The sequence below is a fragment of the Pseudomonas fluorescens genome (assembly GCF_001648775.1).
GTDB classification, from domain to species: Bacteria; Pseudomonadota; Gammaproteobacteria; order Pseudomonadales; family Pseudomonadaceae; genus Aquipseudomonas; species Aquipseudomonas fluorescens_M.
This window is the reverse complement of sequence record NZ_LVEJ01000003.1, coordinates 285,664-516,349: the sequence shown is the minus strand read 5'-3', so window position 1 is coordinate 516,349 and position 230,686 is coordinate 285,664. Positions and strand designations below refer to the sequence as shown.

The 230,686-nt window shown below is 60.2% G+C and carries 193 protein-coding genes, 2 tRNA genes and 1 riboswitch (2 of these 196 running past the window's edge); of the genes, 88 read left to right on the top strand and 107 right to left on the bottom strand.

Translation table 11 applies throughout. The features are described 5' to 3' along the window. The 4 genes from A8O26_RS06675 to A8O26_RS06660 all read left to right on the top strand — a co-directional run. On the top strand, window positions 1-852 hold the 3' portion of the coding sequence (locus A8O26_RS06675) for a 3-oxoacyl-ACP reductase (protein WP_064117298.1). The gene continues 501 nt to the left of window position 1, outside the view; the window shows 852 of its 1,353 coding nt (coding positions 502-1,353); its start codon lies beyond the left edge, outside the window; its stop codon occupies window positions 850-852. A 3-nt stretch (window positions 853-855) separates the two neighbouring features. Then, on the top strand, window positions 856-1,710 hold the full coding sequence (locus tag A8O26_RS06670; protein ID WP_064117297.1) for a MaoC family dehydratase: 855 nt from the start codon (window positions 856-858) through the stop codon (window positions 1,708-1,710). 299 nt (window positions 1,711-2,009) lie between these two features. After that, window positions 2,010-3,620 (top strand): collagen-like triple helix repeat-containing protein, encoded by a 1,611-nt coding sequence (locus A8O26_RS06665; RefSeq protein ID WP_064117296.1) that lies wholly within the window; start codon window positions 2,010-2,012, stop codon window positions 3,618-3,620. 134 nt (window positions 3,621-3,754) lie between these two features. Next, entirely contained in the window at window positions 3,755-5,425 is a 1,671-nt protein-coding gene (locus A8O26_RS06660) for a ShlB/FhaC/HecB family hemolysin secretion/activation protein (protein WP_064117295.1), read from the top strand. Window positions 5,426-5,929: 504 nt separating this feature from the next. Here A8O26_RS06660 and A8O26_RS06655 read toward each other — a convergent pair. From A8O26_RS06655 to A8O26_RS06645, 3 genes are all read right to left on the bottom strand, one after another. Further along, a complete protein-coding gene (locus A8O26_RS06655; RefSeq protein WP_064117294.1) occupies window positions 5,930-6,340 on the bottom strand; it encodes a response regulator in 411 nt (136 codons plus the stop codon). A gap of 73 nt (window positions 6,341-6,413) precedes the next feature. Further along, window positions 6,414-6,629 (bottom strand): Flp family type IVb pilin, encoded by a 216-nt coding sequence (locus tag A8O26_RS06650; RefSeq protein WP_064117293.1) that lies wholly within the window; start codon window positions 6,627-6,629, stop codon window positions 6,414-6,416. A gap of 18 nt (window positions 6,630-6,647) precedes the next feature. After that, entirely contained in the window at window positions 6,648-6,857 is a 210-nt protein-coding gene (locus A8O26_RS06645) for a Flp family type IVb pilin (RefSeq protein WP_437339874.1), read from the bottom strand. 331 nt (window positions 6,858-7,188) lie between these two features. Between A8O26_RS06645 and cpaB the strand changes: the two genes are divergently transcribed. The 8 genes from cpaB to A8O26_RS06605 are packed head-to-tail and all read left to right on the top strand — an operon-like array spanning window position 7,189 to window position 14,637. After that, window positions 7,189-8,130: a Flp pilus assembly protein CpaB gene (gene cpaB, locus A8O26_RS06640; RefSeq protein WP_064117292.1), complete on the top strand. Its 942-nt coding sequence runs from the start codon at window positions 7,189-7,191 to the stop codon at window positions 8,128-8,130. Between the two features lie 20 nt (window positions 8,131-8,150). After that, window positions 8,151-9,368: a type II and III secretion system protein family protein gene (locus A8O26_RS06635; RefSeq protein ID WP_064117291.1), complete on the top strand. Its 1,218-nt coding sequence runs from the start codon at window positions 8,151-8,153 to the stop codon at window positions 9,366-9,368. Next, complete coding sequence (locus tag A8O26_RS06630; RefSeq protein WP_064117290.1) at window positions 9,365-10,555, top strand: pilus assembly protein; 1,191 nt, start codon at window positions 9,365-9,367, stop codon at window positions 10,553-10,555. Before A8O26_RS06635 ends, A8O26_RS06630 begins: the two co-directional genes overlap by 4 nt. Beyond that, complete coding sequence (locus A8O26_RS06625; protein ID WP_064117289.1) at window positions 10,552-11,820, top strand: CpaF family protein; 1,269 nt, start codon at window positions 10,552-10,554, stop codon at window positions 11,818-11,820. The genes A8O26_RS06630 and A8O26_RS06625 overlap by 4 nt, the downstream gene beginning before the upstream one ends. A gap of 18 nt (window positions 11,821-11,838) precedes the next feature. Beyond that, entirely contained in the window at window positions 11,839-12,723 is an 885-nt protein-coding gene (locus A8O26_RS06620; RefSeq protein WP_064117288.1) for a type II secretion system F family protein, read from the top strand. Between the two features lies 1 nt (window position 12,724). Beyond that, window positions 12,725-13,609 carry a type II secretion system F family protein gene (locus A8O26_RS06615; RefSeq protein WP_064117287.1) on the top strand — a complete coding sequence of 295 codons (885 nt, stop codon included), beginning with the start codon at window positions 12,725-12,727 and terminating at the stop codon, window positions 13,607-13,609. 22 nt (window positions 13,610-13,631) lie between these two features. Continuing rightward, window positions 13,632-14,354 (top strand): tetratricopeptide repeat protein, encoded by a 723-nt coding sequence (locus tag A8O26_RS06610; protein WP_064117286.1) that lies wholly within the window; start codon window positions 13,632-13,634, stop codon window positions 14,352-14,354. A 10-nt stretch (window positions 14,355-14,364) separates the two neighbouring features. Continuing rightward, window positions 14,365-14,637 (top strand): DUF3613 domain-containing protein, encoded by a 273-nt coding sequence (locus tag A8O26_RS06605; RefSeq protein ID WP_064117285.1) that lies wholly within the window; start codon window positions 14,365-14,367, stop codon window positions 14,635-14,637. Between the two features lie 118 nt (window positions 14,638-14,755). On the opposite strand, the gene A8O26_RS06600 is transcribed toward A8O26_RS06605, so the two are convergent. The 3 genes from A8O26_RS06600 to A8O26_RS06590 form a co-directional block, all read right to left on the bottom strand. Further along, window positions 14,756-15,118: a DUF6124 family protein gene (locus A8O26_RS06600; RefSeq protein WP_064117284.1), complete on the bottom strand. Its 363-nt coding sequence runs from the start codon at window positions 15,116-15,118 to the stop codon at window positions 14,756-14,758. A gap of 1,048 nt (window positions 15,119-16,166) precedes the next feature. Further along, complete coding sequence (locus tag A8O26_RS06595; RefSeq protein ID WP_064117316.1) at window positions 16,167-16,946, bottom strand: response regulator transcription factor; 780 nt, start codon at window positions 16,944-16,946, stop codon at window positions 16,167-16,169. A 126-nt stretch (window positions 16,947-17,072) separates the two neighbouring features. Beyond that, on the bottom strand, window positions 17,073-17,543 hold the full coding sequence (locus A8O26_RS06590; RefSeq protein ID WP_064117283.1) for an A24 family peptidase: 471 nt from the start codon (window positions 17,541-17,543) through the stop codon (window positions 17,073-17,075). A 75-nt stretch (window positions 17,544-17,618) separates the two neighbouring features. Between A8O26_RS06590 and A8O26_RS06585 the strand changes: the two genes are divergently transcribed. Both A8O26_RS06585 and A8O26_RS06580 read left to right on the top strand, forming a co-directional pair. Continuing rightward, window positions 17,619-18,080, top strand: a complete 462-nt coding sequence (locus tag A8O26_RS06585; RefSeq protein ID WP_064117282.1) for a TadE/TadG family type IV pilus assembly protein — start codon at window positions 17,619-17,621, stop codon at window positions 18,078-18,080. Further along, complete coding sequence (locus A8O26_RS06580; protein WP_064117281.1) at window positions 18,077-20,830, top strand: PAS domain-containing sensor histidine kinase; 2,754 nt, start codon at window positions 18,077-18,079, stop codon at window positions 20,828-20,830. The genes A8O26_RS06585 and A8O26_RS06580 overlap by 4 nt, the downstream gene beginning before the upstream one ends. Here A8O26_RS06580 and A8O26_RS06575 read toward each other — a convergent pair. The 5 genes from A8O26_RS06575 to A8O26_RS06555 form a co-directional block, all read right to left on the bottom strand. Beyond that, entirely contained in the window at window positions 20,827-22,824 is a 1,998-nt protein-coding gene (locus A8O26_RS06575) for a pilus assembly protein TadG-related protein (RefSeq protein WP_064117280.1), read from the bottom strand. The genes A8O26_RS06580 and A8O26_RS06575 overlap by 4 nt on opposite strands. A gap of 230 nt (window positions 22,825-23,054) precedes the next feature. Continuing rightward, the gene (locus A8O26_RS06570) at window positions 23,055-23,612 is read right to left on the bottom strand and encodes a DUF4136 domain-containing protein (RefSeq protein ID WP_064117279.1); all 558 of its coding nucleotides are present in this window, start codon (window positions 23,610-23,612) and stop codon (window positions 23,055-23,057) included. Between the two features lie 54 nt (window positions 23,613-23,666). Next, the gene (locus A8O26_RS06565) at window positions 23,667-24,281 is read right to left on the bottom strand and encodes a DUF4136 domain-containing protein (protein ID WP_064117278.1); all 615 of its coding nucleotides are present in this window, start codon (window positions 24,279-24,281) and stop codon (window positions 23,667-23,669) included. 12 nt (window positions 24,282-24,293) lie between these two features. Next, on the bottom strand, window positions 24,294-25,043 hold the full coding sequence (locus tag A8O26_RS06560; protein WP_064117277.1) for a methyltransferase: 750 nt from the start codon (window positions 25,041-25,043) through the stop codon (window positions 24,294-24,296). Further along, the gene (locus A8O26_RS06555; protein ID WP_064117276.1) at window positions 25,043-25,345 is read right to left on the bottom strand and encodes a MazG-like family protein; all 303 of its coding nucleotides are present in this window, start codon (window positions 25,343-25,345) and stop codon (window positions 25,043-25,045) included. Before A8O26_RS06555 ends, A8O26_RS06560 begins: the two co-directional genes overlap by 1 nt. A 245-nt stretch (window positions 25,346-25,590) precedes the next feature. Here A8O26_RS06555 and A8O26_RS06550 point away from each other — a divergent pair, with 245 nt between their 5' ends. Together A8O26_RS06550 and A8O26_RS06545 are read left to right on the top strand one after the other, a co-directional pair. Further along, window positions 25,591-25,884 (top strand): hypothetical protein, encoded by a 294-nt coding sequence (locus tag A8O26_RS06550; protein ID WP_064117275.1) that lies wholly within the window; start codon window positions 25,591-25,593, stop codon window positions 25,882-25,884. Between the two features lie 309 nt (window positions 25,885-26,193). After that, a complete protein-coding gene (locus A8O26_RS06545; protein ID WP_064117274.1) occupies window positions 26,194-27,543 on the top strand; it encodes an MATE family efflux transporter in 1,350 nt (449 codons plus the stop codon). Here the strand turns inward: A8O26_RS06545 and A8O26_RS06540 are convergent. The 7 genes from A8O26_RS06540 to A8O26_RS06510 all read right to left on the bottom strand — a co-directional run bounded on the left by A8O26_RS06540 (window position 27,537) and on the right by A8O26_RS06510 (window position 35,121). Further along, entirely contained in the window at window positions 27,537-28,412 is an 876-nt protein-coding gene (locus A8O26_RS06540) for an alpha/beta hydrolase (RefSeq protein WP_064117273.1), read from the bottom strand. The genes A8O26_RS06545 and A8O26_RS06540 overlap by 7 nt on opposite strands. A gap of 8 nt (window positions 28,413-28,420) precedes the next feature. Further along, window positions 28,421-29,215, bottom strand: a complete 795-nt coding sequence (locus A8O26_RS06535; RefSeq protein WP_064117272.1) for a DUF4123 domain-containing protein — start codon at window positions 29,213-29,215, stop codon at window positions 28,421-28,423. Continuing rightward, a complete protein-coding gene (locus A8O26_RS06530) occupies window positions 29,212-30,567 on the bottom strand; it encodes a type VI secretion system Vgr family protein (protein WP_064117271.1) in 1,356 nt (451 codons plus the stop codon). Before A8O26_RS06530 ends, A8O26_RS06535 begins: the two co-directional genes overlap by 4 nt. Window positions 30,568-30,800: 233 nt before the next feature. Then, a complete protein-coding gene (gene speA, locus A8O26_RS06525; RefSeq protein ID WP_064117270.1) occupies window positions 30,801-32,714 on the bottom strand; it encodes an arginine decarboxylase in 1,914 nt (637 codons plus the stop codon). A 219-nt stretch (window positions 32,715-32,933) separates the two neighbouring features. Beyond that, a complete protein-coding gene (locus tag A8O26_RS06520) occupies window positions 32,934-33,305 on the bottom strand; it encodes a translation initiation factor Sui1 (protein ID WP_007914613.1) in 372 nt (123 codons plus the stop codon). 187 nt (window positions 33,306-33,492) lie between these two features. Further along, window positions 33,493-34,050, bottom strand: a complete 558-nt coding sequence (locus tag A8O26_RS06515) for an NUDIX hydrolase (RefSeq protein ID WP_064117269.1) — start codon at window positions 34,048-34,050, stop codon at window positions 33,493-33,495. Window positions 34,051-34,053: 3 nt separating this feature from the next. Further along, complete coding sequence (locus A8O26_RS06510; protein WP_064117268.1) at window positions 34,054-35,121, bottom strand: DUF2333 family protein; 1,068 nt, start codon at window positions 35,119-35,121, stop codon at window positions 34,054-34,056. Between the two features lie 435 nt (window positions 35,122-35,556). On the opposite strand from A8O26_RS06510, the gene gcbA reads away from it, so the two are divergent. From gcbA to A8O26_RS06450, 12 genes are all read left to right on the top strand, one after another. Then, entirely contained in the window at window positions 35,557-37,227 is a 1,671-nt protein-coding gene (gene gcbA, locus A8O26_RS06505; protein WP_064117267.1) for a diguanylate cyclase GcbA, read from the top strand. A gap of 51 nt (window positions 37,228-37,278) precedes the next feature. Next, complete coding sequence (locus A8O26_RS06500; RefSeq protein WP_064117266.1) at window positions 37,279-39,225, top strand: methyl-accepting chemotaxis protein; 1,947 nt, start codon at window positions 37,279-37,281, stop codon at window positions 39,223-39,225. 241 nt (window positions 39,226-39,466) lie between these two features. Beyond that, window positions 39,467-39,919: a type II 3-dehydroquinate dehydratase gene (gene aroQ, locus A8O26_RS06495; protein ID WP_007914604.1), complete on the top strand. Its 453-nt coding sequence runs from the start codon at window positions 39,467-39,469 to the stop codon at window positions 39,917-39,919. Between the two features lie 48 nt (window positions 39,920-39,967). Next, window positions 39,968-40,426, top strand: a complete 459-nt coding sequence (accB, locus tag A8O26_RS06490; RefSeq protein WP_064117265.1) for an acetyl-CoA carboxylase biotin carboxyl carrier protein — start codon at window positions 39,968-39,970, stop codon at window positions 40,424-40,426. Window positions 40,427-40,443: 17 nt separating this feature from the next. Further along, window positions 40,444-41,802: an acetyl-CoA carboxylase biotin carboxylase subunit gene (gene accC, locus A8O26_RS06485; protein WP_016984924.1), complete on the top strand. Its 1,359-nt coding sequence runs from the start codon at window positions 40,444-40,446 to the stop codon at window positions 41,800-41,802. 260 nt (window positions 41,803-42,062) lie between these two features. Further along, window positions 42,063-42,941 carry a 50S ribosomal protein L11 methyltransferase gene (prmA, locus tag A8O26_RS06480; RefSeq protein ID WP_064117264.1) on the top strand — a complete coding sequence of 293 codons (879 nt, stop codon included), beginning with the start codon at window positions 42,063-42,065 and terminating at the stop codon, window positions 42,939-42,941. 30 nt (window positions 42,942-42,971) lie between these two features. Continuing rightward, window positions 42,972-44,252, top strand: a complete 1,281-nt coding sequence (locus tag A8O26_RS06475; protein WP_064117263.1) for a DUF3426 domain-containing protein — start codon at window positions 42,972-42,974, stop codon at window positions 44,250-44,252. 185 nt (window positions 44,253-44,437) lie between these two features. After that, window positions 44,438-45,448: a tRNA dihydrouridine synthase DusB gene (dusB, locus tag A8O26_RS06470; RefSeq protein ID WP_016984921.1), complete on the top strand. Its 1,011-nt coding sequence runs from the start codon at window positions 44,438-44,440 to the stop codon at window positions 45,446-45,448. After that, entirely contained in the window at window positions 45,445-45,765 is a 321-nt protein-coding gene (gene fis / locus A8O26_RS06465; RefSeq protein WP_003221275.1) for a DNA-binding transcriptional regulator Fis, read from the top strand. The genes dusB and fis overlap by 4 nt, the downstream gene beginning before the upstream one ends. 83 nt (window positions 45,766-45,848) lie before the next feature. After that, window positions 45,849-47,456 (top strand): bifunctional phosphoribosylaminoimidazolecarboxamide formyltransferase/IMP cyclohydrolase, encoded by a 1,608-nt coding sequence (gene purH, locus A8O26_RS06460; RefSeq protein WP_064117262.1) that lies wholly within the window; start codon window positions 45,849-45,851, stop codon window positions 47,454-47,456. Between the two features lie 147 nt (window positions 47,457-47,603). Then, window positions 47,604-48,899, top strand: a complete 1,296-nt coding sequence (gene purD / locus A8O26_RS06455; RefSeq protein WP_064117261.1) for a phosphoribosylamine--glycine ligase — start codon at window positions 47,604-47,606, stop codon at window positions 48,897-48,899. A gap of 99 nt (window positions 48,900-48,998) precedes the next feature. Next, window positions 48,999-51,773: a hybrid sensor histidine kinase/response regulator gene (locus A8O26_RS06450; protein ID WP_064117260.1), complete on the top strand. Its 2,775-nt coding sequence runs from the start codon at window positions 48,999-49,001 to the stop codon at window positions 51,771-51,773. A 21-nt stretch (window positions 51,774-51,794) separates the two neighbouring features. On the opposite strand, the gene A8O26_RS06445 is transcribed toward A8O26_RS06450, so the two are convergent. Genes A8O26_RS06445 through A8O26_RS06435 form a run of 3 tightly spaced genes read right to left on the bottom strand, consistent with a single transcriptional unit; the run spans window position 51,795 to window position 54,006 of the window. After that, window positions 51,795-52,436 (bottom strand): hypothetical protein, encoded by a 642-nt coding sequence (locus A8O26_RS06445; protein WP_064117259.1) that lies wholly within the window; start codon window positions 52,434-52,436, stop codon window positions 51,795-51,797. Further along, the gene (locus A8O26_RS06440; RefSeq protein ID WP_064117258.1) at window positions 52,433-53,161 is read right to left on the bottom strand and encodes a hypothetical protein; all 729 of its coding nucleotides are present in this window, start codon (window positions 53,159-53,161) and stop codon (window positions 52,433-52,435) included. The genes A8O26_RS06445 and A8O26_RS06440 overlap by 4 nt, the downstream gene beginning before the upstream one ends. A 56-nt stretch (window positions 53,162-53,217) precedes the next feature. Next, entirely contained in the window at window positions 53,218-54,006 is a 789-nt protein-coding gene (locus tag A8O26_RS06435; RefSeq protein ID WP_064117257.1) for a hypothetical protein, read from the bottom strand. 243 nt (window positions 54,007-54,249) lie between these two features. Here A8O26_RS06435 and A8O26_RS06430 point away from each other — a divergent pair, with 243 nt between their 5' ends. After that, window positions 54,250-54,846, top strand: coding sequence for a MarC family protein (locus A8O26_RS06430; RefSeq protein WP_064117315.1), 597 nt, complete (start codon window positions 54,250-54,252; stop codon window positions 54,844-54,846). Window positions 54,847-54,930: 84 nt separating this feature from the next. On the opposite strand, the gene A8O26_RS06425 is transcribed toward A8O26_RS06430, so the two are convergent. The 5 genes from A8O26_RS06425 to cobG all read right to left on the bottom strand — a co-directional run bounded on the left by A8O26_RS06425 (window position 54,931) and on the right by cobG (window position 66,761). After that, on the bottom strand, window positions 54,931-62,112 hold the full coding sequence (locus A8O26_RS06425) for a TcdA/TcdB pore-forming domain-containing protein (protein ID WP_064117256.1): 7,182 nt from the start codon (window positions 62,110-62,112) through the stop codon (window positions 54,931-54,933). Between the two features lie 300 nt (window positions 62,113-62,412). Next, a complete protein-coding gene (gene cobJ, locus A8O26_RS06420; protein ID WP_064117255.1) occupies window positions 62,413-64,113 on the bottom strand; it encodes a precorrin-3B C(17)-methyltransferase in 1,701 nt (566 codons plus the stop codon). Next, on the bottom strand, window positions 64,113-64,847 hold the full coding sequence (locus A8O26_RS06415; protein WP_437339873.1) for a precorrin-2 C(20)-methyltransferase: 735 nt from the start codon (window positions 64,845-64,847) through the stop codon (window positions 64,113-64,115). The genes cobJ and A8O26_RS06415 overlap by 1 nt, the downstream gene beginning before the upstream one ends. Continuing rightward, window positions 64,844-65,470 carry a precorrin-8X methylmutase gene (locus A8O26_RS06410; protein ID WP_064117254.1) on the bottom strand — a complete coding sequence of 209 codons (627 nt, stop codon included), beginning with the start codon at window positions 65,468-65,470 and terminating at the stop codon, window positions 64,844-64,846. The genes A8O26_RS06415 and A8O26_RS06410 overlap by 4 nt, the downstream gene beginning before the upstream one ends. Further along, window positions 65,463-66,761, bottom strand: coding sequence for a precorrin-3B synthase (gene cobG / locus A8O26_RS06405; RefSeq protein ID WP_064117253.1), 1,299 nt, complete (start codon window positions 66,759-66,761; stop codon window positions 65,463-65,465). Before cobG ends, A8O26_RS06410 begins: the two co-directional genes overlap by 8 nt. Window positions 66,762-66,893: 132 nt before the next feature. Here cobG and A8O26_RS06400 point away from each other — a divergent pair, with 132 nt between their 5' ends. The 20 genes from A8O26_RS06400 to ureC all read left to right on the top strand — a co-directional run bounded on the left by A8O26_RS06400 (window position 66,894) and on the right by ureC (window position 86,319). Continuing rightward, window positions 66,894-68,105 carry a bifunctional cobalt-precorrin-7 (C(5))-methyltransferase/cobalt-precorrin-6B (C(15))-methyltransferase gene (locus A8O26_RS06400; protein ID WP_064117252.1) on the top strand — a complete coding sequence of 404 codons (1,212 nt, stop codon included), beginning with the start codon at window positions 66,894-66,896 and terminating at the stop codon, window positions 68,103-68,105. Next, window positions 68,098-69,195 carry a cobalt-precorrin-5B (C(1))-methyltransferase gene (locus tag A8O26_RS06395; RefSeq protein ID WP_064117251.1) on the top strand — a complete coding sequence of 366 codons (1,098 nt, stop codon included), beginning with the start codon at window positions 68,098-68,100 and terminating at the stop codon, window positions 69,193-69,195. Before A8O26_RS06400 ends, A8O26_RS06395 begins: the two co-directional genes overlap by 8 nt. After that, window positions 69,192-69,920, top strand: coding sequence for a cobalt-precorrin-6A reductase (locus A8O26_RS06390; protein ID WP_064117250.1), 729 nt, complete (start codon window positions 69,192-69,194; stop codon window positions 69,918-69,920). The genes A8O26_RS06395 and A8O26_RS06390 overlap by 4 nt, the downstream gene beginning before the upstream one ends. Before the next feature lie 341 nt (window positions 69,921-70,261). Then, the gene (locus tag A8O26_RS06385; protein WP_064117249.1) at window positions 70,262-70,573 is read left to right on the top strand and encodes a hypothetical protein; all 312 of its coding nucleotides are present in this window, start codon (window positions 70,262-70,264) and stop codon (window positions 70,571-70,573) included. 47 nt (window positions 70,574-70,620) lie between these two features. After that, the gene (locus tag A8O26_RS06380) at window positions 70,621-71,019 is read left to right on the top strand and encodes a DUF2946 domain-containing protein (protein WP_064117248.1); all 399 of its coding nucleotides are present in this window, start codon (window positions 70,621-70,623) and stop codon (window positions 71,017-71,019) included. 48 nt (window positions 71,020-71,067) lie between these two features. Further along, window positions 71,068-71,547, top strand: coding sequence for a copper chaperone PCu(A)C (locus A8O26_RS06375; protein ID WP_064117247.1), 480 nt, complete (start codon window positions 71,068-71,070; stop codon window positions 71,545-71,547). A gap of 21 nt (window positions 71,548-71,568) precedes the next feature. Then, the gene (locus tag A8O26_RS06370; protein ID WP_064117246.1) at window positions 71,569-72,015 is read left to right on the top strand and encodes a DUF2946 domain-containing protein; all 447 of its coding nucleotides are present in this window, start codon (window positions 71,569-71,571) and stop codon (window positions 72,013-72,015) included. An 84-nt stretch (window positions 72,016-72,099) separates the two neighbouring features. Beyond that, entirely contained in the window at window positions 72,100-74,220 is a 2,121-nt protein-coding gene (locus tag A8O26_RS06365; protein ID WP_064117245.1) for a TonB-dependent copper receptor, read from the top strand. 84 nt (window positions 74,221-74,304) lie between these two features. After that, a complete protein-coding gene (locus A8O26_RS06360) occupies window positions 74,305-75,684 on the top strand; it encodes a PepSY-associated TM helix domain-containing protein (RefSeq protein ID WP_064117244.1) in 1,380 nt (459 codons plus the stop codon). 254 nt (window positions 75,685-75,938) lie between these two features. Then, entirely contained in the window at window positions 75,939-77,204 is a 1,266-nt protein-coding gene (urtA, locus tag A8O26_RS06355) for an urea ABC transporter substrate-binding protein (protein WP_064117243.1), read from the top strand. A gap of 256 nt (window positions 77,205-77,460) precedes the next feature. Then, the gene (gene urtB, locus A8O26_RS06350) at window positions 77,461-78,963 is read left to right on the top strand and encodes an urea ABC transporter permease subunit UrtB (protein WP_064117242.1); all 1,503 of its coding nucleotides are present in this window, start codon (window positions 77,461-77,463) and stop codon (window positions 78,961-78,963) included. Then, a complete protein-coding gene (gene urtC / locus A8O26_RS06345) occupies window positions 78,963-80,042 on the top strand; it encodes an urea ABC transporter permease subunit UrtC (protein ID WP_064117241.1) in 1,080 nt (359 codons plus the stop codon). Before urtB ends, urtC begins: the two co-directional genes overlap by 1 nt. Beyond that, on the top strand, window positions 80,039-80,908 hold the full coding sequence (gene urtD / locus A8O26_RS06340; RefSeq protein ID WP_008078129.1) for an urea ABC transporter ATP-binding protein UrtD: 870 nt from the start codon (window positions 80,039-80,041) through the stop codon (window positions 80,906-80,908). Before urtC ends, urtD begins: the two co-directional genes overlap by 4 nt. Before the next feature lie 142 nt (window positions 80,909-81,050). Beyond that, on the top strand, window positions 81,051-81,749 hold the full coding sequence (urtE, locus tag A8O26_RS06335; RefSeq protein ID WP_038360486.1) for an urea ABC transporter ATP-binding subunit UrtE: 699 nt from the start codon (window positions 81,051-81,053) through the stop codon (window positions 81,747-81,749). A 43-nt stretch (window positions 81,750-81,792) separates the two neighbouring features. Continuing rightward, the gene (locus A8O26_RS06330; RefSeq protein ID WP_064117240.1) at window positions 81,793-82,632 is read left to right on the top strand and encodes an urease accessory protein UreD; all 840 of its coding nucleotides are present in this window, start codon (window positions 81,793-81,795) and stop codon (window positions 82,630-82,632) included. A 157-nt stretch (window positions 82,633-82,789) separates the two neighbouring features. Continuing rightward, a complete protein-coding gene (ureA, locus tag A8O26_RS06325; RefSeq protein WP_016984788.1) occupies window positions 82,790-83,092 on the top strand; it encodes an urease subunit gamma in 303 nt (100 codons plus the stop codon). A gap of 9 nt (window positions 83,093-83,101) precedes the next feature. Then, window positions 83,102-83,635, top strand: a complete 534-nt coding sequence (locus A8O26_RS06320) for a GNAT family N-acetyltransferase (RefSeq protein ID WP_064117239.1) — start codon at window positions 83,102-83,104, stop codon at window positions 83,633-83,635. A gap of 5 nt (window positions 83,636-83,640) precedes the next feature. Next, window positions 83,641-84,174 (top strand): GNAT family N-acetyltransferase, encoded by a 534-nt coding sequence (locus tag A8O26_RS06315; protein WP_064117238.1) that lies wholly within the window; start codon window positions 83,641-83,643, stop codon window positions 84,172-84,174. Continuing rightward, complete coding sequence (locus A8O26_RS06310) at window positions 84,174-84,479, top strand: urease subunit beta (protein ID WP_064117237.1); 306 nt, start codon at window positions 84,174-84,176, stop codon at window positions 84,477-84,479. The genes A8O26_RS06315 and A8O26_RS06310 overlap by 1 nt, the downstream gene beginning before the upstream one ends. Window positions 84,480-84,618: 139 nt before the next feature. Further along, window positions 84,619-86,319 carry an urease subunit alpha gene (gene ureC / locus A8O26_RS06305; RefSeq protein ID WP_064117236.1) on the top strand — a complete coding sequence of 567 codons (1,701 nt, stop codon included), beginning with the start codon at window positions 84,619-84,621 and terminating at the stop codon, window positions 86,317-86,319. Between the two features lie 49 nt (window positions 86,320-86,368). Here the strand turns inward: ureC and A8O26_RS06300 are convergent, their stop codons facing one another. The 3 genes from A8O26_RS06300 to A8O26_RS06290 all read right to left on the bottom strand — a co-directional run bounded on the left by A8O26_RS06300 (window position 86,369) and on the right by A8O26_RS06290 (window position 89,195). Then, window positions 86,369-87,766 carry an SET domain-containing protein gene (locus A8O26_RS06300; RefSeq protein ID WP_064117235.1) on the bottom strand — a complete coding sequence of 466 codons (1,398 nt, stop codon included), beginning with the start codon at window positions 87,764-87,766 and terminating at the stop codon, window positions 86,369-86,371. Window positions 87,767-87,915: 149 nt separating this feature from the next. Next, entirely contained in the window at window positions 87,916-88,221 is a 306-nt protein-coding gene (locus tag A8O26_RS06295) for a chaperone modulator CbpM (RefSeq protein ID WP_064117234.1), read from the bottom strand. A 23-nt stretch (window positions 88,222-88,244) separates the two neighbouring features. Then, window positions 88,245-89,195, bottom strand: coding sequence for a DnaJ C-terminal domain-containing protein (locus A8O26_RS06290; RefSeq protein ID WP_016984796.1), 951 nt, complete (start codon window positions 89,193-89,195; stop codon window positions 88,245-88,247). A 291-nt stretch (window positions 89,196-89,486) separates the two neighbouring features. Here A8O26_RS06290 and A8O26_RS06285 point away from each other — a divergent pair, with 291 nt between their 5' ends. Next, window positions 89,487-90,761 carry an Hsp70 family protein gene (locus A8O26_RS06285; RefSeq protein WP_064117233.1) on the top strand — a complete coding sequence of 425 codons (1,275 nt, stop codon included), beginning with the start codon at window positions 89,487-89,489 and terminating at the stop codon, window positions 90,759-90,761. A 135-nt stretch (window positions 90,762-90,896) separates the two neighbouring features. Here A8O26_RS06285 and A8O26_RS06280 read toward each other — a convergent pair whose 3' ends face one another. The 3 genes from A8O26_RS06280 to A8O26_RS06265 form a co-directional block, all read right to left on the bottom strand. Next, the gene (locus A8O26_RS06280) at window positions 90,897-91,910 is read right to left on the bottom strand and encodes an AI-2E family transporter (RefSeq protein WP_064117232.1); all 1,014 of its coding nucleotides are present in this window, start codon (window positions 91,908-91,910) and stop codon (window positions 90,897-90,899) included. 328 nt (window positions 91,911-92,238) lie between these two features. Beyond that, the gene (locus A8O26_RS06270; RefSeq protein WP_064117230.1) at window positions 92,239-92,544 is read right to left on the bottom strand and encodes a PsiF family protein; all 306 of its coding nucleotides are present in this window, start codon (window positions 92,542-92,544) and stop codon (window positions 92,239-92,241) included. 63 nt (window positions 92,545-92,607) lie between these two features. Further along, window positions 92,608-93,402 (bottom strand): AraC family transcriptional regulator, encoded by a 795-nt coding sequence (locus A8O26_RS06265; RefSeq protein ID WP_064117229.1) that lies wholly within the window; start codon window positions 93,400-93,402, stop codon window positions 92,608-92,610. A gap of 96 nt (window positions 93,403-93,498) precedes the next feature. Here A8O26_RS06265 and A8O26_RS06260 point away from each other — a divergent pair, with 96 nt between their 5' ends. Then, a complete protein-coding gene (locus tag A8O26_RS06260) occupies window positions 93,499-94,386 on the top strand; it encodes a DMT family transporter (RefSeq protein WP_064117228.1) in 888 nt (295 codons plus the stop codon). A gap of 114 nt (window positions 94,387-94,500) precedes the next feature. Here A8O26_RS06260 and A8O26_RS06255 read toward each other — a convergent pair whose 3' ends face one another. From A8O26_RS06255 to A8O26_RS06245, 3 genes are all read right to left on the bottom strand, one after another. Next, a complete protein-coding gene (locus A8O26_RS06255; protein ID WP_064117227.1) occupies window positions 94,501-95,379 on the bottom strand; it encodes an esterase/lipase family protein in 879 nt (292 codons plus the stop codon). A 91-nt stretch (window positions 95,380-95,470) separates the two neighbouring features. Further along, entirely contained in the window at window positions 95,471-95,776 is a 306-nt protein-coding gene (locus tag A8O26_RS06250) for a DMT family transporter (protein WP_007950617.1), read from the bottom strand. After that, the gene (locus A8O26_RS06245; protein WP_064117226.1) at window positions 95,777-96,415 is read right to left on the bottom strand and encodes an FMN-dependent NADH-azoreductase; all 639 of its coding nucleotides are present in this window, start codon (window positions 96,413-96,415) and stop codon (window positions 95,777-95,779) included. It lies immediately after the preceding gene. A gap of 109 nt (window positions 96,416-96,524) precedes the next feature. Between A8O26_RS06245 and A8O26_RS06240 the strand changes: the two genes are divergently transcribed. Beyond that, on the top strand, window positions 96,525-97,475 hold the full coding sequence (locus tag A8O26_RS06240; RefSeq protein WP_253756710.1) for a LysR substrate-binding domain-containing protein: 951 nt from the start codon (window positions 96,525-96,527) through the stop codon (window positions 97,473-97,475). A gap of 98 nt (window positions 97,476-97,573) precedes the next feature. Next, window positions 97,574-98,107, top strand: coding sequence for a ferritin-like domain-containing protein (locus A8O26_RS06235; protein ID WP_064117224.1), 534 nt, complete (start codon window positions 97,574-97,576; stop codon window positions 98,105-98,107). 117 nt (window positions 98,108-98,224) lie between these two features. On the opposite strand, the gene A8O26_RS06230 is transcribed toward A8O26_RS06235, so the two are convergent. Continuing rightward, window positions 98,225-100,300 carry an AsmA family protein gene (locus A8O26_RS06230; protein ID WP_064117223.1) on the bottom strand — a complete coding sequence of 692 codons (2,076 nt, stop codon included), beginning with the start codon at window positions 100,298-100,300 and terminating at the stop codon, window positions 98,225-98,227. Window positions 100,301-100,685: 385 nt separating this feature from the next. Here A8O26_RS06230 and A8O26_RS06225 point away from each other — a divergent pair, with 385 nt between their 5' ends. The 7 genes from A8O26_RS06225 to A8O26_RS06195 all read left to right on the top strand — a co-directional run bounded on the left by A8O26_RS06225 (window position 100,686) and on the right by A8O26_RS06195 (window position 105,946). After that, on the top strand, window positions 100,686-101,153 hold the full coding sequence (locus A8O26_RS06225; protein ID WP_064117222.1) for a hypothetical protein: 468 nt from the start codon (window positions 100,686-100,688) through the stop codon (window positions 101,151-101,153). A gap of 145 nt (window positions 101,154-101,298) precedes the next feature. After that, entirely contained in the window at window positions 101,299-101,931 is a 633-nt protein-coding gene (locus A8O26_RS06220; RefSeq protein WP_064117221.1) for a TetR family transcriptional regulator, read from the top strand. A gap of 301 nt (window positions 101,932-102,232) precedes the next feature. Next, window positions 102,233-102,733 carry an urease accessory protein UreE gene (gene ureE / locus A8O26_RS06215; protein WP_064117220.1) on the top strand — a complete coding sequence of 167 codons (501 nt, stop codon included), beginning with the start codon at window positions 102,233-102,235 and terminating at the stop codon, window positions 102,731-102,733. After that, the gene (locus A8O26_RS06210) at window positions 102,730-103,404 is read left to right on the top strand and encodes an urease accessory protein UreF (RefSeq protein ID WP_064117219.1); all 675 of its coding nucleotides are present in this window, start codon (window positions 102,730-102,732) and stop codon (window positions 103,402-103,404) included. Before ureE ends, A8O26_RS06210 begins: the two co-directional genes overlap by 4 nt. Window positions 103,405-103,416: 12 nt before the next feature. After that, complete coding sequence (gene ureG, locus A8O26_RS06205) at window positions 103,417-104,031, top strand: urease accessory protein UreG (RefSeq protein ID WP_053116815.1); 615 nt, start codon at window positions 103,417-103,419, stop codon at window positions 104,029-104,031. A 27-nt stretch (window positions 104,032-104,058) separates the two neighbouring features. After that, on the top strand, window positions 104,059-104,631 hold the full coding sequence (locus A8O26_RS06200) for a HupE/UreJ family protein (RefSeq protein ID WP_064117218.1): 573 nt from the start codon (window positions 104,059-104,061) through the stop codon (window positions 104,629-104,631). 181 nt (window positions 104,632-104,812) lie between these two features. Further along, window positions 104,813-105,946 carry an AGE family epimerase/isomerase gene (locus A8O26_RS06195; protein ID WP_064117217.1) on the top strand — a complete coding sequence of 378 codons (1,134 nt, stop codon included), beginning with the start codon at window positions 104,813-104,815 and terminating at the stop codon, window positions 105,944-105,946. Window positions 105,947-106,067: 121 nt separating this feature from the next. Here A8O26_RS06195 and A8O26_RS06190 read toward each other — a convergent pair whose 3' ends face one another. The 9 genes from A8O26_RS06190 to amaB form a co-directional block, all read right to left on the bottom strand. Then, complete coding sequence (locus A8O26_RS06190; protein ID WP_064117216.1) at window positions 106,068-106,973, bottom strand: cation diffusion facilitator family transporter; 906 nt, start codon at window positions 106,971-106,973, stop codon at window positions 106,068-106,070. A 174-nt stretch (window positions 106,974-107,147) separates the two neighbouring features. After that, entirely contained in the window at window positions 107,148-107,912 is a 765-nt protein-coding gene (locus A8O26_RS06185; RefSeq protein WP_007915905.1) for an SDR family oxidoreductase, read from the bottom strand. An 839-nt stretch (window positions 107,913-108,751) separates the two neighbouring features. After that, entirely contained in the window at window positions 108,752-109,468 is a 717-nt protein-coding gene (locus A8O26_RS06180; RefSeq protein WP_008078275.1) for an ABC transporter ATP-binding protein, read from the bottom strand. Further along, complete coding sequence (locus A8O26_RS06175) at window positions 109,465-110,337, bottom strand: ABC transporter ATP-binding protein (RefSeq protein WP_008078277.1); 873 nt, start codon at window positions 110,335-110,337, stop codon at window positions 109,465-109,467. The genes A8O26_RS06180 and A8O26_RS06175 overlap by 4 nt, the downstream gene beginning before the upstream one ends. Next, window positions 110,334-111,635: a high-affinity branched-chain amino acid ABC transporter permease LivM gene (gene livM, locus A8O26_RS06170; RefSeq protein ID WP_064117215.1), complete on the bottom strand. Its 1,302-nt coding sequence runs from the start codon at window positions 111,633-111,635 to the stop codon at window positions 110,334-110,336. Before livM ends, A8O26_RS06175 begins: the two co-directional genes overlap by 4 nt. Before the next feature lie 3 nt (window positions 111,636-111,638). Continuing rightward, window positions 111,639-112,553 carry an ABC transporter permease subunit gene (locus A8O26_RS06165; RefSeq protein ID WP_064117214.1) on the bottom strand — a complete coding sequence of 305 codons (915 nt, stop codon included), beginning with the start codon at window positions 112,551-112,553 and terminating at the stop codon, window positions 111,639-111,641. A gap of 242 nt (window positions 112,554-112,795) precedes the next feature. Next, on the bottom strand, window positions 112,796-113,929 hold the full coding sequence (locus A8O26_RS06160) for an ABC transporter substrate-binding protein (protein ID WP_064117213.1): 1,134 nt from the start codon (window positions 113,927-113,929) through the stop codon (window positions 112,796-112,798). Window positions 113,930-114,297: 368 nt separating this feature from the next. Further along, window positions 114,298-115,581, bottom strand: a complete 1,284-nt coding sequence (gene amaA, locus A8O26_RS06155) for an L-pipecolate oxidase (protein ID WP_064117212.1) — start codon at window positions 115,579-115,581, stop codon at window positions 114,298-114,300. Window positions 115,582-115,750: 169 nt separating this feature from the next. Then, window positions 115,751-117,241: an L-piperidine-6-carboxylate dehydrogenase gene (gene amaB / locus A8O26_RS06150; protein ID WP_007915887.1), complete on the bottom strand. Its 1,491-nt coding sequence runs from the start codon at window positions 117,239-117,241 to the stop codon at window positions 115,751-115,753. A gap of 162 nt (window positions 117,242-117,403) precedes the next feature. Between amaB and A8O26_RS06145 the strand changes: the two genes are divergently transcribed. The 3 genes from A8O26_RS06145 (at window position 117,404) to nadE (ending at window position 120,575) form a co-directional block, all read left to right on the top strand. Continuing rightward, the gene (locus A8O26_RS06145) at window positions 117,404-118,303 is read left to right on the top strand and encodes a LysR family transcriptional regulator (RefSeq protein WP_064117211.1); all 900 of its coding nucleotides are present in this window, start codon (window positions 117,404-117,406) and stop codon (window positions 118,301-118,303) included. 216 nt (window positions 118,304-118,519) lie between these two features. Further along, a complete protein-coding gene (gene pncB, locus A8O26_RS06140; RefSeq protein ID WP_064117210.1) occupies window positions 118,520-119,743 on the top strand; it encodes a nicotinate phosphoribosyltransferase in 1,224 nt (407 codons plus the stop codon). Between the two features lie 4 nt (window positions 119,744-119,747). Beyond that, a complete protein-coding gene (gene nadE / locus A8O26_RS06135; protein WP_064117209.1) occupies window positions 119,748-120,575 on the top strand; it encodes an ammonia-dependent NAD(+) synthetase in 828 nt (275 codons plus the stop codon). Between the two features lie 198 nt (window positions 120,576-120,773). Here the strand turns inward: nadE and azu are convergent, their stop codons facing one another. Continuing rightward, complete coding sequence (gene azu / locus A8O26_RS06130) at window positions 120,774-121,217, bottom strand: azurin (RefSeq protein WP_008078296.1); 444 nt, start codon at window positions 121,215-121,217, stop codon at window positions 120,774-120,776. 340 nt (window positions 121,218-121,557) lie between these two features. On the opposite strand from azu, the gene A8O26_RS06125 reads away from it, so the two are divergent. Beyond that, window positions 121,558-122,145, top strand: coding sequence for a TIGR00730 family Rossman fold protein (locus A8O26_RS06125; RefSeq protein WP_064117208.1), 588 nt, complete (start codon window positions 121,558-121,560; stop codon window positions 122,143-122,145). A gap of 67 nt (window positions 122,146-122,212) precedes the next feature. Then, on the top strand, window positions 122,213-122,410 hold the full coding sequence (locus A8O26_RS06120) for a hypothetical protein (protein ID WP_064117207.1): 198 nt from the start codon (window positions 122,213-122,215) through the stop codon (window positions 122,408-122,410). Window positions 122,411-122,482: 72 nt separating this feature from the next. Here A8O26_RS06120 and A8O26_RS06115 read toward each other — a convergent pair whose 3' ends face one another. The 5 genes from A8O26_RS06115 to A8O26_RS06095 all read right to left on the bottom strand — a co-directional run bounded on the left by A8O26_RS06115 (window position 122,483) and on the right by A8O26_RS06095 (window position 132,490). Beyond that, window positions 122,483-122,860, bottom strand: coding sequence for an NUDIX hydrolase (locus A8O26_RS06115; RefSeq protein ID WP_064117206.1), 378 nt, complete (start codon window positions 122,858-122,860; stop codon window positions 122,483-122,485). 45 nt (window positions 122,861-122,905) lie between these two features. Beyond that, complete coding sequence (locus A8O26_RS06110) at window positions 122,906-123,796, bottom strand: transglutaminase family protein (RefSeq protein WP_064117205.1); 891 nt, start codon at window positions 123,794-123,796, stop codon at window positions 122,906-122,908. Next, complete coding sequence (locus tag A8O26_RS06105; RefSeq protein ID WP_064117204.1) at window positions 123,796-126,282, bottom strand: circularly permuted type 2 ATP-grasp protein; 2,487 nt, start codon at window positions 126,280-126,282, stop codon at window positions 123,796-123,798. The genes A8O26_RS06110 and A8O26_RS06105 overlap by 1 nt, the downstream gene beginning before the upstream one ends. Window positions 126,283-126,370: 88 nt before the next feature. Beyond that, window positions 126,371-129,646, bottom strand: coding sequence for a DUF2126 domain-containing protein (locus A8O26_RS06100; protein WP_064117203.1), 3,276 nt, complete (start codon window positions 129,644-129,646; stop codon window positions 126,371-126,373). Window positions 129,647-130,177: 531 nt separating this feature from the next. Further along, a complete protein-coding gene (locus A8O26_RS06095; protein WP_007915855.1) occupies window positions 130,178-132,490 on the bottom strand; it encodes a YgiQ family radical SAM protein in 2,313 nt (770 codons plus the stop codon). Between the two features lie 195 nt (window positions 132,491-132,685). Between A8O26_RS06095 and A8O26_RS06090 the strand changes: the two genes are divergently transcribed. Continuing rightward, entirely contained in the window at window positions 132,686-134,911 is a 2,226-nt protein-coding gene (locus A8O26_RS06090) for a hypothetical protein (RefSeq protein ID WP_155740643.1), read from the top strand. Window positions 134,912-135,009: 98 nt separating this feature from the next. Next, entirely contained in the window at window positions 135,010-139,659 is a 4,650-nt protein-coding gene (locus A8O26_RS06085; RefSeq protein ID WP_253756707.1) for an NEL-type E3 ubiquitin ligase domain-containing protein, read from the top strand. Window positions 139,660-139,702: 43 nt separating this feature from the next. Here A8O26_RS06085 and dnaB read toward each other — a convergent pair whose 3' ends face one another. The 7 genes from dnaB to rnr form a co-directional block, all read right to left on the bottom strand. Continuing rightward, window positions 139,703-141,100 (bottom strand): replicative DNA helicase, encoded by a 1,398-nt coding sequence (gene dnaB, locus A8O26_RS06080; RefSeq protein ID WP_008078305.1) that lies wholly within the window; start codon window positions 141,098-141,100, stop codon window positions 139,703-139,705. A gap of 121 nt (window positions 141,101-141,221) precedes the next feature. Then, a complete protein-coding gene (gene rplI, locus A8O26_RS06075) occupies window positions 141,222-141,668 on the bottom strand; it encodes a 50S ribosomal protein L9 (protein WP_003221136.1) in 447 nt (148 codons plus the stop codon). Between the two features lie 19 nt (window positions 141,669-141,687). Further along, window positions 141,688-142,581: a hypothetical protein gene (locus A8O26_RS06070; protein WP_016983782.1), complete on the bottom strand. Its 894-nt coding sequence runs from the start codon at window positions 142,579-142,581 to the stop codon at window positions 141,688-141,690. 36 nt (window positions 142,582-142,617) lie between these two features. Continuing rightward, entirely contained in the window at window positions 142,618-142,848 is a 231-nt protein-coding gene (gene rpsR / locus A8O26_RS06065) for a 30S ribosomal protein S18 (RefSeq protein ID WP_002551829.1), read from the bottom strand. A gap of 29 nt (window positions 142,849-142,877) precedes the next feature. Beyond that, window positions 142,878-143,297 (bottom strand): 30S ribosomal protein S6, encoded by a 420-nt coding sequence (gene rpsF, locus A8O26_RS06060; RefSeq protein ID WP_007915844.1) that lies wholly within the window; start codon window positions 143,295-143,297, stop codon window positions 142,878-142,880. A gap of 307 nt (window positions 143,298-143,604) precedes the next feature. Continuing rightward, a complete protein-coding gene (rlmB, locus tag A8O26_RS06055) occupies window positions 143,605-144,372 on the bottom strand; it encodes a 23S rRNA (guanosine(2251)-2'-O)-methyltransferase RlmB (protein WP_064117201.1) in 768 nt (255 codons plus the stop codon). Further along, window positions 144,369-146,999, bottom strand: a complete 2,631-nt coding sequence (gene rnr, locus A8O26_RS06050) for a ribonuclease R (protein WP_064117200.1) — start codon at window positions 146,997-146,999, stop codon at window positions 144,369-144,371. Before rnr ends, rlmB begins: the two co-directional genes overlap by 4 nt. A 225-nt stretch (window positions 147,000-147,224) precedes the next feature. Here rnr and A8O26_RS06045 point away from each other — a divergent pair. The 4 genes from A8O26_RS06045 to A8O26_RS06030 all read left to right on the top strand — a co-directional run bounded on the left by A8O26_RS06045 (window position 147,225) and on the right by A8O26_RS06030 (window position 150,346). Next, window positions 147,225-147,311: transfer RNA gene (locus tag A8O26_RS06045), tRNA-Leu, on the top strand. A gap of 179 nt (window positions 147,312-147,490) precedes the next feature. After that, window positions 147,491-147,577 (top strand) — tRNA-Leu (locus A8O26_RS06040). 193 nt (window positions 147,578-147,770) lie between these two features. Next, window positions 147,771-148,781: an extracellular solute-binding protein gene (locus A8O26_RS06035; protein WP_038360376.1), complete on the top strand. Its 1,011-nt coding sequence runs from the start codon at window positions 147,771-147,773 to the stop codon at window positions 148,779-148,781. Beyond that, window positions 148,781-150,346: an ABC transporter permease gene (locus A8O26_RS06030; RefSeq protein ID WP_064117199.1), complete on the top strand. Its 1,566-nt coding sequence runs from the start codon at window positions 148,781-148,783 to the stop codon at window positions 150,344-150,346. The genes A8O26_RS06035 and A8O26_RS06030 overlap by 1 nt, the downstream gene beginning before the upstream one ends. A gap of 109 nt (window positions 150,347-150,455) precedes the next feature. Here the strand turns inward: A8O26_RS06030 and A8O26_RS06025 are convergent, their stop codons facing one another. The 12 genes from A8O26_RS06025 to A8O26_RS05970 form a co-directional block, all read right to left on the bottom strand. Then, a complete protein-coding gene (locus tag A8O26_RS06025; protein ID WP_064117312.1) occupies window positions 150,456-152,390 on the bottom strand; it encodes a methyl-accepting chemotaxis protein in 1,935 nt (644 codons plus the stop codon). A 140-nt stretch (window positions 152,391-152,530) separates the two neighbouring features. After that, window positions 152,531-153,820, bottom strand: a complete 1,290-nt coding sequence (locus A8O26_RS06020) for an adenylosuccinate synthase (RefSeq protein ID WP_007915835.1) — start codon at window positions 153,818-153,820, stop codon at window positions 152,531-152,533. Between the two features lie 54 nt (window positions 153,821-153,874). Continuing rightward, entirely contained in the window at window positions 153,875-155,062 is a 1,188-nt protein-coding gene (locus A8O26_RS06015) for an ATP phosphoribosyltransferase regulatory subunit (protein ID WP_064117198.1), read from the bottom strand. A gap of 313 nt (window positions 155,063-155,375) precedes the next feature. Further along, window positions 155,376-156,245, bottom strand: coding sequence for a protease modulator HflC (gene hflC, locus A8O26_RS06010; protein WP_034151639.1), 870 nt, complete (start codon window positions 156,243-156,245; stop codon window positions 155,376-155,378). Further along, window positions 156,245-157,420, bottom strand: a complete 1,176-nt coding sequence (gene hflK, locus A8O26_RS06005; RefSeq protein ID WP_064117197.1) for an FtsH protease activity modulator HflK — start codon at window positions 157,418-157,420, stop codon at window positions 156,245-156,247. The genes hflC and hflK overlap by 1 nt, the downstream gene beginning before the upstream one ends. Window positions 157,421-157,516: 96 nt before the next feature. Next, the gene (gene hflX / locus A8O26_RS06000; RefSeq protein WP_064117196.1) at window positions 157,517-158,818 is read right to left on the bottom strand and encodes a ribosome rescue GTPase HflX; all 1,302 of its coding nucleotides are present in this window, start codon (window positions 158,816-158,818) and stop codon (window positions 157,517-157,519) included. A 12-nt stretch (window positions 158,819-158,830) separates the two neighbouring features. Next, window positions 158,831-159,091, bottom strand: coding sequence for an RNA chaperone Hfq (gene hfq, locus A8O26_RS05995; protein ID WP_007902656.1), 261 nt, complete (start codon window positions 159,089-159,091; stop codon window positions 158,831-158,833). A 95-nt stretch (window positions 159,092-159,186) separates the two neighbouring features. Further along, window positions 159,187-160,158: a tRNA (adenosine(37)-N6)-dimethylallyltransferase MiaA gene (gene miaA / locus A8O26_RS05990; protein WP_064117195.1), complete on the bottom strand. Its 972-nt coding sequence runs from the start codon at window positions 160,156-160,158 to the stop codon at window positions 159,187-159,189. After that, entirely contained in the window at window positions 160,158-162,059 is a 1,902-nt protein-coding gene (gene mutL, locus A8O26_RS05985) for a DNA mismatch repair endonuclease MutL (RefSeq protein WP_172828124.1), read from the bottom strand. The genes miaA and mutL overlap by 1 nt, the downstream gene beginning before the upstream one ends. Window positions 162,060-162,067: 8 nt before the next feature. Beyond that, window positions 162,068-163,441: an N-acetylmuramoyl-L-alanine amidase gene (locus tag A8O26_RS05980; RefSeq protein WP_437339878.1), complete on the bottom strand. Its 1,374-nt coding sequence runs from the start codon at window positions 163,439-163,441 to the stop codon at window positions 162,068-162,070. Between the two features lie 57 nt (window positions 163,442-163,498). Beyond that, entirely contained in the window at window positions 163,499-163,969 is a 471-nt protein-coding gene (tsaE, locus tag A8O26_RS05975) for a tRNA (adenosine(37)-N6)-threonylcarbamoyltransferase complex ATPase subunit type 1 TsaE (protein WP_007915806.1), read from the bottom strand. Continuing rightward, window positions 163,957-165,456, bottom strand: coding sequence for a bifunctional ADP-dependent NAD(P)H-hydrate dehydratase/NAD(P)H-hydrate epimerase (locus tag A8O26_RS05970; RefSeq protein WP_064117192.1), 1,500 nt, complete (start codon window positions 165,454-165,456; stop codon window positions 163,957-163,959). Before A8O26_RS05970 ends, tsaE begins: the two co-directional genes overlap by 13 nt. Window positions 165,457-165,519: 63 nt before the next feature. Here A8O26_RS05970 and queG point away from each other — a divergent pair, with 63 nt between their 5' ends. Then, window positions 165,520-166,605 (top strand): tRNA epoxyqueuosine(34) reductase QueG, encoded by a 1,086-nt coding sequence (gene queG / locus A8O26_RS05965; protein WP_064117191.1) that lies wholly within the window; start codon window positions 165,520-165,522, stop codon window positions 166,603-166,605. Window positions 166,606-166,639: 34 nt separating this feature from the next. Here queG and A8O26_RS05960 read toward each other — a convergent pair whose 3' ends face one another. The 6 genes from A8O26_RS05960 to orn all read right to left on the bottom strand — a co-directional run bounded on the left by A8O26_RS05960 (window position 166,640) and on the right by orn (window position 177,825). Then, window positions 166,640-171,415, bottom strand: coding sequence for an RHS repeat-associated core domain-containing protein (locus A8O26_RS05960; protein ID WP_253756704.1), 4,776 nt, complete (start codon window positions 171,413-171,415; stop codon window positions 166,640-166,642). 99 nt (window positions 171,416-171,514) lie between these two features. Continuing rightward, window positions 171,515-172,456 carry a hypothetical protein gene (locus A8O26_RS05955; protein WP_064117190.1) on the bottom strand — a complete coding sequence of 314 codons (942 nt, stop codon included), beginning with the start codon at window positions 172,454-172,456 and terminating at the stop codon, window positions 171,515-171,517. 319 nt (window positions 172,457-172,775) lie between these two features. Continuing rightward, window positions 172,776-175,190, bottom strand: a complete 2,415-nt coding sequence (locus A8O26_RS05950; RefSeq protein ID WP_064117189.1) for a DUF6543 domain-containing protein — start codon at window positions 175,188-175,190, stop codon at window positions 172,776-172,778. 175 nt (window positions 175,191-175,365) lie between these two features. Beyond that, a complete protein-coding gene (locus tag A8O26_RS05945; protein WP_064117188.1) occupies window positions 175,366-176,409 on the bottom strand; it encodes a hypothetical protein in 1,044 nt (347 codons plus the stop codon). Window positions 176,410-176,578: 169 nt separating this feature from the next. Then, window positions 176,579-177,190 (bottom strand): trimeric intracellular cation channel family protein, encoded by a 612-nt coding sequence (locus tag A8O26_RS05940; RefSeq protein ID WP_038360340.1) that lies wholly within the window; start codon window positions 177,188-177,190, stop codon window positions 176,579-176,581. A gap of 92 nt (window positions 177,191-177,282) precedes the next feature. After that, a complete protein-coding gene (orn, locus tag A8O26_RS05935; protein ID WP_034151653.1) occupies window positions 177,283-177,825 on the bottom strand; it encodes an oligoribonuclease in 543 nt (180 codons plus the stop codon). 107 nt (window positions 177,826-177,932) lie between these two features. Here orn and rsgA point away from each other — a divergent pair, with 107 nt between their 5' ends. The 4 genes from rsgA to A8O26_RS05915 all read left to right on the top strand — a co-directional run bounded on the left by rsgA (window position 177,933) and on the right by A8O26_RS05915 (window position 181,031). After that, on the top strand, window positions 177,933-178,964 hold the full coding sequence (gene rsgA, locus A8O26_RS05930; RefSeq protein WP_038360332.1) for a small ribosomal subunit biogenesis GTPase RsgA: 1,032 nt from the start codon (window positions 177,933-177,935) through the stop codon (window positions 178,962-178,964). 212 nt (window positions 178,965-179,176) lie between these two features. Continuing rightward, window positions 179,177-179,584 (top strand): TIR domain-containing protein, encoded by a 408-nt coding sequence (locus A8O26_RS05925; RefSeq protein WP_064117187.1) that lies wholly within the window; start codon window positions 179,177-179,179, stop codon window positions 179,582-179,584. Window positions 179,585-179,586: 2 nt separating this feature from the next. Next, window positions 179,587-180,546: a caspase family protein gene (locus A8O26_RS05920; protein WP_064117186.1), complete on the top strand. Its 960-nt coding sequence runs from the start codon at window positions 179,587-179,589 to the stop codon at window positions 180,544-180,546. Further along, window positions 180,546-181,031, top strand: coding sequence for a toll/interleukin-1 receptor domain-containing protein (locus tag A8O26_RS05915; RefSeq protein ID WP_064117185.1), 486 nt, complete (start codon window positions 180,546-180,548; stop codon window positions 181,029-181,031). The genes A8O26_RS05920 and A8O26_RS05915 overlap by 1 nt, the downstream gene beginning before the upstream one ends. 60 nt (window positions 181,032-181,091) lie before the next feature. On the opposite strand, the gene A8O26_RS05910 is transcribed toward A8O26_RS05915, so the two are convergent. The 3 genes from A8O26_RS05910 to motA form a co-directional block, all read right to left on the bottom strand. Continuing rightward, window positions 181,092-182,225, bottom strand: a complete 1,134-nt coding sequence (locus tag A8O26_RS05910; protein WP_064117184.1) for a sterol desaturase family protein — start codon at window positions 182,223-182,225, stop codon at window positions 181,092-181,094. Window positions 182,226-182,315: 90 nt separating this feature from the next. Then, a complete protein-coding gene (gene motB, locus A8O26_RS05905; RefSeq protein WP_064117183.1) occupies window positions 182,316-183,398 on the bottom strand; it encodes a flagellar motor protein MotB in 1,083 nt (360 codons plus the stop codon). A gap of 3 nt (window positions 183,399-183,401) precedes the next feature. After that, window positions 183,402-184,253, bottom strand: coding sequence for a flagellar motor stator protein MotA (motA, locus tag A8O26_RS05900; protein ID WP_007952169.1), 852 nt, complete (start codon window positions 184,251-184,253; stop codon window positions 183,402-183,404). 166 nt (window positions 184,254-184,419) lie between these two features. Between motA and A8O26_RS05895 the strand changes: the two genes are divergently transcribed. From A8O26_RS05895 to A8O26_RS05880, 4 genes are all read left to right on the top strand, one after another. Further along, complete coding sequence (locus A8O26_RS05895) at window positions 184,420-185,958, top strand: HDOD domain-containing protein (protein ID WP_064117182.1); 1,539 nt, start codon at window positions 184,420-184,422, stop codon at window positions 185,956-185,958. 42 nt (window positions 185,959-186,000) lie between these two features. Beyond that, a complete protein-coding gene (rhdA, locus tag A8O26_RS05890; protein WP_064117181.1) occupies window positions 186,001-186,825 on the top strand; it encodes a thiosulfate sulfurtransferase in 825 nt (274 codons plus the stop codon). A 9-nt stretch (window positions 186,826-186,834) separates the two neighbouring features. Beyond that, on the top strand, window positions 186,835-187,695 hold the full coding sequence (asd, locus tag A8O26_RS05885; RefSeq protein ID WP_064117180.1) for an archaetidylserine decarboxylase: 861 nt from the start codon (window positions 186,835-186,837) through the stop codon (window positions 187,693-187,695). Window positions 187,696-187,764: 69 nt separating this feature from the next. Next, complete coding sequence (locus A8O26_RS05880; RefSeq protein WP_064117179.1) at window positions 187,765-189,516, top strand: hypothetical protein; 1,752 nt, start codon at window positions 187,765-187,767, stop codon at window positions 189,514-189,516. 104 nt (window positions 189,517-189,620) lie between these two features. On the opposite strand, the gene serB is transcribed toward A8O26_RS05880, so the two are convergent. Next, window positions 189,621-190,835: a phosphoserine phosphatase SerB gene (gene serB / locus A8O26_RS05875; protein WP_008079219.1), complete on the bottom strand. Its 1,215-nt coding sequence runs from the start codon at window positions 190,833-190,835 to the stop codon at window positions 189,621-189,623. Window positions 190,836-190,969: 134 nt separating this feature from the next. Between serB and A8O26_RS05870 the strand changes: the two genes are divergently transcribed. Beyond that, complete coding sequence (locus A8O26_RS05870) at window positions 190,970-192,475, top strand: AhpA/YtjB family protein (protein ID WP_064117178.1); 1,506 nt, start codon at window positions 190,970-190,972, stop codon at window positions 192,473-192,475. 384 nt (window positions 192,476-192,859) lie between these two features. Here the strand turns inward: A8O26_RS05870 and A8O26_RS05865 are convergent, their stop codons facing one another. The 9 genes from A8O26_RS05865 to A8O26_RS05825 form a co-directional block, all read right to left on the bottom strand. Continuing rightward, window positions 192,860-193,570: a PqiC family protein gene (locus A8O26_RS05865; protein WP_064117177.1), complete on the bottom strand. Its 711-nt coding sequence runs from the start codon at window positions 193,568-193,570 to the stop codon at window positions 192,860-192,862. Between the two features lie 177 nt (window positions 193,571-193,747). Next, a complete protein-coding gene (gene parC, locus A8O26_RS05860) occupies window positions 193,748-196,012 on the bottom strand; it encodes a DNA topoisomerase IV subunit A (RefSeq protein WP_064117176.1) in 2,265 nt (754 codons plus the stop codon). Between the two features lie 7 nt (window positions 196,013-196,019). Then, window positions 196,020-196,544 carry a retropepsin-like aspartic protease family protein gene (locus A8O26_RS05855; protein WP_007915776.1) on the bottom strand — a complete coding sequence of 175 codons (525 nt, stop codon included), beginning with the start codon at window positions 196,542-196,544 and terminating at the stop codon, window positions 196,020-196,022. Continuing rightward, window positions 196,541-197,530 carry an esterase-like activity of phytase family protein gene (locus A8O26_RS05850; protein ID WP_064117175.1) on the bottom strand — a complete coding sequence of 330 codons (990 nt, stop codon included), beginning with the start codon at window positions 197,528-197,530 and terminating at the stop codon, window positions 196,541-196,543. Before A8O26_RS05850 ends, A8O26_RS05855 begins: the two co-directional genes overlap by 4 nt. Then, window positions 197,530-199,437, bottom strand: a complete 1,908-nt coding sequence (gene parE, locus A8O26_RS05845) for a DNA topoisomerase IV subunit B (RefSeq protein ID WP_064117174.1) — start codon at window positions 199,435-199,437, stop codon at window positions 197,530-197,532. The genes A8O26_RS05850 and parE overlap by 1 nt, the downstream gene beginning before the upstream one ends. Before the next feature lie 42 nt (window positions 199,438-199,479). Continuing rightward, the gene (locus tag A8O26_RS05840) at window positions 199,480-200,088 is read right to left on the bottom strand and encodes a YqiA/YcfP family alpha/beta fold hydrolase (protein ID WP_064117173.1); all 609 of its coding nucleotides are present in this window, start codon (window positions 200,086-200,088) and stop codon (window positions 199,480-199,482) included. A 288-nt stretch (window positions 200,089-200,376) separates the two neighbouring features. After that, window positions 200,377-201,192: a 3',5'-cyclic-AMP phosphodiesterase gene (gene cpdA / locus A8O26_RS05835; protein WP_064117172.1), complete on the bottom strand. Its 816-nt coding sequence runs from the start codon at window positions 201,190-201,192 to the stop codon at window positions 200,377-200,379. A 99-nt stretch (window positions 201,193-201,291) separates the two neighbouring features. Then, window positions 201,292-201,744, bottom strand: a complete 453-nt coding sequence (locus A8O26_RS05830; protein WP_064117171.1) for a DUF1249 domain-containing protein — start codon at window positions 201,742-201,744, stop codon at window positions 201,292-201,294. Continuing rightward, window positions 201,735-202,352: an NUDIX domain-containing protein gene (locus tag A8O26_RS05825; RefSeq protein WP_064117310.1), complete on the bottom strand. Its 618-nt coding sequence runs from the start codon at window positions 202,350-202,352 to the stop codon at window positions 201,735-201,737. Before A8O26_RS05825 ends, A8O26_RS05830 begins: the two co-directional genes overlap by 10 nt. Window positions 202,353-202,576: 224 nt before the next feature. Here A8O26_RS05825 and A8O26_RS05820 point away from each other — a divergent pair, with 224 nt between their 5' ends. Then, a complete protein-coding gene (locus tag A8O26_RS05820) occupies window positions 202,577-203,323 on the top strand; it encodes an RsiV family protein (protein WP_064117170.1) in 747 nt (248 codons plus the stop codon). On the opposite strand, the gene cytX is transcribed toward A8O26_RS05820, so the two are convergent. Together cytX and thiC are read right to left on the bottom strand one after the other, a co-directional pair. Further along, window positions 203,292-204,584, bottom strand: a complete 1,293-nt coding sequence (gene cytX / locus A8O26_RS05815; protein ID WP_064117169.1) for a putative hydroxymethylpyrimidine transporter CytX — start codon at window positions 204,582-204,584, stop codon at window positions 203,292-203,294. The genes A8O26_RS05820 and cytX overlap by 32 nt on opposite strands. 158 nt (window positions 204,585-204,742) lie before the next feature. Then, window positions 204,743-206,632 carry a phosphomethylpyrimidine synthase ThiC gene (thiC, locus tag A8O26_RS05810; protein WP_064117168.1) on the bottom strand — a complete coding sequence of 630 codons (1,890 nt, stop codon included), beginning with the start codon at window positions 206,630-206,632 and terminating at the stop codon, window positions 204,743-204,745. Between the two features lie 146 nt (window positions 206,633-206,778). Further along, window positions 206,779-206,884, bottom strand: a riboswitch (TPP riboswitch). Window positions 206,885-207,089: 205 nt separating this feature from the next. Between thiC and A8O26_RS05805 the strand changes: the two genes are divergently transcribed. After that, a complete protein-coding gene (locus A8O26_RS05805; protein WP_064117167.1) occupies window positions 207,090-208,523 on the top strand; it encodes a TolC family outer membrane protein in 1,434 nt (477 codons plus the stop codon). Window positions 208,524-208,583: 60 nt separating this feature from the next. On the opposite strand, the gene waaA is transcribed toward A8O26_RS05805, so the two are convergent. Together waaA and A8O26_RS05795 are read right to left on the bottom strand one after the other, a co-directional pair. Beyond that, on the bottom strand, window positions 208,584-209,858 hold the full coding sequence (gene waaA, locus A8O26_RS05800) for a lipid IV(A) 3-deoxy-D-manno-octulosonic acid transferase (protein WP_064117166.1): 1,275 nt from the start codon (window positions 209,856-209,858) through the stop codon (window positions 208,584-208,586). A gap of 11 nt (window positions 209,859-209,869) precedes the next feature. Then, window positions 209,870-210,772 carry a LysR family transcriptional regulator gene (locus A8O26_RS05795; protein ID WP_367600703.1) on the bottom strand — a complete coding sequence of 301 codons (903 nt, stop codon included), beginning with the start codon at window positions 210,770-210,772 and terminating at the stop codon, window positions 209,870-209,872. Window positions 210,773-210,875: 103 nt separating this feature from the next. Between A8O26_RS05795 and A8O26_RS05790 the strand changes: the two genes are divergently transcribed. The 4 genes from A8O26_RS05790 (at window position 210,876) to A8O26_RS05775 (ending at window position 214,392) form a co-directional block, all read left to right on the top strand. Further along, entirely contained in the window at window positions 210,876-211,208 is a 333-nt protein-coding gene (locus tag A8O26_RS05790) for a DMT family transporter (protein WP_007915730.1), read from the top strand. Between the two features lie 202 nt (window positions 211,209-211,410). Further along, entirely contained in the window at window positions 211,411-212,586 is a 1,176-nt protein-coding gene (locus A8O26_RS05785; RefSeq protein ID WP_064117164.1) for an NAD(P)/FAD-dependent oxidoreductase, read from the top strand. Beyond that, the gene (locus A8O26_RS05780) at window positions 212,583-213,395 is read left to right on the top strand and encodes an aldo/keto reductase (protein ID WP_064117163.1); all 813 of its coding nucleotides are present in this window, start codon (window positions 212,583-212,585) and stop codon (window positions 213,393-213,395) included. The genes A8O26_RS05785 and A8O26_RS05780 overlap by 4 nt, the downstream gene beginning before the upstream one ends. Window positions 213,396-213,426: 31 nt before the next feature. Continuing rightward, window positions 213,427-214,392 carry a hypothetical protein gene (locus A8O26_RS05775; protein ID WP_064117162.1) on the top strand — a complete coding sequence of 322 codons (966 nt, stop codon included), beginning with the start codon at window positions 213,427-213,429 and terminating at the stop codon, window positions 214,390-214,392. A gap of 6 nt (window positions 214,393-214,398) precedes the next feature. Here A8O26_RS05775 and A8O26_RS05770 read toward each other — a convergent pair whose 3' ends face one another. The 7 genes from A8O26_RS05770 to msbA all read right to left on the bottom strand — a co-directional run bounded on the left by A8O26_RS05770 (window position 214,399) and on the right by msbA (window position 222,678). Then, the gene (locus A8O26_RS05770; RefSeq protein WP_064117161.1) at window positions 214,399-215,199 is read right to left on the bottom strand and encodes a hypothetical protein; all 801 of its coding nucleotides are present in this window, start codon (window positions 215,197-215,199) and stop codon (window positions 214,399-214,401) included. 58 nt (window positions 215,200-215,257) lie between these two features. Then, a complete protein-coding gene (locus tag A8O26_RS05765; protein ID WP_064117160.1) occupies window positions 215,258-215,965 on the bottom strand; it encodes a hypothetical protein in 708 nt (235 codons plus the stop codon). Beyond that, window positions 215,966-216,940, bottom strand: a complete 975-nt coding sequence (locus A8O26_RS05760) for a glycosyltransferase (protein WP_064117159.1) — start codon at window positions 216,938-216,940, stop codon at window positions 215,966-215,968. It abuts the gene before it with no gap. A 130-nt stretch (window positions 216,941-217,070) separates the two neighbouring features. Continuing rightward, on the bottom strand, window positions 217,071-218,492 hold the full coding sequence (gene hldE / locus A8O26_RS05755) for a bifunctional D-glycero-beta-D-manno-heptose-7-phosphate kinase/D-glycero-beta-D-manno-heptose 1-phosphate adenylyltransferase HldE (protein WP_064117158.1): 1,422 nt from the start codon (window positions 218,490-218,492) through the stop codon (window positions 217,071-217,073). 64 nt (window positions 218,493-218,556) lie between these two features. Then, window positions 218,557-219,957, bottom strand: a complete 1,401-nt coding sequence (locus A8O26_RS05750; RefSeq protein WP_064117157.1) for a PIG-L deacetylase family protein — start codon at window positions 219,955-219,957, stop codon at window positions 218,557-218,559. Window positions 219,958-219,961: 4 nt separating this feature from the next. Further along, window positions 219,962-220,858, bottom strand: coding sequence for a GNAT family N-acetyltransferase (locus tag A8O26_RS05745; RefSeq protein ID WP_064117156.1), 897 nt, complete (start codon window positions 220,856-220,858; stop codon window positions 219,962-219,964). Further along, window positions 220,852-222,678 carry a lipid A export permease/ATP-binding protein MsbA gene (gene msbA / locus A8O26_RS05740; RefSeq protein ID WP_064117155.1) on the bottom strand — a complete coding sequence of 609 codons (1,827 nt, stop codon included), beginning with the start codon at window positions 222,676-222,678 and terminating at the stop codon, window positions 220,852-220,854. Before msbA ends, A8O26_RS05745 begins: the two co-directional genes overlap by 7 nt. Before the next feature lie 125 nt (window positions 222,679-222,803). On the opposite strand from msbA, the gene A8O26_RS05735 reads away from it, so the two are divergent. After that, complete coding sequence (locus A8O26_RS05735) at window positions 222,804-223,457, top strand: hypothetical protein (protein ID WP_064117154.1); 654 nt, start codon at window positions 222,804-222,806, stop codon at window positions 223,455-223,457. A gap of 3 nt (window positions 223,458-223,460) precedes the next feature. Here A8O26_RS05735 and A8O26_RS05730 read toward each other — a convergent pair whose 3' ends face one another. The 7 genes from A8O26_RS05730 to A8O26_RS05700 form a co-directional block, all read right to left on the bottom strand. Beyond that, window positions 223,461-224,900: a hypothetical protein gene (locus A8O26_RS05730; protein ID WP_253756701.1), complete on the bottom strand. Its 1,440-nt coding sequence runs from the start codon at window positions 224,898-224,900 to the stop codon at window positions 223,461-223,463. Between the two features lie 75 nt (window positions 224,901-224,975). Further along, a complete protein-coding gene (locus tag A8O26_RS05725) occupies window positions 224,976-225,884 on the bottom strand; it encodes a glycosyltransferase family 2 protein (protein WP_064117152.1) in 909 nt (302 codons plus the stop codon). Then, window positions 225,877-227,631: a carbamoyltransferase family protein gene (locus A8O26_RS05720; protein ID WP_064117151.1), complete on the bottom strand. Its 1,755-nt coding sequence runs from the start codon at window positions 227,629-227,631 to the stop codon at window positions 225,877-225,879. The genes A8O26_RS05725 and A8O26_RS05720 overlap by 8 nt, the downstream gene beginning before the upstream one ends. Before the next feature lie 172 nt (window positions 227,632-227,803). Beyond that, a complete protein-coding gene (locus A8O26_RS05715; RefSeq protein WP_081265162.1) occupies window positions 227,804-228,139 on the bottom strand; it encodes a YceK/YidQ family lipoprotein in 336 nt (111 codons plus the stop codon). Between the two features lie 144 nt (window positions 228,140-228,283). Beyond that, window positions 228,284-229,735, bottom strand: coding sequence for a lipopolysaccharide kinase InaA family protein (locus tag A8O26_RS05710; protein WP_064117149.1), 1,452 nt, complete (start codon window positions 229,733-229,735; stop codon window positions 228,284-228,286). Next, window positions 229,735-230,487, bottom strand: a complete 753-nt coding sequence (locus tag A8O26_RS05705; RefSeq protein ID WP_064117148.1) for a lipopolysaccharide kinase InaA family protein — start codon at window positions 230,485-230,487, stop codon at window positions 229,735-229,737. The genes A8O26_RS05710 and A8O26_RS05705 overlap by 1 nt, the downstream gene beginning before the upstream one ends. After that, a protein-coding gene (locus A8O26_RS05700) for a lipopolysaccharide kinase InaA family protein (protein WP_064117147.1) crosses the window boundary here: on the bottom strand, window positions 230,484-230,686 show its end. The gene runs 532 nt beyond the window's last position; the window shows 203 of its 735 coding nt (coding positions 533-735); its start codon lies off the right edge, out of view — the gene reads right to left on this strand; it ends in the stop codon at window positions 230,484-230,486. The genes A8O26_RS05705 and A8O26_RS05700 overlap by 4 nt, the downstream gene beginning before the upstream one ends.

Genomic DNA, 230,686 nt, shown 5'->3' with positions numbered 1-230,686 from the left:
GGCGACGGTGCCGAAGATCAACTGGAAGGTCCGCTGCGGTTTTTCCTCTCGCCGAAAAGCGCGTTCGTCTCCGGACAGGTCATTCGCCTGACTGCTTGTGCAACGCCGGTGACGGACTGGACACGACCGCTGGCCGGGCGCAAGGCGCTGGTGACCGGCGCGGCGCGCGGCATCGGTGCGTCAATCGCCGAAACCCTGGCCCGCGACGGCGCCGACGTGATTCTGCTCGATGTGCCGCCGGCCAAGACTGATCTGGATGCGCTCGCCGCCCGTCTTGGCGGACGCAGCATCACCCTCGATATCTGCGCCGAAGACGCTGGCGCACAACTGATCGAACAGCTACCCGATGGCCTCGACATTCTGGTGCACAACGCCGGGATCACCCGTGACAAAACCCTGGCCAACATGACCCCGGAATTCTGGGACGCGGTGCTCGCGGTCAACCTCAACGCACCGCAAGTGCTGACCAAGGCCCTGCTCGACAGCGGCACGCTGCACGACAACGCGCGGGTGATTCTGCTGGCGTCGATCAGCGGCATCGCCGGCAATCGTGGGCAAACCAACTACGCCGCAAGCAAGGCCGGACTGATCGGCCTCGCCCAGGCGTGGGCACCGACGTTGCTCGAACGCGGCATCAGCATCAACGCCGTCGCGCCGGGGTTTATCGAAACGCAGATGACCGCACACATTCCGTTCGGCCTGCGCGAAGCCGGGCGGCGCATGAGTTCGCTGGGCCAGGGTGGCTTGCCGCAAGACGTCGCCGAAGCCGTCGCGTGGCTGGCGCAACCGGGCACCGGCGCCTTCACCGGGCAAGCACTGCGGGTCTGTGGACAAAGTGTTCTGGGGGCTTAAGGCATGAGCATCGAATGGCACACGCTGGATCGCGAACCGAGTTTGCCCGGGCTGTACGCACGCGCTGCGACGCGACGCAAAATCACCGGCACGCAATTACCCGACAGCGGTTTGCGCTGTTGGGTCGACGTCGATGGCAAACGCCTGGCGGCCTATCGCAAGGTCTGCGGATTTGCCGACGACGGCCTGCTGCCGCCGACTTATCCACACATCCTCGCCTTCGCCTTGCAGATGCAATTGCTGACCGCCAGGGACTTTCCGTTTCCACTGTTGGGGCTGATTCACCTGAGCAACCGCATTCGCGTGTTGCGGCCCATGGGCGGGATCGGTCGGGCGCAGGTAAGCGTGCGCGTGACGAATCTGCAACCGCACCCCAAAGGTGCGACGTTCGATCTGCTGACCACGCTGGACGATCAACTCGGGCCACTATGGGAAGCGCAAAGCCAGATGCTCTGTCGCGGCGTGAAGCTTGAGGGTGAGCCTGTCGAGCACACCTGGGAGCCCGCGCAATCGCTGGTGGAGGTGGCACGCTGGAAAGCCCCGGCTGATATCGGTCGGCAATACGCAAAAGTGTCCGGCGACTACAACCCGATTCACCTGAGTGCAGCCAGCGCGAAGTTGTTTGGTTTTCCAACGGCCATTGCCCATGGTTTGTGGAACAAGGCACGAACACTCGCCGCGCTGAGCGATCACTTGCCCAAGGCCAATCTTGAGATCGCCGTGCATTTTCGCAAACCGGTGCGCCTGCCCAGTGAGGTGACCTTATTGGCGAGTGCAGCGGGGTCCAGTGGTGAGTTGCGGCTGATCGGTGCGCAAGACCTGGAACACATGGTCGGGCAGTGGCAACCCATTGCCTGAGCACGCGCGACACCGTTAATTGTGTGTATATAACTTAAGTTTTCGCCTTCCTTTCCCCTTCCAATGAAAAAACCATGGCCTTGATTATCAAGGCCTTTTTTTGCGCGGTTATCACCTGGGTATTAGTCCTAAGGCGCTGCTCCCGGCCCTCTATATAAAGGCGTTAATACCAACTTGAGAATGGTCGTAAACCTGTCCCTGGACTGAGATTGAGCACAACGGGCGAAGGCATCACCGACAACAGATCGGCGAGCCATCGAAGACAACGAACGTTGTGACAGGTGCAAGGATTCCCAATCATGAAAACTCAAGACGTGTGGTGCAAATCGGCAATTGCTCTGGCTTTGATTCTCTCCCTCGGCCTCGCCGGTTGCAGCAGCGGCGGTGGCGGTCATCACAGCAGCTCCGGCAGCTCGTCGCCGGACAGCAACACCGCTGGCACAGGCGGCACTGGAAGCACTGGAAGCACTGGCGGTACTGGCGGTACTGGCGGTACCGGTGACACCGCCGGTACAGGCGGAACCGGTGGGACAGGTGGGACCGGCGGCACGGGTGGCACAGGCGGAACCGATCCGACCAATCCAACCAATCCAACCAACCCGACCAATCCTACGGATCCGACCAACCCGACCAACCCGACCACCACACCGTTGGTGACCACCACTCTGCTTCAGGATGTCGGCAATACCGTCGCTGGCGTCGGCGATGGCGTTGGTCAGGTCGGCGACTCCCTGAGTTCCGTGCCTGTCGTCGGTGGCGTCGTGCAAAGTGCGGCCAACACCGCCGGCAATGTCGTCAGCACCTTGGGTAGCGGCGTGGCCGATGGCGTTGGCAAACTGGCCACTGATCCCAAAGGCTTGACCACTACCGTCGCCTCGGTCGGCGGTGTGGTCACGGACGTTGGCAACGGCGTGTCCGACCTCAGCGCCAAGCTGGCCACTGCAACCGGCAGCGTGCCGGTGGTGGGCGGTGTGGTGACCAAAGTCGCGCCGCTGCTTGATGGTGTCGGTGAGAAAGTCACCATGCTCGGCAATACGCTCGACACCACACTGACCAACGGCCCGACCAGCCAACTGACCAACAAACTCGGCGGTAGCCTGGTACCAGTGATTGCGATGGTTGAAAGCACCACCGACAAACTCGGCACGGCTACAGGGCTCGGCGATCCACTCAAAGGCGTGGTTGCGCAAGTCGGCGGCGCGGTAAACACCCTGGGCGGCAAGGTCACCGATGCGGGTAACGGCAATGCCTTGACCAACACACTCGGCGGCGCGTTGAGCGATACCGGGACTGCGGTCGGCAAGGCCGGGGGACTGGTGTCCAACGGCACCGGCTCGGGTACTGGTGGAGTGGGTGGTGGTTTGGGCGGCGGCCTCGGGGGTACTGGCCTACTGCAAACCGTCGGCGGTGCAGTGGTCAATGTCGGCGCCGGTTTGAATGCCGGCAATACCAACGGAGTAGTCAGTGCCGGCGGTGTGTCTGCAGTTGGCCTGGGCAACACCGTCGCTTCGCTCAACACCGTACTCGGTGGCTCGGGCTCACCGATCACCGCAACGACCTCACCTCTGGCCACGGTTGGCGCCACCTTGGGCAATGGCCTGAATCCGGTCACCAGCGCGGTCACCAACGTGACCCAGCAAGTCGGCGCAGCGACCGGTCTCGGCTCACCGGTCGCCGGCCTCACCGGCCAGGTCGGCGGTGCCGTCAGCAATCTGGGTGGCGCGATTGCCGCTACCAACAACCCGGTTACCACTGCGGTCGGTGGCCTGGTCAATAACGTCGGCGGTACCGTCGCAGCAGTCGGCGGCCTGGTCAACGGAGGTGCCAGCGGGGGCGCCACCGGTGGAGTGGGCGGCCTGGGCGGTTTCGTCGGCGGTCTGACCGGCACTCTTGGAGGCAACAAACGCTAAATTGCACCTGGCCGATTCGACGGCCTCACCTACAGCGCCTACGCTTGGTTGAGGGCGGAAGATTCCCACGAGTCTTCCGCTTTTTTCTTAGGAGAAAAACAGCCCCGCGCTGTGATCTGACCATGGAGTGTCCTATGCGCGTTATGGCATCCCTGCTGTTCCTCAGCCTCAGTTCCGCCGCCCTCGCCGACACCCTGCCCAGTTTTCTCAACAGCAACGAAACCATCCGCAACCTGCCCGTGCCGAACCTGCCGGCCGACGCCTATCGCCCGAGCGCCACGCCGGTGCAAGTGCCAGACGCCGGTGCCGCCGCCGCGCAACCGCTGTTGATGGAGACCAAAATCAAACTGCAAACCGTGCAGATCGAAGGCGGCACCCTCTACCCCCTCAACGAACTCGCCGAGATCTACAAGCCGCTGATCGGTCATGAGACCCGTCTCGCCGATCTGATCGAAGCCACGCGAAGCATTACACGGCGTTATCAACAGGACGGCTACCTGTTGTCCTACGCGTTCCTGCCGCAGCAAAACTTCAATGACGGCGTGGCGCGCGTGGTGCTGGTGGAAGGCTACGTGCGGGATGTTCAAATACAAGGCGATGTCGGCCGGGTCAAAGCCCTGCTCGACAAACTGGCGGCGAAAATCCAGGCCGAACGGCCGCTGACCCGCAAGACCTTCGAACGCTACACCACGCTGATGACGCGCATTCCCGGCGTGACGATCCAGGCCCAGGTGCCACCGCCCGGCACCACCGACGGCGCTACCACCCTGGTCGCCCAGGCCAGTCGCAAACCGTTCACCAGCACGCTGAGCACCACCGAAGACAACCGCAACGGCACCCAGGCCTTGCTCGGCGTCAGCAGCAATTCGCAAACCTCGATGGGCGAACAACTGACCCTCAGCGGCCTCTTTCCACCGGGTGACGACCACGAACATTACTATCGTCTCGACTACAACCAGTTCCTCAATGACGAAGGCGCGCAATTGGCGCTGTCGGCGTCACGCTACCGCGCGGACCCCGGCACCAATGTCCTGCTCGACAATGGCCTGCAACTCAAACCACATCGCGAAAATGATCGCTACTCGATCGGTTTCACGTTGCCGTTGATTGCCGCCTCCAACGAGCTGCTGACCGCCGGATCCAGGCTTTACGCCGTCAACGACAAAACCCGCTACAACGTGATCGGCTACCCGCTGAGCGCCGAAGAACGCACCGACATCCGCGCCCTCGCCTTCGAGAGCGACTGGCGCAAGGCCGACGCTCGCCAATTGCGGATCCTCAGCGGTGGCGTGTACCAAGGCCTCGACAGCATGGGCGCAAAAACCAACAACAACGCCATCGACCTCGACTTCTTCCGCCTGCGCCTGTCCGGGGTGCAAAGCGACAAATTCTTCGACAACTGGCAAGGCGTGCTGTCAGCCGCGCTGTACTGGAGCGACGACACCCTGCCCGACAGCGAACGCGCGGTGTTCGGCGGGCAGAACTTCGGCCGGGGCTACCCCGACGATCAAGCGTCTGGCGACAAAGGCTGGGGCGTGGCATACGAAATCAACTACAGCTTCAACCGCGACGGCAACTGGGTGCGCATCCTGCAACCGTACTTCGTCCTCGATCGCTCACGCAGTTGGTTCAACGAACTACCGGTGCAGGCCAACAACCTGTCATCAGCGGCGATCGGTCTGCGCTTTGGCGACGCCAAGTACTACAACATCGCGCTGGAGGCGGCGAAGGCGATGTCGGATGAAGCCCTCGACACCTTCAATCGACGGCCGCGTTACAGCATCAGCTTCAGCTACCAGTTGTGAGCCGAAACACCCAGGAAGCTTCGGCAGCTCAGGCGACCTGTAAAACCGGAAGAAATTGGGCGGCTGTCAGGCCGCCTTCGCGAGCAGGCTCGCTCCCACAGAAAAGCCAAAGCAAAACAGCGCACTCCGCACTCCGCACACACAGCGCATCGCCTCCGCCTCTCACCACTCAACACGATGAGCGCAAGCTCGGGTGAAGCTCTTGATCTTGATCTTGATACACGGGCGACGTCGGAAGGCTGAGAGGAGGGATTGATCCGGGGGTGGGAGCGCAGCGACCGTTTGGCGCAGCCAAACACATCGAGAGGAGGTGCAGCGAAGCAAACCGGAGGCGATGCCCCCGGATCAATCCCGCAGCGAAGGAACCCCGAGCCCCAGCGAGCGGGCCGCACGCAGGAGCAAGCCTTTTCGGTTACCTTTTCGGCGTTTGGAAAAGGTGACTCGCCGTAAGGGCGAAACCCTAAGAAGCCGTTACCGCAGCAACGGATATTCACCAACCCCCCATCACCCAGCCACATTCCTAGAAGACTTGGGAAACAAATTATCCAGAGTCTCCAACAACCTCAGGTAATAAATCGGCTTGCGAAACAGATCGACCACCTGCAACCGCAACAGGTCACTGACATCCTCCATATCCGCATGCCCGGACATCACAATCACCGGCAAATGCTGCCGCGAAGTATGCTCGCGCAAGCGCTTGATCAACGACATGCCGGACTCCTCCGGCATGCGCAAATCAGTAATCACCAACGCGATATCAGGATGCCGAGTCAAATGATGCAACGCCAGCTTCACCGACGTCGCCGTATGACAGGTAAACCCCTCACCCTCCAGCAACTCCGCCAACTCCAGCAACGCGTCCTCTTCATCGTCAACCAGAAGCAACTGTTGGCGGGGCAGCGAAGAAGCAGTCATGGGCAATCCCTGAAAACTGAAAGTGAGCCAAAGTGTAGCCCGGCATCAGCCGGGCATTGAGCTTCGTTTCAACTCAGGAAGACGGCGCCGGCGTACTCGACACGGCCGTCCCACCCAACGCCACCAGCAAGTTGTTGAACATGACCAGCACACGGGCACCCACCGGCGTCACAAACACAATGACCACCACCGCCACCATCGCCACCACAATCGCATACTCGATCGCGGAGGCTGCGTCGTCATTGGCCAGGAAACTGCGGGCACGAATCATCAGGTACTCAAAGAGCATCGCAGTTCTCCTGGGTGGTCAGGGCCGGGTCACGGCAGTGCCGCCCAGTCCGGTGAGGATGTTGTTGAAGTAGAACAGCACCCGATTGCCCAGCGGCGTGACGAATGCCACAACCACCACGGCAACCATTGCCACCACGATCGCGTACTCGATAGCCGACGCTGCCTCCTCGTTTCTGAACAACAGACGGACCCGGGCCATCAAGTAATCAAGAATCATCTGGAACATACATCCACTCCTTCGCGCCTCTGGCGCCGATGTCGCACTACAGCGGCAAGGTTCCACCGTGCCATTTGAGCATTGTCAACAAACCCCCAGCCAACAACTGTAAGAACGGATTAATCACAAAGGATTAATCACATCGCGAAGTTGCCGTTTGCTGCTGTTAATTGGCCAAGACTCATACTTTAGTGGGTTATTTTCCTGTCACTAATGGCGTTTTGGCTCGGATCAGCTAGCGTGGAAATAGCGAAATAGTTGCATGTTCATAGCTGCCGGATTGGGAACTTCTCTCGTAAGCAAGTGCGGTGGGTAGTGCAGCAGGAAAGGGAGAGCCGTCATGAACAGTCGCGTCACCATGGGCCTTGCAGCCGTACTTTTACTGGGAGCCATTTTTGTCGGTTATTGGGGCCTGGTCCTCAGTCGCCAACCGGCACCCGTCGTCGAAGCCCCCGTTGCCCCAACCGTCACCGTTGAAAAAACTGTCGCGATTGCCGAAGACCAGACCCGTCAACCGGTGGTGGTGCTGCTGCACGATGTGCCGCCGTTTACCGCGCTGACCGCTGCCGATGTGGCGGTGGAAAAACTGCGCAGCGCACCGGCCGGCAGTTTGAGCAGCGTCGATCAGGCCGTGGGCCGCAAACCCTGGCGGCACCTCAGCGCCGGCACCTGGCTGAATGATGAAAGCTTCAGCGCCGGCGGTTCACTGGCCCGCATGATCCACAGCGATGAGCGCGCACTGACCGTGGCGGTCGATGAAGTCATCGGCGCGGCCGGGCAGCTGATCCCCGGTGATTACGTCGATGTGCTGCTGTACCTGCGTCAGGACGCCAGCAACCTGCAACAGTCCGCACAGATTGTCGTGCCGGCCATGCGCGTGCTCGGCGTCGGCGAACAATACGGCCTGACCAACGACGGCCAACCGGCCTCGCCGGCCCTGAGCGCCGACGACAAACTCAAACAGGATCAACGCCGCATCGCCGCACGCACCGTGGTGCTGGCGGTGCCGGAACAACTGCTCAGCCGACTGATGCTGGCGACGCAAGTCGGCACATTGCGCCTGGCCGTACGCAGCAGTGAAGAACAACGCCTCGCCAAATACTGGGCCGGCGAAACACAAGCTCCGGCGCACCTGGACAGCGCCAACAACCAACTCTTCCAGTTCACGCAACTGGCCCTGGGCACCGGCCCGAAAGCGCCTTCCAGCGGTGGCTCCGGTGGCGCTGCACGGCCTGCCGTGGAAATCATTCGCGGCAATCAAATCACCCAACAAACCCCATGACAGCGCAAGGATCCAAGGGCATGCAGAGTCGTTTCAGGCCGACATTCAAACCGATGCTGCGCGCCCTGTTGCTGATGGGCCTGTCGATGGACGCCGCATTCGCGGCGGTCGGCAATTGTTCGGCATTGGGGCGCTTGCCGCCGGTGATCGAAATCGGCGAAGGCTTCCAACAGGATGTGCAGTCGCCGGTGGCGATCACGCGTCTGGCGATTGGCGATCCGAAGATCGCCGACGTGCACGCCAACGGCAGTTCGTCCTTTTTGCTCACCGGCGTCGCGCCCGGCGCCACCAGCCTGATGGTCTGGACGTCGTGTTCCGGCGAGCCGCGCCAGAGCATGGTGTTCGTGCAGGGCGCGGCCACCGCAGCGATGAACAGCACCCTGCCCTCGGATGATCCAGGCCTGCCCTCGCAAGTACAGACCGACATCCGATTCGTTGAAGTCAGCCGCACCAAACTCAAGGAAGCCACCGCCTCGCTGATCGGCACGCGTGGCAACTTTCTGTTCGGTTCGCCCGGCACCCTGCCGCCGATTGATGGGGTGCCGCAGCCACGCCTGCCGGTGGACAACTCGCTGTTCAACTTCTCGTGGATCGGCGGCAAGACCATGGCGATCATCAACGCGCTGGAAACCAGCGGCTTCGCCTACACCCTCGCGCGGCCGAGCCTGGTGGCGCTGAACGGCCAGAGCGCAAGCTTTCTGGCCGGCGGTGAAATCCCGATTCCAGTGCCCAGCTCCGGCAGCGACAACGTCTCGATCGAATACAAGGAATTCGGCATTCGCCTGACCCTGACGCCGACCATCATCGGCCGCGATCGCATCGCCCTGAAGGTCGCCCCGGAAGTCAGCGAACTGGACTTCAGCAACGCCGTGCAGATCGCCGGCACCACCGTGCCGGCGCTGACCATTCGCCGCACCGACACCAGCGTATCGCTGGGCGATGGCGAAAGCTTCGTCATCAGCGGCTTGATCAGCACCACCAACAGCTCGCAAGTGAACAAGTTTCCCGGCCTCGGTGACATCCCGGTGCTCGGCGCCTTTTTCAAGGGCTCGCAGATCAAACGCGAAGAACGCGAACTGTTGATGATCGTCACCCCGCATCTGGTGCAGCCACTGGCCGCCGACGCGCAACTGCCGTCATTGCCGGGAGAAAAACTGCGTAACTACGACCCGAATTTCTACCGCATGTTTTTCCTCGAAAACGGTAACTTCGACAAGCGCAGCGGGTTATCCCAATGAGTCAGAGCCTAAGCCAGACGTTCCTCGCCATCACCCGCAACAGCACCGATCTGGAGTGGCTGCAAAGCGCCCTTGCGCCGCTCGGCCAAGTGGTCAGCGCCGGCGCAGGCAGCCTCGACGAGTTGCTGGCATTGGTCGATGTAACGTTCGCCAATCTGGTCTTCGTCGGCCTCGACCGCGAACACGTGGTGGCGCAGAGCGCGCTGATCGAAGGCGCACTGGAAGCCAAACCGATGCTGGCAATCGTTGCCCTCGGCGATGGCATGGACAATCAACTGGTGCTCAACGCAATGCGCGCCGGCGCGCGGGATTTCGTCGCGTATGGCTCACGCTCCAGCGAAGTCGCCGGGCTGGTGCGCCGACTGAGTAAACGGCTGCCGGCCGTGGCCCCCAATACGCAACTGGGCGGGCTGACGGTGATGTACGGCGTGCAAAGCAGTTCCGACGGCGCCTTGCTCGCCAACCACATGGCCATGGTGGTGCAAAAGAGCGGTCAGCAAACCTTGCTGCTCGACCTCGGCCTGCCCCGTGGTGACAGCCTCGCCCTGCTCGGGCTGGAGAGTTCGTTCCACTTCGGCGATGCCCTGCGCCACTTGCGAAGGCTCGACGCGACACTGATCGACAGCGCCTTCACCAGCGCTGAAGCCGGGCTGCGGATTCTTGCCTACGCGAGCAACGATGAACCGCTGGAAAGCACCAGCGCCGCCGAGTTGTACATGCTGCTCAGTGCACTGCGCCAACATTTCCAGCACATTGTCGTGAACCTCACCGGGCAGACCGACAGCGAAGCCTTGCGCACCTTCGTCAGCCATTGCGACAAGTTGTTGTGGTACACCGATCAGAACGTCCTCAACTGCCGACGCAACCTCGCCGTGCTCAATCTGTGGCGCGAAAAAGGCATGAAGCTCGACCACGGCCGACTGCTGATCGACCGCTATTTGAGCAACGTCGCTCCGAACGCGGAAACCCTCGGCAAGACCTTCAACCTCGAAGTCATCGCCACGCTGGCACTCACCCCGGAAGTGCGCCTCAACGCGAAAAACCAGGGCGTCAGCCTGTTCGAGCTGGCCCCGCGAGAAAAACTCACGCAGAGCCTGCGCGCCCTCGGTGAACGGCTGGCGAAGCGCTCCGAAGGGCTGGCGAAACCGAAAGTCACCTGGTTCGATCGCTTGCGAGGCACCTCATGAGCGCAGAAAAACTCTTCGGTGCGCCGCCACGCAATGGCGTCGGCAACACCGACCACGAAGGCCTGAAACTGGTCCTGCACCGCTACATCATCGACGCGATAGAGGAGTCGGGAAAAAACCTGCTGGAAGGTTCGCGCCAGCAACTGGCGCAATTCGTCACCGACAAAGTTGCCGAATACATCGCCCGTCTGCACCTGGCGATCTCACGCTATGAGATGGAACGACTGGCCGAAGAAATCGTCGACGAACTCACCGGTTTCGGCCCCTTGGAAGTGTTGCTGCGCGATCAATCGGTGACCGAGATTCTGGTCAACGGCCCGCACCGGGTGTTCATCGAACGTGACGGCGTGCTGCACCAGAGCGATCTGCGTTTTATCGACGCACACCACGTGGAACGCGTGATGCAACGCATCCTCGCGCCACTCGGGCGGCGGCTCGACGAGTCCTCGCCAATGGTCGACGCACGCCTGCCGGACGGCAGTCGAGTCAACGCAATCATTCCGCCGATTGCCCTCGACGGCCCCTGCCTGTCGATCCGCAAATTCCGCAAGGACATGCTTAAAAGCAGCGACCTGATGGCCATGCAAACCATCGACCTGGCGATCTTCGATTTCTTCCAGGACGCGGTGGGCAAGCGCTGCAATATTTTGATCAGCGGCGGCACCGGCACCGGCAAAACCACGCTGCTGAACATCCTCAGCCAGTTGATCAACCCGCACGAACGCTTGGTGACCATCGAAGACGTCGCCGAGCTGCAACTGGGCCATCCGCACGTGGTGCGTCTGGAAACCCGTCCGCCGAATGCCGAGGGCCACGGCGAAGTGAAGGCCAGCGACCTGATCCGCAACGCCCTGCGCATGCGGCCTGACCGCATCATCCTCGGTGAAATCCGAGGCGTCGAAGTGGTCGATGTACTCACCGCGATGAACACCGGCCACGATGGTTCGATGAGCACTGTGCACGCCAACAATGCGCAAGATGCGTTGCTGCGTCTGGAGACGTTGGTGGGGCTGACCGGACGCTCCATCGCCGAACGCACCCTGCGCCAGATGATCTGCGCCGCCCTCGACGTGATCATCCAGCTGACCCGTATGCCCGACGGGCGCCGCTGCGTCAGCGAGGTGGTGGAAGTGGTCGGTATTCGCGAAGACGTCTACGTCACCAACACCCTGTTCCGCCTCGACCGCCGCACAGGTTTCGGCTTCCTGCGCGAAGCGGTCAACCCGGCCGGCGACAAGTTGCGCCACGAGGCCCACCTGAGCTGACGGCAAGGAGCACGCAGTATGTTGGGACCGGTCATTCTCATCGCCATTTGCCTGATATTGCTCGGGCTGTCGATCCGCCTGTTCCTGCACGGCTTGCACAAGACCGCGACGGAAAAAGTCCTCAACCGCCTCGCCGCCGGCCAGCCGCAACTGGCCGTTGAAAAACCGGTATGGGTGGGGCTGGAACGGATGTTTCTGCGCGCCGGGCTGGGCCGTCCCAGCGAACATTTCGGCGTGTGGCTGAGCCTGTGGGCGGTAGCGATGGGGCTCGGCTATCTGTTGGCTGGCTGGATCGGCCTGCTGCTGATGATCGGCGTGCCACCGCTGGTGTTGCGGCTGTACATCGCCTTCCTCTACCAGCGCCGGGTCAAGCGCATGATCGAGCAACTGCCGCAATTGCTCGATCACACCGTACGCAGCCTGAAGTCCGGACGCACGTTGAGCGATGCCGTGATGGGCGGCATCGAAGCCAGTGAAGACCCGCTGCAAAAAGCCATGGGCCGGGTCCAGCGCAACGTGCAACTGGGGGTGAATCTGCCGGACGCCGTCAGCGACTTTGCCGAACTCTATGAACAGGACGAACTGCGCATGTTCGCCCTTGGCCTGAAGGTCAACCATCGCTACGGCGGCAACGCCAGCGAGCTGCTGGAAAACCTGATCAAACTGATCCGTGAACGTGATCAGGGCGCCCGGCAACTGCGCGCCCTCACCGGCGAAACACGCATGACCGCGTGGGTGCTCGGCGCGCTGCCACTGTTGCTGGTGAGTTACTTCATGCTGACCAATCCCGGCTACATGCTCGGCATGTGGAACGACACGAGCGGCCAGCACATGCTGATCAGCGCCGCCGTGTTGCAAGTGGTCGGCAGCCTGGCGCTGTGGCGCATGTTGCGGAGCGTCTGACATGGTCTATCTCGCCGCCCTGATGTTGCTGCTCGGCGCCCTGCTGCTGGTGGTCAATCATTTGCTCACCGAGCGGCGTCGGGTGCGTCAGGTCAATCAGCGTTTGCAAGGCCATCTGGTGCGCGAGAACCGCTTCGGCAGTTGGCTGCGCGCACTGGGCAGCAGCAAGTTCGGCCAGCGCTCGGTCAGCATCGACAGCGAAACCCAGACCCTGCTCAACCGCATCGGCTGGCGCCGCGCCAATGAGCGCGCGCTGTTTGCCGCCTGCCAGATTGGTACGCCGCTGCTAACCCTAGGGCTGGCGATCTTTCTGCAAGAGGTGTTTTTCCCGCAGGCGGACCACCGCTGGCTGGTGCCGATGCTCGCCACCGGTGCCGGTTATCTGCTGCCCAAACGCGTTTTGGCCTACGCCGCGACACGTCGGCAGAAAACCATCGCGGTGGAAATTTCGACGTTCATTCCGCTGCTGCGCATCCTCTTCGAATCCGGCATGGCGGTCGAACAGGCGCTGCGTGTCCTCAGCACCGAAGCGCAAAAACTGCTACCGGAACTGACCAGCGAACTGCGCCTGATCCTCAGCCGCGTCGACTCCGGCCTGGAGCTCGGACAGGAGTTGAACAAAGCCGCGGTGATGCTCGCCGTCGATGAATTCAGCGACACCTGCGTGATCCTCCAGCAACTGATTCAACAGGGCGGCGGCGCGATGAAATCGCTGTTGGCGCTCAAGCAACTGCTGGATGACCGCCGCCTGACCCGACTGCAGGAATACATCTCGAAAATGTCCGCGAAGATGTCGGTGGTGATGATGCTGTTTCTGTTTCCGGCACTGCTGATCGTCCTCGCCGGCCCGGGCTTCACCGCGATTGCCCGGGCATTCGCCAACTGACCTTGCTCATGGAGAGCGTTTGATGAAAGTACTGATAGTCATGGCAAGTCTGTTGATGCTCGGCGGTTGCGCCACCGACGGCCAGGCCCCGTGGACGGCGCTGCTGGCACCGAGCAGTTGCAGCAAAATGACCCAGGAGCAGGAACTGGCCCTGAACCTTGCAGACGACCTGGCCAACGACGGCAAACTGCACGCCAGCCTGGCCAACCTGCAAAGCCTGCCGGACAACATCAGCGAAGTGCGCCTGCGCAAGGCCAAGGTCTATCGCCTGCTCGGCCGCAGCGAAGCCGAGCCGCTGTACCGCGGCCTGCTCGGCGGCTGCCTGAGCGCCGAAGCCGAACACGGCCTCGGCCAACTCTACGCCGCCCGCGGCGACAACGGCCAGGCCCAGGCCCACCTGCAACGCGCCGCCCGCCTGGCGCCCACCGACGAAAAAATCCGCAACGACCTCGGCGTGGTCTACCTCAACCAACTGCGCCTGAACGACGCGCGCTTCGAATTCCTTACCGCCATCGAACTCAAGCAGAACAACCAACTGGCGACACTGAACATGGTCACCTTGCTGCTGTACCAGAACGACTGGCCACAAGCGGCCGAAATCGTCAGCCGCGCCAAACTGACCCCGGCACAATTCACCGAAGCCCAGGAACGCGCAGAAAAACTCAAGGCACCGGTCAAGGCCAAACCCGCCACCGGCAATCAAGTCGCAGCCGTCGCCGATCCGCTGCCGTCATCGATCAAATAAGGAGACAGCCATGACCCCCTTCAAAGGCCTGTGCTACCTGACCTTGCTCAGCCTGCCCCTGAGCGCCGCCGCCATCGACGCCGGCCCCGCCTCGGCGCAACAACAGGAAACCGAAGGCTGGCTGGTCCTGCAAAGCCGCAACAAAGCCGCCTCGCCCAAGCCGCAAACGGCGACCGCGACCGAGCGGGATCTGGCGATGCAGCGCTGGCTGAAGAAGTACAAATATGAGATTCCGGATTTCTATGATCCGGATGCGGGTGGGAAGATCGAGACCAAGAATTAATGAGGTGGTGAGTTGGCGAGCGCTTTCGCGAGCAGGCTCGCTCCCACCTTTTGAAATGCATTGCACCTGTGGGAGCCAGCCTGCTGGCGATAAACGATAACGCGGTGCTCGTGCCGGGTCAGCTCTGCGGATCAACCCGATCCAACGCCCGGTTTACCGCCAGTTCAGCCAGCATGATGATCTGCTGAATCGCCAGCGCCGTATTGCGCTCGGGCCGGCCGAGTTGATCAGCAAAGTTACCGGCCAGTGTGTTGGCCGAGGCCAGGGATTCGCAGGCGTGGGCGAGCAGGCTTTCGGTATCGATTTTCGGATGGATGAGAAACATTGTGCTCGGTTGGCGGGGTTTTGCAGGTTCGGGGCAGAGGTAGAAATCGAGAGCGCGTTTGATCGCTTCGCGGTTTTTGGCGAGGTTGTCGGCGCGGATGGCTTCGTCGAGCGGGGTGGTGGGTTCGGTGGGTGGGTCGGGGATCAGTTTGTCCATTGAAACAACTCTCCAAAGTCTCGGCCAACACCTGCTGCCATTCTCACGGGGCAAAAGGTGGCAGCTATATGCGGGGTGAGAATACCGGTTATGGACACCCGGCCAGACCGAAGTCTGCCCGCACACAGCCGCCATGACGCATTGCAGACAGCGGAAAGCTGGCGGCGATTATGCGTGCACAGATGCTGGATGACCATAAGTTGCCGGGTTCTCACACCCGATCGCTGAGTGTTCAGCGACGGTCCAAGACTAGAGAGCAGACGTCCGACGGACAACCTGAAAACCTTGTGGGAAGGTTCTGGTTGTCTGGCACACATTTAAACAGCCAAAAGCCAACCCTCACCCTAGCCCTCTCCCGGAGGGAGAGGGGACTGACCGAGTTGTCTGGGAGAGCTACGCCGACGTGAAATACCGAGTTGAGCTCAGATTCCGAAACAGATCAAAAGCCCCTCACCCTAGCCCTCTCCCAGAGGGAGAGGGGACTGACCGCGTTGTCTGGGAGAGCTACGCCGACGTGAAATACCGAGTTGAGCTCAGATTCCGAAACAGATCAAAAGCCCCTCACCCTAGCCCTCCCGAAACGTCGGACCGCCCGTAGGGAGAGGGGACTGACCGAGTTGTCTGGGAGAGCTACGCCGACTTGCGATACCGAGTTGAATGCCCATTTTGAAAGGCCCACCATCGGCTCCCTCTCCCTCGGGAGAGGGCTGGGCGGGCGGCGTTCCGATGAGGGGCAAATCCACCACAAACCCAAAACCGACCACGCTGTGCTTCTCACCACTCAATAGGCCGAGTGTCAGCTCGCCTGCTTTTGATCCTGGAGCCCGTCGGCAGGCTGAGCGGAGGGATTGATCCGGGGTGGGAGCGCAGCGACCGTTTGGCGCAGCCAAACACATCGAGAGGAGGTGCAGCGAAGCAAACCGGAGGCGATGCCCCCGGATCGATCCCGGAGCGAAGGAACCCCGAGCCTCAGCGAGGGGCCGAACGTCAGGGCGGAACCCTAATCAGCACCACCCGCAGCAACGGATATACACACAAAAAACCAGTCTCAATGCGCCGTAACCCGCTGCCGCGCAGCCGAAGCACTCGGCGAAAGCGCCAAAGCCAACTGCGTCCGATTATGCATATGCGTCAACCGCAACACCTGCGAAACATAAAGCTTCACCGTGTTCTCGGTAATCCCCAACTCACAGGCAATCTGATAATTGGTCTGCCCCTTGCCCACCAACCGCGCCACATCCAGCTGCCGTGGCGACAACTGATTGAAAATCGCCGGCATCTCCAGCGCCTCGGCCTCACCCGCCTGCGCCACATCACGCGCCGAAGCCGGACTGCGCCGCACCTTGTCCAGATCCTGATAAAGGTCATCAATCGACTCGGACAAATACTGCAGCTTCTGATTCAAATGCCCCAACTGCAGATTCTTTTGCCGCTCCTGCAACGCCAGTTCCTGACGCCGCAATCCCTCGAGCAACTCATCCAGCTCAATCGGCTTCTGATAATAATCGGCAATCCCTGCGCGCAACGCCTTGATCACATCCTGTTTGTCAGCACGCCCGGTGAGCATGATCGCCTCGAACGCCCGATGCTTGCCCGCCAGCCGCTGCAACGCCTGGATCAACTGAATGCCATCCATGTCCGGCATGTGCAGATCACTCAACACCAGACCAATCTCCGCGTCTTCGCTGAAACGCTCGATCGCCTGTGCACTGGACTCACACGGCACACAGCGGTAACCGTTACTTTCGAGAAACTCGCACAACTCCTCCACAATCAACGGCTGATCGTCGACCACGAGGACTTTTATCGCAGACGTAAGCTTGTTCACGTGCCACTCCATGTCCCAGGCCAAAGCTGACCATTCCTGTACTGCCAGCCTTTGGCTGTAAAACCAGTTCCTTTGAAAGTAGACGCACTTTCCGACTATGTACATAGAACTAGTGGCGCTTGGCGACTAATGGATCCAAAGCAAAACAAGCCCAGTGCCGATCAACACGAACGGTGCAAATGGCAGCTTTTTTGACTTATCTGGTGCCAGATATCGCAGACGATCCCTAAGCCCTTGACTCATATGGAGCCAGACTCTTGGCGCCAGCAGCATCCAGACCAGGCTGGCGACACCGGCGCCGATAAACACGCCAAGGATGAACAGGCCGTCCGTCGCAAGGCCAAGAGCTGTCATTAATTTCACATCGCCAGCGCCCATGCGGCCCATGAAAAACCCGGGCAGCGTCAGCAGCAACGCGATCAGGCAGGCCCAACCGCCCTGCCCCGCTTCAGCGCCCAACCAGGTGCTGCCGCTCCACAGCAGATAGACCAGCGCCACTGCCGCCGCACCGAGGGTCAGACTATTGGCGATACGGCGCTGGCGCGCGTCTTGCGCCGCGCACAACAGCAGCCAGAGAAGGAGGATAAAACTGTGCATCCGGTAAAAACCGTCCGTTTTTGCTGAATGATTCTATGCTGATACTACGCAGTGACTGTCAGGGTAGACGCACTCATGAAAACCGGCTTTCGCAAGTCGCAAAAAGGTGCAGTGGCGATTGAATTCGCGTTGGTCTTCATCATTTTTTTTGCTGTGTTCTACGGGCTGGTCAGCTACAGCTTGCCCTTCGTGATGATGCAATCATTCAACCAGGCCACCTCCGAAGCGGTGCGCCGCAGCGTCGCGGTCGACCCGGCAACGCCCAACTATGCAACGGTCGTGGTCAACACCGCGAACGCCGCGCTGACGCAACAATTGCAGTGGGTGACGGCGCCCTTCAACCTGGTGGTCGGGGTCGACACCAGTGCGATCTACAGCACCGGCGGCAGCAACGGCCCCAATGGCACCCTCACCGTGACGGTGAACTACCCGGTCAGCAAACTGAATCAGGTCATCCCGTTTCTGGTGCTGCCGGGGTTCGGCACGGTGCCGAACCTGCCCCCCTACCTGACCGCCAAATCGAGTCTGCAATTTTGACCTCGGGCGACAACCTCTTCGGGCGGCTGCTCAAGCGCACACCGATCGCCGCCCACGACCTGCCTGATCCGCTCGGCGCACCCACCACCGGCCTGCACCTGCTGCTGAATGACATGGCGGGCGTGGTGCAAATGGCCGGGCCGTTGCGTCATCTGTTGCTGCAACAAAAGCCTCATGACCAACCTTTACCGCTGCGTGATTATCTGTTGCCGCACAGCCGACTGGTCATCGAAGGCCGACCCCGTGAGTGGCAAGGGCTGTTGCTCGATCTCGACTTCCCCGGCCTCGGCGAACAGACCCTGCACCTGCGCGGCTGGGTGCAACCGTTGGCGGACGGCTGGCTGCTGCAACTGATCGACATTGCCGACCTGCTCTTCGAACGCCAACAGTCGCGCCAGCGCGAGGCTTGCCAATTGATTGCCGGGCAGATCAGCGAGCAACTGCGCGCCTGTAGCGTGACGCGCTTGCCGGTGACTGTCAGCGAACAATTGCAGGTCATTGCGCAACGCTGGCACATCCCCTGCCTGGCACTGGCCTTGCTTGATGAAGACCAACAGGGCTGGCAGATTCATCGCCAGTACCGGGCGTATGACGCGCCGAATTTATGGCATGACGGTCAGCGTCTGGGCACGCCGCTAGACAGTTTGCGTGGCAGCGCCCCGCAACGGGTCGCGGTGCATCACGGCCTCGACGAACATTCGCGGGTGCAGATGCTGTTCGGCAACACCGACGGTTTTGCCGTGCCGTACAGCGATGAGCGTGGTGTGACGGCGTGGTTGCTCTGCGGCTTTTACCCGGTGGAAAGCGCTGCACCCTATTTGCAGGACCGCGACTGGATGACCTTGACCGGCGCGCTGGCCGGGCCGCTGTTGGCGCGCCTGCGCGAGCAACAGCATCACCTGCAACTGGAGCGCATCGAATCGCTGCAAACCTTGCTCGGGACTGGCTGGTGGGAAATATCCGCCGCTGATGAGCAGATTCAACTGGCGCCCGCGCTCGCCCACACACTGCAACTGGCGTCATCGCGATTGTTGCTCGAAGACTGGTTGCGCCAGATCCACCCCGCCGACCGCGATGAGTTGCGCAGCCGTTTGCAAGCCTTGCAACAACACGGTGAGGCGTTGTCCCTCAACGTTCGCCGGCAAAGTGCCGACAGCGGGCAGGCCGCGTGCTGGTATCGCGTGCAAGGGCAAGTCACCGGTTCCGGTGAGCAGCGGCGGCTGGTCGGTTTCATGCTCGACATCAGCGACTTCCAGAATCAACAACAACAGGCCGCCGCCGCCCATGCCCGTCTCGATAACCTGATCGCCAGTTCGCCGGCGGTCATCTACGTCCAGCACTACCAGGAAGGCGCGTTGGTGCCGGGGTTTTTCAGTGCCAGCCTGCAACCGCTGTTGGGCTGGAGCCTGGCCGACTGCGCCGATGGCGCGCTGCTGGAGAAGCTACATCCCGAGGATCGCGACCTGTATTTCGAGCGCACCCGCCAGTTGTTACGTGAGGGCTCAGTGCGCGCCCGCTATCGAATTCGCGACCAGCACGGCACTTATCACTGGCTGCTCGACGAAGCCAGGTTGTTGCGCAATGACCTCGGTCTGCCGGTAGAGGCAGTCGGTTTATGGCTGGACGTCACCGACGCAACCCTGGCCGCCGAGCAGGTGAAACAGAGCGAAGAACGCTATCGGATTCTGGTGGAAGACTCGCCGGCGATGATCTGCCGTTATCGCCCGGACCTGACCCTGACCTTCGGCAACCGGCCGCTGGCGACCTATCTCGAATGCACACCGGAGCAATTACCCGGGGTCAATCTGGGCAGTTGGATGTCCGATGAACAGCGCGCTGCTTTCGTCGAGCGACTGGCGTTACTGTCCCCGGAGTTGCCGGTGAGCACCGCGGAAATCAGCCTGCAATTGCCCGGCCGCGAACACGCATGGTGGGTCTGGTCGGATCGCGGCGTGTTCGATGAGCACGGGCAACTGATCGAAGTGCAAGCGGTGGGTCGCGACAACACCGAGGTGCGGCGCTCGCAACAACAACTCACGCAGAGCGCGAAAATGGCCACCCTCGGCGAAATGGCCACAGGCCTGGCGCACGAGATCAACCAGCCACTGAACGTGATGCGCATGGCCATCGTCAACGTGCTCAAGCGCCTGGGAAACGGTGATGTGCAGATCGATTACCTGACCGACAAACTCAACCGCATCGACGCTCAGGTTCATCGCGCCGCGAAAGTGGTGGACCACATGCGCGTGTTCGGTCGCCGCTCGGAAATCGAACAGCAACTGTTCAACCCGGCTTCAGCCATCGAAGGCACGCTGTCGCTGCTGGCCGAAGGCATGCGCGGCAAAGGCGTGGACCTGCGCATCAGCGAGACCGCTTTCGAGGTTCAGGTGCGCGGCTATGTCGATCAGCTTGAGCAGGTGCTGATCAATTTGATGGTCAACGCCCGCGATGCGTTGCTCGGCAAACGCGAGAAGGATTCGACGTTCAAACCGTGGATCTCGATTTACGCCGAGCGCGATGAACAGAAGGTGCGTCTGTGGGTCGAGGACAACGGTGGCGGCATTGATCCGCGCTTGCTCGAGCGGATTTTCGAACCGTTCTTCACCACCAAACCGATCGGCGTCGGCACCGGGCTGGGGCTGTCGGTGAGCTACGGCATCATCGATAACATGGGCGGCCAGTTAAGCGTGCGCAACTCGGCGGAGGGCGCACGGTTCTGCATCGAATTGCCGATTGCGCCGAACACCTAGATCACCAGATAGGCTTTGCCGGTTTGCCCGCAGGTCATGTTGGCACCGACGTCGACGTCCATCAGGTTGATGCCAAGACCTTTGAGCAGGTTGTTGAGCAGTGGGTCGAGCAAGGGGCTGAGTGCGCTGGTGACCACCGGCAACAAACGGTTGGTGACATCGCTGATCAACGAAGCGACGCCAGTGACGATGGCACCCAAAGGATTGCTGCCCAACGGTTTGTAGACGATCAGATTGATGCCCGCCAGGGTGCTCGACAAGCTGCCGACGATGTTGTTGGTTGGCACTGCCGGCAGCACGCTCGGCGGCAATTTGAGGTTGGCCGGGGTAGCGAACGGCGTGCCGCTGGAGAACACCAGGTCTTGCGTGTTTTGCGCAACGCTGGTGTCGAGCATGATGCCGATGCCGCCCGCGCCGTAAGGCACATGGGTGGCGGGATCACAGGTGCCAAGCAAGAGGACCTTGTGGCAGGTGACGATGCCCAGATCGATCAACGCCAAAGGCGCCACCGTAGGTTCGGCCGCAGAAGAAAAAGCGTTGGTCGGGTCGATCTTGCCAAGCTTGAGGTCGGCAAGCGACGTGACGGTGCGCGCGGTCAGGCTCTTGGTGCCGGTGGTGCCCGTCGGACAGCTGTAATCGGTGACATAACTTTTCGCCCCGCCGGCGTCCAGGCTGATGTCGATTTGCGGTGACGGCAGCAGTTGTGGGTCAAGTTGCTCGCAACCGGCGCCCAACAGGCACAGGACTGAATTGAGCGTACTGACCAGATCCAGACTCAGCAGCGCATTGAGCGTCGGGGTCAATCCACCGACCAGTCCGAGCACGGCATTGGTCAGTCCAGTGACACCGCCGAGGACCGGCAGATTCAAGGAAATCATCGTGCGAACCTGCGCAGTTCGAACATAAATCCGATCCGGCCCCAACGGATTCGCCTTGGCCCGCGCAGGATCTCCAATCGCAGAAAACTGCGGCGGCTCGATCACTTTCACCCGCACCGTGACATTGGCCAGCCCCAGCACATTCACCGGCAACGTCGCCGCCACCGCGCTTTTGCTGTTGGCCAGTTGCACCACGCCCTGAATCAATTGCAGCAGTTGCAGATTGGCGTCCAGCCCGGCTGCCGTGGTGCCGGTCTGCAATTGCAGAATGTCGCCCAATTTGACCGGCGCCGCGTTGATCGCAGCGATCTGCAGTTGCCCCAGCGCCGTGATCACTTGCGCGGTCGCGCCGTTGAGTTGCACCACCGTCGCGGCGGCCTGAATCAGTTGCGTCACGGTGGCCTGGGTGTTGAGCAACTGGGTGTAATTGCCCGCCGCGACATTCAGATTGATCGCCAGTTGATCGAGGTATTTGAGCAGGTTGATATCGGTGTTGAGCAGGCCATTCCAGCCCAGCGCCGTGAGGTTGACGTTGCCGCCGAGCAGCCCGGAAAACAGCGGATTGAGGATGTTCGATTGCGCGGTATCGATGCTGGCCAGGGTGCTGCGAATATTCAGTTGGGCAATGGTTGGCTGCGGTTTGGCGGCCACTGCCGAGGCATTCAGCGTGGTATTGAGACTGACCGGCGTAGCGCTGAACAAGGCCTGCACGCCACCGGCAAAACTGGTGGTCACCGTGCGGCTGGCAGCGACTTTGACCGCCGCTGCCTGAGTCGCATCGACGCTGAACGTGCGCAGGCCGGTGGCTGCCGTGACCAAGGTGCCGCAGGTGGTCGACAGGGTATTGTTGGTATCGATCGTGTAGCCATTGCGCACGGCGCTTTGCCCGGCGTAACTGGCGGCGGTCAGGCCCGGCAGGCAGGTACCGCCACGGCTGACGGCCTCGAGGGCGGCGTTATCCACCACCCGCTGCAACTTGCGTTGTTCCAGGTACAGCCGACCGGTGTCGACCACCAGCAACATCAGCACCAGCGCCAGACTGAGGGTGGCAGCCGCCATCAACCCGATCGCCCCGCGTTGCCGGGCCGGGCCATTGAATTGCGAACGAGGCGACATGGCGCACTCCTTTGCCGTTACCTCCATTGGTGCAATTGAGTGTAGACGCGCCTAATGGCAACGCGCCATTTCGAACAGACAAACATCCCTTTGGGAGCGAGCCTGCTCGCGAAGGCGTCGTGTCCGACAAATAACAGTTGAATGACACCCTGCTTTCGCGAGCAGGCTCGCTCCCACAATAGAATTCAGGGTGGAACAAAAAAATGGGAGCTCAACAGCTCCCATTTTTTTTAACGCGGTGGGTAGTTGGCCAGAATCCGCCCGACCGTCTCGCGGATGGCGTTGCTGCGATCCTCAGGATTGGGCTTGCTGGCAAGCATCTGTTCATCGCTGCCGCGCCACACCAGTTTGCCGTCCTTGCCGTCGAGCAGGTCAATCTGGATGGTCGCGACCTTGTAGGTGATGTTGCGCGTTTCGTTGTACATCGGCGCGCCCCAGTAGCCGTTCCACGGGCCACCCCAACCGCCGCCGTAATTGGTCGTCACTTGCTGCTGCCGATCCTCGACGATCAGGTAGGTCTGCACACTCAAGTCGCCCTTGGCGCCCGCTGCGGCTGGACGCAAGCCGCGCTGATCGAGTTGATCGGTCACGGCCTGGCGGATGCGTTGCTCGGTCAGGTCACTTTTGATCCGTGGATCATCGGGACGGTATTGCAAGGCGGGGTCTTTCCAGCTCCAACTGCGATAGGCGGCAAAGTCGCGGCTGGCGTCGAAGTCATGATTGACCTGATTGGCGGCGCAAGCGCTGAGCAGCACGGCCATGGTCAGTAATACGAGACGGCGGAACATGGTTTTTCTCCGGTTGAAGACATGAACCTGCTAGAGCTTCTCATTTGCACGAAGCTAACTGGGAGGATACGCCGACATGGCCTTTTCGACAGCCTCGCGGATCGAGTCGGTGCGATCGATTTCGCTGCCCTTGTTCGCAGTTTCGGCACTGGCACTCCAGACCGGTTGACCGTTGCCGGCGTCGAACAGATTGACCTGCACCACCACGACTTGCTCCGAATACGTACGCACGATCGGCACCGTGTTGTACATGCCGTAACCGCGACCATATCGATCATAGCCACCGTAGCCGCCGCCGTAATAACCGTAGTCGTCCTGAACCTGACGCAAGCGGGTTTCCAGGCGCAGATTGGCGCTGACCAACAGGTCGGCCGGGCGATTGTCATGCAACGGGCGCAAGCCACGCTGATCGAGGGCATTGCTCACCGCCTCGGCCACTTGCGCCGAATCCGCCCACGCCGTGCCCGGCGGCAGTTGCCCGTTGAGCCAGGCCCAACTGCGGTAGCGCCCGTAATCACGCGGTGGCGCAGGATAGGCGCTGCGATCAAAAGTGTTGGCCGCTTGCGCCGGCGCCGGCGGCAAGGGCCGCGATTGCGCCACGTACGGGTTGCTGCCCTGGCAGGCAGCCAATCCCAGACAGATCAGCAATAATCCGGATTGAGCTTTCATGTCGCGCTCCGATCAGATCGGCCGGCAGATCCAGTGCAAGTAACGCCCAAGCCCGGCGAAGCTTGGGTGACGACGGTGAGCGAGCTCCATCTCGAGCAAATCGACGAGTTCGGCACGGGCCTGGAATTCCACCGGCATGTAATCGTGGAAAACCCGGATCCCGCTCTGAGTTTCGACCTGCCACAAGCCGTCGAGTTGCGTTGCCAATTCCCGCGGGTCCAGCGGCTGTTGCGGGGTCAGGCTCTGCTTTTCGCCGGCCATGACGTTCTTGCGCATTTTCTTGAAATGGCCTTTGAGCAGGTTGCGATAAATCAGCGCATCACGGTTATAGAACGCCAGCGACAGCCAGCCACCCGGTTTGGTCAGTTGATGCAGCACCGGCAGGATCGCGTGGGGTTCGGCGAGCCATTCAAGCACGGCGTGGCAGATCACCAGATCGTACGGTTCGGTGAGTTGCCCGAGCAGTTCCTGCCAGGGTGCCTGAATGAACGTCGCGGTTTGCCCGGCTTCGGCGAAACGCTGGCGCGCGCCTTCGAGCATCGGTGCGGCCGGCTCGGTGAAGGTCACGTCGTGGCCGCGCTCGGCCAGCCACAGCGACATGTGGCCCAAGCCACCACCGATGTCCAACACACGCAACGGACGATCGGGCAACGCTTCGGCGAGGTCGGCCTGCAACACTGCAAGGCGAATCGCACCTTTGGCGCCGCCGTAGATTTTCTCGGCGAAACGCGTCGCCAACTGATCGAAATGCCGGTCGCTCATCAGCTGAACCGCCGTTCGCTGTCGGCGAGCTTGGCGCGCACCACTTCATTCATGTCCAACCCCAACTCGCTGCACAGCAGCAACAGATACAACACGATATCGCCGACTTCCTGCCCGGCATGGGCGAGTTTGTCGGCCGGCAACTGGCGCGACTGGTCTTCCGTCAGCCACTGGAAGATTTCCACCAGCTCGGACATTTCGACGCTGGCCGCCATGGCGAGGTTTTTCGGGCTGTGAAATTGCCGCCAGTCATTGCGGTCACGAATGGTGTGCAGGCGTTCGGTCAGTTCAACAAGGTTCATCGGGCTCTCCTGAAGGCGTATAGCTTCGGGGGGATACGACCTGAAGGCAAGCAGCGCAGATGATCTATTGTGGGAGCGAGCCTGCTCGCGAATGCGGTGTGTCATTCAACCCATCAGTTATCTGATCCACCGTATTCGCGAGCAGGCTCGCTCCCACACGGGATTGGTGCAAACCTTCTATCATGCAGGGAACTCGGCCACCTGCGGTGTGGCCCAAGGCTCAGCTCTTTCATCAGGATGCACACATGCAGGTAGAAAGCTTTTTCGAATGGCTCGGCCAGGTGCTCGGTTCGGTCATCCGTTTTATCGTCGATGGCCTCAGTGGCCTGTTCAACATTCTGAGCAATGCCGGTGGCAACTTTGTCGACGGCCTGGCGAAGACACTGGGGATGGATACTTCGATCATCAGCATCATCGCGCTGATCGTCGGGTTGATGCTGTTGTGGTCGGCGATTCGGGCGTTCATGAATGCGTCGATCATTGCCGGGATCATCTGGTTGTTGTTGGGGTTGTGGTTGCTGAGCTGGATTATTCATTAGGCGTTTGAAGAGCCCCTCACCCTAACCCTCTCCCGGAGGGAGAGGGGACTGACCGGGTTGCTCTGCAGAAATACACCGACTTGCGATACCGAGTCGAACTCCAGATTTGAAGACGACTGAGATCGACTCCCTCTCCCTCCCGGAGGGAGAGGGGACTGACCGCGGTGTTTTCCAGAATTACACCGACTTGCGATACCGAGTCGAACTCCAGATTTGAAAGCGACAGAGATCGGCTCCCTCTCCCCCCGGGAGAGGGCTGGGGTGAGGGTGGCTTCTACCGCTACAATGCCGCTCCCCCAAGGAGCCCGCATGTCCAACCTGATCGCCGACTGGCGCGACCGCTCGACTCACCGCAAAGTCTGGGCGCTCGCCGCGCCGATGATTCTGTCGAATATTTCCGTACCGCTGGTGGCGCTGGTCGACAGCACCGTGATCGGCCACTTGCCCCACGCCCATCAGTTGGGTGCAGTGGCGGTCGGCGCCAGCCTGTACACCTTTCTCGCCTGGGCCATGGGCTTTTTGCGCATGGGCACCACTGGGTTTGCCGCGCAGGCTGCCGGGCGCAGTGACGGTGCGGCGTTGCGGCAGATTCTGTTGCAGGGCTTGCTGCTGGCGATGGGGTTGGCGCTGGTGCTCGGCACTCTTGGCGTACCGCTGAGCGGCGTCGCCTTGCATTTCATGCAGCCCTCGGCGGAACTCGATCAACTGACGCGCGACTTTTTCCACACCCGCCTGTTCGGCCTGCCGGCGGCGCTGGCCAGTTACGCGCTGGTCGGCTGGTTCCTCGGCACGCAGAACGCCCGCGCGCCGCTGGCGATTCTGCTGACCACCAACCTGATCAACATTGCGCTAAATCTATGGTTCGTCATCGGTCTCGATTGGGGCGTGGTCGGTTCGGCGCGGGCCTCGGTAATCGCCGAATGGAGCGGCGCCCTGCTCGGCCTGCTGCTGACCCGCAAGGCCCTGCGCGCCTATCCGGGGCACATCGTCTGGGCCGCATTAAAGCTGTGGCAGAGCTGGCGTCCGTTACTGGCGGTGAACCGCGACATCTTCATTCGCAGCCTGGCACTGCAATCGGTGTTTTTCATGATCACCGTGCAAGGCGCGCGACTGGGTGATGCGACCGTTGCCGCCAACGCGCTGCTGCTCAATGGTTTGCTGCTGACGGCGCATGCCCTGGACGGCCTGGCCCATGCCGTCGAAGCCTTGTGCGGACACGCCATCGGTGCCCGTGATCGCCTGGCCTTGCGTCGTTCGCTGGTGGTTGCCGGCGGCTGGTCACTGATCGCCAGCCTCGGCTTCGCCACGTTGTTTCTGCTGGCCGGGCATCTGTTCATCGAAATGCAGACTGACATCCAGAGCGTTCGCGACACCGCGTTTGTCTACCTGCCCTACCTTGCTGTGCTGCCGCTGATTGCGGTCTGGAGTTACCTGCTCGACGGCCTGTTCATCGGCGCAACGCGCGCACGGGAAATGCGCAACGGCATGTTGATTACCGTGATCCTCCTGCTGCCGTTTGCCTGGGCGCTGCAAGGCTTGGGCAATCACGGCCTGTGGATAGCTTTTCTGCTGTTCATGGTGTTGCGCAGCCTGACCCTCGGCCTGCAAGCCTGGTGGCTGAAACGTAACGACGGCTGGTTCAGCGGTGGAACTCACTGAGTCGGCGTGTGTGCGATAAACCCGACCACCTGATCGAGCACCGGTGCCAGCCGCCGCAACGGTCGCGACAGGCTCGCCACCAAGGTGATGTGACTGGGCCGCGCGTAATACAAGTCCTGTACCGGCACCCCTGCCTCGCGCAATTTGCTGGCGAGGCCACTGGTGTTGCGTGTCGGGTTGACCAAATCATCCTTGGTCGCGGCGATCAGCAGCGCCGGCGGCGCGCCGCGACTGACATGGTTGATCGGCTGCGATTGCGGCGGTGAGTCGGGCCAGAAGAACACCGGACGCACCTCGGGATTCTTGATCGGCAGAAAGTCATAAGGCCCGGCCAGACCGATCCAGCCCTGCACATCGGTGGGCGACATGCCCACCGCAGCGAGCCATTCGCCATCCAGCGCGAGCATCGCTGCGTTGTAGGCACCAGAGCTGTGGCCCATCAAATACAAGCGCTGCGGGTTGCCGGAAAACTCATGGATATGGGTTTTAGTCCACGCCAGCGCCTGCGCCCCGTCCTGCAGAAACAGCGGATAGCGTACCTGTGGATACAAGCGGTAATCAGCCACCACCGTGACGATCCCCCTGGACGCCAGGGCTTCACCGACAAAGCGGTAGTCGACGCGTGAACCGCTGTTCCAGCTACCGCCATAGAAAAACACCACCACCGGCGCGCCCGGCAGCGGCTGGTGCGGCACATACACATCGAGCTTCTGCCGGGGATCATCGCCATAAGCAATACCCACGGTGCTGTCGTACGTGCTGTCCGGGGTCAGCGCGTTGAGCAACTGCACCGGCGAACACGCGCTCAGCGCCAGCAACCACACACTGCCGATCAATGCGCCAAAGCCCAACCGCCATAACCGTGTCATACGCGCCCTCAGGATTGATCGTCACGCCATTGGCGACGCACATGCTCGAGCCGCTCTTTCTGCGTCAGCCCCAGCGGTGGCGGCACCAGCACGGCACGCGGATGCTGCAAGCGTAGCCACAACCAGTCATCGAGCACGCTGCGATCACTGAATCCCAGCGCCAGGCCCTGTTGAGCATGGGAGGACAGCGCCGCGTAATCGGTTCCAAGCGATTGGCACCAGCGCCAGATGTGTTGCTCCAGCAGGCAGGTTTGCAGGCGCTCGCGCTGACGCCGGGTGAGGCTCTCTTCGATGTTCAACGGCTCGACCGGCAGCCGTGGATTGCGCAATTGCTGCCAGCCCTGACTGCCGATGGCGCGGTCGGCCCAGGTCCCGCCGAACCAGCGCAGCTGGCGGATCGGCCCAAGCCAGCGGCTCAGTTCGCCAGCGTCGCAAGCATCGAAAAAATAACTCGCGGTCTGGCGGTTGTAATAGCTCAGCAGCGCGCGATGGTTCATTCCGAAAGAGACCGTGAGCATGCGCTGCAAGTGGCTCAGCAATACCGGCGCCGCCGCCTCGCTGCCCAGCAACAGGCCGCGCCAGGTGTCGGGATCGCGCAGGCATAACGCGGTCAGTGCAGGGCAGTCGTGCAAATCGACCAACAGCGGGCCGTGCGCGCTGACCGGTTGAAATTCGGTGCCCTCGAACAACTGAAATCGCCGCACCCCGGGAAAACCTCGCTGCAAGGTCAGCAATGCCTGGGGTGCATCCAGACTGTCGAGCAACAGCCATTGCGCCATCGGCTCATGCGCCGCGCCAGTCATGTTGCGCCGCTCTGTTCAAGCGTGGCGAGCAAGCGACAACTGCACACCGTCTGTGCGCAATGACTGAAACTGCCACCGCCGGGCATCAGGCACAGCAGCAACAACGGCTCGCCGGTCTTCAACAACTGCTCCAGACCGTCACTCAACATCGGTTCCGGCAGGGGCGCCGCGACAGTCTCTTGAATATCTTCAGCCGCAAGCGGTGGCTGCAGAACGCCACTGATCATCGGTCGATCCGGATCACCTTCAAAAAAGCTCACCACGACCTCAACGCCATCGCCCAACGCCGCCAATGGCGTATCGACCAACGCCGGTGCGAGCGGCAACCAACAGTGGCTCGGTGCCGCGCCTTCACCCTGATAGAGCCAGTCAAACTGCACCGCGACCGGCCTCGAGCAGTCCGGTTGTGGCTCGTCGACCGTGACCACCCAGGCACGTTGCAGGCTGTGCATAAGTCGCTGCTCCTGCGCTGCGACGACAGCGCAAGGTGGCACCTGCACCGCCGCGCACAGGCGATTGCTGTAAGGCGGTTCGAGGGACGGGTCGGCGCGGTGGTCAATGCGCGTCAGCAACCAGGGGCGATTGCATTCGGCGAACGGATGCCCGGTCAGGCGTAGCCAATGACCACTGCGCAATACCGCAAGGTCACTGCGGCCCTGCGCATGTTGCGTTTGCCGCGAGTCAGGCGGGCCGGCCTGAACCGCTTCCTGCACGCGCCATTGGTGCACAACGGGACAAGCACCGGAGTCGCGCTGTTCGTCCTGATAAGGCGCGGCGCCCGCTATCGGCATCTGCGCCGGATCGTCGCCGAACACCAGGCAATGTCCATCGCGTTGATGTTCGAAGTAGTAATGAATTTGCGCCTGCACACACAGCCGCTGGAGCAGTTGCAGATCCGATTCGCGGTATTGCGTGCAGAACGTGCGGGGCGGGTACTCGCCATGCAACTCGAAGCGCCGCTGAGCGCCGACGATGCCGTGCTCCTTGAGGACCTGCTCGATGATTTGCGGCACCGAACGGCCACTGAAGATGCGTTGACTGAAGCGCAGATCAAGGTGACCGAGTTTGGGGCCCAGGCGGATCCGGCTCAAACGCGAGCCGTGCCCCTGCTCGTGCTGGACCAGACTTTGCAGTTGCCCGTGCACGCCCTCCCCCGACGGGCCAAAACACAGGAACGCCGAACGGTAAAGCAGGCCGGCAAGGTCCGGTTGCGGATCGTCGATCAGCACATCGATTTCGAACGCAAAGGGTGCGCTCAGGGCTTCGCTACCGGTAAAGGCCAGGACTTCGAAGGGGTCGGGCAGGCCCGCGACATCGAGACGAAAGGACGACTCGTTGACTGGATCGAACATGGGCGGATCTCTACAGGAGGGACGGTCGGGGATTCTCGCCGAGAGCCATGGCCGAGTAGAGGGGCGAAGTACAACTTAGGAAATGACCTACGCGAAAAGCAGACCAGATGACTTTGCTGGCTGTGGTAGACAAGCGTTTCGCGGAAATTTGGAGAAATGTCCCACCGGGTCATCTGAATTTTCCGCAGCTTGTGGGAAAACTTCAGACAACCCGGTGAGTCAGCAACCTGCCGTCAGGAAGACAGGTAGGAGGAGCGGGTCAGACCCAGACGCAAGGCATCGAGAAATTGCGTGCGCTCGCTGGCACTGATGCGGGCACTGGCGCACTTGTCGCGGTAGTGAGTCATCAGTTCTTCCGGCGACAAGTGCACGTAACGCAGCATGTCTTCGATGGTGTCGTGGGTCTCGATGCCGGCGTGGTACACGCTGCCATCGGCGTTCTGGTAGATGTTCACCGAGTCGGTGTCACCGAACAGGTTGTGCATGTCGCCGAGGATTTCCTGATAGGCGCCGACCAGGAACACGCCCAGCAGGTAGTCTTCGCCTTCATTCAAGCCGTGTACCGGCAGGCTGGTTTCGATGCTCTGCTCGTCGACGTACTGGTTGATCTTGCCGTCGGAGTCGCAGGTCAGGTCTTGCAGCACCGCGCGGCGCAGCGGCTCTTCGTCGAGACGGTGCAGCGGGATGATCGGCAGCACCTGATCGATCGCCCAGGTGTCCGGCAGGCTCTGGAACACCGAGAAGTTGCAGATGTACTTGTCGGCCAGCTTGTCGTTGAGCTCGTCGAGCACCTGACGGTGCGAACGCTGACGGGCTTTCAGCGAGTTGTGCAGACGACGGCACACGGCGAAGTAGCATTGCTCGGCCAAGGCTTTCTCGGCCAGGGTCAGTTTGCCGTCGGCGTACTGTGCTGCCACGTCGCTCATGTAGTGCGTGGCGCGCCAGTAGGTTTCGGTGACCATTTCGATGTCGGTCGGGCCCAGCAGATCAACCAGCCACTGCACGGTTTCCGGCAGCGCTTCCTTGTTTTCGATCTGCGGGATTTCGTCGTTGTGCTTCTCGACATCAGTTACCTGCACCACCAGCATCGCGTGGTGCGCGGTCAGCGAGCGGCCGCTTTCGGAGAAGATGTGCGGATGCGGCAGGCTCTGCGCGTCGCAGAATTCCTTGAGCATGCCGACCACGACACCGGCGTAATCGTCCATGTCGTAGTTGATCGAACTGGCATTGCGCGAGTGCGTGCCGTCGTAGTCGACGCCCAGACCGCCGCCGACGTCGATGTGATCGACCGGCAGACCGAGGTTGCGCAATTCGCCGTAGTAACGGATCGCTTCTTTGAAGCCGTGCTGGTAGTCAGCCAGGTTGGCGATCTGCGAGCCCATGTGGAAGTGCAGCAGACGAATGCCCTGATCCAGGCCAGCCGCGCGGAAGCGCTCGACCACCGACAGCAGTTGCGCTGCCGACAGACCGAATTTGGATTTCTCGCCACCGGTGTCCGCCCACTTCGACGAGGCCAGCGACGACAGACGCACGCGCAGGCCGACCTGTGGCTTGACCTTGAGCGAGGCGGCTTCTTCGATGACCAGGCCGACTTCGGATTCTTTCTCGATGACGATGAACACATTGTGGCCGAGCTTCTGGCCCATCAGCGCCAGACGGATGAACTCGCGGTCCTTGTAACCGTTGCAGACGATGGTGCCGCCCTTCGGCGCCAGCGCCAGCACGGCCAGCAGTTCAGGCTTGGAGCCGGCTTCCAGGCCGATGGAAACGTCCTGGGTGGCGATGATGTTTTCGATCACCGCTTCTTGCTGGTTAACCTTGATCGGGTACAGCGCGGTGTACTTGCTCTGGTATTCCAGGCGCTCGATGTTCGCATCGAAGGCACCGGTCAACTGGCGAACACGGTCTTGCAGGATGTCGGGGAAACGAACCAGCAACGGCAAGGACAAACCGCTTTTGCGCAGTTGGTCGACTTGCTCGAACAGGTCGATAGGCGAGCTGCTCGGGCCGTTCGGACGAACTTCGACGCGACCGGCGTCATTGATCGCGAAATACCCGGCCCCCCAATGGCGAATCCCGTAAACACTGCGGCTGTCCGCAACTGTCCATTGGCTGCCATCGTCTTTGCGTGTGCGTCGTACGGACATCGAAGTCCCCTATAAAGAAGTCATAGTGCGTCGCCTGATCGCAGGCCGGCGCTGTCTAAAGTATGAAAATGACGGTTCGTCAGCGCGGCGGTAGACCGCGCTGACCGCGTGGAGTTTAGAAACCGGTCATGAACAGGCTCTGTGAAAACCATGGCGACGACGGCGGATCTGAGAGATTTCAGAACCGGATCAAGCCGCAGGTGGTTTTCACAGAGGCTGCTAGCCGCCGGACTTCTTCGCTTTGAAACCGTGCTTGATCAGTTCTGCCAAGAGTAGCTCGACATGATCGCCCTGGATTTCGATGATGCCGTCTTTCAACGCCCCGCCGGTGCCGCAACGTTTCTTCAACGTTGTCGCCAACTCTTTGAGCGCGTCTTCGGCCAGTGGCACGCCGGTGATGGTGGTCACCGTCTTGCCGCCACGGCCCTTGCTCTCGCGACGCACGCGGGCAATGCCGTCGCCGGCCGGGATTACGGTTTGTTTGCAGATACAGGCGTCCACCGGTTTACTGCATTCCGGGCAATGACGACCTGCGTCGGTGGAAAATACCAGGCCACCTAAGGCGGCGAAGGATGCGGCTTTTTTGGCCACCGGCAATCCTCTTGGGAGGACAAAGACTGATCGCAACCTTGGGCAAGGTCAGCGACCGCGAAGCCCCACTCAGGCAGGGGCAGCGCTACTGCGCCGGTGCTTCCGTGGAAGCAGGTCGGTGCAGCTTGAAAAGGTCGCGCAGTGTAACGGCAAAAAACCCGATTGCTAAGTGCCAATCGGCGCCAATTTATGTGTTCTTTGCGACGTCGCTTTGTTGAGCCTTGAGATAGCGCTTGAGCGCTGCCAGAGAGTCCGGGCAATAAGGCTTTTGCTGGATTTCCTGCATGACCTGCTCGACCGGAATAAAGCGGGCTTCGAGGACTTCTTCAGGCTGCAGTTTCAGCGGGCCATCCCACACCGCGGAAAACGCCGAACACCACAAACGGTTGCCGGTGTCCTCGAAGTAGAAATGATCATGGGCCGTCAGCTCTACGCCGCTGACGCCCAATTCCTCTTCCAGCTCTCGGGCTGCCGACTCGGCGTAAGTCTCGTCGGCCTGCACCATGCCGCCCGCCGCGACGTCCCAGAAACCGGGATAAATCGCCTTGCTCAAGGTGCGCCGGTGCACGCATAGATCGCCGGCGGAATTGAACAACATGATGTAGGTGCCGCGACCGATCAGCCCGCGCTGGCGCAAATCGGCGCGCACCAGAGCGCCGAGCAGGTTGTCCTGCTCGTCGACCCAGGCGATCTGTTCGGCATCCGAGGCAGCGCGATGCGCCGCCTCTTTGGCGTTTTGGCTCATGAATCAGCCCTGGTTGAGCAGTTGACGCAAGTCGATCACAGCGGCGTTGGCCCGGGAAATATAGTTGGCCATGACCAGCGAGTGGTTAGCCAGCACGCCGAAACCGCTACCGTTCAGAATCATAGGACTCCATACCGGTTCCTGCGAGGCTTCCAGCTCGCGGATGATCTGCCGCACGCTGACCGTGGCGTTCTTCTTCGCCAGCACATCGGCGAAGTCGACTTCGATGGCACGCAACAGGTGCGAGAGCGCCCAGGCCTGACCGCGTGCTTCATAGAACACGTTGTCGATCTGCATCCACGGGGTCTCGACGACTTCTTCGTCAACCTGTGGCACTTCACCGACGGCCGGAACTTCGGTTTTCAGCGCGGTGTTGAGTTTGACTCGACCAACACTGGCCGACAGCCGTTGCGACAGCGAACCGAGACGGGTGCCCACATCGCCCAGCCAGTTATTCAGGTTGTCGGCGCGTGCGTAGAACAGCGCATTTTTCTGCGTCGGGTCAGACAGACGTGCCTGATAACGGCTCAGGGAGTTGATGCCTTCCTGATATTCCGACTCACTGGACGGCAGGATCCAGCTCTTGTTGTCGAAGTTGAAACGCGGCTCGGCCTTGGCCAGATCGGCGTCTTCAGCCGACTGCGATTGCGAGCGGGCGAAGTCTTTGCGCAGCGCGCGGGTCAGGTCACGCACCTGTACCAGCACGCCGTATTCCCAGCTCGGCGTGTTGTCCATCCACAGGCCTGGCGGGAAGCGGTCGTTGGAAATGTAGCCGCCCGGTTTGTTCAGCAAGGTCCCGGCGACGGTCTTCAGGGTTTCGACCGTGGTGTAGCCGACCACCATTTGCTTGCCTTCTTTCTCGGCTGCCGCCTGAGCGTTTTGCGCCACCGGAAACAGCGCTGGCTCCTGGCTCCAGTACCATCCCAGGCCAATGGTCACCAGTAGGTAAATGCCGATCAGCGTGGCCAGGGCACGGCTGAACAGCAGCCCGCCAACATAGCTGCGGGCGGCCGACTTGGGTTCAGCGGCACGTTCAGGCGCGCTGCCCGCGCGGTTTTTCCAGTCCAGCATGGCGATATCCTTTCAATCACTTGGGTTCAACGGTTCGACCACAACCATACAACAACGTGCCAAGGCCGGGCACCCGCGCGTAACGATAAGCCGCAAATCATGTGGACGAATGCCGCTTCGGCGCCCACTAAGGGAATCCCCGATCCCGGCGCCTCAGCCAAACGGCTTGCAGGGCACTGAAAACCCTTGCAAAGCTCATTCACCGCGCGGATAAAAGCGCGACAGAAAACTCGCCCCGATCACTCTGGCAACTCAGGGAGCGCCCGGTTTATGTGGACTTCACCGACGAACAGGTCAAAAACAAAACCGCCCGGTCAGAAACTGAATTGTGTCGCACCGCAGATTATTGACGTACGACACTCGTCTAAGGGAAAAGAGGTGCTAGCATAGAGCCACCAGTCGATCTCAGCATGCAGCCTAACTAGTAGTCAGGATATGACCGAGCCAGAAGACCCCAGCCGTGAGCGTCTCAAGCACCACTTTGCCCAGCGGGTAATTCATCAGGCACGTCAGATTCTTGAGATATGGCAGCGCCTGCAACGCAGTGAGTGGTCCACTGTCGATCTCGCCGAACTGAGCGAGGCCAATTTGCGCCTGCTGCGTTTTGCCGAGCGCTTCGAACAGCCCGAACACACACAACTGGCGCACCACATCAGTCAATCGCTGGAAGCGGTGGACGCCAATCGCGGCCGCCTCAGCAGCGGCCTGATCACCGACCTCAACCGTTTGATGCAGCGCCTGTCGCGCACCGGTCTGCGCCATGGCGATCAACTCGACCAGACGTTTCTGCCGCCACTGCGCAAGCCGATCTACGTGATGTTGCAGGACCACGACCGCGCCGAGCGGCTGGCCAAGCAACTGGAGTTTTTTGGCTTGAGCGCGCAGGCGCTGGACAGTGTCTCGGCGTTTCGCTCATCGATGGTCGAGCGCCTGCCAGCGGCGATCGTCATGGACGTGGATTTCAGCGGCGCCGGCATCGGTCTGAAACTCGCCGCCGAAGCCCAGGTTGGCCTGGAAGAACCGCTGCCCTTGCTGTTCTTCAGCCTGCACGAAACCGATACGCCGACGCGCCTCGCTGCCGTGCGTGCGGGTGGCCAGGAATTCCTTACCGGCACCCTCGAAGCCTCGAGCCTGCTGGAGAAGATCGAAGTCCTCACCTGCGTCGCCCAGTACGAACCTTATAAAGTGCTGATCATCGACGATTCGCGCGCCCAGGCCTTGCACACCGAACGCCTGCTCAACAGCGCCGGGATCGTCACGCGCACCTTGATCGAACCGATTCAGGCGATGGCCGAACTGGCGGATTTCCAGCCCGACCTGATCATCCTCGACATGTACATGCCGGCCTGTACCGGCACCGAGCTGGCCAAGGTGATCCGCCACAACGACCGTTATGTCAGCGTGCCGATCATTTACCTGTCGGCCGAGGACGATCTGGACAAGCAACTCGACGCCATGAGCGAGGGCGGCGATGACTTCCTGACCAAGCCGATCAAGCCGCGCCACCTGATCACGACCGTGCGCAACCGCGCCGCCCGCGCGCGCAATCTGAAAGCGCGCATGGTCCGCGACAGCCTCACCGGCCTGTACAACCACACGCACATTCTGCAATTGCTCGAAGACTGCTCGTTCCGCGCCCGCCGCGAGAACAAGCCGCTGAGCTTTGCCATGCTCGACATTGACCACTTCAAACGGGTCAACGACAGTCACGGCCACCCGATGGGCGACCGCGTGATCAAAAGCCTTGCGCTGTTTCTCAAGCAGCGTTTGCGCAAGACCGACTTCATCGGCCGCTATGGCGGCGAAGAGTTCGCCATCGTCATGCCTGACACGGATATAGAAGCCGCGCACAAAGTCCTCGACGAGATCCGCCAACGCTTCGCCGAAATCCATTACCCGGCGCAGCCACAGGATTTGTGGTGCACCTTCAGTGCCGGCGTGGTGGAAATGCACGACGACTGCGACAGTTTGATGATGGCCAGTCAGGCCGATGAGGCGCTGTACCGCGCCAAAGGTGCCGGACGCAATCGCGTGCAGACTGCGCGCGACTCAAAGCAAAGTGCCACTTTTTCATCGGATTCCACTGATTCGGTCATAACCCTGTAACAGAACCGCAATAAATTCAGGCGCTTACCATTTCTGCCGTTGGTAGCCGTCATGCGCCTGAAGTTGCTCACCAATCTCAATACGCTGCTGCTGGTCGCCGTGTGCCTCGCACTCGGCGCCACGCTGTGGTGGTCGCAAAAAGCCCTCGAACGCCCGTATCTGTTGATGGAGCGCTATCTGGGGTTGTCGCAGCAATTTCAGAACGAGGTGGCACGCAATGTCGAGGACTACCTCGGCAGCGGCGATGCCCTGCGCTTGAGCAGTGCCAGCCAGGCCATCGACGGCTTGCAGAAAGAACTCGATGAGCTGCCACCAGCGCTGGCCGAGACATTGCGCCCAAGCCTGTCGGGGCTTGAAGACTTCAGCAAAACCGACCTGCTCGCCGCCGGCAAGCTGGCCGGCGATCCGCAAGCGTTGCTGTTGCAGGCCGAACGCGAACTGAGCGCTAGTCTCGACCAGCTCAGCACCTATGCCAACGGCAATGCGGCCTATCTGACGCCACTGCTGTCCGCCTCGCAGCACGTGGGTAAACTATCGCTGGCGCGGGACAAACTGGTCAGCAGCGGGCGTAGCGAACTGGCCGCCGACGTTGAGCGCGAAGTCAGCAATATTCGCTCGCAGGCTCAAGCGATTGATGCCCTGCCCTTGCTCGGTGTCGTCGCCAAAAGCGAATCGGGCAGCGATGACTTCGCCGCGCTGATGGGCATCGAGAACAGCGAAAAAACTGTCGCCGAGGACGCCGGTGTGGGCCTCAAACGTGAGCTCAACAGCTTGCTTGGCCGCTACCCTGCAGAGCTGGCGCGCACCCGCGATCAGATTCAAAAGCGCACCGAGTTGAGCACCGCCACCCATGAGAAAATCGCCGCCGTACAGCAAGCCATCGCTGGACTGGAGCCGGTGGTGCGCGCCCAGCACGGGCAAATCCAGGGCGAAGTCCGCTTGATGCAAGGCGTGATGATCGGCCTGATTCTGCTGATTGCGCTGCTCATCGACACCTTGCAGCGACGGTTGGCGCGCACGCTGACCAATCTCGCTCCGGCACTGTCGACCTGGGCCGAGGGCGATTTCAGCGGCGATATCCACTTGGGCAAAACCAACCGTGAACTGCACGACATTGAAGCCTCACTCAACCGCTTGCGTGCCTATCTAGTGGACTTGGTCGGAACGATTCGCGGCAATGCCGAACAAGTCGCGGGCAGCAGTCGCACGCTTGCCGAGCTGAGCAACGATTTGCACAGCGGCGCCGAACATCAGGCCGGTGACACGGCGTTGATCCGTGATTCGCTGGGCGAACTGGAGGCAACCATTCAACAGGTGGCCGGCGATGCGCAGCAGGCAGCGGATGCCAGCCGACACGCCGGATTGGCCGTCGAGCATGGCCAGACCGTGATTGGCCAGAGCCTGACCGGGCTGCATGCCTTGGTCGGTGAAGTACAAGGCAACGCGCAGATGATCGAGCATCTGGCCGAGGAGTCAGCGACCATCGGCGGCGTGCTGACGGTGATTCGCTCGATCGCCGACCAGACCAACCTGTTGGCGCTGAACGCCGCGATCGAAGCGGCGCGGGCCGGGGAAATGGGTCGCGGTTTTGCCGTGGTCGCCGAAGAAGTGCGTTCGCTGGCGCAGCGCACTGCCGGTGCTACAGCGGAAATTCAGACGCTGATCGCCGGCCTGCAAACAGCGGCACGGCAATCGGTGGAAGGCATGCGCGCGCAGGTCGAACACGCCGAAGCCACGGCCAATCAGGCACAAGCGGCGGATGGCGCGCTGGATAAAATCGTCGGCGCGATCCAGACCATTTCCGACACGGCGATCCGCATCGCTGATGTCACTGCGCAGCAGAGTGGCGCGGTCAGCGAGATTCGCGATCACAGCGAGCGGATCCATCAGTTGGGTGGGGATAATCTGGTGCGGATCGGCCGTGGGCGCGAACAGGGCGAGAACCTGCTGATATTGGGCGGCCAATTGCATACCGCCGTTCAGGCCTTTCGTGTCTGACAAATCGCCTTCGCGAGCAAGCTCGCCCCCACAGGGGTACATATTCCAATGTGGGAGCGAGCCTGCTCGCGAAGCGGCCCGCATCATCACCGCAAATGACCGGATCAAATCACTTGGTCACATATTTCGCGCAAACATCGGCCATCGTGCTGGCTATTGCATAGAACTGGACAGTCACAAAGTCTTTGCGGCATAGTCGCCGGGTTCTGACGACTGCTCATTCATAACAAGGACTACGCAGATGGCAACCCTACTGGTGCTGCACGGCCCCAACCTGAACCTGCTCGGCACCCGCGAACCCGGCACTTACGGTTCAACGACCCTGGCGCAGATCAATCAGGATCTGGAGCGCCGCGCCCGTGAAGCCGGCCATCATCTGCTGTATCTGCAAAGCAATGCCGAGTACGAATTGATCGACCGCATCCACGCCGCACGCGGCGAAGGCGTCGATTTCATTCTGATCAATCCAGCAGCTTTTACGCACACAAGTGTCGCATTACGTGACGCGTTGCTGGGAGTGAGCATCCCATTCATCGAAGTGCATTTGTCCAACGTGCACAAACGCGAACCTTTCCGCCATCACTCTTACTTCTCCGACGTAGCGGTGGGAGTGATCTGCGGCCTTGGCGCCAGCGGTTACCGACTGGCCCTGGAGGCTGCACTAGAACAGCTTGAAACACAGGCAACGACTTGAACTACAAGCGTTAAGCGCCCCTGACCGACCCTTGGGAGTTGATGATTCATGGATATCCGTAAAGTTAAGAAACTGATCGAATTGCTGGAAGAGTCCGGCATCGACGAGCTCGAGATCAAGGAAGGCGAAGAGTCCGTACGCATCAGCCGTCACAGCAAGACCCCGGCTCAGCAGTACTACGCACCGGCTCCGATGCAAGCGCCGGCTGCCGCACCTGTTGCAGCGGCTCCAGTGGCTGCCGCTCCGGTTGCCGCGGCTGCACCAGCGCTGAACGGCACTGTTGCCCGTTCGCCGATGGTCGGCACCTTCTACCGTAAATCTTCGCCAACCTCGCCGTCCTTCGTTGAAGTCGGCCAGACCGTGAAGAAAGGCGACACTCTGTGCATCGTCGAAGCCATGAAGATGATGAACCACATCGAAGCTGAAACCAGCGGTGTGATCGAGTCCATCCTCGTCGAAGACGGCCAGCCGGTTGAGTACGACCAACCGCTGTTCACCATCGTTTGAACTGCGGAGAGCCTTTGATGACTGCGAAGTTGGAAAAAGTTCTGATCGCTAACCGCGGTGAGATCGCCCTGCGGATTCTGCGTGCCTGCAAAGAGATGGGCATCAAGACCGTCGCCGTTTACTCCAAGGCCGACAAAGAGCTGATGCACCTGGGTCTGGCAGACGAATCCGTCTGCATCGGCCCGGCGTCTGCCGCTCAGTCCTACCTGCACATCCCGGCCATCATCGCGGCCGCTGAAGTGACCGGCGCTACCGCCATTCACCCAGGCTACGGTTTCCTCGCGGAAAACGCCGATTTTGCCGAGCAGGTCGAGAACTCCGGCTTCGCTTTCATCGGCCCGAAAGCCGAAACCATCCGCCTGATGGGCGACAAGGTTTCGGCCAAGCACGCGATGATCGAAGCCGGCGTGCCGACCGTTCCAGGCTCTGACGGCCCACTGCCGGAAGACGAAGAAACGGCGCTGCGCATCGGTCGTGAAGTCGGCTACCCGGTGATCATCAAAGCCGCTGGCGGCGGTGGTGGTCGCGGTATGCGTGTGGTGCACAAGGAAGAAGACCTGATCGCCTTCGCCAAACTGACCCGCACCGAAGCTGGCGCGGCGTTCGGCAACCCGATGGTGTATCTGGAAAAATTCCTGACCAACCCGCGTCACGTCGAAGTCCAGGTGCTGTCCGACGGCCAGGGCCACGCCATCCATCTGGGCGACCGCGATTGCTCGCTGCAACGTCGTCACCAGAAGGTTCTCGAAGAAGCGCCGGCACCGGGCATCGACGAGAAGGCTCGCGAGGAAGTACTGGCTCGCTGCGTCAAGGCGTGCATCGACATCGGCTACCGTGGCGCCGGCACTTTCGAGTTCCTGTACGAGAACGGTCGTTTCTACTTCATCGAAATGAACACCCGTGTTCAGGTGGAGCACCCGGTTTCGGAAATGGTCACCGGTATCGACATCGTCAAGGAGATGCTCAGCATCGCCGCTGGCAACAAGTTGTCGTTCACTCAGGATGATGTGGTTATCCGCGGTCACTCGCTGGAATGCCGGATCAACGCTGAAGACCCGAAAACCTTCATGCCGAGTCCGGGCACGGTCAAGCATTTCCACGCTCCAGGCGGCAACGGCGTTCGCGTCGATTCGCACCTGTACAGTGGCTATGCCGTTCCGCCGAACTACGACTCGCTGATTGGCAAGCTGATCACTTACGGCGCGACCCGCGACGAAGCCATGGCACGCATGCGCAATGCCCTGGACGAAATCGTGGTAGACGGGATCAAGACCAACATCCCGCTGCACCGTGATCTGGTTCGTGACGAAGGCTTCTGCAAGGGCGGTGTAAACATTCACTACCTGGAGCACAAGCTGGCTGCCGAGAAGCACTAAGCTTCGAGCCTGCACCCAACAAAGCCGCCTTCGGGCGGCTTTGTTGTTTCTGCAGGTTTCACAAGCCCCTTGTGGGAGCGAGCCTGCTCGCGAAAGCGGTGTATCAGATCCATATGCAATCACTGACACTCCGCTTTCGCGAGCAGGCTCGCGCCCACAGGGTGCAATGCATCTCCCACAAACCCAGCGCGCTCGCGTAAACTTGCGCGCTTCTCGCAGGCCGCTAGGCTGCAATCAATATTTTTTCAAAGGTGCCCGCCATGCCTTGGCTGCAAGTACGTCTCGCCATCAGCCCGGAACAAGCCGAAACCTACGAAGACGCTTTCCTTGAAGTGGGCGCCGTGTCGGTGACCTTCATGGACGCCGAAGATCAGCCGATCTTCGAGCCGGAACTCAACACCACGCCGCTGTGGGCGCACACGCACCTGCTGGCGCTGTTCGAAGGCGGCACCGAGCCGGCACCGGTGCTGGCCCATCTGGAACTGCTGACCGGCAGCCCGCTGCCCGAACATCACAGCGAAGTCATCGAAGATCAGGATTGGGAACGCAGCTGGATGGACGGTTTTCAGCCAATGCGCTTCGGCCAGCGTCTATGGATCGTGCCGAGCTGGCACGCCGCGCCTGAGCCTGATGCAGTCAATCTGCTGCTGGATCCGGGCCTGGCCTTCGGCACCGGCACTCACCCGACCACCGCGCTGTGCCTGGAATGGCTCGACGGCCAGGACCTGAAAAACTGCAACGTGCTCGACTTCGGCTGTGGCTCGGGAATTCTGGCGATCGCCGCCCTGCTGCTCGGCGCCAAGGAAGCGGTCGGCACCGACATCGACGTACAAGCGCTGGAAGCTTCACGCGATAACGCCGGTCGCAACAACATTGCCGACGAGCTGTTCCCGCTGTACCTGCCGGAAGATCTGCCACAGGTTCAAGCCGACGTGCTGGTCGCCAACATTCTGGCTGGCCCGTTGGTTTCGCTGGCGCCGCAACTGTCCAGCCTGGTTAAATCCGGTGGCCGTCTGGCGCTGTCGGGCATCCTCGCCGAGCAAGGTGAAGAAGTCGCCGCCGCTTATGCGCAGGACTTCGATCTCGACCCGATCGCCAATCGCGATGGCTGGGTGCGCATCACCGGCCGTCGGCGCTAGAATGACCGCCTGCATAATCCGGATCGCCGCATGACCGACAGCTTCGTCACCCAGTGCCCGCATTGCCAAACCAGTTTCCGTGTCAGCCATGCTCAATTGAGCGTGGCCCGCGGGGTGGTTCGCTGTGGCTCCTGTCTGCAAGTGTTCAACGCGGCCAAGCAGCTGCTGGAACAACACGCCGGCAAGGACGCGGTGACGCCGGTCGCGCCGTCGATTGTCGAGCAACTGCCGATTGTCGAGGCCGCGCCGGTTATCGAGCCGCCGCCCATCGTCGAACCGCCCGCACCGCGCGCCATCAGCCAAAAGCAGTGGAGCGCATCCGAGCTGGATCTCGACAGCCTCGATCTGGACGAAGAACTCGCCCGCCTCGAACAACGGGAAATCCAGCCCACCACCGAGTTCGGTCGCCCGCGCGAAGACTCCCTGAGCGCGCGCCGCGACGCACCTGAACCGGATGAAGCGCTGTGGCGCGACAGCCTGTTCAGCGAACGCGCCGATGCGCACAGTGCCGAACCCGAAGATGACGAGCCAGAAACCGTCGAGATCGAGCCGGTAAAAGCCGCGCGTACCGAACCTTCGTTGACGCTGGAACCGGTGGATCTGGACGACGAACCGGCCATCCCGCAGCTGCGCCTGCACGATCCGATCGATCCGAATGCCCGCCGTGAACGCTTCTCGGCCAGCGACGACGATGACGGCGAAGACGATTTGCCTTCGATCGAGCCGTTGCGCAAAAAGCGTGACCGCGCAGAGCCCGGTGTCCGCGCGGAAGTCTTGCAGGACCTGACCGACGATCCACTGCAACTCGACTGGCAAAAGCGCCGCTCACCCTGGGGCCGTCGCTTGCTTTGGCTGTTACTGGTGCTGATCGCGGCAGGCGGACTGGCCGGCCAATACATCGCCTATCACTTCGATGAACTGGCGCGACAAGACCAATACCGTCCATGGTTCCAGCAGATCTGCCCGCAGATTGGTTGCACCGTGCCGTCCAAGGTCGACATCGCCCGAATCAAGAGCAGCAACCTGGTGGTGCGCAGCCACCCGGAATTCAGCGGTGCGCTGGTGGTCGACGCGATCATCTATAACCGCGCAACGTTCTCTCAGCCGTTTCCGCTGCTGGAACTGCGTTTTGCCGATCTCAACGGCCACCTGATTGCCAGTCGTCGCTTCAAGCCCGGCGAATACCTCAGCGGCGATCTTGAGGGTCTGGCGGAAATGCCGCCGCAAACACCGATCCATATCGCGCTGGATATTCTCGATCCAGGCCCGAAAGCGGTGAATTACAGCCTGAGTTTCCACTCGCCCGAGTGAGCCACTTCAGCATTTCTGAATTGACGGCGGTTTTCTGACTTGGCAGCGCGCAACCAAACCGCTGGCAATAACAGAATAACTGTTCAGATTTTGTTCAATTCAGCCTTTATCCAGTCATCGAGAGCGGGTATCATGCCAACCCTTTTTCGAACTCTCATGATCCGGCCCCACTTCAGGGAAGTCCTATGTCGGCGGTACGCATCGGCCCATACACATTGCAGAACGGCTTGATTCTCGCCCCGATGGCGGGGGTCACCGATCAGCCCTTTCGTCAGCTGTGCAAGCGTTTGGGCGCAGGGCTTGTTGTCTCGGAAATGGTCACCAGCGACATGAGCTTGTGGAACACCCGCAAGTCGCGCATGCGCATGATCCACGAAGGCGATCCCGAGCCGCGCTCGGTACAGATTGCCGGTGGCGATGCGCAGATGCTGGCGAACGCGGCCCGGGCCAACGTCGAACTGGGCGCACAGATTATTGATATCAACATGGGTTGCCCGGCAAAGAAGGTCTGCAACAAGGCTGCCGGCTCCGCGTTGTTGAAAGACGAAGCACTGGTCACCGAGATCCTGCACGCCGTCGTGGCGGCGGTTGATGTGCCGGTCACCTTGAAGATCCGCACGGGTTGGGATCGCGACAACAAGAACGGCCTGACCGTGGCGAAGATCGCCGAGCAGGCCGGCATTACGGCGCTGGCAGTGCATGGCCGCACTCGCGCCGATCTGTACAAAGGGGAAGCGGAGTACGACACGATTGCCGCGATCAAGCAGGCGGTGTCGATTCCGGTGTTTGCCAACGGCGATATCGATTCGCCGGAAAAGGCCCGTTACGTGCTCGACGCGACCGGAGCCGATGGTCTGTTGGTAGGCCGCGCCGCCCAAGGGCGGCCATGGATTTTTCGCGAGATCGAACACTTCCTGCGTACCGGCGAGAAATTGCCGGCACCGGAGCTGATCGAGGTGGAACACATACTGCTAGAGCATCTGGCCGCACTTCACGCTTTCTATGGGGATGTGATGGGCGTGCGCATTGCGCGCAAGCATGTGGGCTGGTATCTCGCAACCTTGCCGGGCGCCAGGGAGTTTCGCGCCCACTTCAATCGTTTGGATGGTACGGAAACACAATGCGCCAACGTTCGGGAGTTCTTCGCCGAGCGTTACAAGAGCCTGACAGGGGACGAAGAAGGGGTGGCCGCATGACGATGATGACCGAGACTTTAGTGAGTGGAACAGCACCCGTGAGCGACAACGTGAATTTGAAACAGCACCTCAATACCCCGAGCGAAGAAGGCCAGACCCTTCGCGGGAGTGTCGAGAAGGCGCTGCACAATTATTTCGCCCACCTTGAGGGCGCGTCCGTCACGGATGTGTACAACCTGGTGCTCTCCGAAGTCGAGGCTCCCCTGCTCGAAAGCGTGATGAACTACGTCAAGGGCAACCAGACCAAGGCCAGTGAGCTGCTGGGACTTAACCGCGGCACGCTGCGCAAGAAACTCAAGCAGTACGATCTGCTGTAAGCATTCAATCAAACCAGAAAGGCGCCCGCGTAAAAAACGGTCGCCTTTTTTGCTGACTTCCTTTGCTTTTGATGGAAATTGAGATGACCGACCAGACTACCCGCCTGCCGATCCGCCGCGCCTTGATCAGCGTTTCCGACAAGACCGGGATCCTCGAGTTCGCCAAGGAGCTTGAAGCTCTGGGCGTCGAGATCCTCTCCACCGGCGGGACGTTCAAGCTGCTGCGCGACAACGGTGTTGCCGCAGTGGAAGTCGCGGATTACACCGGTTTCGCCGAGATGATGGACGGTCGGGTGAAAACCCTGCACCCGAAAATCCACGGCGGCATCCTCGGTCGTCGCGGTGTCGACGACGCGATCATGAACGAGCATGGCATCAAGCCGATCGATCTGGTCGCGGTCAACCTGTACCCCTTCGAAGCCACCATCAACAAGCCAGGTTGCGACCTGCCGACCGCCATCGAAAACATCGACATCGGCGGCCCGACCATGGTCCGTTCGGCAGCGAAAAACCATAAAGACGTAGCGATCGTGGTGAATGCCAGCGATTACGCCAGTGTGCTGGAGGGCCTAAAGGCCGGCGGCCTGACCTACGCTCAGCGTTTCGACCTGATGCTCAAGGCCTTCGAACACACCGCCGCCTACGACGGCATGATCGCCAACTACATGGGCACTGTTAACCAGGCCACTGAAACCCTGAGCACTGAAGGCCGCAGCGAATTCCCGCGCACCTTCAACAGCCAGTTCATCAAGGCCCAGGAAATGCGCTACGGCGAGAACCCGCACCAGAGCGCGGCGTTCTACGTGGAGGCCAAGCCTGCCGAAGTCGGTATCGCCACCGCCACCCAACTGCAAGGCAAAGAGCTGTCGTACAACAACGTGGCCGACACCGACGCCGCGCTGGAATGTGTGAAGAGCTTCGTCAAGCCAGCCTGCGTCATCGTCAAACACGCCAACCCATGCGGCGTGGCCGTGAGCCCGGACGCTGAGGGCGGCATCCGTCAGGCCTACGAACTGGCTTACGCCACCGATACCGAATCGGCATTCGGCGGCATCATCGCTTTCAACCGTGAACTGGATGCTGAGACCGCCAAGGCGATCGTCGAGCGTCAGTTCGTGGAAGTGATCATCGCCCCGAGCGTCAGCGCAGAAGCCCGTGCCATCGTGGCTGCGAAAGCCAACGTGCGCCTGCTGGCCTGCGGCGAGTGGTCGGCCGACCGCGCCGCTGCCTGGGACTACAAGCGTGTCAACGGCGGTCTGCTGGTGCAGAGCCGTGACATCGGCATGATCAGCGCCGATGACCTGAAAGTGGTGACCAAACGTGCCCCGACCGAACAGGAAATCCACGACCTGATCTTCGCCTGGAAAGTCGCCAAGTACGTTAAGTCCAACGCCATTGTCTACGCCAAGAACCGTCAGACCATCGGTGTCGGCGCGGGCCAGATGAGCCGCGTAAACTCGGCGCGTATCGCTGCGATCAAGGCTGAGCACGCAGGCCTGCAAGTGGCCGGTTCGGTGATGGCCTCCGATGCGTTCTTCCCGTTCCGTGATGGTCTGGATAACGCAGCCAAGGTCGGTATCACTGCGGTGATCCAGCCGGGTGGCTCGATGCGTGACGCTGAAGTGATTGCTGCTGCTGATGAAGCCGGCATCGCCATGGTCTTTACGGGCATGCGCCACTTCCGTCACTGATACACCGATTCAAATGTGGGAGCGAGCCTGCTCGCGAATGCAATCTGCCAGCGACGTTGACGTTGACTGACACACCGCTTTCGCGAGCAGGCTCGCTCCCACATAAAGCGCTACAGCAGCGCCTGACAGAATTTTGAGGTTTTTGAAATGAATGTTTTGATCATTGGCAGCGGTGGCCGTGAACACGCCCTGGCCTGGAAAGTGGCTCAGGATCCGCGCGTGCAGAAGGTGTTCGTTGCACCGGGCAATGCTGGCACCGCCATTGAGGCCAAGTGCGAGAACGTCGCCATCGACGTGCTGGCCCTTGAGCAACTGGCCGACTTCGCCGAGAAAAACGTTTCCCTGACCATCGTCGGTCCGGAAGTGCCGCTGGTGGCTGGCGTCGTCGATCTGTTCCGTTCCCGTGGTCTGGACTGCTTCGGTCCGACTGCCGGTGCCGCGCAGCTGGAAGGCTCGAAGGCCTTCACCAAGGATTTCCTCGCGCGCCACAAGATCCCGACCGCCGACTACCAGAACTTCACCGAGATCGAGCCAGCCCTGGCTTATCTGCGTGAAAAAGGCGCACCAATCGTGATCAAGGCCGATGGCCTGGCCGCCGGTAAAGGCGTGATCGTCGCCATGACCCTGGCTGAAGCCGAAGACGCCGTGCGCGACATGCTTGCCGGCAATGCTTTCGGTGACGCCGGTTCGCGCGTGGTCATCGAGGAATTCCTCGACGGCGAAGAAGCTTCGTTCATCGTCATGGTCGACGGCAAAAACGTTCTGCCGATGGCTACCAGCCAGGACCACAAACGCGTCGGCGACGGCGACAGCGGCCCGAACACCGGCGGCATGGGTGCTTACTCCCCTGCCCCGGTGGTTACCGCTGACGTGCACCAGCGCGTGATGGATCTGGTGATCTGGCCGACCGTGCGCGGCATGGCTGAAGAAGGCAACGTCTACACCGGTTTCCTCTACGCGGGCCTGATGATCGACAAGGCCGGTAACCCGAAGGTGATCGAGTTCAACTGCCGCTTCGGTGATCCGGAAACCCAGCCGGTGATGCTGCGTCTGCAATCGAGCCTGGTGCTGTTGGTCGAAGCTGCGCTGGCGCAAGCGCTGGACAAGGTCGAAGCGCAGTGGGATCCACGTCCGAGCGTCGGCATCGTGCTGGCCGCTGGCGGCTACCCGGGCGACTACGCCAAAGGCGCCGCGATCAACGGCCTGGATGCCGCCGCAAGCATGGAAGGCAAAGTCTTCCACGCCGGTACCGCGCTGAAAGATGGCAACGTAGTAACTGCCGGTGGTCGCGTACTCTGCGCCACGGCGATGGGCGCAAGCGTCGGCGAAGCTCAGCAGCAGGCATACAAGCTGGCCAAGGCCATCGACTGGGAAGGCTGCTTCTACCGCAACGACATTGGCTACCGCGCCATTGCCCGTGAGCGTGGCGAAACCCAGGAATAAGTTGTCGTTCAAGCCCGGCGAGGAATGCCGTTCCTTGCCGGGCTGTTCCACCGTCGCGCATCGTTATATTCTGGCATCAACCTACGAAGGGATTTCGCCGTGCGCTGGCTCAGGATTGCCATAAGCTTCACCGTCACGTTGCTGACCTTGCTCTGCATGCTCCCGGCCCAAGCCGCGCAAGGCAGTGGCTGGTCGGTATTGCTCGACGATCAGGGCAATCTGCAATTGAGCGACATCCGCTCCGCTCGCTACACCAATCAATTCAGCCCCATCGACCTTGATCGCCTGACCGCGGCCGAGCCCGATGGCGCCTTGTGGCTGCGTTTCAGGCTGGCGCCGGGCAAGCACGAACAAGTGCTGCGCATCTTCGCCCCCGACCTGTCTCAACTCAGCCTCTACGTGCTCGACGGCGACAAGCTGATCGAGCAGCGCAACACCGGCACTGACCAGCCACAGGCTGAGCGGCCGTTACCGAGCAGTGATTTCATGCTGCCGCTGCCCCAGAGCGACAAGCCCCTCGACGTTTACCTGCGGATGGTTTCCGACCACCAGTTGCGCCCGCATGTCACCCTGCAATCGGCGCTGATGAGTGCGGCCAACCATAACCAGACGTTGATCTTCGGCCTGTTGTTCGGCTGCCTCGGCATGCTGCTGCTGCACAACCTTGTGCGTTACGCCTATTCCCGCTCACGCAGCAGCCTGTGGCTGGCCATTTGCGAAGGCCTGTTGGGCCTCAGTCTGTTGCTGCTGCTCAACCTTGCCGGGCCATGGCTGCCGAACTGGCATGCGATCCAGACGCCCGGCGCTTATCTGGCACTGCTGCTCACCGCCCCGGCCGGGCTGATGTTTGCCTTGCGCTTCTTCGCCCCGCTCGGCCCGCACCCGCTGAACAAACTGCTGCTGGGCGACATTCTGTTCATCGTGACGTGCAGCCTGTTGCTGTTGTTCGTCAACACCCTGCCGCTGAACATCATCACCTACGCACTGGTGGCGCTGGCCGGTCTGAGCATGTTGTTTGTCGCGTTCTATCACTGGCAGAAGGGCTACCGCCCGGCGCGGCTGTTCGTTGCCGCGATGGTAGTGTTCAACATTGGCACGCTGATCATTCTTCCGGCCCTGTTGGGGCTGACGCTGGTCGCACCGCAAGGCCTGATCATGACGCTGATGGTGTTCATCTGTATCAGCGGCCTGTTGATGAGCATCGCCTTGGGCGAGCGTCAACGCAGCATCACCGAAAGTCGCTTCAGCATCAGTCGCGATCTGGCCGCGAGCAATGCCGAGATCAACGCCAAGGCCGAATTCCTCGCCAAGATCAGCCACGAAATCCGCACACCGATGAACGGCGTGCTGGGCATGACCGAACTGCTGCTCGGCACGCCGTTGTCGGTCAAGCAACGCGACTATGTGCAGACCATTCACAGCGCCGGCAACGAACTGCTGACGCTGATCAACGAGATCCTCGACATCTCCAAGCTCGAATCCGGGCAGATCGAACTGGACGACGTGCAATTCGACCTCAATGCCCTGATCGACGACTGCCTGAGCATCTACCGGGCCAAGGCTGAACAACAGAACGTCGAGCTGATCAGCTTTATCCAGCCGCAAGTGCCACGGGTGATCAGTGGTGACCCGACGCGCCTGCGCCAGACCTTGCTGAGCCTGTTGGAAAACGCCCTGAAGAAAACCGACGAAGGTGAAGTGCTGATCGTCGTTGCCCTCGACGAGCGCAGCAGCAAACCACGCCTGCGCATCGCCGTGCAGGACAGCGGTCTACCGATGGAGCAGGAAGAACGTGATGCGTTGATGCACGCGGAACTGCACAGCAAGCACTTCCTTTCGGCCAATCGCCTGGGAGGCAATCTCGGCCTGGTCATCGCCCGGCAACTGATTCGTTTGATGCACGGCGAGTTCGGCATCAAGAGCGGCGCCAATCAGGGCAGCACGTTGTGGCTGACCTTGCCGCTGGACCCGGATCGCCTCGAACACCCGACGTCCGACCTCGACAGCCCGCTGCAAGGTGCACGCGTGCTGGTGGTCGACGACAACGACACTTGCCGCAAAGTGCTGGTCCAGCAATGCAGCGCCTGGGGCTTGAACGTCAGCGCAGTGCCGTCGGGCAAGGAAGCGCTGGCCCTGCTGCGCACCAAGGCGCACCTGCGCGATTATTTCGACGTGGTGCTGCTCGATCAGAACATGCCCGGCATGACCGGCATGCAACTGGCGGCCAAGATCAAGGAAGACCCGAGCCTCAATCACGACATTCTGCTGATCATGCTCACCGGCATCAGCAACGCGCCGAGCAAGATCATCGCGCGCAACTCCGGGATCAAACGCATTCTGGCCAAACCGGTGGCCGGCTACACCCTGAAAACCACCCTCGCGGACGAACTCAACCAGCGCAACAAGGGTCAAGTGGTGTTCCAGCCGCAAGTCGTGCCGACAGCCGCCGCCGTCAAGGTGCCGAGCGACTTCCGCATCCTGGTCGCCGAAGACAACACGATTTCGACCAAAGTGATCCGCGGCATGCTCGGCAAACTCAACCTGCAACCGGACACCGCCAGCAACGGCGAAGAAGCCCTGCAAGCGATGAAAGCGCAGCGTTACGATCTGGTGCTGATGGACTGCGAAATGCCGATCCTCGATGGCTTCTCTGCGACCCAGCAACTGCGCGCCTGGGAAGTCAGCAACCAGCGTATCCGCACGCCGATCGTTGCCCTGACCGCGCATATCCTTGCTGAACACAAAGAGCGCGCGCGTCAGGCCGGCATGGATGGACACATGTCCAAACCCGTCGAGCTATCGCAATTGCGCGAGTTGATCGAGCACTGGGTGGCCCAGCGTGATCAGCAGAACCGGACGGCGTCGACCTTTTAAGCGAGCTTCGCCGCGCCCTGCTCAGATGTCCAGGTCCTCCAGGTATTTCAAGGACTGCGACAGCACGGACTGCTTCACCTTTTCTCGAAAGTCGGCGTAATGCAACGTGTTGAAGGTAATGCACGTCATCTGCTCGATGCTTTGGTAATCGAGCGATTCATTTTCAACGAACAGGAACCGCGAAACATTTCGGCGGATTTCGAACTGCCGGTGATAGATCCCCATATCGACCTTGTGCGCGCCATTCATCACGCAAGGGATCATCTGAAAGTAACCGACATTGGCGCTGAGGCTGGCGGACTCGAATAATTCGAGCGCCCGTAAATTACGCTCCAGCTCTGCCAATGCGCGCCTCATGGGCAGGGAAAATGCGTCTCCCAGAGACGCCGAAATACGCTGCACAGCCTTTGTGCTCATGGGAGCGGCGCCTACGGGCGAGAACGTTTGCGGGTTCGGCACATCCCATCCGAGAAACTTCAACTGCTTGCAGTAATAGTCGAACCAATCCTCCGATAATCCGTCTGCGACGGCCAGGCGGGTAGCCCTTTGCGCAAAAGCGGTACTCATGTAGATGTCTTCTCGGTGCGACGCCGGCAGACCCGCAGCAAAAGAAACGACACTGCCGCCCACCACCGCCGCTGGAGGTGCAAATAGATCTTTCATGGCTGAGTCTCCCGGGAAGGATCAATAATGCCCGCCTCAACAGCCTCAGTGACCACAATGACGTTCGCCGCGATCCGGTCCTTGATCTTCATGGCGACGCCTTCCCGCGCGAGGCGATAAAGTCCTTCAGAGAGCTTCGCCTGCGCACAACGTAACGTGATGACACCCGGCAGATCCGTTTCCCGAGAGAAAGGCGCCAACGGATGGGGCTTCAACCCTGGTGGGTGTTGAAAGCTGATGTACACGCTGCTCAACGAATCCGGCGTTTTCGCCACGATCACCAGCATATGCACATCGCTTCCTGCCCCGGATGGCCGCTCTGCCAGTGAATCGCCTGATTTGTGCATCTGCCGACTCAGCAAATTGATCGCAGGACTCGACTCAGGAACATTGACTAATCGAGACATGGCCACGGCAGTCAGACGTCCCAGCCCTGCTTCCATGTTGGCCATCGCCGTCACACTTAATGTCGCTACCGACTCTTCGCGGTCCGACCTTGGATATTCATCTTCGCGGGTTTTTAAAAACCTTGGCCAGAAGTTGTCGAGCACTTGGGTGTAAGTGTCGTACCAGTCGACACTCGAGTCTCGTTCTATCTGTTTGTTTGCCACCAACTGCGCAAACAACACACTATTGATCACATCATCATAATCACCGAGGTTCTCTGGATCGGGCACCAGCAAAATCGCCGCACCGACAATCAACACCGAACAATCAGATTCCATATCAATCTCTCCCTGAAAAAGGGCAGTCGTTACACGACTGCCCTTCCCTGTATCAATCAGATGTCGTAGTCGATTTTCTTGGTGATATGACTCACTAACTTCTGCGCAATGATCTCACGAGTAGCCTGAGCGATAGTGTCATTCTTCTCGAATACTGTTTCGCCGCGGTACAGATCGACATTACGAATATCCACGTCAACAAACAGAACTTTGGTAGACGTATTTCTGCGGGTAAAGCGAACTGCACCGAGGGCAAAAATAGCCGTACCATTCACTTCGGTACAGGCGCCCGCCGTTACACCACCCACACCGTTTTGCAGCACGTTGCGTTCATAAACAGTCAGCGCGGTATCGCGTTTCTGCAGAGCGGCAATTGCATCACCGGCGACTTTCAGCATCAGCGCCGTGGCAGGGCCAGGTACGGCAATGCCGGCGATGACCGAGCCGAGAATCTCCAACACCAGCTTGTCCATGCGAACGCTGGTGCCGCTCACTTGCAGGTCACTGTAAAACTTGCTGATTGGCGTCCAGCCCGCGTTGGTCATGACTTCGCGAAACAGCATGTACCATTCTTTGCCCTGGTGTTCCAGTGGGTAAGATTTGTTTGCCACCAGCGATGCATAGAGAAACGCGTTTTGCGCGTCAGTTCGATTGACAGCGGAAAGACCACCGCTAAAAGAAATAATACCCTCACCCACTACGGAACCTTTGGTGGGTGCTTCAATGTCATCACCTGGCATTATCAGAGCACGAGGACGAATAACCAGTTCCTCACCAATATCGTATTCCTGAATGCTTTTAACACACGCACCAACATAACGCTGACCAACAACTTCATTATTCATCTTAAATCCTTATTTAAACTTTAAACAAGCTCCTCATGAACTTGCTGAAAGAACAATACCCAAGCCAAACAACACCGACAAACTTAAACTTGTAACGCCATATCCACAACAATCAAAACCGCACCAATAAAACAACTTAACTATCGAGCAACTTCTAACGCACCGACATTGGATCTCGACGCACACAGACAATAGAGCAACTGATAGACTCCGCCCCACCTACTCTGGATGCGAGCCAACACCATGCTCCATGTGCTGTTCAGCGTTTACCTGAAGATGCTGGTGCTCTACAGCCCGTTCTTCGTGTTGTCCTGCTTCATCAGCCTGACCCGTGGCTACTCACGCAAGGAACAACGGCGCCTGGCCTGGAAGGTGGCGTTGGCAACGCTGGTCTCCAGCGTGTTGCTGTATCTGTTCGGGCGGGTGATTTTCGATGTGTTCGGCATCACCGTGGATGCCTTTCGCATTGGCGCCGGCAGTGTGCTGTTCATTTCGGCACTGGGCATGGCGCAGGGTAAACCGGCGGTGCAGGCCGATAATGTGCAGCAGGACGTGACCATCGTGCCGTTGACCATTCCGTTGACGGTCGGCCCCGGCACCATCGGTGCTTTGCTGGTCATGGGCGTCAGCCAGCCACACTGGGATGACAAGCTCACGGCGATCATGAGCATTGCGCTGGCCAGTTTCACCGTGGGCGTGGTGCTTTACCTGTCGAACCGCATCGAGCGGATTCTCGGCGATCAGGGTTTGCAGATTGTCAGTCGATTGATGGGCTTGTTTGTCTGCGCCTTGGCGGCGCAGATCATCTTCACCGGCATCAAGGGTTATCTGGTGCCCTGAGCGGCAGTTTTGATCTGCGCGGCACACCCGGCGTGAGTCGCCAACAGAGTGTTGGCGACTCAACGCGCGCTCAGTCTGGATAGATCAGGTCATCGCTTTAAACACAGTGCCCAGCGAAACAATGTCTTCATCGCCCTGCGCCCGTGCATATCCCTGCAACCACTGTTCAATGTTCAACGTGCACTGTTCGCCTTTGATGTTCACCGCCAGGGCCATGGGCATTGGCGACTCATCATCCTGTGGAGCGATACCGCGCACGATCAGGCTGTGCGCATTGTCCGGATCACTGAGCACCAGATGCCCGGCAACCTGGGACATCAGCAGATGCCCGGCTTCAGGTAAATCCAGCGTCAACAAGCTTGCTCGCGGCATTTCCAGTTCGGACGCACGCCGTGGATTGATCACGATACAGTCCAGGCGCTGCCAGACGTGTTCCGATAGCCGATAACTTTTTGCCTGAGCACCGAAGGTCAGAATCAACTTGTCGACCCCGTCAGGCAGCATCGGCAGCCAATCGGTGACTTCGTCGTTCACTTCGAGCGACAACACCTCGCCGTCACGATGGGCATAGCTGCCTGGCAGCCAGAGATCCTTGGTCGCCCCACGGCTGAAGATCAGCCCGTCCACCGGATCGAAGAGCAGGGCCACCGTCTCGTCGAACGTCCCGAGAAAGTCCGACCACTGCCCATCGGCTCGTGCGGAAACATCGAACACCCGATCCAGCGCCGGAACGTAATACTGGTAGCGATCAGGAACGCTGCCCATGGGCAAAAACGCGGCGTGGGACTGCTCGTGCAGCAGCGCGCGCAAGCGAGCCTGCAACGCCTCGGGAGTCTCGCCATACACGTACGACCATTGCCTCTCGACACTGAGGATATGGGCGGGTTGCTGATCGCGCAGGTGCACATTCACCCCTTCACGCGTGCGGCCCACCAGACCTTCGCCATCGGCCGAGACCTGGCTGAAGGCCCATTGCGGCCAGACTTTTTCCGCCCTCGGCAATGAATCGGCGTGCAGCAGCCGTGGGCCGTCAGCAAACGCCTCGCGCAGTGCATCGAACGACATCAACGGCTGGCGGAGGATTTGCCCTGCGGCAACCTCCAGCAGCCAGACTGCCTGTTCACCTGGAATCTGCCCGAGCAAGGCGAACTCCTTGCGCTCGCTGCCACGGACCAGCACGACCTTTTCGCCAATGCACCACGCCGCCAGCAAGGCGTCGCCGAACGCATCGGCCAAGCCGATGATCGGAAATGGTTGCGCTTTATACGTTTTGGCCAGCGCCGGTAACGCGCTCAGCCAATCAGGGTTTTGTTGCAGCCAGCGCGGCCCCAGGCCAAAGAATCTCAACACACGCTTGTCGATGTCGGACAGCCAGTTATCGTCCCTGGCACTCAAGTCGATCTCGAACAGTCGGCCATCGGCTTGAGTGGCGATAGTGCGATCGCCTGCCTGGGTGACCTCGACGATGTCCTTCGCGATGAGCTGATTGAAGAAATAATCGGTTCTGAGCTCGATGCCATGACTGAGCGTCTGCGTGTCCTTGCTGTAAAAAATCAACGCGGCTTGCGGGTCCGTTACCTTTGGCATGAGCAGGACCATGTCCGGCGCGCTGCCGTGTTGCGCGCGAAAGTATCGGCTGTGGTCGGTGCCAATCCAGGCACGCTCAAGCAGCACGTCAAAAGAGTAAGCGTGCGCGTGGACAAAGGGCGCGTATGACCACGTGCTTATCCTCGGTGCCATGCCCGGCGTGTCGTCGGCAAAGGGGCGAACCTTTTTCAGGCGATGCCGCAGAAAAGCGATTCTGGAACCGTCTTCGGGCTTGAGGCTGGAGCCCTCAAGGCCGGGCGACCACATTTTGATATCCAGCAGCGTCACGTTCAGTTCGGTGATCTGGAATGTCAGCGTCGTCTCGAGCTTGTTCAGGGATGTCTGCTCACGCAACTGCTGCATGACGTGCAAACTGCCGTCCGGCTGTTGCGTGAAACCGGTGATCTTCGTTCCCAGATCAAGGTTGAGCAGACGATAGCGATGGTCGACGGTGCCGGTCAGCGCATCAACCCGCCATATCGTCCCGTGATCCGGATGATAGAACCACGCATGACTCGCCGTCGCCGCGCCCAACACCAGACCGCTGTTGACCTCTACGGGCAGATTGCGCGCATACAACAAGCGCTCCTGCCGCGTGTCGTAATACGCCGTGGTGAGCACCGCTGTGCGGGCGGGATTGTAGGGCACCTCGAAACCGGGCAAGGTCACGTAGCCCACCGCCAGACGCTGCTCGCCAGCCCGTTTGCGCAGATGGGCGAGAACCTCGTGCAGGGTGTTTTGACCGTCCTGCAGCGTGATCGAAACCAGGCGCAAACTGCGTGCCGGCCAGTCGACCTGGAACAGCTCACCGTCGGCCAGTTCGATCAAGCCGTCGAAACCCTCAATCAACATGCCGTCAACGCTCAGTGTGCGAGGGTCAAGATCGGTAGAGAGACGCTCGCCCGCCTGCGGTTGCGAAGCATTGAACACGACGCGCTCGATAGTGACCCATGGCGCACGAACCACCCATTGGGCGCTGCCTTGAAACTTTACGGCGACCAACCCGGGCGTGAGCTGCAGCTGATATTGGCCGGCAGGTGCAGCGATCTCGTAAGAGAGCTTCGCGTGCCACTCCTTCGGCAACTCTGGCACCACTGACTGCCGAACCTGATCGTCCAGTCGTACGCTGATTTTGGTTGGTTTGCACACCGGGTGCAGCTTGTAGAGGATGTGTTTGAAGAACGGTGTGCTATGCAGATAAACCTGTTGGTTGCCTTGCCTGTCATATTCAAGCTTGTCCGCCAACGCGTTGCGCAACTGTGGATAACGGGTATGGATGGCCGTGTCCGCAAGGCTGAGCAGACCCTCCACGGACAGCCGCAAGGGTGAAAACACTGACGACAAGTCCGGCCCGCGAATCTCACTGGCGATACGTGGCGCCACCCGCTCTCCTGGCAATGGCACATAGTCATAGCCCGCACCTCCCAACTGGTATTCGTAACCGAAGTAACAGATCGGTGTGCACGGCAGCACCACGGTATGACGACCGCCGGCATTGCCCAGCGCAATCACCTCAGGCAGTTCCAGCGCCTGGCGAATGTCGATGGCCCGGTGCAGCTGTTTCGGGTCATCGTTGTACTGTGGCAGCTCGAGCGCACCGCCCTTCCATGGGTAAAACTTCTGGCTGTCGAACCGCGCTTCATCGGCGGCAAGGTCAAGGCGCGTGATGACCGCCTCGGGCGGGAACTGCAAGACCCCGTATTCGAGCGTGTAGGCGCCGTGCTGATAAGCATTGTGGATGGCGCGCAAATGGTTACCGACGGTGGTCGCCTTGTCTTTGATCTGCCCCAGGTTGCTGGCGATCGCCGACACCCCGATACCGACCCCGAGCAACGGCACCGACAGAATCACCGCCGCCGCACCGACCGTCCCGCCCACGGCCAGCGCGGCGATATCCAGGCCCAGCGCGGCGACATCGAAGGTCAGTTGCGTGGACAGGCGCGAACGCTGTTCATGATTGTCGGCCACCGTCAGCCCATACACATCGAAGCCGATATTGACGAGAGAAAAACCGACGCCTGCCGCCGTGGCGGTCCGGCCCAGCAGCCGCCCCGACAACGACGATTGGCGCACGGCCAACGCCTGCTCACTGGCCGCCACTTGACGCACCAGATTGATGATTTGTGCGGTATCGCTCAGCACGCCAAAACCCAATTGCGCGTAGCTGACGTACACCTGCACTTGCAGCGCAATCGACAACACCGGGATCTCGCCACCTGCCGCTTGATACTCACGCAGGCGCATTTCATTGATCAGGGTCTGGATAACAAAAGCGAAACTCAACCGGCTGCCACCGTCGGCTTCGGCCGGAGCGCTTGCTTTGCCTGCAAAGGTTTTCACCAGACGCTGGAGATGCTGTTTGACCCGACTCAAACGCGCATCGACAGTGCTCACTGTGCGGCTGTTTTGCGGGTTTTTCGCGTCCACCAGCGTCACCGAATAACCTGCCTCCGGGGTCGCCTGCACGGTCTCCAGCAATGGCAGATATTCCGCGCCCAGTTTGTGTTCGGTGCGCAGACGGCGGGTGGCCTCATCGAGTTCCTGCGCCCAGTAGCGAGCATCGGTTTGCGCCAGGCTTGCGCCCATTCGTGCATTTTCGTTCAGCGAGCGGGCACGACTGAGCGCTTGTCTGGCCCAGACTGACGACGTTTGCGAGCCCGAGCCCTTTGAGTGTAAAAAACTGTCTACACGCAGATCGGATGAAAGCTGCCGTTCGGCGATCGCGGCGGTGTCCAGTTCGATCACTTTGAATTGTGCAGCGGCGCCATCTGCCAAACCATAAAGCCTGGCCAATGCCTGGTTACCGTCATTCAAATATTGCTCCACGCCGAGTTTTACCTCGGCGTGCCCGGCAAAGGTATAGAGCGCAAAGTTCGGGTCATAAAATCGATAGAACGCTTGCTCGCCCATCTGCACTTTGGCGACCAGCAACGCATGATTACCGGTGTCGAGCAGCAGGACAGTTGGCGTAGTTTTCGCCGCCAGTGTCTGCAACACGCTGTCGAGGCTGTGCAAACCTAGAGACTCTCCAACGGCTTTGCCGGAGACGTCCTGAAGCTCGGCCAACGCGCTCAGCAACGCCCGGGACTCAACCTCCTGCGGATTTTGCGCGACATGACCGACACGCGCGATCAGTGCGCGTTCGGCTGGCCCACCGGCAGCCATGGCCGCGCCCATCAACAGCGCCAGCGGATAACAGCGCCGCCCCGGGTCGCCCGAACTGAGCATCAGCAGGTCCTGTGGCACCTGCCTGACCGAGAGGGCGCCGGCCTTGAAAAACCCGTCGCGCACCTGCGCGCTGCGTTTGAGAATTTGTGTGGTGTATTCACGCTGCGCGGTGCGATGGATTTGTCCGATGCGCTCGCCCCACTGTTGCAGCGTCAGCGCTTGCGTCATCGCCAACGCCTTGAGTTCGCGCGCCGTGTGCGTACCGTTCGCCGCCCCGCGCGCCAGTGCAGCCTTGAAGGCCGGCGACTGGCGCTCGATCATTGCCTTTTCAATCGCGTTATACCGGGCGAACAAGCCTTCATCGGTAGTGTCGCGGGCAATGTCCATGAGGTTTTGCCAGGCGCTGGCAAATCCGCTGGCGTCTAGGCTGGTCGCACCGAACATGCCGCCGAGCATGACGCGCTGCAACGGACTCAGCTGCTCAACCTGCAGCGAACCATGGGCCACCTGGGCGAACAGTTCGTTGAGGTTACTGGTGGACTCTCCGCCCAGTGAAGGGGGAATCTCGCCCGCCGGTTGCGTGCGAATGTGCTCACGACTGTCGAAGTCGATGGAAAAGGCTGTCGGGAAATTAACCTCACCGCTCAACTTGTCTTGCATTGCGCGAATGAACGGCTCGCCCAGATCATCCATCAGTTGTTGCAGTACCTGGGTCAGCAGCACCGGCTTGCCTTCAATGACCGGCCAGCCTTGTTTGAATGTCAGCGTTTGCGCTTTCAGCAGATCCGCCAACTGGCCGGCGTAACGCGACTTGAGTTTGCCGGCGTGCCATTTCTGCTGTTCTTTCTCCAGCCATTCACTTTCATCGCCATTCACCGTCCAGCCGGAAATCAACTCCTCTTCGGTGTAGGTGTTATAGCCCTCGGTCAACTTCAAGCGCTCACGAATCTGCTGGGCCTGGTCAGGTAGCAGATGTTGTTCGATGTAGTCATCCAGTCCTGCCGAGGCGGCGCCAGGGCCGGTCAGTGTGATGGTGCCGCGCGCTTCGGGTCGGATACCGTCCCAATAATAGGTCCAGATGGCGTAAATCAGTTTCTGCTGGGAAACAGCAGTCTTAGGGTCAGGCACCTTGCCGTCAGCCTGTCTCTCATTCAGCACATTTGTCGCGATACCCGCTATCCGCTCATCCGCCGCGTCGATGCCGGCAGCGCGGGCACGGCGCTCAACCTCCAGCAAGCAGTCATAATTGAACCGAATCATCTGCATATACGCCTGGGTCATGCCACTGCCAGGGTGGGCTAACATGTGCGCATTCATTTCATTGCCGGCCTGAATACCAAATGCCGTACCCAAGCGAAGGGCATCCTGCGGTACCGAGTGATCCTGCGGCGCAACAAAGATTTCACTGAGCGAATGCTGCTCACGTGCAAACGCTGTCAGCGCCTCTTGATGTTCGAGGGGGATCTTGTCGGTTCTGTCGAGATAACGAAGCGGATCGCGTCCCGGCATCAGTGCTTTATTGTGATTGAGCAACAGTTGTAAAACGCCGATCCGTGCACTTGCATCGAAATCGCTGATGTCGACACCCCCCAATGTTTTCTTCAATGGCGGCAAGTAATCCATGTCGCTGTAACGGCCGCCCTCCAGATATTCAGCTTGTAGCCGCACCACATCGCTTGCCGCAGCAAAGTTGCCGCGCATGGCCACTTCGCGCTGATAGACATCCTCTAAAAAGTGCCCGGCGAACTCTTGCCGAACGTCCCGTAATTGCAAGTCCGCACCGCTCATTGCCCGATGCGTTTGCTGGCAGCGCTGGCGCAAGGCGTCCAGCGTCGCCCGTTCCTTGCCGTAGGCACGCACCATCAAGTCGATACGCGCCTCGTCGGCCTTACCTTGCCATTGCGGTTGTTCAAGGTAGGCGAACATCTGCTGCTTCAGCACGCGCGCGCGATCCTCGATCATTTGCGATAACTGACTGGCTTTGCTGACTGTGTCGCCGCCCGCTTCCATCGCCCCCATTCTGGCGGCGTCGAGAATCACCCGGTTCATTTCAAAGGCCAGCAACGCATCGCTGTCGTACCAGAGGTTGAACCGGTAACCCTGTGGTTCGAGGATCTTTCGCCAGATGTTCATGTAGTCACGCTGGCTGGCACCGACTTCACTGCCCCCCACCCAGACAAAGTGCATGATTTTCGGCACGGGTTTGCCGGCATCATTGAACAGGGCCAACGTGTCCGCCATCCTTGTAACGGACTTGTTGAGTTCCGAACTGATCTGTTTGACGTGCGTGGAGTACGGTTTCTTCTTGCGCTTGATCAGCGATTCAAGCAATTCGTGGAGAAGCTTTGTCGACACCATTCTTTCGTTGTAATCGATTGTTTGCGTGGCAACCTTGTAGTGCTCTAACAACTCTGTGTGCTCAATCGTCCCGGCAAACTCGACCAACACCCGTTGCATCGTTGAGTAATCTTCTGCGGACATGATTTCCCGCACTTTAACGTTAGTTTTCATATCACCGTCCTTGCGTAAATAGATTCCCCTCAAGCCAAACTATTCTGCAAAGGCGCCACATTCAAACTTCAATAAACTCAAACAATCTCCAACGAAACAACGAACAACACTTACCCGCTCAACCTGAACAATCCGGTAATAGTTTGGGCTTTTTTTTACGCAGCAAAAACGCACAAGGCCGCCAATCAACATGATTGGCGGCCTTGTGCTGCAAATGAACAATTCAACTTGAAAAGTTTACTTTATGTCACGCCGAGGGAAGCTACTTACAACTTGTCGCGACGTTCAATACAACGGGTCTCATCCAACAGGCTTCTCACCATACCAACGCGGCGTATAAACCCAACTCTTTCCATCGGCACGGGCAAACGTGCAGGTGGTCGAAGAGCCAATCAACACCATCGTGCGCATGTCCACCTGCTCCGGCGTCAATGCACCCAAAGTCGTGGTGCGCAGGGTCTGCCCCGGGCGGCCGATATCACGCCCCAGCACCACCGGGGTGTGCGGCAAGCGATGGCGGGCGACGATTTCCAGCGCACGCCCCAACTGCCATGGCCGGGCACGGGAGATCGGGTTGTAGAACGCTAGCGCCAGATCGGCTTCGGCCGCCAGATCCAGACGCTTCTCGATGATCGACCACGGTTTGAGGTTGTCCGACAGCGACATCACGCAAAAGTCATGGCCCAGCGGCGCACCGGCCTGTGCGGCGGTGGCGAGAGAAGCGGAGACACCCGGGAGGATTTCCAGATCAACTCTGTGCCAGGCCGGGTCATTCGACTCGTGCAATGCTTCGAGCACCGCTGCCGCCATGGCGAACACACCCGGATCGCCGGAGGACACGACGATCACCGAACGCCCCTCGGCCGCGAGTCTGAAGGCATGGCGGGCACGCTGCATCTCTTCGCGGTTGTCGGTGCAGTGTTGAATCTGATCGTCGCGGAACGGACCGGCCATACGCACGTAGGTTTCGTAGCCAAGAACGTCGGTGGCGCGCGCCAGTTCAGCCTTGACCGCTGGCACCATCAGTTCGGCAGCGCCGGGGCCGAGGCCGATCACCGCCAGGCGCCCACGCGGGCGACCGATATCCGGAACCTGCAATGGCTGCTCGGCAACTGCGATGGCCAGGCCGTTGGCGGTTACGACTGTCGCGCCAGGCACAGCGACGTGCGCGAGGGTTTCGAGGTCCGGTTGCGCGGCGACAAAGCGCACCGGCACACCCAGTTCAAGCGCCGCTTCACGCAGGCTCGCGTTGGCCATTTCGCTATCGGCTGCGACCAGACACGCCAGCGCTTGCAGCGCAACGTCAGCCTGCTGCAAAGCCGAACGAACGGCATTCGCCAGATCCTCGCCAGTAGCGCTGACCGCCACCGCGACACTGCGCGGATAGATCAACAACTCGTCCGCCCGCGCCTCACGCGCGGCACTGCCCACGTGAATCGAACGCTGCGCCTGCGGATCCTGCGGCAACTGCGCCTGATCCAGCCACGGCGCCGCACCTTCGATGCGTACGCTATGCCCGGCGAGCAGATCGGAGACGAAACGCTTGCCCGATTCCAGATCAGCCAACGCATAGCCGCTGGGTGGATTGAGCAGGCAGGTGCCAAAGCGCAATTCGCCGCTGGTGGTGATGGCCGCTGCCACCTGCAACCCGGCGGCGATGTCGCGCGCCATGCCGTTCACCCCGCCCAATCCGCCGAGCAGCGGCACCACGGCGCTGCCGTCTTCGGCCACCGCGAGCACGGCAGGTTCGGCGCCCTTTTCCAACAACAGAGGCGCCAGGGTGCGAATGACAATTCCGGCGGCGCACAGGGCAATGATCGGCGTGTCCTGCTGATACAGCTCACGCAGGGTCGCGCCGAATTCCTGATACGTCAGGTCGGCGCCTTCGACGCGCCCGGCCAGACCGTGGATCTGCGCTGCCGGGTAGACCTGCTGAATGCGTCGCGCGGTGGCCAGGCTGGCCTGACCGAGAATGACGATTGCGGGGGTGGAGTGAGTCATCAGCCTTGCCACCGTTCGCCCGGGACAATGATCAGCGAGAAGTACGGCGAGGACATCGGCTCGACCTGATCCATCGGCACGATCTTCTGATTGGCCATGGTCGCGCGTTCGACGTACAGCGCACGCTCGGCCAGACCGAGTTCTTCCAGCACCTGGCGCACTTTCGGGAAGTTGCGCCCCAGCTTCATGATCACCGCCGCGTCGGCATCGGCCAGACGTCGCTTCAATTCTTCATGGGGCAACACGCCCGAGAGTACCGACAGGCTCTGATTGCGATACACCAGCGGCGCACCGAGCACCGAAGCGCCGCCGAGCATCGAGCACACGCCCGGCACCACTTGCGCTTCGTAACGCGCGGCCAGGCGATCATGCAGGTACATGTAAGAGCCGTAGAAGAACGGATCGCCTTCGCAGATCACCGCCACATCACGACCGGCCTCCAGATGCGCGGCGACGGTTTCGGCGGCTTCATCGTAGAAATCGCTGATGACCTGTTCATACGAGAGCGGAGCCGGCAACACCTCGGTGGTCACCGGGTACACCAGCGGCAGCAGGTTCTGCGCCTCTTGCAGGTGCGCTTCGATGATGCCGAACGCGTTGCCTTTTTTGCCCTTGGCAACGAAGTACGCCACCACCGGCGATTCGCGCAGCAGGCGCAGGGCCTTGACGGTAATCAGTTCCGGATCACCGGGGCCAACGCCCAGGCCAAGCAAACGTCCTTTGGCCTGCATCATTCGATCTCCGTGGCGAGGGCATTGACGGCGGCCGCGGCCATGGCGCTGCCACCGAGGCGGCCTTGCATGATCACGAACGGCACGCCACGGCTGTCGGCGGCCAGCGCGGCTTTCGATTCGGCGGCGCCGACGAAGCCCACCGGGAAGCCAAGAATCAACGCCGGTTTCGGGGCGCCGGCATCGAGCATTTCCAGCAGATAGAACAGCGCTGTCGGTGCATTGCCGATCACTACAACGCTGCCTTCCAAGTGCGGACGCCACAGTTCCAGCGCCGCTGCCGAGCGCGTGTTGCCCAGCTCGCGCGCCAGTTCCGGCACGCTGTCATCGCGCAGGGTGCAGATCACTTCATTGTTGGCCGGCAGGCGCGCGCGGGTCACGCCTTCGGAGACCATTCGCGCATCACACAGAATCGGCGCACCGGCTGCCAGCGCATCGCGCCCGGCCTTGCCGGCGCCTTCGGAGAATTGCAGACCGTCGATGGCCTCAACCATGCCGCAGGCGTGGATCACCCGCACCGCGAGTTTTTCCAGATCGGCCGGGATGCGCGCCAGATTGGCCTCGCTGCGAATGATCGCGAAGGAGTTGCGATAGATCTCCTGACCGTCGCGGATGTAATCAAGCATCAAGGGGGCTCCGAGAGCGGGCGGCGAGCAGGGTCGCGGCCGCTTCAATAGTAAGGTTGCGTGCGTGCAGCGCGCCGAAACCCGGCTGTGCTGCATCGCGAAAGTAGAGATCGTAGTGACCGGGACTGACCGCCAGCAGAGTCGCCGGCGCACGGTGGGCGGCAGCGCACGAACGCGCGCAACCGGACAGGTGCACGCTGACACCCGAGGGCAGCAACGTCGCCAGATGGCGCGCATCCTGTTTGGTGTCGGCCAGGCCTTTGCCGCAGCCATTGGCACCGGTGCAGGCGATCAGTTGTGCCAGCGGCTCGTCGGAGCGGATCAACAGGTTCGCCCGTTCAAGCGCCTCAAGCACCACAGGCGCATCGGCCGCGTCGACATTCGGCAGCAGCAGACTTTGCCATGGCGTGAAGCGCAGGCTGCCGTCACCGTACTGGCGAGCCAGTTGTGCAGCGGCGCGCAACATCGCCGGATCAAGACGCCCGAGTGGCGGCACGGCGCCGATGTACACCCGTCCACAGGTTTGTTGCGGATGAACGCCGATGTGCAGATCCTGCGCAGCAGCAATGCGCTGCCACTGGCTGACCGACGTGATCGGCACGCGCGTTCGCAGGGCGTCGAGAAAGGCCAGCATCGGCAGTTCATCGAGCAAATGGCGCATCCGCGTTTGCTCGGGGCGGGCCTGTTGCAGGAACAACTCCAGCACCGCGACCACCAGCGCATGGCCGTTTTCTGCCGCCACGGCACCGACGGCACGATCCGTCGGGCATCCGGCCAGACCGAATGCCCACAACGTTTCACCGTCGCGCTCAAACGCCGATAACCACAGGTCATGCGGATGTTCGAGCATCGCCAGCGCTTCGCCGCCATCGAGTTGCACGGCGAACTTGGCGCTCAACTCATGAAAGCATGGATGGCTTTGCAAGGTGTCGAGGATCTGCTCGGCCAGTGCGCGGGTGTCGACGCGCATCTGTCGGTCGATGCCGGCGGAAGGGCTGAGCATCAGGTTGCGCACATCATCACCGGCGGCGGTGCGCGGGCCGAGCCCGGCGTCGAGCAAACGCTCGATCAGCGCTGCGGATCGTTCACCGATCCCGCGGATCTGCAGATTCGCCCGGTTGGTCGCTTCAATGGCCCCGCCCGCAAACTGTTCGGCGACCTCGGCCACGGCGTCAGCCTGCTCCACCGTGATCGAACCGCCATTGAGCTTGATCCGGCAAATACCGCCGTCCAGCGCCTGGACGATGCGCAGCAACCCCGGGCAGGCCGAGGGGCGTAAGGCAGTGGACATCGGGCGTTCGTTCAAGGGGCGGACCGGCTGCGTGGGAAAGGCGCTTCGCGGGCGAAGGCGCGGTATTATGCCTGCTTTGTCCGGTGGCATGAAAAGTCTGCCCGTCGGAACGGCCTGTTTAGAGGAATATAGATGTCACCTTGGCTGACGATCGTGGGAATCGGTGAAGACGGCTTCAAGGGCCTGGGCAAAAACGCCCGGCGTGCCCTGCTGGGCGCCTCGCGGATCGTCGGTGGCCAGCGTCAACTGGATTTGCTGCCGGTGTGCATTCGCGGCGAGCGGCAATTGTGGCCGAGCCCGTTTTCGCTCGCTCCGGTGCTGGAGCAGCGTGGCGAAGCGGTTTGCGTGCTGGCCAGCGGTGACCCGATGTTCTACGGCGTCGGCGCCAGCCTCGCCCGACAGTTGCCGAGCGAGGAGATGCTGATCCTGCCCGCGCCGTCCTCCTGTTCGCTGGCCGCTGCGCGCCTCGGCTGGCCGTTGCAGGACGTGGTGACGCTGTCGCTGGTGGCCCGACCATTGGCGGCACTTAATGCGCAACTGTTCAGCGGAGTGCGGTTGTTGTTGCTGAGCAATGACGGTCAGAGTCCGGCTGCTGTTGCGCAATTGCTCCGTGAACGCGGATTTGGTTCGAGTCGCCTGAGCGTTCTCGAGCATCTTGGCGGTGACGCCGAGCGGCGCATCGCCAGCACCGCCAACGCTTGGGACGACGCGCCGATAGCCGACCTCAATGTGATCGCCATCGAATGCCTGGCCGATCCGCATGCCCCGCGCCTGTCACGCCTCGCTGGCTTGCCGGATTCAGCCTTCCAGCATGACGGCCAACTGACCAAGCGCGATGTGCGCGCAATCACCCTCGCCCGCCTCGCGCCGACGCCCGGCGAATTGCTCTGGGATGTCGGCGCCGGCAGCGGCTCGATCGGCATAGAGTGGATGCGCGCGCACCCGAGTTGCCGCGCCTTGGCCATCGAAGCCGACGACGGTCGCCAGCAACTGATCGAACACAACCGCGATGCGCTGGGTGTGCCCGGTCTGCAATTGATTCGCGGCAAGGCACCGCAGGCGCTCGCCGGACTGGAGCGCCCGGACGCGATTTTCATTGGCGGCGGCGTCACCCGTGAGGGCGTGTTCGACACCTGCTGGGCGCAACTCAAGCCCGGCGGCCGGCTGGTCGCCAACGCGGTGACCCTCCAAAGTGAAGTGGCCCTGATGAGCTGGCGCGAACGTTACGGCGGCGAGCTGACGCGCATTCATGTTGCGCAGGCGCAGCCGCTCGGCGAGTTCGACACCTGGCGTCAGGCGTTGCCGATCACCCTGCTCGATCTGGTCAAACCCCTCGATGCGTGACGAAACCGCCGAACAACCTGCGCCCCTGCGCAGTGGCCTGACCACCGGCAGTTGCGCCACCGCCACCAGCCTGGCCGCCGCACGCCTGTTGCTCGGCGGGCTGTCGGCCGATGCCGTGCAGATTGTCTTGCCGAAGGGCAAACAGGTGCAGATGCGTCTGGAATTCTGTCGACTGACCGACGATGGCGCCGAGGCCGGGACGATCAAGGATGCGGGCGACGATCCCGACGTGACCCACGGCGCCCTGCTCTATTCGCGCGTGCGCCTGCTGAGTGAACCGGGGATTCGTTTCAATGCCGGTGCCGGGGTTGGCACCGTGACCCGACCGGGACTGGTGCTGGGGGTCGGCGAACCGGCGATCAACCCGGTGCCACGCAAAATGATCAGCGATCACCTGACATTGCTCGCGGCGGAAACCGGTTATGACGGTGGTTTCGACGTCACCGTCAACGTCGAGGGCGGCGAAGCGCTGGCGCTGAAAACCATGAACCCGCGCCTCGGCATTCTTGGCGGGCTGTCGATCCTCGGCACCAGCGGCATCGTCCGGCCGTTTTCCTGCGCGGCCTACATTGCCTCGATCCATCAAGGCATCGACGTGGCGAAAACCAACGGTTATCTGCACATCGCCGCCTGCACCGGCAACGCCAGCGAAGACACCATGCGTCGGGTCTACAACCTGCCGGAAATCGCCCTGATCGAAATGGGCGACTTCGTCGGCGCGGTGCTCAAGCATCTGCGCAAAGTACCTGTGGATAAACTCAGCCTGTGCGGCGGTTTCGGCAAGATCAGCAAACTGGCGGCCGGACACATGGATTTGCATTCGCGGCATTCGAGTATCGACCTGCCGCAACTGGCTGAGTGGGCCGCCGCGATTGGCGCCGATGAGGCATTGCAGCAAGGCATTCGCGAGGCCAATACCAGTCAGCAAGCCTTGGCCATGGCCAGTGCGGCGGGGATCGCGCTCGGCGATGAGGTCTGTCGACATGCGTTGAATTTCGCCCGCAGCGTGGTGCCGGCGCAGGTCCAGGTCGAGGTGTTTGCGATAGATCGTCAGGGCGGGATTGTCGGGCATGCCGGAGGTTTTGCATGAAGCGGATTTTGTTGCTCGGCGGCGTGACGGAAGCGCTGGCGATTGCTCGCACGCTGGGGCCAGAACATATCTACAGCCTCGCCGGCGTTGGCCGAGTGCCGACCGATCTGACCTGTCAAGTGCGTGTGGGTGGTTACGGCGGTGCTGAAGGTCTGGCGCAATTCATTCGTGACGAAGGCATCGAGTTGCTGCTGGATGCAACGCACCCGTATGCCGCGCAAATCAGCCAGAACGCCGCAACCGCCGCGCGACTGACCGGCATCCCTTGCTGGGCCCTGCGCCGGCCGGCGTGGCAGCCGCAGCCCGGTGATGACTGGCGCGAAGTCAGCGACTGGGCCGAGCTGATCACTGCGCTCAAGCCGTTTCGCCGACCGCTGTTCACCCTCGGCCGCGAACCACTGCAGCACCTCGATGAAATTCCCGCCGACCAGTTCTGGACCCTGCGCGCCCTCGATATCTACCCCGGCAACCAACGCTGCGAAGTGATCGGCGCACGCGGGCCGTTTCTGCTGAAGGATGAGCGCGCACTGTTCGAGCGGCGGCAGATCGATGTGTTGATCAGCAAGAACAGCGGCAGCACCGCGACCGAGCCGAAGCTGGAAGTGGCGCGCGAGCGTGGGGTGCCGGTGATTGTGTTGAAGCGACCGGAGTTACCGGGGGTTGATCAGGAGTTTGCCTCGGTCGATGAAATTCTTGCTGCCTTCGCAAACTTTAACCTTACCTGAGAATAAGCACAGATCTCACGGCCGCCCGCGCGGTCAAGTCGAATCGTCGCACCGCCGCTCCCACAGGGTTCACGATGTACACAGACTATGTGGCCGCCACCGACCACTGTGGGAGCGAGCCTGCTCGCGAAGACGTCGACACAGCCTGCACATCATTGCCTGACCCACCGCTTTCGCGAGCAGGCTCGCTCCCACAATGTCACGGGCTCGGCCGGATATCTGACCTGAATCCTACAAACGCGCCGGACACTGCCCACAACAACTTAACGAATCACTGACTATCGGCATTCAGCGTCCACCTCTACGCTCAACGTCTTTGATTCCAAGGGCGTACATATCCAATGTCAGAAAAATTCTCCCGTTTTGACGTCAAGGATTACCTCAAAATGCCTGCCGATCTCGGCCAATACATCAAGGGCTGTGAGATCGAAGTCCCGCGCGATGGGCAGCTCAACCGGGTAGCACTTCGAGACTTCAAGCAGACCATTCGTGCACGAATAGAAAGCGACTCAAATTTCGCCCAGGCAATGCGAATCGAAGCCGCTACACTCATTTATAACGGCGAAATCGAACTGGGGCGCAGACTTCTCAAGCTCTTGCACGAGGCGCTGCGACACCAAACCGCACGACGCTTTTTTACTTATCGGCCCTGATCAGGCTAAATAGCCGCGCCTGATCGCCCACCCAATGGATCTGTCCCATGAACCGACACCGGCTAGCAATTGCCTGGATCGCCTGCTTTGCAGTGCTGTTCAACATGCTCGCCATGCCGATGACCGGGGCGATGGCGCAGGCGGCCAATTCACCGGCTGAACAGTTGCTCTGGAGCAGTTTCTGCACCGGCAGCGGGACCAAGATGGTGGCGATCAACATCGGCACCACCGATCAAAAAGCCCCGGGCAACGATACCCATTCGAACATGCAGCATTGCTGGTGTTGCTCAGGCTCGGCGCCATTGGTGGCGTTGCCGGGGCATTCGCCGCAGCTGTATTTCGCCCGCTTCGAAAGCAATCGCAGTGTGGCGCCCGCCTCGCTGCAAACCCCGACACCGCGCCAGCAATGGCCAAGCCTCAATCCCCGCGCCTCCCCTCTGGTGTGATTTGTTCGCGCAATTGACCTGCGTTTCAAATCGTTCTGGAGAACTGCCATGTTGAACAAACTCATCGTCGTCGCTGCGCTGCTATTGCCGGCGTGCTTTGCCCATGCCCATGAATACAAGGCCGGCGAGCTGGAAATCGCTCATCCGTGGTCGCAAGAGTTACCGCCGAATGCACCGACGGTCGCCGCCTATTTCATCATTCACAACGCCGGCAAGACGGACGACCGCCTGCTCAGCGTCGACTCGCCCATCGCTCCAGAGGCGCAACTGCACGAACACGTCATGCAGGGCGATCTGATGAAGATGCAGCAAGTGCCTAGCGTGGAAATCCCGGCCGGCGGCAACGTGACGTTTGCGCCGATGGCCTATCACGTGATGCTGCTCAACCCGACCGATCGCAGCCTGCTCAGCGACGGCAAACGCTTCCCGCTGACCCTGCACTTCGAGAAGGCCGGTGACGTCACCGTCGAAGTCTCGGTGCAGAAGAAACCGCCGGAAACCACGCAGGCTCACGCGCACGCTCAGTAAGCCCTCCGGCAGACTCCGCCCATGCGCCCGCTGAGCGCCAGGCCGCCACTGCAACGCCGTCAGACTGAAACGCTGACCCGCGGCAGCTGGATCGCCCTGTTCGCCATGTTGATGATCTTCATCGGCCCACTGATTTCTCAGTCGATGCCGATGGATCAGCACGCCTCGACCTCCATGCCGATGAGCATGGACATGTCGATGGACATGCCGGGGATGGATCACTCCGGACATGACGCGAAACCCAGCGCCGAACACTGCCCGCCACAATCCTCGCACCACGTGCTGTGGGAGAAGTGCGGCTATTGCAGCCTGCTGTTCAACTGCCCGGCGCTGACCGGTGGCGGCGATTTCGTTGCCTTCAATATTGCGCCGCTGAACACCTTCACCCCACCCTCCCCGCGCCTGGGCCACGCCCGGCAGACCTTCTTCCCCGGCGCCCGCACCCGCGCCCCGCCCATCGCCGCGTAAACACGCACCTTTGATTGCACACGGTTGAGAAGACAGCTCGAGGCTGCCGGCCGTGTCGTTTACGACTGTTTGATGGAAATTGTCATGTCCAGGTTTGCTGCTGTTCCACGCTCGGGTTCTGCCCCGGCGTCCTTCGCTTTGAACGAATCGCGGATTCGTTTCAGGCACGCTACCGCCGTCCTTTGCGGCGTATTGCTGTCCCCGCTGGTGCTGGCCGATGATCACGCCGGTCACCAGGAAGAACTGAGCCCGACGGTGATCACCGCGATTGCGCCGAGCTCACCACTGACCATCGTCACCAATCCAAAAGATCCGCGCCAACCGGTGCCGGCCAGTGACGGCGGCGACTATCTGAAGACCATTCCGGGCTTTGCGCTGGTGCGCAATGGCGGTACCAACGGCGATCCGGTGCTGCGCGGCATGTTTGGCTCACGCCTGAACATTCTCACCAACGGCAGCATGATGCTCGGCGCCTGCCCGGGGCGGATGGATGCGCCGACCTCGTACATCTCGCCGGAAACCTACGACAAACTCACCGTGATCAAAGGCCCGCAAACCGTGCTTTGGGGCCCGGGCGCGTCGGCGGGTACGGTGCTGTTCGACCGTGAACCGGAGAGCTTCGGTGAACTCGGCACACGGGTGAACGCGAGCATTCTGGCCGGCTCCCACGGACGCTTCGACAAGGTCGTCGACGCCGCTGCCGGTGGCCCGTTGGGTTATGTGCGGGTGATCGGCAACACCGCGCATTCCGACGATTACCGCGATGGCAACAACGACATCGTCGCCTCGCGCTACGACAAGTGGAATGGCGACGTCGCGGTTGGCTGGACGCCAGACGCCGACACCCTGATCGAACTCACCGCCGGCAAGGGCGACGGCGAAGCGCGCTATGCCGGACGCGGCATGGACGGCTCGCAGTTCCTGCGCGAAAGCCTCGGTCTGCGCTTCGAAAAATCCAACATCACCGACGTACTGGAGAAACTCGAAGCGCAGGTCTACTACAACTATGCCGACCACGTGATGGACAACTACACCCTGCGCACGCCGTCCGGCACCGGAATGATGGCAGGTCCCATGGCATCCAATGTCGACCGCCGCACCCTCGGCGCACGGATCAAGGCCACCTGGCGTTGGGCTGATATCCAACTGATCACCGGCCTCGACGCGCAGACCAACGAGCACCGTCAGCGCAGCGGCATGGGCATCGATACCTACAAGGATCAGCCATACACCAAGGACGCCGATTTCCATAACTACGGCGTGTTCAGCGAACTGACCTGGTACGCCGCCGACCGTGATCGCCTGATCACTGGTGCCCGCGTCGACCGCGCCTCGGCCAAGGATTACCGGCAAACCACCGGTTCGGGAATGATGTCCCGCCCCAACCCGACCGCCGATGACACCCGTGCCGACACCCTGCCGAGCGGTTTCATCCGCTACGAGCATGACCTCGCTGACAGCCCGACCACACTGTATGCAGGCCTCGGCCACGCGCAGCGCTTCCCGGATTACTGGGAACTGTTTTCGCCCAAGTCCGGCCCGGCGGGATCGGTCAATGCGTTCGATTCGATCAAACCGGAAAAGACCACCCAGTTCGACTTCGGCGTGAACTACAAGAGCGCCGACCTCGAAGCCTGGGCCTCGGGTTATATCGGCGTGGTCCGCGATTACATCCTCTTCGACTACACGCCGGGGATGATGGGCATGAGCACCTCGCGCGCCGAGAACATCGACGCGCGAATCATGGGCGGTGAACTCGGTGCCGCATACAAGCTCACCGACCACTGGAAAGCCGATGCGACCCTGGCTTACGCCTGGGGCAAGAACAGCAGCGACGGTTCGGCCCTGCCGCAAATGCCGCCGCTGGATGCCCGCTTCGGTCTGACCTATACCGAAGACAACTGGAGCGCCGGCGCACTGTGGAGGGTGGTTGCCGCGCAAAACCGTATCGACCAGAACAAGGGCAACGTGGTCGGCAAGGATTACGACAAGAGTTCCGGCTTCGGCGTGTTCTCACTCAACGGTGCCTATCGGATCAACAAGAACTGGAAGGTCAGCAGCGGCGTCGACAACCTGTTCGGCAAGGCTTACGCCGAACACCTGAACCTGGCGGGCAACGCCGGGTTCGGCTATCCGGCCAACGACCCGCAAGCGATCAATGAACCGGGGCGCACGCTCTGGACCAAGGTGGACATGAGTTTCTAACACCCCCCCATGTGGGAGCGAGCCTGCTCGCTCCCACAGGGTTGCAGAACAACTAGAAGATCCAAGCCAAGCGGAGCACACGTGATGAAACAGCCCAAACCGAATTTCTACAACCTGGCCTGGCGTTGGCATTTTTACGCCGGCCTGTTCGTCGCCCCCTTCATGGTGATGCTGGCCCTGACCGGCACGATTTACCTGTTCAAACCGCAACTTGATTCGCTGATGTACAGCAGCTTGCTCAACGTCCCGGCCGGGCATCACACCGTACCGGCCGACGACTTGCTGCAACGGGTAAAAAGCGCTTATCCACAAGGCCAGGTCACCCAGTACCTGCCGCCGCTGAATGCCGAACGCAGCGCCCAGTTTGTGGTTAAAACCGCTGAACACGAACTCAACATCTTCGTCGACCCGTACCACGGCGACATCCTCGGCGAGCAGGATGCCAAGCAGAATCTGCAAGCCATCGCCCGCGCCATTCACGGCGAATTGATGATCGGTACCGTCGGTGATCGTCTCATCGAAATGGCCGCCGGCTGGGGCGTGGTGCTGGTGGTGTCCGGCCTGTTCCTGTGGTGGCCGCGCGGTCAGGCCGCGGGTATTTTGTGGCCACGCCTGAACAGCCGCGGCCGCGTGCTGTGGCGTGATTTGCATGCCGTCACCGGATTCTGGGGCGCGACCTTGCTGCTGGTGATGTTGCTCAGCGGCATGACCTGGACCGGATTCTGGGGCAAGCAATACGCCCAGGTGTGGAACGTGTTCCCGGCAGCGATGTGGGACAACGTACCGACCTCCGACGTCGAGGCGCGCAGCCTTAACACCGCCACGCGCCAGACCGTGCCCTGGGCGATGGAAAACACGCCGATGCCAATGTCCGGCGACCACGCCGAACACATGGCGCACGGTGCCGCCAACGCCGGCCCGGCGGCACCGAGCATCAGCCTGCAAGAGGTGCAGAACATCGCCACCCAGCGCAAGGTCGAGCCGGGCTACAGCATCACCCTGCCGACCACCGCTACCGGTGTGTTCACCATCGCCGTGTTCGCCGATGACCCGCGCAACGATGCGACCCTGCACGTCGATCAGTACACCGGCAAAGTGCTCGCCGATGTGCGTTTCGAGCAGTACGGCAGCGTCGCCCGTGCCACGGAAATCGGCGTGATGCTTCACGAAGGAAAAATGTTCGGCACCTTCAACCAGATCGTCGTACTGCTGATCTGCCTGATGATTCTGCTCAGCGCCGTCAGCGGTGTGGTGATCTGGTGGAAGCGTCGGCCGCAAGGCAAATTCGGCGTACCGCCGCTGCGCCATGACCTGCCGAAATGGAAAACCGGCGTGGTGATCATGTTGGCGCTGGCCGTGGTGTTCCCGCTGGTGGGGGCTTCGCTGGTGGTGGTGTGGTTGCTGGATCGGTTGCTGCTGTCGCGGATGAACCGGCAAACCGAGTCAGCTTCGACATCATCCTGAAAGCGCACTCAACCTTCTCCAACGCCAATCCCGTGCAGACGCCCCTGCACGGGATTTTTTTGCGCCCCAATCTGGCGCGGCAGCCTGCACCAATGCGCCATAGGCGTTCCTTCGTGGTGCATGCGCTGCGTTACCAACCGCTCTAACACGACATTTTCTTGCCAAAACCCGACCGGGCACAGCCCTTGCAAAACACACCTTCAGTCGTCCGCATCTGCCAACCAGAAAAATTAAATGTTCATGGAGATCGCACAATGAAGCGTCGCAGTTTGATCAAGGCTTTCACACTCACGGCATCCATTGCCGCGATGGGCATGACCTGGACTGTCCAGGCTGCCGAGACCATCAAGGTCGGGATTCTGCATTCGTTGTCCGGCACCATGGCGATCTCCGAAACGTCGCTCAAAGACATGGCGCTGATGACCATCGACGAGATCAACGCCAAGGGCGGTGTGAACGGCAAGATGCTCGAACCGGTCGTTGTGGATCCGGCGTCGAACTGGCCGCTGTTCGCCGAAAAGGGCCGGCAGTTGCTGACTCAGGACAAGGTTGCGGTGGTGTTCGGCTGCTGGACTTCGGTGTCGCGTAAATCGGTGTTGCCGGTGTTCGAAGAGCTCAACGGTTTGCTGTTCTACCCGGTGCAATACGAAGGCGAAGAGATGTCGCCGAACGTCTTCTACACCGGCGCCGCGCCAAACCAGCAAGCGATCCCGGCGGTGGAATATTTGATGAGCGAAGAAGGCGGCAGCGCCAAGCGCTACTTCCTGCTCGGCACCGACTACGTCTACCCGCGCACCACCAACAAGATTCTGCGCTCGTTCCTGCATTCCAAAGGAGTGGCCGACAAGGACATCGAAGAGGTCTACACGCCGTTCGGTCACAGCGACTATCAGACCATCGTCGCCAACATCAAAAAATTCTCGGCGGGCGGCAAGACTGCGGTCATTTCGACGGTCAACGGCGACTCCAACGTGCCGTTCTACAAAGAGCTGGCTAACCAGGGTTTGAAAGCCACCGACGTACCGGTGGTGGCGTTCTCGGTCGGCGAAGAAGAACTGCGCGGCATCGACACCAAACCGCTGGTGGGCAACCTCGCGGCGTGGAACTACTTCGAATCCGTCGAGAACCCGGTGAACAAGAAGTTCGTCGATGACTGGAAGGCCTACGCGAAGAAACACAACCTGCCGGGCGCGGACAAAGCCGTGACCAACGACCCGATGGAGGCCACTTACGTCGGCATTCACATGTGGGCGCAGGCAGTTGAAAAAGCCAAATCCACTGACGTCGACAAGGTGCGTGAAGCGCTGGCCGGGCAGACGTTTGCCGCGCCGTCGGGCTACACGCTGACCATGGACAAGACCAACCACCACCTGCACAAACCGGTGATGATCGGCGAGATTCAGGCCGATGGTCAGTTCAACGTCGTGTGGCAGACCGAAGGGCCGATCCGTGCGCAACCGTGGAGCCCGTTCATTCAGGGCAACGACAAGAAGCCGGATTATGCGGTGAAGAGCAACTGAGTCTGACTTGGGTTTTGGGCTGGGGCGGAGATCTTTTCCCCCTCACCCCAGCCCTCTCCCCCACGGGGGCGAGGGGGAAAGGGAGCAGATCTCTGTGGCTTTCAGTACCTGAGTTCGACGCAGGAATGTCAGGTCGATGTTGGATGACCTGACACCTCGGTCAGTCCCCTCTCCCTCTGGGAGAGGGTTAGGGTGAGGGGCGGATTCACAGCCGGACACCGCTCCATCGGCCACCGCAAGAAAGGACACACCACTAATGCCCACTGCCATACACCGCGTTCTCATAGCCATCGCACTCTTGCTGCCAATGCTCGCCCACGCCGGCGATGCCGAAGACTTTGTCGCAGCCAATCCCGTGCAACAGGCCAAACTCCTCGAAGCCTGGGCTGCGCAGCCCGACCCGGCCCGTATCGAACTGATCATCGCCCTGCAACAAGGCGAGTTGACCATCGACGGCCAACCAAAAACCCTGCGCCTGAACAATCGCCTGCGGGGTCTGATCGACACCGCCATGGCCAGCCATCAATTGCTCGCCGCCGACGCCAAAATCCGTCTGAGTGCCGCGCAGCAATTGCAGAAAAGCGCGAAACCCGCGCAGCTGAAATTCCTCGACCAGCAACTCGCTGGTGAAAAAGATCAAAGCGTCCACGCCGCGCTGAGCCTGGCGCTGGCCAATCTGCAACTGGTCGACACGGATCCGGCCGTGCGCCTCGCCGCCGTAAGACTCCTCGGCGAAACCGGCGATCCACTGGCGCGGACACGCCTTGAAGGTTTGCTTGAACCCGGCGTCGAAACCGATGCCAACGTGCGCACTGCCGCCGAAACCAGCCTCGCCCAAGTCAAACGCAAACTGCTGATCGGCGAAGTGCTCGGTCAGGCGTTCAGCGGCATGTCGCTCGGTTCGATTCTGCTGCTCGCGGCGCTCGGTCTGGCGATCACGTTTGGCCTGCTCGGCGTGATCAACATGGCCCACGGCGAGATGCTCATGCTCGGTGCCTACTCGACGTATGTGGTGCAGTTGATGTTCCAGCGCTATGCGCCGCAAGCGATTGAGTTCTACCCGCTGATCGCGCTGCCAGTGGCGTTCTTTGTCACGGCCGCAATCGGCATGGCACTGGAACGCACGGTGATTCGTCACCTCTACGGCCGTCCGCTGGAAACATTGCTCGCGACGTGGGGCATCAGCCTGATGCTGATTCAGTTGGTACGCCTGCTGTTCGGCGCACAGAACGTTGAAGTCGCCAACCCGGCGTGGCTATCGGGCGGCATTCAGGTACTGCCGAATCTGGTGCTGCCGTACAACCGCATCGTCATCATCGCTTTCGCGCTGTTCGTCGTCGTGCTGACCTGGCTGCTGCTGAACAAAACTCGCCTGGGCCTCAACGTCCGCGCCGTCACCCAGAACCGCAACATGGCCGCCTGCTGCGGCGTGCCGACCGGGCGTGTGGACATGCTCGCCTTCGGCCTCGGTTCAGGCATCGCCGGCCTCGGTGGCGTGGCGCTGAGCCAGATCGGCAACGTCGGCCCGGACCTCGGCCAGAGCTACATCATCGACTCGTTCCTGGTGGTGGTGCTCGGCGGCGTCGGTCAATTGGCCGGTAGCGTGCTCGCAGCCTTCGGCCTGGGCATCGCCAACAAGATTCTCGAACCGCAGATTGGTGCGGTGCTCGGCAAGATCCTGATCCTCGCGCTGATCATTCTGTTTATCCAGAAACGTCCGCAAGGCCTCTTCGCACTGAAAGGACGGGTGATCGACTGATGAACCAGCCTCTGTTAGTCACGGCCACGCAAAAGGCCGGGCCGAAAGTCACGATCGCGGTCGGCGCGGTGATCCTCGCCCTCCTGATCGCCCTGCCGTTGCTGTCACTGTTGCCGGCGGAAAGTGCCCTGTCGGTCTCGGCGTACACGCTGACATTGGTCGGCAAAATTCTCTGCTACGCCATCGTCGCCCTCGCGCTGGATCTGGTCTGGGGTTACGCCGGTCTGCTGTCGCTGGGCCACGGCCTGTTCTTCGCCCTCGGCGGTTATGCGATGGGCATGTACCTGATGCGTCAGGCTGCCGGTGATGGTCTGCCGGCGTTCATGACCTTCCTGTCGTGGACGGAATTGCCGTGGTACTGGACTGGCACCAGCAGCTTCGTTTGGGCGATGTGTCTGGTGGTATTGGCGCCGGGGTTGCTGGCGCTGGTGTTCGGTTTCTTCGCCTTCCGCTCGCGGATCAAGGGCGTGTATTTCTCGATCATGACCCAGGCCCTGACCTTCGCCGGCATGCTCCTGTTCTTCCGCAACGAGACCGGCTTCGGCGGCAACAACGGCTTCACCAATTTCCGCACAATTCTCGGCTTCGGCATCACTGAACCGGGCACTCGTGCAGTGTTGTTTCTGGCCACGGTGTTGCTGCTGGTAGCCAGTCTGTTCATCGGCTGGCGCCTAGCGCAGAGCAAGTTCGGTCGCGTGCTGACGGCGCTGCGTGATGCGGAAAACCGCTTGATGTTCTGCGGCTACGACCCGCGCGGTTTCAAGTTGTTCGTGTGGGTGTTGAGTGCGGTGTTGTGTGGTCTGGCCGGGGCGTTGTATGTGCCGCAAGTGGGCATCATCAACCCCAGCGAAATGTCGCCGACCAACTCGATTGAAGCGGCGGTGTGGGTGGCTCTTGGCGGTCGCGGCACGCTGATCGGCCCGCTGCTCGGTGCCGGTGTAGTCAACGGCATGAAGAGCTGGTTCACCGTAGCCTTCCCGGAGTACTGGCTGTTCTTCCTCGGCGCGCTGTTCATCGTGGTGACGCTGTACCTGCCCAAAGGCGTGATCGGTCTGCTGAAGAAACGAGGTGAACAATGAGAGTCACGGCGAGCGCTGAATTCATGCTGGAACCGGCCTTCTTTCCCGTCGAACCGAACAAGGACGCCGGCACCAGCCGCGACTCGATCGGCCTCGGCCAACGCGTCGGCCCGGGGCTCGACACCCGTCACGGCACGATCCTCACCCTGGAAGACATCAGCGTCAGCTTCGATGGCTTCCGTGCGCTGAACAATCTCAACCTGTACATCGGCGTCGGCGAATTGCGCTGCATCATCGGCCCCAACGGCGCCGGCAAAACCACGCTGATGGACGTGATCACCGGCAAGACCCGCCCCAGTCACGGCAAGGCGTGGTTCGGTGAAACGCTGGACCTGACGCAGATGAGCGAAGTGCAGATCGCTCAGGCCGGCATCGGTCGCAAGTTTCAGAAGCCGACGGTGTTTGAAGCGCTGAGTGTGTTTGAAAACCTTGAGCTGGCGCAGAAGACCGACAAGTCGGTATGGGCCAGTTTGCGTGCGCGCTTGAGTGGCGAACAGAAAGACCGGATCAGCGAAGTGCTGGAGACGATTCGCCTGACCACTTCGGTCAATCGTCCGGCGGGTTTGTTGTCTCACGGGCAGAAGCAGTTCCTCGAGATCGGCATGTTGCTGATGCAGGACCCGCAACTGCTCCTGCTCGATGAACCGGTGGCGGGGATGACCGATGCGGAAACCGAGTTCACCGCTGAACTGTTCAAGTCGCTGGCGGGCAAGCATTCGCTGATGGTGGTGGAGCATGACATGGGCTTTGTCGGCTCGATTGCCGACCACGTCACCGTGCTGCACCAGGGCAGCGTGCTGGCGGAAGGCTCGCTTGAGCAAGTGCAGGAAAACGAGCGCGTGATCGAGGTTTACCTCGGCCGCTGAAGCTGTAAACACTCATCAAAACTGTGGGAGCGAGCCTGCTCGCGAAAGCGGTGCATCAGGCGATGAACATGCTGAATGTCACACCGCATTCGCGAGCAGGCTCGCTCCCACAGGGTTCTGTGGCAAGAGAAGGAATCTGGACATGCTGCAAGTCGACAAGCTGCATCAGTACTACGGCGGTAGCCACATCCTCCGTGGCCTGTCTTTTGACGTGAAGGTCGGCGAAGTCACCTGCCTGCTCGGCCGTAACGGCGTCGGCAAGACCACCCTGCTCAAATGCCTGATGGGCCTGCTGCCGGCCAAAGAAGGCGCAGTCAATTGGGAAGGCAAACCGATCACCACGTTCAAACCGCACCAGCGCGTACACGCCGGAATTGCTTATGTGCCACAGGGTCGGGAAATCTTCGGCCGGCTGACCGTGGAAGAAAATCTGCTGATGGGTTTGTCACGGTTTCCCGGCAGTGAAGCCAAAGAAGTACCAAGTTTCATCTACGAACTGTTCCCGGTGCTGCTACAAATGAAGCAGCGTCGCGGCGGTGATCTCTCCGGCGGTCAGCAACAACAGTTGGCGATTGGCCGCGCCTTGGCCAGTCGCCCGCGGTTGCTGATCCTTGATGAACCCACCGAAGGCATTCAACCCTCGGTGATCAAGGAGATCGGCGCGGTGATCAAGAAACTCGCAGAACGCGGCGACATGGCGATTCTGCTGGTCGAGCAGTTCTACGATTTCGCCGCAGAGCTGGCCGATCAATACCTGGTGATGTCGCGAGGCGAGATCGTGCAGCAGGGGCGCGGTGAAAATATGGAGGCCGAGGGTGTACGCGGGCTGGTAACGATCTAGTACAACGAACTAATCTGTAGCTTCCTAACGATAATTACACACCATGAATTCGACTGTTGCACCTGCCCTGTTTACCCCGAGCTGGCACGCCGAGCTGGAACTGGCCTACGCCCGTTTCGGCGACTGCACGCGCCCGGTTCTGCGTCGTCATCTCGGCCCGCTGCGGGTGCAAAAGCACCTGTATGCCGAAGGCCCCGAAGTGTGTCAGCACATCATCGTCCACCCGCCGGGCGGGATTGCCGGTGGTGATCGGCTGGACATCAGCGCTCGCGTCGAACAAGGCGCATGGGCACAGATCACCAGCCCCGGCGCGGCCAAGTGGTATCGCGCCGGTGGCCCGGCTTATCAGAAGCTCGACTTGAAAGTGGCTGCCGGGGCGACGCTGGAATGGCAGCCGCAGGAGACCATCGTCTACAGCGCCGCGCAGGCTGAGCTGACGACTACGATTGATCTTCAAGGTGACGCGCGGCTGTTCTACTGGGACGTGGTGGCGCTGGGTCGTCCGGCCAGTGGCGAGCGTTTCGAGCGTGGGCACTTTCAGGCGCATCTGGATATTCGCCGCGACGGTCGATTGCTCTGGCATGAGCGCCAGCGCATTGTCGGCGATGACGGCTTGCTTGATTCGCCGATCGGGCTGGATGGCAATCCGGTGTTTGCGACGTTGTTGGTCACCGGTGAGATTGATGCTGATTTGCTGGATCGCTGCCGCTCGTTGGGCCATGAAGTGCGCGGGGATCTGACCCAGTTGCCGGGGTTGTTGGTTGCCCGTTGCCTGGCCAGTGAAGCGTTGCTCGCCCGCGCCTGGCTGATCGATTTATGGCGTCTGCTACGCCCGGTGCTGCTAGGCCGTGAGGCTCAACCACCCCGAATCTGGAATACCTGAAATGCAATTCAATGTGGGAGCGAGCCTGCTCGCGAAAGCGTCATGTCAGCCAACAAATATGCTGAATGTGAGTCCGTATTCGCGAGCAGGCTCGCTCCCACAGGGATCTGTGCCAACAGTCCCCACTCTTTTAAATCTGCCCTGATGGAACCCCACAATGGACCTGACCCCACGCGAAAAAGACAAGCTGCTGATCTTCACCGCCGGCCTCGTCGCCGAGCGGCGTCTGGCCCGCGGCGTGAAGCTCAACTACCCCGAAGCCATGGCCTACATCTCCGCCGCCCTGCTCGAGGGTGCGCGTGACGGCCAGACCGTGGCCGAGCTGATGCACTTCGGCACCACCCTGCTCAGCCGCGAGCAAGTGATGGAAGGCATCGCGGAAATGATCCCGGAGATTCAAGTCGAAGCGACGTTCCCCGACGGCACCAAACTGGTCACCGTCCACCAACCGATCGTCTGAGGCCGCGCCATGACTTACGCCATTCGCGATGCCGTTCACGCCGACCTGCCGGCGATCCGCGACATCTACAACGACGCCGTGCTCAACACCACGGCGATCTGGAATGAACAAGCCGTCGACCTCGGCAACCGCCAGGCCTGGTTCAGCGCGCGCCAGGCCCAGGCCTATCCGATTCTGGTGATTGTCGACGCCGACAACAGCGTGCTCGGCTACGCTTCGTTCGGTGACTGGCGGCCGTTCGACGGTTTCCGTCACACCGTCGAGCACTCGGTGTACGTGCGCAGCGATCAGCGCGGCAACGGCCTCGGCCCACGACTGATGACGGCGCTGATCGAACGCGCCGGGGCCTGTGGCAAACACGTGATGGTCGCCGCTATCGAAAGCGGTAACGCCGCCTCGATTCGTCTGCACGAACGCGCCGGTTTCGTCATCACCGGGCAGATGCCGCAAGTCGGCACCAAGTTCGGCCGCTGGCTCGACCTGACCTTCATGCAATTGACCCTCAACCCCGGCGCGGAGCCGCCAGACGCCAACAAGGAGTGACACCGATGAACGCCGCCCAACTGCGCCGCGTCAACGCTGAAAGTTTTGCGCATTACCGTCAGGGCCTGATCGACCTGTTGCTCGATGCCGTGGGGTATGGCGCCAGCGTTGGCTTCATGGCCGACCTCGATGCCGCGCAGGCGCGCGCCTACTTCGATGAGGTGCAGGACAACGTCAACAAAGGCAGCGTGCTGCTCTGGGTGGTGGTCAAGGACGAACAGGTATTGGCCAGCGTGCAACTGGGCCTGTGCCAGAAGGCCAACGGCCTTAACCGCGCCGAGGTGCAGAAACTGCTGGTGCGCGAACACGCGCGGCGGCGCGGCCTCGGCCAGCAATTGATGACCGCCCTGGAACTCGAAGCACCCAAGCACAAGCGCGGCATGCTTTACCTCGACACCGAAGCCGGCTCGCCCGCCGAAGATTTCTACAAGGCCTTGGGTTACACCCGTGCGGGAGCCATTCCCGATTACGCCTGCGACCCGAATGGCACGTACCGCCCGACCGCCCTCTATTACAAGATTCTGCAAGGAGCCCAGTGATGATTCCTGGCGAATACCAGATCCAGCCCGGCGACATCGAACTCAACGTCGGCCGCCGCACCGTCAGCCTGAAAGTCGCCAACAGCGGCGACCGGCCAATTCAGGTCGGCTCGCACTATCACTTTTTTGAAACCAACGACGCGCTGGCGTTTGATCGCGCGGCCAGCCGGGGCATGCGCCTGAATATTGCCGCGGGCACCGCCGTGCGTTTTGAGCCGGGGCAAAGCCGTGAGGTTGAGTTGGTGGATTACGCCGGGCATCGCCGGGTGTTTGGATTCGCCGGACGGGTCATGGGTGACCTGTAACTAACGCGGTGTCCGCACTGGCCCCTTCGCGAGCAGGCTCGCTCCCACATGAGAACGCGATCAAATGTGGGAGCGAGCCTGCTCGCGAAAGCGAGTAATGCGAGCGATCTCAAAACCAATTGAATCTCAAGGCGAACGAATGAAGATTTCCCGTCAAGCCTACGCCGACATGTTCGGTCCCACCGTCGGCGACAAGGTGCGCCTGGCCGATACCGAGCTGTGGATCGAAGTCGAAAAGGATTTCACCACCTACGGCGAAGAAGTGAAATTCGGTGGCGGCAAAGTCATCCGCGATGGCCAGGGCCAGAGTCAGTTACTGGCCGCCGAAGTGGTCGACACGCTGATCACCAACGCGCTGATCATCGACCACTGGGGTATCGTCAAAGCCGACGTCGGCCTCAAGGACGGGCGCATCGCCGCGATCGGCAAGGCCGGCAACCCCGATGTGCAACCCAACGTGACCATCGCCATCGGCGCCAGCACCGAAGTGATCGCCGGCGAAGGCATGATCCTCACCGCTGGCGGCATCGACACACACATCCACTTCATCTGCCCGCAGCAGATCGAAGAAGCGCTGATGAGCGGCGTCACCACCATGATCGGTGGCGGCACCGGCCCGGCCACCGGCACCAACGCCACCACTTGCACCTCGGGCCCATGGCACCTGGCGCGCATGCTCCAGGCCGCCGACGCCTTCCCGATGAACATCGGCATCACCGGCAAGGGCAACGCCAGTCTGCCGGAGCCGTTGATCGAGCAGGTCAAGGCCGGCGCCATCGGCCTGAAACTGCACGAGGACTGGGGCACCACCCCGGCGAGCATCGACAACTGCCTGAGCGTTGCTGATCAATTCGACGTGCAGGTGGCGATCCACACCGACACCCTCAACGAATCCGGTTTCGTCGAAACCACCCTTGGCGCATTCAAGGGTCGCACCATCCACACCTACCACACCGAAGGTGCCGGTGGCGGTCACGCGCCGGACATCATCAAGGCCTGCGGCTTCCCCAACGTGCTGCCGAGCTCGACCAACCCGACCCGGCCGTTCACCCGTAACACCATCGACGAACACCTCGACATGCTGATGGTCTGCCACCACCTCGACCCGAGCATTGCCGAAGACGTCGCCTTCGCCGAAAGCCGCATCCGCCGCGAAACGATTGCCGCCGAAGACATCCTCCACGACCTCGGCGCGTTCTCGATGATCAGCTCCGACAGTCAGGCCATGGGCCGTGTCGGTGAAGTCATCACGCGCACCTGGCAGACCGCCGACAAGATGAAAAAACAGCGCGGCCCGCTGCCGCAGGACGGCGCCGGCAACGACAACTTCCGCGCCAAACGCTACATCGCCAAGTACACCATCAACCCGGCGATTACCCACGGCATCAGCCATGAAGTAGGCTCGGTGGAAGTCGGCAAGTGGGCGGATCTGGTGCTGTGGCGCCCGGCATTCTTTGGCGTGAAACCGACGCTGATCCTCAAGGGCGGCGCGATTGCCGCCAGCCTGATGGGTGATGCCAACGCCTCGATTCCGACCCCGCAACCGGTGCACTACCGCCCGATGTTCGCCAGTTACGGTGGCTCGCTGCACGCCACCAGCCTGACCTTCATCAGTCAGGCCGCGCTGGCTGCCGGGTTGCCTGAGGCCTTGGGATTGAAGAAAAAAATCGCTGTGGTCAAAGGTTGCCGCGATGTGCAGAAAACCGACCTGATCCACAACGACTATCTACCGAACATCGACGTCGATCCGCAGACCTATCAGGTCAAGGCTGATGGCGTGCTGTTGTGGTGTGAACCGGCAGAAACCCTGCCGATGGCGCAGCGTTACTTTCTGTTTTAACCCCACCCTAGGCCTGAACACGGGCAGCCCTGCCCGTGTTCAGCGTCTGTCAGGGAAAGATCCAGGATATTTCTTCATCCGAGTAGTTGTAGTTCCAGCGCAATTCGGTGCCTGCCGGAATATCCGAGGACGCAAACAGCGCATTCAGCGTGTACGGACGCTTGGCTGTTCTAATACCCAGCGGCATGTCCGCTTCAACTTTAAAAGCGACGACGATGACGTTGTAGCCGTCTGCCGCCTGACTGATCGGCTTGCCAGTGGCGTCGTAGATGAAGTGGGTGTTGATTCTGGAGAGGATGTTATCGCCCACGACAATGATCGGATCGGGCGTGAAGTTGCCGCCGCCAAAACGCATGTGTGCGCCGGCACTCATGGTGAAGGTTTGCTCACTGCGACTGATGAAGCGTAACGGCGTCAGCACCCCGCCATAAACGCCCACCGTTTCGCCTTTGCTGATCCGTCGGTTGGCCACGACCATGTACTGCCCGACCAGGCCTTTTTCACCGACCACTCTGACATCCGCCTCGGTGAATTTGCGCAGCTGCAGCTTTTCTTCATACAAGCGGGCGACATCCTCGTACCCTTCAAACTTGATGTACGGTTTTATCTGCTCGGAGGTGTATTTGTCGCCGTTTTCCAGGGCGACCCAGTTTTGCAGTTTGCGGATGCGTATCGGTCTGCCCGCCGTATCGCGCAGCGGATACTTGCCGTTATTGACGCGGTTGTAAGTGCCCAATTGGTTGTCACGGAAGGAATAGGGTTGCGCAAGCCGCATGTGTTTCAGCTCGTCTGCGCTGAACGGTTTGATCGGCATTGATTCGGACGCCAGGTAGAACTGCTCCGGCAAACTGTCTGCCGTGCTTGAGAGATCCTCCAGTGCCGAATCGTAGTCATCACCGCTCTGGCGCTGCGGCGAACTGCCCTTGCGCGCAATGCCGGTGGCAGCGAAATCTTCCAGTGGATACCAGCGTTGATTTATCGGGTCACGGGCCAGCAGCGGACCGGAACCTTGCAGTTCGCTCGACAATTTGGCCCGGTGCAGACCGGTCTGCGGATCGATGGCGATCAACACCGTGCCGCCGCCCTGCACATCAACGTACTGGCGGCCCTTGTGCGTTCTGATGCCCATGGCGTCGGCTTCCGGCAGCGCGGGCGCCGCCGGGATCAAATAAGGCTGAAGCGGGTTGTGCTCAGCGCTTGAGGCAGCGCCGGAAGTGGGGCGTGTGGCCTGGAGATTGACCCGCGGCGGTGAGGTTGCCACCTCAAGCTCCGAGGTGACTCGCCCAGGCTCGGGCGTATTGCCCGCCGTTTTCACGGCAAACGGATCCGGGGTGAAATGCAGGGTCGTGTCGCCCCTTGAATGGCCCGCGTCAGCGGACGGTCGCCCGGGTCCGGCAATATCGACGGCGCCCGTGCCTTTGCTGGGCGGTTTGGGTTTTACTGGCATGAATACGTTTCCTTGTAGTGTTCCTCAGCGCCGACCGGCATGGCCTGCACCGAGGGGACCGGCATCCATTGCCGCATCCATTACCCGAAAACCTATCAGACCCGCAGGCCTGTTCAAACACAGGAAATACCTGCAAACACTCTCGACAACTATTCGACCACCAAGCGCCCCAAACGCTGGCGCAACATGCGGTTTTCGGCGCGCAACTCGCGGACTTCTTCGAGCAGATCAAGCGCCAATGCAACGCCTTCCCACTCCAGCTCCAGATCGCGCCGCAGCTTGGCGGCGCGTTTGGCCAGGGCCAGTTCGTAATCGGTAAAGCGCCATTCCCGGGGCTGCGCGCCCTGAGGTTCGAGGATGCCGTGTTCGACGATTTCGATCACGTAGAGGTCCGACAAGTCGGCCGCCTCACAGAATTCTGCCAGGTCCAGTTGAACGATCAGGGGGCTGCTCATGATGGGCTACTCCGTCGTCGAATTTAGAAGTTCTCTCGCGGATTGAACGCGGCTTTCTTCGCCAGCTCCTGCCACAGTGCCTTGACCTCATCGTCGGACGCTTTCGGCATCACGGCTTTGAGTTGCACGAACAGGTAACCGCGCTCTCCGGCCTTGTTTTTCAGACCATGACCCTTGGCGCGCATGCGCTGGCCATTTTGGCTGCCGGCCGGGACCTTGAGGTTGATCTTGCCGGTCAGGGTCGGCACCGCCACTTCCGCGCCCAGCGCCAGTTCCCATGGTGCCAGCGGCAAGGTGATGATCAGGTTTTCGCCTTCCACATCGAATTTCGGGTGCGGCGCAAAACGAATGGTCAGGTACAGATCGCCATTCGCCCCGCCACCGATGCCCGGTGCGCCCTGGCCTTTGAGGCGGATGCGCTCGCCGTCGGTCACGCCCGCCGGGATCTTCACGTTCAGGCTCTTGCTGGTGTTGCTGACGTGCTGGCCGTTGGCGTTGTATTGCGGCACCTGGAAGGTGACTTTCTTCGATTCGTTAGCGAGCGTCTCCTCGAGGAAGATCGGCAGTTCCATTTCCACGTCTTGCCCTCGGCGCCCTGCACTGCGTTGTTGCCGACCCTCGCCGCCACCGAAACCGGGGCCGCGATTGCCGAAGATCGAACTGAAGAAGTCCGAGAAGTCCCCGGTGTCGCCACCGCCGCCGCCAAAGCCGCCACGGCTCTGCCAGCCCGGTGGCCCCTGGAACGGCTGACCGTGCTGGCCATAACGGCGCAGCTCGTCATATTCGGCGCGTTTGTCGGCGCTTTTCAGCGCTTCATAGGCTTCCGAGGCGTCCTTGAACTTGGCCTCGGCGTCTTTTTCCTTGCTGACATCGGGGTGGTATTTGCGCGCCAGCTTGCGATAGGCAGCCTTGATTGCCTTGTCGTCTGCTGTCGGCTCCACGCCGAGTATCTTGTAATAGTCTTTGAAGTCCATTGAAGGAATCACCATCCGTTATCGATTTCGCGCCGAGGCCAGCATGCGCCGAATCGCGCGTGCCAGGTTGACCGATCTCAAGGTTGTGACCGGGTGGCGCAGCAGAAGTTTATCGGCAGTGGACGGCGGTTCTTGTGACCGCCGGTGGTTCTGCCGGCCCATGCCAGCAAGTTTGGGGCGAAGCTGCGATTTTCAACCAGTTTAGACACGAAATAGCAGATGACCGGCCTTCGATTCTGGCGCGCACTGACATACACTGCGCGGCCGTTTTTTTGACCGGAACCGAAAGACATGAAAGACGCCTCTCCAGCCCGTGCCTGCGGCATCGACTTCGGCACGTCCAACTCCACCGTCGGCTGGCTGCGCCCCGGCATGGAAACGATGATCGCGCTGGAAGACGACAAGATCACCCTGCCGTCGGTGGTCTTCTTCAACATCGAGGAACGCCGCCCGGTGTACGGTCGTCTGGCGCTGCACGAGTACCTGGAAGGCTACGAAGGCCGGCTGATGCGCTCGCTGAAGAGCCTGCTCGGTTCCAAGCTGATCAAGCACGACACCAGCGTGCTCGGCACAGCGATGCCGTTCAAGGACTTGCTCGGCCTGTTCATCGGCCAACTGAAAAGCCGTGCGGAAACCACCGCCGGTCGGGAATTCGAGCAGGTGGTGCTCGGCCGTCCGGTGTTCTTCGTCGACGACGATCCGCTGGCTGACCAGGAGGCTGAAGACACTTTGGTCGACGTGGCCAGGAAGATTGGCTTCAAAGAGGTCTCGTTCCAGTACGAACCGATTGCCGCCGCCTTCGACTACGAGTCGACCATCGAGAAAGAGGAGCTGGTACTGATCGTCGACATCGGCGGTGGTACCTCCGACTTTTCGCTGGTGCGCCTGTCGCCAGAGCGTCGCGGGGTCGACAACCGACACGATGACATCCTCGCCACTGGCGGCGTGCACATCGGCGGTACCGACTTCGACAAACAGCTGAGCCTGCAAGGCCTGATGCCGCTGTTCGGTTACGGCAGCCGCATGAAGAGCGGCGCCTACATGCCGACCAGTCACCACATGAACCTGGCGACCTGGCACACCATCAACTCGGTGTACTCGCAAAAATCCAGCCTGGCGCTGGGCAGCATGCGTTATGACATCGAAGACACCGGCGGCATCGACCGTTTGTTCAAGTTGATCGAACAGCGTGCCGGGCACTGGCTGGCGATGGAAGTCGAAGAGACCAAGATTCAACTGACCCACACCGACAGCCGCCATGTGCCGCTGGACCGGATCGAGGCCGGGCTGAGCGTGGAGCTGAGCCGCGCGCTGTTTGAATCGGCGATCGATGCGCTGCTGGAGCGGGTGCGCGGCAGTGTCACACAGCTGTTGAACGATGCCGGCGTGGCGGTCGATCAGGTCGATACCGTGTTCTTCACCGGCGGTTCGAGCGGGATCCCGGCGCTGCGCAACAGCGTCTCGGCGATGCTGCCGAATGCGCGGCATGTTGAAGGGAATATCTTCGGCAGCATTGGTAGCGGTTTGGCGATTGAAGCCATGAAACGCTACGGCGCCATGAACTGACCTGAAATCGGCGTCGCGCCCTTCGCGAGCAAGCTCGCTCCCACATTTGACCGCATTCCTTCAGTTGAAATGCAATCCAGTGTGGGAGCGAGCTTGCTCGCGAAAGCGCCAGATCAGGCAACACAGATCCATCGGTTACACCATGCCGCCCAGCTTCAACTCACTCTTCAGGTACGCGTAATAAATCGGCCCCGCCACCACCCCCGGCAAGCCGAACGCGGCCTCGAACACCAGCATCGCCAGCAGCAACTCCCACGACTTGGCACTGATCTGCCCGCCGACAATGCGCGCGTTGAGGAAGTATTCAAGCTTGTGGATAACAATCAGATACCCCAGCGCCGCCACCGCCACCCAGATCGACAGCGACAGGCCGACGATGGTGATCAGCGTGTTGGAAATCAGATTGCCGATCACTGGCAACAGACCGAGCAGGAAGGTCAGCACGATCAGGGTTTTGGTCAGCGGTAGCTTGACGCCGAACATCGGCAGAATCACCGCGAGGAAAATCCCGGTGAAAAACGTGTTGAGCAACGCGATCTTGATCTGCGCGAAGACGATATTGCGAAACGCTTGAACCAACAGGTGCAGTCGATCGAACAGCGCCGCCGCCAGCGGTTTGCGCTTGGTCACGTCGGGCACGCGCTGCAGGGCGATGATCGCCCCGAGTACCATGCCGATCAGCAGCGTCACAAACATGTGCGCCGCATCTTTACCCACCAGTTGCAACTCGGACAGATGCTTGCTCAGCCATTCGCCGATCGCCACACGGAATTCGCCGGCACTGGCCGGCAGATAGGCGTCGATGAACGGCGGCAGTTGCCCGCGCGCACGATCGACCACGCCCATGAATTTATCCAGCGAGGCCCCGGGATTTTCCGCTTCGTGCAGCAGGAAACTGATTGCACCGGCAAAGATCAGCGCCAGCACACTCACCACCAGCGTGCCGAGCAACGCCACCGCCAGCCAACGCGCGCGGCGGCCTTCGATCAGCCGTTGCAGTTGCGGGGTGAGCATGTTGACCAGCTCATAGACCAACAATCCGGCCAACAGACTGGGCAACAAACGCAGCGGCAGCACCAACAGCAAGCCGCCGAAAATGATGATGCAACTGACCCAGAACACTACATGACGCTCAGAAAACGTTGGCATACAGCCTCAAAACGAACGGCGTAAAAGGATTGGCAGTCTGCCAGCGTTCCGGGGTGAGCACTAGAAATATGCGGTGCTTCAGCTTTTGGTGCCCGGCTTGAGATCCAGCCCTCACCCTAGCCCTCTCCCAGAGGGAGAGGGAACCGATTGGGGGATGCTCGGGATATCCACTGACCTGGAACAGCGCCATGGAATCCATAATCGACCCGTTCTTTCAGGTCGACGAATGTCTTGAAACAACGCGCTCAGTCCCCTCTCCCTCCGGGAGAGGGTTAGGGTGAGGGCAAATCTCAAGCGGACACGTCGACCAGCCCCCCACCGAATCAAGTTATTTTTTCTTCAGGCAATCACTCATGAACGTCTTGCGCGCATCGCCGGTCAGGGCTTTGGTTTTCGCGTCGGCGTTGCAGGTTTTCATTTTTTCCTGCTGCGGGGTCAGGGCCTTGGCATCGTTGGCCGCCGGCGCTGCCTTGAGGCAGGTGCTCATGAAGTTTTTGCGCTCATCGCCTTTCAGACTCTTGGCGGTCGCATCGGCATTGCAGGTGGTCATTTTGTTCTGTTGCGCCGTGGCGGCGAAACCCTGGGAACACAGGAGCAAACCAATCATCAACAACGGCACACGCAACATCTTCATGGAGTTTTCTCCTTGTCGCCGCACCGAGGGGGGCGGCCTCAGCTGGAGTGTAGTCAAAGCTTGTTACACCTTCCTGCCTTCGCGATGGCTGCGGCGATACTGCTCCGGTGTGCAGCCGGCCTGGCGTGCAAACATGGCGATAAATGCCGAGCCGCTGCTGTAACCGAGATCGAAAGCGATTTCCTGCACGCTGCGTGTAGTTTCCAGCGCCTCGATCGCGGCGAGATAGCGCAGGCGCTGGCGCCACTCGCCAAAACTCATCCCCAGCTCACGGACAAACTGCCGCGCCAGCGTGCGTTCGCTGACGTGCACCTGCAGCGCCCAATGCGCCAGCGGCTGATTGTTGCCCGGCTCGGCCTGCAAGGCTTCGAGGATCGCCAGCAACCCCGGGCTGCTCGCGTAGGGCAGATAACATTCGTGCACCGGTGCCTGCTGCAATTGATCGACCAACACCTGCGCCAGGCGCTGATCGGCATCGAGTTCGGGAATCTTCACGTCGCGGGCGGCAAAGTCTTTGAGAATCGCCTTGAGAATGTCGCTGATCGCCAAGGTACAGGCGCGCTTCGGCAGTGCGGCGCAGACCTTGGGGTCGAGGCACACCGCGCGATAGTTGACCGGTTGATGGCTGTAAAAACTGTGCTCGACCTGCGGCGGCACCCACACCGCGTATTGCGGCGGCGACATGAAGCGGCTGCCGTCGACGTCCATGTGCAGCACGCCGTGCGCCGCGTACTCCAAAGTGCCCCACGGATGCCGATGCGGCGCGGCGTATTCATGGGCATTGAAGTCGGCGTAGCGGAAATACACCGCTGACGGCAGTTCGCTGAAATCCAGCAGATCGATGTGTTTACTGTTCATGCTGTCCGGTTTCAGAGGCAGGTTGTCCGGTTCGAAGTATAGGCTTGCATCCAGACAAGGGATAATTGCGCTTCATCAACGTACTGGTTTCAACTCATGCAATACGCGTTTCCGCTGCTGGCGATTTTTATCTGGGCCGGCAATACCGTGATCAACAAACTGGCGGTCGGGGCAATTTTCCCCGCCGAGATCGGTTTCTACCGCTGGCTGCTCGCCGGGCTGCTGTTCACCCCGTTCATGCTCAAAGCGGTGATCGCGCACTGGCCGCAGATCCGTCCGAACCTGGGCAAGATTTTCGTTCTCGGTGTGCTCGGCATGGCGGTGTATCAGAGCCTCGCCTACTTCGCCGCAACCCTGACCACCGCGACCAACATGGGCATCATCCTGTCGCTGATGCCGTTGATGTCGCTGGCCATGGCGATCATCAGTCTCGGCCAGCGCCTGACCGCTGGCGCGCTGGTCGGTGCCGTGTTGTCGTTTGCCGGTGTGCTGGTGGTGGTGTCGTCCGGCAGCCTCGGTGCGTTGCTGCAACACGGGCTGAACATGGGGGATGCGATGATGCTGATCGCGACCCTCGCCTACGCGATCTACAGCACCTTGCTGAAAAAATGGCAGCTGCGCCTGCCGCCGTTGGTGTTGCTGTATTTGCAGGTGCTGGTGGCGATTGTCGTGCTGTTTCCGTTGTATGCCGCTTCGCCGAAGACCGGGCTGACCTTGCAGAACATTCCGCTGGTGTTGTATGCGTGCCTGTTGGCGTCGATGCTTGCGCCGCTGGCGTGGATGCAGGCTGTGCAACGTCTGGGGCCGAGCCGCACGACCTTGTTCTTTAACTTGCTGCCGTTGATTACCGCGCTGATTGCGGCGGTGGTGTTGAAGGAGCAGTTGGCGATGTATCACTTGGTCGGTGGGCTGTTGACCTTGGGTGGGGTGATTCTCTCCGAGCGCTGGACCACCGTGTTGGGCCGCAGATTAAGCGTCGCCTGATCCGGCCTCTTCGCGAGCAGGCTCGCTCCCACAGGTGACCGCATTCCTTCTGTTGGAATGCATTCGAATGTGGGAGCGAGCCTGCTCGCGAAGAACGATGACGCGGTCTCGTGGCTAAACCCCGGCAGCCTCTAGCCGCGCCGCATGCTCGACAAATAGCCGCACCGGATCCGCCCCCTTGCCGACCAGCCCCAGCGACTGGTTAACAATGTCGAAGTGATCCAGCGGATAGTCATCACCAATCACCGTCCCAAGATGCGAGCTATAGCGCCCGACCATCCCGTCGCACTGCCCGGGCTCGCGCACGAAGGTTTTCGCAAACAAGCGGCAACTGCGATTGGTCCCGTCAAACAGATTGCCACCGCGATCAGTCTTGCCCGGCTGCAACGTCCCCGACCATGAGTAATAGCGCACGCCATTGACCTCTTCCGGCCCGTGCCCGCCCCAGGTGTCAGGCAAGCCCTGTGGATAACGCTGATTGAACAGCGCCACACCCTCAGTCGTCAGCGATTGGTGCGAGGCGTGAATATCCACCGGCAGTTTCGGCCCGTGGTAACCGGTTTCCAGCAGCGCCATCAGCCAGCCGACAAAACGCAGCAGCGCCTCAAGGAGCCGACCTTTGGCACTGTCCGCCGGGTAATGTTTCGCCAGGTAGTCAGCCAGTTCCGAACCATGATTGGGTCCGGCGACTGACGTCACCGAAGCCACCAGATCAGGCCGTTTCGCCGCCGCATAGCGCGCCGTCAGCGAGCCTTGGCTGTGACCGAACAGGTTGACCTTCTGCGCCCCGGTCTCGCGCAGAATCTCATCGATGCGTGCGAGCAACTGCTCGCCGCGCACCTCGGTGGAGTTGAGCGGCGACACCTGCACCGCAATCACCGTCGCACCACCCCGGCGCAACGCCTTGATGATGCCGTACCAGTACGGATAGACAACCAGCCGGATAAACCCGAGCATGCCCGGCACCAGCACCAGTGGATAACGCGTCGACATGGGCAAACATCCTTGTGGTCGGTGAGTGGATGCCAGACGTGCAAAACGCCCGCCAAGCATCCTCCCTGATGATGACAACTCATCGACCAGCCTACTTCAGCCCCACCACCCCCGCCACAATCAGCCCCACTGACAGCAGTTTGACCAGCGTCAGGCTCTCGCCCAGCAAGGCGAAACCGAGAAACACCGTGCCCAGTGAGCCAATCGCCGTCCAGATCGGGTAGGCAATGCTCACCGGCAACTCGCGCATCGCCAGGGTCAGAAAATAAATGCCGCCGACCGCTGCGACCACCGTGATCAGCGAGGGCCACAGCCGGGTAAAGCCTTCGGCGTACTTCATGCCCATGGCGAACGTCACTTCAAACCCGGCGGCGATCAGCAGGAACAGCCAGGCCACCTAGAACGCCCGGGCGAGGTCGAGCAAGCGCTGCTCGGCCTCGGCCACCGACACCGCGAAGGTGCGTTCAGCGGATTCTTCGCCCTCGGCGGCGACCACGGTGACGTCATTGATGCCGACAAAACCCAGCGCCGTGCGCAGCCATGGGTCGGCATGGTTCAAGGCTTCCAGCTCACCACCCGGACCGAAGCCGAAACCGCCACGACTGGTGACGATCAGCGCCTTCTTGCCCTGCAACAGCGGGGTGTACTGGGCGACGCCGTTGTCCAGCGTGTGGTCAAAGGTCAAACCGAGGCGCACGATCTGATCGACCCAGGCCTTGAGGCCGCTGGGCACGCTGAAGTTGTACATCGGTGTAGAAATCAGCAGCAGGTCATGCTCGAACAACTCGCCGACCAGTTGATCGCTCAATGCCAGATCGGCCTGCATCGACAATGGACGCGCCTCAGGCTGTGGATGAAATGCGGCGGCAACAAAAGCCTCATTGACCGCCGGAATCAGCGCCCGCCCGACCTCGCGGCGAGTCAGCTGCGCCTGCGGATGACGCACCTGCCAGGCACTGAGAAAATGTTCCGCCAAGCGCCGCGAGTGGGAACGCTCGCCTCGTGGGCTGGCATGAATCGCAAGAATCCTGCTCATCTGTAAATCCTCCGGACTAGAATCAAACTGCTTGTGGCTTGCAGCTTGAAGCTCGCTACTGCCTCTTCTCAAATGAGCAAAAATCAGTCGGGATGAATCCATTTCATCCATGGAGCGTTCAATGTTCGCCTCGCTGCCCCTGACCGCCCTGCGCGCCTTTGAATCGGCTTCGCGGCTGCTGAGTTTCAAGGCTGCCGCCGAAGAACTGTCGGTGACGCCGACGGCGATTTCGCATCAGATCCGTTCGCTGGAAGACTGGCTCGGCGTCGCCCTGTTCGAACGCCTGCCGCGTCAGGTGCGCCTGACCGAGGGCGGCGAGCGGCTGTTTCGCAGCCTGCACGGCGCATTGCTGGAGGTGGCGCAGAGCGTCGACACCCTGCGCCCGCAGCGCAACGCCAGCACGTTGACGCTGTCGACCACCGCCGCGTTTGCCGCGCTATGGCTGGTGCCGCGCCTCGGGCGATTTTATGCGCAGCACCCGAACATCAATGTGCGCCTCGATACGCATTGCGAAGTCATCGACCTGCATCAGGACGCCAGTGTCGATCTGGTGTTGCGTTACAGCCTCGACGATTACCCGAACCTGTATGGTCTGTGTCTGTTCGATGAATCGTTCGGTGTGTATGGCTCGCCGGAACAAGTCGCGCTGGCGGCCCGGCGCACGCCGACCCTGATCAGCGTGCGCTGGCACAACTCGAAACTGTATGCCCATGGCTGGCAAGCGTGGTGCGCCAAGGCCGGCGAACACTGGCTGAATCAGCAGCCGATCAACCGCGAATACGACGAGGAACACTACGCCCTGCAAGCGGCGATCGCCGGGCAGGGGTTGGTGCTGGCGAGCAATATTCTGGTCTCGGAGAGCGTCGCCAGCGGTTTGCTGCTGCCGTACAAGGGCGAGGTTCAGGTCGACGGCGCTGGGTATAGCGCGTTGTGTGTGCCGGGCCGTGAACGGCATCCGCCGGTGCGCGCATTTTTTCAGTGGTTGCAGGAAGAGGCGCTGCTGTCGGGGCTGTTACCCCGCTCGCAGGCTGCGGCAGCGTCGACGGAGACACCTGCGTAAATCGATAAAACTTTTTCCTTCGCTCATGACTCACAACTTGGGTAGCGACCACGTCCGCAGAACGTGGCACCCATCGGATTAGCCTCCTGGAGATTAAAATGAGCGACGACCTGCATCTGTCAGATGTTCAAACCTTGCGCGACCGTGCGCGCCAACACGTCGAGAACGGCGCCGTCACCGAGGGCTACAGTGCCGACCGTGAAGAGGTGCTGCGCTTGCTCAATGAATCGCTGGCCACCGAACTGGTCTGCGTGTTGCGCTACAAACGCCACTACTTCATGGCCAATGGCGTGAAAGCCCATGTGGCCGCTGAAGAGTTTCTCGAACACGCCAATCAGGAAGCGCAGCACGCCGACCGTCTGGCCGAACGCATTGTGCAATTGGGCGGCGAACCTGAGTTCAACCCCGACCTGCTGTCGAAAATGTCCCACGCGCAATACGTGGCCGGCAACACCCTCAAAGAGATGGTCTACGAAGACTTGGTAGCCGAACGGATCGCCATCGACAGCTATCGCGAGATCATCCAGTACATCGGCGAGAAAGACCCGACTACCCGGCGCATTTTCGAAGATATTCTGGCGCAGGAAGAAGAGCATGCCGATGACATGGCCGACATCCTGAACGACCTGTAACCCTTCTAAAACGCCTTCGCGAGCAAGCTCGCTCCCACACTCGACCGCATCCATCTGAAGGAATGCGGTCCCCTGTGGGAGCGAGCCTGCTCGCGAAGAGGCCCTTACGGGCACCGACTATCGGGTCGGTTTAACAGTGACAGGCGCCTTGCCCGCCTTCATCTGCTCCAGCAACGGCGCACACTGATTCGGCTCACCGCCACTCGGTGCCACCAGCGCCAACAGCCCCGCCGCCGGTGCTGCGATCACACCCAATGCCACCATCCCCGCCCCGCGCAACATCAGCGGCACGGCCTTCACGCCGGCGTCCGGTTTGATGAACTTGCCGCGCACGTACAGCGGCGAGCGCAGGGAAATCAAACGCCAGCCCTTGGATTCCGGCGTCACGGTCAGATCTAGCTGCTCGGTGGCCATGTTCGCCGTGCCGTCGATATAGATGATCGCGTTCTCGGTATCGAAGACAAACAGCCGCGTGGTCGCCAGACCGGTCTTGATGTCGAAGTCCGCCGCTGCGCAGTTGATCTTCACTTCCTTGTCGCCAAAGATCTTGCCGACCACGTAGTTACCGACGTTGAGCCCGGCCAGCTCCATCAGCTCACGGCTGATCGCGCCGTCATTGATCAACATCTTCAGATTGCCGTTGGCCCCACCCAGCAGCTTGGCCACCGAGTTGCCGCGCCCACTGATATCGGCGTCGCCGTTGAGCTCACCGAAACTGGTCTTCATCGGTTCAAACGTCGGGAACAGTTCCTTGAGCTTGAACCTGCGTGCCGTCAGTTTCGCCCGGCCTTCCAGCGGCTCGGTGCGACCGTTGAGGCGGATCTGTGCATCGAGATTGCCGCCAGCCACGCCGAAGCGCAGCGGCTCCAGGCTGAGTTCGCCGTCGTTGAGTTTGAGGTGGGTATAAAGGTCAGTGAACGGCAGCTTCTCGCTGTGGACGATGCGCTTGCCGGTGAACTCGACGTCGGCGTCCATGGCGCGCCAGCGATCGGTCTTGAACTCTTCCACCGGCAGGACTTTGTCGGCCGGTTGCTTGCTCTCGCCGCCGCGAGCCTTTTGCTTGTCATTGGAGTCAGCGCCGATCAATGGCGCGAGGTCAGCGAACAACAGTTGGTTGGAGAGCAACGCGCCGCTGAGTTTCGGCCGTGGCTGACTGGCGACGTAGGTCAGGTCGCCATGAATATCACTGCCACCGATCTTGCCGTTGAACTGCTCGTAGGTGAATTTCGCCCCGGCGTCGTCATGCAGCCTGGCGATCAAATGGCCGTCGGTGGAGTACGGCGGCGTGTCGGGCAGGGTCACGCCGGTCAGCGGATAGAGATTGCCAAGGCTGGCGCCGGCCAGTTTCAGGCGCAGATCGAGGGCGCCCAGATTAAGCGGATCGGTCAGCGTGCCGGCGAGTTCGATGCGGGTGTCGCCGATCTTCGCCTGGGCCTGCAACGGGAACGGTTGGCGCGCATCCTGCAACGCCAGCAGCCCGCCGATCTTGCCCTGACCGGTAAGGTTTTGCCCGTGATATTGGCCTTTGACCTTCAAGGCGAACGCATAATCCTGCGGCGCACCGCCCTTGTCCTGCGCGCTTTTCGCGGCTTTGTCGCCGACGATGTCGCTGTACGGGATCGGCTTGCCCAGCGGATCGATCAACACATCGAGGTTGGTCTTCAGAGTCTGATCGTCGAGGGTCACGTGGCCCTTGTCGAAACCGATGGCGCCGATGTCGACCACCCAGTTCGACGGTTCGGCATTCGGGTCTTTCGGATCGAATTTGAACGTCCAGTTGGCGCGGCCATCGGCCAAACGTTGCAGCTCGGCATTCGGTTCGGTCAGGTCGATGCGCGGAATCACCACCCGTTGCGCCAACAGCGCCAGCGGCGAAATGCGCAGTTCGACACGCTTGAGCGTGACCATCTGTGGCTTCTTCGACCACTCCGGGTTGCCCAGGCTCAAATCTTCAGCGACCACGTGCGGCCACGGCACCCACGCGCGCCAGCCGCCCTCGTCCGGCTCGCGCTGCCAGATCACCGCGAGGTTGCCATTGATGGCAAACGGTCGATGCAGTTCTTCCGAGACTTTGGCGTTGATCGGCGGTTTGATCCGGTTCCAGTCGAAGAACACGATGATCAATACCAGCACGGCCAGTAACAGCACGAGGATGGCGAAGGTCCAGCTGAAGATTTTTCCAGTGCGCGTCATGCACAAAGCTCCTGATCACGACCGCACGCAAAAACTGCGGCGCACGGCTGAAACGGCGGGCCAAAGCGGCCCTCATGAAGTCTACGACTGGCAAACGAGCCGCAGGTTTAATCGAAAGGTCGATTCGGGCGCAAAAAGTCGCGCGCAATCTGACCGATCTGTCGAACAGTGTTACCGCGACCCGCACTTTTGCGAGGCGCGAGTGAGTCGGAAATACCCACCTCGGTGCAAAACCGTTGCCCGGAAAGGCCCGATCTAGAGCCTCCCGGCAGAACAATCAATTCTGTTGATTATTACCATTGCGTTTATGAACTTTTATATCGACTTATCGAGAGTAGCATTGCCCTCGTACCCACTTTATCGCCCTCCCAAGGAGCAACCCATCATGAAACGCCAATTACTGCTCAGCCTTACCCTGTCGATGCTAGCCAGCACTGCTTTCGCCCTGCCCGCTGCCGATCAGGCTACCCCGCAAGTGAAATCCAGCCATTCCGTGTTCAGCCAGACCGTAGCGGCTGATGGTGGCGACCGCACTCCACAGGGCCAGACTCTGGCTGAAGGCGGCCGTGATCGCCTGGAAGAGAAAGGTCTGGTTCAAGACGGCTATGACAAGACTCCACAAGGTCAGACCCTGGCATCCGACGGTAGCGACCGCACCCCACAAGGCCAAACCCTGGCATCCGATGGCAGCGACCGCACCCCACAAGGCCAGACCCTGGCGTCCGATGGCAGCGACCGCACCCCACAAGGCCAGACCCTGGCGTCCGACGGTAGCGACCGCACTCCACAAGGCCAGACCCTTGCCGAAGGTGGTGGTGACCGTGTAATCGAACGCAACAGCGCTCTGAGCTAAGCCCATGGCGGCCTCGAAAAAAAGCCCAATCACCAGATTGGGCTTTTGACTTTTCAGCCCCGATAAATCCTGCCCTGCCGTTCGACGCCGACAAAGCCGATTTGCTAGAGTGCGGCGCTTGTCCTGCCGAAGAACACACCCAGCGATGCTGCCCCGCGCCGAACAGAAACAGCAAACCCGCAACGCCCTGATGGACGCTGCCCGCCACTTGATGGAGAGCGGCCGAGGATTCGGCAGCCTGAGCCTGCGCGAAGTGACGAAAACCGCCGGCATCGTGCCCACCGGTTTCTATCGGCATTTTGCCGATATGGACGAACTCGGGCTGGTGCTCGTCAGCGAGGTCGGCCAGACCTTCCGCGAGACCATTCGCCTGGTACGCCACAACGAATTCGTCATGGGCGGCATCATTGATGCGTCGGTGCGGATCTTTCTCGATGTGGTCAGCGCCAACCGCTCGCAATTTCTGTTTCTCGCTCGCGAGCAGTACGGCGGCTCACTGCCGGTGCGTCAGGCGATCGGGCGGCTGCGCGAGAATATCAGCTCCGACCTTGCTTCTGACCTGACGATGATGCCCAAACTGCAGCATCTGGACGCCGCAGGTCTGAGCGTGATGGCTGACCTGATCGTCAAATCGGTGTTTGCCACCCTCCCCGACATCATCGACCCACCCGCCGAAGCCCTGCCGGAGCATCTGACGCCACAGGCGAAGATCACCCAGCAACTGCGCTTTATCTTTATCGGCCTCAAGCATTGGCAAGGGCTGGGAAGTACCGAGTAATTCCCTTTTATGACTGACACACCAGTCTCCCCTGTGGGAGCGAGCTTGCTCGCGAAGGCGTCGTGTCAGTCAACATCTATATCTCTGACTTACTGCACTCGCGAGCAAGCTCGCTCCCACATTTGGTTCGGTGTATCGGCCTCCATTTGGTGCATTAAAAAATCTTCACGCACCAAAACATTTCAAAATTCAGCAACATCTTGAAACATCCACTAGGCTCCGACAGGGATTTCCTACATCTCGTCCGATTGGCAAGGCCCTTGCTCTAGCCAGAGTATTGTCCATAGCTGGAAGCTTTCCGATGCTGGTGATTCACCGCAGAATCGACCCTCAACCCGTCTGGGCCGCCGAGTTGCACCTGACCTTCGAAGCGCGGAGCAAAAGCCGTTTGCGCTGTTTCAGTGCCGAGGGCGAAGACGTCGGGTTGTTTTTGGAGCGCGGTCAGTCGCCGCTGTATGACGGCGAATGCCTACAGGCTGAAGACGGCCGCATCGTCCGCGTCTGCGCGCGCCCCGAGCAATTGCTGCACGTCACCTGCGCCAACGCCTTTGAACTGACCCGCGCCGCCTATCACCTGGGTAACCGTCACGTCGCCTTGCAAGTCGGCGATGGCTGGCTGCGCCTGCTCGACGATTACGTACTCAAAGCCATGCTCGAACAGCTCGGCGCGCAGGTCGAAGCCATTGAAGCGCCATTCCAGCCGGAACACGGTGCTTATGGCGGCGGCCATCACCATTCACGCCACGGCGACGAGGACTTCAACTACGCGCCGAAACTCCATCAGTTCGGCGTACGCCTGTGAATCCGGCCTGGGCGCTGCTGCGCCTGGCCAGTCCGCAATTGCCGATTGGCGGCTACAGCTATTCGCAAGGCCTGGAAATGGCGGTAGATAACGGCCGCGTGAACAATCCCGACAGCGCCCGGCGCTGGATCAGTGATCAGTTGCTGCTCAACCTCGCCCGCTTCGAAGCGCCGCTGTTGCTCGCGCATTGCCAGGCCGCTGCCGACCAACAATGGGCCGAGTTGCTCAGCCTCTGCGAAAGCCACCGTGCCAGCCGCGAAACTCGCGAACTGCATCTGGAGAGCCGGCAGATGGGCTATTCGTTGCAGCAATTGCTCAACGGTTTGCCGGAGCTCGACGCGCCTGCCCGCGACTTTCTTGATCAATGCACTGAACCGCATCTGGCCCTGTGCTGGGCACTGGCTGCCCGCGCCTGGAACATCAGTCCGCAAGACGCCCTCGCCGCGTGGTTGTGGAGCTGGCTGGAAAACCAGCTCGCCGTACTGATGAAAACCCTGCCGCTGGGCCAGCAAGCCGCGCAACGCCTGACCAGCGAACTGCTGCCGCTGCTGCAACAAGCGCAGCAGGACGCCAGCCGAATCGATCCCCAACACATGGGCAGCGCCGCGTTCGGTCTGTCCCTGGCGTGCATGGCTCACGAGCGCCAGTACAGCCGCCTCTTCCGTTCTTAGGAGAAACACTCGATGAACACACAACCTCTGCGCGTCGGCATCGGCGGCCCGGTCGGTTCCGGTAAAACCGCGTTGACCCTGGCCCTGTGCTTGGCCCTGCGCGAGCGCTACAACCTCGCCGTGGTCACCAATGACATCTACACCCGCGAAGACGCCGATTTTCTGGTGCGCAACGAAGCCCTCGCGCCGGAGCGAATCATTGGTGTGGAAACCGGTGGCTGCCCGCACACGGCGATCCGCGAAGACGCCTCGATCAATCTTGAAGCGGTCGATCAACTGAACCGGCGCTTTCCGGGCCTCGACCTGATTCTGGTGGAATCCGGCGGTGACAACCTCTCGGCGACCTTCAGCCCGGAACTGTCCGACCTGACCATTTACGTGATCGACGTTTCGGCCGGTGACAAGCTGCCGCGCAAGGGCGGACCGGGGATCTGCAAATCCGATCTGCTGGTGATCAACAAGATCGACCTCGCGCCGCTGGTAGGCGCCTCGCTGGAAATGATGGACAGCGATACAAAACGCATGCGCAACGGCAAGCCGTTTGTCTTCAGCAACCAGAAAACCGGCCAGGGCCTCGAAGCCATCATCGCCTTCATCGAACGCCAGGGCCTGCTGACCGCAGCCTGATGCACTTTTCAACAAGGAAGCTTATTCATGACACTTAAACGCATTCTGGGCGCTGTGGCGCTGCTGTTGACCCCGGCGCTGGCCTTCGCTCATCCGGGGCATGGCGACAGCGGTTTGATCGCCGGCATCAGCCACCCGATCGGCGGCCTCGACCATTTGCTGGCGATGGTCGCAGTCGGCTTGTGGGCCGCGCAGCAGCAAGGCGCGGCGCGCTGGGCGCTGCCGTGCACGTTTGTCGGCACCATGTTGATTGGCGGCATGCTCGGCTTTGAAGGGCTGGAGTTGCCGGCGCTGGAAAGCGGGATTGCCGCGTCGGTGTTGGCGCTGGGGCTGGCCGTGGCGCTCGCGGTGCGTCCGCCGTTGGTGATGGCGGTGGTGGCGACGGCGGTGTTTGCGTTGTTTCATGGTGTGGCGCATGGGCTGGAATTGCCGGACATGAGCAGTCCTTGGGCGTATGCGACAGGTTTCGTCGCCGCGACGGCTGCACTGCATGCGGCGGGTTATGCCGTGGTGCGTTTCCTGCCTCAGGCGGCTGCACCGTTGGTGCGCCTTGCAGGTGCGGCTTCGGCGGCGACTGGTGTCTGGTTGCTCGCAGGCTAGTTTTTATTGTCTGAACTGGCCCCTTCGCGAGCAAGCTCGCTCCCACATTGGATTTGTGGCGTACACAAAACCTGTGGGAGCGAGCTTGCTCGCGAAGGCGGCCGATCAGACGCCGCATCTCTGATGCCGGTCTCTCTGCTACCATGTCGCGCAATCGCCCCAGCCGTGACGACGTCCGCCCATGCCCCACGCTTCCCGCTCCACCGCCCTGCCTGAATTGACCGCCCTGTTTTGCGATGTGCAGCAGCACTTCGTCAACGTGATCGTGCCGCTTTGGCAAGGCCCGGGCTGGAACGCCGACATGGCGTTGCCCTTTGAGGCGCTGGACGCCGCGCACCAACCCCTGCCACCGCAACGCTATCGGGCGATGGCCTGCGCACGGCAGCTGTATCTGTTTTCCAGCCTGATCGGGGTTGTGGATAACGCTGAAGTCCGTGCGGCGGAACTGTTCCGATCGCTGCAACGGCACTTCCACGATGCCGAGCATGGCGGCTGGTTCTACAGCATCGATGCGCAGGGCAAACCGCTGGATCAGCGCAAGGACCTCTACACTCACGCGTTCATCCTGTTCGCCTGCGCGCATTACTGGGCAAAGTCCCGCGATCCGCTGGTCGAGTCGACGTTGAATGCGGCACTGGAAATCATTGGCCGGCGCTTCGCTACCGGCGATGGTTTGTACGAAGCGTGCCTTGATCGTGACTGGGTCACCCTCGAGACCGGCCCGCTGCAGAATCCTTTGATGCACCTGGCCGAAGCATTCCTCGCCACCCTTGCCGTGCGCGAAGATGCGCAGACGCAGACCGCGTTGCTGGCGTTATGCACAGCCATGCACAAGCACTTTGTCGACCCGCAGCATGGCGTGTTGATGGAGAAGCCACTCGGCGCTGTGGATAACTGGTATGAGCCGGGGCATCAGTTCGAATGGTATTTCCTGCTGGAATCGTCGCCGTTGTTGCGCGGTTCGAAACTGCATGCGGCGCTGGATCGGGCGTTTGCCTTTACCGAGCAATACGGTGTGGTGCAGCCATCTGGCGCAGTGCGTGCAATGCTCGATCTGGAAATGGACGGGCGCCCGAGGGATTCGACTCAGCGCATCTGGGCGCAGGCCGAATACCTGCGGGCGCTGACTTTGCGTCAGGGTAGTGAGGCCGTGGTGCTGCGCCAGATGCAGGCGTTGCAGCAGCGGTTTCTGCATGCAGGTGGCTGGCATGAGTGTCGGGATGAATTGGGAGAGGTGAGTCGCAAGGACATGCCATCGACGACCCCTTATCACTTGGCGACTTGCTACCACGGTCTCGCTGAATATCTGCGCTGACTGACAAATAGCTTTCGCGAGCAGGCTCGCTCCCACAGGTGATTGTGCGGCTCACAAACAGTGTGTTCTCCGCAATTCAATGTGGGAGCGAGCTTGCTCGCGAATGGCCGTTACACGGTCTCTAGGCGATCCACTTCTTGTCCCCGGTAAAGCTGATGGTCAACCAGCGCGCCGCATCCGGCTTGCCCAGCTTCGCCGAAATCTCTTCGCGTAACGCATCCAGTTGTCCGACATTGCTCAACGCATAATCCGCCGGCAACACCACATGAATCTCGATAAACCGTGCTCGCCCGTGCTTCTGCACGTACGACACGTAAGCGTCGAAACCATGCTCGGTTTTCGCCGCGTCCATCACTTGGCGCACCTGATCATCCAGCGTGTCCGGGGCAATCCCCAGTACATCGCGCAACGCCGGACCAAGGATCTTGAACGCCGGCGGCAACATGGTCAGCGCCAGCACGATCAGAATCAGCGGGTCGACATACACCGCCCACTGACCATAGCCCTGGGACTTGAGCAGCAACGCCGCGAGGAAACTGATCAACAGGCCCACGGACAGCATCGCGTCCACCAGCCAACTGATGTTGTCGAACTGGATCAGGCTCGATTTAAGCTTGCGATTGCGCTGCCGTACGTAGAAGAAGTAGGCGAATTCGACCACGGTAAACACCGCGGCATAAATGATCACCAGCCCCAACTCGATGTCGCGGCCACCGTTGATGATGCCGAACACGCCGTTGAGGAACGCGTAGATCGCGATCAACATCAGGAAGCTGCCTTCGATCAGCAGCACCATCGGCTCCAGATGCCAGAAACCGAACTGGAACCGGTGATTGCTTTGCTTGGCGATCAGCTTGGCGGTGATCAGCATCAGGACTTTGATGAACGTTGCGATCAGCGAGAAAAAACCATCGAACAGGATGGATTGCGAACCTGAAACAAAACCGGTGACGATCCCGGCAATCGCCACCGCCAACATCAGAATGGTCGATTGTTTGAGCAGTGCCTGCTCACCTCGGTTACTCACTTTGACTCCTCGAAAACCTTGAAAACCGCGGGGTGCGGTTGGGTTGTTGCGAGGGGAGTTTACCTTATCGGGATTTATTGCCTGTGACGGCCCATTCGCGAGCAAGCTCGCTCCCACATGAGACCGCGATCAAATGTGGGAGCGAGCTTGCTCGCGAATGGCTTCAGCGCGGTCTTAAGCCTTGTTCCGCTCAATGGCAAAACCCGCCCAGGTCTGGCTCACCGGCATCAACTCCAGGCTGTTGATGTTGATGTGGGCGGGCGCATTCATCACCCAGAAAATCGTCTCGGCGATGTCCTGCGGCTGGATCGGCTCAGCCCCTGCGTAAGTCGCGTTGTAACGCTCCTGATCTCCAGCAAAACGCACCAGCGAAAACTCGCTCTCGCACAGCCCTGGCTCAATGTTGCTGACGCGCACGCCGGTGCCCTGCAAGTCGCAACGCAGGTTCAGCGAGAACTGTTTGACGAACGCCTTCGTCGCGCCATACACGTGGCTGCCCGGATACGGATAGTTGCCGGCGATGGAGCCGAGGTTGACGATGCCGGCACCTCGGCCATGGGCGATCAGGCGCGGCAGCAGCAGGCGGGTTGCGTACATCAGGCCTTTGACGTTGGTGTCGACCATGGTGTCCCAATCGTCCAGATCGCACTTCGGCGCCGGGTCCACACCCAGCGCTAAACCGGCGTTGTTGATCAGGCCACGCAGCTTGGCGAACGATGGCGGCAAGTTGGCAATCGCCTCCTCCATCGCCTTGCGATCACGCACATCGAGCACCAGACCATGCACTTCGGTCTGTTTCGACAGCTCGGCGCACAACGCATTGAGGCGCTCTTCACGACGGCCGGTCAGCACCAGTTTCCAGCCAGCCTCGGCAAAACGACGGGCGCAGGCTTCACCAAATCCGGACGTCGCGCCGGTGATAAACAGGGTGTTGGACATCGTGTTCTCCTTGCTTCGGCCACCGGAGCAGCCCTTGGAATAGAAAATCAGCAGGCAGCATGCCCGGCCCGGCACTCACGGGCAACTGCTACACAGTGTTCAAAAAACAACCAACCCCGCCGACGCCACAGCCACCGTGGCCTGTAGCCATGTGCACGCATGTTATCCACAGTCCCTTCCACAGTTTCCGGGGGCAACTGGAAACGCGCAAAGCCGCGCCACACAAGGCTTTGCGGGGGAAATAGAAAGTTTTTTGCTTGACCCTGAAGTGGCAGATGTGCCGGAGATGGCATTTTGCACGACCAGCCGGTCAGCACAGTGATTGCGCGCGGCCAGTAATTACAGCCCTCAGCGCAGTCTTTCCAGAGTTTAGTCACAGACTTATCCACAGGCTTGTTCACCTGGAATCGCTGCGATCCGCGCCCCTATAAAAAGGTTGACAACGAAGACTTCAAGCGCTGCAAAAACGCCTGATCAAAAAACAACCACGCGCTTACAGGCCACGGCTTACAAGGCGTACAGCCAGATACACCCACGTTATTCACAGCCAGCTCCACAGCAAACGGGGACAAGTCAAAACTGTGGAAAAACAGCCATTTGCAGCGTCTATATGTCGCGCTTTGACAGCTTGGGGAATTTGTTTTCCACAATTCCACGCAACACTTGAAATCACTGATCAATTCCCTGTAGGAGCTGCCGAAGGCTGCGATCTTTTGATCTTTAAAGACAACATCAAAAGATCGCAGCCTTCGGCAGCTCCTACACAGGCGTGCGGTATGTTTGAGGAATGAAAAAGCCCCGGGACTTGCGTCGCCGGGGCTGTGCATAACGTCGAGGAATCAGTGCCCGCCCAGATAGGCGTTACGCACCTCCTCATTCACCAACAGCTCTTTACCCGTGCCCGTCAGGCGAATCTCGCCGTTGACCATCACATACGCCCGGTCAGACAGTTTCAGCGCATGGTTGGCGTTCTGCTCGACGAGGAAAATCGTCATGCCGGTTTTCGCCAGTTCGCGCAGGGTTGCGAAGATCTGCTTCACCACGATCGGCGCCAGGCCCAGGCTCGGCTCGTCGAGCAGCAACAGCTTCGGCCGACTCATCAACGCGCGGGCAATCGCAAGCATCTGCTGCTCACCACCGGACATGGTCATCGCCCGCTGGGTACGCCGCTCTTCCAGCCGTGGAAACAGCGTGAACATGCGCTGCATGTCCTCTTTGGCGTACTTGTCGCCAATCGGGATGGTACCCATCAGCAGGTTTTCCTCGACGGTCATGTCGGGAAACACCCGCCGGCCTTCCGGCGACTGCGCGATGCCGTGGGAGGCGATGTAGTGCGAAGACTTCTGGGTGATGTCGACGCCTTGATAAATGATCTGCCCGCCCGCTGCCCGTGGCTGGCCGAAGATCGACATCAGCAACGTCGATTTGCCGGCACCGTTGGAGCCGATCAGGCTGACGGTTTCCCCCTCGTTGATCTGCAGCGAAACACCTTTAAGCGCCTGGATCGGTCCGTAGAACACGTCGAGGTCTTTGAGTTCGAGGATCGGTTGCGTCATACCAGCTCCTCTTCGTCGGCGCCGAGATAGGCGGCAATCACTTTCGGGTCGTTACGAATCGCTTCAGGCCCGCCTTCGGCGATGACGATGCCGTGGTCCAGCACCACGATGTGGTCGGAAATACTCATAACCATGCCCATGTCGTGTTCGATCAGCACCACGGTCAGATCGTGCTCGTCGCGCAGCAGCCGGATCATCGCGCTCAGCGCTTCGGTTTCCTGAGGGTTGAGGCCGGCGGCCGGTTCGTCGAGGCAGATGATCTGCGGCCGCGTGCACATGGCCCGGGCAATCTCCAGACGGCGTTGCTGACCGTAGGAAAGTTCACCGGCGAGACGGTTGGCGCAGTCGACCAGATCGACCACTTCCAGCCAGTAGAACGCAACGTCCAGCGCGTCGCTTTCAGCCTTGCGGTAGCCCTTGGTATTGAGGATGCCGGCGAGCATGTTGCGGTTGACCCACATGTGTTGGGCCACCAGCAGGTTTTCCAGCACCGACATTTCCTTGAACAGGCGAATGTTCTGGAATGTCCGCGCCAGCCCCGCACGGTTCACCAGGTGCGTACCACCGAACATCTTGTAATACAGACGGCTGAGGAAGGATTTCGGCGAGACGAAGTCGGTCGCTTTAAACGACTCGCCCAACAACTGGATGACGTTGGTCTGCTGGCCGCGCACATTGAGTTCGATCTTGCCGCCGGAGGCTTTGTAGAAACCGGTCAGGCAGTTGAACACCGTGGTTTTGCCAGCGCCGTTAGGGCCGATCAGGGCGAAGATCGAGTTGCGTTTAACCTTCAGGCTGACATCGCTCAAGGCCTTGATGCCGCCAAAGTGCATCATCAGTTTTTCAACAGAGAGTACGACTTCACTCATGGCGCAGTCCTCTCATAGTGAATGGCACCTTTGCGTGGAGTGACCCCGGTACGGCTGATGCGGATCAGCCCGCGTGGTCGCCAGATCATCATCAACACCATCAGGATGCCGAACAGCAACACGCGATATTCGGCGAAGCCGCGCAGCAGTTCCGGGGCGACGGTGAGCACGAATGCCGCGATCACCACGCCGATGGTCGAACCCATGCCGCCGAGCACGACGATGGCGAGGATCAACGCCGATTCGAAGAAGGTAAACGAGGTCGGGTTGACGAAACCTTGATAGGTGGCGAAAAACACCCCGGCCAGACCCGCCGTCGACGCGCCAATGGTGAACGCCGAAAGCTTGACCAGCACGTGGTTGAGGCCCATCGAGCGGCAGGCGATTTCGTCTTCACGCAGGGCTTCCCAGGCGCGACCGACCGGCATTTTCACCAGACGATGCTTGATGTACAGCACCGCCAATACCACCAGAAACAGCACCGCGTAGATGAAGTAGTACTTCACGTCCGGGTTGTAGGCGATGCCGAAGAACTCATGGAACGGCACCCCGCCATCCTTCGCCCGCTTGCCGAACTCCAGACCGAAGAAGGTTGGCAATGGCGCCGGCATGCCGTTCGGGCCGCCAGTCAGGGACAACCAGTTGTTGAGGATCAGGCGAATGATTTCACCGAAGCCCAGGGTCACGATCGCCAGATAGTCGCCATGCAGACGCAACACCGGGAAACCGAGGATGCAACCGGCCAGACCCGCGGTGATCGCCGCCAGCGGCAGCACCGTCCAGAAACCCAGACCGAGGTATTGATAACCCAGCGCCAGACCGTAGGCACCGATGGCGTAAAACGCCACGTAACCGAGGTCGAGCAGACCAGCCAGACCGACCACGATGTTCAGCCCCAACCCCAGCAGCACGTAGATCAACCCGAGGATGACCACGCCCAACAGATAGGAGTTGGAAACAAACGGCACGATGACCGCCAGCACAATCAGCAGCGGGATGATCCAGCGCAAGCTCGATTTATGGTCGCTTGGCAGCACGTGCACACCGGAACCGGTGCTCTCGAATCCGTCGAGAATTTTCAGGCCCTTGGGCGTTTGCAGGAACAGGCTGAGGACGAAGCGGCCAACCATGACGATACCGATGATCCACGCTACGCGGGTCGGTTCGAGATTGAAGCTGTACCCCTCAAGGACGACACCGACAATCGGCCCGAAAACGATCAGGGCAATCAGGCCGGCCAGAATCGCCTCAACCAGGCTTTTTTTGACATCAATGCTTTTTTTGGTGGTTGAAGACATCGCTTACATCTTCGACACAAGAGGACGGCCCAACAGGCCCTGCGGCCGGAAGACCAGAACAAGTACGAGCAGCGAGAAGCTGAACACGTCTTTGTAGTCGGAGTTGACCAGACCGGAGAACAGCGACTCGGAGATGCCGAGAATGATCCCGCCCAGCATCGCGCCCGGCAGCGAACCGATCCCGCCGAGTACCGCGGCAGTGAACGCTTTAATGCCGATGACAAAGCCTGCGTAGAAGTCGAACGTGCCGTAGTTCATGGTGATCAACACGCCGGCCAGCGCCGCCATGGCTGCACCGATGATGAACACGTAAGAGATAACGCGGTCGGTGTTGATCCCCAGGATCGAGGCCATCTTGCGGTCTTGCTGGGTGGCGCGGCACATACGGCCGAGCTTGGTGTACTTGATCACGTAGGTCAGCAGGCCCATGCCGACGAATGCGGCCACCAGGATGAAGATCTTGGTGTAGGTGAGCTGGACGAAACCGGTGCCGATGTCGACGCGCCAGGCGCCGGTGAGCAGCGTCGGAACACCCTGTTGGCGGGCGCCCTGGCTGATCTGGGCATAGTTTTGCAGAATCAGGGAGATACCGATGGCGCTGATCAGCGGTGCCAGCCGGGTGGAGTTGCGCAGGGGTTTGTAAGCGACTCGTTCAATGACCCAGCCATACACCGCCGTGACGACGATGGTGAAGATCAGCGTGCCGAGCATCAGCAGCGGGAAGGATTCGATACCGAAGTAAGCCAGCAGAGCCAGACTGATTGCCGCCAGGTAAGCAGAAATCATGTAAACCTCGCCGTGGGCGAAGTTGATCATGCCGATGATGCCGTAGACCATTGTGTAGCCGATGGCGATCAGGCCATAGACCGACCCGAGGGTCAGGCCGTTGACCAGTTGCTGCAGGAAAATACCATCCATAACGCAATCTCACGCAGTGAGAACCTGCACGCCGGTGGGCGTGCGGCTCTTCTAGGAAAAATACAGATTTACGTCGGAGCAATGTCAGCCACGATCAGCCCGATACACTCTGCCCCTTGTGGGAGCGAGCCTGCTCGCGAAAGCGGTCGATCATTCAACACATGTGTTGGCAGTCATTCCGTCTTCGCGAGCAGGCTCGCTCCCACATTGGATGAGTGGGGATCAGCTGATCGCGTCAGCCCTTACTTCTGTTTTTCCAGCTGGTGGTATTTGCCGGTGGCGTCCCACTGGTACACCACGTAGTCGGAGACTTTCAGGTCGCCCTTCTTGTCCCAGGCTTTCTCGCCCATGACTGTTTTCACCGGATTGGCTTTCAGCCACTCGGCGGCTTTCTCGCCACTGTTGGACTTGGCGCCGTTGAACGCGGCAGCCAGCGTCTGCACCGAAGCGTAGGCGTACAGGGTGTAGCCCTCAGGCTCGGTGCCGGCCTTGCGGAAGGCATCGACGACGGTTTTACTTTCTGGCAGCAGACGCGGGTCGGCGCCGAAGGTCATCAGCACGCCGTCGACGTATTGCGGGCCGCCTGCGGTGGTCACCAGTTCGTCGGTGACGATGCCGTCATCGGACATGAACTTGACGTCTTTCAGGCCTTCGGTACGCAGTTGCTTGACCAGTGGACCGGCTTCCGGGTGCAGACCGCCGAAGTAAACGACGTCGGCACCAGCGGCGCGGATCTTGGTAACCACGGCGCTGAAGTCTTTCTCGCCACGGGTCAGGCCTTCGTACAGCACCGGCTTCACGCCACGCTTCTCAAGCTGTGCCTTGGTGGCATCTGCCAGGCCTTGGCCGTAGGTGTCCTTGTCGTGCAGCACGGCAACTTTTTTGCCTTTGAGCACATCGACAATGTAATCGCCGGCGACGATGCCCTGCTGGTCGTCACGCCCGCACATACGGAACATGGCGCTGAGGCCGCGCTCGGTCACTTGCGGGTTGGTGGACCCCGGAGTGATCGCGATGACACCGGCTTCGTCATAGATTTCCGAGGCTGGAATGGTGGAAGAAGAGCAGAAGTGACCGACTACGCCAGCGACTTTCTGGTTGACCAGGTCCTTGGCGACCGTCACGGCCTGCTTCGGTTCGCAGGCGTCATCGCCCTTGACCAGTACGATTTTCTCCCCGTTGACGCCGCCCGCCGCGTTGACTGCGTCAGCCGCTGCCTGTGCACCCTTCATGTACTGCTCGCCAAATGCCGCGTTGGCGCCAGTCATTGGACCCGCTACACCGATTTTCACATCAGCTTGAGCAAACGCAGAAACACCCAACGCAGTAGCCACTGCGAGGGCCAGAAAGCCTTTCTTGTAAAACGTCTGGGACATGAGGTGGTGCTCCAAGGTTTTTTTTAGTTGGCACTGCGACTTCACTTCACTGAATGCTCTGAGCAAGGGCCGTGCCATCGGTTTTTTATTCTTCAAAAAGTCGCTGCTTTCTTGTTATTTCGACTGTTTCGTTCCCATTTTCATTGGGCGTGCAACCGTCTAAACCGCGGAAGGTGAAACCATTTATTTTTTCAGGCGCAACCCGCACGCGCCATCATTGCAACCGCGGTGCCAAACGACGTGCAACCAGCCTGTAACAGCCCGCGTCACCGAACTGCACACTGCTGGTGCGGGACTGCTACAACCCGCACCATTACAGGCTAGTCGCTGCATCGAAAAGCGCCGCTTCCGGCAACATATTTCAACACTCAAATCACAATGCGCAGGCACTGGCCCGCGTGATACAGCGAGAACCCGGCCTCGTACAGGCAACTGCGCAAGCCGACGCCCGACAAGGGCTGCATCGGTGCGAAAGGAATCGGCAGGGTTTGTGGATTGCCGTTACACAGATAATCGGCGAAGGCTTTGCCAACCACCGTACCGGTAGTGACGCCGCGACCGTTGTAGCCGGTGACCGCCACCAGTCCCGGCGCCGGTTCGAACAGACGCATAAGGTGATCGGGCGTAAAGGCGATACGCCCGGTCCAGGTGCATTCCCAATCGACGGGTTTCAGATTGGGGAAGTAATGCTGCTGCACCCGGTCGGCCCAGGCCTTGAGAAACCACGTTGGTTTCTGATTGCCGTTGCCCAGACTACCCAGCAATAACCGCCCTTCTTTGTCGCGGCGAATGCTGCTCAGTACCTGCCGCGTGTCCCACGAGCCCTGCCCGCCCGGCAGAATTTCCTGCGCGGCGTCTTCGGTCAGCGGCACCGAAGCGACCTGATAGTAATAACCGGGGAAAAAGTTGCGTTTGAGCTCGGTCCAGTCGCCTTCGGTGTAGGCGTTGGAGGCGATGACCACTTGCTCGGCCAGCACGGATCCGTGCTCAGTCTGCACCGACCATTTCGCGCCCTGACGTTCAAGGCGAGTGACCGGCGAATGATCGAACATTTGCCCGCCAAGACTGATCACGGCATTGGCCAGCCCGGTGACGTAGGCCATCGGATTGAGCGTGCCGGCGCGACGGTCGAGCAACGCAGCGGCAATTTTTTGCGTGCCGGTGGCCTGTTCGCAGGCCTTGCCGGTGAGCAATTCGACCGGTGCACCACGGCGTTTCCATTGCTGCTCACGACTGCGCAGATCCGCCTCGCCCTTGGCGTTGTGCGCCATGTGCAGCGTGCCTTCGCGGCGCAACTGGCAATCGATGTTGTACTTGTCCACAAGGCTGAACACCAAGGCCGGCGCCGCCCCGAGCATGCGGTTGAGCTGACTGCCAACCGCTTCGCCAAAACCGGCTTCGATCTCGTCCGGCGGGATCCACATGCCGGCGTTGACCAGGCCGACGTTGCGCCCGGAACCGCCGTGCCCGGCGCGATGGGCTTCGAGCACGCAGACGCTTTTGCCTTTTTCCAACAGATGCAGCGCCGCCGACAACCCGGTGAACCCGGCGCCGATCACGCAGACATCGACGTTGACTTCGCCTTTGAGCGCCGAATTATCCGGCCTTTGCGGCGTAAGTGTTTCCCACAGACATTCTTCGCGTAACGGCATTGCCAGACTCCAACAGAAACCTAACAAACACTGCATACCCTGTGGGAGCGAGCCTGCTCCGGGCGGCGTTCCGACGAAAGCGGTATATCAGCCAACAACTATGTCGACTGACCCACCGTATTCGCGAGCAGGCTCGCTCCCACAGGGGATCTACATTTGGCGGCATCACTCAGTCGAACGTAATGCCCTGCGCCAGCGGCAACTCCAGCGAGTAGTTCACGGTGTTGGTCTGGCGGCGCATGTACGCGCGCCATGCATCGGAACCCGATTCACGCCCGCCACCGGTTTCTTTCTCGCCACCAAACGCGCCACCAATTTCCGCGCCGCTCGGGCCGATGTTGACGTTGGCAATCCCGCAATCACTGCCGACTGCCGACATGAACTGCTCAGCCTCGCGCACATCGGTGGTGAAGATGCATGACGACAGACCTTGTGGCACCGCATTGTTCAGACGCAGCGCTTCCTGGAAATCGCTGTAACCGACCACGTACAGAATCGGCGCGAAGGTTTCGCTGCAGACCACGTCGCTCTGCTCCGGCATTTCAACGATGGCCGGCGAAACGTAATAGGCGTTAGGGAATTGATCTTCGAGCTGACGCTTGCCGCCAAACACCCGACCGCCTTCGCTCAATGCCTGTTCCAGCGCATCCTGCATGTTTTCGAAGCTGTGTTTGTCGATCAGCGGGCCGACCAGATTGCCTTCCAGCGGGTTGCCGATACGCACCTTCGAGTACGCAGCTTTGAGGCGGGTGACGATTTCTTCTTTCACCGACTCATGGGCGATCAGACGACGCAAGGTGGTGCAACGCTGCCCGGCAGTGCCGACGGCGCTGAACAGAATCGCGCGGACCGCCATGTCGAGGTCGGCGCTTGGGCCGAGGATCATCGCGTTGTTACCGCCCAATTCGAGAATGCTGCGAGCGAAACGGGCGGCGACTTTCGGCGCCACTTCGCGGCCCATGCGTGTGCTGCCGGTGGCGCTGATCAGCGCAACACGCGGGTCATCGACCAAGGCTTCGCCAGCGTCGCGACCACCAATAATCACCTGGCAAAGATTCGCTGGGGCGTCGGTGAAATTCTTCACTACACGATCAAACAGTGCCTGACAGGCCAACGCGGTCAGCGGGGTTTTCTCCGACGGTTTCCACACCACCGGGTTGCCGCAGACCAGCGCCAGCGTGGTGTTCCACGCCCACACCGCGACCGGGAAATTGAACGCGCTAATGACGCCGACCACGCCCAGCGGATGCCAGGTTTCGCGCATGTGGTGGCCCGGACGCTCGGAAGCGATGGTCAAACCGTACAACTGGCGGGACAGACCGACGGCGAAATCGCAGATGTCGATCATCTCCTGCACTTCACCAAGACCTTCCTGGGTGATCTTGCCGGCCTCCCAGGAAACCAGTTCACCGAGATCAGCTTTGTATTCGCGCAACACTTCGCCGAACTGACGTACCAGCTCGCCGCGACGCGGGGCCGGCACCTTGCGCCATTGCTCGAACGCATGATCTGCGCGACTGATGTGCTGCTCGACTTCGGCCGGGCCTTCCCAGTTCACGGCGGCGATGCGGCTGCCGTCGATCGGCGAATGCACCGGCACTTTGCCGTTCTGGTAAAGGGCCGGGTTCACACCAAGACGATCAAGCAATGCGGCAACCATGGGTCACTCCTCAAGCAAAAAACTGAATGTGTGCGGCCACTGTTTCGCGACCGGGCAGGCCTTTAGTTGTAGCGTCACAATGGCAAGGCAACAAACGACCTTTACGCGAGATATCATTCCGTTTATTCATGCAGCGCTAGAAAGACAAGAAAAGGATCGGCCATGCTGAACAAACGCCACTTGCCCTCGATCACTGCATTGCAGTGCTTCGAAGCCGTGACCCGGCACTTGAGCTTCACCCGCGCCGCCGAGGAACTGAACCTGACCCAGAGCGCGGTGAGCAAGCAGGTCGCGCAGTTGGAAGAACTGTTGCAGCATTTGTTGTTCCGCCGCGTACGTCGGCGTTTACAAATGACCCCGGCCGGGGATTTGTACCTGGTTGAAGTACGAAAAATTCTCTCGCAAGTGGAAATGTCCACCCATTACCTGCGTTCCTACGGCGGGGAGACCGAAGTCCTGCGCGTATCGACGCCGTCGACCTTTGGCGCGCGCTGGCTGGTGCCGCGCCTGAAAGGCTGGCGCTTGCGCCATCCGTCGATTCATCTGGATTTGTGCAACGAGCAGGAAGCCGATGATCTGCTGCAAGGGCGCAGCGATCTGGCGTTCTATTTCGGTCAGGGCTCGCGGCCCGGCACGGAATGCCTGAAATTGTTCGGCGAAGAGCTGGTGCCGGTCTGCGCGCCGGGCAGCCTGCCGGACAAGCCGTTTACTGATCCGACGCAACTCACCGATCTGGTCCTGCTGCAAAATGCCTCGCGGCCGCAGGCCTGGCACGACTGGTTCGACAGCCAGGGTTACCAGACCGAACACAGCTACCACGGGCCACGTTTCGAAACCTTTTATATGTGCATCCGCGCCGCGCAGGTTGGCTGCGGCGTGGCGTTGTTGCCGAGGTTTCTGGTGGAAGAGGAATTGGCTGACGGCAAACTGGTCATTCCTTTTGAGCATGCCATGCCCAGCACAGATGCCTATTACCTGGCATATCCGGAGCACGCGGCGGAAGTGCCCAAGGTGCGGGACTTTGTGAAGTGGATGCTGGAGCAGGTCGATAGTCCAGCGTGAAGCTGCCTTCACTCCCTGTGGGAGCGAGCTTGCTCGCGAAGAGGCCGACACATTCGTTATCAATGTCGGTTGAAATGACGCCTTCGCGAGCAAGCTCGCTCCCACATTGGATCTGATGCGTTGTCAAAAAATGCTGGCAATCCCCACCGTTGATATGCGCCACTAGCGCCATTGATTGAGACCGCGCACAGGCGCGGCGCACCTGGAGACCCCGTTATGAGCGAGAGTGTGTTTGCCGATCGCATCGTGCAGAACCTGCTCGACACCGACTTCTACAAATTGACGATGATGCAGGCGGTGCTGCACAACTACCCCAACGTCGAAGTCGAATGGGAGTTCCGTTGCCGTAACAGCGAGGATCTGCGCCCGTATCTGGCCGAGATCCGCTATCAGATCGAGCGTCTGGCCGAACTGAGCCTGAGTGCCGATCAATTGAGTTTTCTAGAGCGCATCAGCTTCCTCAAGCCGGACTTCCTGCGGTTCCTCGGTCTGTTCCGCTTCAACCTGCGCTACGTGCACACCGGTATCGAGAACGGCGAGCTGTTCATCCGCCTGCGCGGGCCGTGGCTGCATGTGATCCTCTACGAAGTGCCATTGCTGGCCATCGTCAGCGAAGTGCGCAACCGCTATCGCTACCGCGAAACCGTTCTCGAACAGGCGCGAGAACAGCTCTATCGCAAGTTCGACTGGCTGACCGCCAATGCCTCGGCCGACGAATTGTCGCAACTGCAAGTAGCCGATTTCGGCACCCGACGCAGGTTTTCCTACCGCGTGCAGGAAGAAGTGGTGAACGTGCTCAAGCACGATTTCCCCGGGCGTTTCGTCGGCACCAGCAACGTGCATCTGTCGCGCGAACTCGACATGAAGCCGTTGGGCACCATGGCCCACGAATGGATCATGGCGCACCAGCAACTCGGCCCACGGCTGATCGACAGCCAGATCGCCGCGCTGGATTGCTGGGTGCGCGAGTACCGAGGTTTGCTGGGGATCGCCCTCACCGACTGCATCACCACCGATGCCTTCCTCGGCGATTTCGATCTGTTCTTCGCCAAGCTGTTCGATGGCCTGCGCCATGACTCCGGCGATCCTGTGGTGTGGGGCGAAAAATGCATCGCGCACTATCACCAGCTCGGCATCGACCCGATGAGCAAGACGTTGGTGTTCTCCGACAGCCTGACCCTGCCCAAGTCGCTGGAGATCTTCCGTGCGCTGCACGGTCGGATCAATGTCAGCTTCGGCATTGGCACCAACCTCACCTGTGACATTGCGGGTGTTGAACCGATGAGCATCGTGCTTAAAATGACTGCCTGCAACGGCCAACCGGTGGCGAAGATCTCCGACGAGCCAGGCAAGTCCCACTGCAAAGACCCGAATTTCGTCGCCTACTTGCGACACGTGTTTCAGGTTCCTGCCGATTCCCGTCTATCTAGCAAGGAGTGAATTCATGCAAGCCGTACAGCGTGAGATTGCGCAGCAGCTCAAGGTGCAACCGCCGTTCGCTGACTATAAGGCCCTGCAAGCCGAAGTCGCCCGGCGCATTACCTTCATTCAGGATTGCCTGGTCAATTCCGGGCTCAAGACGCTGGTGCTGGGCATCAGCGGTGGCGTCGACTCGCTGACCGCAGGCCTGTTGGCCCAGCGCGCGATGCGTGAGCTGCGCGACCAGAGCGGTGACAACAGTTACAAATTCATCGCCGTGCGCCTGCCGTACGAAACCCAGTTCGACGAGCACGACGCCCAGGCCTCGGTGGATTTCATCGCCCCGGACGAGCGCCACACCGTCAACATCGGCCCGGCGGTAAAATCGCTGGCCAGTGAAGTCGCAGCCTTCGAAGGCAAGCACGCCGTTTCGGTGGATTTCGTCCTCGGCAACACCAAGGCACGGATGCGCATGGTCGCCCAGTACACCATCGCTGGCGCGGCGCACGGCCTGGTGATCGGCACCGACCATGCGGCAGAAGCGGTGATGGGGTTCTTCACCAAGTTCGGTGACGGTGCCTGCGACCTGGCACCGCTCAGCGGTCTGGTGAAAAATCAGGTGCGTGCGATTGCCCGCAGCTTTGGTGCGCCGGAGTCGCTGGTCGAGAAAATTCCGACGGCCGACCTTGAGGACCTGTCGCCGGGCAAACCCGACGAAGCGTCCCACGGCGTGACGTATGCCGAGATTGATGCGTTCCTGCACGGCGAACCGGTGCGTCAGGAAGCGTTCGACATCATCGTCGCGACCTACAACAAAACTCATCACAAGCGTGTGATGCCGTTTGCGCCGTAAGCGCTGATGGAATGAAAAAGCCCGCTGAGGAGTGATCCTCAGCGGGCTTTTCTTTGGCCATTACATCCATTGATGCGGATGGCCCCTTCGCGAGCAGGCTCGCTCCCACAGGGTTCGCTGTCGGACACAGCATTTGTGCACAACTAAAACCTGTGGGAGCGAGCCTGCTCGCGAAGAACGATAACGCGGTGGTCCTGATTACTTGACGGTAATCGTGCCTTTCATCATCGAAATGTGGCCTGGGAAGGAGCAGAAGAAGCCGTAGCCGCCATCAGCAATCTTCGCCACGTCGAAGGTCAGCGAGTCAGTTTCCTTGGCGCCGATGATCTTGGTGTGAGCGATGATGCGCGCGTCACCTTCCGGCAGGTAGTTCTTGTCGATACCGGCGGCCAGGCCAGCGGTGGCGATTGGCTGCATGTCAGCTTCTTTACTGATCACCAGGTTATGGCCCATGACGTTCTTCGGCAGGCTGCCGGAGTGGGTCAGCTCGACGGTGAAGGTCTTGCAGCTCTTGTCGATCACGATTTCCTTGGTGTTGAAGGACATCTGATCGGTGGAGTCAACGGTGGTTTTGCACTCGGCAGCCATCAATTGGCTGCTGGCCAGCGCCAGCAGGGATACCGCAACAACTTTGGAAAACATGGTGAATCTCCAAGGCAGGGTTAACAAAAACACGAATGGTGGAAAGACTGCCTGAAATCTTCGCAAGTTCCTATGACTTGAGTCAAAAATTGTATACAACTTTCAGGCTATGACACTCATCGACACAATCTAACGGCCAGATTCCCCGGCCCGTCCTATGATCGGCGCATCTACTGAGACGGAGTGCCTGTCATGTTCTTTAACGGTCTGTTGTGCAGTTTGCTCGCCGCCTACGCCTGTGGCGCCAGCGGTACCTTTGAATCACCGGAACGTGAAGTTTAGCCCTTGGATCGAGGCGTGCCAGCCATTACCCTGTGACGGATTGACCCAGGAGGAAGGCATGTCTCTGAAATCCGTGTGTGTATTTTGTGGTGCTAATGCTGGCACTGATCCGGCTTACACCGAAGCAGCCATTGCCCTTGGCCGGGCTTTGGCCGAGCGTAAACTGACCCTTGTCTACGGCGGTGGCGCCGTGGGTTTGATGGGCATCGTTGCCGATGCGGCACTGGCTGCCGGCGGCGAAGTGATCGGCATCATCCCGCAAAGCCTGATGGACAAGGAAATCGGCCACAAGAGCCTGACGCGCCTGGAAGTGGTCGATGGCATGCACGCGCGCAAGGCGCGCATGGCCGAGCTCAGCGACGCGTTTATCGCCCTGCCCGGCGGCCTCGGCACGCTGGAAGAGCTGTTCGAAGTCTGGACCTGGGGCCAGCTCGGCTACCACGGCAAACCTTTGGGCTTGCTGGAAGTGAACGGTTTTTACAGCAAACTCACTGCTTTTCTTGACCATATCGTCGGCGAAGGCTTCGTTCGCGCGCCACACCGTGACATGCTGCAAGTGAGCGAATCGCCGCAAACGCTGCTCGATGCCCTGGATAACTGGAAGCCGACCGTCACGCCCAAATGGGTCGACCAAAAACCCGGCTAACCACCGGGCACCGATACAGGGCAGAATACGCGCCGCTCAACCTCACCTTCGACCAAGAGGAACGCCCATGGCCAAACCCAATTACTCCTTCGCCAAACGTCAACGAGACCTGGCAAAGGAACAGAAGAAAGAGGAAAAGCTTCAGCGCAAGAAACAAACCGCTGAAGAAGCAGCCCTGAACCCTGAGGGTGAAGTGGTATCGGAAGATGATGTTGATGCACCTGAAGCAACTGAAACAGCGAAAGATCAGGCGCCTGACGCCTGAGCCCCACCGGGTTTGATGATCGAATCAGACCCAGCGGATTTGTGACGGGGTTGGCGGTTTCACTGCCGGCCCTCACAGCCCCAGCGCTTTACCAATCGAATCGCGATAGCCCTTGGGCAGATTGCCCGGCAATTGCGCGGGTTCGAACAAGCCGATCTCCTTGTGTTCATGACTGATGGTCGGCACGAAGCCACCCAGCAACTGACAGCGATAAGTCGAGATGAACACGTGTTTGCCTGGAATGACCTCGAACAGGTACGAATCCAGCGGCTCACCCACCGACACCTGAACATCCAGTTCTTCGACGATTTCCCGGGCCAGGCATTCGGGTGCTGTCTCGCACAACTCGATGCGACCGCCGGGCAATTCCCATTCGTCACGTTCATTGAGCATCAGCACGACCAAGCCTTCCGGGGTTTGCAGGACGCCTTTGATGGAAACCGGGAACATCAGAAACCCTCTTCTGCCAATACAAGGCCTACATTTTTAATCTTGTTAATCCAATGGCATCAGGGTGACGCGCACTTCCGGGTCGTGATTACCGCCGCCGAGGATCACCCCGCGCAGCGGCGACACGTCTGAGAAGTCCCGCCCCCACGCCAACGTGATGTGCTCCAGCGCCGGTTGCACATTGTTGGTCGGGTCGAAATCCACCCAGCCCAGCACCGGGCAAAACACCGACACCCAGGCATGCGAGGCATCGGCGCCGATCAGGCGTGGCTGCCCCGGTGGCGGCTGGGTCAGCAGATACCCGCTGACATAACGTGCCGCCAGCCCTCGCGAGCGCACGCAGGCCAGCATCAGGTGAGCGAAGTCCTGACAGACCCCGCGCCGACGCTCCAGCACCTCAACCAGCGGCGTCGCCACCTGGGTCGCTTCGGCATCAAAAGTGAATTCACTGAAAATCTTCTGCATCAACGCCTGCACTCCGAGCAGCAATGGCCGCCCCGGCGGGAAACAGCTGTGCGAGAACTCGACGAAGCTGCTTTTCAAATGCACATACGGTGATTGAAAACGATAACGACAAGCCTCAAGCACGTCGGCGGATAACGGCTGGCTGCTGTAGGTCAGCGCATCGCGGGTCTGCTCCCATGCCGGCGATTGATGGAAATCCAGCGCTGGCCGCGCCAGCACTTCAACCGTCAGTTGTGCATTGACCTGCAACTCATCATGCGGGCGCTCGAATGCCAGTCGGGTCAGCGGATTTCCAAACACATCCAGTTCATCGCGCCGCGCGGTAGGCTCCGGGCTGATCAGCAGTTGCTGATCGGTGCAGCGCTGCCAGGTGCAATCGCGCGGCCACAGATGAGCCAGTTGCTGCGCCAGCGAAACCGGACTGTCGTAGTGGTAACAGGTGTCGTGGAAGATCTGGTAACGGGCGCTCATCAGACGGACACCGTGCGTTGGCTGACATCATCGACGTGAGCGAAATGGCGCAACGCCAGACGATCCGAGACCTGGCCGCTGGCCTCGGCGATTTCTTGCAGCAGATCCGCCAGGCCCGCGAGGGCCGCACGTACGCTGGCCTCACCGAACAGTGGATTCTCCAGGCAACCCAGATCAAAGCGTGCCAGACGTTCAACCAGTCGCGGCAATCCCGCCTCGCGGGGCGCACCGAAATCATCATTCAAACGCTTCAACGTGCGGGTCACCAGCTTCAACTGGAACAACACCGCGTGCGGGTTCTGCTCATCCAGCAATAACAGGTCGAGCACCGGAATCAGCTGTGCCACCGCCAGATAGCGTGAACGGTAAGTGATGCTGCTGTTACCCAGTTCCAGCAACCACTCAAGCCCTGCCTGATCGAATGCGCCGGCACCGCGCAGAAATGCCGCCAGACTGCTGCTGAGAAATTGCAGACGCTCGATGCGCCGGCCGATCATCAGAAAGCGCCAGCCTTCGTCGCGGGTCATGTCGTCCAGCGCAAATCCGGACAGGGCGGCCAGCGACATCACCAGCCGGTTGAGAAAATCCAGCAACTCGGCGAAATCCGGCTCTTCGGTGTCCAGCTCCATCGCCTCGCGCTGCAACTCGACCAGCGCTTGCCAGTTCTCCCGCGAGAGCTTGCCGCGCACTTGCGAGGCCGCCCACTGCAAACGCTGCAGGTTGGAGCGCAGGCTGAACGACCAGTCTTCACCGAGCAGTGCCGCGAGCAAGCGCTCGGGCAGTTCACCTTCGTCCGGCAACAGCGTCAGTCGCTCGCCGAGATCGACCGCCGCCTGTAGCGCTTGCGGGTCATCGCCGTCGACGTAGCGCGCGAGCATGATCCGCAGCAGCCGCGCACTGTCGTCGCAGCGCTCGCAGTAACGGCCGAACCAGAACAGGTTTTCCACCACCCGCGAGGGTAGATACGGGTCGCGCCGCACCAGATCGTGGACGCCGACGTTGCGCTGAGTTTTCCACTGTTCGCCGTTGGGCGCACGATCGCCCAATACCCACGTGTCTTTACTGGCCCCGCCACGCTGCATCGACACCACTTCGGCATCGGCCTCGGCAGCCACTCGGGTCAGGCCACCGGGCAGCACGCGATAACCGTCGCGACTGGCTACCGCATACATGCGCATGCCGATCGCGCGCGGTTGCAGTTGACCGTTTTCGGCCTGCCAGATCGGTGCCTGGGATAGCTGAGCCAATTCTTGCGCAACATAGGCATAGGGCCGTGCCTGCATGCGTTCGGCCAGCGCCTGACGCTGTTTTTCACTCAGATCACGGCCAAACACCGGCGCGAAGCTTTGTGAGGGAAACGCCGGTTTGATCAGCAGCTCCGGCAGTTTTTCCAGGGCTTGCGCCAGCACTGGCGCCTCCCCGCACCACCACGTCGCAATCGACGGCAGGATCAGTTCTTCGCCGAACAGGTATTGGTTGATCTTCGGCAGAAACCCGAGCAACCCCGGCGATTCCAGCACACCGCTGCCCAATGCGTTAGCGACCAGCACCCGGCCCTGACGCACCGCTTCGAGCAAACCGGGAACACCGAGCGCGGAATCCGTGCGCAGCTCCAGCGGATCGCAAAAATCGTCATCGAGGCGGCGCATGATCGCGTGCACCCGGCGCAGACCGCTGAGGGTTTTCAGGTAGACCGTGGCATCGCGCACCGTCAGGTCTCCACCCTCGACCAGGGGATAGCCGAGCTGGCGGGCCAGATACAAATGTTCGAAATAGCTTTCGTTGAAACGCCCCGGCGTCAGCAACACCACCAGCGGCGCGTCATCGTCACACGGCGCCTGCCGCGCGAGGGTTTCCTGCAACGTACGGAAGAAGCCGGCCAGATGCTGCACCTTCAGATCGCGGTACAACTCGGGAAAGGCGCGCGACACGATGGTGCGGTTTTCCAGGGCATAACCGGCGCCCGATGGCGCTTGTGTGCGATCCGCCGTGACCCACCAGCGCCCATCCGGCGTGCGCGCCAGATCCACCGCATACAGATGCAGAAACGCGCCTTCCGGCGCGGCAATGCCCTGACAAGGCCAGAGAAAATTGTTGTGGCCGAACACCAGCTCCGCCGGCAACAGGCCTTCGCTGATCAAGCGCTGCGGCCCGTACAAATCAGCCAGCACCGCATTGAGCAGTCGCCCACGCTGAGCGATGCCAGCCGACAATTGCTGCCATTCATCTGCCGCAATCACGTGGGGCAGTAAATCCAGCTCCCACGGGCGATCAGCGCCCTTGGGATCGGCATAAACGTTATAGGTGACACCGTTTTCCTGAATCTGCCGCGCCAGCAAGGCCTGCCGCTGCACCAGTTGCGCCGGCGTGCTGCGCTGCAACTGATCGAACAGCCGCCGCCAGTGCGGGCGCACCGCGCCACTGCCGTCGAGCAGTTCGTGATAAGTGCCCGCCGTCAGCGGGTAGCGGTCTAGCAGGTCAGGCATGGAAAGCTCGGCAGACAGCAAGGAACGGTCAGACTAACGCAGGCAGATGACGCGCGGATATACGAAAAATCCGCGTGTCGCGTAGGCCCTAGAAACGTCGTAAATCGATTGTCATCGGTAGCTCGTCACTGATTTCCACATTCGGTATAGGAAGTTTCCCCGGCGTGTGTCCGACGCGGAAGAACCGCGCCATCCGCCGGCTCTCCGCTTCGTTGGCGTTGACCGGCAACGTCTCGTAATTACGCCCGCCCGGATGCGCGACGTGGTACTGGCAACCGCCCAGCGAACGGCCCATCCAGGTGTCGAGCAAGTCGAACACCAGCGGCGCGTGCACGGGTATGGTCGGTTGCAGACAGTTGGCCGGTTGCCACGCGCGGTAACGCACGCCGGCAACGAACTCGCCAACCCGTCCGGTCGGGTGCAACGGCACGGCAATGCCGTTACACGTCAGCAAATAGCGCTGCGGTGGCAAACCTTTGATCTTGACCTGCAAGCGCTCCAGCGATGAGTCGACATAACGCACCGTGCCACCTGTCGCGCCCTCCTCGCCGAGCACATGCCACGGCTCCAGCGCCTGACGCAGCTCCAGTTCGATGCCGTTGACGGCGTAATCGCCGACCTTGGGAAAACGAAACTCCAGATGCGCGGCAAACCATTCCGCGCGCAGCGGATAACCGGCGCTGTTGAGTTCGACGATGACGTCGGCGAAGTCCTGCTCGATAAAGTGCGGCAGCAGAAAGCGGTCATGCAGCTCGGTGCCCCAACGCGCCAGTTTCGGCGGCGCATAAGGTTCGCGCCAGAAACGCGCGACCAGCGCCCGCAACAGCAATTGTTGAGCGAGGCTCATGCGTGCGTGAGGCGGCATTTCAAACGCACGCAGTTCCAGCAGGCCGAGACGCCCGGTGGCGCCGTCCGGTGAGTACAGTTTGTCGATGCAGAACTCGGCCCGGTGAGTATTACCGGTAACGTCGATCAGCAAGTTGCGCAGCAGTCGATCGACCAGCCACGGCGCGCACTCCTCGCCCGCTTCGGGCATCTGCGCGAAAGCGATTTCCAGTTCGTACAGCGCATCGTTGCGCGCCTCGTCGACACGCGGTGCCTGCGAGGTCGGGCCGATGAACAGTCCGGAAAACAGATACGACAGCGACGGATGGTTATGCCAGTAACTGATCAGGCTGCGCAGCAGATCGGGGCGACGCAAGAACGGTGAGTCCGCCGGCGTAGCACCGCCGAGAACGAAGTGGTTACCGCCGCCAGTGCCGGTATGGCGACCATCGATCATGAACTTCTCGGTGGTCAGGCGGGTTTGCCGTGCCTCTTCATAGAGAAACTCGGTGCGCTCGACCAATTCGTCCCAGGTCGCCGACGGCTGCACATTCACCTCGATCACACCGGGATCCGGGGTAATCCGGAAATTGCTCAGACGTGGATCGCTCGGCGGCTCGTAGCCCTCCAGCAACACCGGGCAATGCAGTTCTTCGGCGGTGGCTTCAATGGCCGCCACCAGTTCCAGATAATCCTCGACCCGCTCCAGCGGCGGCATGAACAGGTACAACCGCCCCTCGCGAGACTCGGCGCAGAATGCGGTGCGGGTCAGCCAGTCAGCGGATTCGTCGACTTTCGGCACACGTTCGTCAGTCGCTGCAGGTTCGCCATGGCGGTTGAGCTGAGCGGTTTCTGGCAGTTCAGGGAAGTCCTGATTGGGGTCCTGAGGATGAATGAACGGATACTCGGCGGCTTTCACCCACGGCTGCGAACCCAGCGGCAGGCGATAACCCAGCGGCGAATCCCCCGGGACCAATCGGCAATGTTCGTCACGCAGATACCAGCGCCCGCTCTGCCATTGATCGCCCTTGGCGGTGCGCGCCAGCGGCAGCACTTGGCCAATGACTTTATTCAGGCCCTGACTGAACACCTTGCGCAAGCGTGCGCGCTCCAGAGGCTCCTCCAGACGTGAGTCTTCGGCGCTGACGTTGCTCGGCAACGTGCCCTCACGCCAGAGGTAATAGAAATTGTCTTCGTAGGCCGGAAACACAAAACGCGTAGGTAATTTCAGGCGCTCGGCGACACTTGCGAGGAAGCGTCCGGCCAATTCGCCATTGGTGCCGTAATCCTGCTGCTCATCGGCGATCAAGGCGTCGTTGTGCCAGATCGGGACGCCGTCGCGCCGCCAATAGCAATTGAGCGACCAGCGCGGCAATTGCTCGCCGGGGTACCACTTGCCCTGACCGAAATGCACCAGCCCCTGCGGAGCGTAGTGTTTGCGCATGCGCTGGAACAGTTCGGCGGAAAGCCTACGTTTATCCGCACCCAACGCGGCGGTGTTCCACTCGGCACCATCCGGATCATCGATTGAGACGAAGGTCGGCTCGCCGCCCATGGTCAGGCGTACGTCATCCGCCAGCAGGTCGGCATCAATCTGTCGGCCCAGCGCCTGAATCGCCAGCCATTGCTCATCGCTGTAAGGCTTGGTGACGCGCGGCGCCTCCCAAATCCGTTCCACCGACATTTCGTGGCTGAACACACATTCGCACGGCTCGACCAAGCCACTGATCGGCGCCGCCGAGGACGGATCCGGACTACAGGCCAACGGGATATGCCCTTCACCGGCGAACAGCCCGGACGTAGCGTCAAGGCCGATCCAGCCAGCGCCCGGCAGATACACCTCGCACCAGGCGTGCAGATCGGTGAAATCAACTTCAGTGCCGGACGGCCCATCAAGACTTTTCACATCTGCGGTCAGTTGAATCAGATAGCCGGAGACAAAACGTGCAGCCAGGCCGAGATTGCGCAGCAATTGCACCAGCAACCACGCCGAATCGCGGCAGGAACCGCAAGCGTGTTCGAGGGTGTGCTCCGGGGTCTGCACGCCCGGCTCCATGCGGATCAGGTAACGGATGTCTTCGCTCAGGCGCTGATTGAGCGCCACCAGAAAATCCACCGCCGGCAGCGGCGTGCGATCGATGCCGTCCAGATAAGCTTTGAACGCGGGGGTCAGCGGCAAGGTTTCGAGGTACGGCGCCAGCTCCTTGCGCTCGTCGGCGGCATAGGCGAAGGGGATTTTCTCGGCGTAGGGTTCGAGGAAGAAGTCGAACGGGTTGAACACGGCCATCTCGGCCAGCAGATCGACCTCGATGCGCAACTCGTCGGTTTTCTCGGGGAACACCAATCGGGCGAGGTAGTTGCCCTGAGGGTCCTGCTGCCAGTTGATGAAGTGCTGCTCGGGCGAGACTTTCAGCGCATACGACAGAATCCGCGTGCGGCTGTGGGCGGCCGGGCGCAGACGAACGATCTGCGGGCCGAGTTCGACAGCGCGGTCGTAGCGGTAATGCGTGACGTGATGCAATGCGACATGAATCGACACGGCGTGCCTCCTGCGAGCCTAAGCGTATTCGAAAGCGCGCAAGACTTATGCCATGCACAGGCTTGGGCGCTTTCCCGGAATGCTTAAGGCAGTACAGCACCAAAATCGGGCGATGCGGGGAAATGGTTTGGGCTGATTGCACGTAAATGTTGCGAAGAGCCCCTCACCCTAGCCCTCTCCCAGAGGGAGAGGGGACTGACCGAGGTGGATGTCGGAACTACGCCGACTTGAAAGTCTTGAGTCGAACCCGGATTTTGAAAAGCATGGAGGTCTGTTACGAAGAGCCCCTCACCCTAGCCCTCTCCCAAAGGGAGAGGGGACTGACCGAGGTGGATGTCGGAACTACGCCGACTTGAAAGCCTTGAGTCGAACTCAGGTTTTGAAAAGCATGAAGATCTGCTCCCTTTCCCCTCGCCCCCTTGGGGGCGGTCCGACGTTTCGGGAGGGCTGGGGTGAGGGGGATGGATCTTGCGGCCTACATAAATCCAACGGCAGAAATGCAAAACGCCAACCCGAAGGTTGGCGTTTTCATTAGCGCGGTACGACCGGCTTGCGGGTCGGCTTCGGCCCTTTGCCTTTCGCCGCGTCCTTGCGCTCCTTGGCTGCCTGCTGGTTGCGGGCAAACGCCGCCGCCTTGGCCTGTTCACGCTTGTCCCAAGGGTTACCACCATCACTGGCACGCGGCGGCAGGCCGGTATGCTGAGTGAGGATCTTGGTGGTCTTCTCTTTGCCTTCCTTCGCCACTTTATGGCTACCGGCCGGCGTCGAGTTCTTGCGACGGGCGCTCTGGTAGCTGTCGGTAGCCGGTTGATGAGTCGGGATCAATTGATCCTTGCCCGAACCGATCAAATCGCCACGACCCATGCGGATCAGCGCCTCACGCAGCATCGGCCAGCCTTTCGGGTCGTGATAACGCAAGAACGCCTTGTGCAGACGACGCTGCTCTTCGCTCTTGACGATGGTCACGCCGTCGCTCTTGTAAGTGACCTTGCGCAGCGGGTTCTTGCCCGAGTGGTACATCGCGGTGGCGGTGGCCATCGGCGACGGGTAGAACGCCTGCACCTGGTCAGCGCGGAAGCCATTGCCCTTGAGCCACAGGGCGAGGTTCATCATGTCTTCGTCGGTGGTGCCCGGGTGGGCGGCGATGAAGTACGGAATCAGGTACTGCTCCTTGCCCGCTTCCTTGGTGTACTTCTCGAACATGCGCTTGAACTTGTCATAGCTGCCAATGCCCGGCTTCATCATCTGGTTGAGCGGACCTTCCTCGGTGTGTTCCGGGGCGATCTTCAGGTAGCCACCAACGTGGTGGGTCACCAGCTCTTTGACGTACTCCGGCGACTCGACCGCGAGGTCGTAACGCAGACCGGAGGCGATCAGAATCTTCTTCACACCCGGCAACGCACGGGCGCTGCGGTACAGCTGAATCAGCGACGAGTGGTCGGTGTTCAGGTTCGGGCAGATGCCCGGGAACACGCAGGACGGCTTGCGGCACGCCGATTCGATTTCCGGGGTTTTGCAGGCGATGCGGTACATGTTCGCGGTCGGGCCGCCGAGGTCAGAGATGACGCCGGTGAAGCCTGGGACCTTGTCGCGGATCTCTTCGATTTCGCGAATGATCGACTCTTCAGAACGGTTCTGGATGATCCGGCCTTCGTGCTCGGTGATCGAGCAGAAGGTGCAGCCACCGAAGCAGCCACGCATGATGTTCACCGAGAAACGGATCATGTCGTAGGCCGGGATCTTCTCCTTGCCGTACGCCGGGTGCGGAACACGGGCGTAAGGCATGCCGAACACGTAGTCCATTTCTTCAGTGGTCATCGGAATCGGCGGCGGGTTGAACCAGACGTCGACTTCGCCATGCTTTTGCACCAGCGCACGGGCGTTGCCCGGGTTGGTTTCCAGGTGCAGCACGCGGTTGGCGTGGGCATACAGAACCGCATCGCCACGGACCTTTTCAACCGACGGCAGACGAATCACGGTCTTGTCACGGGTCATGCGCGGGCTGGCCAGAATCTGTACGACCTTGGCTTCCTGCGGATCTTCAACCGGACCTTTTTCCTGCTCGATGGCACAGGCCTGGGTGTCCTGGGTATTCACGTACGGGTTGATGATCTTGTCGACCTTGCCCGGACGGTCGATACGCGTCGAGTCGACTTCGTACCAGTCTTTCGGCGTATCGCGACGGATGAACGCGGTGCCGCGCACGTCGGTGATGTCTTCGATCTTGTGACCATAGGACAGACGCTGGGCAACTTCGACGATCGCGCGCTCGGCGTTGCCGTACAGCAGAATGTCGGCGCTGGCGTCGATCAGGATCGAGTTACGCACACGATCCTGCCAGTAGTCGTAGTGGGCGATGCGGCGCAGCGAGGCTTCGATGCCGCCGAGGACGATCGGCACGTGCTTGTAGGCTTCCTTGCAGCGCTGGCTGTAAACCAGGCTCGCGCGGTCCGGACGCTTGCCGGCCATGCCGCCTGGCGTATAGGCGTCATCGGAACGGATTTTCTTGTCGGCGGTATAGCGGTTGATCATCGAGTCCATGTTGCCCGCCGCAACCCCGAAGAACAGGTTCGGCTCGCCGAGCTTCATGAAGTCGTCTTTCGACTGCCAGTTCGGCTGGGCAATGATCCCGACGCGGAAGCCCTGAGACTCCAGCAGCCGGCCAATGATCGCCATGCCGAACGACGGGTGATCGACGTAGGCATCACCGGTAACAATGATGATGTCGCACGAATCCCAGCCAAGCTGATCCATCTCCTCCCTGCTCATCGGCAGGAATGGCGCTGGCCCGAAACATTCGGCCCAATATTTTGGATAGTCAAATAACGGCTTGGCTGCTTGCATGTCGACGACCGGTGTTGAAGTGAAAAATCGCGGGCGCGGAATATAGCACAAATTTTGACCAATTCCGACGGCAATGGTCGGTTTCTCTCAGAGTCCGCAGCGCGCCCGGATCGACACCGGCGCCAGACAAAAAAACCGACATATCAGCCCGACACTCATGCACCACTGATGCGACAAACCTTCAAGGATGAAGCCATGTCACCCAAACTGCCTGTCAAAGGCACCCTTACCAACGATCCGCACCCGCGCTCCACACCACCGTCACACCCAGGCCCGCGCAGCCCCGGTCCTTCGTCAGCGGTCGAGACGAATTTCCCCGCCATGACGCCGACAGAAACACCCGACAACGCCAGCGGAGGACGCTCCGCGACATCTGCCGTCACCGTCAGCCGCACGCCTTCCGGCGCCGCCATGGTGACCGCAAACGTGCGACGCTCGCTGGAGGACTACTGGATAACCACCGAGGCCCGATTGCCTGCTGCCGATACGCAGGGCTTGCGCACGTTCAAAGGTCGGCGCTACGTCGACATCCCCGGCGGCCATATCGTGGAGGTGGCCATAGACCCGGGCTTCAACCTCTACCGAGCCAGACTGGCCAGCGAGCGCTATCCCTCAGGTCCAGTGTTGAGGCGTGACCCTCAGAGCAAACTCTGGGTGCCACTCGAGCAATCAGACACGCCGATACTTCGTCCGATAGAAGTTTTGAACAGTGAACTGGACGATCTCTCAAGGTTGATGCGCGAGTCGACCGAGATTGGCAAACAACTCGAACGGGCGGTGCACACGCAGGAGGGCCAGGAAGGCCAACGAGCAGCACTCGCATTGTTCGAATTGCAATGCCACAAACACTTGGTGTTGCTGGAACAGACCTACGATTTTTTCATCCGCGAACAGGTCACGCTGCTGCTCTACAAAGGCGCCACCGCTTACCAGAACGAGCTCTTCAGCATTCAGAGCAAACGTTTCGAGATCTACAGCGAAGTCATGCTCGCCAGTGATACCCGCAAGCGCCTGGAAATCCCCGCCGACACTCAGCTCACCCTGGACCATCGCCGCTCGATGGCGAGTTATCTGAAAAGCAAACTGGGCCTGTTGCGCAAGCGCCAGGTCATTGCCGAGGAAATCCTGAAAAAATCGCACTACTCCAAAGAGCAGTTGGCTGAGCTGGACTACGACCCAATGGAACTGCACGAAACCCTGGCTGACTGGCTCTATACCAAAAGCCATTTGCTGGCGGCAGAACTCGCTGACAGCGCCGTGGTTTACTACGCATTGTCCTTTTCAGAACTGATGATTGCCTTCCGTAACATCGACAACATTCCGCTTGCAGTGCGCACAGCGGTATTGAGTGATCTGATCGACCAATGCACTTCGATCAAAGCCTCTTACGAATATCTTGAATTCCCCCCGACCCCAGCTCAGCTGGCCTCCCGGCAAGAGATGATCGAGGCGGTCAGGTCCTTCGAGAACACGCTTGAAGAGCGGATGCTGCAGCATCATCAAGATCTGGAAAGCGCCCCGCTGTCGCTGCCGCCAGATCAATCCATCGACTTTGACTTCATTCCGGCACAAGGCAAAAACCAGCCTGCGCTTTCCGCCAGGAGAATGTTCCGCAGCAAACACCACGGGGTGTTCAAGATCCGCGTGGGCAGGCCGCGTCGCAGCGCGATCAATGAAGAATTGATCGACGTCATGCACCCCCACCGGCCCGCAGAAATTCTGCAGACCTATGAACGCCAGGATGGCGAATGGCAACGCCGGGTGGTCACTCAGGAAAAAAGCCTCGCCAAGCTCAGCCTTCAGGCCGAGCAGCACCTGGACCTGTCAGACCAGCATTTACGCGTGGCCCTGCGTGATGAGGCGGCCAGACACAACGCCACCAGCATCGTCGATTTCCTCGGCGCAAAAGCCGAGATCCTCGATGATCTGTGCCTGGGCTTGGGCCGCGCGCCGACACCTGTCGGCAGCGACATCGCCGTGCTCATTTCGCGCTTGAAACACGACAGCCAGCGCTTGCGCAGCGAAGGCGAAGCCATTCGCATCCGGCTCTACAAAGATCGGGACTGTCTGAGCGCCGACCGGGTGGTGTACCTGATGCGCCACGATGAGCTGCGCGTCAAACGAACCCAAAACCGTCTGGCGCTCGGCAAGGGCCAGTCGCGGGACTTTCTCGATGTTTACTCACTAAACGACCGCCACACGGGCGAACCGTTGTGGGAGGCGCATTTTCACTATGCAAAAAAAGACACCCACGCGCTGGATTTCAAGCGCGATGGCGGCCATTTGAAAACGCTTGAGCAAGCCAGGCTGGGCGCTGCCTCCCAGCGCCGGGACGAGCAGGCCGGCCGGCCTCACCTCGCCATCTGGCGGCTGACGCTCGACAAAAAAACCGCGCAGAAGATTTTCGACATGGCCACCTGAGGCTGTGGTGCGCCAACCGATGTAACCGGCAATGAAGCCGACAACGCGTCAGCGCCGATTAAGGGGCCGATGCACAAACTGTTCAAGGATGAATAACCATGCCCATTAAATCGCCTTCCAAAGGCATCGACACCGGCGTCCCGACCGTTCGCCCGAACCCGGCGACGGAGGTCACCCCGCCGCGCCCGGATACACCCCGTGCCAACGCTCTGGAGCCGACGCTTACGGTTGACAGTCCACTGCGCCCGAACTCCCCCACCGTGCCGGCGGACCTTGACGCCATACGGCCGGCGCTGGTCGTAACGGTTCAGCCGACCGACCCTCCTGCCGAAGTGCTGCGTGCGGTCACTCAGCCGCTGAGGCATTACCGACTGACGGCCGCTAGCACACTGCCAGAGGTGGATGCCGAAGGACTGCGAACCTACAAGGGCCGCCAATACGTCGACGTGGCCGATGGCGGTGTTGTTCTGGTCAGTAAAGATCCGGAAACAGGGCTGTACCGGGCCAGACTGCCGAGTGAATCGAAGCCCTCAGGTCCAGCGCTGTTACGCGACCCTGACAGCGCAAAGTGGCATGAACTGGAGCTCTTCGAGCCCGTCACTTTTGCCCTGTCGGCTACTCGCCTGGAGCCTTTTCGCACGGCGCTGGATTTCAGCACCCGCATGGTCGACAGCGACGGTCTCCACCGTTTCAACGGCAAGCTCTACGCCGTGATCGATCAGCACAGCTATCAAGTGCTTCACGATCTCGATGCATCAACCCCGCTGACCACGGTGATGCGCATCGTCCGCCCCGAGGATCCGGTGGCCAGTGACAGCAACAATGTTTATGTCGCGACGCGCCCAGGTCGCTCCGAACCGGTTGTCCTCGATCCGCGCGACGGTTGGGTCGCCATCAATATCGCGGGAGCGGGCGGTATGCGCCGCAGTCAGTCGGAGCGCCTGGCGGGGCAAAGTCTGGCGGATCGCCTCGGCGCCTTCGCCCGACGCCTGCGCAGCCCGGAATCGCGGGCCAGAACGTTGTTTCCCACTTACGACAATCCACAGATTGCCGCTTACCTGCGCTCGTTGGGCGATGACGTCGCCAACGGGCTGGCTCTGCGCGAGAACGCCTACAAAAATCTAAAGGAGGAGTTGCAAGCCTGGGCGCAAGCTTCTGCCAGCACTGCCCAAGGCTGGGTTGAGCTGGCCACAAAGCAAATCAAACGCTGCTGGCGACATGAAACCGGGAGCACGTTGAAACTGCCACCCGGCGGTGGGTTTCTGCCAAGCCTGACGGCTGATTTCAATCATGTGCGCACGCTGGAACTGAATGCGCACGCCTGGTCGGACTCGGCCGAGGCCTTTCTCAAGCGCTTTACCGGCCTGGAACATTTGACCCTCAGCGGCTGCGGCCTGAAAAAGTTGCCCACAGGCGTCGCTGAAATGAATCACTTGAGCAGCTTGAATCTGCGCGCCAATGGTTTGCAACTCGATGCTTCCAGTGCCGACAGATTGAGTCTGTTCACTCGGCTGGAAAGCCTCGTCCTGTCGGATAACCCCTTGGGGCATCTGCCCGATTTCAGCGGTCTGTCACGACTCAAAGTGCTGGATTTGAACAGCACCGCCATCGATCAGTGGCCAGCAGGATTAACCGGACTTCTCGCAGCGGAGCGAATCGACTTGCGCAACAACCGCCTCAGCGAGGTGCCAGCAGACCGGCTCAATCCGCCCGATGATCAACTGGAAGCAGTCGCCCGGCTCAATCAGCACATTTGGCTGGAGGGCAATCCTTTCCCTGAGGGTTACTGGAGGCAATTCGAATTGTTTTGGCAGCGCGTCGAGCAGAATCAGCCGCAACTGTCAGTCGGCTTCCCATCTGACGCATTCAGACTGGAAAAGAACATTACCGAGGTCTCGCTGGCGCAGAGCCTGAACCCGGGAATGGACGTGAGCGCCGCCAAAAAACACGTTATGCAATTGGGCGACAACGCCATGGCAAAGCTGGTTGATCGCCAGCAAGCGCGCGTTGCACTGGACACGCAGCTGGCCACCTACGTGGATGAAAATGCACATTTACCGCTGTATGAACGCTCAAGGATCCGCGACGTTGTCAGGGACATTCAACGCAGTTGGTTGAAAAGAGACGGCTCGGTCCTGGACCTCTCCTTTGTCGCCGCCCCGACAACAGACCTGATTACCCCACTGCCCGCCTTGACCGGCGATTTCAGTCATGTGCATCACTTGTCGTTGAATGGCTTCATGTGGACCACCGGCGCCGATACATTTCTGGCCAATTTTACCCAGCTGCAGTCTTTATCCATCACTGGCTCCACGCTTGATACGTTACCTGCCAGCCTGGCTGAAACGAGCGACCTGAGCATTCTGGAACTGGGCTCGAACCGCATCGAACTCGATGAACAAAACGCCACAAGGCTGAGCACTTTCAGCCGATTGACGCGCCTGGATCTTTCTCACAATCCACTGAAGATAACGCCAGACTTCAGCGCCATGCCGACATTGACCAGCCTGATGCTGAATGACACCGGGATTGGTCAGTGGCCAGCGGGCTTACGCGACAAGACCGCTCTGCAGCACCTGGATTTGCGTAACAATCGACTGACAGAGGTGCCGGAGGAAAACCTTAACCCCACTGCCGAGCAATTTGCAGCAGTCGCGCGAATCAATGCCGTTACCTTGTTGGAGGGCAACGATTTTCCTGCTGACTACAGCGCAAAATTCGACAGCTTCTGGCGACGTGTGCACGCCACTCACCCAGAGCTCGCCTCGCCGTTTCGCGCCAACGCATTCGACAGTGGCGACTCCGCTGTACAGCGTTATCAGCGGCTGTATCCAGGCAAGCCAATCAAGGAATGCAGGGAATACATCTGGAGCCTTGAACCCGACGTCGCGGCAACAAGACTCGCCAGTCTCGAGCAGGAATTCAGTGGTTTGACGACTCAGCTCGATGCCTGGGTTTTTTCTGGAGGCGGTGGCCGTCAACGTTACATCCGCGCCGGTCAATTGGGAATCAACGCCGGAAACCGCGAAGATCGCTACAGCGCGCGTGCGCGGATTTTAAGTTGCTGGCGACGAGAAACAGTACAGAAAGTGGCCAACGACGGAACGCCAATCGGCTTTGAGCTGAATCTGAGTGGCCTCACGCTACAGAGCCTGCCGGATCTGGACATCGACTTCAGCCATGTCGGTTCACTCAGATTGAGCGACATGCAATTGAGCGCATCGCCGGAAGGTTTTCTCACGCGTTTTCGCCATGTGCGCTGGCTCGATCTGTCGCTCAATCAACTGCGTGAACTGCCCCCGGCGATTGCCGAAATGCGCGGTTTGACGCGCCTGTTTCTACAGAAAAACCAGATATCCCTGACCGCCGACAGCGCGCGGATTCTGTCGCAACAATCGACCCTGCGAGCGCTGTGGTTACATGACAATCCGCAACTGGGCATCGCGCCGGACTTCAGCCGGATAGCGGACATGCGCTCACTCGACCTGATGAACACCGGTATCGACACCTATCCGACGGGCCTGCACGACCAGCCGTTGCTGGACATGGTCCGGCTCAACCGCAACCGGATTGCACACATCCCCGACGCCGTCATTGCGCCGCCGGACAATCAGCTGGCGCAAACCTTGCGGGTCAACAACGTCACCAACATTACCGGTAACCCACTGGCCGACGAAACTCGCGGCAGACTTACTGTGTACAACAATCGCCTGATCGCGGCCGGCACGCCCATGACCGGGCCGGATAACCTGTTCGTCACCTCGACACGCATTCCCGGGCAACCTGTGCACAGACTGACACCGAACCTATCGGTGCAGCGCTGGCTCAGGGGGATGCCCGCAGAGCAGGTTTCAGCGAGAACAGCGCAATGGCAAACACTGCGTGACCAGCCGGGCGCAAATGGCCTGTTCGATACGTTTGAGCGATTGCTGGACGATGTGACCGGCCATGCTGATCTTCAGCGACGGGTCTGGAGCGTCATCGACAGCATCACCGAGAACAGTCCGGAATCGGAAAGCCTGCGCAAGGATCTGTTTGATCGGGCGGGCAGCGCCGCGTGCTGTGACCGAGCCGCGTTCACCTTCTCCAACCTCGAGAACCGCGCGCTGATGTACCGCGCCCGCGCGCAAGCGACTGACCAGAACCAGGGGCCACAACTGGCGCAACTATCCAAAGCGCTGTTCCGCCTGCACGAGGTCGACAAAATCGCATCGGCGGATATCGCGCAGCGCGAGGCAGACATCGCCCGATCGAGGACACCACAGCAGGCACTCACCCTTCCAGCGCCACATGTTTCCGAGGAAGTCGAGATCAGGTTGTTCTACCGCCACGCCCTGAAAGACCGATTGCAATTGTTGGGACAGCCAGAGCGAATGGGCTTTGCACACTTGGTCAAGGTCTCAACGGAACAACTGGAGAACGCGTTTAGAAGCGTCACGGCACTGGATAACTCGCCGCAAGAGTTCACTGCGTTGGTGTCGAGGGATTTCTGGCAGGAATTCATCGTTCACAAGTATCGAACGCAGTTTGAAGCGCAACGCCTGCCGTTTCAGGATCAGCAAACCTCACTCGACGAAACCTACGCCAACAAGGCGCTTTCGTTCAGCGAGTACGATACTCGAGCCAAAGCGCTGCAAAGCGCTTTGGCCAAGGAGGAAGAGGCATTGATCGCAACGCTGACCCGCCAGGAACTGCGCGAACAGTCGACACGCAATGCCGCCGGGCAGGCCGCTGGCGGTTCTGCGTAACACGATGACCGCGCACGGTTGGCCGAATGATTCCGGCCAGCCGTCATTCGTCGTCGTCGAAGTTGTAACTGCCCGGCGCGAGGTTTTCGAAGCGTGTGTATTTGCCGATGAAAGCCAGGCGGATGAAACCGATCGGGCCGTTACGCTGCTTGCCGATGATGATTTCGGCGATGCCTTTGTGCTCGGTTTCCGGGTGATACACCTCGTCGCGGTAGACGAACATGATCACGTCGGCGTCCTGCTCGATCGCTCCGGATTCCCGGAGGTCAGAGTTGATCGGACGTTTGTTCGGCCGCTGCTCAAGGGAACGGTTGAGCTGGGACAGCGCCACCACCGGGCAGTTGAATTCCTTGGCCAGGGCTTTCAAGGAACGCGAGATTTCAGAAATCTCGTTGGTTCGGTTGTCGCCACCGGAACCTGGAATCTGCATGAGTTGCAGGTAGTCGATCATGATCAGGCCGATCTCACCGTGTTCCCGCGCCAGACGCCGGGTACGTGCACGCATTTCCGACGGGCTGATACCGGCGGTGTCGTCGATGAACAGCTTGCGGTCATTGAGCAGGTTGACCGCCGAGGTCAGGCGCGGCCAGTCGTCATCCTCCAACTGACCGGAACGCACCTTGGTCTGGTCGATCCGGCCGAGCGAGGAGAGCATACGCATGACCAGCGATTCACCTGGCATCTCGAGGGAATACACCAGCACCGCTTTGTCGCTGCGCAGGACGGCGTTTTCCACCAGGTTCATCGCGAAGGTGGTTTTACCCATCGACGGACGACCGGCGACGATGATCAAGTCAGCCGGCTGCAGGCCGCTGGTCTTCTCATCAAGGTCGGTGTAGCCAGTGGACAGGCCGGTAATCGCGTTGTCCGTGTTGAACAGCGTGTCGATGCGATCAATGGCCTTGGTCAGCAAGTCATTCACACCCACCGGGCCACCGGTTTTCGGCCGGGCCTCGGCAATTGCGAAGATCTGCCGCTCGGCTTCGTCGAGGATTTCCTCGGCGGTGCGGCCTTCCGGGTTGAAAGCGCTGTCGGCGATCTCGGTACTGATGCCGATCAGTTGGCGTAACGTCGCACGCTGGCGGACGATCTGCGCATAGGCCTTGATGTTGGCGACGGACGGCGTGTTTTTCGCCAGCTCGCCGAGATAACCGAGGCCACCGACCTGCGAGGTCTGACCTTCCTTGTCCAATTGCTCGGCAAGGGTCACGACGTCGATCGGGGAGTTCTGATCGGCCAGTTTGGCGATCGCGCGGAAGATCAAACGGTGGTCATGTCGATAGAAATCGCCGTCGGAGACTTGATCGAGCACGCGTTCCCAGGCGTTATTGTCCAGCATCAGACCACCGAGTACAGCCTGTTCGGCCTCGATGGAATGCGGCGGCACCTTCAGGGCAGCGGTTTGCAGATCGTATTGCTCGGGAGCGGAGATATCGTTCATGGCCACTTGAGAGTTATGTAAAAAACCGGGGATTCAGAAAGACAAAGGGCACGACCTGTAAACAGGATCGTGCCCGATGTTAACCGTCTGACGGGCAAGCCGCCAGCCGATCAGGTGTTGCTTAAGCTGCTACCACGACAACGCGTACGGTGGCTTCAACTTCGGCGTGCAGGTGCACAGCCACGTCGAATTCACCCACGTTGCGGATGGTGCCGTTCGGCAGACGAACTTCGCTCTTCTGCACTTCAACGCCGGAAGCGGTCAGTGCGTCAGCGATGTCGTGAGTACCGATCGAACCGAACAGCTTGCCTTCGTCGCCAGCGGTGGCAGTGATGGTCACTTCCAGCTCGGCCAGTTGGGCAGCACGGCTTTCAGCCGATGCTTTACGGTCTGCGGCAGCTTTTTCCAGCTCAGCACGACGCTCTTCGAACGCAGCCAGGTTGGCAGCGGTCGCAGCGGTAGCTTTGCCGAAAGGCAGCAGGTAGTTACGGCCGTAACCGGCCTTAACGTTTACTTTGTCGCCCAGGTTGCCCAGGTTGGCGATTTTTTCCAGAAGGATCAGTTGCATGTGGAAATCCTCTTAACTTTTAACCTTCACCGTTCGCGTTATCGGTGTCTTTCGACACATGACGACCGCGAAAATCAATCAGGCTGTCGACAATGGCCAGGACCACGAGCAACGGATAGATCAGCTGCATGAACAACAGCAGCGTGACGTACAACCCCACCAGCCAGAAACCGGCCAGTCGCTTCTGCCCGACCAGCCCGTGAATCAGGGCGAGTCCGGCGAACACCAGCGGTACACTGCACAACGGCGTCAACATGGCCATCTGTGCACCGAGATTCGGGCCCAGAAGCATCAACGCCAGCAGCAACATCGCTGGCCCCAGCGGGATCCGGATGGCGCGAAACTCGCGACCAAAACCACCCGGATTGTACAACAACGCCTGCCAATGCCGCCCGACAATCAGGCTCAGCACGCTGACGATCTGCAACAACGCCGCAATCAGTCCGGTCAGGACTGGTGCTATCAGCGACGCGAAACGCGCTTGCTCATCGACCGACAATTGCTTGTAAGTCTCACCGAGTAGCGCCGGCATGACCTTTATCAAGGCCTGCGCGAGCATCTCGATCTGGGCGGCAAACGCTGCCCCGAGCACCACTGAAAACACCACTCCAATCACTACGCTGACCAGCAGCGTGCGAACCCAGGACTCACTTGCGCGCAAAACCAACGCAAGTCCCGAAGACCCCAGCAGCACCAGAAGTGCCCGTGGGTCATCGGCATACAGCCACCAGATCAAAGCCGGCAGCAGCCCCAGAGACAGAACACCCAGGGCGTCCGTCAGTCCGCGCCGCAGCAGCACAAGGCTCCCCGCGGCAGCGCCCAACCAATACAACAACGGCAATGTTGCACATCCGGCCACCACGAGAGTGGCCTGCATACGGCCTCGCATGATGAACTCAGCTAAGGCACGCATGCATTCAATCCTTTGCTACTTGTCGACTGCCCGGTCTCAGCGGCCGTGGCTGTCGGTGTAGGCCAGCAGGGCCAGGAAGCGGGCGCGCTTGATAGCGGTGGCCAGCTGACGCTGATAACGAGCTTTGGTACCGGTGATGCGGCTTGGAACGATTTTGCCGGTCTCGGATACGTAAGCTTTCAGAGTGTTGAGATCTTTGTAATCGATCTCTTTCACGTCTTCAGCGGTGAAACGGCAGAATTTACGACGACGGAAGAAACGTGCCATTTGATAGGCTCCTTAATAAGGTCCGTGGATTACTCGTCAGCGTTATCGCTGTCGTTCTCTTCGCCTTCAGCGCTTTCAGCGCCTTCGTGCTCAGGACGATCGCGACGCTCACGGCGCTCACTGCGGTTTTCTTCAGCCTTGAGCATCTCGGACTGGCCGGTAACGGCTTCGTCGCGACGGATGACCAGGTTACGGATCACTGCATCGTTGTAGCGGAAGTTGTCTTCCAGCTCGGCCAGGGCCTTGCCAGTGCACTCAACGTTCAGCATCACGTAGTGAGCCTTGTGAACATTGTTGATTGCGTAGGCCAGTTGACGACGGCCCCAATCTTCCAGACGGTGGATTTTGCCGCCGTCTTCTTCGATCAGCTTGGTGTAACGCTCAACCATGCCGCCGACTTGCTCGCTTTGATCCGGGTGGACCAAAAAGATGATTTCGTAATGACGCATGAATGCTCCTTACGGGTTGTAGCCTGCCGCTCAAAAACGGTCAGACAAGGAGTGAATGACACTTATGGACTTGCTGGCGCGGGGCACATGCGTGCCTGCCGTCACAGCAAGGGGCGCAATTGTAGAGAAGGGACAGAAGAGGTGCAAGGCAATTGGTGATTATTTGAACAACCACCCATTTATGCCACACCACAAAACACTGCGGGAGCGAGCCTGCTCGCGAATGCGCTATATCAGGCAACATTATTGTCGTCTGACACACCCCTTTCGCGAGCAGGCTCGCTCCAACATTTGAATCGTGTACGACTCAGGATTTCTTCGCGCCAGCCTTGGCTTTTGCACCGCGCTGACGCTGCGCTTCGAACAGGCAAACGCCAGTTGCTACCGAGACATTGAGGCTGCTGACGCTGCCGGCCATCGGCAGTTTCACCAGATAGTCGCAGTGTTCGCGGGTCAGGCGACGCATGCCTTTGCCTTCGGCACCCATGATCAGAATGGTCGGACCCGTCAGATCCTGGTCATAAATGCTGACCTCAGCCTCACCTGCCGTGCCGACAATCCACAGACCGCGCTGCTGAAGTTTTTCCAGGGTGCGAGCGAGGTTGGTCACTGCTACCAATGGAATCACTTCGGCTGCGCCGCAAGCGACTTTACGCACCACTGGCGTCAGGGTTGCCGATTTGTCTTTCGGCACGATCACCGCCAGTGCACCGGCCGCATCGGCCGAACGCAGGCAGGCGCCGAGGTTGTGCGGGTCGGTTACGCCGTCGAGCACCAGCAACAGTGGCGCGCCTTCGGTGCGATCGAGCAATTCGTCGAGCATTGCCTCGCCCCAGACCTGGCTCGGACTGACGTCCGCGACCACGCCTTGGTGCACGCCTTCAACCCAGGCGTCCATTTCGCGGCGCTCGGCCTGGCCGACCTGGACACGATTCTCGTTGGCCAGCTCGATCAGGGTCTGCACCCGCGGATCGTTGCGGCTTTCGGCCAACCAGATCTGCTTGACGCGTTTCGGGTGGTGACGCAGCAACGCTTCTACCGCGTGAACGCCGTAGATTTTTTCCAACTGACTCATGACTTCGCCTTCGGTTTACGGGCCCCGCCACTTTTGGCTGGAGCCGAACCCGCTTTTGGCGGGCCTTTACGGTGTTTGCTCGGTTTGGCTGGCTTGCCGCCGGCGGCCTTTTCAGGCGCCGACCGTCCGGTCTTTCCCCCGGACGCCGCTTTACCACCGTTTTTGGCGTCGGAAAGCAACGCTTTCTTCATTTCACGGCTTTTGCGCAACTCGGCGTTTTTCGCCACGGCGTCGCTCGGACGGTAAGCTTCAGCAGCCTTTTCCTTGGCCGGGCGGCGACCAGCGGTTTTCGCTGGAGCCTTCTCTTCCGAGGTTTTTGCAGCAGGCGCAGCCGTTTCAGCACCACGCTTTTTCCGGCCGATCGGCGCACTGATGGTTTTTTCAGCCATCTCGAAGTCGATCTTGCGCTCGTCGAGGTCAACGCGCATCACGCGCACTTCAACGGTATCGCCAAGGCGGAAGCTGCGACCGGTGCGCTCGCCCGCCAAGCGGTGATGCACAGGGTCGAAGTGGTAGTAATCGCCCGGCAGCGCGGTGACGTGCACCAGGCCTTCGACGTAGATATCGGTCAGCTCGACGAACAGACCAAAACCGGTCACGGCGGTGATCACGCCCGGGAAAGACTCGCCCACGCGATCTTTCATGAACTCGCACTTGAGCCAGTTCACCACGTCGCGGGTCGCTTCGTCGGCACGGCGCTCGCTCATCGAGCACTGCTCGCCGAGTTGCTCCAGCGCCGCTTCGTCGTACGGATAGATACGCGCCTTCGGAATGGTCATCGCACCGGCACGACGAACGTGCGGGGTGTCCTGTTTCGAATGGATCACGCTGCGGATCGCGCGGTGCGTCAACAGGTCCGGGTAACGACGGATCGGCGAAGTGAAGTGGGTATAGGCTTCGTAATTCAGGCCGAAGTGGCCCTGATTGTCAGCGCTGTACACCGCCTGGCTCAGCGAACGCAGCATCACGGTCTGGATCAGGTGGAAATCCGGACGATCCTTGATGCTTGCCAGCAATGCCTGATAGTCCTTCGGCGATGGACCGTCCTTGCCTTTGTGCAGAGACAGGCCGAGCTCGCCAAGGAACGCACGCAGTTTTTCCAGACGCTCCGGAGGCGGACCGTCGTGGACACGGTACAACGCAGGAATCTCGTGCTTCTTGAGGAATTCGGCGGTGGCCACGTTGGCCGCCAGCATGCATTCCTCGATCAGCTTGTGCGCGTCGTTGCGGGTGGTCGGACGAATTTCGGCAATCTTGCGCTCGGTACCGAAGATGATTCGGGTTTCCTGCGTTTCGAAATCGATCGCGCCACGTACGTGACGGGCAGCCAGCAGCACCTTGTACAGCGCATAAAGCTGTTTGAGGTGCGGCAGAACGTCGTTGTACTCACCACGAAGCTGACGCGCCTCGGTGATTTTCGGCGTTTCCAGCATCGCGCTGACTTTGTTGTACGTCAGACGAGCGTGGGAATGGATTACCGCTTCATAGAAGCAGTAGTCGGTCATTTCGCCGGACTTGGAGATGGTCATCTCGCAAACCATGGCCAGACGATCGACGTGCGGGTTCAGCGAGCACAGGCCGTTGGACAGTTGCTCAGGCAGCATCGGCACTACACGCTCGGGGAAATACACCGAGTTGCCGCGTACTTGCGCTTCGTTATCCAGCGCCGAGCCGATTTTCACGTAGCTGGAAACGTCGGCAATCGCCACGTACAACTTCCAGCCGCCGGAGAACAGGCGCAGCTTGCCCGGTTTGGCTTCGCAATAAACCGCATCGTCAAAGTCGCGAGCATCTTCGCCGTCAATGGTGACGAACGGCAGATGGCGCAGGTCGACGCGCTTCTCTTTGTCTTTTTCTTCGACTTCCGGCTTGAGCTTGGCGGCTTCTTTCAGCACGGCTTCAGGCCAGACGTGGGGAATGTCGTAGGTACGCAGGGCCACATCGATTTCCATGCCCGGCGCCATGTAGTTGCCGACCACTTCGACCACATCGCCTTGCGGCTGGAAACGCGGCGTCGGCCAGTGGGTGATTTTCACCTCGACGAACTGCCCGATCTGCGCATTGGCATTACGACCCGGGGTGACCAGCACTTCCTGCTGAATCTTCGGGTTGTCGGCAACGACAAAACCGATACCGCCTTCTTCGAAGTAGCGACCGACGATGGTTTCGTGAGCACGCGACACGACTTCGACGATCACGCCTTCGCGGCGACCACGACGATCGAGACCGGAAACACGTGCCAGCGCACGGTCGCCATCGAACACCAGACGCATCTGCGCCGGGCTCATGAACAGGTCATCGCTGCCGTCGTCCGGTACCAGGAAGCCGAAACCGTCACGGTGACCGCTGATGCGACCGAGGATCAGATCAAGCTTGTCTACCGGCGCGTAAGTGCCGCGGCGGGTATAGATCAGTTGTGCGTCGCGCTCCATGGCGCGCAGACGGCGGCGCAGGGCTTCGATCTGGTCTTCTGTGGTCAGACCAAACTCTTCGACCAGTTGCTCGCGGGCAGCCGGCGAGCCCCGATCGGCGAGGTGCGCCAGGATCAGTTCGCGGCTAGGAATAGGGTTTTCATATTTTTCCGCTTCACGAGCGGCCTCGGGATCGAGGGACTGCCAATCGGCCATTAGAGAGTTTTCACCTTGTCTATATGCGGGTTAGTTTGGCATAGGCGCCATGAAACGGGAAATTTCCGACTATATAAGGCCCATCTGAGGCTCTGTATCGGCCCCTGGAAGCCCTTTTGAACACCGCTGGTAAAAAAAATCATATTTTTTGCTGACAGGGGTTTACAGTTAAAAAGACGCTCCGTATAGTGCGCGCCATCGACGACGCACAGCGTTGCCGATACTGCCCAGATGGTGAAATTGGTAGACACGCCAGCTTCAGGTGCTGGTGACCGCAAGGTCGTGGAAGTTCGAGTCTTCTTCTGGGCACCAATTTCGAGTTTGAGACTAGATCAGTTTCAGGCTCACACAAAACCCGCGAAAGCGGGTTTTTTGCATTCTAAGCCCGGGTTTTCTTAAAACTGATTTATTAAAATTAAATCAGGGGTTTACAGATCAAAAGGCGCTCCGTATAGTGCGCCACATCAACAGCGGCAACGCTCGCGATGATTGCCCAGATGGTGAAATTGGTAGACACGCCAGCTTCAGGTGCTGGTGACCTTACGGTCGTGGAAGTTCGAGTCTTCTTCTGGGCACCAATTCAAATCCAGGGTTACGACCCTGGATTTCACAAAAACCCGCGAAAGCGGGTTTTTGCGTTTCTGGCGTCCAGAAATCCCGTCCTCAGCCCCACCTATCAAAACCCCACCCCCACTGCAAGGCGCATCTGAGAACCAATATCGTTTATCATTGTTGCAAGTTTTTGCAATGCGACAGTGAGGAACCCTGCGAATGACGTTTCGAAATACCCTGCGCCGAGGCTTGACCTTCACCCTCCTCGGCCTGGCGCTCGCCACTCCCCTCACCCAGGCTGCCGATGCGGTTTCCCTGACTCTCTACAACGGCCAACACAAGGAAGTCGGCGACGCGATCGCCAAAGCCTTCGAAGCCAAGACCGGCATTCACGTCAACGTGCGCAAAGGCAGCAGCAATCAGCTCGCCAGCCAGATCATCGAAGAAGGCGATCGCTCCCCCGCCGACGTGATCTACACCGAAGAATCGCCGCCACTGAACAATCTCGGCGAACTCGGCCTGCTGGCGAAAACCGATGACGCCACTTTGGCTGTGCTTCCGGAAAAATATGTCGCCGGTAACGGCACCTGGATCGGTGTGACGGCACGCGTTCGCGTGGTTGCCTACAACCCGAAACTGGTCGACGAAAAAGACCTGCCAAAATCAGTGATGGAATTCTCCGATCCACAGTGGCAAGGCAAAGTCGGTTTCGTACCGACCAGCGGTGCCTTCCAGGAACAAGCCGTCGCCATCATCAAAATGCACGGTCGCGATGCCGCCGAAGAATGGCTGACCGGCCTGCGCGCGTTCGGCAAGACTTACAGCAACAACATGGTTGCACTCAAAGCCGTGGAAAACGGCGAAGTCGCCACGGTGCTGGTGAACAACTACTACTGGTTCGCGCTGCAACGCGAAAAAGGCAAGCTCGACTCGAAACTGCATTACTTCACTGGCGGCGACGTCGGCGGCTTGATCACCGTATCCAGCGCAGCCGTGTTGAAATCCAGCAAGCATCCAAAAGAAGCCCAGCAATTTCTTGCCTACATGGCCAGCGAAGAAGGTCAGCGCGTGATCACTCAGACCACCGCCGAATACCCACTGCACAAAGGCATGGAATCGGATCGCGGGCTCAAGCCGTTCAGCGAACTGGAAGCCCCGAACGTGACGCCAGCCGATCTGGGCAATGCTGAAGAAGCGCTGGAACTGGAACGTGAAGTTGGCTTGAACTGATGGCCGCATCGTTATCCGCCCCCGCCCCGCGCGGGGGTTACGTACCAAAGCGCAAGCGGCCATCGATCTGGCTGGTGCTGCCGGTTTTGTTCCTGGTGGTACTGAGCCTGTTGCCGCTGGCCTATGTCGGGCTCAAAGCCTGGCAGGCCGGTTGGGCTGAAGCGCTGCACTTGTTGTGGCGTCCGTATGTGTTCGGCCTGCTGCGCAACACCCTGGCATTGATGGTGGGCGTGACGATCACCTGCGGCGTGATTGGCCTGTCGCTGGCCTGGTTGCTGGAGCGCAGCAATTTGCCGGGGCGACGCCTGTGGGGCGTAATTCTGTGCCTGCCGTTCGCGGTGCCGGCGTTTGTCAGCAGCTTCACCTGGGTCTCGCTGAGCGCGCAATTCGAAGGCCTTGGCGGGGCGATTCTGGTGATGAGCCTGTCGAAATACCCGCTGATCTTTCTGCCGGTGGCGGCAACCCTGCGCAATCTGGATCCGTCCCTTGAAGAATCGGCCCGCACGCTGGGGCAGAACCGCTGGGGCGTGTTTTTCCGCGTCACCCTGCCACTGCTCTGGCCGTCGCTATTGGCGGGCTCGCTGTTGATTGCCTTGCACATGCTGGTGGAATTCGGCGCGCTGTCGATCATCGGCCTGCAAACCTTCACCACCGCGATCTACCAACAATTCGAGCTGGAATTCAGCAACGCCAATGCGGCGATGTTGTCGGCGGTGCTGCTGGCGTTGTGTCTGGTGCTGCTGTGGCTGGAGTTGCGCGTACGCGGCAAGGGTCGGCATGTGCGCACCGGGCAGGGTGCGGCGCGGCGCGCTGAACAGGTTCGGCTCGGGCCTTGGGCAGCAGTCGGTCAGCTGTATTGCCTGATCCTGGCAGTTGTCGGCAGCGGGATTCCGCTGGGGATGCTGGCTTACTGGCTGGCGGTCGGCTCTTCGGCGGCATTCCCTGTGGCGGCAATTACCGAAGCCCTGCTGTCTTCGCTGGCGCTGTCGCTCGGCGGTGCGGCGCTGTGCCTGGTGCTGGCAGTACCGGTTGGTTTGCTGGTGGTGCGTTACAAAGGCCAACTGGCGATCTGGGCCGAGCGCCTGCCGTATCTGCTGCATGCGCTGCCAGGCTTGGTCATTGCGCTGACGCTGGTGTATTTCGCCCTGCATTACGTGCCGGCGCTGTACCAGACTTCGGGCTTGCTGCTGATCGCTTATGCGCTGTTGTTTTTGCCGTTGGCACAGGCGCCGATTCGCACCGCACTGAACAAGGCCGCACCGCAACTGGAAGAGGCTGCGCGGACGCTGGGCGCTTCGTCGTTCACGGCGTTTTGCCGCGTGACGTTGCCAATTATCTTCCCGGCATTGGGCGCGGCGTTTGCGCTGGTGTTTCTGGATGCGATGAAGGAATTGACGGCGACGCTGCTGCTGAGTCCGACCGGACTTAACACCTTGGCGACTGAGGTGTGGGCGCATACCGCGAATGTCGAGTTTGCAGCGGCGGCGCCTTATGCGGCGTTGTTGATTCTGGTGTCCGGATTGCCGGTCTATTTGCTGACGACGCGGATGTATCTGAGCCGCTGATACCGCTTTCGCGAGCAGGCTCGCTCCCACATTTTGACCGAATCCCATCAGAGGAACGCGATCTAATGTGGGAGCGAGCCTGCTCGCGAAGAGGCCTGCCCAGACAACCTCAAGCCCTGAACTGTCCCAGGCTCGCCTTCAACTGCGCAGCCAAACCATCCAGCACCTTGCCACTCGCCGTAGTCTCCACCACCGCCTGCGCCGCTTTCTCGGCCTGCGCATGAATCGTCTCGACCCGCCCGCGCACGGCCTGCGCACCTTGCGCCTGATGCGCAGCCGCCTGCGTTGCCAGACCAATCGCTGCATGCACTTGCTCAACCGAAGCCTGCACCGATTGTTGTAAGCGCGCACTGTCACGCAACACCAGCAAGCCTTCGCTAGCCTGACGCCCGGCCTGACCGATCGCCTCAACCGCCTCACGCGCGCCCTGTTGCAATGCGACAATGTGCGCCTGAATGTCGCCGGTGGAGCTTTGTGTCTTGCTCGCCAGTGCACGCACTTCGTCGGCCACCACGGCAAACCCACGCCCGGTCTCACCAGCACGCGCCGCTTCGATAGCCGCGTTGAGCGCCAGCAGGTTGGTCTGCTCGGCAATCCCGTGAATCACCGTCAATACCACTTCAATCTGCTCGCTTTGCTGCGCCAGCCGCTCAATGACTTTCGCCCCGGTATCGACCTGCCCCGCCAGCGCTTCGATCAGGCTGCCGACCCTGGCAGAGGTGCGGGTATTTTCATCAGTGGCCTGGCGAATATCCACCACCTGCTTCAACGCCGCTTGCATCGCATGGCTTTCCGATTGCGCCTCATCGGCCATTTGCGACAGTGCGCGCAGGCTCTCAGCGACTTCATCACGCTGCATGCCGGCGGCCGCATCGGCACCGGCATTACGCAAGGTCATCGCGCCAATTTCCACGCCGGTACGCTGCGCGACATCGCCCGCTTCGCGCACGATCGGCTGCAACTTATCGACAAAGCGATTGACCGCCGAGGCCATGTCGCCGATTTCGTCCTTGCTGTTGATCTGCACACGCTTGGTCAGGTCGCCCTCGCCCGCCGCCAGATCATCCATTGCTGCGTTGAGCATCTTCAGGCGATTGACCACGCGATGGCCGAGCACGACTGCCAGCAACAGCAGCACGCCGCAACCGACCAGCGCCAAACCCATACCGATCCGCCAGCGCAGGGTGGCGGCCGCTTCTTGAACGGTATTGGCGGTATTGGCTTTCATCTCGGTAGCGGTCGACTGTGCCGATTGCAGACGAGTTTGCATGGCCTTGGCGCTGTCCGCTGCGGCGCCTTTGAGGCTATCGCCGACCAACTGATCACTGCTGGCGATCAGCGCCAGGAAGCGCTTGTCGAGCGCGGCCAGATCGGTTTCCACCGAAGCCGTGGAAACACCCATCAGCACCTTGCCGATTTCCACGCCATTAGGGTTGATCGACGCTTCGAGGTAGTAGACCGAGGGATCGTTCTTCGCCGCATCCAGCACTTTATCCAGCGCACGCTCGCCCTGACCTTTTTCCAGCAAGGCCTTGTTGATCGGGTTTTCGCGGTTGAGGTAACGGGTCAGATGCTGGCCAGTGGCGTCGTCATACACCACAAACAACACATTGGGATTGCGCTGGGCACGCCGGGCGAACTCGGACAGAGTCGGCACGTCGCTGTCCCACATGGCGCGTGGTGCGACGGAAGCCAGCAACTGGGCCATGTCATTGGCCGAGTCCTTGAGATCCTTTTCCAGCGTCGTACGCAGTTGCGCCTGCTCTTCTTTGAGGCGTGAAGACAGGCCGGCGGTAAGCCGCTGACGGGTGCTGGCAGACAAGGCGTCGAGGCTCGAGGTGACCTCACGCCCGGCCTGCTCCAGCTCACCGGAGAGTTTCTGGCTGTCAGCACCGAGGCGCACCGCCAAATCAGCTTCCAGCGCCGTGACGGTGCTCCGCGTCAGGGCAACGGCCACCAACACCTGCACCAAAAGGGCGATACCAAGGGTAACGAATACCGGGCGCAACAAACGGCTTTGTAACAGTGAGAGAACGGCCGACACTGTGAATACCTCTACTTCTGACGCCATTAATTTGATGGCACTCTTGTAGACAGATTCACAGCAAAGGTCATGCCGTCCAACAGGCATAAACGACAAAGGCCCCGATTAAGGGGCCTTTGTGTTTTTACATCAACGACTTATCAAGCAAACGGATGACGCAGAACGATGGTTTCGTTGCGGTCCGGGCCCGTCGAAATAATGTCGATCGGCGCGCCGATCAACTCTTCAACGCGTTTGATGTAGGCACGAGCGTTAGCTGGCAGCTCTTCCAGGGTTTTCGCGCCCACGGTCGATTCGGTCCAGCCCGGCACTTCTTCGTACACAGGCTGCAGGCCTACGTAGCTGTCAGCGTCGGTCGGCGCAACGGCATTGCCTTCGGCATCTTTATAGCCGACGCAAATGTTGATGGTTTCCAGACCGTCGAGTACGTCCAGCTTGGTCAGGCAGATGCCCGAGATGCTGTTCACATCGATCGCGCGACGCAGGATAACCGCGTCGAACCAGCCGCAACGACGGGCACGGCCGGTGGTCGCACCGAACTCGTGACCTTGCTTGGCCAGGTGTGCACCGACGTCGTCGAACAGCTCAGTCGGGAACGGGCCCGACCCGACGCGAGTGGTGTAAGCCTTGGTGATGCCCAGGATGTAGTCGAGGAACATCGGGCCAACGCCCGAACCGGTAGCCACGCCACCAGCGGTAGTGTTGGAGCTGGTCACGTACGGGTAGGTGCCGTGGTCGATGTCGAGCAACGAACCCTGGGCGCCTTCGAACATGATGTCTTTGCCGGCGCGACGCAGGTCGTGCAGCTCAGCGGTGACGTCGAGCATCAGCGGCTTGAGCAGCTCAGCGTATTCCTTGCACTCGGCCAGGGTCTTTTCGAACTCGATGGCCGGCTCTTTGTAGTAACCGACCAGCATGAAGTTGTGGTAATCCACCAGTTCACGCAGCTTGTCTTCGAAACGCGGCATGTTCAGCAGGTCGCCAACACGCAGGCCACGACGCGCAACCTTGTCTTCGTAAGCCGGGCCGATGCCGCGACCGGTAGTACCGATCTTCAGCTCGCCACGGGCCTTTTCACGGGCCTGGTCCAGCGCCACGTGGAAGGACAGGATCAGCGGGCAGGACGGGCTGATACGCAGACGCTCGCGCACCGGTACGCCTTTCTCTTCCAGCTTGGTGATCTCGCGCAGCAGGGCGTCAGGTGCAACCACCACGCCGTTGCCGATCAGGCACTGCACGCCTTCGCGCAGCACGCCCGACGGGATCAGGTGCAGGACGGTTTTTTCGCCGTCGATCACCAGCGTGTGGCCAGCGTTGTGGCCACCTTGGTAGCGCACTACGGCGGCAGCATGTTCGGTCAGCAGATCAACGATCTTGCCTTTGCCCTCATCACCCCATTGGGTGCCCAGGACTACGACATTCTTACCCATAACACTTGTCCTCATTCGCGCAAACTTGGTGCCGGCGATGGCCGGCAGGAAAACTCAAGAAGCCAGTGGCGATACTTGCCAAAGCCCGTTCTGCTGAATCAATTGCCGGTCGCAGTCCGCATCACGGGCGGCGGCCAAAGGTTGTCCAGGCAACGCCTGAACGACACGCTGACCCTCACTGCGCAACTGGCAAACCTGCTGCCAGAGTGCCGCATCCGTACTGTCAGGCATCCAGATACCGCCAGACGGTAGCTCGATCTCAGCACGCCCCAGGGTCACCAGGGTTTTCAAATCGGTGGAAAAGCCAGTCGCCGGACGCGCGCGACCAAAATCAGCGCCAATGTCGTCGTAACGACCGCCCTGAGCGATGGACTGGCCAACGCCCGGTACGAACACCGCGAACACCACACCGGTGTGGTAGTGGTAGCCACGCAACTCGCCCAGATCGAAGTACAACGGCAGCTCCGGAAAGCGCGCCGACAGACGCTCGGCGATCGCCAGCAAGTCTTCCAGTGCCGCCAAAACCGGCACCGGCGCATTGGCCAGACGCTCGCGGGCAGCGCTCAATACTTCACGGCCGCCACACAGATCAACCAGCGCGCGCAGCATGCCGGACAAGTCTGCCGGCAAGCCTTCGGTCAAGGTAATGACCTCGTCGATGGCCTTGCGTTGCAGCGCGTCGAACAACTGCTGCTCGACTTCACCGGACAGACCGGCGGCACGCGCCAGCCCCCGGTAGATGCCGACATGACCGAGATCCATGTGCACATCCGGCACATCGGCCAGTTGCAACATGGCCAGCATCAGGCTGATTACTTCAACGTCGCTGCTCGGGCTGGCGTCGCCGTACAACTCGGCGCCCAACTGGATCGGGCTGCGCGAGGACGACAGGGCACGCGGTTGGGCGTGCAGCACGCTGCCGGCGTAGCACAGACGGCTCGGGCCTTCGCGACGCAGGGTGTGCGCATCGATGCGCGCCACTTGCGGCGTGATGTCGGCACGGAAACCCATCTGCCGGCCCGACTGCGGGTCGATGACCTTGAAGGTACGCAGATCCAGGTCCTGGCCCGCGCCGGTCAGCAGGGATTCCAGGTACTCGATATGGGGAGTCACGACAAACTCGTAACCCCAGCTCTGGAACAGATCCAACACCTGACGACGCGCGACTTCAATGCGCGCCGCTTCCGGTGGCAGTACTTCTTCGATGCCATCTGGCAGCAGCCAGCGGTCTACCGTTGCCATTACGCCATTCCCCTTTGATCCGGGCGGCCAGCCTGCGGGCGAGCCTTGAGTGAAGCAGAAAATGACCGATCCGTTCAAAACGCACGCGCATGAACGACGCGGCGAAAGGCCTGTTACCGGCTTCGCCCATCACTTTCCTCGAAATACTCTCGGGCCATTCAACCCGATGCCTGCAACAAAAAACAGCAATCAAACGTGCAGACGCAAAAAAGCCGGGAATTTCCCGGCTGCCGCATCATACACACGTTTTCCCAAAGGATCACCCCGCCCGAGGTTTTAGCCGCCGGGCGGAATGATTCAGGTCAACGTCGTATCAAGGCTTGGACTTTTCCAGGTAACGGAAGAAGTCGCTGCTTGGGTCGAGGACCAGGACGTCGGATTTGTTCGCGAAGCTTTCACGGTAGGCGCGCAGGCTACGGTAGAAACCGTAGAACTCCTGATCCTGGCCGTAGGCCTTGGAGTAGATCGCTGCGGCCTGAGCATCACCGTCACCGCGAACCTCTTCCGATTCACGATAGGCTTCAGCCAGCAGCACGCGGCGTTGACGATCGGCGTCGGCACGGATGCCTTCGGCCAGCTCGTTACCCTTGGCACGGTGCTCGCGAGCTTCACGCTCACGCTCGGTGCTCATACGTTCGAACACGCTGCGATTCACTTCTTTCGGCAGATCGATGGCCTTGACCCGGACATCGACGACTTCGATACCCAGCTCTTTTTCCGCCATCTTGTTCAGCGAAGCAGTGATGTCAGCCATCAGTGCGTCACGCTCACCCGACACCACTTCGTGCAGAGTGCGCTTACCGAACTGGTCACGCAGACCGGATTCCAGACGACGGGACAGACGCTCGTCGGCGATTTGCTTGAGACCGGAAGTTGCGGTGTAGAAGCGCTCGGCATCTTTCACGCGCCACTTGGCGTAGGCATCGACCATCACGGCTTTCTTTTCCAGAGTCAGGAAGCGCTGCGTCGGTGCATCCAGCGTCATCAGGCGTGCGTCAAATTTACGCACCTGGTTAACGTAAGGCACTTTCACATGCAGACCCGGCTGAACATCGGCCTGAACCACACGACCGAATTGCAGCAGCACCGCACGCTCGGTCTGAGCGACGATGTAGAAGCAATTCCAGCCCACCAGGACCACAACGACGCCAACGATCAGGGCGATCAGCGATTTATTGCTCATCAGCGGGTCTCCCTTGTACGCGACTGCGGCAGGTCAGTGACATGCGGCGTGACGTCCGTATTGTTGCTGGCGGCAGCCGAACCGGTGACCGGTGCATTGCTGCCCGAACTGTTCTGAATCATTTTGTCCAACGGCAGGTAAAGCAGGTTGCTCTGGCCGTTCTTGTTGCCGGTCACGAGTACCTTGCTGGTGCTGCTGAAGACTTCCTGCATGGTGTCCAGATACAGACGCTGACGGGTAACCTCAGGTGCCTTGCGGTACTCGGCGACCAGTTTGGTAAAGCGATCAGCCTCACCCTTGGCGCGCGAAACCGTTTCGTCACGGTAACCGTTGGCATCTTCAAGGATGCGCTGGGCCTGACCACGGGCTTCCGGCACGACGCCGTTGGCGTAGGTTTCAGCCTGGTTGCGCGAACGCTGCTCGTCTTCACGGGCGCGGATCACGTCATCGAAGGCTTCCTGCACTTCACGCGGTGCCGCTGCGCTCTGTACGTTGACCTGAGTGACGGTGATACCGGTGCGATAGGTATCGAGGAAGCGTTGCAGACGCTCCTTGATTTCGCTGGCCATCAATTCACGACCTTCGGTCAGCACCTGGTCCATCGCGGTGGAACCCACCACATGGCGCAAGGCGCTGTCGGTCGCGTGCTGCAGGCTGATTTCCGGCTGATCGACGTTCAGCACGAAGTCCTGCAGGTTGCTGATCTTGTACTGCACGGTCAGCGGCACTTCGACGATGTTCTCGTCTTCGGTCAGCATCTGGCCCTGCTTGGTGTACGCACGCTCACGCGTTACGTTTTCCATGTACTTTTTATCGATCGGCGGGAAGTAGATGTTCAGGCCCGGGCCGACGGTTTCGTAGTACTTGCCGAAGCGCAGCACCACGGCTTGCTCCTGCTCGTCGACCACGTAGACCGCGCTGTACAGCCAGACAGCCGCCAGCACAACGAGGCCGATGCCGAGCAGACCGCCGAAGCCGCCACCACTCCTGCCCGAACCACCGCCGTCATCACCACCGCGTTTCTTACCACCACCGAACAACCCGTTCAGGCTTTCCTGCAGCTTTCGGAAGGCCTCGTCGAGATCCGGTGGCCCCTTGCGGTCGCCGTTATTGCGGCGCTTGCCACCCCAAGGATCCTGATTATTCGAGTTGCCACCCGGCTCATTCCAAGCCATAGCGCTCTCCATCTGATAAAGCAAAGACGCACCCACGGCGCGCCGACCAATGCTACAGAATGCCTGCTGTTACGGCACAACCGCTTTTTCAGGCTTTTATTGCAAAGTGTGTTGCTCGATGAATTCCATCGGCTGCAATCCTTCGCGGCTTACCAGTCGATTCAGCTCGACCCGGGGCAAACGAACGGCGAGCAAACTGATGCCTTCTTCGTCGTGTTCTTCTTTCTGCACCGCACCGAGTTCGAAAAACTGCGCACGCAGTCGCGCGAATCGTTGCGGCAAGCGCAAGGTACCGATGAACAAATCACCGCCGAGCAACTCGGCAATGGCTTGCTCAAGCAATTCCAGACCACTGCCATCGCGCGCCGACAACCAGACCCGCTGGGGCCTGCCGTTTTCGTCGCGCTGGATTTGTGGCTCAACGCCTTCAAGCAAATCGAGTTTGTTATAGACCTCGAGTATCGGCAAGTCCTGGGCACCGATCTCGCCCAGCACCACCATCACTTGCTCGATCTGCAACATGCGATCCGGCTCAGCCGCATCGATCACGTGCAACAGCAGGTCCGAGTTGGCCGACTCTTCGAGGGTAGACCGAAATGCCTCGACCAGCTTGTGCGGCAAGTGACGAATGAAGCCCACCGTGTCGGCCAGGACAATCGGCCCGAGGTCGTCCAGATCCAGACGACGCAGGGTCGGATCCAGCGTGGCGAACAGTTGGTCGGCCGCGTAGACGTCGGATTTGGTCACGTTGTTGAAGAGTGTGGACTTGCCGGCGTTGGTGTATCCCACCAGAGAAACGGTAGGAATATCTGCACGGGAGCGGCCACGTCGCGATTGCTCGCGCTGGCTGCGCACTTTCTCCAGACGGCCCTTGATCTGGCGCAGGCGCACCCGCAGCAGACGGCGGTCGGTTTCCAGTTGGGTTTCACCTGGACCGCGCATGCCGATACCGCCACCCTGACGTTCAAGGTGAGTCCAGCCGCGAACCAGCCGGGTGCTCATGTGATCAAGCTGGGCCAGTTCAACCTGGAGCTTGCCTTCATGGGTACGCGCGCGTTGGGCGAAAATATCGAGAATCAGCCCGGTACGATCGATCACGCGACACTCGAAAACACGTTCGAGGTTACGTTCCTGACTGGGCGTGAGGATGTGATTGAAAATCACCAGATCGGCTTCTTCAGCCTTGACCAGGTCGCGCAGCTCCTCGACCTTGCCGCTGCCAATCAGGTATTTGGCGGTTGGCCGATGACGCGGCACGTTAAAAAACGCAACGGTCTCGGCGCCGGCCGAATTAGCCAATTCCTGAAACTCCTGCGGATCTTCGCGCGCCTCAGGGTCCTGTCCATCCAAGTGAACGAGGATCACTCGTTCACCACCACCGTGGCGCTCAAAGAACAAAGGAGACTCCTATCAGGCGTTACCTGGCTCAGCGTCACCTGCTTCGGATTCGGTTGCGCTAGGCAGACGAATTGGACGAACCGGCACCACTGTCGAGATAGCGTGTTTGTAAACCATCTGGCTTACGGTGTTTTTCAGCAGGATCACGAACTGGTCGAACGACTCGATCGTGCCTTGCAGTTTGATACCGTTGACCAGGTAGATGGAAACCCCAACTTTCTCTTTACGTAAAGTATTCAAGTAAGGGTCTTGTAGCGAATGCCCTTTTGACATGTGCCGCACTCCTTTAAGGATTCAATAATAAAAAATAGGTAATTCAGATGGCTTTGGCCGTCACACCCCCAAGGATAGACGGCAATTGCAAGGACTCAGCTCAATATGGAGATGGTCCCAAGGTATTTCAAGGCGCGTGGCAGATTGTCGCAATCAAGACTGTCCAGCCAGTGTATATCTTCCCAGCTGCGCAGCCAGGTGAACTGGCGTTTGGCCAATTGGCGCGTGGCGATGATGCCGCGCTCCTGCATTTCGGCCAACGTCAGCTTGCCATCCAGGTAGTCCCAGACTTGGCGGTAACCTACTGCACGTATAGACGGCAACCCGGCATGCAGGTCACTTCTTTTACGCAGGGCTACGACCTCGTCGATGAATCCCTGTTCCAACATATTTGTGAATCTTTGTTTAATGCGCTCGTGCAATACCTGACGATTTGCCGGGGCAATGGCCAAGTTCGCGACAGTATAGGGCAATTGTTGCAGTCCAGAAGCGGCTGCTTCAGTACTTTGCGCAGATTGTTGCTGGCGCAGTTCGGTCATGCTCTGACCACTGACCCGATAAACCTCCAGCGCGCGACTCAGGCGCTGCGGATCGTTCGGATGAATCCGCGCCGCCGACACCGGATCGATGACCGCCAATTGGTCGTGCAGGGCTTGCCAGCCAAGGCGTTGAGCCTCTTCTTCGATTTGCGCGCGAACCTCGGGATCCGCCGCTGGCATATCGGCCAGGCCATCAACCAAAGCCTTGTAATAGAGCATTGTGCCGCCGACCAGCAGCGGAATTTTTCCGCGTGCGGTGATTTCAGCCATGGCTTGCAAGGCGTCACGGCGAAAATCCGCAGCGGAATAGGCTTCGGCCGGATCGAGGATATCGATCAAACGGTGCGGATATTCGGCCAGCAGTTCTTTCGAAGGCTTGGCGGTGCCAATGTCCATGCCGCGATAGACCAGCGCCGAATCGACACTGATCAACTCGCACGGCAGCACCTTGGTCAGTTCGATGGCCAGGTCGGTCTTGCCCGCAGCGGTCGGGCCCATCAGGAAAATCGCTGGAGGGAGCTGGCTCATCAACGACCGCGCAGGAACAGTTTGTCCAGATCGTCCAGGCCCAGTTGGGTCCAGGTCGGTCGGCCATGGTTGCATTGACCGCTGCGCTCGGTGTTTTCCATGTCACGCAGCAGGCCGTTCATTTCCGGCAAGGCCAGGCGCCGGTTGGCGCGGATCGCGCCGTGGCAGGCCATGGTGCCGAGCAATTCGTTCAGATGTGCTTGAATCCGGTCGCTGGTGCCGTATTCCATCAGGTCCGACAGCACATCGCCGACCAGACGGTTGGCTTCAGCTTGCTTCAACAGCGCCGGAATCTGGCGGATTGCCAGGGTTTCCGGGCCCAGACGCTGCAATTCGAAGCCCAGACGCTGGAACCATGCCGCGTGTTCTTCAGCGCAATCGGCCTCGCGCTGGCTCACGGCCAGGGACTCTGGCACCAACAACGGCTGACCACTGAGGCCTTCGCTGGCCATGGCGATTTTCAAGCGTTCATACATGATCCGCTCATGAGCAGCGTGCATGTCCACCAGCACCAGCCCTTGCGCGTTCTCGGACAGGATGTAGATGCCCTTGAGCTGCGCCAGTGCATAGCCCAGCGGCGGAATATCTTCCTGCCCGGCCGGCAATGCGTTGGCATTGGCCTCAGGCAGCGGCGCGAAGAACTCGCGATACGCGGCTTGTGCCTCAGCGGCCGGCGGCACCGCCGATTGCGGGCGCGGTGTGTATTGATACTGATAAGCGCCGCCAGCACTGGCACCGGACGAGGTATTGAACGCCGGTTGCGCTTGCGGTTGCTCGAGCAGCGCATTGGCCGCCAGACGCATTTCGCCCTGCGGACCGAATTCCCCGGCATCGAGGCCGCTGGGCCGGACGATGGCGGTGGTGACTGACCCGGCAAGCTGATCTTCCGGTCGCACATCACCCAGCGCGCGGTGCAGCGTGCCATAAAGGAAGTCATGCACCATGCGCCCGTCACGGAAGCGCACTTCGTGTTTGGTCGGGTGCACGTTGACGTCGACGGCAGCCGGATCGACCTCGAAAAAAAGTGCAAAGGTCGGGTGACGACCGTTGAACAGTACGTCGCGATAAGCCTGACGCACCGCATGGGCGACCAGTTTGTCGCGCACCGCGCGGCCGTTCACAAAGAAATACTGTAAATCCGCCTGGCTACGGTTGAAGGTCGGCAGACCGACCCAGCCCCACAGGTGCAAACCGTTGCGCTCGATCTCGATCGGCAGCGCCTGCTCAAGGAAACCCGAGCCGCAGATCGCCGCCACACGCCGGGCGCGGGCCGCATCATCGTGGGCCTCGTGCAGACTGAGGATGGTCTTGCCGTTGTGGCGCAGGTGAAACGCGACGTCGAAACGCGCCAGCGCCAGACGTTTGATCACTTCTTGCAGGTGATCGAATTCGGTTTTTTCGGTCTTGAGGAATTTGCGTCGCGCCGGCGTGTTGAAGAACAGGTCACGAACTTCCACCGAGGTGCCGACCGGATGCGCGGCTGGCTGAACCCGAGGCGCCATGTCGCGGCCTTCGGTTTCCACTTGCCACGCTTGATCGGCATCGCGAGTGCGTGAGGTCAGGGTCAGGCGCGCCACGGAGCTGATCGAGGCCAGTGCTTCACCACGGAAACCAAGGCTCATCACCTGCTCGAGGTCTTCCAGGTTACGGATTTTGCTGGTGGCGTGACGCGCAAGCGCCAGCGGCAGGTCATCGGCAGAAATGCCGCTGCCATCGTCGCGCACGCGCAGCAGCTTGACGCCGCCCTGCTCGACGTCGACGTCGATACGTTTGGCGCCGGAGTCGAGGCTGTTTTCCAGCAACTCCTTGATCACCGAGGCCGGGCGTTCAACCACCTCACCGGCGGCAATCTGGTTCGCCAGCCGTGGGCTGAGCAGCTCGATGCGGGCGGCAGCGTTCAGCACTTCGTTCATTCTTTGGACGCCAGTTCGGTGCCAGGAATGGTCAGGTGCTGACCGACTTTCAACTCATCGCTTTTCAGATTATTCGCGCTGCGCAATGTGGCCGGCGACACCTGATAGCGCACGCCGATCATCGCCAGCGTTTCGCCCGGACCAACGCGGTGATCGCGCGGGCCTTGGGCGATCTTGCCGGAATCACGCAGCCAGGCGATGTAGGTGCCCGGTGGCGGGTTCTGCTGGAAGAACTGGCGCACGCCGCTGCTGATCGAACGCGCCAGCGCTTGCTGGTGGCTCGAGGCCGAGAGCTTGTTCGCCTCGTTGGCGTTGGAGATAAAGCCGGTTTCGACCAGGATCGACGGAATGTCCGGCGACTTCAGCACCATGAACCCGGCCTGCTCCACACGCTGTTTGTGCAGCGGCGTGACGCGGCCGATGTTGGTCAGGACCTTCTGGCCGACGTTGAGGCTGGAGGTCAGCGAGGCCGTCATCGACAGGTCAAGCAGTACGCCGGCGAGCATGCGGTCTTTGTCGTCGAGGCTGACGTTGCCGGCACCACCGATCAGGTCAGAACGGTTTTCGCTGTCGGCCAGCCAACGCGCGGTCTCCGATGTAGCACCGCGATCAGACAGGGCAAACACCGAGGCACCGAAGGCTGCCGCAGACGGCGCGGCATCGGCGTGGATCGAGACGAACAGGTCGGCGCCCTTCTTGCGGGCGATTTCGGTACGGCCGCGCAACGGGATGAAGTAGTCGCCGGTACGGGTCAGTTCGGCGCGGAAGCCTTTCATGCCGTTGACCTGACGCTGCAGTTCGCGGGCAATCTGCAATACCACGTCTTTCTCACGCTGGCCGCGCGAGCCGGACGCACCCGGGTCTTCGCCACCGTGGCCGGCGTCGATCACCACAACAATGTCACGCTTGCCGGCCGGGGCCGGTGGCAACTTGATTGCAGGTTCGGTCGGGGTTACCGGCACCGCTGGCACGGTCGCGACCTGCGGCGTTGGCGCAGGCGGCGGTGCGGCGTCGGCCGGGTTATCGAACAGGTCAACCACCAGACGGTTGCCGTACTGCGCGTTCGGCGCCAGCGAGAAGCTTTTCGGGGTGACGGCTTTTTTCAGGTCGATGACCACGCGCAGGTCGGTCGGCGTGCGTTGGGCCGAACGCATTGCGGTGATCGGCGTGTTCGCAGTCTGCACATTCAACGGTGCACCGAGGGTGGCGCCGTTGATGTCGATCACCAGCCGGTCCGGAGCGGTCAGGGTAAACACGCTGTGCTGCACCGGGCCGCTCAGGTCGAAGACCAGTCGCGTGTTGTCCGGCGCCCGCCACAAGCGCACGCTGTTGACCTTCGAATCGGCCACAGCGTTGACGGTTACTGCCATCAACAACAGTCCAGCGGCAGCCACCAACGCGCGAAAGCGCATACCTAACCCCATCATTTAATTGGATTCCAATGCCAAAGCGGCACACCAGGCCTCGCCACGCGAGCCCTGGGATAAAATTTTCAGCGAACGCCCGCTGTCTTGCGGGCTAATGGTAATGGTCAGGTCAGGCTTTGGCAAAAAGCCTGCACCTTTATCGGGCCATTCGATCAGGCACATCGCGTCGTCTTCGAAGTAGTCGCGGATGCCGAGAAACTCCAGCTCTTCCGGATCGACCAGGCGATACAGGTCGAAGTGGAAGGCGCGGATGTCACCAATCTCGTAGGGCTCGACCAAGGTGAAGGTCGGACTTTTTACCGCGCCGACATGGCCCAGCCCGCGAATGATCCCGCGCGACAACGTGGTTTTGCCCATCCCCAGGTTGCCTTCGAGAAAAATCAGGCCATGGCCCTGGGTCACGCGGGCGATCCGTGCGCCAAAGTCGCTCATGGCCTGTTCATCGGCCAGGTACAGGGTTACTTCAGACACGGTGCTTGCTCCTCCAACAACTGACGAATGGCTGGAATCAAATCACTGGCCGCCAGCCCACGGCCCAATTTCCCTTGTTGCATACCGGCATTGGCGTGCAACCAGACCGCCAGACACGCAGCCGCGAAGCCGTCCATGCCTTGTGCCAGCAGCGCGCCGGTCAAACCGGCCAATACGTCGCCGAGACCTGCGGTGGCCATCGCCGGATGGCCCTGATGACACAACGCCAGACGGCCGTCGGGATGCGCAATCAGACTGCCCGCGCCCTTCAACACCACGACAGCTGTATATTTTTTACTCAACGCCAGCGCCGCTGCCGGACGATCCGCCTGCACTTGAGCGGTGCTGATCCCCAGCAAACGCGCCGCTTCGCCCGGATGCGGGGTGATCACGCAATCCTTGGGCAACGCCACGAAGCCGCTCGCCAGCAGATTCAGCGCATCGGCGTCCCACACTTGCGGCAATGCCGCGTTGGCGGCCGCCGACAACAACGCACGCCCCCAACCGGCCTGACCGAGGCCTGGCCCGACAACCAGTGTCGAGACTTTTTCCAGCAGGCCCATCAACTGATTGGCCGACGAGGTGCCGAGCGCCATCGCTTCCGGCACCCGCGTCAGCGCCGCCGGGATGTGCTCAGGCCGTGTTGCCAGCGAAACCATGCCGGCGCCACTGCGCAGGGCCGTTTCGGTGCTGAGCAGAATCGACCCGCCAAAGCCATGATCGCCGCCGATCAGCAGCACATGGCCGAAACGGCCCTTGTGCGAAGTCGCTGCACGCGCCGCCAACCCCGGAAGGTTAGCCGTGTTGAGCCGTTGGGCGATGACAGGAATGTCACGATAGATGTCGGCGCTGGCCTGCAAATCGTTAAACACCAATTCGCCGGTGTGATCCGCCGCGTCCCCGGTGAACAGGCCGAGTTTCAGTCCGATGAAGGTCACCGTCAGATCGGCCTGCACGGCGACACCCAGCACGTGCCCGGTGTCGGCACACAGCCCCGAAGGGATATCGACGGCTGCCACCGGCAAACCGCTGGCGTTGATGGCCTTGATCGCCGAGACGTAAGGCTCGCGCACATCACCGCTCAACCCCGTGCCGAGCAATGCATCGAGAATGACCCCGCGCAGTTCGATATGAGCCTGCCAACCCTGTACTGCAACGCCTTCAGCCAACGCCTCGGCATGGGCCAGCGCCGCATCACCTTGCAATCGCAGCGGATCTCCGACCGCCAGCACACGCACTGGCCACCCGGCCCGCTGCGCCATGGCCGCGACCAGATAACCGTCACCGGCATTGTTGCCATGCCCGGCCAGCACCGTCAGTTCTGTTGTCGACGGCCATTGCCGGACCAACGCTCGCCAAGTCGCATGGGCCGCGCGCTGCATCAATTCGAAGCCCGGCGTGCCGGCGGCAATCAGCCGTGCATCGAGTTCGCGCACCTGTGCGGCGCCATACAGCGCGTCGGGTAATTCATCTTTCGTGTGCGGCATGCGTCTTCGGGCTCCGATGTCTGGCAGAATTATACGCACCTCAGCTCCGGTTTCTCTCGCCTCATGTCCGCCATCACCACAGACCTGCCCGCCCTCGCCCAATCGATCAAGGATTGGGGCCGCGAACTGGGCTTTCAGCAAGTCGGCATCAGCGGTCTGGATCTCGCCGAACACGAGCAGCATCTGGCGCGCTGGCTCGAGGCCGGCTACCACGGCGAAATGGACTACATGGGCGCCCATGGCAGCAAACGCTCGCACCCCGAAGAGCTGGTGCCGGGCACTTTGCGTGTGGTCTCGCTGCGCATGGACTACCTGCCCGGCGACACGCAAATGGCGCAAATGCTGGCGCAACCGGAAAAAGCTTACGTGTCGCGTTATGCCTTGGGCCGCGATTACCACAAATTGATCCGTAAACGTGTGCAGCAGTTGGCCGACAAGATTCAGTCCGAAATCGGCCCGTTCGGATTCCGCGCGTTTGTCGACAGCGCGCCGGTGCTGGAAAAAGCCATCGCCGAACAGGCCGGGCTGGGCTGGATCGGCAAAAACACCCTGGTATTGAATCGCAAGGCCGGCAGTTATTTCTTTCTCAGCGAATTGTTCGTTGATCTGCCGTTGCCAGTCGACGAGCCGCACAGCAGCGAACATTGCGGTCGCTGCACGGCGTGTCTCGATATCTGCCCGACCAACGCCTTTGTCGGCCCGTATGTGCTGGACGCGCGACGCTGCATCTCGTATCTGACCATCGAGCTGAAAAACGCCATCCCCGAAGACCTGCGCCCACTGATCGGCAACCGCGTATTCGGCTGCGACGATTGCCAGATCGTCTGCCCATGGAACCGTTTTGCCAAACCCTCCGGCGAAAGCGATTTCAAGCCACGGCACAACCTCGACAATGCCGAACTGGCGGAGCTGTTTTTGTGGGACGAAGAGAAGTTCTTGAGCAGCACGGAGGGTTCGCCGTTGCGGCGCGCGGGCTATGAGCGCTGGTTGCGCAATCTGGCGGTGGGGCTGGGCAATGCGCCTTCAACGATTCCGGTGCTGGAGGCGTTGAAGGCGCGGCGCGATTATCCGTCGGAGTTGGTCAGAGAGCATGTCGAGTGGGCGTTGCGTCAGCATTCGGCGCGCACTGATCCAAACCCGGGCCACTGATATTGCCAACGTACGGGCGCGACCACCCGGCGAATCACCAGCGCGGATCGTGGGCGCCGATTTGCTTGATGATAATTTGCTTGGTGTTGTCATTCACCAGGAAAAAAGTACGGTGTTCAAACGTTAAACGCATGTGTGCATGCATGAAGTCCTTGTGTTCACCCGTCGGCTTGAAGCTTTTGTAGTTGGGATAGTTCTCGTACAGGCCCGCGGGGAAAACCTTGGCGGCCTCTCGAGGATGGGTATTGTGATTAAGGATCTCTGCCTTGTACTCACGGTACTTGGCAAGCTGTTTTATGCCACGCGCACCCTGATCGAGGTATTCGTGTCCGGCGAAGTCTTCAATAAACGTCCAGTTTGCTGGCGGCTCCGCCTGAGCGGCAGCCCCTCCCGCTTTGCCTGACCTGACGTATTCCTTCTTGAACGGCATGCCGAACGTCGCGTACTCCCTTTCAACGACCCTGACCGGTGGCTCGTCAGCCAGGTGCACAAGGTAGGGGCGCGGCCTCAGCGTTTGCGCCACGGCCTGCCGCACCGCCAATGCTCCCGCAGCAGCCGACGCAATACCCAGCCCAAGGCTTACCCAACCCAATATTTCGCCTGCCTGGGATTGCGGGTCATACGCATAGGCGACTTCGCTGCCTATGGCCGTCACGCCTGAAGCGATGCCCAAGCCCATGGCCATCAGGGCTAATGGCGTAGCAGCCCCCAGGGTTACGATACTGGCGACCACCCCGAGAACACCCAGCGCAATCCCCGCAATCGACTGCCAGGAAATGTGTCCCGTAGGGTCAATGCGATTGACCGGATCGCCCAGGCAGTAGGCATAGGCGTTCAAACCGCCCGCACCAAACGGACTCATGCTGTCGGGACTGGTGAAGCGCATCAGGGTCGGGCTGTAAGCCCGGTAACCGTTGCCGAGCAGGTACAGGCCGGTGACTGCATCCATTTGCTCGCCGTTGAAACCCGCCAGACTGAACAACCCGCCTTCGGCAGGACGATGCCCATAAGGGCTGTAGGCACTGGCTTGCCATTGCTCCCCGTGGAGTTGGGTCAGCACAGTTTGCTGTTGATCCGTGCCGAAGAGCCGGCTGCCAGCGTTTGCCCCGAGTTGTTGTTGCCCCAGTATTAATCCGCCGTTACGCACCACACTGAGCGAGTCGTCACCACGGATTTCGCAGCTGACGGTTGAGTTGTGATAGTAGCGCTGCGCATCGGCCAGGCGCGGTTGCGACAGTTCGACGATTCGATCAAAGCCGTCGTAGTGAAAACCGCGCAGCACCTCACCTCGTGCATTACTCACCTGGCTCAGCCGACCGAAGGCGTCATACCTCAGGTTGCGTGCCTGATCGTCCTTGATCATCCGGCCGTCGGCGTCGTATTCCAGCGTAACCGACGCAGGATAGTCGGCATGCGAGTGCGCTACGCCAATGAGCTGCGCCGGATCGCTTTCGCTAAAGCTGAAAGTCGTTAGATTGACGCCTTGGGGAAACGTGGTTTGCAGTGTCAGGATGTTATCCAGCGCGTCGAAGGTAAATACCTGCTGGACGATCTCCTTGCCGTAAGGGTCCCGTGGTCGTTGGCTGCCCTCGCAGTCGTACTGCGTAAGGCGCCCGCGCACGTCGTAGGTGAAGCGCTCATCGCGCAGCACAAGAGCGCCGCGCTTCAAGACCTTCTGCGCCAGTTTGCCGGCCACGGTGTAGCTGGAACTCAGCGTCTGGGTGGGCAAACCGATGACTTCAAAACTGCGGCTGGCTTCACGCCCGATATCGTCGTAGGTCAGACGCGTCGTTAACAGGCGCTTGGTCGACGTGTCACGTGTTTCGATCTTCGCCAACAGACCGCGCTCGTCATAGAAATAACCCGCCTGCACCGCACCTTGCCTGAACGACGTTCTACGCCCCCAGGTGTCGTACTCAGCCTGATGCTTTGTACCCAGTGCATCCCTGTAGGTCAGGGGCAGACCGGCGAAAGAATAGGTATGGGAAACCGTCTTGCGCTGTTCGCCATATTGGCTGGTTTCCGACTTCAGGCGTCCAGAGGGGAAATACTCGAAATGACGCTCACGACCTTGCTCGATGCAGCTCCTGGTCTTGCCGTTGAGGGCATCGTAGGTGAGTCGGCTGGTCAAGCCATCCTTGCCCTTGGTCACGGCTTTGCGCTCAGTCAACAATCCTCCCAGCTCGGGCGCATGGACGAACTCGACCTTTTGGCCCGAGGCATCGGTGGAAGATTTGGGCACGCTACGCCCGGCTTCGTAACTGACGACCGACTTGCGCCCGCCCACGGACATCTCGGTCACACGGTTCAAACCATCGAACGTCTGTTGCCCCAATAGCAACCCGGCCACTTTGATTTCAACGGGCAGTTCGCCAGTGTTATGGGCAGCGTACGTGGTTTCAACGGCATGACCGTCCGGCAGAACACTGCGCACCATCCGGTCGAACACATCGTATTCATAGCGTGTGGTATTGCCTGCCGGGTCGGTCTGGCTGAGGGTTCGGCCCAGGCCGTCATACGCATAAACGGATTTGCCCAGGCTCTGCCCCTTGAGATCAAACACCTCGGTACTCGCAGGCTTGCCGAAAGCATTGATGGCAGTGACCGTCTTGCCCATGCCCTGCTGCCAACGCTGCTGCTGGCGGCTGATCGGATCGAACTCACTGTGCTCGACGCGTCCATCGCCGTGACGGGTTTCGCTGACCTGCCCCCAGTTATCGTAAGAAAACTCCGTCTTGACCTCGCGCACGACGCCATCCCACCAGTCACTGTGGATGACCTCAACCGGCCGGCCGCTCTGATCATGGCGGGCGCTGTAGGCTTTGCGCATCGGGCATTCGCCTTGCGGGTCAGGGTGGTCGCAATCCTTTTCCTTAATCGCAAAAATGCGTCCCAGCGCGTCGAACGTGGCTATTTGCATGCCGCCGGTCGAGTCTGCTGTGGTCATTGTTGCGGGTTGATTACCCATGGCCGCCTGATAGCTCCAGCGGGTAGAGGAGGCGTACGCCGTATCGGGTGCGAGTGTCTTGCGCAGACGCCGACCAAGCTTGTCGTACTGGTACTCGATCACGCCGTCATCGGCATCGCGCTCGGCCATCAGCAATCCGCTCAGAGTCGAGAGCGTTTGCTCGCTTGAGCTGGTGGTGCCATCAAAACCCTGCACCGTTTTCTTCAGCACCAGTTGGGTGCCGTCGAGTACATACGAGTAATCAATGCGAGTCGTCTTGGCATTGCGAGTGACGCTTTGCTGTTGCATCAAACCGTGCCTGACAGGGTCCTTGGGGGTATCGAGATAGGTCAGGTCAACCTGGGAACAAAGCGTTTCCATCCCGTCGGCCAACGCCAGAAAACGCTCCTGGATCGGTACAACATTGGCCTGCATCGCGCCCTCCAGGGCGGGATGCAAGGCATATCGATAGCGCGTAATGGTAGCGACACCGCCACCCGTCGCGGGGGTCACGGTCCGCTGTTTTAGAAAGCGGATAAACCCTAAAGGATCTTTCGGGCAGTCGTCCGATGCTGTGTCTGGATAGTATTCGAACTGCGTGACCACCCCATTGCTCTCTACCTGCCTGAGCAGGTTGCCAGCGGCATCGAATTCAGTGGTGGACGTCTCGGTGCGTTTGTTCTTGGTTTTGCTGTTTTCGTAAGTGCGGGTCTGAGACTTGGGCAACCGGAATTGAGCGACCTGCTCAGTAAACGACTTGGCGACGTTACAGTGATACTCGGTAGCAGCCGAAACGATAGCGTCATTGCACGTGGTCACTTCAGAGACCAACAGATGAAACTTGTTGTACGTGCGCTTGGTGTGAGTATGAAGCTTGTCACCCACGATCAGCTTCTCAGTGGAGTTGTACTGATACGTCCCCGGTGCCCGATAGAGAGGGTCGCCGTCATCAGTGGAATCGGGCGGCACACCATGCCCCAGGTAATTGCGATCCGAATACGTGTACGTTTTGATGACTTTCGGCTGGCCTTGCTTGGCGAAAATGTCATGGGCTATCACGTACGGCAGACCTTGCACTGCCCCCAGCACAGGTTGCAGGTGCCCGAGCCTTTTGTAGCGAATGTTTTCCACGGCGCCGAGTGGCGACTCCACGCGTTTCACATAGCTGATGCCGTCAATCACTTCGTACTGAATATCCCAGCCCCTGCCCACCGGTAAGCCGATGGCGGTGACGCGATCATTCTTGAAGGTCATCGAGAATTCAGCGTTGTCTGGCGTATCGGGATTCTGGGTCAAAGTCAGCCGGCCAGCGGTACGGCTGACTTTGAGCAACTGTCTTTTTGCATCGCTGATTTCCACAAGCATGGGTTGCTCATTGAACAAGGCATATTTCAAGGCGATGCTTGCCCCGTTCGCCGCGATGATCCTCATGGGTACGGCAATCTGCGTGGCGCCAAAAACTTCAAGTTCTTCGCGCCGGCCATCCTTGTAGCGCACTTCATATCGCCCGATGCCTGTTTTCAAGACCTTGGCGCTCTCCAGTTTCATTTCCTTGAAGAACAGCGCTTTGGCTGTTTCAGCGGCTTTATAGGTCTCACCGCTGGCCAACGTCATGACTTTACTGCGCAAGTCATAACGACTGGTCGACAGCGACCACCCTGTGCCATAGCCGGCGTTACGCGTATTAAGCGGATTGAAGCCCAGGGCAAGATTAAATGAAGGTCCGTTGAGATCGGCAGAGCGAATGGCACCGAGTGTCAATGCCAGGGTATATATACCTGTACGGGGATCAACACCACCAGCGACAAAGCCACCGAAGTTGAATGCATTGGAACGCACTGAATCAAAAGTTTGACTATCCATGGATAACATCCTGTCACTTTCAGAAAAAAACACACACGCAAGCGTCGCGCTGACTTCACAAGGAAATAATGAAACCGGAACAACCCCGGCAAACCTTCATCAACTTAATATGAACGACCGACTGGCAATATCGGGATTGATACGAAGTCTGTGCTCGGTACCGTATTCATCAAACACCTGCAAATCCAATTGAGCGGTGTATTCAGGTTTGTTTGGATATTCTTGCGTCAAATAACTGAGTATCGATATTGTCCCCGGATCCTGCGTCACCGACCTTAGTCCGTTTGAGGTGCGCGCCGAGACTTGCGCACCATAAACCGGCCCGATAAAAGCAACATAACTTCTCAGCCCTGGCGACACATCGAGAGTATTACCCGATGAGAAGAACTCGGTTGCAAACTCCTCGTCATATCGCGTGTCGAGACTGGTCCAATCAAGCAGATTGATCTGCCGACCTTCCGCATGCAAGGCGAGACTGTGTAGTTCCGTGCGCTCAAAGAGACTGGGGCGATCCACGACCCTTGTCTTGTTCACCACGAAATTTGTGATTGGATATCGTTTGGGGGCAATGGCCTCCAGCGTAATGCTGCTGTCGTAACCATTGCGGCCATTGCTTCGATACTTGACGCCTTGCAGCGTTATTTCAGCAGCAATCTGAATGGAGCCCGGACGACTGCTGGAGACCCAAAATTCGAAGGCCTGGACATTTTCCGAAGGATTGGAAATCCGGTTATCAGGCGCTGGCACCAGCGGTACGACTCGGGCAGCACCGCCCGCCATGTCGTGGGCGTAACGGTTCTCCTGAGTTCCCACACTCCAGTTATCCCCTAACGGTGCGGAGGTGTCATAGCTGATCAGCTTGAGTGTCTGCAGGGCTGGATGCCCATAAAGCGATACCTCCTCCGCCTGCGAATTTTCCCCGCAAACCAGCACCAGTACTCTGATTTGCATACGACCGTTGGCATAAAGCGCCTTATGACGAATGGTCGGAGACTCAAACTTTACTTCAAGTTGCTGAATACTCAATTCTTGCTCAGACATATCAAACTCCTGTTACTCACTTGATTGACGACGCACACCAGCGTTCGACTCAGCCTATTGATACACGCAATCAAGGCAAATAAAAGAAGCGCTCTATATCCATATGTAATGACAAACAAAGCAAAACAAACCGGACAAAAAAAATAAAACCATTTAATTAATAATCGTCAACACAAACAACCTGAACAACGCACTCTTATAAAACATTTATCCACAAAAAAGCCCACCGAACCGACATCATTTAAACGATACCGGAGGTGGGCTCCATGAAGACCGTCGACGAGCGAGGAAAATTATTTCATACGCCCCAGTCTTTATTTCAATCGTCTTCAGACTCCACGCCACTATCAGAAAAATCGGAGAGCTCGAAAACATCATCGAGCACCTCTTCTCGTGTCCTGATAACTATTTCTCTGTCCATACTGGCGTTCTGCAGATATTCATTGATGCGAAACAGTGACGCCTGACTTAACGGGTTATCCATCAGGTTGACGTACACGTTCTGGGTATCGGCTATTTCAAACAACTCAACCCCGACATCGACAATATCGTTTTCATGCAAGTCCAGTAGTTTCAATTGGCCCAGTTGTTCTACACCGGAAGGAATCTGCGTCAATCCCGCGTCACCCAGGTACAACTCTTTCATCTGACGCATGAACCCCACATGAGGAACAACTCCCAACGGATTTCCGTCGAGCCTCAACAGAGTCAGCGTTTCGATTCGCGAAAGCCCCTCTGCATCGGTTTCAGACAATCGCAGGGAGCAATCTTTCAAGGTCAGGTGTTGCAAGCCGCGCATCTGAAAAATGCCCGGGGCAAATCCGTCCATCCGCACCTTGATAAGGGCCAGATAACTCAGGTTGGGAAAGCTGTCGAGAAACTTGCCTAATTGCACGCCTGGATTCCGCGCTTCCAGCACCAACTCTGTCACGTGCTCGAATCTGCCACTCAATACCGGCAACTCAGCGGTGAAATCGATGAAAGCAGAGAAGCTGTCTTCGCCTGCGTCAGGAATCAGCTTTTGTTGCCAGATAGATTGCAGATTGTCACTGAACCGCTGACGCAACTGCTGTTGTTCAGCAAGTGCCTCGACGCTCCATTCAATCCCCTTTGTTGGAGGCGCAGGCACGTCGACACGCCATGCAGCCAATTCTTGACGTAGCGTGGCGAATTCCTTTTCCAGACGACTCAACACAACAGAGGGATCGTGCGGTAAACGCTCGCTGATAAACGCCGCCAACTCTTCGTCCGAAATGTCTGGGCAAAGATCCCGTATGCGATCTTCAGGCGACCTGTTCGATTGGAGAGTTTCGTCGGCTCCGCCACGCAGAAACCCCGTTTGCCTGTTTTGCACTGCAGCCGCCTCGTCGGCAGGTGCCGGCACTGGCAAGCGCAGCACTTCGCTGACGAACTGACGCGAAGGTAAAGGCTGGGCACGGATCACTTGTTGCAGCTGCGCACCACCTTCAGTGATACCGAATGCTTGACGCTGCACGGGTGACAACAGAGACCAGACTGCCGAATAAAGATCTTGCGAGGCCTGAAGTGAAGGGTCGCCACTGTTTGGCACGGTATAGCCATCATCCTGACGCATCAGTATGTGACGAACCGGTGACAGCTCATCGCCGATAGCGCTCAGAACATCCCCGTCTATCGCCCGCTGGCGTATTTCGATACGAGTCTGCTGCGGCCAACCCGCGAGGTTGCCGAGCATATGCAGCACTAACCGGTCACTGTCGGCATTGGACACCGACGACAAGTAAATGCCTTCCCCGGCCCTGGTGATGCGAATTTCTCGCAGAGCCGTCAGCGCCTCTTTCGCCACCGTCTGCGGTATCCCCGGTTGATTGTGCATATGCAAACGCTCGGCAGCGCTGGTATTGCGCCAGATCGCCTGCGCGGCGGTTTTCGGCAAATTCGGAAACACCCGCCGCATCTGCACAGTGTGTTCATCACAATCGGATTCGAACGCGGCTTCCAGTTCTTTGAACCGCGCGAAACGCTCAGGGGATACCCCGCGCCCTTCTAGCTGAATCTTTTGATCAAGTTCGAATCGCCTGAGGGTGTCTTCGAGCAAAAAAGGCACAGGACGATCATGAATAAGCACATCGCGCAGCACTGATTTATCGACTCCGCTCACCGCCAGCATGCGTGCAACCGTCGTGTCGGAAAACTGCGCTACGGAACGACCCATCCGGCGAAAAAGCGTTGCGGTTTGAACGGCTATTGAATCAGCGAAGGTGACGCCATCGCTGTTTAGCGGGTGCCAGAATCTGCCTTCGTCATCCAGCACCATTAAAGGACCGGAAGGTTTGAGCTCTCGGGAATTTGTCGCCCTGAACAGGCCGCTGTCGAGATCGCTGACGACCTGAACAAAATGGCCTTCGGCAATAGCGACATATTCGCGCTGCTTGAACAGCCAGACGCCTCGGGAATCGACTTTCATCAAGTTCGTCGGTGCCGGAACTCGTACCCCCGATAGTGCCTCCTCTGCAACAGCATGGATCACGTCATCGGTCATGGCATTCATCAGAGTGACCCTGATCGCCTGTTTCGCAATTACCGAGTCCACCATCGCAGGCTCTGGTCTTATCGTGGGAGGCCCATGCTCAGTAACGTGAGACAGCGGTGGCATGGTGATTTCGCTGCCCAGCCTCGGTCGCGGGCCGTCAGCGTCGAAATCCGGCTTTTTCAAGGGACCGGTTACAGGTTTGCGGGGGGGCTTTGCAGTCATGAAAACTCATCCTTGAGTGGGGTTGTGCGGGCTCCGTAGCACCACGGAGCCCGCGAACGTTTATCTATAAACCATCGAAACTGCAGTCAATCATGAGATTGATGAAGTGACAGCTTACGGGCCCACAACATCTGAAACGGCATATATATGTCTACGACTTTCAGCAACTCAGTACTCATCCACGCTCCAGAGAAAACTCCCGCGCATCAAAGTCAGTGCGAATGGCAAGTTTATGTTCAGTACCATATTGATCGATCGCGACAAAATGAAAGGGTGGAGCGATCTTGTGTGCCACTTCAATTTTCGAGTATTCGGACAAACCCTGCACCACGGTCAACTCGCCATCTCTGTCATTGACCCTGACAGAATACTTCTGCGTGTGTTCCGACAACTTCAAAATACCGTCCACAGCAAAGGTCAGTACATCGCTAAGCGGGTTGCTGCCATACGGCAAATACACATCATGGGTTATTTCCTCTGGAACAACGAAGATACCTTCAAGGTAATTGGTACTCCATGCACGAAGCTTGTTACCTCGGGCAAATGTACGATCCCCGCGAATACCTTGCGAAACCCAGTCCACCAGTTTGATTTGCTGCCCGCCCTGAGGGTACAACCCCAGGTAATAGTTGACGATGCGATTACCTGGCGCCTCATCACCACGCCGGGTCTGCTGCCAGCGGAAACTTTCGATGGAATAAGCTACCGGCTGTTTTGCAGTCAGCGAGACACTGCTGTCATGCACACTGGAAAGCGTCGTACCGTTGGTGCGAACGGTTGTGTCATTCCATGACAACCGTGCAGCGATACGGGTTTCCCCTGCCCCCTGTGAAGAGACCCAAAAGGACCGCACTTGGGGATGGATGCTGTCATCCTCATCGGCATCGGGCGCCGCTACCGCATGGCCTGCATTGCGCATTTCCAGCGTGTAGGAACCTTGCTCGGTGCTGGAAACCCAGCCGCCCTGCAATCTGCTACCGCCATCGTAATGGATCAGCTCAATGCTGTTCATCACCTCAGGCGGTACGTGAACTGCATTTCCGTTAATGTCGGCTCCCGCAACGACAACTTGCACTTTAACCTGCATCCGGCCATTGCCATACAGCTCTTTACTTCGGGTAGTTTCAGCGGTATCAAACTTCACTTTGAACAAGGTAAGGCTATAGAACGCGGTCAAATCGTTTGACCGCGCCTGCGTCTCTTCCATGATTTGACTCATGACTTACTCCGTTATCTCAATGCTATTAAGAAATCGACATCAACCGTGATGACGTCAAAACAAATAACACGTTGACCACAGGAACAGAAAATCAAAAATGTAAGAAACTTGCACTTACCTACACAGCACAAAACAATACAGCTTATTCAAACCAACAGACCGAGCTTTATCAATGCTCGTCGTTATAAACAAACTTGGGCATTTCCCAATGAAAACGGATGGCCAACAGACGTAACAAGAACCCACCGAACAGCGTAATCAGAATGGCTTGTTCACTTGGCACATTCAGATAAAGACACAGCATGTAGCACCACGCTGCGGCGAAGGAAACGCTCGCATAGAGCTCGCGGCGGAAGATCAGCGGAATATCGTTGCAGAAGATATCCCGCAGGATGCCACCGAAGACGCCGGTGATCACACCGCTGACCGACGCCACCAACATGCCGTGGCCCATTTCCAGCGCGGTCATGCAGCCGATCAGGGTGAACGCCACCAGGCCGACAGCGTCGAGTACCAGAAACAGCGAGCGCAGATGACGCATCCAACGGGCGGTGAACACGGTAAACATCGCTGCGACCGAGGTCAGCACCAGATATTCCGGGTGTTTGACCCACGTCAGCGGGTAATGCCCCAGCAGCACGTCACGCACCGAACCGCCGCCCAATGCCGTGACGCAGGCGATCAACACCACACCAAACCAGTCCATGCCGCGACGTCCGGCAGACAAGGCGCCAGTCATGGCTTCGGCGGTGATGGCGATCAGATAGAGCATCAGCAACATGGTGGCGATCCAGGCAGGAAGGCGCGCAGTCTAGCCATTTCGATGCGGCACCAAAAGGGGGCAGTAGCAGGGCTTGCCCCCACCGCAAGAAATCAGAACTTGATGAAGTGCTTACGGTAGTGCTGCAGCTCGGCGATCGATTCGCGGATATCGTCCAGCGCCAGGTGCGTGCTGCCCTTCTTGAAGCTGTCGCGCACGTCCGGTGCCCAGCGCGCGGCCAGTTCCTTGAGCGTGGACACGTCGAGATTGCGGTAGTGGAAATAGCTTTCCAGCGCCTTCATGTGCGTATAAAGGAAGCGACGGTCCTGGCAGATGCTGTTGCCACAGATCGGCGACTTGCCCTTCGGCACCCATTTTTCCAGGAAGGCGATGGTTTCGGCTTCAGCTTCAGCCATGCTGATACGGCTGTCGCGCACGCGCTGGGTCAGGCCGGAATTGCCATGGGTGCGGGTGTTCCATTCGTCCATCCGCGCGAGCACTTCGTCGCTGTGGTGGATGGCAATCACCGGGCCTTCGGCCAAGGTGTTGAGGTCACTGTCGGTGACAATGGTGGCCATCTCGATGATGACGTCGTTTTCCGGATCCAGACCGGTCATTTCCAGGTCGATCCAGATCAGGTTCTGCGGGTTTGGCATATTTCGGCTCCTAGGCAATGCTGCGCAGTTTAGCCTAGGCCGGTGGCCGGGCGTGCTAAACTCGCGGCCGTTTTACCTAATCGCTGCATTCTTCAGACGGAACACCCATGGCCAAACGCCAACTCAATCGTCGTCAAAACTGGCGCATCGAAAAGATTCAGGGCGAACGCGCAGCGCGCGCCGCCAAACGCGAGTCCTCGGCTGTCGAAGCCCTGGAGGGCGGCGACCTGGGTCCGGAACAAACCGGCTTGGTGATCGCCCACTTCGGTGTGCAGGTCGAGGTCGAGGCTGTTGACGGTGATCAGGCCGGCCAAGTGTTCCGCTGCCACTTGCGCGCCAACCTGCCTGCGCTGGTGACCGGCGACACGGTCGTCTGGCGTGCCGGCAACCAGGGCATCGGGGTGATCGTCGCGCAACTGCCGCGCACCACCGAACTGTGCCGTCCGGACAGCCGTGGCCAGCTCAAACCGGTAGCCGCCAACGTCGACATGATCGTCATCGTCTTCGCCCCGCTGCCCGAGCCGCATGCCAACCTGATCGACCGCTATCTGGTCGCGGCGGAACACGCGGGCATCCGTCCGTTGCTGCTGCTGAACAAATTCGACCTGATCGACGAGCAGAACGCCCCGGCGCTCAATGCGCTGCTGGCGGTGTACCGCACGCTGGGTTATCCGGTGCTGGAAGTGTCGGCGCACCACGGCAATGGCATGGAACAACTGCAACAGCAGCTCGACGGGCGCATCAGCGTGTTCGTCGGCCAGTCCGGCGTCGGCAAGTCGTCGCTGGTCAACAGCTTGCTGCCGGAAGTCGAAACCCGCGTCGGGCCGTTGTCCGAACTGTCGGGCCAGGGCACGCACACGACGACCACCGCGCGTCTGTTCCACTTCCCCGGCGGCGGCGAACTGATCGACTCCCCGGGCATCCGTGAATTTGGTCTGGGTCACGTCAGCCGCGCCGACGTCGAAGCCGGCTTCATCGAGTTCGACGACCTGCTCGGCACCTGCCGCTTCCGCGACTGCAAGCACGACCGCGAACCGGGTTGCGCGCTGCTCAAGGCACTCGAAGACGGACGCATCCAGCAGCAGCGGATGAACAGCTACCGCTCGATCATCGCCAGTCTGCCTGAAAACGGCTATTAAACAGCCGCACCGGCGGCCCTGAAACACAGGGCCGCCGGTCGTAGGATCACGCCCGACAACTCCCCCGATTGCTTAAACGTCAGACCTTTCTGTAGGGCTTTGGCACGCCTGTTTGCAGGACATTTCTCTTTTGCCTTCAGCACCTTGTAGGCATCACGCAGATGCCTACATTCACTTCCTCCTTCGCACTTTCGCGACTTCCGAGGAATCCCATGCAAACCTATCATTTGTTCATCAGCCATTCGTGGAACTACTCCCACGCCCACGACAACCTGGTGCGCCTGCTCGGTGCGCAACCGGGTTTCACTTTCAAGAATTTTTCCGTCCCGCCGCACAACCCGATCATGGGCGCGCAAACCGACAAGCAACTGGAGGAAGCCATCGAGAACAAGATCCGCCCTTGCTCGGCGGTGCTGATCATGGCTGGCATGTACTCGACCTACAGCAAGTGGATCAACAAGGAAATCGAGATCGCCAAGCGCATGGGCAAGGTGATCATCGCGATCAAGCCTTTCGGCGCCGAGCGCATTTCCACGGTCGTGCGCAACGCCGCGAACGCCGAATGCGCGTGGAGCACCAAAAGCATCGTTAGCGCGATTCGCCTGCATACGGCGGTATAACCATGCGCAAGGGATTGTTTATCGGCATCAATCATTACCAGCACGTCGCGCCATTGAGCGGTTGCAACAACGATGCGATGGCCATGGCGTCGGTGCTGGAACGTCACGCCGGCGGGCGCCCGAACTTCAGTTGCAAGGTGCTGACATCGGCGGAGGAAAATCTCACGCTCAATGCCATGAAGGAGCATATTCAGAGTTTGTTTTCCGGCGATTGCGACGTGGCCCTGCTGTACTTCGCCGGTCACGGTCAGTTCGACACCAGCATCGACGAAGGGCTGCTGATCCCGCAGGATTTTCAGCACGGCGGCGAAGGTATCCGCATCAGCGACATACTCGAATGGGCGGACAAAGCCCCGCACATAAAAAACAAAATCATCATCCTCGATTGCTGCCAGGCCGGCGCGGCCGCTGCCATGCGTGGCTTGCGCGGTGGCAGCAGTGTGATTGGCGAAGGCATGACCATTCTCACGGCCTGTAAAAAAGAACAGTCCGCTCTGGAGAGTCGCGGCCATGGCGTGTTCACCGACCTGTTGCTGCAAGCGCTGCACGGCGGGGCCGCCAATGTGCTCGGCAAAGTCACGCCGGGTAGCGTTTACTCGTTTGTCGACAATGCACTGGGCGCCTGGGAACAGCGCCCGGTGTTCAAGACCAACGTTTCGCAATTCGTGTCGCTACGCGAGGTCGCTCCGCTTATCGCCGAAGAAACCCTGCGCAAACTCAAGGACTGGTTTCCCGACCCTGGTTTTGTCTTCCCTCTCGACCCCAGCTACGAACCGACCGAGGCAGCGTTCGATGCAGACCACGGCGAGGTCTTCGCGCAACTGCAAAAGTGCAATCGACACAGCCTGATCGAACCGGTCGACGCCGAGCACATGTACTACGCCGCCCTTAATTCGACCGGCTGCCGCCTGACAGCCCTCGGCGCCTATTACCGCGACCTGGCAATAAAGGATCGATTCTAATGCCTGTATTCATCAGCTACCGCCACATGGACCGCGCCCACGCAATCGCCATCAATAGCCGCCTGATGCAGGCCAACATCAAGACCTACCTCGATGTGCTGGACCCTGAATCGCAAACCACCGATGACATCACCGGCGTCATCACCCGCAACATCACCGAATGCACGCACTTGCTGGCGGTGGTGTCGGAGAAGACCGCGTTGTCGTGGTGGGTGCCGTTCGAAATTGGTGAGGCGACGATCAGCAACCGCCGGATCTGCTCGTTCAAGACCGGCCCCGCAGAATTGCCGTTGTATCTGGACAAGTGGCCGAAGTTGAGCACGGATAAAGATCTGAATTTCTTTATCGATGCGTATCGTGAGGAGGTGTCGAGCAAGCGTTCGATGACGCTGGATTCGAGCAATGAATCCTTTAGCGGCACCTACAAACGCAACGCAGAGGTATTCCACGACCAACTGAAAAACCGCATTCGGCGCGGTTTCTAGAGCCCATCGGCTGGCACAAAAAAGCCGCGTATCAAACGCGGCTTTCTTCAACTTCCAAACCTACTTCGGCTCAGGCTTGCGAAACGCATACAGATGCTGACGCACAATCCCGCCCGGCAATTCCTTCCCGAACACGCCATAACGCACCGGCCATTCTTTGGGTGGCAATTTGAACGTGCCGAACAGCATGTCCACCAGCGGCGTGTGGATCGCGTAGTTCTTGTAGATGTAATCCTTGTGCCGGGCGTGGTGCCAATGGTGGTAGCGCGGCAGCACGATCAGGTAGTTCAGCCAGCCACCATTGATCCGCACGTTGGCGTGGGCCAGTACTGCCTGTACGCCGACCAGAATCACGTAGGCGTTGAGTGCCTGAGGCGCGAAGCCCAACAACATCAGAGGTACCAGCACGCCAGTGCGGGTCAGCAGGATTTCGATGAAGTGCACGCGCGAACCGGCGAGCCAGTCCATGTGCGTGCTGGAATGATGCACGGCGTGGATGCGCCACAGCCACGGCACCACATGGTAGAGCCGGTGCAGCCAGTATTGGCCGAGATCGGCGACCAGGATCGCCAGCAGAAACTGCACCACCAGCGGCAGACTCTGCACACTTGCCTGCAAGCTCGGCGACATCGCCCAACCGGCGATGTAACTCGACGAGGCAGTGATGAAGATCAGGATGAATTGGACCAGCATGTGGCTGACGAAGAAGTAGGTCAGGTCGGTGCGCCAGTGCGGGCGCAGGATGTTTTGTTCGGGATCCTTGGAGTAGAGCTTTTCCAGAGGAATGAATACGATGGCCGATACCAGCAACGCCAGCACAAACCAGTCCAGACCCAACGAGTACGGGGTCTGCCCGATCGAGCTGACTTGTACGTTAGTGCCCCCAAGGAACACCGCCAGGCCCGATGCAATCAGTCCGGTAATCCCCAGACGCTTGCGTTTGTTGAGCAGGATATTCAGGGTGCCGAGGCTGAACGACACCACCAGACCGAGCAACAGCGTGGTGCGCGCGAACTGCTCGTCATAGACCTTACGCAGTTCAGCTGTGGTCAGCCATTCCGGAAAGAGGAAGCAGAACACCGCCAGCAGGCTCAACAGCCCGAGGGTGGCGGAAATGTAGCCACTGACCCGCCCTTCACCAAACTTGAAGGGGGCGTTGCCGTGCCGTTGAAAATAGGCTTTGAGTCTTTCCATAACTGATCTTCCGTGATTGCGAAAACTGCGACTGGTGATTGCGACGCAGGCAGAAACAAAAAAGCCACGGTGACCGTGGCTTTTTGTGGATCACTGCTTGGGCGCGGGCGCCGGGGCAGTCGTTGGGGGCGTGGCGGGTGGCGCCGCGGGCGCCGCACTCCCCGGCTCAGCCGGTTTTGGCGCAGCGTCGTCGAACAGGTTCAGCCGTTCGCGCAGTTCGTGCGCCGGTACCGGTTGCTGATCCGCCGGCAGTGCATTCGGGTCGACCGGCGCTGCCGGAGCAGCGCCGTTCTGACCTTGATCCGCCGGTTTCGCCGGATCCGCACCTTGCGCACCTTCGATCGCCGCCTGGGCTTTCTTGGTCAGCACCACAATGTCGATGCGGCGGTTGACCGGGTTGAACGGATTTTCCTTGTCGAACAACGCCGACGAGGCATAACCGACGACCCGCGCCACTTGCGCATCCGGATAGCTACCGGCGACCAAGGCACGACGGGCGGCGTTGGCGCGGTTGGCCGACAACTCCCAGTTACCGAAATCACCGGTGCCGGTGTACGGCTTGGCGTCCGTGTGACCGCTGATGCTGATCTTGTTCGGCACCGCTTTGATGGTGTCGGCCATGGCCAGCAGGATGTCTTCGAAGTACGGCTTCAGGCGTGCGGAACCTGAGTCGAACATCGGCCGGTTCTCGGCGTCCATGATCTGGATGCGCAAGCCGTTCGGCGTGATCTCGAAGAGGATCTGATCCTTGAATTTCTGCAGTTGCGGGTTCTCGTCGACCTTGTTCTGCAGTTCTTGCAGGAGCAGTTCCAGACGTTCCTTCTCGACCTGCTCGGCCATGCCTTCAACCTGTTCGGTGTCGACCGTGACCTTGTCCGGTTGCGGCTGCGACTTCACTTCCGGGTTGAGGGTGTTTTCCGGGGCCAGGGTCGGCGTGCCGCCCAGGTCGATGATGTACGGCGTGCCGCTTTCGGAGAAGCCGACCGGGTCTTTGAAGTAACCGGCGATGGCGATCTTCTGCTCAGGCGTTGCCGTGGACAGCAGCCACAACACCAGGAAGAACGCCATCATCGCCGTGGCGAAGTCGGCGAAGGCGATTTTCCACGCCCCGCCGTGATGCCCGCCGGCTATGCGCTTGACGCGCTTGATGATAATCGGCTGATTATTTTCCATGACTTAACGACCGCGAACGGCTTGTTCCAGCTCGGCAAAGCTTGGACGGTGGGCCGGGTACAGCACCTTGCGACCGAACTCAACCGCCAGCGACGGTGGCATGCCGGAAGCCGAAGCCACCAGCGAGGCCTTGATGGCTTCGTAGACGTTCAGCTCTTCCTTGGCATCGTGCGCCAGGGAGTGCGCCAATGGGCCGAAGAAACCGTACGCGGCGAGAATACCGAAGAAGGTACCGACCAGTGCCGCACCGACGTGCAGGCCGATGGACTTCTGATCACCTTCACCCAGCGAGGCCATGGTCACCACGATACCGAGTACCGCCGCGACGATACCGAAACCGGGCATGGCGTCGGCGATGCCGTTCACTGCATGCGATGGGTGCTCAAGGTCTTCCTTCAGGCTGTAAAGCTCCATGTCGAACAAGCCTTCCAGCTCGTGCGGGGCCATGTTGCCGGACGACATGATGCGCAGGTAATCGCAGATGAACGCAGTCATGCGTTCGTCTTTGAGCACCGCCGGGTACTTGGCGAAGATCGGGCTCGCAGCGGCATCTTCGATGTCGCCTTCGATGGCCATCATGCCTTCGCGGCGGCTCTTGTTGAGGATCTCGTAGATCAGCCCGAGCACTTCCAGATAGAAAGTGTGGCTGAAGCGCGAACTGAACATGCTCAGGGATTTCTTGAGCACGTGCATCGTCATGTAGCCGGGGTTGGCCTGGAGGAATGCACCCAGTGCCGCACCACCGATGATCATCACCTCGAAAGGCTGGATCAGGGCGGCAATTTTGCCGTGGGAGAGCACGTATCCGCCGAGCACGCTCGCGAATACGACGATGATGCCGATAATTTTAGCCATAGGTAGGAAAGTACTTACTGAGTCGGGTTCAAGGTCATATTCGGAAGTTAAAAAATCTCTTCTTCTACTTATCGGCAAAACTGCGCCAGACTATAGCCAGTTCAGGCGAAAAGCCAATTTAGCCCATGCCGGGCGCGTCTACAGTCAGTGAAGATCCCCTCCAGACATGGCTAATGAAACGAACGTCCCACACGCAAAACCGACCACCCTCGACGGCTGGGTAAAGTTGCTCGATGGCGTCCGGCTGCCCGTACCGCAAGAGTCTCACGACAAAGTGTGTCGGGCGATTCGCGACAATCGCAGCTCGCTGCGGGACATCGCCGACCTGATGCAGGACAGCCCGGCCCTGGCACTGAGCATCATCCGTGAGGCGAATCGTCACACCCACGGCACGATGGCCGCGCCGGCGGAAAATCTTGAGGTGGCGATCAACCGTCTCGGCCTGGCGCGCACGGAAGAATTGCTCGCGCGGCTGCCGGCCGAACCGCAGATGCAAATCCCCAAGGCCCTGCGCCAGCTGCAAATGATCAGCCAGCACGCGACGCAACAGGCCAACGGTTTTTTCGCCAGTCGCCTGGCGCGGCTGTGGCAGGACATTCATTGGGGTAGCCTGCTGTTTCTGTCGCCGTTGTGGCCGTTGGCGCTGACCTATCCGCAATTGCTTGAAGAATGGGAACTGCGGGTTATCCACAAGGGCGAATCGGCGCGCGTGGTCGAACAGCAGTTGTTCGGCGTACGCCTGCTGAAAATCGCCGAGGCACTGGTGCAGGCCTGGCATCTGCCGATCTGGGTGCAGCAGGGCTATAAACTGCTGCTCAGTGAGCAACGCGAACTGGTCAAAGTGCTGCGCATCGCCCGCGACAGCGAACATCCGTTGCGCCAGCAGAATCGCCTCGACGACGATCCGACCCTGCGCCGCTGGCTCAACCAGCCGGCCAACACCGTGTTGCTGGCCAACGGTCTGGCGCTGTCGGCACAACAGGCCTGGGACAGTCCGCACAGCGAACGCTGGCAGTACCTCACCAGCCTTTATCTGCAAATTTCCATGGACGATGTGCAACAACAGTTGCACCAGCAGGCCGCCAACAGTGCGCGTCAGCATGCGATGCCCGATTTGTGGCACCCAGCGGTTTCACTGCTGTGGCCGTGGGGCACCCGTCGTTTGCCGGCCGGCATGCTGCCCGCCGCCGCGCCAAGCGCTGAAGACTTGGGCCAATGGCGCAAGCAGTGCGCCGAACTGCTCGCCGAGCCCAGCCGCTTCACCAATGCGATGAGCCTGACCGTCGCCGCCCGCGACGCCCTGGTCGCCAGCGGCATGCGCCGGGTGATGATCCTGATGGCCGACCGTACGCAGTCGAATCTGCGCGTGAATCAAACCGCCGGGCTGCCGAAAGAAGCGGCGGCGCTGAATTTTGTCGTCAGCCAGAGCAGCGTGTTGCAACGGCTGCTGGCGCAACAGGCGCAAGTGCGGATGACCCCGGACAACAACGCACAATTCTCCGCGCTGCTGCCACTGGGCCTGCGCACACTGTTTCGTGGCGAGCATCTGTTCCTGCGCTCACTGGTCAATAACGGCCGGGTGATCATGATTGTCGTCGCCGATCAGGGCGGCGGGCCGTTCGCCGACATCACCGTGCAAGCCTTTGGCAAAACCGCGCAGTGCATCGAAAAAGCCCTGCACAGCTTTAGCAGCCGTGGCCGATGAGGCTGCGCTACAATCCCCCCCTTTGTGCCCTGGAGACCTCACATGTCTGACTTCTCTGGCTTGCCGCTCGTCATCGAGCCGAGCGACCTGCTCCCGCGCCTCGATTCCCCTGAACTGATTCTGGTGGATCTGACCAGCGCTGCCCGCTATACCGAAGGTCATCTCCCCGGCGCACGCTTTGTCGACCCGAAACGCACCCAGCTTGGCCAGCCGCCGGCGCCGGGCCTGCTGCCGGCGAAAGCTGATCTGGAAGCGCTGTTCGGAGAGCTGGGCCACCGCAAAGACGCGGTCTACGTGGTGTATGACGACGAAGGCGGCGGTTGGGCCGGGCGTTTCATCTGGCTGCTCGACGTGATCGGTCACGACAAATACCACTATATAGACGGTGGTCTGCCAGCCTGGCTGGCAGATGGCATGCCGATGTCGATTCAAGTGCCGGCGGTCGTCGGTGGCCCGCTGCCGCTGATTCTGCACGAAGAGCCGACGGCAACCCGCGAATACCTGCAAAGTCGTCTTGGCGCCGCCGATCTGGCGATCTGGGATGCGCGCGGGCCGCTGGAATACTCCGGCGAAAAAGTACTGGCCGCCAAGGCCGGGCACATCCCCGGCGCGGTCAATTTCGAATGGACGGCGGGCATGGACAAGGCCCGTCATCTGCGCATTCGCACGGACATGCCGCAGATCCTCGAAGACCTGGGGATCACCAAGGACAAAGAAATCATTACCCACTGCCAGACCCATCACCGGTCGGGCTTCACTTATCTGGTGGCCAAGTCCCTCGGTTATCCGCGGGTCAAGGGCTACGCCGGTTCCTGGGGCGAATGGGGTAACCACCCTGACACGCCTGTCGAGATTCAAGGTTTTTAAGGACAACTAATGAAAGAGCGTCTGTTTATCCTCAGCCAGTACCTGCTGCCTCATCACCTGCTGTCGCGCCTGGCCGGCTGCATTGCCGAGTGCCGCGTGCGCTGGTTCAAGAATGCCTTTACCCAATGGTTCGCCAAGCGTTATCAGGTGGACATGTCGCAAGCGCTGGTCGAAGACCTGACCGCTTACGAGCACTTCAATGCCTTCTTCACCCGCGCCCTGAAAGACGGCGCGCGTCCGCTGGACGAAACCCCGGGTGCGATCCTCAGCCCGGCCGACGGCGCAGTCAGCCAACTCGGCCCGATCGAACACGGTCGCGTGTTCCAGGCCAAGGGCCACAGCTTCAGCGTGCTCGAACTGCTCGGCGGTGACGCGGCCAACGCAGCGCCGTTCATGGGCGGCGACTTCGCCACCATCTACCTGTCGCCGAAGGACTACCACCGCGTGCACATGCCGCTGGCCGGCACCCTGCGCGAAATGGTCTACATCCCGGGCCGGATCTTCTCGGTGAATCAGACCACGGCTGAAAACGTGCCGGAGCTGTTCGCCCGCAACGAGCGCGTGGCGTGCATCTTCGACACCGAGCGCGGGCCGATGGCCGTGGTGCTGGTGGGCGCGATGATCGTCGCTTCGATCGAAACCGTGTGGGCCGGTCTGGTCACGCCGCCGAAGCGTGAACTGAAAACCTTCCGCTACGACGAAGCCGCGCGCGCGCCGATTCACTTGGAGAAAGGCGCTGAACTGGGCCGCTTCAAGCTGGGTTCGACCGCGATCGTGCTGTTTGGGCCGGATCAAGTGAAATGGGCGCAAGAGCTGGCGGCGGGTTCGCCAGTGCAGATGGGCCAAGGCCTGGCGCTGCCAAACGCCTGATTGACCTTCTGCGGGAGCCGCCGTGCGCTGCTCCCGCAGATTGCGTTATTTGCTGCTATGGTTTTTGGCATGAGCCAGACCATCTCCCCGCCGTCCCTTCAAGCGCCAACCCCGACGCAAACGCGCCTATCGTTTTGCGAAGCCACCCCGCGCGACCTCAAGCGCTGGATCGCCGGCCTGCCCAAGGCCAACATCGGCGAAACCGCCCGCCAGCTCTATCAGGGCCTGGGCGAACTCAATCAATTACTCACCCCCAGCGACAACCGTCTGCAACTGCTCGAGCTGTTCCGGCCCGAGGTGTATTTCGTCTGCCAGCATCTGGAACGGCACTTTCTGCATCAGGCGATCATGCTCGACGAACGTTCGCGCAAGATCAGCAATCTCTGTCAGGCGCTGCAAAGTCACCTGGCCATCGGCTACAAACAGATCGTCCTGCGGATTGCGCCAAAGTACGGCAAGGATCGCGCAGCGCTGCTCAGCACGGCCCTGCAACGGGCCGCCCATGCCCTCAAAGGCCAACTGCTGCGCGCCACGCAGCTGTACAGCTCGCCGCCGGAGCATGTGTGGCTCGAACTGCATCAGCTGTATCGCACCGCCTGCGAGTTGCAACTGCAACAGCGGCGAGTGCACGACGACCTCGCCAGCCTCACCACCGAATCGAGCCTGGAACAGACCTACATTGCCGCCCTGCTGCTGGGCAGCGCTCGCTGCAATCAACTGCGCCAGAACCAGATCGCCCGCCTGGCTGAAGCCCTCGAACCGTGGAGTGCCTTGCTGAAATTGCACCCCGGCCGCCCGGACGATGGCCTGTTTGCGATCAGCGCCGAACTGGATGCCGGGCCACGCTATCGCAGCATGTTTCGCCGCGAGCAACAGTCCGGCCTGCTCGGCTTCGATCCGCAGCCGTTGGTCAACACCGTCGAAGCGCACTTGCTGCATCAGGACACTTCGACGCCGCTGCTCGTCCCACCCGGGCTCACTTTCGACACGCTGCAACATTTGCACGCGACTTGGGGCCAGGCGGCCGAACGCAGCTTTCAGCGCACCGTTGGCCAGGGCAGCCTGACCGTGTGCGTGGGCATGAGCGCCCTGCACTTTTATCTGGGTGGCGAGCGCAGCTTCAGTGAAATGCTCAAACATCCCGGCGCCCGCGCTGCGAACTTCAGCAACGCCGTGGCCAAAGGCGAGAAGGACAGCTGGAGTCAGGCGTTCGACGCCGCCCCACAGCACAACGAGCAGTTTTTACCCTACGAGGAAATCCAGTACGACCATCTCGTCGAAGACGACAGCAGCGTCGACAGCACACCGCACTATCCGACGTATGCGCTGCCGGTGATCAACCACAGTCCCGGTGGTTATTGCCTTGGCTGGCCGACAGAAGTGCCTGGTGAAGTGCAGGCCGGGGAAATGCTCGGTATTCAGGACAGCGCCAGTCTGGGCTGGAGCATTGCCGTGATCCGCTGGATTCGGCAGGTGCGCGGTGGCGGCACGCAAATGGGCATCGAGCTGGTGGCACCGCACGCGCAGCCCTGCGGTTTGCAACTGGTGCGTTCGCGGGATGATCACAGCCAGTATCTACGCGGTTTATTGCTGCCGGAGATCAGCGCAATCGATGTGCCCGCGACGTTGCTGGCGCCACGCTTGCCGTTTCAGGAAGGCAGCAAGGTGATGATCAATACCCACGGCGAAGAACACCGCGCCGGGCTGGATCGGCGGGTGGCCAGTACGCACAGTTTCAATCAGTTTGCGTATCGCTCGCTGGAGGCCGCGCAGAATGGCGGGAGCGAAGAGGATTTTGATTCGTTGTGGAAGTCGCTATAGACCGAGGCGCGCCCTTCGCGAGCAGGCTCGCTCCCACAGTTGTATGCATCTCAAATGTGGGAGCGAGCCTGCTCGCGAAGAGGCCAAGTCAGGCGATAGAGATCTCAGAGCTGCCCGTCACGATCCCGGAAACCCAGCAGATACAGGACGCCATCCAGCCCAAGGGTGGAAATCGCCTGCTTTGCCGATTGCTTGACCAAAGGCTTGGCGCGGAACGCCACGCCCAAACCGGCAATCGCCAGCATCGGCAAGTCATTCGCGCCGTCACCGACCGCGATGGTCTGTTCCAGACGCAAGCCTTCCTTGTGCGCCAGCTCTTTCAACAGATCAGCCTTGCGCTGCGCATCGACAATCGGCTCGATCGCCACGCCGGTGCACTTGCCATCGACCACTTCCAGTTCGTTGGCGAACACATAGTCGATGCCAAGCTTGGCCTGCAATTGCTTGGCGAAATAGGTGAAGCCGCCAGACAGGATCGCGGTCTTGTAGCCCAGACGCTTGAGTTCGGCGAACAGCGTTTCCGCGCCTTCGGTCAGGCGCAGCGAGGCGCCAATCGAATCCAGCACGCTGACATCCAGACCTTTGAGCAAAGCCAGACGCTCTTTGAAACTGGCGCGAAAATCCAGTTCGCCAGCCATCGCTCGTTCGGTGATTTCCGATACTTGCTCGCCAACGCCGGCGGCCTTGGCCAATTCGTCGATGACCTCGGCTTCGATCAGCGTCGAGTCCATGTCGAACACCGCCAGACGACGGTTGCGACGGAACAGCGAATCTTCCTGGAAAGCGATGTCGACGTTCAGTTCCTGGGCGACGCTGAGGAATTCGGCGCGCAACGCCTGCGGATCAGCCGCTTCGCCACGCACGGAAAACTCGATGCAGCCCTTGCCCTTGTCGGCAGGAGTGTCCAATGGCATGCGACCCGACAGACGGTCGATATGGTCGATGTTCAGACCGTATTTGGCGGTGATCGAGCTGACGGCCTGCAATTGCCCGGCGGTCACTTTGCGGGTCAACAGGGTGACGATGTGGCGTTTTTTGCCCTGATTGCCCACCCATTGCTGGTAATCCTCTTCGGACACCGGGGTGAAGCGCACCTGCTGATCGAGCTCGTAGCCCTTGAACAGGATGTCCTTGAGCACGGATTTACCCTGCTCGGAATCGGGGATTTCCACCAGGATGCCGAACGACAGGGTGTCGTGGATCACCGCCTGACCGATGTCGAGAATGTTCACACCACCTTGTGCCAGAACGCCGGTAATGGCCGCAGTCAGACCCGGACGGTCGACTCCGGTGATGTTAATCAGGACGATTTCGCGCAACGCGCACCCCCGCAACTGGAAAAAAACCGCATTCTACCCACTTTCAGTGACCATCGGGCACCGCGAGCGCTTTGCCGGTCTAGGGCCTGTCGCTATACTGCGCGTCAACTTCACGGACAAAAGAGCCGAGCTCAGTGAACCGGCCCACGCCAGTTAAAACCGATAACTTCTTCCTGCTGATCTTCCGTGCACTGCGCCACCGCCGTGTACCGATTGCATTGCGCATTGCCAGCCATAACGTGATCCTGGTCGCTCTGGCCCTGGTGATCTATGCCGGCGTGATGGGTTTGCAATTCAAGCAGGCCATGCACGAGCAGGCCGATGCGCTGGGCGAAAGCCTGACCACGCAGACCGCCACCTCCGCCACGGAGCTGTTGGTGTCCAATGACATCCTCAGCCTCAACGTGCTGCTCAACAACCTGACCAAAAACAAACTGGTGGCCCACGCGGCGATCTACAGCGTGGATAACCGCATCCTCGCCGAATCCGGTCAACGGCCCAAGCACAGCCTGCTGGGCGAAGCCGAAGGCATGTACGAGAGCAAGATCACCTTCCAGGATGTGACCGCCGGGCAACTGCGCATCAGCCTGGACATGGATCAGTTCCAGCAGCCGATGACCATCAGCCTGCAAAGCATGGGCATTCTCAGTGCGATTCTGTTGGCGCTGTCGCTGGCCTTGAGCCTGCGCATGGGCCGCTACCTGTCGACGCCGTTGCTGCAATTACGCGTTTGGTTGCGCCGCATCGACGAACACACGCCGGGCATCGATCGTCAGGATGAAATCGGCGATCTGGCGCGTCAGCTGCACGCCAACTACGCGCCGGAGCCTGCACCTGAACCGGAGCCTGAGTTCGAGGACGAAGAAGACGAGCCGGAGTTCGAGGTGCGCAACTTGCGTGATCCGAGTTTCGACGAAACCCGCCCGATGGCCGCGCAGAAGCCGGCGCCGCGACATCTGGTCAGCACCGCCGAAGACGATGATGACGATGACGCCTTTGCCGACCTGCGCGACGAGTCGCTCAATGGCGCGCCCCAACCTGTCGTCCGCCAACCGTCGCCAAGCGTGCCGCAGCACACCGCCGTGCTGGCCGTACAACTGGGCTCGCAGGAACAACTGCGCCGCTTGCCACGTGCACGTCTGGAAGAGTTGCAGGAGCGTTATCGCGACTGCCTCGATCAGGCCGCTTCGCTGTATCAGGGCGAAATCGAAACCCTGAACGATGGCAGCACGCTGATGCTGTTCCACACCGAAGACAGCGGCGACGATTACCTGACCAACGCGATCTGCTGCGGTGAGTTGCTGCGGGCGCTGGGCCATCAGTTGCAGATTGAAGTCGCGGACAGCGGCATCACCCTGCAATTGCAATTGGGTTTGACGCTGGGCGATGAGTTGTTCGGCCTGAGCCAGATTGATCTGCTGCTGACCGATTCGGCGCAGGATGCCCTGGCCTTGTCGCAGCACAGTCGCAACCTGCTGCTGGTTGAGCGCAAGATCAGTGATGACGCGCTGATCCGCCAGCGTGCGCGGATCCGCCCGATCGCCAGCCCTGAGGGCGCCTGCTGCGTAGAGCGGTTGATGGAGCCTTATCCGTCGATGCTCGAGCGGCAACTGGCGCGGATGCATGAGCGTCGGGCGTAAGCCTTAAGCCCGATGTGAAAAAGCCCGCAGACAAGCGATTGTCTGCGGGCTTTTTTGTGGGTGGCTGAAAAGCCCCTCACCCTAGCCCTCTCCCAGAGGGAGAGGGGACCGATTGGGGGATATTCTGGAGCTACACCGACTTGAACGTCTTGCTTTGAATCCATAATCGCCAAGATCGTCGACGTAGGGCGCCAGACATTTCGGTCGGCCCCTGCTCTACCAAATCCACAATCGCCAAGATCTTTCAGGTCGATGAATAGCGCCAGACACCAAGGTCGGCTCCCTCTCCCTCGGGGAGAGGGCTGGGGTGAGGGGCTTTTGATCTTCTACTCCAGACACAACAAAGCCCGCACAAGGCGGGCTTTGTTCTGACTCGATCCAGCGTTAGAAGCGGAACACTTCCATATCGGTACGAATCGGCGAGGCCATTGGAATCTTCGGCTGCTTCTCGGCTTCCGCCGCCGGCGCGGCCGGTTTCGGCGCCGATTTACGCGGCGCCTCCGCGACCGGAGGCTGATTGGCCAAAGGCTTCAGCGCCACCGACAATTGCTCGGCCAGGCGCTGCAACAGAATCCCTTGCGCCTGCACCTGCGACGCCGTACTGCCGGCATGCAGCTCCTGCAGATGAACAATGCGGTTATCGCGCACCTGACCACGACGGTCGATCAAGCGCCACTGCGCATCGAGGATCGCCGGTTGTTTCTCGCCGGAGTCCAGACGCGTGATAGTCAGCAAAACCTGCACGTCCGGAGTAAACCCGGTCGTGGCGGGTGCCAGCACCACACGTTGGCTGTCGAGGTGACCGGCAACCTGGCGCATCAGCAATTGATCGATATCCGACGAAAGGCTACCTGCCCAACGACCGTCGGTCGCCGCTTGCAGGCTGCCATCCGGTTGACGTTGCAGCAATGTTTCACGTTGCAGGTAATCGGCTACGACTACCGGGCCCAACAAAACCGCCATGCCTGCGCTTTGCGCAGGCTGAACCGGACTTCCGCTGTCCAGTTGATACAGCGACACCGGTTGGTGAACGCTGCAACCCGCCAGGCCCAAAACGCCGGCGAGCAGGAAAATAAGGGGGCGCAGAGCAGTCATCATCCCGTCCAGGTGGCCGCCACAAGGCTGACCACAGTGAAAATACTCAATAAATATGAAGAACGCTCGGCCACGCCGGCGCTTGGAAAGGCCATATCATCCGTGAATATGCGTTCCGACTCCAGCGCCAAAGCGTCGATCTACGCGTTAAATCGTGGATCGAGCTCTCTAGGACGCCTAATTGAGGTTTTCGACGAGCAGCGCATCCACTCTCTGGAAGCCCCTTGGAAGCTTGTTGCCACGACGTCCACGCTCACCTTTGTAGTGTTCGAGGTCGTCGGCCTTCAGCGACAAGGTACGTTTTCCGGCCTGCAACACCAAGGTGGCGCCTTCCGGAATGACGGCGATGTCCGTGACATATTCTTCGCGACTGGCCACACGCTCACCGGAAATACCGATGATCTTGTTGCCTTTGCCCTTCCCTAATTGTGGCAGATCGCTGATTTTGAAGATCAGCAGGCGACCTTCGGTAGTGACCGAGGCCAGCCAGTTCTGCTCACGATCGGCCACCGGACGTGGCGCGATCACCTTGGCGTTGTTCGGCAGGCTCAACAGGGCTTTGCCGGCCTTGTTCTTGGCTTGCAGGTCTTCGCCTTTGACGACGAAACCGTAACCGGCGTCGGAGGCGATCACGTACAACGCATCGTCTTCCGGCATCAACACGCATTCGAAAGTCGCACCCGGTGGCGGTGTCAGACGACCGGTCAACGGTTCGCCCTGGCCTCGCGCCGACGGCAAGGTGTGCGCGGCGACCGAATAGCTGCGGCCGGTGGAGTCGATAAATACGGCAAACTGGTTGGAGCGCCCCGCCGCCGAAGTCTTGAAGCCGTCACCGGCCTTGTACGACAGGCCGGTGGCGTCGATGTCGTGACCTTTGGCAGAACGGATCCAGCCCTTTTCCGACAGCACAACGGTCACTTTTTCGTTCGGCAGCAGATCGTGCTCGGTCAGCGCCTTGGCTTCGGCACGCTCGACGATTGGCGAACGACGGTCGTCGCCGTAAGTTTCGGCGTCTTTGATCAGCTCGGTACGTACCAGCTTCTTCAGCTTGGCTTCGCTGCCCAGCAGCGCTTGCAGCTTGGCTTGTTCCTTGAGCAGTTCGTCCTGCTCGTCGCGCAGCTTCATCTCTTCCAGGCGCGCCAACTGACGCAGACGGGTGTCGAGGATGTAGTCGGCCTGAATCTCGCTCAGGGCGAAGCGCTCGATCAGCTTGGCTTTCGGGTGTTCCTCGGTGCGGATGATGTGGATCACTTCATCCAGGTTGAGGTAAGCGATCAGCAAACCGTCCAACAGGTGCAAACGACGCTCGACCTTGTCGAGACGGAATTGCAGGCGGCGACGCACGGTCTGCACGCGGAATTCCAGCCATTCGACCAGTAACGCGCGCAGGTTTTTCAGCTGCGGCTTGCCGTCCAGACCGATGATGTTGACGTTGACCCGGTAGGTCGACTCCAGCTCGGTGCTGGCGAACAGATGCTGCATCAGCGCTTCGTGATCGACGCGGCTGTTGACCGGAATGATGACGATGCGGCACGGGTTTTCGTGGTCGGATTCGTCGCGCAGGTCAGCGATCTGCGGGGCTTTCGACGGTTTCGCCTGCATCAGCGCAGCGATCTGCTCCAGCACCTTCGCGCCGGAGACCTGGTGCGGCAGCGCGGTGACGATAATGTCGCCGTCCTCGACGTGGTACACGGCGCGCATGCGCACCGAACCCTTGCCGGTTTCGTACATTTTCAGCAGGTCGGCGCGCGGCGTGATGATTTCCGCTTCGGTCGGATAGTCCGGGCCCTGAATGTGTTCGCAGAGCTGCTCGACCGTGGCTTTCGGCTCATCGAGCAAACGTACGCAAGCGGTCGCCACTTCGCGCAGGTTGTGCGGCGGCACGTCGGTGGCCATGCCCACGGCGATACCGGTGGTGCCGTTGAGCAGAATGTTCGGCAAGCGCGCCGGCAGCACCAGCGGTTCCTGCAGGGTGCCGTCGAAGTTCGGGCCCCAGTCGGCAGTGCCCTGGCCGAGTTCGCTGAGCAGCACTTCGGAATAACGCGACAAGCGTGCTTCGGTGTAACGCATGGCGGCGAAGGACTTCGGATCGTCCGGCGCACCCCAGTTGCCCTGGCCATCGACCAGCGTGTAGCGATAGCTGAACGGCTGCGCCATCAGCACCATCGCTTCGTAGCACGCCGAGTCGCCGTGCGGGTGGAATTTACCGAGCACGTCACCGACGGTACGCGCCGATTTCTTGTGCTTGGAATCGGCATCCAGCCCCAGCTCACTCATCGCATAGATGATGCGCCGCTGTACCGGTTTCAGGCCGTCGCCGATATGCGGCAGTGCACGGTCCATGATCACGTACATGGAGTAGTTGAGGTAGGCACTTTCGGTGAAGTCGGCCAGCGACCGGCGTTCTACACCGTCCAGGCTGAGATCAAGGGGGTTGCTCATGCAGGCCTCATCGGTTTGTTGTCTGGCGCAGCAGCATGGTGCCACCGCGCTGAGTAAATTCAAGTTTGTTCAGGGCGCTCATGCCGAGCAGCACCTGATCGCCATGCAGCCCCGGCGCGACCAGTGCGCGGACGTCCCGCAGCACGATGTCGCCCAGTTGCAGGCGGTCGATTTTGGTCCGATAGCCCTGGCTCAGGCCGTTGGCCGTGCTCAGGGTCACACCGAAACCTTCTTCCAGCTTCAAGCGCTTGGCCAGATCCGCCGGGATCGCCACATCGGTCGCGCCGGTGTCGAGCATGAACTCGACCGGCTCACCGTTGATCTGACCGCTGGCGACAAAATGCCCTTGGGCGTTGCCAGCCAGTTTCACTTCAATAAAACCTTCGCCCTGCTCCGAACTGACTACGACGTTCGGATTCTGCTGGCGCTGCTCCCACTGGCCGAAAAACCGCGTGGCCAGAAACAGCGCCGCGCACCACGCCAGAATCATCAGCACCCGACCGGCGCGCTTGCCCGGTGGTTGCTGGCTCAAGGTTTGGCGCTCCAGCCACCGTCAGGCGCGGCAAAACGCCAGACGATCGGGCGTTTCTCGCCGTCGGCACGCACACCGTCGTTGTTGTCCAGGCCAATCCACGCACCTTGCGCGTCCACCACCAGCGCTTCCGCCAGGCCATAAGCCTGTGCATAAAGGCGCTGTGGCTGCAAAGCATCTTCGGCGTACGACCAGCATTGTTCGACTTTGGCAGTCACCGCATCGCGGCGGCAAATCTGAAACGCGTTGCGTTCAAGGGTAAACAGCTTGCCGTTGAACAGCGACAGATCGGCAAAGTCGCGAGTCACGGCGCGGGCCTTGGGAAACTGTGGCGGCTGCATCTCGACCCCGGCTTCGCTGAGCAGCACACAGGCACCCTCGCAATCCCACACCGTTTGCTGGCGTTTGATCTTCAGCAGACCACGGCGCTCACGCTCGGCGGCCAGCCACAACTGATCGCCCGCCGGATTGATCGCCAGACCTTCGAACAGCGCATTGAAGTGCAGCAACATGCCACTGGCGCGGGCTTCTTTCACCAGCATCGGCGAGATTTTCAGCCACGATGCCGGGCCTTGTGGCGGTACTTGCAGCACGGCCGCATGGGCCTCGCTGACGATGTAGCGGTTGCCGGCGCTGTCGCAGGTGATGCCTTCGAAATCCAGGTCACCGCCACGGATGAACGACGCCGCCCAGGTGCGTGAACTCAAACCCCACGGCAAACCGCTGTCCGGCACCGGCGGCACGTCGATGTGCACGGTTTCGGCCTGCCAGACCTGATCGCGGGTGTTGAGACGGTAGATCTGCTCGTCATCGCGATCAGACACCGTCCACAAATCATTGCCGCACAGTGCCAGCCCCGACAGGTTGCCGCCGCGCATGCCGTCGACCGGGTGCTCGGCGAGCAGGCGCAATTGCTGTAACGGCTCGGCCGAAACACTCATCGCACTCAGCAGCAAGGCACCCGCCAAGGCCCAGCCAAACCGCATCAGGTCAGCACCTCGGCGAGGTTGCCTTTGGATTCCAGCCAGGTCTTGCGGTCACCGGCGCGTTTCTTCGCCAGCAGCATGTCCATCATTTCCGAGGTTTCGGCGAAGTCTTCGCCCAGCGTCAGTTGCACCAGACGCCGAGTGTTCGGGTCCATGGTGGTTTCGCGCAGCTGCGGCGGGTTCATTTCACCCAGACCTTTGAATCGGGTTACCTGCGGTTTGCCGCGTTTCTTCTCGGCAACCAGACGGTCGAGAATGCCGTCGCGCTCGGCTTCGTCGAGGGCGTAGTAGATCTCTTTGCCCAGGTCGATGCGGTACAACGGCGGCATGGCGACGTAGACGTGACCGGCATCCACCAGCGGGCGGAAATGCTGGACGAAAAGCGCGCACAGCAGCGTGGCAATGTGCAGACCGTCGGAGTCAGCGTCGGCGAGGATGCAGATCTTGCCGTAGCGCAGCTGGCTCATGTCCGCCGCGCCCGGATCGACACCAATAGCGACGGCGATGTTGTGCACTTCCTGACTGGCGAGCACTTCGCTGCCGTCGACTTCCCAAGTGTTGAGGATCTTGCCGCGCAACGGCAGGATCGCCTGAAATTCCTTGTCCCGTGCTTGCTTGGCGGAACCACCGGCGGAATCACCTTCGACCAGGAACAGTTCGGAGCGCATTGGATCCTGCCCGGCGCAGTCAGCCAGTTTGCCCGGCAACGCAGGGCCCTGAGTGACGCGTTTACGCTCGACTTTCTTGCTCGCCTTGAGGCGACGACCAGCGTTGTTGATCGCCAGTTCGGCCAGCGCCAGACCGGTTTCAGGGTTGGCGTTGAGCCACAGGCTGAAGGCGTCCTTGACCACACCGGAGACGAACGCCGCCGCTTCACGGGACGACAGACGTTCTTTGGTCTGGCCGGAGAATTGCGGCTCCTGCATTTTCATCGACAGGACGAACGCGATGCGCTCCCAGACGTCTTCCGGCGCCAGCTTCACGCCGCGCGGCAGCAGGCTGCGAAATTCGCAAAACTCGCGCATGGCATCGAGCAGGCCCTGACGCAAACCGTTGACGTGGGTACCGCCCTGCGCCGTCGGGATCAGGTTGACGTAACTTTCCTGCACCGCGTCGCCACCTTCCGGCAACCACAGCAGCGCCCAATCGACCGCTTCTTTATTCCCGGCGAAAGCGCCGCAGAACGGCTCGTTCGGCAGACGCTCGAATTCGCTGACGGCGTCGACCAGATAGGAGCGCAGGCCGTCTTCGTAATGCCATTCGACTTTCTCGCCAGTGCCTTTGTCTTCGAAGCTGACCAGCAGGCCCGGGCACAACACAGCCTTGGCCTTGAGCACGTGCTTGAGGCGGCTGATGGAGAATTTCGGTGAATCGAAGTATTTCGGGTCCGGCGCGAAATACACGCTGGTGCCGGTATTGCGCTTGCCGACGGTGCCGACGACTTCCAGCTCGGTGGCTTTGTAGCCATCGGCGAAAGTCATCTGGTATTCGTTGCCGTCACGCTTGACGCGTACGCGCACTTCGGTCGACAAGGCGTTGACCACGGAAATACCCACACCGTGCAAACCGCCGGAGAACTGGTAGTTCTTGTTGGAAAACTTGCCGCCCGCATGGAGTTTGGTGAGGATCAGCTCGACGCCCGACACGCCCTCTTCCGGGTGGATGTCGACCGGCATGCCACGGCCGTCGTCGCTGACTTCCAGCGAGTGGTCGGCGTGCAGGATGACCTGCACCGATTTGGCGTGGCCGGCCAGGGCTTCGTCGACGCTGTTGTCGATGACTTCCTGGGCGAGGTGGTTCGGCCGACTGGTGTCGGTGTACATGCCGGGGCGTTTGCGCACCGGGTCGAGGCCCGAGAGGACTTCGATGGCGTCGGCGTTATAAGAGCTAGCGCTGGGAGTGGCCATAGGGTCTCGTCGTCAGTCATTCATGAAATAGGGGGCAAGACTTCACAGTGCGGTGAAATCGATTGCCTGATACACATCGGCGCCAATGCCGGCAAAGCTCAGCAACGCCGGCAATTGCCCGGCAAAGCCCTGGAAACTGTGGTCGCCGCCGGCCTGAATGCGCAAGGCACAGGCGCGGTAATACTGCTGGGCGAGGCGATAATCCAGTGTTTCATCGCCGGTCTGCAACCAGACCTGATAACGCTGCGCATCCTGAGGCGCCGGCACTTCCAGTTCGGCCAGCGCCGTGACGTGGTCGTGGGTCAACTCCCAGGCTTCATCGGTATACAGGTTTTTCTGCGGGCCCAGATAGCCGTCGAACATCCGGTGCGGGCTGACCGCCGGGTTGACCAGCAGGGCTTTCAGGCCATGGCGCTCGGCCAGGTGAGTCGCATAGTAGCCGCCGAGGGAGCTTCCCACCAGCAGCGGGCTGTCCAGCTCGGCGATTGCCTGCTCCAACTGACCGATGGCTTCGCGCGGATGGTGATGCAGGGCCGGAACACGCAGTTTGTCGCTCAAACCCAGCCGCTCCATCACCGCGACCAGCTGACAGGCCTTTTTCGAGGCCGGTGCGCTGTTGAAACCGTGGATATAGAGGATCGAACCGGACATTTGAGCTCCCTGGGTGTCGGCGAAAGATAGCGGAGTTTACAGGGAGAAGGGCCGGGATTGGGGGTGGGCTCGATAAATTGGTGTGACAGCACGAGCTGCCCTCACCCTAGCCCTCTCCCAAAGGGAGAGGGAACTGATTGGGGGATATTAAAGAGATACACCGACCTGAAAGTGATTGGGCGAATCCATAATCGACTCGGTATTTCAGGTCGGCGTATGACGCCAGACACCTCGGTCGGCCCCCTCTCCCTCCGGGAGAGGGCTGGGGTGAGGGGGTTTGATTGGCAATCAGTAACCGTCAGAGCCGTAATCGACGGTGAATGCAAAATTGGTGACCCGCTCCACGCCGGTTTCCAACCGCCCATCCGGCAACAACCGCAACCAGCGATACCCCGGCGCCTGCTCCCCCACCTTGAAGTCTTCACTCCCCGGCTCGAACTGAATGCACGTCGAAGGCGAAGCCATCAAGCGCACGCCATTACGCTCGCGATCAATCTCTTGATGCACATGCCCCCACAGCACCGCGCGGGCCTGTGGAAAACGATCCAGCACTTCGAAAAACGCATCAGGATTGCGCAAACCGATCGGCTCCATCCACGCGCAACCGATCGACACCGGATGATGGTGGAAACACACCAGATGATGGCGCTCCGGCGCTTCGCTCAGTGAGCGCGCCAGCAACTGCAGTTGATCATCCTGCAAATACCCCGGCACCGAACCCGGTACCGCGGAATCCAGCAGCGTCACGCGCCAGTTACCGATATCGACTACCGACTCCAGCAATGCGCTTTGCACTGCGGCCTGAGCCATGATCTGTGGTTCGTCGTGATTGCCGGGAATCCAGCGCGCCGGCGCATCGATCTGCGCGCTCATCTGGCGAAACTGCTGGTACGACTCCAGCGTGCCGTCTTGCGAGATATCGCCCGTGGCCAGAATCAGATCGATCTGCGGCTGCTGCGCCAACACTCGTTCGATGACCTTTTGCAGGCTCTCGCGCGTATTCATGCCCAGCAGCGTGCCGTCCGCCTCGGCGAACAGATGGCTATCGGACAACTGCACCAGCAGCGCCGCATCGGCGGTGGTCAACGTGGATACGCTCGGCAAGGCGTTCTCCCAAGGCAAAAGCACGGAATCGATCAAGTGCCGCAATTATGCTGGGGGATCAGTAAAAGAGGAAACCGGCGAACCGGACGCAGTTCACAACTAGCGTACGACTTCGTACTCGTGCCCCAGCGCCAGGCAATGACTCAGCCATTCCCCCAGGAACAGATTGAGCTGAGCCTTTTCATCCGGCTGATGCATGGCAGCGTTCGGGTAAGGATAGATGCCGCGAAAGCGTCGTGCATGTTCGGCGCTGACCACTTCGGCCATGCGCGCGTCGTGATAGACCTGCACTTCCAGTTGTGGCACCGGCAGCCACGGCAAACTGTGTTCCTGACGCACTTGCAGTGTCGTGGTGTACGGACAGGTTTGCAGCACTTCAAGGGCCAGCACGCCAAGCATCTGTTCGCCCTGGGTCACGGCAATGCGCCGCGCCTCGGGTTCGTTGCGCATGTCCGGGACCAGTCGCATCAGGCGCGCGTAGTTGGCCTCGCAGGCAGCTTGCAGCCCCGCGAGGTCGACTCGATAACGATCGCGCAACTTGTTTACGACCATAACCCCCTCACTTCGGCGCGGTTCAGCGCCAGCCACTGCAAAGCGATGATGCTCGCCGCGTTGGCAATGCGTCCGTCGCGGACGGCCTGCAAGGCATCTTCAAAGGCCCAGACCGTGACGCGGATATCTTCTGCCTCTTCTTCCAGGCCATGCAGGCCGCCAACGCCATCCGTGCTGCAACGCCCCAGATACAAATGCACGAACTCGTTGCTGCCGCCCGGCGACGGGAAATATTTGCTCATCGGCCACAGGGCCTTGATGTCCAGCCCAGCTTCCTCCTGCGCCTCGCGGTGAGCAACTTCTTCCGGTTGTTCATCCTTGTCGATCAGACCAGCGACCAGTTCGACCAGCCACGGGTTGTCGGTCTTGCCCATGGCGCCAACGCGAAACTGCTCGATCAGCACCACTTCGTCACGCTGCGGATCGTAGGGCAACACGCACACGGCATCATGGCGCACGAACACTTCACGGTTGATCTCGCGACTCATGCCACCGGCAAACAATTCATGGCGCAGGTGCAAACGATCAAGCTTGTAAAAGCCCTCGTAGCATTTTTCGCGCCGCACGATATCGACGGCGGTCGGAATGGCGTTGGCAAAATCGGTCATGAGCATCCTCGTCTACTGCAAATCCATTACGAGGTTCCTGTGACTGGCAACCTCGACTTCGCGCCATCCTAACGCGCCCGCACCGTTTGATGCAGCCCCTTTACCGTCAGCGGGATGGACGGTGAAGGCGAAACGCACTCTAATTAGCTTAGTGGCGAACTGACTGCTTCGTTGAGAGTCGAAGCGGTAACTTTTTGCCTTCCCTTGCTTTCGAAAGGACGCCCATGTCGCTTTTCAAAATTGCCTCCGTGGCCGCCATTGCCCTGACTTTGGGCGCGTGCGCAAGCCTGTTCCAACCCAACTACCGCACGCCGCTGGAAACCACCCGCGATGCGTCGGAACAACTGAAACCGGGCTGTTCCAATCCTGATTGCCCACTGGTGAACATCGACACCCTGCGCTTCCCGGCCGAGCCTGCGCTGGATGGCATCATCGAAAAACGCCTGCTGCAAATGACCCGCACCGAAAAGAACGCCCCGGTGGCGCCGACTCTGGCGGCCTATCGCGATCAATTCCTGGCCACTGCCGGCCCGCGCAACAGCAGCTATCTGCAAGCGAAAGTACGCGAGCAGCATGACGGCTTGGTGATCATCGAGGTGTCGAGCTACCTCGATACCGGCGGTGCGCATGGCACACCGGGTCGCGGCTTCATCAACTATTCGCGCCAGCAGCACAAGGTGCTGAACCTGTCCGACATGCTCGTGCCGGGTCAGGAAGAGGCGTTCTGGAAAGCGGCGCAAGTCGCGCACAACAGTTGGTTGATCAGCACCAAACTCGACCAGGAAGCGGAGTTCGTGGCGAACTGGCCGTTCGTGAAAACCCCGAACGTGGCGCTGACCTATGGCGGCGTGATCCTCAAGTACGACGTGACCACCATTGCGCCTTACGCGCTGGGCCACGTCGAACTGAAGATTCCTTATCCGCGTCTGAACGGCATTCTCAAGCCTGAGCTGTTTCCCGGCCGTAACTGAAAGCCCGGCCCAGCACTAGCTGCAACAGCCCTGCCAGCACCAGCGCCGGCAGGGTTGCGCCGACATCCGGATACAGATTCGCCAGCAAATGGTAGGTGCTCACGCCCCCCAGCCACGCCAGCAACGCCGGCCAGCGCAATGCGGCTGACGCCACCTGAGCGCTGCGCTTGCGCAGGATGAAGTGATCGACCAGCACCACGCCGAACAGCGGCGCAAACACCGAGCCGATCAGCAGCAGGAAATTCTGGTACTGCGCCAACGGCGCCAGCAGGGCGATCAGCGTGCAGATCACACCGATGGCCAAGGCCAGATGCTCGACTTTCAGGCGCAACAGAATCCCGCTGGAAACCGCCGCCGAGTGAATATCGGCGAAGGCGTTTTCCGACTCATCGAGCAGAATCAGCAACAGCGGAATGCCCAGACCGGCGCCGGCCAAAGCCAGAAGCAATGCATTGACTTCACCGCTCGGCGCGAAGGCCAGGGTGTAGGCAACACCGAGGCTCATCAGCCAGAAATTACCGATGAAGAAACCGACCGCAGTGCCACCGAACACATTCTTCGCACGCTTGCCGAAACGCGAGTAATCGGCGATCAGCGGCAGCCACGACAGCGGCATTGCGATAGCAATGTCGAAGCCCACGGCGAAGGGCATCGAACCGTCACCGGCGCGGGACCAGAGATCAGCCAGATCGGCTTTGGCGAACAGGTTCCAGGTCAGCCAGATGCACGCGGCGAGCAACAGCCAGATGCCCCACTTGCGCAGGATCTGCCGGACGAAAGTCAGCGGCCCGCTAACAGCGAGCAACGTCGCCAACGCGCCGAAAAACAGTGTCCACAACACCGGATTCGACCACAACGAACCTTCGCTGAACGCGCGGGTACCGAGCAGGCTGGCGGCGTCGCGCATGACGATGATTTCGAATGAGCCCCAACCGATCAGTTGCAGCAGGTTGAGCAGCGCCGGCAGGCTCGCGCCTTTGCTGCCGAGGCTGAGCTTCAGCGCGGCCATCGACGACAGGCCGGTGTCGCTGCCGATCACGCCAACGGCGGCCAGCAACAGCACACCCACCAGCGTGCCAAGGAAAATTGCCAGTAGCGATCCAGACAGGCCCAGACCCGGCGCGAGCAATGCGCCGGTCTGCAGGACCATCAGGCCGATGCCAAGGGAGAACCACAGGGAAAACAGATCACGACCGCCGAATACACGCTTGTCGGCGGGCACGGCGAGATCGGGGGAATAAGTGCTGGGTTGAATGCTCAAGGGTGTTATCTCAGAGGGACATTTTTGTCATTGAGGTCTCCGGTGCCTGTACTGACGCCTTCGCGAGCAAGCTCGCTCCCACATTGGAATGCGATCCCCTGTGGGAGCGAGCTTGCTCGCGAAGAGGCCAGTACAGGCACCGAAAACCTCAGGTCAGATCAAACCTTTTTGTACAGCTGACTGCCTTCCTTCTTGAACCGCTCGGCCTGTTCCGCCAGGCCTTTGGCGACGTCCACGTCGACCGCATCGATCCGCTGGTTGGCCGCGTATTCGCGGACTTCCTGAGTGATCTTCATCGAGCAGAATTTCGGCCCGCACATCGAACAGAAGTGCGCGACCTTGGCCGAATCCTTCGGCAGGGTTTCATCGTGATACGAACGCGCGGTGTCCGGGTCCAGGCCGAGGTTGAACTGGTCTTCCCAACGGAATTCGAAGCGCGCCTTGCTCAAGGCGTTGTCGCGAATCTGTGCGCCCGGATGCCCTTTGGCCAAGTCCGCCGCATGCGCTGCAATCTTGTAGGTGATGATCCCGGTCTTCACGTCATCCTTGTTCGGCAGGCCCAAGTGTTCCTTCGGCGTCACGTAGCAGAGCATCGCGCAACCGAACCAGCCGATCATCGCCGCACCGATACCCGAGGTGATGTGGTCGTAACCCGGCGCGATGTCGGTGGTCAGCGGGCCGAGGGTGTAGAACGGCGCCTCGTCGCAGCACTCCAGCTGCTTGTCCATGTTCTCTTTGATCAACTGCATCGGCACGTGGCCCGGGCCTTCGATCATGGTTTGCACGTCGTGCTTCCAGGCGATCTTGGTCAGTTCGCCGAGGGTTTCCAGTTCGCCGAACTGGGCGGCATCGTTGGCGTCGGCAATCGAGCCAGGACGCAAGCCATCACCCAGCGAGAAGCTGACGTCATAGGCTTTCATGATTTCGCAGATTTCTTCGAAATGCGTGTAGGCGAAGTTTTCCTTGTGATGCGCCAGGCACCACTTGGCCATGATCGAACCGCCACGGGAAACGATACCGGTCACGCGTTTGGCGGTCAGCGGCACGTAGCGCAGCAACACGCCGGCGTGAATGGTGAAGTAGTCGACGCCCTGCTCGGCCTGCTCGATCAGCGTGTCGCGGAACAGCTCCCAGGTCAGGTCTTCGGCCGCGCCGCCGACTTTTTCCAGGGCCTGATAGATCGGCACCGTGCCGATCGGCACCGGCGAGTTGCGGATAATCCACTCGCGGGTTTCGTGAATGTGCTTGCCGGTGGACAAGTCCATGATGTTGTCCGCGCCCCAGCGAATGCCCCAGGTCAATTTCGCCACTTCTTCTTCGATGGACGAACCCAGAGCACTGTTGCCGATGTTGCCGTTGATCTTCACCAGGAAGTTACGGCCGATGATCATCGGTTCCAGTTCGGTGTGGTTGATGTTGGCCGGAATGATTGCGCGGCCACGGGCGATCTCTTCACGGACAAATTCGGGGGTGATGATTTTCGGCACGCTGGCGCCGAAGCTGTGACCCGGGTGTTGCTGATCCAGCAAGCCGGCGGCGCGGGCCACCTCAAGCTTCATGTTTTCGCGGATGGCGACGAATTCCATCTCGGGCGTGATGATGCCCTGACGCGCATAGTGCATTTGCGTGACGTTGGCCCCGGCCTTGGCGCGGCGCGGGTTGTTGACGTGGGCAAAGCGCAGCTTGGTCAGTTCCGGGTCGGCAAGGCGTTCGCGGCCGAAGTTGGAACTCAGGCCCGCCAGGCGCTCGGTGTCGCCACGGTCGTCGATCCATGCCGAGCGCACATCGGCCAGGCCTTTGCGCACATCGATCACCACATTCGGATCGGTATACGGACCCGAGGTGTCGTAGACGGTCACCGGTGCGTTGATTTCGCCGCCGAAATCGGTCGGCGTCACGTCGAGGGTGATTTCGCGCATCGGCACGCGGATGTCCGGGCGGGAGCCCTGAACGTAGACTTTTTGCGAACGGGTGAACGGCTTGACCGATTGCTCGTCGACCTTGGCCGAGTCACTCAGGTTGATCGCGTTTTTTGATTTTGTAGTCATCACGGGCTCTCCAGACAGCATCCAGGCAGTGGATTGTCGGAGCAGAACCTGAAAGGCACGGACGCACCAGGACCGGTGCTGTGCATCGTCGTCGAGCGTTCGATTGTCGAACAATTTCCCGGACGAAGCACAAGAGGACTCGCCGGGTGACGAGAAATCTTGTTCCCTACGCAGGCGCTAACCTGATCAGGTTCAACGGGATCCGAAATTATTCGATCTCAGCCTCATAGCAAGGCACCCCGACAAGAACCCGGCCAGTCTAGACACAACTGACAAATAACGCCAACACCGCAGCAAACACCATGATGAATGGCGCAAATACACAGGTTGGGCCGATTGTTGTGATCGATTTGCGCAACTACACTCGCTTTGCCCGTCACGCCTTGACGCTGCGGGGCCTGCGCCTTACCTTTGGCGCCCGGATTACTTCCATAATATTAATGCTAGGGATCGCCTCATGCTGCGCAAACTCTCACTGGCTGTTGCCGTGTCTTGTGCGTCCAACGCAATGGCCTGGGCAGCAGAAGCGCCCTTGTCGACCAAAACCGATCTGGTCAGCGTCTATCAGGAAGCGGTCGACAACAACGCCGATCTGGCTGCCGCCCGCGCCCAGTATGGTGCGCAGAAAGAAGTGGTGCCGCAGGCCCGCGCCGGGCTGCTGCCTAACCTGTCGGGCGGTGCCGAAGTGGCCAATGTGCGTACGTCGATCGATCAGCCTTCGGCCACTGCCAACCGCAGCGCGCACTCCTATCAGGCGACCCTGGCGCAGCCTTTGTTCCGCGCCGATCGCTGGTTCCAGTACCAGGCCGCCAAGGACGTCAACGAACAAGCTGCGCTGCAACTGTCGGCGACCGAGCAGAACCTGATCCTGCAATCGGCCGAAAGCTATTTCAACGTGCTGCGCAGCCAGGACAACCTGGCCTCGACCAAGGCTGAAGAGGCCGCGTTCAAGCGCCAGCTCGATCAGTCCAACGAGCGCTTCGATGTCGGCCTCTCGGACAAGACCGACGTGCTGCAATCGCAAGCCAGTTACGACACCGCGCGGGCCAACCGAATTGTCGCGCAGCGTCAGGTCGATGATGCGTTTGAAGCGCTGATCACCCTGACCAACCGTCAGTACAACTCGATTCAGGGCATCGTCCATACGCTGCCGATCCTGCCGCCGGCACCAAACGATGCGAAGTCCTGGGTCGACACGGCAGCACGGCAGAACCTCAATCTGCTTGCCAGCAACTACGCGGTCAGCTCCGCCGAGCAGACCCTCAAGCAGCGCAAGGCCGGCCATTTGCCGACCCTCGATGCGGTGGCCAAATACGAAAAGGGTGACAACGACGCCCTCGGCTTTTCCAACCCGAACGCCTTTGGCGTGCCATACCGTGACAACGTCGAGCAGAGCACGGTCGGCCTGCAACTGAACATCCCGATCTACAGCGGCGGACTGACCAGCTCGCAAGTGCGCCAGTCGTATGAGCAACTCAATCAGAGCGAACAACAGCGCGAATCCCTGCGCCGGCAGATCGTCGAAAACACCCGCAACCTGCATCGTGCGGTGAACACCGACGTCGAGCAGGTACAGGCGCGCAAGCAGTCGATCATCTCCAACCAGAGCGCGGTGGAAGCCACGGAAATCGGTTATCAGGTCGGTACGCGCAACATCGTTGACGTGCTCGATGCGCAGCGTCAGCTGTACACCTCAGTGCGCAACTACAACAACACGCGTTATGACTACATCCTCGACAACCTGCGCTTGAAGCAGGCGGCTGGGACGTTGAATCCGGGTGACCTGGAAGATCTGCGGCGTTATCTGAAGGCCGACTACAACCCGGACAAGGATTTCCTCCCGCCGGATCTGGCCAAGGCTGCAGAAACGCAGCTCAAGGCCCGCCCTTAAAAGCAAAAGATCGCAGCCTGCATTGGAAAGTGTTCCTCTGTAGGCTGCGATCTTTTTGCTCTACTTGATCAATCTGCCCAAGCCATCCAGCAAACGCTGCAACGCGCCCTGATTGCGGCGCATCACCGCCAGCCCGGCTTCGGCCATGCGCTGCGCATCACGCGGTAATTCAAACAAACGCTGCACTTCCACCGCCAGCCCTTCGGCATCATCCACCTCAGCCAACGCCCCGGCTTCGCGCAGTTGCGCGGCGATGTCGAGGAAGTTGAACAGGTGCGGGCCGCTGATCACCGGCTTGGCCAACGCTGCCGGCTCCAGCAGATTGTGCCCGCCGTTGGCCACCAGGCTGCCGCCGACAAACGCGCTGTCCGCCAAGGCATAAAGAAACAGCAACTCGCCCATGGTGTCGCCGAGCAGCACGCTGGTCTGCGCATCGACATCAGCTCCGGTCGAACGCCGCACTGTGGCAAGGCCTTCGCGCTGACACAGCTCGAACACCGAGTTGAAGCGTTCCGGGTGACGCGGCACCAGAATCAGCAGCGCATCCGGGTGATTGGCCAGCAAGCGACGATGGGCATCGAGCACCACTTCGTCCTCGCCTTCGTGGGTGCTGGCGGCGATCCACACTGGGCGCTCCAGCGCCTGCCATTGGCCACGCAAGTCAGCAGCACGTTGCAGCAGTTGCGGGTCGATGGTCAGGTCGAACTTGATCGAACCGGTGACCTCGACTGTTTCCGGGCGCGCGCCCAGATCGCGGAAGCGCTGGGCTTCGGTTTCGGTCTGCACGGCGAACAGACTCATCTCGGCGAGCATCGGCGCGGTCAGTTTGCCGAAGCGGCCATAGCCGCGTGCCGAGCGCTCGGACAAGCGCCCGTTGGCCAGCGCCACCGGGATTCCACGCTTGGCGCACTGATGAATGTGGTTGGGCCACAGCTCGGTTTCCATGATCACCGCGAGCTTGGGCTGAGCGCGATCAAGAAACCGCGCCGCCGCACACGGCAAATCGTAGGGCAAATAACAATGCTGGATGCGCGACTCGTTGGCGAACAGTGCCTGGATCCGCTCCGAACCGGTCGGGGTCATGCAGGTCACGGTGATCGGCAACTGTGGATAACGTTGCAGCAAGGCGCGGATCATCGGCGCCGCGGCGATACTTTCGCCCACCGACACCGCGTGCACCCAGATGCCGCCGGGTTGCAGTGTCGGCATGCCGTAGGAGAAACGTTCGCCAATCCGCTTGGCATACGCCGGCGCCTTGCGCGCCCGCAACCACAGCCGAATCGCCACCAATGGCAGCCCCAGGTAAAACAGCGCGGTGTAGAGAGTTCTATTCATGGCGGCGGAGTTTATCGGCTTTTGTCGCCGATCGCCCGCAAGTGCACAGCAAAACGTTCGGCGAGCCAACGCGCGGCCGGACCGAGGGGCTCGTCGCGGCGCCAGACCAGTTCGACCACCAAGGCTGGCGGGGTCCATTCGCTATCGAGTTCGACCATCAAGCCCTGATATGCCGAGTACTGCACCACATGCCGTGGCAACCAGGCCCAGCCCAAATCACGCACCAGCCATTCGGACATCACGTAAAAGCTGTCGGCGCGCCACACCTGCGGACTGGCCGGCTCGTTGCCGGGATAGACACTGGTTTGCGTCGACATCAACAGTTGCCGGTGCTGCGCCAGTTGCTGGCAGGTCACGTAGGACTGTGCCGCCAACGGATGATTGATGCCGCAGACCGTGACCATTTCCACGCTGCCGAGCACGCGGCGCTCCAGCGCTTCGGGGATTTCGTCATGATAAAACAGCAGACCGAGGTCGGCCCGGCGCTCGACCAGTTTACGTGCGACTTCGCCTTGCGCGGCGCTGGTCAGTTGCACTTCAAGGCTGGGGAATTGCTCGGCCAATTCACCGAAACTTTCCACCAGCGCCTGATAGGGCATCGCCTCGTCTTGCGCCACGCGCAACTGCGCTTCCTGTCCGCGCATCATTGCCATGGCCCGACCGTTGAGGCGTTCGCATTGGCGCAAGACTTCACGCGCCTCTTCCAACAGCGCTTCGCCCGCCTCGGTGAGCGTTGGCTGGCGGCCGCTGCTACGCTCGAACAGGCTGACGCCCAAGTCATCTTCGAGCATGGCAATCGCGCTGCTGATCGCCGACTGCGCCTTGCGCTGCTGGCGTGCCACAGCGGAAAACGAGCATTGTTCAGCGACGCCGACAAACACTCGCAGCTGATCGAGATTCCATTGCATGCTGATTCACCAACCCATCGCTGTAACAGATAGGTAATGACTTTACCGCATCTGGTGAAGCTCTAGAATGCCGCCTCAGCAAGCAACGTTTCATATGAGGATTTGAACCATGAACGCCTACGCCTACCTGGCCATTGCCATCTGCGCCGAAGTGATCGCCACTGTGTCGATGAAAGCCGTCAAAGGCATCAGCACGCCGCTGCCGTTGGTGCTGGTTATCGTCGGTTACGCGATTGCGTTCTGGATGCTGACGCTGGTGGTGCGCACCGTTCCGGTCGGCGTCGCCTATGCGGTGTGGGCGGGCATGGGCATTGTGATGGTCAGCGTCGCGGCGCTGTTTATCTACGGGCAGAAGCTGGATATCCCGGCGATGCTCGGGATGGCGTTGATCGTGCTGGGTGTCGTGGTGATCCAGCTGTTCTCGAAAACTGCTGGCCATTAACCGCCAGACACAATCCCCTGTGGGAGCGAGCCTGCTCGCGAATGCGGTATATCAGTCAACACATATGTCGACTGGCATTCCCTCTTCGCGAGCAGGCTCGCTCCCACATTTGGTTCTGTGTTCGGCCTGTTGATCATCGACAAATCCCGCGCTTTCCCGAGTCTGTATACTGCGCCCTCGTCTTGAACACTGAGGTCGCTGCATGCCATCCGTTATTTCCACCGACGTTCTGATTGTCGGCGCTGGTGTCGCCGGCCTCTGGCTGAACGCGCGTCTGCGCCGTCAGGGTTTTTCGACCGTGCTGGTGGAAAGCGCCAGCCTCGGCGGCGGGCAGAGTGTGAAGTCCCAGGGCATCATCCACGGCGGCGCCAAGTACGCGCTGCACGGTGCGCTGACCGGCGCCTCGGAAGCCATCGCCGACATGCCGCGCCGCTGGCGTGAGGCGCTGGCCGGCAATGGCGAGCTGGATCTGTCCGGCGTGCGCCTGCTCTCCGAAGCCCACTATCTATGGTCGCCGGGCACCCTCGCGGGCAACCTCACCAGTTTCTTCGCCAGCAAAGCCGTGCGCGGCCGGGTTGATCAGGTCAAAGGCGAGCAACTGCCGCCGGCGCTGCAAGACAAACGTTTCAAGGGCAAGGTCTACCGCCTCGCCGAACTGGTGGTCGACGTGCCGAGCCTGATCCAGCGCCTCGCCGATCTGGCCGGCGATGGCCTGCTCGCCGGGCAAACCATCGAGCCTCTTCTGGAAGCTGGCGTACTGGTCGGCCTGAAAGTCGATGGCCGTGAAATCCGCGCGGAACGCATCGTCCTCAGTGCCGGCGCCGGTACCGCCCAACTGCTCGAAGACCTTGGCTTGAGCCAGCCGGCCATGCAACGCCGGCCGCTGCACATGATCATTGCCAAAGGCCCGGGCCTGAAACCGCTTTACGCCCATTGCCTGGGCGGCGGCACCAAACCGCGCATCACCGTGACCACCCACCCGGCCGCTGACGGCCAGTGGGTCTGGTACATGGGCGGCGACATCGCCGAGAGCGAAGGCGTGCACCGCGAACCGGCCGAACAGATCGCCACCGCGCAAAAGGAAATCGCCCAGTTGTTGCCGTGGATCGACCTCAGCACCACGCAATGGGCGACCCTGCGCGTCGACCGCGCCGAGCCGCTGCAAACCGGGCTGACTCGCCCGGACAATGCCTTCCTTGCCGAACAGGGCCGCTTGCTGGTCGGCTGGCCAACCAAACTGGCGCTGGCGCCAGACTTCGCTGACCGCGTGATCGCTGCTCTTGAACGCGACGGCATCCAGCCACAAGCCACCGAACCATTGCCGACCCTGCCGAAACCACCGATGGGCGTTCCCGCCTGGGAGCAATTGCTGCCATGAGCCTTGCGACTCTGCACGACTTCCACCGCCCACTGGGCAGCACCGGCCTGACGGTTTCGCCGCTGGGCCTGGGCACAGTCAAACTCGGCCGCGACCAAGGGGTGAAATACCCCAACGGTTTCCAGATTCCCGGCGATGATGAAGCGCAGATGCTGCTGCGTCAGGCCCGCGATCTGGGCATCAATCTGATCGACACTGCCCCGGCTTACGGCCGCAGCGAAGAACGCCTCGGCCCGTTGCTGCGTGGCCAGCGTCAGGACTGGGTGATCGTCAGCAAGGTCGGCGAAGAGTTTGCCGATGGCCTGTCTCACCACGACTTCAGCGCTGCGCACACGCGCATGTCGGTGGAACGTAGCCTGCAACGTCTTGAAACCGATTTTATCGACCTGGTGCTGGTGCATTCCGACGGCAACGACATGGCGATCCTCGAGCACGAAGAGGTTTACGCGACACTCGCGGCGCTCAAGGCCGAGGGCAAGATTCGCGGCTTCGGCTTCTCCGGCAAAACTGTCGAAGGTGGCTTGAAAGCACTGGAGCAAGGCGACTGCGCGATGGTCACCTACAATCTGAACGAACAAAACGAGAAGGCTGTCATTGACTATGCTGCTGTCCACGGCAAAGCCATTCTGGTGAAAAAAGCCCTGGCCAGCGGTCATGTCTGTTTGAGCCCGGGCGTGGATCCGGTGCGTGCCAGCTTCGAACTGCTGTTCGCGCAACCTGGCGTAGCCAGTGCTATTGTCGGGACGATCAATCCGCTGCACCTCGCCCACAACGTTGCGACCGTCGCCCAGGTCCTTCGTGGTCATTGACGCCGCCCCGCGGCCTTAAGCAGGAGCCGATATGCCGCGCACGCTCATCAGAAAGAACCCGAGCAACTTCAAGACCCTGCCATTGTTCGTCGAAGCCACGCCCGAAGGCCTGACCTATCAGAGCGTCGGCATGCCGCTGAACTTCGCGCAGACCTTGCAGCGGCGTAAACCGGTCAGCGTCGCCGACACCGAACGCTTCTCGCTGGAACTCGCCAACCTCGGGGTTTCAGTACGTCTGACGTTACATTGGCAGAATCGTGATTATTGGGTGCTGGTGCGCCAACGTCGGCAAGATCGCGGCGACGTCGTCCTCAAGTTGATTTCCGGCTACGTGCCGGCGCACGAATTGAACATCCCGCTGCACACGGCGATTCAGGAAATTGCCGAAGAGTGTTTGCTGGAAACGCCCGAAGGCTGGCTCGGCGGCCGTTTCAACGACACTTGGCTGCCAGCGCCCTACTCCACGGCGCTGCATTATCGCGAGGCGCTGCCGTTTCGCCTGACCCCGTTGTCCGGCTCGGCGCGGCCGATCCGTTGCGCCAATCTGCAATTGCTGGAGCGGCCGCGGGCCTACGTGCATCTGCCGACGGCGTCGCTGCAATTGATCTACGACTTGCGGCTGGATGTGCCCAAGGAAGCCAAATCCTTGAGCCTGTTCCATGTCGATGAGCGACTCGAAGGCGACCAACTGGTGGCCCGGCTCGACCGCAAACGCCCCGATCTATACCTGATGCCGCTCAAGGACGGCGCGCCGCTGGCCGAGCTGTACACACTCAAGCGCGACAAACTCGTGCCCGCCAGCACCCGAGGCCTGTACCTCGCCGAAAGCTTCGCCACTCAGACCGGCTGGGTCGTGCGTGAAGAGCGGATTCGCTGGAAAGACTGGCTGGTGCAACAGGGGCTGCAACCGGCAAAAGCCCCGCGTTCAGGGCTCAAGCAGTTGAGCATCAAAGCCCTGCGCCTGGTCGGCCTGGGCAAGAAGCACGCGAGCAAATAGCCGACGCTAGCGTCGGCGATCCCACCAGGTGCGCAAGGTGGCGAAGAAATGGAAATAGCGGTTTTCGCGCTTGCCCATGCCGCGCTTGGGCGAGAACGACTCTTCGGCAAAAGCACCGGTGATGCGCACCCGTGAGGCCTGGGTTTTCAACGTGCAAACCCTGGCGCCAGCCTCCAGCAGTGCGAACTTGAGCAGGCGCTCGGAATGCAGCTTTCTGCCTGTCGCTTTGCAGAAATCGAAAATGCGCTCAATCCGCTTGCCATAAGCAACGTAAGTATCGCGCCCGCAAATGGCCAGACGGTCATTGAGGCCGCCCCACCACTGCCAGTCCGGAATGTACGCGTTGTGTCGACGGGCTTGAGGATGGTTGAACACGTAGCCGGGCAGTGGCGTGTGGAAGAAGTTGTCCGGCCGCACGAACACGACGAAGTCCGGGTTGAAGGACTCCATCATCGTGGTCACCGTGTGCAGTGAGTTGAGTTGATAGATCAGATTGCGCAGCGACGCGAAGTCATCAGCCCAGGTATCGCCCTGTGCTTTGACCTGCTCGAAATCCCAACGCTCCAGCACCCCCTCGGTCGAGGTCAGCGCACCGGTCATCGACTCGAAGGGCTGGTAGTTGTCCGCTGCCAGCTCGCCTTTTTCGCCAGACCGCGTGTTCTGCACTTCATCGATTTTATACAAATGATAAAAGCACTTAACGTCACTGCCCGCAGGCAACTGCGCCAAGACGTTCTGTTCGATGGAGGGGAAACAGATCTGTGAGTTTCTCGGAATCCCGAAAAAGGCCACGGCAATTTTCAACACGCAACAGCACCTTTTGAAAGTAGTTCGTGCCCGGCGGCACCCGGATACAGAATCTCGTTTACTGCTGTCGAAACAGCTTTTGCCACCAGCGACGAGGTTGTAACGGCACCACGATCACGTCCGACTTCTGCAGCCAGGCGCGCTCATAGTCCCAGGCATGGCCGCCCCACAGCTTGCCTGCCTCGTTGGAAAAACCCAGGGTCATCAACTGGTAGGTGTAACCGACGTGGCCGCGCAGCCAGTCGAACAACACCAGGGTATTGAACCCGGTGGAAGGCCCGACATAGCGTTTGCCTCCCGGGCGGTCGACCGGGTAATTCCACAGTGGCGGCAACGGGATACGATCCCAGTACATGGCCACTCGCGGCAACGGACACATCGGTGCGGCGCAGCCAACCAGCATGGTGAAACAGCGCTCGCTTGCCTGATCGAACAGGTGCTGCACGTCCGGCCCGCACGGCAGGCCGAAAAAATACGCGTCCGGCGCGTTGTAGCCGTGCACGAAAACATTGACGCTCTGCGTATTGAGCAGCGGCGCCTTGATGCAGGTATTGAAGCTGACGACGATGTCATTGGCGCCGATGTTCAGCGCCTGAAAATCCGCCGCGGTGATCGCCGGGTTATTGGCAATCAGGACCACCCGCGCCGCACGGCTCAGGCTCTCGCGCAGTGCCTCAGGCAAGGCTTGCAGAACAGACTGGTCACCACCGGGCAGCGCATCCAGCGCCATGTACTCGCTGGACGGCAGCGATTCATGCTCCTTCATTCAGACCGGCACCTTCATTCCATGACGCAGCTTCACCCACAACCGCGTAAACGCAGAAGGTGGCTGCCATGGGCGCATTTCGCGCTGGATTTGCGCTGCCAGGGCCTGGCCGACGCGGGCAAAGGAATAGCGGCTCTCTGCGAAGGCCTGGCCGTTGCGGGCGATCTGTTGCGCCAGCTCGGGGTTGTCCTGCAGCAGTTTGATCTTCTCCACGGCCTCATCTTCGCTGCGGTAGAACACCGTGTTGTGCATGTCTTCGAAGCCCAGCAGTTGATCTTCCTCGCCCTGACTCCAGGCCAGCAACACGCAACCGCAGGCCATCGCTTCGAAGTTCTTGATCATGAATTCGTTCATGCCGATATCGGCACTGACAAAGATCTTGATGCGATTGAGCGTTTCCAGGTATTCCGCGCCCGACTTGGTGCGGGTCACCAGCATGCCGGTGCGCTTGGAGAGGGACTCCAGCAGCGCCTTGCGCTCGGCGTACTCGGTGCTTTTCAGGCTGCCAAGAAAGCCGATTGGAATGTCGCGCACCGCGCCGGTATTGCGCAGCATCTGTTCGTCATAACCCTTGGAAACGAACACCGTGTCGATGCCTTCCGCAAGCATCTTGCGGGCGACGACGGCACCGGACACCAGCGCCCGACAGCTCGGCAGACGACGATACAGACGTGAATACACGCCCTTGTACTTACTCGCCGGCATGTAGTTCTGATAGGCGTCGTGCTCAAGGAACACCAGCCCGGGTATGCATTTGAGCACCTGCAGTTGCGTGGCCAGGCGCTTGACCCGAGAGAAAATCACCACGCGATCAAACGTCTGATAATCAACCGAGGCCAAAAAAGATCCCAGGTTCAACTGCTGCTGTTTGCTCAGACGAAAGATGAAACATTCATCACAGTTCTGCTGCACGATGTCGTAGAGCCGGTCGAGAATGACCCGCTGCTCGTCCATCACCAAGAGCATGACTTTCATAAATTAATCGACCACGCGACGTAGGCAGGCAAGCGCATCGGATTCACAGCTGCCGACATCAACGGAAACGGTAAAATCCCCAAGGCAAAATCCGTTCACACGCAGTACACATCGGTAAAAATTCATCTGATCAGCGACTGCGAATCTTCTCGACAATCGCAGTTGTCGAGCTGTTTTCCACAAGTCCAAGCACTTTCACGGTGCCGCCGTAAGCGCAGACGATGTCAGCGCCGACCACTTGATCGATGCCGTAATCGCCGCCCTTGACCAGCACGTCGGGCTTGACCTCGCGCAGCAGGTTTTCCGGGGTGCCTTCAGGGAAACTGATGACCCAGTCCACCGCGCCAAGGCCTGCCAGCACAGCCATCCGCCGATCGACACTGTTGATCGGTCGTCCCGGCCCTTTCAGGCGGCTGACCGAAGCATCGTCGTTGACCGCGACAATCAGGCGATCGCCCTGGGCCCGCGCCTGTTCCAGATAGGTCACGTGCCCGGCATGCAGGATGTCGAAGCAGCCGTTGGTGAAAACGATTTTTTCGTTATGCGCGCGGGCATCGGCGACGGCGAGCAGCAACTGCTCAAGCCCCAGCACACCGCGCTCGGAACCTTCTTCACGCTGAATGGCGCGACGCAGTTCGGGCGCACTGATGGCGGCCGTACCGAGTTTGCCGACCACGATGCCAGCAGCCAGGTTGGCCAACGCAACGGCGTGGGGCAACTCTTCACCGGCGGCAATCGCTGCGGCCAGGGTGGAAATGACCGTGTCGCCGGCACCGGTGACATCGAACACTTCACGGGCACGGGCTGGCAGGTGCAGCGCCGGATGATCAGGGCGCAGCAGGGTCATGCCGTGTTCACCACGGGTCACCAGCAGGGCACCGAGCTCAAGGTCGTGCATCAGCGTCGCGCCCTTGCTCACCAGTTCGTGCTCGTCGATGCATCCGCCGACAATGGCTTCGAATTCGCTGAGGTTAGGCGTGATCAGGCTGGCACCTCGATAGATCGAGAAGTCCTTGCCCTTCGGGTCGGCCAGCACCGGGATGTTTTTCGCCCGTGCAGCCTGAATCAGCGCCTGATGGTTTTTCAGTGCGCCTTTACCGTAATCGGAGAGTACCAGCACCTTGATGCCTTCAAGCAGATCGTCGACCTGCGAGGCCAAGGCCAGGGAATCAGTGGCGAACGGTTCTTCAAAGTCGATACGCAGCAGTTGCTGGTGCCGGCTCATGACCCGCAACTTCACGATGGTTGGCTGGTGCGCAATGCGCTGGAACAGGGCACGTACGCCCGCGCCTTTGAGACTGTTGCTCAGGCTGTCGGCGGCTTCGTCGTCGCCGGTCACACCGACCAGAGACGCCGGCGCACCCAGCGCGGCAATGTTCAAGGCAACGTTCGCGGCACCGCCCGGACGATCTTCGATCTGCTCGACCTTAACCACCGGCACCGGCGCCTCAGGGGAAATCCGTGAGGTTCCGCCATGCCAGTAACGGTCGAGCATGACATCGCCGACTACCAAGACCGGGGCTTGATCGAAACGCGGCATGGACAACTTCATGGAGCAACCCACATACAAAATGAACAGGGGCGCGATATTAACACAGGGTAAAGCCCCGTCCGCCTCAATCTGAAAGGTCGCGTACCCAGAACAATTCGTGGCGCCGGACAGCCTTGCGGAAAAATTCGTTACTGCCCGTGACGGGCCAGCGGCGGCCCGCCAAAGCCTGCTGGATCCAGCGCCGCAACTGTCGCTTGAACACGGGCGGGCCTTGCAGATCATGCTCCATGGCCAGCGCCATGGCTTTGTCCAGTTGCACCTGCGCCGACAACTGCGGACTCCACAAGCGATCCGCCGGCAGTGCCTCGATCGCTGGAGGCAAGGCGATCCCGGCACCGGCCGGACCCATCGGCCAGCGATCGTTGTCATGCAAATGATTGGCGTACATCAGCAGGGTCGCCGGCTTCCAGTGGCTCAGTTCGATAGCCTCGCGCAGCGCCTGGGTGGTGGCGACGTGATCACTGTGCGGGTCGAGCTCGGGGTGCGGCGTCACCATCACTTCAGGACGGTAATGCTCAAGCAATGCCGTCAGATCCGCGACAAGGTTGCGCCAGGTCGGCTGGCCATCAGCATCGGCCGGCAGAGCCAGCGGGTTATGACGGCGGACACTGCGCACGTCGGTTTCCTGCGACTCGCGGGAGCCGAACGGCTTGTCTGGTGCTTGGGCCATGGCCGGCAACTGCAGGCAGTAATAACCCAGTTGCACACAACGTTCGGCAGGCACACCGCCCCACAGCGGAATCGTCAGGCTGTCCCAACTGCGCAAGCGCCCCTTCAACCGTGCAGCCGCAGCCTGATCCAGGCCCAGACGCTGGAAATCTTCAGCCTCGATCTCGCCTTGAGTCAGGGTGACGATGCTGACGTCTTCGCTGCGACTGTAAAGACCGAACGCCGCCAGTTCCGCATCATCGGCGTGAGGTGCCAGAACCATCACGCGTTGGCGGCTGTAGTCAGGGTTGGCCATGACCCACAAAGTGCCGGCAGGTGCCACCGCACAATAGCGCCCGCGCAACGCCAACGAGCCTTGCGCCAGTGCCTCTGCCTGCCCGGACAGATTAAGGAAACGCCGGCCTTTGACCCCGCGCTCGAAATCCTGGCGATCATCGCCGACGGCAACGTAAGGATCGAGCCAGCGGCCAAGCCAGGTGCTATTCAACTGCACTTCGAGGACCAACGTTTCCCCCGGCGCCAGCGGCTCACTCAGGCGCACCACACCGCCCGCAAGGCTTACGGCCTGATGCGCCGTGCCTGCAGGAAAGTCGTACTGGTAATCGTCGGTTGCCCGGTAGAACAAATGGTCGGCAAACCACGCCTCGTGCGCGACCCAGGCCGCCACGAGCAACAGCGGCACCAGCCACCAACCGAGCAGGAAGCCGATCAGCAACAGCCCCAGCAGAAACGCCACGAGAAACAGACGCTTGTTGCGCCGATGGGCCTTGAGAAGCTGTTGCTTGCGAGCGCTCATGGATTCAGACCTTGTAGACCGGCACCGTGTGGCACCAGCGATCCTTGTACTCACGGTCGGCACGACCGAATGAATAGCGCAAAGGCTTGCCCAGCACCTGGGCATCCGCCCAGGCCTGCTGCGTATTGACGAAGCTCAGCACGCTGCCAGGGCTGAACTCGCGACTCTGCGGGTCGACGCCACCGTTGATGTATTCCAGCGACACCCATTGCGGCGCTTCGACGCGGTACAGCACCTGAATGGCCACCGGCGCCGACTCGAGCAACGCCACCGAACCGGTCATGAACTCACGCAGCAAGGTAAAGACCTCGGCGAGTCCGGCCTTGCCCGGCACTTCGAACCCCCAACGGCGTTGAAACAGATCGCCGTAAGCCGCCGCCTGCTCCTGCGGCGTAAAGTCGGACATCGGCACCAGCGACCCGCCCGCCTCTTCCAGCAGGCGCTGCTCGCGACGCTGGTTGTAGCGAAACTTCTTCGAATACTCTTCCGGCAGACGCGCCAGCGCCAAGCCCTCGGGCTGCACCTTCAAGGTGCTGATCTGCTCGGCATTGAGTTGCGACACATAAGCCATGCGCTGGCGCACCGGCACGCTGACGTCCGGCGCGATCGGCAGAATGATTTCCGCATTGCCCATATCGAGCAAACCGCGCTTGCCCTCGCGCTTGAGTACTTCCTTGGACAAGGCGACATGCCGCCCCCAGCAGGGAATGGCGGCAACGACATCGCCGTCAACGATCCAGCCCAGATAACGCAGTTCGATATCAACGAAGGTCGACAGGCGCTCGACGACCTCCGGATGCGTGGCAAAGCTGCCGCCGAAACGCTGCCAGGCCCGGGCGTAGGCTTCCCGGTCGATCTCAGTCCAGCCACGTTCACGAAAGCTGCGAAACATCGTCAGCATACGTTGGTCGCGTGGGCCGGCTGCGGTTCGTCACCCTCTTCAAACTCTTTGGCATGCAGGCGCGAGTAGTAGCCGTTTTGTTCGAGCAGTTGCGCATGAGTGCCCCGCTCAACGATCTGGCCATCATCCATGACCAGAATCAGGTCGGCTTTCTCGATGGTGCTCAAACGGTGAGCGATCACCAGGGTCGTGCGGTTCTGTACCACATGATCCAGCGCTGCCTGAATGTGTCGCTCCGACTCGGTGTCGAGGGCCGACGTCGCCTCATCGAGAATCAGCAACGGTGCATCCTTGAGCAGGGCGCGGGCGATGGCGATGCGCTGACGCTGACCACCGGAGAGCAGCACGCCGTTTTCGCCGACCATGGTTTCATAGCCCTGCGGCATCTTGATGATGAATTCGTCGGCGTAGGCTTCACTGGCAGCACGTTTGACTTCATCAAACGGCGCGCCAGCCAGATCGCCATAAGCGATGTTGTTGGTCACCGTGTCGTTGAACAAAGTGACCTGCTGAGTCACCAGCGCAATCTGTCGGCGCAGGCTGCGCAGGGTGAAGTCCTGCACTTCGACGCCATCGAGCAGGATCTGGCCCTGAGCATGATCATGCTGATAAAAGCGCGGAATCAGGCTCGCCAGGGTCGACTTGCCACTGCCCGAACGGCCGACCAGAGCGACCATCTGCCCCGGCTCGACGACAAAACTGATGTTGTTGAGCACCGCTTTTTCGGTGTCGGGATAATGGAAGCTCAGATTACGCACTTCCAGACGGCCTTCGAGACGATCGCGCTCGACCTTGCCCTGATCCACTTCCGCCGGCTCATCGAGTTGCTCGAAAATGCTTTCGGCACCGGCGACACCCTTCTGAATCGTGGAGCTGACTTCCGACAACTGACGAATCGGCTTGGGCAGCAGGCCGGCCATGGTGATGTAAGCCACCAGATCGCCCGGCGATGCATCGCCGCGAAGGTACAGCACGAGGAACATGACCACGGCCATGGCGCTGTACGTGACCAGTTGCAGCATCGGCGTGTAGACAGCGCCGGTCTTGGTCATCGTCAACTGCTTGTCGGTGTTGCTCTGGCTGGCATCGCGAAAGCGATCCTTTTCATATTGTTCGCCGCCGAAGCTGCGTACCACGCGATAGCCATGAATGGTCTCGGAAGCGACGTGGGTGACGTTACCCATCGAGACCTGGATCTTCTTGCTTTGCTTGCGGAATTTTTTGCTGGTGCTGTTCACCATCAAGCCGATCAACGGCAGGATGGCGACCATGACCAGGGTCAGTTTCCAGTTCATCCACAACAGCGTGCAGAACAGGAAAATCACCGTCATGCCTTCACGGATGACGACTTTGATTGCATCCGTCGCCGCGCCGGTGACCATCGTCACGTTGAAGGTGATCCGGGAAATCAGGTGACCGGAATTGTTCTTGTCGAAGAAGCGGTTAGGCAATTCCAGCAACTTGTTGAACAGCACCACCCGCAGGTCATGCACCAGGCCCAGGGAAACCCGCGCCAGGAAGAAGTTGCCCAGGTAGGAGCCTACCCCCTGCCACAGCGCAATGAACACGATCATCAGCGGCACGGTTTCGAGCAACTGCAGCTTGCCCAGATAAGGATTGCCCGGGAACAGGCTGGCTTCAGGATTGGCCAGACCGTCGACAAAGTATTTGAGGATGTAGGCGAGCATCGGTTGAGTCGATGCGAAGATCAGAAACCCGACGATGCTGAGTAGGAAAAGGCCGGCGTAAGGCCGCACGTAAGCCAAAAGGCGGAAATAGATCGCCAGCGTGGACTGGGCTTTCGGTTCAGGACTGCTCATGGTGATCCGCGCAATTCAGTGAGGCGCCGATGATATCACACGCGTTTTTGCCCCGATAAACATGACTTCAAGCCAGCCCTCGACCAACTCGGTTAAGATACCCCGCTAATGATGGGGAGCCTGATATGCAATCGATTGATCACCGCACTTACGAGGCACTGCGCGAGGGTGCACACGTATTGGAAGCCGACGGCTCCGGCGACAAAGTGCTCAGATTGGCCGATGGACGCATGCTCAAGCTGTTTCGTCGCAAGCGCCTGCTCAGTTCGGCGCTGTTCTACCCTTATGCGCAACGCTTTGCCGACAACACCCATGCCCTCGAACAACGCGGCATTCTCTGCCCCAAGGTCATTGCGGTTTATCGTATCCCGAGCATCGAGCGTGACGGCGTGTATTACAGCCCGCTGGCGGGCAATACGGTGCGTCAGCTACAAGGCAGCCGCGAAGAGTCTGAGGTGTTGAGATTCAAGCTGGGTGGCTACTTCGCGCTGTTGCACGAGCGCGGCGTGTACTTTCGATCGTTGCATTTCGGCAACGTGGTGCTGACCCCCGACAACCAACTGGGCCTGATCGATATCGCCGACCTGCGCTGCCAGAAACGCGCCCTGAGCGACAGCAAACGCCTGCGTAACTTTGCCCACTTGCTGCGTTACAAGGAAGATCGCCAATGGTTGCTGGGTGACGACGCCGGCGACACTTTTATCGAAGGCTACCGACAGGCCCTGCCGAGCAACCGGCAAGACCCGCTGATCTCACGTCTGCGCCCGCTGCTCAGTTGAGCCTCAAGGCCCGATGACCAACACGGTGGCGCCTTTGCGATTGGCGAAATGCTCGATAATCCGCAGTTTGTGCGCAACCAGCCAGTCGTTCAGCCATGGTTCGTTACCCTTGGCCTCGATCAGGAAATATCGATAGTCACCGGAGTGAGCCGCCGACATGGCCTCCTCCTGGGTCAACACCGGCAGCACGTAGCCACGGCCGGCGTAATAGCTGATTCGCCCGTCCCCGAAGTACGTCGGCGCGCCCGGCTCGACGTGCGCCGCCATCCAGCGACCCGCCTCGATGTAATGGGTTTTGCCGGCCCCGGTGGAAATGACGTTCGACAGCATCACCAGTACCGCCGCGGCGACCAGGCATTTGCCCCAGCGCGGAAACTCGCCCGCAAACGCCGCCAAGCCCATCGCCAGCACGGGCACGAACAGCAGATTCAGAAAGCTCATGTAGCGCGTATTCATGAACTGCAGTTTGAAGAAAAACAGTATCAGCACCACCAGATACAGCAGCGCCGCCCAGGCGAACGGGCGATAGTCACGCCAGTAGGTGCCTAGAACTCCCCAGTTGCGGCGCAGCACAAACGGCACGGCAAAAGGCCCCATCAACTTCACGAACGTGATGGCCATGGTTGCCAGAATGCCAAAGAAGATAATCCGCCAGGCTTCATCCTGGGAGTACTTGGTGATCATCGAGTTGGCGAATTGATCGCAAAGCATCTGAAAGGAGGCGAGCACGCTGTGGGGCGCAATCATGTCCAGGTAAAGCATCATCCGCGCCGACATGAGCACACCCGACACCGACACGAGCACGACGCCTATGACCGGCAACACCGACAGCTGGACCCATTGCATACGCCGCCCCGGCGCCCACAGATTGGGCAACTGCCACAATATCAACGCAGGCAACAGCAACAATGCCTCCAAACGGAACAGGGCTGCTGCAACAATTGCCAGATGAATCAGCGCCGCACGCAACCAGCCACCGCGAGCCTGCCAGCGCAGGGCGAGCCAAAGGGCCAATGTGCAGAAAAACCAGAAACCGCATTCACGGATGATGTCATTGCGAAAGGCGTTGACCGCCGGCATCGCCAGCACCACCAGACAAGCCCAGCGTGTGGCATAGGCAGAACGTTGACGAACGCAATCGACCATCAACGCGCTGGTCCCGGCAAAAAACGCCCCGCACCAAAGGTAGGCGCTCAGCTCCAGGGGTAAGTGCAGGACGACATGCGTGCCAGCCAGCAGAAAGGAAAACCACGGCCAGTCGAATGTGGCCCAGGCTACGTGAGGCCCGCGTTCAACCACTTGCTGGGCAATATCGATGTACAGCGCGGCGTCACGCCCCACGGTCGCCGTGCCCATGACGGCAATCAGCGACAGCAGCACACTGCCCAAAAATGTCAACCAAACCGGGTATTCGTCGATGATCCGTGAGACCTGAGCGCCCACTGTATTGCTCGTACCTTTCACCCAGCCACCTCACCGACACGCTTAACAGGGCACGCGCACATCACCGCGAACCATTCACCGAAACAGCAACCTCAACGCCTTGCGAGTGTATGACCAACGCGAAAATGTCCGCCAGTCTGCACGCAACGCCTGAAAGTAGAACGCTCTGGCCAGTTTGTATTCACCATGGGAATAACAGTCACGAAACAGCGACAGGCAACGCTGCGCCAGAAAGGCCTGACGCAGGTCGTGCATTTGCGCCGGCATGCGTCGAGCAGAAAACACTTCACTGACAACTTGCTCGGTACCCGCCGCCAGACTCTGGCGCAAGTCATGGCGCATGCTGTCAGCGTGCTTGTAGATAAGCGCCAACGGCATATCCAGCACCGTGCACGGATAGCGCGCCAATACCTGAGCAAACACAGGCAAGTCTTCAACATTGCGCAAGTGTTCAGGGTAATTGCCCGGAGCGAACACACCACGATGCATCGCACAGGCACCGTTGGAAATCGATATGGTCTTGTCCAGCAGGTAACCCTGCAATCGTTGGTGCGGCGTCAATGGCAGAGGCTTCGCACCTTGCAGACTGCGCCTGCCGTCAGCAAAGACCGACCAGTGCGCGCCAATGATCATCTTGCTCTCGGGGTTGTCGCCAATATGCTGCGCCAGCGCTGCGAGTGCACCGGGGGCCATTTCGTCGTCGGAGTCGAGAAACACCAGATATTGCCCGGTCGTCTCCTCGAGACCCCGATTGCGCACTGAAGACAACCCGCCATTGCTTTTGCGTAATGCACGAAAGCGCCCACCGTGCTTGAGCAAGAGTGCTTCCACTACCGCCGGCGTCTCGTCCGTCGACCCATCGTCGATGACCAACAGATCCGCCGTCGTTTCATCCAACTGCGCCAACACCGACTCCACTGCTCGGGGCAGGGTTCGCGCGTAGTTGTAAGCCGGAATGACGACGCTGATCAGTGTTTCAGTCAAGTTCGTATCCTTTTACACCCTCTTTTACGACCAGAATATCTTCCATGATCAGGTATTCCAGATCAGAGCCGAAAAACATGTTCAGCGCGTCGGTCGGCGAGCAGATCATCGGCTCACCACGACGGTTGAGCGAGGTGTTCAGCGACACGCCGTTGCCGGTCAGGTTTTCCAGCGCCTTCATCATGTCGTAGTAGCGCGGGTTGTACTCGCGCTTGAGCACCTGGGCGCGAGAGGTACCGTCTTCGTGGACGACTTCCGGCACGCGGGTCTTCCATTCTTCCGCCACTTCAAAAGTAAAGGTCATGAACGGCGCCGGGTGATCGATCTTGATCATCTGTGGCGCAACGGTGTCGAGCATCGACGGGCAGAAAGGCCTCCAGCGCTCGCGGAACTTGATCTGGTGGTTGATACGGTCAGCCACGCCCGGGACGCTTGGGCAACCAATGATCGAGCGACCACCCAGTGCGCGCGGACCGAATTCCATACGCCCCTGGAACCAGGCCACCGGATTGCCATCGACCATGATTTTGGCGATCTGCTCCGGCATGTTGTCGAGCTTGCGCCAGGTTGGCTTGTTTTCGTGACGGGCGCACGCGGCGATCACGTCTTCATTGCTGTACGACGGGCCGAGGTAGACATGTTCCATCTTCTCGACCGGCACGCCACGGGCCTCCGACACATAGGCCGCAGCACCCACTGCGGTACCGGCATCGCCGGAAGCAGGTTGTACGAACAGTTCCTTGATGTCGTCGCGGGCGATGATTTTCTGGTTCAGCTTGACGTTCAACGCACAGCCACCGGCGAATGCGAGTTTGCCGGTTTCCTTGAGCACGTCGCCCAGGTAATGGTCGATCATCTGCAACGCCAGTTTCTCGAACAGCGCTTGCATGCTCGCGGCGTAATGAATGTACGGTTCGTCAGCGATGTCGCCTTCGCGTTTCGGGCCCAGCCATTCGATCAGCTTCGGCGAGAAGTAGAAGCCTTTGCCCTTCTCTTTGTAGCGACGCAGGCCGATCACGTTGGCGTAGTCGGTGTTGATCACCAATTCGCCGTTCTCGAACGAGGCCAGACGCGAGAAATCATATTTGCTGGCGTCGCCGTACGGCGCCATGCCCATGACCTTGAACTCACCGTCGAGCATCTCGAAACCGAGGAACTCGGTGATCGCGCCGTACAGGCCGCCGAGGGAGTCCGGATCGAAGAATTCCTTGATCTTGTGGATCTTGCCGTTTTCGCCATAACCGAAGAAGGTCGTGGCGTACTCGCCCTTGCCGTCGATACCGAGGATTGCGGTTTTCTCTTTGAAACCCGAGCAGTGGTAGGCGCTGGAGGCGTGAGCCAGGTGGTGCTCGACCGGCTCGATCTTGATTTTTTTCGGATCGAAACCCAGTTGTTCCAGGCACCAGACAATCTTGTTGCGATAGCGCTTGTAGCGACGGTTGCCCATCAGGATCGCATCGAGGGCGCGATCCGGGGCGTACCAGTAACGTTTGGCATAGTGCCAGCGCGCCTTGCCGAACAGGCTGATCGGGGCGAACGGGATTGCCACCACGTCAACGTCGGACGGTTTGATGCCGGCCTGTTCGAGACAGAACTTCGCCGATTCGTAGGGCATGCGGTTCTTTGCATGCTTATCGCGTACGAAGCGCTCTTCTTCAGCCGCCGCCACCAGCTTGCCGTCGATGTACAAGGCCGCTGAAGGATCATGGCTAAGGGCGCCGGACAGGCCAAGAATCGTCAATGCCACAGGGTCTAGCCTCTTTAGTCTGCATTCGGGCGCAAGGCGCCCTGAAAATTGATGTGTCTTCGCACCGGGCGAGAGACAGCTAAAGGGCGGGATTATAGCGTAAACATGCCCCGAATTACCCTGTACGAATCACACCCGGATCGAATGATTCAGATTAATCCTGCTCAATGTCTTAATAACCGCCTCTGCGCCAGTAAATACTGAGGTTGCCATCGGTAACCTGACGATAAACCGTGTAGGGCAGCGATACCGTGTCGAACACGCCAGACAATGGCAGATCCAGCAACACGAACGGCACCAGAAAACCGCTGGGGTCGGGTGGCGCGTTCAGCACACAAAAATCAAAAGCCAGACCGCTGTAAATCCGCGGAATGGATTGGCAGTACGTCTTTTGCTTGCGCATATCCCGGGCGACGTCGGCATCGTCCTGCAAAACTGTCATGACGCTGCCGCAGCCGGCCAGAACCCATGAAATTGCACCCAGCATTGCAGCCTGTTTGATGGTCAAAATTCGCCCTCCGAAATCGTTGGGCAAATTAGCATCGAAGCTGAACAGGGCACAGTTCATGGCTTCTGTAGATGCTGTAGGACGCGTCGCTGAATCCTGTCCTCTGTTGCTGTAGTGTTTTTTGCCGGCCGCTCGCGGCAGGGTTCATTGCGCGCTGGCGATATCTTTCGGTAACCGCTGGTCGATGACCTGGTACAACGCACTGCTCTCGGGCCAGTTGCGCATGAACCGCGCACGATCACGGGCGTAGGCCGGCGCAAAACTGCCGGCAGATCCGTGCTGGCACATTGAATCAAGGTCAATCAACGCCCAGCGATCTTGCTGCCAGAACAGATTGTGGCCCTTGAAGTCGCCATGACTGATGCGCTCGTCAATCAATCGGGCGAACAACTGGTCCAGCGCCTGCAATTCCGCCTCCGGCGCATCGCCATTTTCAACATACGGCGCAAAGCGCTCGATGATGTCCGGCCCGGAAAGAAACTCGGTGACCAGATACGCCCGACTGCGCAGCCATAAAAAACGCCTCTCCAGCACCGCCAGCGGTTTCGGCGTGGCGATACCGAGGAACGCCAGGCGATTGCCTTCGCGCCACGAATGCCAGGCCCGACTCGGACGCCAGAAACGCTTGAGCCAATGCGCAAAACCCTTGATGTTGTAGCGCTTGATCACCAGCGTGCGCGCGCCCACCTGGACCTTGCCGACGCTCGCTGCGCCACCGGTCTTGTACAGATGACCCTGATCGAGCAATGCATCGGCCTGCTCCAGCACCGGCACCATGGCCGACTCCTCTTCGCGACGGATCGCGCGCAGACCGAACGCACCACGCCGCACGCTGAACAGCGTGCATTCGCGACCGACCTTGATCAGGAAGTCCTTCAAGCGCCAGCGGCGCACTTTGTCGATCTGTTTCTGCAAGGCTTCCAAAGGCAACGCGTGCTCGCTGTTGCTCAACAGGTAATACACCAGCAGCTCTTCGGTGAACGGCTCCAGTGACTTGGGCAACTGAGCGAAAAAGACGCCCAGATTCTCCAGCACCTTTTGCCGCGACAAGGGCTTACCCGCCGTCTCCACACAAATGCCGGCACCGTCGATCAGGTACAACTGGCCGCCGTGACGCAGCAGGTTGTCCAGGTGCAGGTCTTCCTGCCAAAGCCCTTTGCCATGCAACTGGCCAATGGCGCCCAGCGCATCGGCCAGCACCGCAGACTGCTCATCCGCGAGTACCGGCAAACTTTCGACCCTGGCCCAGACCTCGCCGAGACTTTCGGCACCTTCGAGGAAATCAAACAGCAGCCAGCCACCCTCACCGCTCTGCAAACCATCGGCCAACAACAACGGTGTCGTCATGCCCTGCGCAGCCAACAGGCGCACGCCCTCCAGCTCGCGCTGAAAATGCCGTGGCGCCTTGCTTCCGACCAGCAATTTGGCCAGCACCGGACGGCCGCGCCAGACGCCGGCACCGACGTAACGCTGGCCCGGCAACACCCGCAACAAGCTCAGCAGCTGCAAGTGCGCAGTGCCCGCAGAGTCCGCCAGTGTCACGCTCAGTGGCAGTTGCGGAGTGCGCCCGACACCGGCCAGCTCGGACAATTGCATCAGCGCGTCTCCTTGTGGCTGCGGCGCGCGGTCAAGCGCGCGAGCCAGCGGTCGAGCAGCGAGCTGTCAGTAGGCTGATCCAGATAAGCCGCCAGCAACTCACGCAGTTGCGCTTCGCTCCACTCGGGCGCGCGGCGCTGCAATGGCTCAAGGTCCTTGATCCGGTCACGCATGCCGAACAACAGCGGCCGGGTTTTTTCCAGGTCGATCAATTGCGCCTGGTAACCGTCGCCGGTGGCCCGAAGAAAAATGTGTTTGGGGTAGAAGCAACCGTGCACTTGACGCACACCGTGCAGATGCCGCGCCAGTAACCCACAGGACTTGAGGATCGCCGAGTGCTGCGCAGTGCTGAGCTGCTGCCAGCGTTGCAGCAACGACTCCAGGTCGCTCCAGCCATCCAGTGCCCGGGTCAGCAGGATCGCGCGAACTTCGCCATCGACTTTGCGCTCACCGAAAAACGCCGCCTGCAACGCTGGAATGCCGAGTTTCTGATAGCGGCTGATGTTGCGAAATTCGCGGGCGAAACTCGGCTCGCCAAACGGCGCATGCAGGGTGCGGGTCAGATAATTGCTTTGGCGCTTGAGGTAGTAACCGTGGCCTTCCAGGTCCAGCCGGAACACGCTGCTCCAGCCGCCACGGGCGGTATTCGGTTCGTCCACCGCCTCGAGTTGCTTGGCCCACAGGGCGTCAAAAGTGCCTAGGCCGTGGCGTTCCAGCAGCGCCCGGTCATCTTCGGCCAGAAAATCAGTCATTCGCGTCCCTCGAAAAATCTCACCACGTGCCGAATCCGTTTCTTGTCGGCGTCATTGAGCCGATCGCACTGGCGGTATTGCTTATAGAAACGCAGGCGCTGGGTATTGGACAGGTGATATTTGGCAAGCTTGTCGAGACAGGCTAGGTCCTTCGTGATCCGGTACTTGAGCCAGAAGCCGCGCCAGAACTCGCCATTGG

Coding starts and splice junctions, on each gene's coding strand:
- dusB (WP_016984921.1), top strand. CDS start 44,438: ATGTCGGCGGTACGCATCGGCCCATACACATTGCAGAACGGCTTGATT.
- A8O26_RS06415 (WP_437339873.1), bottom strand. CDS start 64,847: ATGATGCAGGCCAAAGGACGTTTGCTTGGCCTGGGCGTTGGCCCCGGT.
- azu (WP_008078296.1), bottom strand. CDS start 121,217: ATGTTTTCCAAAGTTGTTGCGGTATCCCTGCTGGCGCTGGCCAGCAGC.
- A8O26_RS05735 (WP_064117154.1), top strand. CDS start 222,804: ATGCAATCGATTGATCACCGCACTTACGAGGCACTGCGCGAGGGTGCA.
- A8O26_RS06110 (WP_064117205.1), bottom strand. CDS start 123,796: ATGAGCGCCCGTTACCAGATCTTCCACGACACCTGTTACCACTACGAC.
- ureA (WP_016984788.1), top strand. CDS start 82,790: ATGGACCTGACCCCACGCGAAAAAGACAAGCTGCTGATCTTCACCGCC.
- A8O26_RS06320 (WP_064117239.1), top strand. CDS start 83,102: ATGACTTACGCCATTCGCGATGCCGTTCACGCCGACCTGCCGGCGATC.
- rplI (WP_003221136.1), bottom strand. CDS start 141,668: ATGCAACTGATCCTTCTGGAAAAAATCGCCAACCTGGGCAACCTGGGC.
- A8O26_RS05895 (WP_064117182.1), top strand. CDS start 184,420: ATGGCTAATGAAACGAACGTCCCACACGCAAAACCGACCACCCTCGAC.
- A8O26_RS06385 (WP_064117249.1), top strand. CDS start 70,262: ATGTCAGAAAAATTCTCCCGTTTTGACGTCAAGGATTACCTCAAAATG.
- A8O26_RS06655 (WP_064117294.1), bottom strand. CDS start 6,340: ATGACTGCTTCTTCGCTGCCCCGCCAACAGTTGCTTCTGGTTGACGAT.
- A8O26_RS06195 (WP_064117217.1), top strand. CDS start 104,813: ATGCCCCACGCTTCCCGCTCCACCGCCCTGCCTGAATTGACCGCCCTG.
- A8O26_RS06590 (WP_064117283.1), bottom strand. CDS start 17,543: ATGCACAGTTTTATCCTCCTTCTCTGGCTGCTGTTGTGCGCGGCGCAA.
- A8O26_RS06570 (WP_064117279.1), bottom strand. CDS start 23,612: ATGTTCCGCCGTCTCGTATTACTGACCATGGCCGTGCTGCTCAGCGCT.
- A8O26_RS05945 (WP_064117188.1), bottom strand. CDS start 176,409: ATGAGTCAAATCATGGAAGAGACGCAGGCGCGGTCAAACGATTTGACC.
- A8O26_RS06370 (WP_064117246.1), top strand. CDS start 71,569: ATGCGCCCGCTGAGCGCCAGGCCGCCACTGCAACGCCGTCAGACTGAA.
- A8O26_RS06125 (WP_064117208.1), top strand. CDS start 121,558: ATGTCTCTGAAATCCGTGTGTGTATTTTGTGGTGCTAATGCTGGCACT.
- A8O26_RS06535 (WP_064117272.1), bottom strand. CDS start 29,215: ATGACTGGCGCGGCGCATGAGCCGATGGCGCAATGGCTGTTGCTCGAC.
- amaA (WP_064117212.1), bottom strand. CDS start 115,581: ATGCCGTTACGCGAAGAATGTCTGTGGGAAACACTTACGCCGCAAAGG.
- waaA (WP_064117166.1), bottom strand. CDS start 209,858: ATGAATAGAACTCTCTACACCGCGCTGTTTTACCTGGGGCTGCCATTG.
- accB (WP_064117265.1), top strand. CDS start 39,968: ATGGATATCCGTAAAGTTAAGAAACTGATCGAATTGCTGGAAGAGTCC.
- urtA (WP_064117243.1), top strand. CDS start 75,939: ATGAAGCGTCGCAGTTTGATCAAGGCTTTCACACTCACGGCATCCATT.
- parC (WP_064117176.1), bottom strand. CDS start 196,012: ATGAGCAACCCCCTTGATCTCAGCCTGGACGGTGTAGAACGCCGGTCG.
- A8O26_RS06660 (WP_064117295.1), top strand. CDS start 3,755: ATGCGCGTTATGGCATCCCTGCTGTTCCTCAGCCTCAGTTCCGCCGCC.
- A8O26_RS06560 (WP_064117277.1), bottom strand. CDS start 25,043: ATGAGCGACCGGCATTTCGATCAGTTGGCGACGCGTTTCGCCGAGAAA.
- A8O26_RS06280 (WP_064117232.1), bottom strand. CDS start 91,910: ATGCCAACGTTTTCTGAGCGTCATGTAGTGTTCTGGGTCAGTTGCATC.
- A8O26_RS06670 (WP_064117297.1), top strand. CDS start 856: ATGAGCATCGAATGGCACACGCTGGATCGCGAACCGAGTTTGCCCGGG.
- A8O26_RS06620 (WP_064117288.1), top strand. CDS start 11,839: ATGTTGGGACCGGTCATTCTCATCGCCATTTGCCTGATATTGCTCGGG.
- A8O26_RS06550 (WP_064117275.1), top strand. CDS start 25,591: ATGCAGGTAGAAAGCTTTTTCGAATGGCTCGGCCAGGTGCTCGGTTCG.
- A8O26_RS05765 (WP_064117160.1), bottom strand. CDS start 215,965: ATGAAGGAGCATGAATCGCTGCCGTCCAGCGAGTACATGGCGCTGGAT.
- A8O26_RS05780 (WP_064117163.1), top strand. CDS start 212,583: ATGAGCCTTGCGACTCTGCACGACTTCCACCGCCCACTGGGCAGCACC.
- A8O26_RS05750 (WP_064117157.1), bottom strand. CDS start 219,957: ATGAGCGCTCGCAAGCAACAGCTTCTCAAGGCCCATCGGCGCAACAAG.
- urtD (WP_008078129.1), top strand. CDS start 80,039: ATGAGAGTCACGGCGAGCGCTGAATTCATGCTGGAACCGGCCTTCTTT.
- purH (WP_064117262.1), top strand. CDS start 45,849: ATGACCGACCAGACTACCCGCCTGCCGATCCGCCGCGCCTTGATCAGC.
- rsgA (WP_038360332.1), top strand. CDS start 177,933: ATGGCCAAACGCCAACTCAATCGTCGTCAAAACTGGCGCATCGAAAAG.
- A8O26_RS06245 (WP_064117226.1), bottom strand. CDS start 96,415: ATGAGCAGGATTCTTGCGATTCATGCCAGCCCACGAGGCGAGCGTTCC.
- A8O26_RS05955 (WP_064117190.1), bottom strand. CDS start 172,456: ATGTCTGAGCAAGAATTGAGTATTCAGCAACTTGAAGTAAAGTTTGAG.
- A8O26_RS06235 (WP_064117224.1), top strand. CDS start 97,574: ATGAGCGACGACCTGCATCTGTCAGATGTTCAAACCTTGCGCGACCGT.
- rpsF (WP_007915844.1), bottom strand. CDS start 143,297: ATGCGTCATTACGAAATCATCTTTTTGGTCCACCCGGATCAAAGCGAG.
- dnaB (WP_008078305.1), bottom strand. CDS start 141,100: ATGAACGATATCTCCGCTCCCGAGCAATACGATCTGCAAACCGCTGCC.
- orn (WP_034151653.1), bottom strand. CDS start 177,825: ATGCCAAACCCGCAGAACCTGATCTGGATCGACCTGGAAATGACCGGT.
- A8O26_RS06185 (WP_007915905.1), bottom strand. CDS start 107,912: ATGTCCAACACCCTGTTTATCACCGGCGCGACGTCCGGATTTGGTGAA.
- A8O26_RS06290 (WP_016984796.1), bottom strand. CDS start 89,195: ATGGACTTCAAAGACTATTACAAGATACTCGGCGTGGAGCCGACAGCA.
- A8O26_RS06300 (WP_064117235.1), bottom strand. CDS start 87,766: ATGCCAGTAAAACCCAAACCGCCCAGCAAAGGCACGGGCGCCGTCGAT.
- A8O26_RS06220 (WP_064117221.1), top strand. CDS start 101,299: ATGCTGCCCCGCGCCGAACAGAAACAGCAAACCCGCAACGCCCTGATG.
- A8O26_RS06120 (WP_064117207.1), top strand. CDS start 122,213: ATGGCCAAACCCAATTACTCCTTCGCCAAACGTCAACGAGACCTGGCA.
- A8O26_RS06230 (WP_064117223.1), bottom strand. CDS start 100,300: ATGACGCGCACTGGAAAAATCTTCAGCTGGACCTTCGCCATCCTCGTG.
- A8O26_RS06610 (WP_064117286.1), top strand. CDS start 13,632: ATGAAAGTACTGATAGTCATGGCAAGTCTGTTGATGCTCGGCGGTTGC.
- A8O26_RS06625 (WP_064117289.1), top strand. CDS start 10,552: ATGAGCGCAGAAAAACTCTTCGGTGCGCCGCCACGCAATGGCGTCGGC.
- rpsR (WP_002551829.1), bottom strand. CDS start 142,848: ATGGCACGTTTCTTCCGTCGTCGTAAATTCTGCCGTTTCACCGCTGAA.
- A8O26_RS05880 (WP_064117179.1), top strand. CDS start 187,765: ATGAGCCAGACCATCTCCCCGCCGTCCCTTCAAGCGCCAACCCCGACG.
- A8O26_RS05760 (WP_064117159.1), bottom strand. CDS start 216,940: ATGAAAGTCATGCTCTTGGTGATGGACGAGCAGCGGGTCATTCTCGAC.
- A8O26_RS05785 (WP_064117164.1), top strand. CDS start 211,411: ATGCCATCCGTTATTTCCACCGACGTTCTGATTGTCGGCGCTGGTGTC.
- A8O26_RS05850 (WP_064117175.1), bottom strand. CDS start 197,530: ATGCGGTTTGGCTGGGCCTTGGCGGGTGCCTTGCTGCTGAGTGCGATG.
- A8O26_RS05775 (WP_064117162.1), top strand. CDS start 213,427: ATGCCGCGCACGCTCATCAGAAAGAACCCGAGCAACTTCAAGACCCTG.
- A8O26_RS06665 (WP_064117296.1), top strand. CDS start 2,010: ATGAAAACTCAAGACGTGTGGTGCAAATCGGCAATTGCTCTGGCTTTG.
- A8O26_RS06575 (WP_064117280.1), bottom strand. CDS start 22,824: ATGTCGCCTCGTTCGCAATTCAATGGCCCGGCCCGGCAACGCGGGGCG.
- A8O26_RS06540 (WP_064117273.1), bottom strand. CDS start 28,412: ATGACACGGTTATGGCGGTTGGGCTTTGGCGCATTGATCGGCAGTGTG.
- A8O26_RS06165 (WP_064117214.1), bottom strand. CDS start 112,553: ATGGATGGTATTTTCCTGCAGCAACTGGTCAACGGCCTGACCCTCGGG.
- A8O26_RS06475 (WP_064117263.1), top strand. CDS start 42,972: ATGACCGACAGCTTCGTCACCCAGTGCCCGCATTGCCAAACCAGTTTC.
- A8O26_RS06020 (WP_007915835.1), bottom strand. CDS start 153,820: ATGGGTAAGAATGTCGTAGTCCTGGGCACCCAATGGGGTGATGAGGGC.
- A8O26_RS06555 (WP_064117276.1), bottom strand. CDS start 25,345: ATGAACCTTGTTGAACTGACCGAACGCCTGCACACCATTCGTGACCGC.
- prmA (WP_064117264.1), top strand. CDS start 42,063: ATGCCTTGGCTGCAAGTACGTCTCGCCATCAGCCCGGAACAAGCCGAA.
- A8O26_RS06365 (WP_064117245.1), top strand. CDS start 72,100: ATGTCCAGGTTTGCTGCTGTTCCACGCTCGGGTTCTGCCCCGGCGTCC.
- A8O26_RS06145 (WP_064117211.1), top strand. CDS start 117,404: ATGCTGAACAAACGCCACTTGCCCTCGATCACTGCATTGCAGTGCTTC.
- hflC (WP_034151639.1), bottom strand. CDS start 156,245: ATGAGCAATAAATCGCTGATCGCCCTGATCGTTGGCGTCGTTGTGGTC.
- A8O26_RS06240 (WP_253756710.1), top strand. CDS start 96,525: ATGGAGCGTTCAATGTTCGCCTCGCTGCCCCTGACCGCCCTGCGCGCC.
- gcbA (WP_064117267.1), top strand. CDS start 35,557: ATGACCGAGCCAGAAGACCCCAGCCGTGAGCGTCTCAAGCACCACTTT.
- A8O26_RS06105 (WP_064117204.1), bottom strand. CDS start 126,282: ATGCCTGACCTGCTAGACCGCTACCCGCTGACGGCGGGCACTTATCAC.
- A8O26_RS05745 (WP_064117156.1), bottom strand. CDS start 220,858: ATGCTGACGATGTTTCGCAGCTTTCGTGAACGTGGCTGGACTGAGATC.
- A8O26_RS05710 (WP_064117149.1), bottom strand. CDS start 229,735: ATGCAATTGTCCGAGCTGGCCGGTGTCGGGCGCACTCCGCAACTGCCA.
- A8O26_RS06605 (WP_064117285.1), top strand. CDS start 14,365: ATGACCCCCTTCAAAGGCCTGTGCTACCTGACCTTGCTCAGCCTGCCC.
- A8O26_RS06430 (WP_064117315.1), top strand. CDS start 54,250: ATGCTCCATGTGCTGTTCAGCGTTTACCTGAAGATGCTGGTGCTCTAC.
- A8O26_RS06600 (WP_064117284.1), bottom strand. CDS start 15,118: ATGGACAAACTGATCCCCGACCCACCCACCGAACCCACCACCCCGCTC.
- A8O26_RS06295 (WP_064117234.1), bottom strand. CDS start 88,221: ATGAGCAGCCCCCTGATCGTTCAACTGGACCTGGCAGAATTCTGTGAG.
- A8O26_RS05925 (WP_064117187.1), top strand. CDS start 179,177: ATGCAAACCTATCATTTGTTCATCAGCCATTCGTGGAACTACTCCCAC.
- A8O26_RS06265 (WP_064117229.1), bottom strand. CDS start 93,402: ATGAACAGTAAACACATCGATCTGCTGGATTTCAGCGAACTGCCGTCA.
- A8O26_RS05980 (WP_437339878.1), bottom strand. CDS start 163,441: ATGGCAGTAACCGTCAACGCTGTGGCCGATTCGAAGGTCAACAGCGTG.
- A8O26_RS05820 (WP_064117170.1), top strand. CDS start 202,577: ATGTCGCTTTTCAAAATTGCCTCCGTGGCCGCCATTGCCCTGACTTTG.
- queG (WP_064117191.1), top strand. CDS start 165,520: ATGTCCGCCATCACCACAGACCTGCCCGCCCTCGCCCAATCGATCAAG.
- A8O26_RS06375 (WP_064117247.1), top strand. CDS start 71,068: ATGTTGAACAAACTCATCGTCGTCGCTGCGCTGCTATTGCCGGCGTGC.
- A8O26_RS05805 (WP_064117167.1), top strand. CDS start 207,090: ATGCTGCGCAAACTCTCACTGGCTGTTGCCGTGTCTTGTGCGTCCAAC.
- cobG (WP_064117253.1), bottom strand. CDS start 66,761: ATGTCCACTGCCTTACGCCCCTCGGCCTGCCCGGGGTTGCTGCGCATC.
- A8O26_RS06500 (WP_064117266.1), top strand. CDS start 37,279: ATGCGCCTGAAGTTGCTCACCAATCTCAATACGCTGCTGCTGGTCGCC.
- A8O26_RS06330 (WP_064117240.1), top strand. CDS start 81,793: ATGAATTCGACTGTTGCACCTGCCCTGTTTACCCCGAGCTGGCACGCC.
- ureC (WP_064117236.1), top strand. CDS start 84,619: ATGAAGATTTCCCGTCAAGCCTACGCCGACATGTTCGGTCCCACCGTC.
- accC (WP_016984924.1), top strand. CDS start 40,444: ATGACTGCGAAGTTGGAAAAAGTTCTGATCGCTAACCGCGGTGAGATC.
- A8O26_RS06650 (WP_064117293.1), bottom strand. CDS start 6,629: ATGCTCTTTGAGTACCTGATGATTCGTGCCCGCAGTTTCCTGGCCAAT.
- amaB (WP_007915887.1), bottom strand. CDS start 117,241: ATGGTTGCCGCATTGCTTGATCGTCTTGGTGTGAACCCGGCCCTTTAC.
- hflK (WP_064117197.1), bottom strand. CDS start 157,420: ATGGCTTGGAATGAGCCGGGTGGCAACTCGAATAATCAGGATCCTTGG.
- A8O26_RS06285 (WP_064117233.1), top strand. CDS start 89,487: ATGAAAGACGCCTCTCCAGCCCGTGCCTGCGGCATCGACTTCGGCACG.
- A8O26_RS05940 (WP_038360340.1), bottom strand. CDS start 177,190: ATGTTGCTGATGCTCTATCTGATCGCCATCACCGCCGAAGCCATGACT.
- motA (WP_007952169.1), bottom strand. CDS start 184,253: ATGGCTAAAATTATCGGCATCATCGTCGTATTCGCGAGCGTGCTCGGC.
- A8O26_RS06440 (WP_064117258.1), bottom strand. CDS start 53,161: ATGGAATCTGATTGTTCGGTGTTGATTGTCGGTGCGGCGATTTTGCTG.
- ureE (WP_064117220.1), top strand. CDS start 102,233: ATGCTGGTGATTCACCGCAGAATCGACCCTCAACCCGTCTGGGCCGCC.
- A8O26_RS06085 (WP_253756707.1), top strand. CDS start 135,010: ATGCCCATTAAATCGCCTTCCAAAGGCATCGACACCGGCGTCCCGACC.
- A8O26_RS06225 (WP_064117222.1), top strand. CDS start 100,686: ATGAAACGCCAATTACTGCTCAGCCTTACCCTGTCGATGCTAGCCAGC.
- A8O26_RS05705 (WP_064117148.1), bottom strand. CDS start 230,487: ATGACTGATTTTCTGGCCGAAGATGACCGGGCGCTGCTGGAACGCCAC.
- A8O26_RS05825 (WP_064117310.1), bottom strand. CDS start 202,352: ATGACCGATTTTGCCAACGCCATTCCGACCGCCGTCGATATCGTGCGG.
- A8O26_RS06565 (WP_064117278.1), bottom strand. CDS start 24,281: ATGAAAGCTCAATCCGGATTATTGCTGATCTGTCTGGGATTGGCTGCC.
- asd (WP_064117180.1), top strand. CDS start 186,835: ATGAAAGAGCGTCTGTTTATCCTCAGCCAGTACCTGCTGCCTCATCAC.
- A8O26_RS06645 (WP_437339874.1), bottom strand. CDS start 6,857: ATGTTCCAGATGATTCTTGATTACTTGATGGCCCGGGTCCGTCTGTTG.
- nadE (WP_064117209.1), top strand. CDS start 119,748: ATGCAAGCCGTACAGCGTGAGATTGCGCAGCAGCTCAAGGTGCAACCG.
- miaA (WP_064117195.1), bottom strand. CDS start 160,158: ATGAGCCAGCTCCCTCCAGCGATTTTCCTGATGGGCCCGACCGCTGCG.
- A8O26_RS06390 (WP_064117250.1), top strand. CDS start 69,192: ATGAAGCGGATTTTGTTGCTCGGCGGCGTGACGGAAGCGCTGGCGATT.
- msbA (WP_064117155.1), bottom strand. CDS start 222,678: ATGAGCAGTCCTGAACCGAAAGCCCAGTCCACGCTGGCGATCTATTTC.
- A8O26_RS06115 (WP_064117206.1), bottom strand. CDS start 122,860: ATGTTCCCGGTTTCCATCAAAGGCGTCCTGCAAACCCCGGAAGGCTTG.
- aroQ (WP_007914604.1), top strand. CDS start 39,467: ATGGCAACCCTACTGGTGCTGCACGGCCCCAACCTGAACCTGCTCGGC.
- A8O26_RS06095 (WP_007915855.1), bottom strand. CDS start 132,490: ATGCAAGCAGCCAAGCCGTTATTTGACTATCCAAAATATTGGGCCGAA.
- A8O26_RS06035 (WP_038360376.1), top strand. CDS start 147,771: ATGACGTTTCGAAATACCCTGCGCCGAGGCTTGACCTTCACCCTCCTC.
- urtC (WP_064117241.1), top strand. CDS start 78,963: ATGAACCAGCCTCTGTTAGTCACGGCCACGCAAAAGGCCGGGCCGAAA.
- A8O26_RS06615 (WP_064117287.1), top strand. CDS start 12,725: ATGGTCTATCTCGCCGCCCTGATGTTGCTGCTCGGCGCCCTGCTGCTG.
- A8O26_RS06180 (WP_008078275.1), bottom strand. CDS start 109,468: ATGACGCAACCGATCCTCGAACTCAAAGACCTCGACGTGTTCTACGGA.
- A8O26_RS06270 (WP_064117230.1), bottom strand. CDS start 92,544: ATGAAGATGTTGCGTGTGCCGTTGTTGATGATTGGTTTGCTCCTGTGT.
- A8O26_RS06030 (WP_064117199.1), top strand. CDS start 148,781: ATGGCCGCATCGTTATCCGCCCCCGCCCCGCGCGGGGGTTACGTACCA.
- A8O26_RS06510 (WP_064117268.1), bottom strand. CDS start 35,121: ATGCTGGACTGGAAAAACCGCGCGGGCAGCGCGCCTGAACGTGCCGCT.
- A8O26_RS06435 (WP_064117257.1), bottom strand. CDS start 54,006: ATGAATAATGAAGTTGTTGGTCAGCGTTATGTTGGTGCGTGTGTTAAA.
- A8O26_RS05840 (WP_064117173.1), bottom strand. CDS start 200,088: ATGTCCGGTTCGATCCTCTATATCCACGGTTTCAACAGCGCACCGGCC.
- A8O26_RS05910 (WP_064117184.1), bottom strand. CDS start 182,225: ATGGAAAGACTCAAAGCCTATTTTCAACGGCACGGCAACGCCCCCTTC.
- A8O26_RS06015 (WP_064117198.1), bottom strand. CDS start 155,062: ATGGCAACGGTAGACCGCTGGCTGCTGCCAGATGGCATCGAAGAAGTA.
- motB (WP_064117183.1), bottom strand. CDS start 183,398: ATGGAAAATAATCAGCCGATTATCATCAAGCGCGTCAAGCGCATAGCC.
- A8O26_RS06090 (WP_155740643.1), top strand. CDS start 132,686: ATGTCACCCAAACTGCCTGTCAAAGGCACCCTTACCAACGATCCGCAC.
- A8O26_RS06360 (WP_064117244.1), top strand. CDS start 74,305: ATGAAACAGCCCAAACCGAATTTCTACAACCTGGCCTGGCGTTGGCAT.
- A8O26_RS06310 (WP_064117237.1), top strand. CDS start 84,174: ATGATTCCTGGCGAATACCAGATCCAGCCCGGCGACATCGAACTCAAC.
- A8O26_RS06400 (WP_064117252.1), top strand. CDS start 66,894: ATGTCACCTTGGCTGACGATCGTGGGAATCGGTGAAGACGGCTTCAAG.
- thiC (WP_064117168.1), bottom strand. CDS start 206,632: ATGACTACAAAATCAAAAAACGCGATCAACCTGAGTGACTCGGCCAAG.
- rlmB (WP_064117201.1), bottom strand. CDS start 144,372: ATGAGTCAGTTGGAAAAAATCTACGGCGTTCACGCGGTAGAAGCGTTG.
- rhdA (WP_064117181.1), top strand. CDS start 186,001: ATGTCTGACTTCTCTGGCTTGCCGCTCGTCATCGAGCCGAGCGACCTG.
- A8O26_RS06160 (WP_064117213.1), bottom strand. CDS start 113,929: ATGTCCCAGACGTTTTACAAGAAAGGCTTTCTGGCCCTCGCAGTGGCT.
- A8O26_RS06255 (WP_064117227.1), bottom strand. CDS start 95,379: ATGTCGACGCGTTATCCACTGGTGCTGGTGCCGGGCATGCTCGGGTTT.
- purD (WP_064117261.1), top strand. CDS start 47,604: ATGAATGTTTTGATCATTGGCAGCGGTGGCCGTGAACACGCCCTGGCC.
- urtB (WP_064117242.1), top strand. CDS start 77,461: ATGCCCACTGCCATACACCGCGTTCTCATAGCCATCGCACTCTTGCTG.
- cobJ (WP_064117255.1), bottom strand. CDS start 64,113: ATGACTCACTCCACCCCCGCAATCGTCATTCTCGGTCAGGCCAGCCTG.
- A8O26_RS06530 (WP_064117271.1), bottom strand. CDS start 30,567: ATGTTCGATCCAGTCAACGAGTCGTCCTTTCGTCTCGATGTCGCGGGC.
- A8O26_RS06445 (WP_064117259.1), bottom strand. CDS start 52,436: ATGAAAGATCTATTTGCACCTCCAGCGGCGGTGGTGGGCGGCAGTGTC.
- A8O26_RS06515 (WP_064117269.1), bottom strand. CDS start 34,050: ATGAGCCAAAACGCCAAAGAGGCGGCGCATCGCGCTGCCTCGGATGCC.
- A8O26_RS06585 (WP_064117282.1), top strand. CDS start 17,619: ATGAAAACCGGCTTTCGCAAGTCGCAAAAAGGTGCAGTGGCGATTGAA.
- A8O26_RS06425 (WP_064117256.1), bottom strand. CDS start 62,112: ATGAAAACTAACGTTAAAGTGCGGGAAATCATGTCCGCAGAAGATTAC.
- A8O26_RS06260 (WP_064117228.1), top strand. CDS start 93,499: ATGCAATACGCGTTTCCGCTGCTGGCGATTTTTATCTGGGCCGGCAAT.
- A8O26_RS06410 (WP_064117254.1), bottom strand. CDS start 65,470: ATGCTTGATTACATCCGCGACGGTCAGGAGATCTATCGCAACTCCTTC.
- A8O26_RS05830 (WP_064117171.1), bottom strand. CDS start 201,744: ATGGTCGTAAACAAGTTGCGCGATCGTTATCGAGTCGACCTCGCGGGG.
- hldE (WP_064117158.1), bottom strand. CDS start 218,492: ATGAAGTTGTCCATGCCGCGTTTCGATCAAGCCCCGGTCTTGGTAGTC.
- A8O26_RS05790 (WP_007915730.1), top strand. CDS start 210,876: ATGAACGCCTACGCCTACCTGGCCATTGCCATCTGCGCCGAAGTGATC.
- A8O26_RS05960 (WP_253756704.1), bottom strand. CDS start 171,415: ATGGATAGTCAAACTTTTGATTCAGTGCGTTCCAATGCATTCAACTTC.
- A8O26_RS06070 (WP_016983782.1), bottom strand. CDS start 142,581: ATGCGTGCCTTAGCTGAGTTCATCATGCGAGGCCGTATGCAGGCCACT.
- parE (WP_064117174.1), bottom strand. CDS start 199,437: ATGGCCACTCCCAGCGCTAGCTCTTATAACGCCGACGCCATCGAAGTC.
- A8O26_RS06200 (WP_064117218.1), top strand. CDS start 104,059: ATGACACTTAAACGCATTCTGGGCGCTGTGGCGCTGCTGTTGACCCCG.
- A8O26_RS06545 (WP_064117274.1), top strand. CDS start 26,194: ATGTCCAACCTGATCGCCGACTGGCGCGACCGCTCGACTCACCGCAAA.
- livM (WP_064117215.1), bottom strand. CDS start 111,635: ATGTCTTCAACCACCAAAAAAAGCATTGATGTCAAAAAAAGCCTGGTT.
- cpaB (WP_064117292.1), top strand. CDS start 7,189: ATGAACAGTCGCGTCACCATGGGCCTTGCAGCCGTACTTTTACTGGGA.
- A8O26_RS05950 (WP_064117189.1), bottom strand. CDS start 175,190: ATGACTGCAAAGCCCCCCCGCAAACCTGTAACCGGTCCCTTGAAAAAG.
- A8O26_RS06380 (WP_064117248.1), top strand. CDS start 70,621: ATGAACCGACACCGGCTAGCAATTGCCTGGATCGCCTGCTTTGCAGTG.
- urtE (WP_038360486.1), top strand. CDS start 81,051: ATGCTGCAAGTCGACAAGCTGCATCAGTACTACGGCGGTAGCCACATC.
- A8O26_RS06395 (WP_064117251.1), top strand. CDS start 68,098: ATGCGTGACGAAACCGCCGAACAACCTGCGCCCCTGCGCAGTGGCCTG.
- A8O26_RS06630 (WP_064117290.1), top strand. CDS start 9,365: ATGAGTCAGAGCCTAAGCCAGACGTTCCTCGCCATCACCCGCAACAGC.
- speA (WP_064117270.1), bottom strand. CDS start 32,714: ATGTCCGTACGACGCACACGCAAAGACGATGGCAGCCAATGGACAGTT.
- A8O26_RS06175 (WP_008078277.1), bottom strand. CDS start 110,337: ATGAGTGAAGTCGTACTCTCTGTTGAAAAACTGATGATGCACTTTGGC.
- A8O26_RS06635 (WP_064117291.1), top strand. CDS start 8,151: ATGCAGAGTCGTTTCAGGCCGACATTCAAACCGATGCTGCGCGCCCTG.
- A8O26_RS05915 (WP_064117185.1), top strand. CDS start 180,546: ATGCCTGTATTCATCAGCTACCGCCACATGGACCGCGCCCACGCAATC.
- A8O26_RS05970 (WP_064117192.1), bottom strand. CDS start 165,456: ATGCCGCACACGAAAGATGAATTACCCGACGCGCTGTATGGCGCCGCA.
- fis (WP_003221275.1), top strand. CDS start 45,445: ATGACGATGATGACCGAGACTTTAGTGAGTGGAACAGCACCCGTGAGC.
- pncB (WP_064117210.1), top strand. CDS start 118,520: ATGAGCGAGAGTGTGTTTGCCGATCGCATCGTGCAGAACCTGCTCGAC.
- hfq (WP_007902656.1), bottom strand. CDS start 159,091: ATGTCAAAAGGGCATTCGCTACAAGACCCTTACTTGAATACTTTACGT.
- rnr (WP_064117200.1), bottom strand. CDS start 146,999: ATGGCCGATTGGCAGTCCCTCGATCCCGAGGCCGCTCGTGAAGCGGAA.
- A8O26_RS06315 (WP_064117238.1), top strand. CDS start 83,641: ATGAACGCCGCCCAACTGCGCCGCGTCAACGCTGAAAGTTTTGCGCAT.
- ureG (WP_053116815.1), top strand. CDS start 103,417: ATGAACACACAACCTCTGCGCGTCGGCATCGGCGGCCCGGTCGGTTCC.
- A8O26_RS05865 (WP_064117177.1), bottom strand. CDS start 193,570: ATGACTGCTCTGCGCCCCCTTATTTTCCTGCTCGCCGGCGTTTTGGGC.
- A8O26_RS05920 (WP_064117186.1), top strand. CDS start 179,587: ATGCGCAAGGGATTGTTTATCGGCATCAATCATTACCAGCACGTCGCG.